This is a genomic window from Persicobacter diffluens (assembly GCF_036244895.1).
In the GTDB taxonomy this organism is placed as follows: Bacteria; Bacteroidota; Bacteroidia; order Cytophagales; family Cyclobacteriaceae; genus Persicobacter; species Persicobacter diffluens.
Map to the genome: position 1 here is coordinate 2,249,187 of NZ_BQKE01000001.1, position 230,686 is coordinate 2,479,872.

Annotated in this window: 144 protein-coding genes (2 of these 144 only partly in view); 57 read left to right on the forward strand and 87 right to left on the reverse strand. The window is 42.9% G+C overall.

What is annotated here, in order from left to right; genetic code table 11:
• Both AAA970_RS09210 and AAA970_RS09215 read left to right on the forward strand, forming a co-directional pair.
• Window positions 1–533, forward strand: the 3' portion of a protein-coding gene (locus tag AAA970_RS09210; protein WP_053405315.1) for a GNAT family N-acetyltransferase. The gene continues 19 nt to the left of window position 1, outside the view; the window shows 533 of its 552 coding nt (coding positions 20–552); its start codon lies off the left edge, out of view; its stop codon occupies window positions 531–533.
• 60 nt (window positions 534–593) lie between these two features.
• Complete coding sequence (locus tag AAA970_RS09215; RefSeq protein ID WP_338236879.1) at window positions 594–1,532, forward strand: hydrogen peroxide-inducible genes activator; 939 nt, start codon at window positions 594–596, stop codon at window positions 1,530–1,532.
• 18 nt (window positions 1,533–1,550) lie between these two features.
• Here the strand turns inward: AAA970_RS09215 and AAA970_RS09220 are convergent, their stop codons facing one another.
• Together AAA970_RS09220 and AAA970_RS09225 are read right to left on the reverse strand one after the other, a co-directional pair.
• Window positions 1,551–2,111, reverse strand: coding sequence for an NUDIX hydrolase (locus tag AAA970_RS09220; RefSeq protein ID WP_053405316.1), 561 nt, complete (start codon window positions 2,109–2,111; stop codon window positions 1,551–1,553).
• A complete protein-coding gene (locus AAA970_RS09225; protein WP_053405317.1) occupies window positions 2,112–2,528 on the reverse strand; it encodes a BT0820 family HAD-type phosphatase in 417 nt (138 codons plus the stop codon). It abuts the gene before it with no gap.
• 240 nt (window positions 2,529–2,768) lie between these two features.
• Here AAA970_RS09225 and AAA970_RS09230 point away from each other — a divergent pair, with 240 nt between their 5' ends.
• On the forward strand, window positions 2,769–3,287 hold the full coding sequence (locus tag AAA970_RS09230; RefSeq protein ID WP_053405318.1) for an HAD family hydrolase: 519 nt from the start codon (window positions 2,769–2,771) through the stop codon (window positions 3,285–3,287).
• Here AAA970_RS09230 and AAA970_RS09235 read toward each other — a convergent pair.
• The 4 genes from AAA970_RS09235 to AAA970_RS09250 all read right to left on the reverse strand — a co-directional run bounded on the left by AAA970_RS09235 (window position 3,268) and on the right by AAA970_RS09250 (window position 7,456).
• Window positions 3,268–5,745 carry a PIG-L family deacetylase gene (locus AAA970_RS09235; protein ID WP_338236881.1) on the reverse strand — a complete coding sequence of 826 codons (2,478 nt, stop codon included), beginning with the start codon at window positions 5,743–5,745 and terminating at the stop codon, window positions 3,268–3,270. The two genes, AAA970_RS09230 and AAA970_RS09235, sit on opposite strands and share 20 nt — an antisense overlap.
• A 131-nt stretch (window positions 5,746–5,876) precedes the next feature.
• The gene (locus AAA970_RS09240) at window positions 5,877–6,254 is read right to left on the reverse strand and encodes a DUF3127 domain-containing protein (RefSeq protein ID WP_338236882.1); all 378 of its coding nucleotides are present in this window, start codon (window positions 6,252–6,254) and stop codon (window positions 5,877–5,879) included.
• A gap of 74 nt (window positions 6,255–6,328) precedes the next feature.
• A complete protein-coding gene (locus tag AAA970_RS09245; RefSeq protein ID WP_338236883.1) occupies window positions 6,329–7,135 on the reverse strand; it encodes an XRE family transcriptional regulator in 807 nt (268 codons plus the stop codon).
• A 12-nt stretch (window positions 7,136–7,147) separates the two neighbouring features.
• Window positions 7,148–7,456 carry a hypothetical protein gene (locus AAA970_RS09250; protein ID WP_053405323.1) on the reverse strand — a complete coding sequence of 103 codons (309 nt, stop codon included), beginning with the start codon at window positions 7,454–7,456 and terminating at the stop codon, window positions 7,148–7,150.
• A 131-nt stretch (window positions 7,457–7,587) separates the two neighbouring features.
• On the opposite strand from AAA970_RS09250, the gene AAA970_RS09255 reads away from it, so the two are divergent.
• Window positions 7,588–8,022, forward strand: a complete 435-nt coding sequence (locus tag AAA970_RS09255) for a peptidylprolyl isomerase (protein WP_053405324.1) — start codon at window positions 7,588–7,590, stop codon at window positions 8,020–8,022.
• Between the two features lie 41 nt (window positions 8,023–8,063).
• Here the strand turns inward: AAA970_RS09255 and AAA970_RS09260 are convergent, their stop codons facing one another.
• Together AAA970_RS09260 and AAA970_RS09265 are read right to left on the reverse strand one after the other, a co-directional pair.
• A complete protein-coding gene (locus tag AAA970_RS09260; RefSeq protein WP_338236884.1) occupies window positions 8,064–8,417 on the reverse strand; it encodes an Hpt domain-containing protein in 354 nt (117 codons plus the stop codon).
• A 25-nt stretch (window positions 8,418–8,442) separates the two neighbouring features.
• On the reverse strand, window positions 8,443–9,792 hold the full coding sequence (locus AAA970_RS09265) for a sigma-54-dependent transcriptional regulator (protein WP_338236885.1): 1,350 nt from the start codon (window positions 9,790–9,792) through the stop codon (window positions 8,443–8,445).
• 276 nt (window positions 9,793–10,068) lie between these two features.
• Between AAA970_RS09265 and lhgO the strand changes: the two genes are divergently transcribed.
• Window positions 10,069–11,265, forward strand: a complete 1,197-nt coding sequence (lhgO, locus tag AAA970_RS09270) for an L-2-hydroxyglutarate oxidase (protein ID WP_338236886.1) — start codon at window positions 10,069–10,071, stop codon at window positions 11,263–11,265.
• A gap of 432 nt (window positions 11,266–11,697) precedes the next feature.
• Here the strand turns inward: lhgO and AAA970_RS09275 are convergent, their stop codons facing one another.
• The 6 genes from AAA970_RS09275 to AAA970_RS09300 form a co-directional block, all read right to left on the reverse strand.
• Window positions 11,698–12,543 (reverse strand): SDR family NAD(P)-dependent oxidoreductase, encoded by an 846-nt coding sequence (locus tag AAA970_RS09275; protein ID WP_338236887.1) that lies wholly within the window; start codon window positions 12,541–12,543, stop codon window positions 11,698–11,700.
• A gap of 136 nt (window positions 12,544–12,679) precedes the next feature.
• Entirely contained in the window at window positions 12,680–14,092 is a 1,413-nt protein-coding gene (locus AAA970_RS09280; RefSeq protein ID WP_338236888.1) for a COG3014 family protein, read from the reverse strand.
• 270 nt (window positions 14,093–14,362) lie between these two features.
• On the reverse strand, window positions 14,363–14,953 hold the full coding sequence (lpoB, locus tag AAA970_RS09285) for a penicillin-binding protein activator LpoB (protein WP_053405330.1): 591 nt from the start codon (window positions 14,951–14,953) through the stop codon (window positions 14,363–14,365).
• A 16-nt stretch (window positions 14,954–14,969) separates the two neighbouring features.
• Entirely contained in the window at window positions 14,970–17,279 is a 2,310-nt protein-coding gene (locus AAA970_RS09290; protein ID WP_338236889.1) for a TonB-dependent receptor plug domain-containing protein, read from the reverse strand.
• 208 nt (window positions 17,280–17,487) lie between these two features.
• Window positions 17,488–18,138, reverse strand: coding sequence for a ribulose-phosphate 3-epimerase (gene rpe / locus AAA970_RS09295; protein ID WP_338236890.1), 651 nt, complete (start codon window positions 18,136–18,138; stop codon window positions 17,488–17,490).
• 60 nt (window positions 18,139–18,198) lie between these two features.
• A complete protein-coding gene (locus AAA970_RS09300) occupies window positions 18,199–18,453 on the reverse strand; it encodes a DUF3592 domain-containing protein (RefSeq protein ID WP_157600936.1) in 255 nt (84 codons plus the stop codon).
• A gap of 191 nt (window positions 18,454–18,644) precedes the next feature.
• On the opposite strand from AAA970_RS09300, the gene AAA970_RS09305 reads away from it, so the two are divergent.
• Complete coding sequence (locus AAA970_RS09305; protein ID WP_338236892.1) at window positions 18,645–18,905, forward strand: acyl-CoA-binding protein; 261 nt, start codon at window positions 18,645–18,647, stop codon at window positions 18,903–18,905.
• 339 nt (window positions 18,906–19,244) lie between these two features.
• Window positions 19,245–19,952: a 16S rRNA (uracil(1498)-N(3))-methyltransferase gene (locus tag AAA970_RS09310; RefSeq protein ID WP_338236893.1), complete on the forward strand. Its 708-nt coding sequence runs from the start codon at window positions 19,245–19,247 to the stop codon at window positions 19,950–19,952.
• A gap of 83 nt (window positions 19,953–20,035) precedes the next feature.
• Here the strand turns inward: AAA970_RS09310 and AAA970_RS09315 are convergent, their stop codons facing one another.
• Window positions 20,036–20,656, reverse strand: a complete 621-nt coding sequence (locus AAA970_RS09315; protein WP_338236894.1) for a histidine phosphatase family protein — start codon at window positions 20,654–20,656, stop codon at window positions 20,036–20,038.
• An 86-nt stretch (window positions 20,657–20,742) separates the two neighbouring features.
• Here AAA970_RS09315 and AAA970_RS09320 point away from each other — a divergent pair, with 86 nt between their 5' ends.
• From AAA970_RS09320 to AAA970_RS09330, 3 genes are read left to right on the forward strand one after another with little or no spacing between them, the layout of a single operon-like run.
• Window positions 20,743–21,162: a hotdog fold thioesterase gene (locus tag AAA970_RS09320; RefSeq protein WP_338236895.1), complete on the forward strand. Its 420-nt coding sequence runs from the start codon at window positions 20,743–20,745 to the stop codon at window positions 21,160–21,162.
• Window positions 21,163–21,192: 30 nt separating this feature from the next.
• The gene (locus tag AAA970_RS09325; RefSeq protein WP_338236896.1) at window positions 21,193–22,398 is read left to right on the forward strand and encodes a chorismate-binding protein; all 1,206 of its coding nucleotides are present in this window, start codon (window positions 21,193–21,195) and stop codon (window positions 22,396–22,398) included.
• A gap of 4 nt (window positions 22,399–22,402) precedes the next feature.
• The gene (locus tag AAA970_RS09330) at window positions 22,403–23,668 is read left to right on the forward strand and encodes a twitch domain-containing radical SAM protein (RefSeq protein WP_338236897.1); all 1,266 of its coding nucleotides are present in this window, start codon (window positions 22,403–22,405) and stop codon (window positions 23,666–23,668) included.
• Here AAA970_RS09330 and AAA970_RS09335 read toward each other — a convergent pair.
• A complete protein-coding gene (locus AAA970_RS09335; RefSeq protein ID WP_338236898.1) occupies window positions 23,615–24,958 on the reverse strand; it encodes a sodium:solute symporter family protein in 1,344 nt (447 codons plus the stop codon). The two genes, AAA970_RS09330 and AAA970_RS09335, sit on opposite strands and share 54 nt — an antisense overlap.
• Before the next feature lie 97 nt (window positions 24,959–25,055).
• Between AAA970_RS09335 and AAA970_RS09340 the strand changes: the two genes are divergently transcribed.
• The 4 genes from AAA970_RS09340 (at window position 25,056) to AAA970_RS09355 (ending at window position 30,884) form a co-directional block, all read left to right on the forward strand.
• The gene (locus AAA970_RS09340) at window positions 25,056–25,751 is read left to right on the forward strand and encodes a hypothetical protein (protein WP_338236899.1); all 696 of its coding nucleotides are present in this window, start codon (window positions 25,056–25,058) and stop codon (window positions 25,749–25,751) included.
• 165 nt (window positions 25,752–25,916) lie between these two features.
• On the forward strand, window positions 25,917–27,635 hold the full coding sequence (locus AAA970_RS09345) for a 1-acyl-sn-glycerol-3-phosphate acyltransferase (RefSeq protein WP_338236900.1): 1,719 nt from the start codon (window positions 25,917–25,919) through the stop codon (window positions 27,633–27,635).
• An 18-nt stretch (window positions 27,636–27,653) separates the two neighbouring features.
• Window positions 27,654–28,703 (forward strand): NAD(P)H-dependent glycerol-3-phosphate dehydrogenase, encoded by a 1,050-nt coding sequence (locus AAA970_RS09350; protein ID WP_060686636.1) that lies wholly within the window; start codon window positions 27,654–27,656, stop codon window positions 28,701–28,703.
• A gap of 186 nt (window positions 28,704–28,889) precedes the next feature.
• The gene (locus tag AAA970_RS09355; protein ID WP_338236901.1) at window positions 28,890–30,884 is read left to right on the forward strand and encodes a hypothetical protein; all 1,995 of its coding nucleotides are present in this window, start codon (window positions 28,890–28,892) and stop codon (window positions 30,882–30,884) included.
• A gap of 223 nt (window positions 30,885–31,107) precedes the next feature.
• Here the strand turns inward: AAA970_RS09355 and AAA970_RS09360 are convergent, their stop codons facing one another.
• From AAA970_RS09360 to AAA970_RS09370, 3 genes are all read right to left on the reverse strand, one after another.
• Window positions 31,108–33,447, reverse strand: a complete 2,340-nt coding sequence (locus tag AAA970_RS09360; RefSeq protein WP_338236902.1) for an OmpA family protein — start codon at window positions 33,445–33,447, stop codon at window positions 31,108–31,110.
• Window positions 33,448–33,477: 30 nt separating this feature from the next.
• The gene (locus tag AAA970_RS09365) at window positions 33,478–34,725 is read right to left on the reverse strand and encodes a M48 family metallopeptidase (protein ID WP_338236903.1); all 1,248 of its coding nucleotides are present in this window, start codon (window positions 34,723–34,725) and stop codon (window positions 33,478–33,480) included.
• A gap of 81 nt (window positions 34,726–34,806) precedes the next feature.
• On the reverse strand, window positions 34,807–35,847 hold the full coding sequence (locus tag AAA970_RS09370) for a PorP/SprF family type IX secretion system membrane protein (protein WP_338236904.1): 1,041 nt from the start codon (window positions 35,845–35,847) through the stop codon (window positions 34,807–34,809).
• A 254-nt stretch (window positions 35,848–36,101) separates the two neighbouring features.
• Here AAA970_RS09370 and AAA970_RS09375 point away from each other — a divergent pair, with 254 nt between their 5' ends.
• Window positions 36,102–41,735, forward strand: coding sequence for a T9SS type B sorting domain-containing protein (locus AAA970_RS09375; RefSeq protein ID WP_338236905.1), 5,634 nt, complete (start codon window positions 36,102–36,104; stop codon window positions 41,733–41,735).
• A 107-nt stretch (window positions 41,736–41,842) separates the two neighbouring features.
• Window positions 41,843–42,610, forward strand: coding sequence for a peroxide stress protein YaaA (yaaA, locus tag AAA970_RS09380; RefSeq protein WP_053405350.1), 768 nt, complete (start codon window positions 41,843–41,845; stop codon window positions 42,608–42,610).
• A gap of 37 nt (window positions 42,611–42,647) precedes the next feature.
• On the opposite strand, the gene AAA970_RS09385 is transcribed toward yaaA, so the two are convergent.
• The 3 genes from AAA970_RS09385 to AAA970_RS09395 all read right to left on the reverse strand — a co-directional run bounded on the left by AAA970_RS09385 (window position 42,648) and on the right by AAA970_RS09395 (window position 44,910).
• Window positions 42,648–42,995: a carboxypeptidase-like regulatory domain-containing protein gene (locus AAA970_RS09385; RefSeq protein WP_053405351.1), complete on the reverse strand. Its 348-nt coding sequence runs from the start codon at window positions 42,993–42,995 to the stop codon at window positions 42,648–42,650.
• Window positions 42,996–43,089: 94 nt separating this feature from the next.
• Window positions 43,090–44,172 (reverse strand): lysylphosphatidylglycerol synthase transmembrane domain-containing protein, encoded by a 1,083-nt coding sequence (locus AAA970_RS09390; protein ID WP_338236906.1) that lies wholly within the window; start codon window positions 44,170–44,172, stop codon window positions 43,090–43,092.
• 6 nt (window positions 44,173–44,178) lie between these two features.
• Window positions 44,179–44,910 (reverse strand): segregation and condensation protein A, encoded by a 732-nt coding sequence (locus AAA970_RS09395; RefSeq protein WP_338236907.1) that lies wholly within the window; start codon window positions 44,908–44,910, stop codon window positions 44,179–44,181.
• 312 nt (window positions 44,911–45,222) lie between these two features.
• Here AAA970_RS09395 and dxs point away from each other — a divergent pair, with 312 nt between their 5' ends.
• Genes dxs through AAA970_RS09410 form a run of 3 tightly spaced genes read left to right on the forward strand, consistent with a single transcriptional unit; the run spans window position 45,223 to window position 50,159 of the window.
• Window positions 45,223–47,154: a 1-deoxy-D-xylulose-5-phosphate synthase gene (gene dxs / locus AAA970_RS09400; RefSeq protein WP_338237714.1), complete on the forward strand. Its 1,932-nt coding sequence runs from the start codon at window positions 45,223–45,225 to the stop codon at window positions 47,152–47,154.
• Window positions 47,155–47,172: 18 nt separating this feature from the next.
• The gene (locus AAA970_RS09405) at window positions 47,173–47,949 is read left to right on the forward strand and encodes an alpha/beta fold hydrolase (protein WP_338236908.1); all 777 of its coding nucleotides are present in this window, start codon (window positions 47,173–47,175) and stop codon (window positions 47,947–47,949) included.
• A gap of 20 nt (window positions 47,950–47,969) precedes the next feature.
• Entirely contained in the window at window positions 47,970–50,159 is a 2,190-nt protein-coding gene (locus AAA970_RS09410; protein ID WP_338236909.1) for a S9 family peptidase, read from the forward strand.
• Window positions 50,160–50,221: 62 nt separating this feature from the next.
• Here AAA970_RS09410 and AAA970_RS09415 read toward each other — a convergent pair whose 3' ends face one another.
• Window positions 50,222–50,422: a hypothetical protein gene (locus AAA970_RS09415; protein WP_060686645.1), complete on the reverse strand. Its 201-nt coding sequence runs from the start codon at window positions 50,420–50,422 to the stop codon at window positions 50,222–50,224.
• Between the two features lie 153 nt (window positions 50,423–50,575).
• Here AAA970_RS09415 and AAA970_RS09420 point away from each other — a divergent pair, with 153 nt between their 5' ends.
• The 3 genes from AAA970_RS09420 to AAA970_RS09430 all read left to right on the forward strand — a co-directional run bounded on the left by AAA970_RS09420 (window position 50,576) and on the right by AAA970_RS09430 (window position 53,585).
• Complete coding sequence (locus AAA970_RS09420) at window positions 50,576–51,973, forward strand: exonuclease domain-containing protein (protein ID WP_338236910.1); 1,398 nt, start codon at window positions 50,576–50,578, stop codon at window positions 51,971–51,973.
• A gap of 902 nt (window positions 51,974–52,875) precedes the next feature.
• Window positions 52,876–53,052 carry a hypothetical protein gene (locus tag AAA970_RS09425; protein ID WP_338236911.1) on the forward strand — a complete coding sequence of 59 codons (177 nt, stop codon included), beginning with the start codon at window positions 52,876–52,878 and terminating at the stop codon, window positions 53,050–53,052.
• A gap of 356 nt (window positions 53,053–53,408) precedes the next feature.
• Window positions 53,409–53,585 (forward strand): hypothetical protein, encoded by a 177-nt coding sequence (locus tag AAA970_RS09430; protein WP_338236911.1) that lies wholly within the window; start codon window positions 53,409–53,411, stop codon window positions 53,583–53,585.
• Window positions 53,586–53,820: 235 nt separating this feature from the next.
• Here AAA970_RS09430 and AAA970_RS09435 read toward each other — a convergent pair whose 3' ends face one another.
• The 5 genes from AAA970_RS09435 to AAA970_RS09455 all read right to left on the reverse strand — a co-directional run bounded on the left by AAA970_RS09435 (window position 53,821) and on the right by AAA970_RS09455 (window position 85,324).
• Window positions 53,821–66,432, reverse strand: a complete 12,612-nt coding sequence (locus tag AAA970_RS09435) for a PKD domain-containing protein (protein ID WP_338236912.1) — start codon at window positions 66,430–66,432, stop codon at window positions 53,821–53,823.
• Window positions 66,433–67,076: 644 nt separating this feature from the next.
• Window positions 67,077–79,793 (reverse strand): PKD domain-containing protein, encoded by a 12,717-nt coding sequence (locus AAA970_RS09440; protein ID WP_338236914.1) that lies wholly within the window; start codon window positions 79,791–79,793, stop codon window positions 67,077–67,079.
• Window positions 79,794–80,526: 733 nt separating this feature from the next.
• Window positions 80,527–81,972, reverse strand: a complete 1,446-nt coding sequence (locus tag AAA970_RS09445) for an alanine/glycine:cation symporter family protein (RefSeq protein ID WP_338236915.1) — start codon at window positions 81,970–81,972, stop codon at window positions 80,527–80,529.
• 324 nt (window positions 81,973–82,296) lie between these two features.
• Complete coding sequence (locus tag AAA970_RS09450; protein ID WP_338236916.1) at window positions 82,297–82,902, reverse strand: SGNH/GDSL hydrolase family protein; 606 nt, start codon at window positions 82,900–82,902, stop codon at window positions 82,297–82,299.
• 2,245 nt (window positions 82,903–85,147) lie between these two features.
• A complete protein-coding gene (locus AAA970_RS09455; protein ID WP_157600942.1) occupies window positions 85,148–85,324 on the reverse strand; it encodes a hypothetical protein in 177 nt (58 codons plus the stop codon).
• Window positions 85,325–85,726: 402 nt separating this feature from the next.
• On the opposite strand from AAA970_RS09455, the gene AAA970_RS09460 reads away from it, so the two are divergent.
• Window positions 85,727–86,527 carry a DUF1295 domain-containing protein gene (locus AAA970_RS09460; RefSeq protein WP_338236917.1) on the forward strand — a complete coding sequence of 267 codons (801 nt, stop codon included), beginning with the start codon at window positions 85,727–85,729 and terminating at the stop codon, window positions 86,525–86,527.
• A 1,033-nt stretch (window positions 86,528–87,560) separates the two neighbouring features.
• Here AAA970_RS09460 and AAA970_RS09465 read toward each other — a convergent pair.
• Complete coding sequence (locus AAA970_RS09465) at window positions 87,561–88,535, reverse strand: hypothetical protein (RefSeq protein ID WP_338236918.1); 975 nt, start codon at window positions 88,533–88,535, stop codon at window positions 87,561–87,563.
• A gap of 333 nt (window positions 88,536–88,868) precedes the next feature.
• On the opposite strand from AAA970_RS09465, the gene AAA970_RS09470 reads away from it, so the two are divergent.
• The 5 genes from AAA970_RS09470 (at window position 88,869) to AAA970_RS09490 (ending at window position 93,661) form a co-directional block, all read left to right on the forward strand.
• Window positions 88,869–89,711 (forward strand): hypothetical protein, encoded by an 843-nt coding sequence (locus tag AAA970_RS09470; RefSeq protein WP_338236919.1) that lies wholly within the window; start codon window positions 88,869–88,871, stop codon window positions 89,709–89,711.
• 623 nt (window positions 89,712–90,334) lie between these two features.
• Window positions 90,335–91,150 carry a sensor histidine kinase gene (locus AAA970_RS09475; RefSeq protein WP_338236921.1) on the forward strand — a complete coding sequence of 272 codons (816 nt, stop codon included), beginning with the start codon at window positions 90,335–90,337 and terminating at the stop codon, window positions 91,148–91,150.
• Between the two features lie 2 nt (window positions 91,151–91,152).
• Window positions 91,153–91,962 (forward strand): hypothetical protein, encoded by an 810-nt coding sequence (locus AAA970_RS09480; RefSeq protein ID WP_338236922.1) that lies wholly within the window; start codon window positions 91,153–91,155, stop codon window positions 91,960–91,962.
• A gap of 6 nt (window positions 91,963–91,968) precedes the next feature.
• A complete protein-coding gene (locus tag AAA970_RS09485) occupies window positions 91,969–92,772 on the forward strand; it encodes a hypothetical protein (RefSeq protein WP_338236923.1) in 804 nt (267 codons plus the stop codon).
• A gap of 199 nt (window positions 92,773–92,971) precedes the next feature.
• Window positions 92,972–93,661, forward strand: coding sequence for a response regulator (locus AAA970_RS09490; RefSeq protein ID WP_338236924.1), 690 nt, complete (start codon window positions 92,972–92,974; stop codon window positions 93,659–93,661).
• A 4-nt stretch (window positions 93,662–93,665) separates the two neighbouring features.
• Here the strand turns inward: AAA970_RS09490 and AAA970_RS09495 are convergent, their stop codons facing one another.
• Window positions 93,666–94,733 (reverse strand): transglutaminase domain-containing protein, encoded by a 1,068-nt coding sequence (locus AAA970_RS09495; protein WP_338236925.1) that lies wholly within the window; start codon window positions 94,731–94,733, stop codon window positions 93,666–93,668.
• A 145-nt stretch (window positions 94,734–94,878) separates the two neighbouring features.
• Between AAA970_RS09495 and AAA970_RS09500 the strand changes: the two genes are divergently transcribed.
• Entirely contained in the window at window positions 94,879–96,342 is a 1,464-nt protein-coding gene (locus AAA970_RS09500; RefSeq protein WP_338236926.1) for a M28 family peptidase, read from the forward strand.
• Between the two features lie 1,460 nt (window positions 96,343–97,802).
• The gene (locus AAA970_RS09505; RefSeq protein ID WP_338236927.1) at window positions 97,803–98,405 is read left to right on the forward strand and encodes a hypothetical protein; all 603 of its coding nucleotides are present in this window, start codon (window positions 97,803–97,805) and stop codon (window positions 98,403–98,405) included.
• Window positions 98,406–98,783: 378 nt separating this feature from the next.
• Here AAA970_RS09505 and AAA970_RS09510 read toward each other — a convergent pair whose 3' ends face one another.
• The 10 genes from AAA970_RS09510 to AAA970_RS09555 all read right to left on the reverse strand — a co-directional run bounded on the left by AAA970_RS09510 (window position 98,784) and on the right by AAA970_RS09555 (window position 112,962).
• Window positions 98,784–100,136: a TolC family protein gene (locus AAA970_RS09510; RefSeq protein ID WP_338236928.1), complete on the reverse strand. Its 1,353-nt coding sequence runs from the start codon at window positions 100,134–100,136 to the stop codon at window positions 98,784–98,786.
• Window positions 100,133–103,240 (reverse strand): efflux RND transporter permease subunit, encoded by a 3,108-nt coding sequence (locus AAA970_RS09515; RefSeq protein ID WP_338236929.1) that lies wholly within the window; start codon window positions 103,238–103,240, stop codon window positions 100,133–100,135. Before AAA970_RS09515 ends, AAA970_RS09510 begins: the two co-directional genes overlap by 4 nt.
• A gap of 12 nt (window positions 103,241–103,252) precedes the next feature.
• Complete coding sequence (locus AAA970_RS09520; RefSeq protein WP_338236930.1) at window positions 103,253–104,329, reverse strand: efflux RND transporter periplasmic adaptor subunit; 1,077 nt, start codon at window positions 104,327–104,329, stop codon at window positions 103,253–103,255.
• Between the two features lie 475 nt (window positions 104,330–104,804).
• Entirely contained in the window at window positions 104,805–105,086 is a 282-nt protein-coding gene (locus AAA970_RS09525; RefSeq protein WP_338236931.1) for a hypothetical protein, read from the reverse strand.
• A gap of 28 nt (window positions 105,087–105,114) precedes the next feature.
• Window positions 105,115–105,726: a hypothetical protein gene (locus AAA970_RS09530; RefSeq protein ID WP_338236932.1), complete on the reverse strand. Its 612-nt coding sequence runs from the start codon at window positions 105,724–105,726 to the stop codon at window positions 105,115–105,117.
• A gap of 124 nt (window positions 105,727–105,850) precedes the next feature.
• Window positions 105,851–106,363 carry a hypothetical protein gene (locus AAA970_RS09535; RefSeq protein WP_338236933.1) on the reverse strand — a complete coding sequence of 171 codons (513 nt, stop codon included), beginning with the start codon at window positions 106,361–106,363 and terminating at the stop codon, window positions 105,851–105,853.
• Between the two features lie 146 nt (window positions 106,364–106,509).
• Entirely contained in the window at window positions 106,510–107,034 is a 525-nt protein-coding gene (locus AAA970_RS09540; RefSeq protein ID WP_338236934.1) for a GNAT family N-acetyltransferase, read from the reverse strand.
• Window positions 107,035–108,345: 1,311 nt separating this feature from the next.
• Entirely contained in the window at window positions 108,346–108,585 is a 240-nt protein-coding gene (locus tag AAA970_RS09545; protein WP_338236935.1) for a hypothetical protein, read from the reverse strand.
• Window positions 108,586–110,027: 1,442 nt separating this feature from the next.
• A complete protein-coding gene (locus AAA970_RS09550) occupies window positions 110,028–110,939 on the reverse strand; it encodes an AraC family transcriptional regulator (protein WP_338236936.1) in 912 nt (303 codons plus the stop codon).
• 670 nt (window positions 110,940–111,609) lie between these two features.
• Complete coding sequence (locus AAA970_RS09555) at window positions 111,610–112,962, reverse strand: MATE family efflux transporter (protein WP_338236937.1); 1,353 nt, start codon at window positions 112,960–112,962, stop codon at window positions 111,610–111,612.
• Window positions 112,963–113,252: 290 nt separating this feature from the next.
• Here AAA970_RS09555 and AAA970_RS09560 point away from each other — a divergent pair, with 290 nt between their 5' ends.
• Window positions 113,253–113,765: a hypothetical protein gene (locus AAA970_RS09560; protein WP_338236938.1), complete on the forward strand. Its 513-nt coding sequence runs from the start codon at window positions 113,253–113,255 to the stop codon at window positions 113,763–113,765.
• A 326-nt stretch (window positions 113,766–114,091) separates the two neighbouring features.
• Here AAA970_RS09560 and AAA970_RS09565 read toward each other — a convergent pair whose 3' ends face one another.
• The 6 genes from AAA970_RS09565 to ltrA all read right to left on the reverse strand — a co-directional run bounded on the left by AAA970_RS09565 (window position 114,092) and on the right by ltrA (window position 121,625).
• Window positions 114,092–114,967: a GIN domain-containing protein gene (locus AAA970_RS09565; RefSeq protein WP_338236939.1), complete on the reverse strand. Its 876-nt coding sequence runs from the start codon at window positions 114,965–114,967 to the stop codon at window positions 114,092–114,094.
• A gap of 648 nt (window positions 114,968–115,615) precedes the next feature.
• Window positions 115,616–117,214, reverse strand: a complete 1,599-nt coding sequence (locus AAA970_RS09570) for a GAF domain-containing protein (RefSeq protein ID WP_338236940.1) — start codon at window positions 117,212–117,214, stop codon at window positions 115,616–115,618.
• Between the two features lie 637 nt (window positions 117,215–117,851).
• The gene (locus tag AAA970_RS09575) at window positions 117,852–118,493 is read right to left on the reverse strand and encodes a hypothetical protein (protein ID WP_338236941.1); all 642 of its coding nucleotides are present in this window, start codon (window positions 118,491–118,493) and stop codon (window positions 117,852–117,854) included.
• 73 nt (window positions 118,494–118,566) lie between these two features.
• The gene (locus tag AAA970_RS09580) at window positions 118,567–119,505 is read right to left on the reverse strand and encodes an ion channel (protein WP_063790948.1); all 939 of its coding nucleotides are present in this window, start codon (window positions 119,503–119,505) and stop codon (window positions 118,567–118,569) included.
• A gap of 71 nt (window positions 119,506–119,576) precedes the next feature.
• Window positions 119,577–120,107 (reverse strand): hypothetical protein, encoded by a 531-nt coding sequence (locus AAA970_RS09585; RefSeq protein WP_338236942.1) that lies wholly within the window; start codon window positions 120,105–120,107, stop codon window positions 119,577–119,579.
• Window positions 120,108–120,359: 252 nt separating this feature from the next.
• The gene (gene ltrA / locus AAA970_RS09590; RefSeq protein WP_338236943.1) at window positions 120,360–121,625 is read right to left on the reverse strand and encodes a group II intron reverse transcriptase/maturase; all 1,266 of its coding nucleotides are present in this window, start codon (window positions 121,623–121,625) and stop codon (window positions 120,360–120,362) included.
• Between the two features lie 1,028 nt (window positions 121,626–122,653).
• Here ltrA and AAA970_RS09595 point away from each other — a divergent pair.
• Both AAA970_RS09595 and AAA970_RS09600 read left to right on the forward strand, forming a co-directional pair.
• The gene (locus AAA970_RS09595; RefSeq protein ID WP_338236944.1) at window positions 122,654–123,601 is read left to right on the forward strand and encodes an SH3 domain-containing protein; all 948 of its coding nucleotides are present in this window, start codon (window positions 122,654–122,656) and stop codon (window positions 123,599–123,601) included.
• A gap of 550 nt (window positions 123,602–124,151) precedes the next feature.
• Complete coding sequence (locus tag AAA970_RS09600; protein WP_338236945.1) at window positions 124,152–124,772, forward strand: hypothetical protein; 621 nt, start codon at window positions 124,152–124,154, stop codon at window positions 124,770–124,772.
• 438 nt (window positions 124,773–125,210) lie between these two features.
• Here AAA970_RS09600 and AAA970_RS09605 read toward each other — a convergent pair whose 3' ends face one another.
• Window positions 125,211–125,768: a pyridoxamine 5'-phosphate oxidase family protein gene (locus tag AAA970_RS09605; RefSeq protein WP_338236947.1), complete on the reverse strand. Its 558-nt coding sequence runs from the start codon at window positions 125,766–125,768 to the stop codon at window positions 125,211–125,213.
• 591 nt (window positions 125,769–126,359) lie between these two features.
• Window positions 126,360–127,292: a helix-turn-helix transcriptional regulator gene (locus AAA970_RS09610; protein WP_338236948.1), complete on the reverse strand. Its 933-nt coding sequence runs from the start codon at window positions 127,290–127,292 to the stop codon at window positions 126,360–126,362.
• A 212-nt stretch (window positions 127,293–127,504) separates the two neighbouring features.
• Between AAA970_RS09610 and AAA970_RS09615 the strand changes: the two genes are divergently transcribed.
• The 5 genes from AAA970_RS09615 to AAA970_RS09635 all read left to right on the forward strand — a co-directional run bounded on the left by AAA970_RS09615 (window position 127,505) and on the right by AAA970_RS09635 (window position 135,717).
• Window positions 127,505–129,883 carry a TonB-dependent receptor gene (locus AAA970_RS09615; RefSeq protein ID WP_338236949.1) on the forward strand — a complete coding sequence of 793 codons (2,379 nt, stop codon included), beginning with the start codon at window positions 127,505–127,507 and terminating at the stop codon, window positions 129,881–129,883.
• Between the two features lie 4 nt (window positions 129,884–129,887).
• Window positions 129,888–131,123, forward strand: a complete 1,236-nt coding sequence (locus AAA970_RS09620; RefSeq protein ID WP_338236950.1) for a DUF4374 domain-containing protein — start codon at window positions 129,888–129,890, stop codon at window positions 131,121–131,123.
• A 142-nt stretch (window positions 131,124–131,265) separates the two neighbouring features.
• Window positions 131,266–132,411: a PepSY-associated TM helix domain-containing protein gene (locus AAA970_RS09625; RefSeq protein ID WP_338236951.1), complete on the forward strand. Its 1,146-nt coding sequence runs from the start codon at window positions 131,266–131,268 to the stop codon at window positions 132,409–132,411.
• Between the two features lie 332 nt (window positions 132,412–132,743).
• A complete protein-coding gene (locus AAA970_RS09630; protein WP_338236953.1) occupies window positions 132,744–133,922 on the forward strand; it encodes a S41 family peptidase in 1,179 nt (392 codons plus the stop codon).
• A gap of 499 nt (window positions 133,923–134,421) precedes the next feature.
• On the forward strand, window positions 134,422–135,717 hold the full coding sequence (locus AAA970_RS09635; RefSeq protein WP_053403863.1) for an IS1380 family transposase: 1,296 nt from the start codon (window positions 134,422–134,424) through the stop codon (window positions 135,715–135,717).
• Between the two features lie 968 nt (window positions 135,718–136,685).
• Here AAA970_RS09635 and AAA970_RS09640 read toward each other — a convergent pair.
• Window positions 136,686–137,501 carry a 2,3,4,5-tetrahydropyridine-2,6-dicarboxylate N-succinyltransferase gene (locus tag AAA970_RS09640; RefSeq protein WP_338237715.1) on the reverse strand — a complete coding sequence of 272 codons (816 nt, stop codon included), beginning with the start codon at window positions 137,499–137,501 and terminating at the stop codon, window positions 136,686–136,688.
• A gap of 467 nt (window positions 137,502–137,968) precedes the next feature.
• On the opposite strand from AAA970_RS09640, the gene AAA970_RS09645 reads away from it, so the two are divergent.
• The 6 genes from AAA970_RS09645 (at window position 137,969) to AAA970_RS09670 (ending at window position 145,309) form a co-directional block, all read left to right on the forward strand.
• A complete protein-coding gene (locus tag AAA970_RS09645) occupies window positions 137,969–139,462 on the forward strand; it encodes a Na+/H+ antiporter NhaC family protein (protein WP_338236954.1) in 1,494 nt (497 codons plus the stop codon).
• A gap of 559 nt (window positions 139,463–140,021) precedes the next feature.
• Window positions 140,022–141,950, forward strand: coding sequence for a RecQ family ATP-dependent DNA helicase (locus tag AAA970_RS09650; protein WP_338236955.1), 1,929 nt, complete (start codon window positions 140,022–140,024; stop codon window positions 141,948–141,950).
• A 46-nt stretch (window positions 141,951–141,996) separates the two neighbouring features.
• Entirely contained in the window at window positions 141,997–142,839 is an 843-nt protein-coding gene (gene lgt, locus AAA970_RS09655) for a prolipoprotein diacylglyceryl transferase (RefSeq protein ID WP_338236957.1), read from the forward strand.
• A 730-nt stretch (window positions 142,840–143,569) separates the two neighbouring features.
• On the forward strand, window positions 143,570–143,791 hold the full coding sequence (locus AAA970_RS09660) for a hypothetical protein (protein WP_053405412.1): 222 nt from the start codon (window positions 143,570–143,572) through the stop codon (window positions 143,789–143,791).
• Window positions 143,792–143,812: 21 nt separating this feature from the next.
• The gene (locus tag AAA970_RS09665) at window positions 143,813–144,004 is read left to right on the forward strand and encodes a cold-shock protein (RefSeq protein WP_053405413.1); all 192 of its coding nucleotides are present in this window, start codon (window positions 143,813–143,815) and stop codon (window positions 144,002–144,004) included.
• A gap of 426 nt (window positions 144,005–144,430) precedes the next feature.
• Window positions 144,431–145,309, forward strand: coding sequence for an alpha/beta hydrolase (locus AAA970_RS09670; protein ID WP_338236958.1), 879 nt, complete (start codon window positions 144,431–144,433; stop codon window positions 145,307–145,309).
• 327 nt (window positions 145,310–145,636) lie between these two features.
• Here the strand turns inward: AAA970_RS09670 and AAA970_RS09675 are convergent, their stop codons facing one another.
• The 3 genes from AAA970_RS09675 to AAA970_RS09685 all read right to left on the reverse strand — a co-directional run bounded on the left by AAA970_RS09675 (window position 145,637) and on the right by AAA970_RS09685 (window position 150,149).
• Window positions 145,637–146,887: a DUF3999 family protein gene (locus AAA970_RS09675; protein ID WP_338236959.1), complete on the reverse strand. Its 1,251-nt coding sequence runs from the start codon at window positions 146,885–146,887 to the stop codon at window positions 145,637–145,639.
• A complete protein-coding gene (locus AAA970_RS09680; RefSeq protein ID WP_338236960.1) occupies window positions 146,880–149,228 on the reverse strand; it encodes a DUF2339 domain-containing protein in 2,349 nt (782 codons plus the stop codon). Before AAA970_RS09680 ends, AAA970_RS09675 begins: the two co-directional genes overlap by 8 nt.
• Before the next feature lie 489 nt (window positions 149,229–149,717).
• Window positions 149,718–150,149, reverse strand: a complete 432-nt coding sequence (locus AAA970_RS09685; protein WP_338236961.1) for a hypothetical protein — start codon at window positions 150,147–150,149, stop codon at window positions 149,718–149,720.
• Window positions 150,150–150,400: 251 nt separating this feature from the next.
• Here AAA970_RS09685 and AAA970_RS09690 point away from each other — a divergent pair, with 251 nt between their 5' ends.
• Window positions 150,401–150,727, forward strand: coding sequence for a MazG nucleotide pyrophosphohydrolase domain-containing protein (locus tag AAA970_RS09690; RefSeq protein ID WP_060686711.1), 327 nt, complete (start codon window positions 150,401–150,403; stop codon window positions 150,725–150,727).
• 84 nt (window positions 150,728–150,811) lie between these two features.
• Here AAA970_RS09690 and AAA970_RS09695 read toward each other — a convergent pair whose 3' ends face one another.
• The 5 genes from AAA970_RS09695 to lepA all read right to left on the reverse strand — a co-directional run bounded on the left by AAA970_RS09695 (window position 150,812) and on the right by lepA (window position 157,674).
• Window positions 150,812–151,270, reverse strand: coding sequence for a GNAT family N-acetyltransferase (locus tag AAA970_RS09695; protein ID WP_338236963.1), 459 nt, complete (start codon window positions 151,268–151,270; stop codon window positions 150,812–150,814).
• 578 nt (window positions 151,271–151,848) lie between these two features.
• The gene (locus tag AAA970_RS09700) at window positions 151,849–153,444 is read right to left on the reverse strand and encodes a DUF4139 domain-containing protein (protein ID WP_338236964.1); all 1,596 of its coding nucleotides are present in this window, start codon (window positions 153,442–153,444) and stop codon (window positions 151,849–151,851) included.
• Between the two features lie 649 nt (window positions 153,445–154,093).
• Window positions 154,094–154,513, reverse strand: coding sequence for a hypothetical protein (locus tag AAA970_RS09705; protein ID WP_338236965.1), 420 nt, complete (start codon window positions 154,511–154,513; stop codon window positions 154,094–154,096).
• Between the two features lie 162 nt (window positions 154,514–154,675).
• Window positions 154,676–155,497 carry a hypothetical protein gene (locus AAA970_RS09710; protein WP_338236966.1) on the reverse strand — a complete coding sequence of 274 codons (822 nt, stop codon included), beginning with the start codon at window positions 155,495–155,497 and terminating at the stop codon, window positions 154,676–154,678.
• A 386-nt stretch (window positions 155,498–155,883) separates the two neighbouring features.
• On the reverse strand, window positions 155,884–157,674 hold the full coding sequence (lepA, locus tag AAA970_RS09715; protein WP_060686714.1) for a translation elongation factor 4: 1,791 nt from the start codon (window positions 157,672–157,674) through the stop codon (window positions 155,884–155,886).
• Window positions 157,675–158,121: 447 nt separating this feature from the next.
• On the opposite strand from lepA, the gene AAA970_RS09720 reads away from it, so the two are divergent.
• From AAA970_RS09720 to AAA970_RS09730, 3 genes are all read left to right on the forward strand, one after another.
• Window positions 158,122–159,114 (forward strand): 2-hydroxyacid dehydrogenase, encoded by a 993-nt coding sequence (locus tag AAA970_RS09720; RefSeq protein WP_338236968.1) that lies wholly within the window; start codon window positions 158,122–158,124, stop codon window positions 159,112–159,114.
• 118 nt (window positions 159,115–159,232) lie between these two features.
• On the forward strand, window positions 159,233–159,574 hold the full coding sequence (locus tag AAA970_RS09725; RefSeq protein ID WP_053405426.1) for a CidA/LrgA family protein: 342 nt from the start codon (window positions 159,233–159,235) through the stop codon (window positions 159,572–159,574).
• Entirely contained in the window at window positions 159,567–160,292 is a 726-nt protein-coding gene (locus tag AAA970_RS09730) for an LrgB family protein (protein ID WP_053405427.1), read from the forward strand. Before AAA970_RS09725 ends, AAA970_RS09730 begins: the two co-directional genes overlap by 8 nt.
• 71 nt (window positions 160,293–160,363) lie before the next feature.
• On the opposite strand, the gene AAA970_RS09735 is transcribed toward AAA970_RS09730, so the two are convergent.
• From AAA970_RS09735 to AAA970_RS09790, 12 genes are all read right to left on the reverse strand, one after another.
• The gene (locus tag AAA970_RS09735; RefSeq protein WP_338236969.1) at window positions 160,364–160,756 is read right to left on the reverse strand and encodes a DUF1987 domain-containing protein; all 393 of its coding nucleotides are present in this window, start codon (window positions 160,754–160,756) and stop codon (window positions 160,364–160,366) included.
• A gap of 7 nt (window positions 160,757–160,763) precedes the next feature.
• Window positions 160,764–161,303 carry a DUF6272 family protein gene (locus AAA970_RS09740; RefSeq protein ID WP_053405428.1) on the reverse strand — a complete coding sequence of 180 codons (540 nt, stop codon included), beginning with the start codon at window positions 161,301–161,303 and terminating at the stop codon, window positions 160,764–160,766.
• A 4-nt stretch (window positions 161,304–161,307) separates the two neighbouring features.
• On the reverse strand, window positions 161,308–163,758 hold the full coding sequence (locus AAA970_RS09745) for a SpoIIE family protein phosphatase (protein ID WP_338236970.1): 2,451 nt from the start codon (window positions 163,756–163,758) through the stop codon (window positions 161,308–161,310).
• An 86-nt stretch (window positions 163,759–163,844) separates the two neighbouring features.
• Window positions 163,845–166,040, reverse strand: a complete 2,196-nt coding sequence (locus AAA970_RS09750; protein ID WP_338236971.1) for a TonB-dependent receptor — start codon at window positions 166,038–166,040, stop codon at window positions 163,845–163,847.
• Between the two features lie 23 nt (window positions 166,041–166,063).
• Window positions 166,064–173,773 carry a fibronectin type III domain-containing protein gene (locus tag AAA970_RS09755; protein WP_338236972.1) on the reverse strand — a complete coding sequence of 2,570 codons (7,710 nt, stop codon included), beginning with the start codon at window positions 173,771–173,773 and terminating at the stop codon, window positions 166,064–166,066.
• 536 nt (window positions 173,774–174,309) lie between these two features.
• On the reverse strand, window positions 174,310–175,191 hold the full coding sequence (cysM, locus tag AAA970_RS09760) for a cysteine synthase CysM (RefSeq protein WP_053405435.1): 882 nt from the start codon (window positions 175,189–175,191) through the stop codon (window positions 174,310–174,312).
• A gap of 266 nt (window positions 175,192–175,457) precedes the next feature.
• Window positions 175,458–176,381: an isoaspartyl peptidase/L-asparaginase family protein gene (locus AAA970_RS09765; RefSeq protein ID WP_338236973.1), complete on the reverse strand. Its 924-nt coding sequence runs from the start codon at window positions 176,379–176,381 to the stop codon at window positions 175,458–175,460.
• Between the two features lie 8 nt (window positions 176,382–176,389).
• On the reverse strand, window positions 176,390–177,226 hold the full coding sequence (locus AAA970_RS09770) for a cyanophycinase (RefSeq protein WP_338236974.1): 837 nt from the start codon (window positions 177,224–177,226) through the stop codon (window positions 176,390–176,392).
• A gap of 55 nt (window positions 177,227–177,281) precedes the next feature.
• Entirely contained in the window at window positions 177,282–178,478 is a 1,197-nt protein-coding gene (locus tag AAA970_RS09775) for a PKD domain-containing protein (RefSeq protein WP_338236975.1), read from the reverse strand.
• Between the two features lie 104 nt (window positions 178,479–178,582).
• Window positions 178,583–179,965: a RagB/SusD family nutrient uptake outer membrane protein gene (locus AAA970_RS09780; RefSeq protein ID WP_338236976.1), complete on the reverse strand. Its 1,383-nt coding sequence runs from the start codon at window positions 179,963–179,965 to the stop codon at window positions 178,583–178,585.
• A 9-nt stretch (window positions 179,966–179,974) separates the two neighbouring features.
• Window positions 179,975–182,965: a SusC/RagA family TonB-linked outer membrane protein gene (locus AAA970_RS09785; RefSeq protein WP_338236977.1), complete on the reverse strand. Its 2,991-nt coding sequence runs from the start codon at window positions 182,963–182,965 to the stop codon at window positions 179,975–179,977.
• Between the two features lie 6 nt (window positions 182,966–182,971).
• On the reverse strand, window positions 182,972–184,873 hold the full coding sequence (locus AAA970_RS09790; protein WP_338236978.1) for a cyanophycinase: 1,902 nt from the start codon (window positions 184,871–184,873) through the stop codon (window positions 182,972–182,974).
• Between the two features lie 393 nt (window positions 184,874–185,266).
• Between AAA970_RS09790 and AAA970_RS09795 the strand changes: the two genes are divergently transcribed.
• On the forward strand, window positions 185,267–186,394 hold the full coding sequence (locus tag AAA970_RS09795; RefSeq protein WP_338236979.1) for a transposase: 1,128 nt from the start codon (window positions 185,267–185,269) through the stop codon (window positions 186,392–186,394).
• Window positions 186,370–187,785, forward strand: coding sequence for a YfcC family protein (locus AAA970_RS09800; protein WP_338236980.1), 1,416 nt, complete (start codon window positions 186,370–186,372; stop codon window positions 187,783–187,785). The genes AAA970_RS09795 and AAA970_RS09800 overlap by 25 nt, the downstream gene beginning before the upstream one ends.
• 512 nt (window positions 187,786–188,297) lie before the next feature.
• Here the strand turns inward: AAA970_RS09800 and AAA970_RS09805 are convergent.
• The 3 genes from AAA970_RS09805 to AAA970_RS09815 all read right to left on the reverse strand — a co-directional run bounded on the left by AAA970_RS09805 (window position 188,298) and on the right by AAA970_RS09815 (window position 193,187).
• On the reverse strand, window positions 188,298–189,968 hold the full coding sequence (locus AAA970_RS09805; RefSeq protein WP_338236981.1) for a hypothetical protein: 1,671 nt from the start codon (window positions 189,966–189,968) through the stop codon (window positions 188,298–188,300).
• 18 nt (window positions 189,969–189,986) lie between these two features.
• Window positions 189,987–191,318, reverse strand: coding sequence for an OmpP1/FadL family transporter (locus AAA970_RS09810; protein WP_338236982.1), 1,332 nt, complete (start codon window positions 191,316–191,318; stop codon window positions 189,987–189,989).
• Between the two features lie 774 nt (window positions 191,319–192,092).
• Window positions 192,093–193,187 (reverse strand): o-succinylbenzoate synthase, encoded by a 1,095-nt coding sequence (locus AAA970_RS09815; RefSeq protein WP_338236983.1) that lies wholly within the window; start codon window positions 193,185–193,187, stop codon window positions 192,093–192,095.
• Window positions 193,188–193,310: 123 nt separating this feature from the next.
• On the opposite strand from AAA970_RS09815, the gene AAA970_RS09820 reads away from it, so the two are divergent.
• Window positions 193,311–193,856, forward strand: a complete 546-nt coding sequence (locus AAA970_RS09820) for an inorganic diphosphatase (RefSeq protein WP_338236984.1) — start codon at window positions 193,311–193,313, stop codon at window positions 193,854–193,856.
• 183 nt (window positions 193,857–194,039) lie between these two features.
• On the opposite strand, the gene AAA970_RS09825 is transcribed toward AAA970_RS09820, so the two are convergent.
• From AAA970_RS09825 to dnaB, 3 genes are all read right to left on the reverse strand, one after another.
• Entirely contained in the window at window positions 194,040–195,272 is a 1,233-nt protein-coding gene (locus AAA970_RS09825; RefSeq protein ID WP_338236985.1) for a BaiN/RdsA family NAD(P)/FAD-dependent oxidoreductase, read from the reverse strand.
• Complete coding sequence (locus tag AAA970_RS09830) at window positions 195,272–196,954, reverse strand: sodium:solute symporter family protein (protein WP_338236986.1); 1,683 nt, start codon at window positions 196,952–196,954, stop codon at window positions 195,272–195,274. The genes AAA970_RS09825 and AAA970_RS09830 overlap by 1 nt, the downstream gene beginning before the upstream one ends.
• A gap of 262 nt (window positions 196,955–197,216) precedes the next feature.
• Window positions 197,217–198,824 carry a replicative DNA helicase gene (gene dnaB / locus AAA970_RS09835; protein ID WP_253275665.1) on the reverse strand — a complete coding sequence of 536 codons (1,608 nt, stop codon included), beginning with the start codon at window positions 198,822–198,824 and terminating at the stop codon, window positions 197,217–197,219.
• Window positions 198,825–199,099: 275 nt separating this feature from the next.
• Between dnaB and AAA970_RS09840 the strand changes: the two genes are divergently transcribed.
• From AAA970_RS09840 to AAA970_RS09855, 4 genes are all read left to right on the forward strand, one after another.
• Entirely contained in the window at window positions 199,100–200,470 is a 1,371-nt protein-coding gene (locus AAA970_RS09840; RefSeq protein ID WP_338236987.1) for a UDP-N-acetylmuramate--L-alanine ligase, read from the forward strand.
• Window positions 200,471–200,508: 38 nt separating this feature from the next.
• Window positions 200,509–201,312 carry a 3'-5' exonuclease gene (locus AAA970_RS09845; RefSeq protein ID WP_053405451.1) on the forward strand — a complete coding sequence of 268 codons (804 nt, stop codon included), beginning with the start codon at window positions 200,509–200,511 and terminating at the stop codon, window positions 201,310–201,312.
• 176 nt (window positions 201,313–201,488) lie between these two features.
• Window positions 201,489–202,190: a class I SAM-dependent methyltransferase gene (locus tag AAA970_RS09850; RefSeq protein ID WP_053405452.1), complete on the forward strand. Its 702-nt coding sequence runs from the start codon at window positions 201,489–201,491 to the stop codon at window positions 202,188–202,190.
• A gap of 7 nt (window positions 202,191–202,197) precedes the next feature.
• Complete coding sequence (locus AAA970_RS09855; protein WP_338236989.1) at window positions 202,198–202,449, forward strand: hypothetical protein; 252 nt, start codon at window positions 202,198–202,200, stop codon at window positions 202,447–202,449.
• 30 nt (window positions 202,450–202,479) lie between these two features.
• Here the strand turns inward: AAA970_RS09855 and AAA970_RS09860 are convergent, their stop codons facing one another.
• The 9 genes from AAA970_RS09860 to AAA970_RS09900 all read right to left on the reverse strand — a co-directional run bounded on the left by AAA970_RS09860 (window position 202,480) and on the right by AAA970_RS09900 (window position 220,553).
• Complete coding sequence (locus AAA970_RS09860) at window positions 202,480–203,004, reverse strand: DUF4924 family protein (protein ID WP_338236990.1); 525 nt, start codon at window positions 203,002–203,004, stop codon at window positions 202,480–202,482.
• A 557-nt stretch (window positions 203,005–203,561) separates the two neighbouring features.
• A complete protein-coding gene (locus AAA970_RS09865; protein WP_338236991.1) occupies window positions 203,562–205,754 on the reverse strand; it encodes a bifunctional alpha,alpha-trehalose-phosphate synthase (UDP-forming)/trehalose-phosphatase in 2,193 nt (730 codons plus the stop codon).
• Window positions 205,755–206,956: 1,202 nt separating this feature from the next.
• On the reverse strand, window positions 206,957–208,762 hold the full coding sequence (locus tag AAA970_RS09870; RefSeq protein ID WP_338236992.1) for a family 43 glycosylhydrolase: 1,806 nt from the start codon (window positions 208,760–208,762) through the stop codon (window positions 206,957–206,959).
• 27 nt (window positions 208,763–208,789) lie between these two features.
• Entirely contained in the window at window positions 208,790–209,668 is an 879-nt protein-coding gene (locus AAA970_RS09875) for a carboxylesterase family protein (protein ID WP_338236993.1), read from the reverse strand.
• A gap of 341 nt (window positions 209,669–210,009) precedes the next feature.
• A complete protein-coding gene (locus tag AAA970_RS09880; protein WP_338236995.1) occupies window positions 210,010–211,608 on the reverse strand; it encodes a glucoamylase family protein in 1,599 nt (532 codons plus the stop codon).
• Between the two features lie 5 nt (window positions 211,609–211,613).
• Window positions 211,614–213,176 (reverse strand): sulfatase family protein, encoded by a 1,563-nt coding sequence (locus AAA970_RS09885; RefSeq protein ID WP_338236996.1) that lies wholly within the window; start codon window positions 213,174–213,176, stop codon window positions 211,614–211,616.
• Window positions 213,177–213,637: 461 nt separating this feature from the next.
• On the reverse strand, window positions 213,638–215,962 hold the full coding sequence (gene bglX / locus AAA970_RS09890) for a beta-glucosidase BglX (protein ID WP_338236997.1): 2,325 nt from the start codon (window positions 215,960–215,962) through the stop codon (window positions 213,638–213,640).
• 66 nt (window positions 215,963–216,028) lie between these two features.
• Entirely contained in the window at window positions 216,029–217,516 is a 1,488-nt protein-coding gene (locus AAA970_RS09895) for a RagB/SusD family nutrient uptake outer membrane protein (protein WP_338236998.1), read from the reverse strand.
• 19 nt (window positions 217,517–217,535) lie between these two features.
• Window positions 217,536–220,553, reverse strand: a complete 3,018-nt coding sequence (locus AAA970_RS09900; RefSeq protein ID WP_338236999.1) for a SusC/RagA family TonB-linked outer membrane protein — start codon at window positions 220,551–220,553, stop codon at window positions 217,536–217,538.
• A gap of 519 nt (window positions 220,554–221,072) precedes the next feature.
• On the opposite strand from AAA970_RS09900, the gene AAA970_RS09905 reads away from it, so the two are divergent.
• Together AAA970_RS09905 and AAA970_RS09910 are read left to right on the forward strand one after the other, a co-directional pair.
• A complete protein-coding gene (locus AAA970_RS09905; RefSeq protein WP_338237000.1) occupies window positions 221,073–223,862 on the forward strand; it encodes a triple tyrosine motif-containing protein in 2,790 nt (929 codons plus the stop codon).
• A gap of 537 nt (window positions 223,863–224,399) precedes the next feature.
• Entirely contained in the window at window positions 224,400–225,197 is a 798-nt protein-coding gene (locus tag AAA970_RS09910; protein WP_338237001.1) for an ion transporter, read from the forward strand.
• A gap of 563 nt (window positions 225,198–225,760) precedes the next feature.
• Here AAA970_RS09910 and AAA970_RS09915 read toward each other — a convergent pair.
• From AAA970_RS09915 to AAA970_RS09925, 3 genes are all read right to left on the reverse strand, one after another.
• Window positions 225,761–227,098, reverse strand: a complete 1,338-nt coding sequence (locus AAA970_RS09915; RefSeq protein ID WP_338237002.1) for an NCS2 family permease — start codon at window positions 227,096–227,098, stop codon at window positions 225,761–225,763.
• A gap of 162 nt (window positions 227,099–227,260) precedes the next feature.
• Window positions 227,261–228,028 carry a DUF5020 family protein gene (locus tag AAA970_RS09920; protein ID WP_060686754.1) on the reverse strand — a complete coding sequence of 256 codons (768 nt, stop codon included), beginning with the start codon at window positions 228,026–228,028 and terminating at the stop codon, window positions 227,261–227,263.
• A gap of 136 nt (window positions 228,029–228,164) precedes the next feature.
• On the reverse strand, window positions 228,165–230,686 hold the 3' portion of the coding sequence (locus AAA970_RS09925; protein WP_338237003.1) for a PAS domain S-box protein. Its footprint extends 1,855 nt past the window's final position; only the last 2,522 of its 4,377 coding nucleotides appear in the window; the start codon falls outside the window, past its right edge; its stop codon occupies window positions 228,165–228,167.

Consider the following 230,686-nt stretch of genomic DNA (forward strand, 5'->3'; position numbering starts at 1 on the left):
ACCCTATTGTAAAACTTCAACCCCTGGACCATATCCATATCGGACCACTACTTGAACTTATTGACCAAAACAGGGATTTTTTACAGAAAAACCTGTCCTGGTTGGAGGCCCAAACACGCCGAGAGGATGTAGCCCATTTCATTAGCCATTATCAAAAATTAATGTCCAGCAAAAGAGGGATTATGTTTGGTATTTTTCACAAGAAAATGCTGATCGGTAATATTGGACTTTTTGATATTGATCCGCACAACAAAAATGGTCAAATCTCCATCTGGATTAGTCAGGAGTATCAAAATCAGGGTATTGCTGAGAATGCCATGCAACAAGTGATTAAGTTTGCTTTCATGGACTGGAAATTAAACCGACTTGAAATTCGTTGCAAAGCCGACAATGAACCAACTGCAAAATTAGCATCAAAATTAGGATTTAACCTAGAGGGGAAATTACGCCAAAGCGAATGGTACTATGACCATTTTGAAGACTTGGTGGTTTTTGGACTTTTAGGGCATGAAGTAAGGGCTAAAAGAGCTTAAAACTTTGGATTATTCGCATGAGGCATCTAATTTAGAATCCTTACATTTTTAGAGATTCGTATGATGCTGAATATTTCATTGACACAAATGGAATACATCGTGGCGGTGGATACACATCGCCATTTTGTTACGGCTGCTGAACATTGTTTTGTAACGCAGCCCACCCTTAGTATGCAGATTAAGAAGTTGGAGGATCAATTAGGGGTAACCATTTTTGATCGTACAAAACAACCCATTATCCCAACCGATGCGGGTGCAAAAATCATTAAACAGGCTAGAATTATCCTCAATGAGGTAGAACGAATCAATGATATTCTTCAGGAATACCGTGATACCGTAGCTGGAGAATTAAAGATAGGGATTATTCCTACCCTAGCCCCTTATCTTGTTCCTCGATTTATTGGAAACTTTTATAAAGCATTCCCAAATGTTAAGTTGAACATTAAGGAGATGCTTACCCAGGATATTTTGAAAGCCCTAAGAAATGATTCATTGGATGTGGCCATCTTGGTAACCCCTTTGAATGAGTCAGAAGTAGAGGAAATCCCTTTATTTTATGAAGAGCTTTTCCTATATCTAAATAAAAACCAAGTCAATAAAATTCAAAACCCCATTTCCCCCGAAATTCTTAAAGGAGAAAGAATTTGGCTACTATCTGAAGGGCATTGTTTCCGAAATCAAATGATGAACCTATGCAAAATTGGGAAGAACAATAGTCTTCCGGGTTTTGATTTTGAAAGTGGCTCCCTGGAAACGCTACGAAAAATTGTAGACACCGAAGGGGGAATGACTGTTTTACCTGAGCTGGGTACAGACCAAATTTCTGAAAGCCAGTTGAGACAAATTGGTCACGGAAAACACTACCGGGAAATCAGCCTGGTGTATACGAGGAACTTTGCAAAAAAGAAATTGATCAAAGTGTTAGAAGAAGAATTAAAGAAATCAGTTCCTTCTAGCATGCACTCCGCTGAAAACGGAGAAATTGTGGAATGGAAATAAACAAAAAAGGGAAGTTGCTCAGCAGCTTCCCTTTTTTTGATTCCAATCTTTTAGTACCAAAGAGCCTTGATAAACCCGTTTATCCGGGTATTCTTGTTCAATCCATTTTGTTAATGCAAATTTGGTACTTTCAAAGGCTAATTCACTCCAAGGAATCTCTTCGGGCTGAAACCAGTCAATTTCCAGCGTCTCCTCTCCAGCACCAAAAGCCTCCCCTTCCAACTCACTAAGGTAAATCAAATAAACCTGATTGAATTGAGGCAAATTATAAAGCGTATGAAGGTGTGAAATCTTCACCCGGGCCATGGCCTCTTCCCAAATCTCCCGTATGGCACCTTCTTCTACACTTTCCCCATTCTCCAGAAATCCGGCAGGTAAATTCCACAGCCCGTATCGAGGCTCTATTGCGCGCCTGCAGAGCATCACCCTTCCCGATTTCACCACCAAACTTCCTGCGATGATTCTGGGGTTTTGATAATGAATGGTATTACAGTCCGGACAGCACCATCGGGCCCGGCTATCTCCCTCCGGAATAACCAATTCAATTTTACTACTCCCACAGTGACTGCAATAATTCATTTAGCCGAATATTTTTTTCCAAAAACTCTTTTCTTCCCGATGATTAGTATGGGCAGCAAAATCGATCATTTGAGCCTCTGGCTCATTTTCATTTAAGAGCTGCCAAATTTTACTCCAACCTAAAAAGCCTCCAATATTTCGATCATCAATAAAGACATCTGCATCAATTTTACGACTAATCCCCTCCACTTGTTCGCCAGGATAGCTTTCATTAACCGCATAAAAGCTTATTCCTTTCTCCTCACAAAACGCAACCGCCTCCTGAAGTGGCCGCCCTTTTCTATAAGTCCAAAGAATCAATTGATGCCCCTGTTTTTGTAATTCGTTTAAAGTTTCAAAGGCAAAAATCATAGGTTTTCCAATTTCAGGATACTGATCCTCCACAATAGTTCCATCAAAGTCTACCGCGATCTTCATTTTCTTAATTTAGCTTTTTCTAGTTAACAATGGTAATTGAAATTATTGGAAAGTTCAAACATGCATAGGGAGATTCCCCGGATGAATTCAGTAATATTTATTCGTAATCCTTCCCCAAAATCAACACAAAATGAGCAAGTCCATCGTTATTTGAAATATACCTAAAAATGGCATGTTTTAATGGACTCCACCACACTTGTAATTTTCGATTTAGACAATATTCTTCCCCCGTCAAAATACATGCAACATTTTATCCCCTTTGCTTTCGGACACAAGCCTTCCTGGAGCCAGGATTTATTCTTCTTATGGAAAAAAAAATTGTATGATTTTCGACTCATTTCAGAAAATGCCTATCAGCGATCATTGATCAAGAAGTACTTTAAAGGCATAAATTTGTTTGTACTGGAAGAACAATGCAAACGGTTTTTTCTGAAAAAATCCAATTTGTTATTTCCCGAAAATATTCGAAATAAAATCAAGTTTCATCAACTCTTGGATCATCAAATCATTTTCATTTCCTCCTTGCCCAAAAATCTCCTTTATTTTTGGTGCCGGGAACAGTCAGGGCTTATCCTGGCGAATGAATTGGAAGAAAAAAATGAACTGCTGACGGGAAATCTGAAGTACAATTCTCTGGACGACACCCTTCAAATGCACTGGATAAAACAAAAAATCACTCCAGAATACTATTCCGAAGTGATTGTTTATTCAGACAAAAAAGAAAACTCGAAAGAATGGATTACTTACCGGCGCCCTTAAATTGATTTTTTTCCAAACCAATTATATTCATAAATAGTCGATAAGCTCCCGGAACTCCAGCCGGTAATTCTCGAAAGAAACTTAAAGAGGTATAAACATACACGCCCTTTCCATATGGAGCCACTAGTAGAGATGAATTTAAAGCATCCTCCCCTTCATCATGCATTGATAAAATCGGTTCATATCTCTCATCCCACTCCTGAGGAAAATACAAACCACGCTCCTGTACCCATCCATCAAAATCATCCTGACTGATCTGATTATAATTGGTCAATACAGGGTGCTGGGGGGATAATATTTGTACATCAGCCTGCTCATTTGTCACACGAGATCTTCCCAATTTTAATGGATAGGGTGCAAAATCATCATCTTTCAAGCGGAAGGACGTATTATACTGCGTGATTACCGTACCTCCTTTTGCCACAAAATCCTTTAATAATGGAGACCATTCCGGCATATTCTCTAAAGTATTCAAAGCCCGAACTCCCAGGATGACCACATCATAGCCTGATAATACTTTGGCAGAGGGCTGCTGTGCATCCAATTCCGCCACCGGCATTCCAACCTCTTTCAAAGCCTCGGGAATTACATCCCCAGCCCCCTGAAGATAGGCCACTTTGCGATTTGGAACGGCAAGATTGATTTTCTTCACCACCACCGAAGCATTATGCATCCAAATTTGAATTGGAATATGATCATATGCTATTCTTTGCACATATTGGGTATAAGTTTGCCCATTAGACTCTTCAAAATAAAACTTCAAAGCAGAAAAATCAGCTGAATCCGGCGCCTTCACCCTCACCACAACCTCCTGAGGAATAGGCCCAATCTCTATTTCTCCTTTCGGCATAATTACTTCCCAGCCCGCGGGGGTTTGCACCCCTAAATAGCCTCTAGTCGAGACTTTGGCAGTTAGCTTAATCGATAGCGCTTTCAGCTTTTCCCCATCAAAAATAAGCTGTTCCACTGCCGGCGCAACTTCTACCTTGGGGACATTGTAAACTGGCTTTTGAATCAAACCCTTCACAGGGTCAGATGACTCAAATAACACCGGCACAGGACAAGAAAATGGCGTTCCATTGATTTTCATTTGGGCTGTAGCCTTGAAAGAAGGGTCTGAATCTGCCTTTCCTATATTCAGCACATCATCCACCTCAAAATTACCCAAACCATGAGAGTTTGCCAGCCAATAGGGCTGTGAAAATGGCTTATCAGTTTCCACCTGATAACTCACCTCCTTGGTGAAAAGCTCATTTTGGATTAAATCCTGAGGACCGCCAGCCCATAACTCCTGCCCGCTAAGAAGAATGCTTTCCAAACCAATAGCCAAATTAGAAGGATGGCTTAGTTTGATTTGTAAATTAATTTCCTCTCCGGGAAATACCTCTGAACTTGGAAACAATACTTGTGCGTAAAGCCCACTACAGTCAAAAATGAGGGATTCCACCTCTTTGATCTTTTCATCTCTCCAAAAAGAAGAGGGAAGATTTTCCAAATCTTCCTTTAAGGTCAATAAATCCGGAACAGACTTCCAGGGAGCCATGGGCTGAAATTCCTCTACCAAATTTGCGACCTTTTTGTCCAAACTTTTACCGCCCTCAAATCTTGACCAGCTTAATTCCAGTCCTGCCAGTATTTCATCAGGAGTAGCCTGCCCATCAATGGCTACCAGGTATTCCATCATTTCTCCCGGTGCTCCTTTACTGCCAAAGCCTTGACTTTTGTGCTGACTTCGGCTTAGCGCGGCATTTTCCGCAACAGACTGCCCCTGTAGAGGCAAGTATTTTCCAATATTAAGTTCAAGAACCTCAAGGGCTTCAAAATCCTTAGGGTGATCACGATAAAACCAACTCGAAGTATTCCATAACACGCGCTTTACCTGATGTGCAGCCCCCCATTCCCGAAATTGGCGGGGATCAGCCGAAGCCTCAACTCCTTCTAAAGCTAAAATCGCAGAGGCCGTATGGTGACCGTGGGTAATACCCGGGGTTGTTGGAAACCGGGTGATGATCACATCTGGTCTAAATTCCCGAATCACCTTGACCACATCCCCCAAAATCATTGCTCTATCCCAGAAGCCAAAAGTTTCATCCGGATGCTTTGAATATCCAAAATCATAAGCCCTAGAAAAAAATTGTTGCCCATGATCCACCCCACGAGCGGCAATTAGTTCCTGTGTTCTGATAAGCCCAAGGCCTTCCCAAATCTCCGGACCAATAAGGTTTTGGCCTCCATCTCCCCGAGTAAGGGACAAATAGGCGGTTTCAATATGCTCCACATTATTCAAATAGGAAATCAGACGGGTATTTTCATCATCCGGATGAGCAGCCATATAAAGAACTCGAGCGGCTACAGGGAGCTTTTGCAATTGTAATTGCAATTCTGCAGCACTTTTAGTTTGTGCAAAACCAAAAAGAGAAAGGAAGCACAAGCAAAAAAATGTGATTGCCTTCGGCATGTAAATAGTATTTTGAATGATTGTATAATTCTTCCAAGTTATAAAAATAATTGGCATCCAACTATCGGAAAAAAGACAAAAAAATACCCCGCAAATAATTGCAGGGTATCATTTATGCGATTAAAGCGCATTTAGAAAGGAAGGTCATCTCCAGAATCATCATTAGTGATAAATGGAGGTTCTGCTGGAGGTGGTGGTACCGCACCTGGAGCTTCCGGAACAGCAGTCGCCGCTGCAGGGCTCAATCTCCACGCCTGCAAAGTGTTAAAATAAACGGCCTGTCCCTGTGGGTTTACCCACTTACGACCTCTCAAATTGAATTCAACATTTACATCTTGTCCTACCTGGTACTTATCCAACTCCTCACAAGCGTCCTGAATGAATTCGAACTTAATAAATTGAGGATATTGCGGGTTATCCGCGTACTCAATAACAAACTCACGCTTGCGGAAACGATCTGACACATTCTGGACAGCGTAAATCTCCACCAATTTTCCTTGAATATTCATGTTTTATTAAAATCTTTAATTTCTACCCAGCTTGGTCTACAAACATAATACAAAGATCAGAAGGCCACAACCAATCAATCATTTTTAAGTTTAATGATTTCTTCCTGAAGGTGCATCACCATTCTACTCAGATTCTTCAAATCAAGCTCTTCGGGGTTAGACTGGGTTTTTTGGCTTGGAAATTTCACACTAATAAAAGCTTTGGCCTCCCAAACTTCCAAAACTTCATCAGCGGACACTTCATAAGGAGAGTATTGTTGATTATCTGAAACCAAAAACAAAGAACTTTTATCCTCCAAATAATTAAATACTCTTTTATAAACCACGCCCTCTTTTGTGGTAACCACCACATAGGTTTTTCCATTGGCTATTTGGGTCAAATTATCCAAATATTTTCCCACGATGATGGTTCCTGATTCTAAAGGCAGCATGGAATCCCCATTGATTTCAAAAGCCCGAAAAGTTCCGGAGCCATTTAAGTTCGGCAGGTTAAATTTCGGCAACTCGCCAATATATTCCGGATCCATATATCCATTCAAATAGCCCGCAGAAGCCTTTTGAGGCACTAGCTGAATATTCTCATTCTCCTCTTTATCTACGGTAATGGCTAAAACTCGATTCCCGCGGAAGTGAGCTGATTCCCCGGCCTTCTCAGCGAGAATTTCCGCTCCATGGCCTTCAAAATCCCCCTTCACCAATTGATCTACTGAAATACCAAAATAATTAGTAATTTTGAGTAGATTCTGAATCCTAGGATCTGCTCTCCCTTCCTCATAAGCTCCAATCAAAGAACGTTTTACCTCAAGCGCGTCAGCCAGCTGCCCCTGCGTTAAATGATGAAACTTTCTTAACCACTTAATATTAGCACTAATTAAAGACATAAAATTAAAAATTTAGGCAGACATATAAATCATAAAATCTTCCGCTTTCCGCTTTCCTCCCACACCGTAAAGATGACTATGCTGAAAATAATCATCTTTACAAATAGAAAGCACGCGATGTTCAATCTCCTGAACAATTTCCTCCTGAAGCATAGCGGATTGTGCTTTTTCTTTCAGAAGATAACCATAAAGCAATTCTTTCTCTTCCTGATGAATAAGAAATTTAATTTGAAAATTGCCCGATTTTAGTTTTTTTGCATTCAAAGTCAGCGTCAAGTTAGCCTCAAGGGCTTCTTTGATCTTTTGGCTATTTATGTTCATAGTGCTACTATTTTTAGCTCTTCGATAAAACAAAAATAGAAAACCTAAAATAATTAGCCAAACAAAAGGACTAAAAAATTTAGCCTTTTTGTTTTATTACTAATTCAATTATCAATAAATAAAAATATAAGATGGCTCAAGCAGAAATCCATACCGAGAAAGGCCTAATGAAAGTATCATTTTACGATAATGATGCTCCTAACACTGTTGCGAACTTCGTCAAATTATCAAAAGAAGGTTTTTATGATGGATTAACTTTCCACCGTGTCATTCCTGATTTTGTTATTCAGGGTGGTTGCCCGCAAGGTACCGGTGTTGGCGGACCAGGTTATTCTATCGACTGTGAATTGGATGGGGACAACCAATATCACGACCGTGGAGTACTGTCTATGGCGCATGCCGGACGTAATACGGGTGGCTCGCAATTTTTCATTTGCCACAGTCGCAAAAATACCTCGCATTTAGATCGCAATCACACTTGCTTCGGCAAAGTGACCGAAGGTTTGGAGGTAATTGATGATATTCGTCAGGGAGACAAAATTGAGAAAATCGTGATTATCGATTAATAAAAAAAGGGTGAGCAATCACCCTTTTTTTTACGCTAATTTTATGCATTAATTTCAGCAATAGTTTCTCTCAGCTCTTGATAGGCCATTTCACAGCCATTTTCAAACTCCTCAATTTTACCCAATAACTTCTCCACATTTCGGGCATCCTTGCCGGAATGCTCAATATCCAGAATTAAATCCTTCATAGACTCAATCCCCATAAAGGTAATGGATGGCTTGACCTTATGTGCTACAGCTCCTACTTCAGCCCAGTTCTGATTTTTACAAGCCACTTTCAGCTGATCAATAATCTCAGGAGTTCCCTGTAAAAAAGTTTCGATCATTTCTGTCATGAAGGAGCTGTCTCCGTCGCATACAGATTTAAGATAGGTTAGGTCGGTTAATTTACTCATTGTATCTTTAAGTTAAGCGCAAATTTCATTGATTAGGATCCACTGCATCCATTTCTTTAAGGTATCGATAAATGGTGGACTTCCCGATATCTAGTTTCTCCGCTACCAACATCACATTATTGTCGTATTTCTCTAAAAAATGATTGATGATTTTATAGGTGTAGTCTTTTAATGTTAATTCTTCCGTTATAAAATGCTCTTCTTTCACGACACTATTAAAACTAATCGCCTCCGGGCCAATCTCTTCTCCTTGTGTTAAAACAGCTGCTAACTCAATGACTGACTTCAATTCCCGGATATTACCAGGGAAACGGTATTTCATTAATTTCGCTTTAGCATGCTCCGATAGATACATTGGCTCCAACTTATTTTCGCGGACAAAATGGTCCAAAAAATGTTTGGCAATCATCAAAACATCATTATCTCGTTCACGAAGAGGTGGTAAATGCACTGGAAGACCTAGTAAACGATAATAAAGATCCTCTCTGAAAGTACCATCTTTCACCATTTGTGATAAATTTCGATGTGTTGCAACGATAATGCGAACATCTATTTTGTTTACGGAATTCCCACCAATCCGAACAACCTCCCGCTCCTGAATCACACGTAATAATTTGGCCTGTAAGTTCAAATCCATCTCCCCAATCTCATCCAAAAATATCGATCCCCCATTTGCCTCTTCAAATTTCCCAATCCTTCTGGAAAAAGCTCCCGTAAATGCTCCTTTTTCATGACCAAAAAGCTCACTTTCAATAAGATCCGCAGGGATTGCCGCAATATTTACCGGAACGAATGACTGAGACCGCCTGGAAGAATTAAAATGAATCGCTTTAGCCACCAGCTCTTTGCCGGTTCCGGTCTCTCCAGTGATAGAAACCGTAATATTGGTTTTTACCGCCTTCTCTAATAAAGAAAATACCCGACGAATGGCCGCTGAATTTCCGATAATGGTATTTTCAAAATCATATTTATCCGATATTTCTCTTCTAAGCGAATCTAACTCCTCCCGCATAGAAACTTTCTGCAAAGCATTCCGAACGACTGCCATCAAGCGCTCCTGGGTATCTTCATCTTTTGGAATATAATCATACGCGCCTTGCCTTAGGAGAGAAACAGCCGTTCTTACGTTTTCCTGACCGGAGATAATAATCACTGGAATATCCAAATTATAAGTTTTGACCTTCTGAAAAACCTCATCTCCGTCCATGTCAGGGAGCTTATAGTCAAGCGTTATCAGGTCCGGATTCTCATGCAGCTTCGAAAGCAAACTTTTCGCAGTTTGAAACAAATTAACATCGTAATCCGGATTGAGAGATAAAATATGCTTCAGGAAGGCACTATAGGTCAAATCATCCTCCAGCACAAAAATTTTCATGAGCTTGTTTTCAGGCATAATTATGGGTTTGTATTAATACCTCCTACAGCACTTTTTTGTTTACTTTTGGCACTCACTATTTTCCCAAATTGGGAAATAAATCCTAAAAAAAGACAGGAAAAATCCCCCAAAAAAGTCCAATTTGAATCAAACAATTGAATTCTTTTGCATTCACCTCTCCCTGAGCATAAAAAAACTTTTTCAAGGATTGTTACAGATCATGGTAATGAGGTAATTTTTATTCTATTTTTGCACGAAATTTTTCTGAAATAACCCATGGAGTACGACATTATTATTGTGGGAGGTGGTATTGTAGGATTAGCCACCGCCCTTAAAATAAAGGAGCAACAAGCTGATTTAAAACTTTTAATTCTGGAAAAAGAGCCTTCACTGGCGCATCATCAAACCGGAAACAACTCAGGGGTGATCCATTCGGGCCTTTATTATAAGCCTGGTAGCCTAAAAGCCATCAACTGTCGAGAAGGTTATCAAAAACTGATCGCTTTCTGCGACCAGCACGAGATTCCATATGATCTTTGCGGGAAAATTGTAGTAGCCACCAGCGAGGAACAAGTTCCCTTGATGCATAATTTGCATGAAAGAGGAATAGCCAATGGCCTGGAAGGCATGAAAATTCTCAATGCACAGGAACTAAAGGAGTACGAGCCCAATGTGGCCGGCGTTGCGGGCATTTTTGTTCCCCAAACCGGAATTGTAGACTATAAGCAAGTTTGCTTAAAGTATGCTGATATCATTACAGAAACAGGAGGTCATATCCACCTGAATGAAAAAGTGACCGATATCAAAGAAAAATCAGGGAAGTGCTATGTGGAAACCGACAAACACAGTTATACCAGTAAACTTTTAGTGAACTGTGCTGGTCTGTATTCAGATAAAATTGCAAAGATGACCCAGCCGGAAATTGATTTAAAGATTATTCCATTCCGTGGGGAATACTACAAACTGAGTGCTGAAAAAACCAATATGGTTAAAAACCTTATTTATCCAGTGCCGGATCCTAATTTCCCGTTTTTGGGCGTTCATTTCACCCGTATGATGAAAGGTGGTGTAGAAGCCGGCCCGAATGCGGTTCTGGCTTTTGGCCGGGAGAGTTATAAAAAAATGCAAATCAATCTGGGAGAGCTTTTGGAAACCTTAACTTTTAAGGGTTTTCAGGTAGTGGCTTCCAAATTTTGGAAAACCGGTATGGGGGAAATGTACCGTTCTTTCAGCAAATCAGCCTTTACCAAAGCTCTGCAGGCATTAATGCCGTCTATTCAGGAAAAAGACTTGGTAGCTGGTGGCGCCGGAATCAGAGCACAGGCCTGCAAAAAAGATGGAAGTTTAGTGGATGATTTCCTCATTTATGAGACCAAGCAGGTGGTAAATGTTTGTAATGCGCCTTCTCCTGCTGCTACCGCATCTCTGGCCATTGGAGAAACCATTGCAGCAAAGGTACTTCAGAAGATATAATAACAATAAACCGAATGAGGCACGCTTAACCCGGATTATTCATGCTTTAATCCTCGTTTAGCTGTAAGGCGGAAAAAATGAAGGAATAGTTTCCTATTTCGAGTTTTTTCCAACGAAACAGATGAATGAGGAGAAAGCTAGCTTGCCCAAATCCGGGCTATTATAACTCAAAGAAGATAAGTTTTAAGAAATTGAAAATAAGCCACATACGATTGATTAATAAATATAGCGGTGAATGATTCGGGTTAAATCCTCATTGAGCTGCAGATGGAAAAACTCCCAATTTGGCATTTTTTCTATCGAAGCAGATAAATAAGGGGAAAGCAAGCTTTGCCAATATTGGGCTTTTAAAATTTTAGAGAACCAAATTTGGAAGGCTTGGATACACGCAATAAAAATTGAATTATTGCCTCAGGTCGTGCATCATTATAATTAAAAATCAGAAGGGTTGGCGATTGATTGGTCAACCTTTTTTTTTACCCTGGCCCTCACTATCCGCTCCAGCAATGCCGGGAAAAAGCGCTTAATCCAGACTCCAATACGCTGCTGCCATTTGCCCATCACGATCTCCCGCTTATTTTTATCAATGGCTTTAAGGATATCCTCGGCACACTCTTCAGGAGAGATCCCATGCGCCTGCCCTTTATCTTGTTTTGCCTGCTCATTTCCATTGCTCAGCATGGCATGAAAAGCAAATTCTGTATTGATATAAGCCGGGCATACTAATAAGACTTTTAACCAAGGGAAATTTTCAGCCCTTAAACTATCAAAAAAGCCATGCAAAGCATGTTTGCTAGCGGCATAGGCGGTCCGATTAGGAATTCCAAATTTACCCTGCACGGAACTCAGCACTACAAATCTACCGGCCTGTGCAGCTTCAAAATATGGCAGGATTAATTTGGTAAGGTAAGTATAGCTCATAAAATTAACCTGCATCACCCTTTCAAATACCCAGTACTCCAAATCCACGAAAGATGACCTTTGCCCAATACCCGCTGAAAAAATAACCGATTCAATAGATCCCTCTGCCCACCGAAATACTTCATCAACGATATCGGGAAAAGTATCAGGTTGTTCCAGGTTTAATGGTTTTACCAATAAATCCTTTTCCACATAAACTACCTCGCGAACTGCCGCCTGAAGTTTTTGGGCATCACTGGAGGATACGATAATCCTGTAATCTCTATTTAAGAATTCATATAATAAAGCTTTACCTACTCCTGAGGAAGCCCCTATAATCCAGACGGTTTTGGAAGCCATAAAGTGCCGATTAGTCATGTATTGCAATTTTAGCCTTTTTTAAGCAAAAACTACATGAATATCTCATTTAATAAGCCTATTAATTATTACAAATTTCACAAAAAAACTACATCAAATAAAAAACTACCGGATTTCGGTAGTTTTTTTATTTTTCTTAGTAGTAAGGCATTTTCCAGCGTGGATCAATCTCCAGGGAATAAAAGGTTTGGAAAACTGTTTTGCGTGGACTTCCTTCAAATTTAAAATGATGCTTTTGATTCATTTGAGGCCCTACACTGGATTGAATGTTCAGATCAAATTCATTGACCCCTTCATTCAAAGGTACTCTGCTGTAATAAATGGTATGAGGGATGGTTTGCCAGTTCCGAGTATCTGCCTTTTCAGTCAATGCATTTAAAATCCCCACAGCGAAACCGGCATTTTCATTTTCCTGTCGCACAGCATATTCCGCAGACTTTTTGATCGCCACGCGCAACAAACTTTTACTAAACTCTAAAAGCATCCGCTCCTGTAAGGTTTTAAATGCAATTGCATTCACATCCTCCACCTTATTCAAAGGGTAAGTTTCTCCATTCCCAACTAATTGCGCTCCTTGAAAAGCCGCCGGGCGCTCCACATATTTTGGAAAGGCCACCCGTACAAACTGCAGATTGGAAAGATCATTACCCTCCTTTCCCGGAGAATAAGGGAAAGCAAAATTCATCCCCAGGTCTTGATTCGCAAAAGTAACCATACCGGCATTATTTCCCAGGGTAAAGTTTACACTCCACTCCGCTTTGACCGGACCCAGGCCATTATTCCAGAAAAACACCAATTCCCCCTGCTGCTTTCGGTAATTTTTCGGTAACTGATAATCAATATTAAAGGCCTTCCGGTATTGGTCTGCTTCATCGGGAAAGCCGGACAAAAGCGCCGTTCGGATCAGATCTTCCTTTAATTGATAAGGAGCTTCTAAGTTAAAAAGCTTTTTATAGTCATTTTTAAATATTTCGTAAGCATTTCTGTACGCAATAAAAGCATTGTTATAATCCCGGTCAGCATCATAACAAATGCCCATCAGGGTGTGGACAAAAGCATCTTTACGGTATTTGGCTTCGGATTTATATTTATCCGAAAGGGCATATTGACGAATATCTAATCTCCGGCACTCCACCAAAGCCTTCTCCGTATCGCCCATCATCAAATAATTCAATGCTTTGTAATAGAGCAGTAATAAATGCTCATGATCCTCTCCCGGATAAGTAGTCACCATGGGATTGGAAACCATTGCTAATGCTTCCTGTCCATAATTCTTTTTAAAATCTTCTCCGAACACATAGGCCTTTTCAAAGTAGTCATTACTTAAATCATAATTGCCCATCAGAGAATTTACCACTCCCATATTCACCAAATAAAGGAAGCGGTTTCGGCCCTCCTCTCCTTTTTTATCAGAGGAAAGGGTTTTTTCAGCCTGACTGATTTTACCGGATTCAAACTCAGCATTAAACTTCTGGTTGATCTGATAATAAGTTGCGCAGGAGGTCAGGCCGAGTATAAAAAGAAGAGCAAAAAAACTGGATGATCTCATGATATCAATCGGTAGAATTTGGAAGATTCACTCGTTATAAAGAGGTTTAATTTCAAACCCAAAATTCACTACAAAAATCTGACTATTATGGAATTAAGCCCCAAAATACTTTAAATGAATAGCAAAGCTATTATTGAAAATTCATCGGGAATCGGTTCCAGTGATTTTGAATTTGTAGTCGAATGGTGTGGCTTAAAATCCGCTCCAAAAAGATAAGGAGTAATGAATATACACTACTCCTTATCTAATCGCCATTTATAAACCACTAAATTAGTTCGTGATGTACTTTTTAATTTCCTTATCATTCAACCACACTTTCTCATTGGTTTCCAAATTCACCAATTCCAGGTTGACCTTATAATTCACCACTTTCTTTTTATTATAGGCATCTGTAATGGAAGTCATCACACCAAACATCATATAGTCTGCACCTAACTCCTTACCCCAACCTTTGGCGGTTTCTTTAGATGCAAAATCTGACTGATCAGCACGTTCTTCGCGGATTTTCTCACGGAAAGAAGCATCTTGTACCACACGCACTCTACCAGAGTTGATAAATTCCTTCTCCATATCCTTAATAAACACTTCCGGATCAATATGCTCGGAAGTTTTATTCTTGACGGAACCGATAATGACGACCGGTTTTTTACCCGTTGCACGTAAATGCTCCTCTACCCATGGACGCGTCATGACATCTGAAATCATCTCCTGTGCTACCATTTTGGAATCCGTATCATTCCAACGGCCACTTAAATCAATTTGCTGATCCGGCGATACACGTGTCACCGTGCGTTTCTGACAGCCCCAAGTAATTGTCGCCACTACAGCGAAAAACAAAAATTTTCTAAGGGTAAGTTTCATGCTAAGCGATATTTAATTAAAAATTTACCTTAATTTTCATATTCCAAAACCGTGCCGACAAGGAATTAGGAATGGCATATTGACCGCCACCAGTGGCATTCACCCAGTTATAAGAAATAACATTATCAATACCAAAAGCATTAAGCAACTCTAAACCAAGCCATAAATTCAGCGGGTTTTTATACTTTTCTAAGCCTGAATTTAATTCAAAAACTTTAAAAAAACCCAAATCTACCCGATTATAAGCTTTGCCTGTCAAACTATTTCGACCTTCCAAACTTCCCGGCGGACTAAAAGGAAGCCCACTCCCATAGAAATAACGGACAAACACCCTGGCCGAAGGAATATTAGGCAGATGATCCTGAAAATACAAACCCAGACGAAACCGCTGATCCGTTGGCCGTGGCTGCCAGCCGTATTCGGGAATATACTCTTCGGTTTTCATTACCCCGAGGCTTACCCAGGATTGTGTCCCCGGAATGAATTCCCCACTTAAGAAAAGGTCTGCCCCGGCCGCGTAGGCGTCCGCCACATTCTCCCCATAATATCGGAGGCGTACATTATCTACATCATAGGGCACCATATCTGACATCCTTTTGTACCAAAGCTCCGAAACCAGCTTAAAGGGGCGGTCCCACATTTGGAACATCCGGTCAAAACCTGCCAAAAAATGCCATGATTTTTGCGCTAGTAAATCTTCATTTAATGTTCCATCCTGACGTCGCATTTCCCGATAAAAAGCAGGTTGATCATACTTTCCCACAGCAGCCCGGAGCACCCAATCAGGATTAGACGGGAGCTGATAGGCCGTTTGCAGTCTTGGGTTAAAAAGTACCTCTCCGGATTGCTGATTATAAATGGCACGCAAGCCGGCCGTCAATGACCAGCCACTCAGGGGCTCCCAATCATATTGTCCGTAGCCAGACAGCCAATATTTAAATATTTGATGGTGCTCATCCGCCTGATCAATCACTTCCAGTTCCTCTCCCCCATCTTCTACAATTTTATATTCCTTCAGCCGATCATCAAATGCCTGTCCATTCCATTCCAGGCCAAAAGACAGCCGACGCTTTTCATCAATTTGAACTTCATGATGCGACTGCAAGCTCAATATTTCGGCATCCAAGGCATTTCGGGCATAATGAAACTCCCCACCTATGCCGATAATGGTGGCGCAATCATTGGGACCACCTCCCCCGACGATATCACACAAACGATAATTACTCTGGACATTTATATGCTCTCGCTCAGCTGTCCCAAAGCCGGAAGCAATAAATTCGGATTTCCATTGGGTATTCCACTTTCGAATTAATCTTAGGCCAGCCTGCATGGTTTGGTAGTTCAACTCCTCCTGCCCCTGAAAGGCCACGGTAAAACTTAAAAGCTGACTAAGCGTCCCAAATTCCGTTCTTCGACTGGTGGGGATAACCGAATACTGATTTCTACCATAACCAAACAACAATTCCAGCTCAGTATATCGGTTTTGATCTGCTAGATCTTTGGATAAGCGATAATGACCAAAGGCCTGCACATCAGTGAAACGAGGCTTATATTCTCCCTCCGTTTCCAATGTCCCCAATAGATAATCCGTTCTTTTGTGTCGGGCACCAATCATCCAACCACCTCTTTCATTAACCTTTTGCTCCAGGAACAAACTCCCCCCCAGTAATCCAACTTCGGCACTTCCTCCTGTTCGATCCGGATGGCGATAGTCAATATTTAAAACGGAAGCCATCTTATCGCCATATCTCGACTGCCAGCCTCCTGCAGAAAAAGTAACGCCCGAAACCATATCCCCATTCACGAAGCTCAACCCCTCCTGCTGCCCCTGGGCCGCCAAAAAGGGTCGATAAATGGGCATATTATTGACATAAACCAAATTCTCATCAAAGCTACCACCTCTTACCGAATAACTAGAAGAAAGCTCTGAATTACTACTCACCCCGGGCAGCAAAGCGATAACCTGATTAAATTCTCCGCCTACCGTAGGCATATTCACCGTTTGCTCCGGCTCAATAGTGACTACACCGGCCTGCCGACGAGTATCATCCCAACGATCACCACTGATTTCCACCTCTTCCAATTTCTTTCCGCTAAGAAATAGGCGAATTAATTGATGTCCCTTCCAGTCTGACAGCGGAAGCGCATACTCCTCCGCATTTGTATTAAGGTGAAATATTTTTAGGCGTACAATTTGTAAAGAATCAGGAACCGCAATTTCAAAATTCCCCAGCGAATCCGTCTGGCTCTGGCCCTTAAAATTTTGTCCGATAACTTGCGCAAAAGAGAGGCTATAATCATACTGATCGATAATCCTTCCTTTCAAATCTATGGTTTGTCCCCATACCGAAGCTCCGGACAGGAAAAAGTAAAACGCCAGTAAAAAAAAGCCAGAAAATTGAGTTTTAGAAAATTGAGGCCGAGGTTGAAAGCGCATTGGTAATGGTATAAAATGAAAAAATGACCCCAGCATTTGGCGTCATCAGGAAAGGTAAAAAAAGAGCGATTGATTATCAACCGCTCTGACCTTTGATTTAAAGTTCGTTTAATTGTTGAATGGTAGCTTTCGGATCCTCCGACCCAAAAACGTAACTTCCTGCCACTAATACATCCACGCCAGCTTCCACTAACTTTGGTGCTGAATCTGCATTTACGCCACCGTCTACCTCTATCAACGCTTTACTGTTTTTCTTTTCGATCAATTCTTTTAGGCGTTGTACTTTGTTATAAATCCCTGGAATCAATTTCTGACCTCCAAAACCGGGATTTACAGACATTAACAGCACCAAATCCAAATCTTCAATTACCTCTTCGAGTACTGCTACCGGCGTATGTGGATTCAGGGCCACACCCGCTTTTGCTCCAGTACTGTGAATTAACTGAATATCTCGATGTAGGTGTCTACAAGCCTCGTAATGTACAGTGATCAAATCTGCTCCTGCTTTTCTGAATGCCTCCACATATTTTCCTGGCTCCTCAATCATCAGGTGAACATCCTGAAAGACCTTTGCATGGCGGTTAATCGCCTCACAAACCGGAACCCCGAAAGAAATATTGGGGACAAACATACCGTCCATTACATCTATGTGCACCCATTCGGCTGCACTTTCATTCACTAATTCTACGTCGCGCTGCAAATTGGCAAAATCTGCAGCCAATAAAGATGGGGATACAATCGTACTCATGCCGCAAAGATAGTTAAAAGGTTTAACCAATTCCCAATAATGACGGCAATCCGCTATGGATTAATTTACAAATACAGAAGAAATATTGATTTCCCCCAAGTAAGGCTCCAAGCTGGTCGCATTTTTAAATGATTTGATATCCGTCAATAAGTTGGTCTCCGGATCATACCATACCTCCACAAAAAATTGCCCCACATAATAGAGGTTAATTTTTTGTTTTTCCTCGTCCCGATAAGCGATCAAACGACCAAACTCTTTCGTGTATTGATATTTGACCTTAAATGATAATTGATTGAAATAATATAAGAGCATCATAGTCAGGATATTATAAATACTGTGCCAACTTTTTATCATGTACGTTTCAAGCCCAAAACGCACTTTTTGGCCGAACATTCTCCTGCTTTTTTCCCATTATCATACATCGATTCCTAATTCGGGAAAGAAATGGAAACTAATTTTTCAATATGAATGTAAAAATTTGTAGTTTAAGTAAAAACAAAACCATTATGACCCAAAACTTAACTGAACTATTCGAAAAGGCGGTAGTGGCCTCTAAGACATTAACTGAACGCCCCTCCAATGAAGATCTTTTATCCCTTTATGCGCATTTCAAACAAGCCAAGGAAGGAGATAATGGAGAAGCAAAGCCGGCCATGTTTGACTTTAAGGCCATTGCCAAGCACCAGGCATGGGAAAAATTAAAGGGCATGTCTAAGGAAGATGCCATGCTGAATTACATTGAACTGGTAAAAAAACTAAAGTCATAAGGACACTATTCACTTATACAAGCCCTGATTTAACCCGAATTATTCACCGGCAAATGAAGCGAATCACCTTAAGTGACTTAATTTCAATTCAATAAAATCGTAATTACTGATTTATAAATAGCTCAAATTTGGGCAAGCTTACTATCTCCTCATTCATCTGCTTCCTTGGGGAAAAATTGAAATAGAGAACTTATCCGTCATTTTTCCTACCTTGCAGTAAAGAAGGTTTTAAGCATGAACAATCCGGCTTAAAAAGAATAAAATCGCAGGACAACTGAACTACTGAGTGATTCTCGGTAGTTTTTTTTATTTTTACCCTAGAATAAACCTTTATTTATTTTGGCGCTATTTTACCAACCCGGACTAAGAGACGGTGCTCTATATTTAGAGCCCGATGAGTCCAAACACTGTATCAAAGTACTTCGAAAAAAAGCCGGTGATCCCATCGATATTACGGATGGCCTTGGCACCCTTTATAAAGCAGAAATCACGGAACCCAACCATAAAAAAGTGGGTATTAAGATCCTGAGTCAGGAAAACATTGCATTCCTGAATGGCTTCCATATCCATTTAATTGTGGCTCCCACCAAGAACCTGGACCGCATTGAATGGTTAGTGGAAAAAGCGACTGAAATTGGGGTTCACCGCATTAGCTTTGTTATTTGCAAGCATTCTGAAAGAAGGATCTTAAAGACTGACCGACTGATAAAGAAAGCTATTTCTGCTATGAAACAGTCGAAAAAAGCACTTTTACCACAAATTGATGAAGCGCTTTCTTTTAAAGATTGGATGACGCAAGAAATTGATGAAAATGCACAAAAATTCATTGCGTATGTGGACAGCGCGAACCCTAATCACTTAAAAGATTTAATCCAACCTAAGCAATCTTATCAGATGTTTATTGGGCCGGAGGGTGATTTTGACCCGGAGGAAATCACTATGGCGCAAGCCGGTGGATTCCAAAAAGTTTCCTTAGGACCAAGTGTATTAAGAACAGAAACAGCCGCCTTAGCAGCAACCCTCACTTTGAATTTATACAACCAATAGAGCAGAGGTAATCTATTAAGGCTGTGACGAGCCAAAAAATAGTCAGGTATTTTATGCTATACCTGACTATTCCTGAATAGCGATTATAAATGTTCTAAATGAGAGCGATCGTCAAATCGTACAATCTTAGGGCCTTTATCCGACTCCCAATCAATTTCATATAAGGACAGGTTGGAATGAGAAAACTGATCCATCCCGATTAAGGTATCATTCACCCACCAACCTAAAAGAATCCGCATCGCTCTGCCATGCATGGCCACCAGCACACATTCTTCCTCCTGAGCTAAAATATGATCAATCGCCACTTTTTGGCGATCAACCACTTCCTGTAAGCTCTCGCCCCCCTCATATTTTTGAGACAGGTCCCCATCAGCCCAGGCTTGCAATAAAGCCTGATAGCGGGCCTTATTTTCTGGAGTAGGACTTTTGCCTTCTACCACGCCCCAGGAAATCTCATTCAGCCCGGGCAATTCCTGAGGCACAAAGCCGGCCTCCTCAAAATGCAGCACGGTCTCCTTGGTGCGCTTAAGGGCAGATGTATAAACTTTTTCAAATGGAAAATCTTTATACTTCTCATAAAAAGCACTGGCCTGCGCCCTTCCCAGATCATTTAGTGAGGAATCCACCCCACTGCCCTGCACGATTCCTTTTTTATTCAGATCTGTTTGCCCATGACGAATGATGTATAGTTTCTTCCTTTTCATTTTTTCCCTATTTTTGCGTTTGCATCCATTAAAAAAATGGCACATGGCTTACAAAATGGCCAAAATCCTTAAATAAACCCAAATATATGCTCAACATTCACCAAAATTTGGAAGAATTGAATGCCCGGAACAAGGGAACCCTTATGGAAACATTATCCATACGATACACCGCCATTGGGGAGGATTATCTATGTGCCAGCATGCCGGTGGGGCCATTTAACCACCAACCGGCCGGTTTATTACATGGAGGCGCAGCAGTGGCATTGGCCGAAACCTTAGGCTCTATGGCGGCCACCCTTTGCATTAACACCAAAACTCACCATTGTGTGGGACTGGACATCAATGCCAATCATATCAGATCCGTGAGAGCGGGCATGGTATTTGGGAAAGCCAAAGCCATACACATCGGACGTTCGACACATGTTTGGGAGATCAAAATCCAGGATGAAGAAGAAAGACTTTTAAGTATTCACCGCCTGACTGTGGCAGTGATTGAAAAAAAATGAAGCCGGTGTTAAACGAAGCGTTGATTTAATATGAATACTCCCCTTGCGCAAGCTAAAATCCAAATTGAAAAAGCAATTATCACCTTTGAAAATGTGATCAAAATAGCCCTGAAAAAAGGTTATGGTGTGGCCTGTTACCGCCTGCCGCACCAAGACCGCTTCAAGCTGATGATTGACACCCGTGAAGAAACCCACACTTGTGGCGAGGCCATTGAAAATTTACCTTCGGGATTCATTTTTAATCCTTTCGAAAACAAAAACGCGAAAGCCGCCTATTATCTTCAGGCACATTTAGAAATGGTTTTAGGAGATGATGAAGTTAAGGCCAATCAAGCAGAATATTACCCCCTAAGAGACGAAATAAACCAACAATTATCCACGGACAACCTTCCCTCGGACTGGCAGTATCATCAACTAGTCGGAAATGAACAGTCCACCATGGGAAACCGGGAAGATTTCATCCAATTAGTAGAAAAGGGCATCCAGCAAATTCAGGATGGTAAAATGGAAAAATTTGTCCCCTCCAAATGCAAAAAAATGGCTTTGGAGCACTTCCAACTAATGGACACCCTCTGGAAGCTATCCTGTAAATACCCCAATGCTTTTGTCTCTTTTGTGAGCATGTCAGAAACCGGCAGTTGGCTGGGAGCTACTCCTGAAATATTAATCCATATGGATCGGGAGAAAATTTTCCATACCGTTGCACTTGCCGGCACTCAGGCCTATGAGGAAAATATGGACCTCAAAGATGTGGCCTGGAAACAAAAAGAAATCGAGGAACAGGCATTGGTAAGTCGTTATATCATTGGCATTTTAAAAAAATTACGCATACGGGAATTTATTGAAAATGGCCCTAAGACGGCTCGTGCAGGTAATTTAATTCACCTGAAAACGACTTTCGAAATTGATACCAAGGCCATCAACTTTCCGGACTTAGGAGGCGTAATGATTGATCTGCTCCATCCCACTTCTGCTGTTTGTGGTATGCCTCTGAAAGAAAGTGAGCAATTTTTACTGGTAGAAGAAAAACATGATCGTGCTTTTTTCTCCGGTTATCTGGGGCCCATCAATACCGATGGCGAATCCTACGCTTTTGTAAATTTAAGGTGCATGCAATTATTAAAAAATGAAGCCATTTTTTATGCCGGAGCAGGTGCTACCATTGATTCCAATCCGGAAAAAGAATGGCAGGAAACGGAGATGAAGTGCAATACCTTACTTTCAGTACTGAAATAAAAGCATGACCGCATCATCCCCCATTTCCAAACTTGCCCATGAAAATGCGCCACTGGAAGCCTGGCTGCAAACCCAGGCATTCTGTCCCTTACCCTGGTTGCATTTGCATGTTTTTACTGATGGAAAAGTTACGCCCTGCTGCAGCAACTTCCTTCATTTTGGAAGGGTGAAAGAACAATCCGCCGAAGCGATATTTCAGGGAAAACCTGCCAATAGATTTCGGAAAAAGCTTTTGGCAGACGAGCAGGAGAAAAGGTGCCAGTCCTGCTATAAAATGGAGGCCGCTCAGGGCGATAGTTTAAGAACGGAAGCCATCAAGCGATATTTCGAAGTATTCAGAGAGAAAATCCTTCATACTAATCCCGAAGGAAAAATTAAGCTCAAGCCGGAGTCCTGGGACCTCCGATTTTCCAATCAATGCAATCTGCGCTGCAGAAGCTGTTTCCATGGCAACAGTACCAAATGGTTTGAAGAAGCTAAAAGCCTGAACAGAACCGCCTCTGACAAAAAATTGATCCATGCCTTTGAGGAAAAATCCTGGAAAGACTTCACTCATGGAAGCCTTCAAACGGCGCGTGACTTTTATTTTGCGGGTGGAGAACCTATTTTAATTCCGGAACATTGGGAAATTCTGGACTTCCTCCTTGTGCAGCAAAAAACAGACACCCTATTACGCTACAACACCAACCTTTCCACCCTTACTTTTAAGGGCAAAGATATTATTGAGTATTGGGAAAAATTCCCCCGACTGGAAATAGGCATTAGCATAGATGCCGTTGGAAAAGCCGGAGAATACATCCGGAAAGATTTACGGTGGTCACTATTCGAAAAAAACATCCAGCGATTAATTTTGGAAGTACCGCATGCCAAAATTAAATGGGAGCCCACCATCAGCCTGATGAACATCCATTCCTGGGAGAAAGACCATCGATATTTGATCGAACATTTCAATATTTCTCCGGATGCGATCAAACTGAACATCCTTCACCGACCTGAAATATTTTCCATTCAGGCCCTAACTTCCTGTGAGAAAGAGCAAGTTCATCAAAAAATCGAAAAATTATTAAGTGATCTGCCCTTTAGCAAAACCACTCAAGATGCCTACCGAGCGCTATTGAGCTTCATGCATGCCGAATCTAAAACCGCGCTTATTCCGGCATTTTTTCAAGAACTCGAAAGGATGGACCGCATGCGTCAGGAAAATTGGCAAGAAAGCCTACCGCAACTTCTCCCACTTTTCAAAGCCTACGAAAAGGAAAAGCAGGTTTAAGCCAAAGGCTGCAAAAATGAATAAGGCGCTTAGCTCCGGCTGACTATTCGCTATAAACTTTCCAATACCGGCCACCACACCCCCAAATACCATGGCCAGATGTACAAACAGCGGTTTCCCCCGGTATCCCATCAAGCCTAAAGCCATGGGTAAAATAAAAGCACCTGAATAAATAGATAATCCTAATAACAAAGAACCAATCACCGATTGCATTTTCCAGGCCAGCCCGAAGCTTAATATGGCCAGAACCACCATCCAGATTCTACTTTGCTTCACCGGTAGCGCCACTTTCGGTTTGATCACCTGCCCTAAAATTAAAGCGGCGGATAGCAAAGTAGTATCTGCAGAAGAAATCACTGCAGAAAGAAGAGCCAGAATCATCAGGATACCCAAAAAACCCGGCAGATGGTTTTGAACCACACCGACAAAGGCATGAAAAACATCTACCTCATCCGGATAAATCGTCATGGCTTTCATCCCCAAATAGGGTACCAGAAAAGCCAATGGAAGAATGATCACCACCGAAATCAGCACTGCCCTTTTCGCCGAAAATTCATCTTTAGCGCAAAAGATACGAGAGTAAATATCTGGGCCAACCAAAAAAGTGGAGGCATAAGTTAACAATAATAAAAGTAGATCAACCGGCTGAAAATTTACTTCAAATGGAAAATGGTCCGTCAATTTTGGCAGGGGAACCGCTCCCTCAACACTCATTAAAAAATAACCGGTCAAATACAAGGCCATCAAAATAATGATCGATTGCCAGAAATCCGTCTTGATCACCGACCACTGCCCACCCAAAATGGTGTAAACCGTGATGACCAACGTGCTGCCATACATCGTATGAAGCACAGGCCAGTCCATCCAGGCCGAGAGGATTTTCGCCGCACCCATAATTTGAGCGGCAATAATTCCCATCCAGGCCAAGCCGATCATCATGCCTGCAATACGGCCGGCGGTATCTCCATAAAAATCGGATAACAGTTGCGGCAAGGTAAATTTCCCTAATCGTTTCACTCTTCCGGCCAAGGGGTATAATGCCGCCAGGCCAATTACTCCACAAAGCAACAGCCAGGCCGCGGCCCAGGACTGCTTCTGACTCAACTCCATAGTGCCGATAATGGCCGAGCTACCCAGTACTGTCGCAATCAGACTCCCACTGACCTTCCAGGCACTCCCCTGCTCACCTGCAACATAAAAATCACTTTCATTTTTAATTTTTCGGGAAGAAAACCAGCCAATCACCATTAAAAGGAGTATATATAACCCCAGGACCAAAACCTGCATCATCTAGAAATTAATTGGATTATTTTGAAAGATTGTTCAAACTAACACAAAAGATTTCACATTTTTGTCTCAACACTGAATATCCTGCAATAAAATATAAATGGAAACAAAAAAGCCGGAAGCCGCTTTGGCCGAATGCCCGTTAAATGCTGGTGAGAAAAATGTGAATAAAGCATTACTCTCCAATCGAAGCCTATGGATTTTTCATTCAGAAAAAAGCTTTTCCTTTCCTTTAGGGGAGGTGAATCAGCTCCAGGTGGAATTAAGAAAAAAAATGGGTTGGGTGTTTTTGGGTGGAATCCTTATGCCTTTGGCAATTGTCGCCTTCCTCACCCACACCATAAACTCAGGCATTTCTTTACTTTTTGTGCTCGTCTTTGGCTTTCTCTGTTTTTATTATGGCTGGCGTGGCCAAATGATGCTGACCATTTATGGTAAAAATTACGAAAGACGATTCCCCCTATCCATCCCGCATAAGGAATTAATGACCTTTTGTAGCTGGCTCAATGGAAAGCTCCCTCAACTGAAGAAAAAAATAGTATTTTTCGAATATCCTGTTCAGCTTTGGCCACAGGCATTGGAAAACCAGGCACTTCATTTCCCCAGCCCTCAAACGGCCTCTTTCCAGCCTCCACGCCAGCCTGGCTTGGATCAAATCCTGATTAAATTTCATTATGAGGGTCAGGAGGAAAGTATCCGATTGCAGCTACATCCTGCTGATCGCCAAATTATCGGAACTGTGCAAGGAATAATTCCCCTCCATAAAATTACAACCATCAACTTCTCAGGATCTTAACATTAAAGTCGAAAAATTGCAGGAAATTAAGGACAGCCGCTCCGATAAAATCAAAAAAAATAGTATTTTTGCAGCTTGGAGTATGGAGTATGCCCGTATAAAAAATGGCGGTTCCATACAATTAGGGGAAACCTGAGAGGGAACTCCAATCAGTAATTAATGCACATGAAGGAGAAGGCAAAAAGTCCTGACAACTCTAATTACCAACCCATCGAGGGGGATCTTTCGCGTTGGCCAGTAGTAAAAATGGCCCGCAACCGAAAGGCTTTTGTCAAGGCAGTAGCAGATGAAAGCCTGGAAAGGCTATTGGAAAACAGACGTTCCAGTGCTGCTCTGATTGAAGAATTGGAAACTACGGTTTTTAAGGAACGACTAAGAATTAAACAAAATCCATGGGATGTTGACCCGGAGGATGACCGTAAATTCTGGAACAGTCTGCGCTCAGAACTGGGCGCCCTTTCCCATAAACAATCTTCTGAGGAAGAAAAAATGGGACAATTGCGGGTGATGGTCCATAAAGTGGTCAGTCGCTATGCGGAAGAAATCGCTGGAAACTTCAAACCTTCTCATTACCGCCTGGCTCGTACGGTGGTAACTTTTGGATTAACCCGCCTGCTGAATGCGGCCAAGCTGCATAAGTTCACGGGTATTTTCAAAAATGACTACACCCTGGACGAGAAAATAAAAATCAAAGGGGCAGGAGATAAAATCCGAACATTGGCGAAAAAGGGAACCATCATTTTGGTGCCTACGCATTTTTCCAATCTGGACTCCGTCCTTTTAGGCTATGTCATTCACCGTTTAGGCCTTCCGCCATTTATTTATGGGGCGGGTCTGAATCTTTTCAATATTAAAATCTTCGCTTATTTTATGGATAGCCTTGGCGCCTATAAGGTAGACCGAAGAAAGAAAAACCAGATTTATCTGGAGGCGCTGAAAACGTATTCCTCCAAAGCGATTCGTGAGGGAGCGCATTCCCTGTTTTTCCCGGGCGGTACCCGTTCTCGCTCAGGAAAGATGGAGAAAAAGTTGAAATTGGGCTTATTGAGCACAGCCATTGAAGCACAACGCTACAATTTCACCAGTACTGACGAAAATAAAGACCGCAAGATTTATGTAGTCCCTTTGGTCATCAATTATAACTTCGTTTTAGAAGCTCCTGAGCTGATTGACCAGTACCTGAAGCTAAAAGGACAGGAACGCTATTATGTGGAGAATGATGAATATTCGGACTCCTACAAAATCCTTAAATTTTTAATCAAATTCTTTACCAGAGGCTCCTCTATCGCCGTTTCCCTGGGAGAACCTATGGATGTAGTGGGTAATTTGGTCAATGAAAAAGGCGAAAGCCTGGACAGCCGCAACAAAGTGGTTGATGTTCGCGACTATTTTGTCAAGAATGGCGAAATTAATATCGACCACCAGCGGGAGCACCAGTATACGCGTATGTTGGGGGATAAAATTTCCAAAGCTTATTACGATATCAACTGTGTGCAGGGAAGTAATCTGTCGGCATTTATTGCCTATCAGATGCTGAAGAAAAAGCATAGCCGAATAGATTTCTTTAATTTACTGAGGCTACCGGAGGAGGAACTGATCATTGATTACGAAGCCTTCAAACAGAATTTCGCCAAACTCCTGGAAACGATTAAGGCAATGCAAAAGCAGGGAAAAATTGAAGTTGCTGACCACCTGTTAAGGGAGGACCTGGATTTGGATAAAATGATTGCCTCCGGCATTAGAAATGTTGGAATGTACCATTCCAAGCAGGCCCTGTATATAGCGAAAGACCAACAGAGAATACAATCGGAGGACATGAACCTGCTCTTCTATTACCACAATCGCCTGGATGGATACCATCTGGATGAACATATTACGATTTAACCTTAAGCGCCGAACACTATGAATGTTAACCAACATAAACCCGTAGGGGTAATCGGATCGGGAAGCTTTGGGCTTGCCGTGGCCAATCTGCTGGCAGAGAACAGTGAGGTATTGGTTTATGCACGTAAGGAGCAGGTGGCTCAGGCGATTAATGTGGATCGTTTTTATAATAATCAGCAGATTTCCGCAAGAATTTCCTGTATTACCGACTATGGAGAACTTGCCGATAGATGTGATGTGATTTTTCCGGTAGTACCTTCCATCTCCTTCCGGCAAATGATGAAAGACCTTTCTCCTCATTTGCGTCCCTACCATATGTTGATTCATGGCACCAAAGGACTGGATCTTCCCAGCCATATTTTAGAGGACCTGGAGGCCGTCTATGAAGTAAGCCGGGAAAATGTAAAAACAATGAGCGAGGTGATCTCGGAAGAATCTGTAGTGGTAAGAACCGGATGCCTGGCAGGGCCTAATTTGGCCAGGGAATTAGCTGAAAAGCACCCGGCGGCTACTGTGGTGGCCAGTCATTTCGATGAGGTCATCAAGGAAGGACAACGACTGCTTCGCTCGGAGAGATTTCAGGTTTTTGGCTCCAAAGAGCTGATCGGTATTGAGCTTGCAGGCGTTTTAAAGAATATTTTAGCCATTGCTTCCGGCGCTATTTCGGGCCTGGGCTTTGGTGAAAATGCCCGCGGACTATTAATCAGTCGGGGCTTGGTAGAATTCATCTACCTGGGCAAAATGTTAGGTGGAAATACCGAAGCCTTCCTTGGGGTAGCGGGCATTGGGGACTTAGTGACGACCTGCACCTCAAAGCTTAGCCGTAATTATACGGTAGGATACCGCCTCTCTCAAGGAGAAAAACTAAAAGACATTATTACTTCCATGGAGGAAGTGGCGGAGGGCGTAAAGACGGTAAGGATCATGAAAAAGCTTTGTGAACACTTTGGCGTTCGCGCTCCTATCACCGAAAGTATCTATCAGGTATTATACGAAGAGGAAACAGTGGATCACGCCTTAAGGCGATTAATGAAGATTCCTTTTCACAATGACATTGACTTTTTATAACAATCTAATCGGCATCCTTCCAGATGCCGATTTTTTTATCCCTAAAAAAAACGAATCAAGTAGGCAATCGTTGAACTAAACATTGAATATTGTTATTTTGAGGAATAACAGCTATTTTTTTTGATATTTTAGAGTGCCCAAACTTTTTACGCAAATAAACCTGTTTATTGACTAAGTCCTTTGTGTTTGAATGATACGCGACATATCGTTACCCCTACCATAACAGGCTTTTGGCTAAGTCTAACGCTATTTTTGTGCTTTTTTCTGACGAATACTTCGGTTTCCGCACAGGGCGGCTTGTGCTTTAATTGCCCCCGACATCCCGCTTTCCTCAATCCTGTGGATAGCGTAACCAAAGATTATCATTTTATCCCTAAAGAGGAGGTCTTAAGGCCGGAGGATGTCAACCGTCGGTTTTATTTAAACCTAAAAAATAAAATGAGTACCTCCTGGGTAGGCAAAAGCCTGGTAGATGCTTTTATCACCATCCCTCCTTCTAAGGAAATTGTCGAAGATGAAAACTCCACAGAGCGCTTCAAACAATTTGAGGGAAAGACCATCAACAGCATTAGCATTAAAAAGGTAGGCGTGTTTTTAGAAGATGTGGATGACACCACCAAAACGGCGCAGAATCCCTGGGTTCGAACCTATAATAAAACACATGTCAATACCGTAAACTGGAATATTAAAACCAACCTGATCATCAGAGCTGGCGATGACATCAATGCCAACACCATTGCGGACAATGAAAGGATCTTACGTAGTCTTCCCTATATCAGGGATGCACGCATCTATGTGCAGGAAGATCCGCTAAATCCGCAATTGGTGAATTTAATTGTGGTAACCCAGGACATCATGCCCTTGGAAGTGGGTTTAGCTCCCAAGGGTTTTGATAGAGGCTCACTAATGCTTGGGCACCGAAACCTATTCGGCACCGGTCTGACCTTCCGGAACACCATTTACCTCGATCAAGTCCGGGTAGAGGATGAAATGACCGAGGAAGCCACCCAACAAGCACATTGGGGTTATGGATTTCGATTGGGAATGCGAAATATTCGCCGAAGTTTTATTGATGTACAGCTGGATTATCGACAGACTTACCCTCAGGACATTCTGGGAGTCAATGTGTATCGGGGCTACCTTACCCCTGAACTTAATTGGGCCGGCGGGGCCACCGTACAATATCAAAGGCTATTTGCAAGTGTTTATGATCCTGATAGTGCCGACTATAACGAATTTCGCTTCAAGCACATTACGCAGGATTATTGGGCATCGAGAGCCTTTAAGTTCCCTTGTAATGACTTTTCCAACCGGAAAAGAATCATCTTTTCAGCCCGATATTTTAAAGATCAATTTTTAGAAAGACCAACAGTAGCGCAGGATGAAAATTTCCCTTATCATAATCGGACTATGCTATTGGGAAATATTGGATATTCCAATCGGAATTATTATACGGACAAATTCTTGTATGAATTCGGAAGAAATGAGGATATCCCTTTCGGGATGAGCTTAGAACTTTTGGCAGGACGAGATTTTAGTGAATTTACTACCCGGGACTATCTGGGGTTTAAATATGCGCACGGGCGGCCGTTTCCGAAAATTGGATATTTGAGATGGGAACTTGCCGCAGGTCAATTCTTCGGTCCCGCCAACTATAATGAAGGGGTTTTTCGTACCGGAATGCAATATTTCAGTAAGTTACTGGGCCCGGATCAGTTAAGACTGAGGCAGTTTATAACAGTGAATTACGTAACAGGCTATAACAGGCGGGAAAACGAAAGAATAGTGCTGGACCAAAGGGATGTACGAGGGTTTAGATCGGATAAAGTGGGAGATCAGGAACAATTCCTTATCCGGTTTGAATCCATCAAATTTACTGACTTTCAACCTTTAGGCTTTCGAATGGCTTTCTTCGCTTTTGCGGACATGGCCTTTATTTCGGAGCATAATTTTAGCCCCTTCGGAGGCTCTTTTTATGGTGCCTTTGGCGGAGGAATAAGAATGAGAAATGACCATTTCACCTTCAAAACCCTGCAGATCAGACTGGCTTATTACCCTAAAGCCCCTCAGGGACTTGCCCCCTTCAACATCATGATGGACAACAATATCTCTCAGAACTTCCTGGACTACAAAGTAGAAAAGCCCACTACCGTTCCCTTCAACGAATATTATGAAAGATAAAAAGGCCGGCAAAAATGCCAGCCTTTTTATTTTAGTCTAGATTAATTATTCTTCAATCCTCGTTTAGCAACAAAGGGGGAAATGGGAAGAAATTTTTCCTATTTCTGGCTTCCCCCAACCAAGCATATGAAAGAGGAGAAAATAAACTTAGCCAAATATGAGCCATTCGAATCAATAAAATCCCCTGGCTCAGCCCGCTCAATTTTGCGGTGAATCATTCGGCTTAGTTTTCGTATGTTTTTAAATCCACCAGGCGAATGTCTACCCTTCGGGCCTGCTCCTTGCTCACCTGCTCATCCTGAATCACCCCATATCCTTTGGCTTTGATCCGTCTTCTCACCACCCCTTTGTGGTTAAAGAAATTCAACACCTCAATGGCCCGCTCATTGGATAATTTTTCATTTGTAGCCGCATCTCCATCCTGGCTGGCATGACCGGAAATCTCAATACCTAAATCCTCATACTTCATCAGGTCTTCCAGCAGTGACTGCAATTCCGGTTTGTATTTATCCTCCATCTCTGAAGAACCCACCTGGAAGAAAACCTGATGTTGCTTATTGAGTAAAGAGGCTTCAAAAGTAGACTGTAAAACTTTTGGCTGTGCCTTCTGCGCTTTTTGCTTTTTAGACTCCTCTGTTACCGAAAGCGTAGGCAAGGTAAAAATCTCCTGCCCATCAACCACCTTTCTTTCCAAATGCTCCGTAGTACTCTCATCAAAGAAATATCTTCTCTTGGCTACTTCCATCTTTTCCGTTTCCTGATCAAAGTTTATCAGGTCTACCGGTTTTACTTTAAAAGCTAAATCAAGTAAATAGTCCATCGCCACTTCATCCTCTGAAGCCACAATCAGGTCCATCATCTCATACATGTCCAGGCTATCATTCTGCACCAACTGCGACTCTTTGAATAACTTCTGATCAATCATGGAATTCACTTCCTGCTCCACATCGTAGAACTTATTCTTCACACTCACTTCCTGACCAACCAAAACACCAAACTGCTTAATGCTTTTCAACTGGATCATTTGGTACAACTCATAGAAATAAGTCTGATTCGGGATATTCACATTGATGGTATAAGGCATAAATCCCTCTGACTCGATAATCATATCATAATTCTGTCCCGGAGGCAAAATAATCAGGAAATTACCCGTATTCGGGTTGGGATCATAAACGAAATCTACTGATTCCTGCGTCTTACGGTTGACCATCTTTATGGAGGTCTTAATCGGCTTCCCATCTTCCCCAACAATCTTACCTTTTAGCATCGTCAAAGGAATATTGGCTTCCTGTTCCGGCATATCGAAGTAGTAAATATCCTGAAGTCCCTGCCCTCCTTTTCGGTTGGAGGAAAAATAACCTTTGGATCCATCCGCGATCAAGGTAAAGTAGCTATCATCTGCCGGCGTATTGATAGGATAACCCATATTTTCTGGCTTAGTCCACTCCTTGCCTCTCAGTACCGATCTGAAAATATCATTCCCGCCCATGGTTTCATGTCCATCGGAGGTAAAAAACAAGGTAATATTATCCGGATGAATGAAGGGCGCATCCTCATTTGCCGGCGAGTTAATCTCTGGCCCCAGGTTCTTAGGCTGCCCCCATTTTCCGTTTTGGCCTTTTTCCACCTTCCAAATATCCATACCGCCATATCCTCCCGGACGATCTGATGCGAAATAAATGGTTTTTCCATCCGAAGTAATAGAAAGCGTAGTTTCATGGAACCTGGAAGTATTCACCATATTCATGGCTTTGGGCTTAGTCCAGCCGGATTCAGTTCTTAGCACCTCGTAGATATCGCCAGTATTGGAAGCTCCCCCCATATAAATCAGCATTTGCTCACCATCTGGAGAAATTCCGGCAGTTCCCACATTAAAACGAGCATTGGTCTCAATCTCCACTTTCTCAGGATGTTTCCAATTGCCCATGCCATCCTTAGTAGTCATCATAATTTGCTCCACCATTTCACGTCCTTTTTCATCAGGATGCAAAACCGTATAAGCAATAATGGCCTCGTCTGCCGATACTACTGGATTATACTCTACGTGCTCAGAATTCACCTGGAAGCCAAAATCATGAACGGCTATTTTTCTCGGCTTTCCGATATATTTTTTTGCATTCTTCAGCGCCTTTTTAAAAGCTTGCACTTCTTGCACCGCTTTTGGATCTCGCCGATCCATGACTTGCTCATAAGCGGCCAATGCTTTTTCCGCTTGAGGAATCTGCTCATTGAGGTGGTACAATTTCGCCAAATTCAAATAAGTCCATTTTGGGAATCGACCGGCATCCAAATCCAAGGCTTTCTGCAAAGACTCAGCCCCTTTTACGCGTTGATTTACATCTGCCAGTGAAAAATAACTCATTCCCAGCCCATAAAATGTCTTTGGGTTTTCGGATCCTTTTTCCACTGCCTGCTGATAAATGCCTATCGCCTCTTCATATTGCCTTGTGCGAAACAGCTTTTCCGCCTTTGACTCCAATGAACTAACCGACTGCGCCATCGCTCCTCCGGCCATTATTGCCCAAGCGAAAAGCAGTAAGAAACACTGTTTTGGTTGAAGCATATTGCTATAAAGTTTTGTTGGGTTACTAATTTATTGTTTTACCGTCTCTTCCTGAATTGCTCTGATACGATAAAGCAAGGGCGGATGAGAGTAATGTAAGGCTACAAAATAAGGATGAGGATTTAATCCGCTCAAACTTTTTGTAGATATTTTCTTTAAGGCCTCAATTAATGCAGAACCTGAAGCGGTGGAAGCGGCATAAGCATCCGCCTCATATTCATTCTTTCTGCTCAACAAATTGGCAAAAAATCCAAGAATCAGATTCAAAGGAGAGAAAAGCAGTCCAAAAACTAATAAATTGATGCCAATCGAATATCCACTTCCTCCCATGGCCTCAGTAAATAGCGGATTTGTAACCATCCAACTAAATAAAAACACCATTAAGCCCATTTGCATTGCACCAATGATGAAGCCCTGATAAATATGCCCCTTTTTAAAGTGCCCCACTTCATGGGCAAATACCCCCACAATTTCCTCCTCTTCCAACTCTTCGATTAATGTATCAAAAAGTACTAAGCGCTTAAACTTCCCAAGGCCGGCGAAAAAAGCATTGGCCTTTGTACTGCGTTTTGAGCCATCCATCACGAAAATGTTTTGCAAAGGAAAATCCACAGAGGCAGAATAACGCTCAATGCAAGAACGCAACACTCCGGCTTCCAGCGGAGTAAATTTATTGAAAAGCGGCATGATCACTGTCGGATAAAGAATATTCATTAAGAATAAAAACCCCACCAAAATCAACCAAAAGACATACCAGTAAGAGGTGCCGTAATTTTCCAAAAAAGCGACCAATCCGGCCAATAAACCACCAGATAATAGTCCCCCTAAGGCATAGCCTTTCGCTTTATCCAGCCAAAAGGTTTTGCGCGTCATTTTATTAAAGCCATATTTTTCCTCAATGGTAAAAGTACCATACCAATCAAAAGGCAGCGAGATAACATCTGATATGATCGTGATCGCTGCAAAAAATCCCAGCGTAATGAAAATCGTGGAATCGGTATACTGCGCTATCCAATGTTCTAAACTGCCCAAGGCGCCGGAAAAAATCACCACAAGGGTCAGGGCCAGGGAAACTAATCCGGACCAATTCCCTAATTTTTTTAGTTCATCATGATAATTCAAAGACTTTGATCTTTCCTCCGGGGAGTACAAACCATCTAATTCCGGAGGCACCACCCCTCTTTCATGCCGGTCATTTAACATTGACAGCCATTTGTCTATCAAAAAGTTAAACCCTAAAACGCCTACTACTATCCACTTTATCGTTATGGCATCCATAAAAAATTCCCTACTAAATCTTGATTATTGCTGCAAAATAGGGAATAATCCCCACTAAGAAAAAAATAGTGCAATGCGCCGCTAAAAACTCGGGCAAGGGATTTGGCGAATATGCTTGGCAGGCTTACGGTGATCTCCGAGAAAAATGGTGTAAGTAACGGAAACCTCATGCGCCCCACCGGAACGCCCCCCAAGACCGGAAATCGTAAAATCATAGCTGTAACCGAAATTGAATCCGTTCCATTCAAATCCCACCAATGCCACCATGGAATCACTATTGTTGTGATCACCGGTGGTTTGCACTGGAATACCTCTATACCAAAGCCCCACCACTAAAGGGTCAAACTGACCGTATAGCCCTACATCCAGTTGGTCAAATTGGCCCTGAAGCTTATACTGAAAAGTGGGAATAATGGCGAATTCCCGGGCGGAATAGCCTCTTCCTGCTTTCTTTTGGACCAGGAATTTATAACCGCCATGTACACTAAATTTCATGGGGAGCTGATCTTCCGAACCCTCTATATTGGATAAATTAGGTTGTAATAAATGATAAGCACTCACCCCTATCCAAAGCTCCTTGGAATACAAAACACCTCCAAGACCTAAATCCATAAAACCCTGATTCACCCCTTCTAAGCCGGGATCTATTCCCTGACCTGGCGGAAGGACCTCCCCGGTATCCGGATCTATCTGACTACCGAATATCAGATTTGAATAATTAGCATTTTGAGAAGTGTATGAAATTTGGGCTCCCGGGCGGAAGGTTAACTTTTTAGAAATGGGCAACTGATAAGCATAATTTAAGCCAATCATATTGGAGCTTACCGAGCCCAAACCAATGCGATCTCCCAATGCAATTAAACCAATACCGCTGTTGTAATCATCAATATAATGATCCACATAAGCACTGTAGGTCACAAATGAACCCGGCAATGAAGGCCACTGATTCCGGTAATTCAAACCGAAGCGGGTCATCTGGGTATTCCCGGTAAAACCGGGATTTAAATATAGTGGAGCAGCATAAAACTGACTGAACTGAGGATCCTGAGCACGGGCTTCCTGCACCGCAAAAGTCAGTCCTAAGGTCATCAGAATTAAAAATTGAAGATGCTTACAACGCATAGTCATAGGTTTGATGGGGCTAATTGTATTTACGGTTGAACTACAATGATAACCAAAGTTGAAAGAAGATTCCTTCAAAAAAAACACTTTATCGCTATAATTTAAGGCCAATTGCCCAAAAATAGCATTATTCCGAATAGAAATCACATTTTTTCTATAACACTTGGCCCATTTTTTACACTTTAAGCGGCATTGTTTGTACCTTAGGGCGATAAGTGACGTTACTAAAAAAAACATAATCTCAGACTACACCCATGAAGATCCGCCTTTATTTACTGATTTTAGCCTGTTTTTTTATTTCCCCCTATTCCGTTTTTGGGCAGGGACAAACAGAAAGAAACTGGTTTACTGCCAACCAACAATGGGACTTTTCCAAGGAAGGCCGATTCCCGGAGTCTCCTGTTGCCATCACCAATCTTGACCCTCAGGGCAATACCGCTGTAGCCACTGATGGCTTCACCGGAGACTGGCATTTCTATACCGATGGGCAAAACTTCTACCGCAAAGACGCCGCGGGCAACCTCATTACGGATAACTTGCCTGTGAAAGCCACCCCGACCTATAATCAAAGAGTGGCAGCAGCTCCTGCAGACGGATCCATCGGAGCGGATTATTTATTCTGGGTAAACAATAACGGAGACCTTCATCAATATCGGGTGACGATTGATAATGACGGACTGGCCGGCGCAGCTGTGGCAGAAGGCAATCCGCTTGCCTTTCAAATTGCTCCTGCCATGCGGGTGATCCACCAAATGACACAGGGGAATGTAGTCCTGCGCCTACTGGTTCAGGATGCCACGACCCGAGAATTAGTCCTTCTGGACATCACCAATGGTTTATCCGAAATTATCAGAACCGATGCTTATGGGGCTACTTTCCAAAATTTTGAATGGACCCCGCCTTATATTTCTCTGGAACAGGATCCTTTTGATCCCAATAACCAAATTCAGGTTTTGAACCCGGGAAAAGTAGCCTTAACCCCAAATGGCATCAACAATTTAATGTTTGCCAACTTTTGGTTTGACCCAGCCAACGGTCCGCTTATTGAAAAAAATGATCGGGAAGTTTTCAACCAATCCGCGGCTACCTTTTATGATACTGAATGGGTCAATGACACTACTCTTCTCATTTCTGCCGACAATGCCATTTTAAAATTTGATTATAGAGGCAATACAGCCAATGGCAATTACCCTAACATTTTGGCCAACAAAGGAGCCACCTCAGTAAAGGGAATTCAAATGGCGCCGGATGGTTTTATTTATTTCCTGCAGGCTAATAATAATGTGGGGCGGATCAGACCTACCATTGCCGGGGAAATTGTGGACCGATGGGTGAGCTTAACCTCCGAATTTGGAAATGGAAGTGTAGCCCAATTGAATGCGGATCAATTCCCTGTATTTGCCCCTCCAAGGGTGGAAGATATAAATGTAACCAATGTGCCTACCCAGGAAATTATCTGCGACCAGCAGAATAACCAATTCCACCCAAGCGTCACCCGAAACGGCGTCGAAATAGCGGCAGATGCCTACTTTTGGGATTTGGGAGAAGGACCGGTGGCTTCGGTTATCCCTACCATCAATCCGCAATCCGCACCGGGAGGGAGCATCAACATAGCCGCAGAAGTGGGTGGGGTCACCTATTTTGGATCAGGAACATTTAATGCGGCACAAAACCAATTGGACCCTAACAGTATCATCAAAGATACTCCAACGGATTTATCCTCCCAACAAGGAGGCGGTGGTGGCGGTGGCTTACCCGGTGGTGGCGGAACCGGAGGCGGTGGAGCCGGCAACCAGGTGGGAAATCGTTATGTACAGGATACTTTAATGTGTGCGCCCCCTTTTGTGGGCTGGGCCAATGATGCGACCGTTGCGGCCCGTTTTTGGTATAACCGCAGTCAGGAACCTTCTGACACCATTACTGATCCTGGAAATTATTGGGTAAAAGCCTACGATAATGGCGGTTGTAATGTCAGAGCTTCAGTGCAGGTCAGAATGGTGCTGGAAGAAGATGGTGGCGGCTACCTGCTGGACACCACCCAACAGTCCACTATTGGGCAATGGTACTTCGGCACTCAGCCCGGGCTGGATTTTAACACTGACCTCTATGGCGATAATATTCCCCAGCCCATTGAACCTATCGGCCTGGATGACCTTAATGCCATGGACGATGTGGAGACCGTTTATGATGAAAGAGGTCGTGCTTTCTTCGTGACGAATGGAGATGGCCTTTGGATTGCAGACACCAGTGGGGTTAACTTCACCCGCGTGCAGGGAGTCGCTTTAGGTGGAGATGCCGAGCAGGGGTCTGCCGTTGCGGTAATTCAATTGGTAGAAGATGAAACCAAATACTATGTTTTCAGTACCCGTCAAAAAGCAGGAGGAGCTCCCGGAGAATATGAAGTTCGCTATTCCTTGATCGATGTGGCGGCCCTGGATCTGAATAATGGTATTATCACCATTACTGCTATTGCTCAGGATGTGCTCCTGATGGAAAGTGCCATGGGCCGGTTAATTAGTAATCAGGGTTATCTAGTTGCCCATGAATACGGCAATAATAACTGGAAAGCTTTTCCGGTGACCGCACAGGGATTGGGCAATCCGGTGATCAGTTCCACTGGCAGAGTTTATGATGAAAACGTAATCTTCAATTATGGAGAAATTGGCACTTTCGATGTACCGGATGTAGGCCTGGTATCAAAAGTAGCGGTCGCCATAAAAGACCTTAATAGTGGCTTAAACTATCTGGATGTTTATGATCTCAACCCCAATCCTGACACTTACGATTCTGCTGCTTTAGCTTCCGGCGGCACTCCAGCCTTTATTCCGGATGTGGATGTAGACAAATTATACAATCCCATCCAAATTCCATTAGGAGACGACAACCTGGAACCTTATGGTGTGGAATTCAATGGAAATTTTGTCATGGTTTCATTACAGGGGAATAACAACTCCAAGGTATTTGCAGCGGACTTAAGGTACCAGATATATGAAGACAATGGAGAGGATTTAAAACCGGAAAGCACGCAACTAGGAGAAATAGCTACCACCAGTACCGGAGGTGGGGGGATTTTGGGAGAGATTTCTGCGGCCCCTAACAATTCCATCTATATCGCAAACCAGGGAAGCAACACCCTAAAAGAAATTACCGGCATCGGGAACACCGAAAGTGGTGGACTGAATCTACAAGTCGGAGATTCACAGTTTTCTTTAACTTCCACCAGCCAATTGGGGCTACCTAGCTTTGTCCTTCAGGCAGGACAGGGAAGCGGAGGAGATCCTTCTTTGGAAGCGGAGGATGTTTGCCTGGGAGATAGTGCCGTTTTCAATCTCAATATGGGAGAGTATTACACCTCCGCGGGTAACTTTACCCTTTTATGGGAATTTGGCGACGGCAACACCCAGCGTCAAGACACCACCACAGAGGCTACCCACTTATATGCAGAAGCCGACACCTATATTTATAAAGTAGATTGGAAAAACCATTGTAGCGCAGCCCCTTTCAGCTTCAATCCGGTGTTAACCGATACGATCACCGTAAACCCTGCTATTCCAGACGATCAATGGGGCGTATCTGATGGGGAAAAAGTCTGTCAGGACACTGAACTGACGGCCTTCACCGGAGATGCCACCGGCTACACCATCACCTGGACCAACCGGGGAACCGTGGTGCATGAGGGCAATGTCATTCAGGTGGATACGGAAAATCCGGTTTTCCATAATGAGTTTTTCTTAATCCAGGTAGAAGATCCTAATGGTTGTTTGGCAGAAAGAGAAGTGCTACTGACCACCCCACTGGTGGATGCCGGATTCCCGGATAGCACCTATTGTCAAAACACCGAAGACGTCATTCTGAGTTCAGGCGCTTCCAGCCTGTTATCTTACCAATGGGCGGTGGAGAACGCCCCAACCAATTCGCCGGCCTACAGCCCGGGCACCAATACTTTCCCGGTAGAAACCGGCACTCCTGGGGACTTTGTGTATTATATGCAGGTGCAGGACCCGGATGACGCGACCTGTTTTGTGGAGATTTCCGCAGACATCAAAGTAGTAGGAGTTATTGACGGCCCTACCCTACCATTATCTGCTGCTTGTGGTGCTACCACTACCATTAAATTTGAAAACAACAAGGGCATTGAGTTTGACCGATTAACTTTTAATTGGAATTCGCCGGATGTGGTGGCCACCGGAGACTTTGAGTATGAAGCGGAACCGGGAGCCTACAATGTGAACGTCATTGACAATTTGTATAAGTGCGAGGTGAATTTCAATGTACCCATTGAGGCAACCGATTTTACACCAAATTACACCAGCACCATATTTGACGAATGCAATACGGGCAGTAATTTCGGAATCATTCGCATTTCGAATCCGGATGCAGGTTTACAGTTCACACTGATCAGAGAGGAAGATGGGACTGAAATCACCCCAAATGGACTTGACTTCAACAATATTACCCCCGGTAATTATACCCTACAAATTGAACAAAATGGCGGAGGGTGTGAAACCTCGGAGGCCCTGGTTTTCGAAGAAAACAGCACGGAATTCAGTCTTTCTACCGACAATTTAATGGCCTGTCTGGATGGAACGCCTAACATTACATTAAGCCCTATTGGAGGCGGAACCATTGACCAATTGGACATTGAATATTATACCGCCAGCGGATCCATATTGGAAAGACAAGAAGATGTCAACATCAATAGTATTATCGTCGACAATGAAGAAGCGGCTTCGGCTACATTCTTCGCCACTACCGGCGTTTGTACCTTTGAAAAAACCATTCCTGTTAATGTTGCTTCCGCTCCGGAAGATTTCGAAATTGATCAAAGTGGGGATCGCTGTGATGGGGAAGTCACTGTTTTCGTGGTTGACGCCGATTTGGCCTATGATTACAATTGGGCCATCACCACTGCTGGGGCTAGCACGACCAACAATGGTCCTAATTATCTGGCCACCGAGAGTGGCAACTTTGTGATAACGGTAACAGATAAACAAACCCAATGTCAAAGCACTCTGGCAGACGAAGTAGAAGTGGCCAAACAAATTGGCATTGCCCTCACCGGCGAAACCATCTGCGAAGGTACTGAAGCTCCGATTAATATCGCAAGCCTTACTGTTCCAGACTTTACCGAAGACTTGTTATACCAATGGTACCAGGGAAGCCTGGAAGACAACAATGTACTGCCCGATGCTGGCGCAACCCTTTCCTACGGTGGAGCCGACAGTGTTATATTTGTGGTGGCAACGGCTCAGCTTAGCGGATGTCAGGATACGGCCAGCTTCAACATACAACCACTTCCGGCCACCATCATTAACCCAAATATTTTGGGAGTGAATCCGGCCTATTGCTTTTTCGATGAAGATCAGATTCCAGAAGACTCCGTCATTTACCCCGGGCAGTTTCTTAGCTATGAATGGGTGAATTTGGATCAGGATATTTTCCTTTCAGAGGAGTCCGCTTTGGAACTTTCCGATGATGAAGCACTGATCGGTACCATAAAAGGCACCTTTAATAATGCTTTCAATTGCCCGGCAGAGATGATCTTCAACATTATAAATCAATGTAAGCCCACAGTGGTATTCCCCAATGCCTTTGCCCCCAGAGGAAGCTTCAATGGCAATAGGGCAGAAAGAGGAAACATCTTCTCGGTAGAATATGCCCAGAACCTGGACCCTAACCGATTCATCATTGAAATTTATAACCGTTGGGGAGAGAAGATCTTCCAAACGGAGGATTATGAAACATTCAAAGATGAGGGTTGGGATGGTACGGATAGAGGCGGTCGTGAAATGCCTGCCGGAGCTTATTCCTACGTTGCCCGATTTGGCAGCATTACCGAAAATTCCCCTATTGAAGAGGTACGCGGAAGTGTGCTGCTCATCCGATAATCACTTTCAGTAATCCGGACATTAGGATTTTCAATAAAAATAGAAAGCGAAGGAAGATTAAACTTTTCCTTCGCTTTTTTATTTTTGTCCAAAGAACAGACATTAATATGATCGCAATTATTTCACCTGCAAAATCTCAGGATTTTTCTATAGACATCAGGACCGAAGCTTTTAGTCAACCCACTTTTTTGAACGAATCCAAAAAACTCATTTCTTCTTTAAAGAAATATAAAAAAGAGGATCTAAAATCTTTGATGGAGATTAGTGATAATCTGGCAGAATTGAATTACGACCGTTATCGTAATTTCCACCTGCCTTTCACTTCAGAAAATGCCCGTCAGGCACTTTTGGCTTTTAAAGGAGATGTTTATACCGGAATTGACGCACATAACCTTTCAGATGAAGATTTAATATTTGCGCAGGATCATTTAAGAATTCTTTCAGGGCTTTATGGATATTTGCTCCCACTGGATCTTATCCAACCTTATCGACTGGAGATGAAAATCAAATTACCCACCAAAGGAAATGACAACTTGTATCAGTTCTGGGACGATCGCATCACCAAAGCATTAAATGCTGATTTAGAGCAGGAAGAAAATCCGGTATTGATCAATCTGGCTTCTAATGAGTATTTCAAATCAATTCAGAAAAAAGTGGTAAAGGGCCAAATCATTACCCCGATTTTTAAAGAAAAAAAGGGAGACAGCTATAAAACCATTGCGCTATTTGCCAAAAAAGCCCGCGGACAGATGGTTCGGTTTATGATTACCCACCGCATTCAAAATCCGGAAGATTTGAAAGCCTTTGACCAGGATGGCTATCAATTTAATGAAGCACTTTCCAAAGGAAATGACTGGGTATTTACCCGAGGATAAAAAAAAAGCCTGAGCTCCAACTCAGGCTTTTTTTTACTTACTCAATGATCAAATTGACTTTATTAATGGTTTTAGGCTTAAGCTTTTCGATATAATCAGCTCCCCAATAGTTACTTGCTTCTCCTTTTTCAGCTCGAACCCAATACTTTTTTACATTCAATTTTTTAAAGGCAACCCTCCCCTTCTCATCAGTAGTTTGTGTTTCCTGAACAGGATTTTCATTCTTATCATAATCCTTTTCATTCGCATAAAGCGTCACAGAAGCGCCTTTCACCGGGTTTCCATTTTTGTCCAATACCGTTATCTTAACTTGAGTGCTTACGATTTGAGCAAAAACTGCTACAGACACCATAAAAAGAGCAAAAAATGCCACCAACTTTTTCATCTAAAAATCAAATAAAGGTTAATAATAGTAATTGACCGCAATAAAATGATCAAATTTATTTGTAACAACCTTTATGTCAATAAATATACCAGCTTTATATTTTATCCTTTTCTTCCTTTAAAACTTCCTCCACATTTTTCTTAAAAAACACCCGCTGTATCCAACGAGGAAGAAATACAGCGCCCAAAAATAAGTAAGGGTAATAAGACAACAATCTCCAAAGTAAGCTGATACCGAAGGTATACTCGCCCAAAAGCGATTGAAAAAACTGCTGAAAAAAGAACTCCGCGGTACCGCTACTTCCCGGGGTTGGGGATATGAGCATAACAATCCACATGATCAACTGCTTTCCGAAAGTTAATAGATGCTGGCCCCAGGACAAATCCACGTAAGCCGCCATTACAGAATTCAGCATCAAATAGCGGGCAACCCAAACGAAAATAGTCGCACAAATAATCTTCAACCAATAATCAAGGGGCTTCCCTCTGAGTTCCTGAGAAGCAATAATCATTTCATCACCCTGCTGGTTCGCTTTAATTCGAAAACGCCTTAACCAGCGAAGGGTCGTCATTTTTAACAAAAACCACTTAAAACCACGAGGATGAAAGAGTAAAGCCCAGGACATCACCAGGGTGTATAAAGCTATCAAGCTGTAGGAAAGCCAAAAGAAAAAAGGTAATCCCCGATCAAAAATATTATCCGGAATACCACTGAAAACATCTCCCTGACTTAACCAAAGCACCAATGGGGCAAACAATACAAAGAATAAATTATCGAGAATGGCCGTCAGCATTACAAAAGCCAGCGCCCGGCCAAAGGGAATTCCTTCTTTCATCAAAATAAAGACTGCCACCGCCGTTCCTCCCACCACAGAGGGTGTGACAGCGGAAGAAAATTCCCAAAGAATGATCACATAAAAGGATGATTTCCAGCTCAGTCTTTCCCCGGTGAGTGTTCGGATGCGGTAGATATAGCCCGCGTCACGGGAAATAATCACCAAAAAGGCGATGAGCAATGGAAAAAAACGGGCAGGCTGAAAAAGAATCCCTAAGTTTTCCCAAGAAACCTGATCATCACTCATAAATAACAAAACCGCGATGGCCAGTCCTAAAATGATCGGAATCCAGACATTTCTTGGATTCAGGGTTGAAAAAATCTTTCTGTTGGAAATATCCATATTTGATTAAGCCGATTCAATCCAAAAGTTATTGAAACCCTCTCCCAACACCAGTTTCAATTCCTGCCATTGCGCCAATTCCAGGATGGCCAAAAAAGTAAAAATCAGACCTACCCGATCCCCTACTTCCTCTACCAAAGTCCCAAAGTCCATTTGCGATCTGGATTTTAATTTTTCCAATAGCCAAATCTTCTGATCTGCGATAGTGTATTCATAGGGAACAATTTCATGGACGGGCTGATACGATGCTTTTTCTGCTCTGTTGAGCACCTGTTGGTAAACTTTAAGCAGCTTATACATATCCAGATTGTGCATTTCCATTTCTGTAGAATAGGCCGTTTGCATTTGTAATATTTCCCGTTGCAGATTGCCCCTTTTTTCTTTACCTAATTCCGCCTCCTCTAGTTGTCGAAAATCCTCTAAAACCGATTTATATTTTTTGTACTCCAACAAATGCTGCATCAACTCCTCCCGTGGGTCAATTTCCTGCCCTTCTTCATCCAATTCCGGACGAGGCAAAAGCATTTTGGCCTTAATTCGCATTAGGGTGGCCGCCACCACCATAAACTCAGATGCCAACTCTACATCCAGCTCTTTCATTTCCCGGATATAGGCCAGAAAGTCTGACGTCACCTTCGCAATAGGAATATCATTGACGTCCAACTCATCGCGCTGGATAAAGAAAAGCAGAAGATCAAAAGGACCTTCAAAAAGCGGCAGTTTTATTTCAAATGACAAAATCCAAACAGTTAAGGGCGAAGCATCAATCTATTTAATTGTAGCACTTCAAAATTATTATTTTTATCGGGATCTGCCATCATGAAATTTGAAAACAGTCCATTTCAACAAATATTTATTGATTCTGTTAGATACTTCGTATAAAAATTGGACCGATGATCCGAACGTTTCAAAAGATTCTTCAAGGATTTATAGGTTGAATTTAGTACATTCTAAAAAACATAGCTTATTTTTGCACATTCGAGCCCACAAGTTTTAGTGGCTTGGAATATGGATTGTTCTGCGAGTCAGATCATGAAAAACAAATTGATTATGCTGATAGAGCCCGGTAAATTACTGAAGAATATAAATTGTCCTGAGGACCTTAAAAAACTGAACACAAAAGAATTGCACCAGCTTCGCGATGAGTTGAGACAATTCATCATTGATAATGTATCAGTTTACGGTGGGCATTTTGGTGCGAGTTTGGGAACTGTGGAGTTGACAACGGCTTTGCACTATGTCTTTGACACTCCTAAGGATCAGTTGGTATGGGATGTTGGACATCAAGCATATGGCCACAAGATACTAACCGGGAGAAGAGATCAATTTCACACCAACCGTGTGTATGGCGGTATTTCAGGTTTTCCTAAGCGTAAAGAAAGTGAATTTGACACTTTCGGCGTAGGTCACAGCTCCACTTCCATCTCTGCTGCTTTGGGAATGGCGGTGGCCAATAATGAGTTCAAAGACGATCGCCACCACATTGCCGTAATTGGCGATGGGGCGATGACTGGCGGAATGGCCTTTGAGGCAATGAATCATGCCGGAGATTTGCAAGACACCAATTTGCTGATTATCCTGAATGATAATAATATGTCCATTGACCCAAACGTTGGGGCGCTGAAAGACTATCTCACCGACATTACCACTTCCAAAACTTACAATAAAATTAAGGATGAGGTTTGGGATCTTCTGGGGAAGGTGTCCAAATTTGGTCCTAATGCACAAGAGATTGCCTCCAAGATTGAAAATAGCACCAAAGCTTTTTTCATGCAGCATAGCAATCTTTTTGAATCCTTTAATTTGCGCTATTTTGGCCCGGTGGATGGCCATGATCTGGATCATCTGGTGAGCGTTATGCGCGACCTTAAATCCATTAAAGGCCCCAAATTATTGCATGTGCTCACCACGAAAGGGAAAGGCTATGCACCTGCAGAAAAGGATCAAACCAAGTGGCATGCTCCCGGAACTTTTGATAAGGTTACCGGAGAGATTCAAAAAAAGCCGATCTTAAGTCCACAACCGCCAAAATACCAAGAGGTTTTTGGTCATACCATCGTGGAACTAGCGAAACAAAATGATAAAATCATGGGCGTGACTCCTGCGATGCCTTCAGGCTGTTCGCTCAATATCATGATGAAGGCCATGCCGGAGCGTGCCTTCGATGTCGGCATTGCCGAACAACATGCGGTAACTTTCTCTGCCGGCCTTGCCACCCAGGGAGCCGTTCCGTTTTGTAATATTTACTCCACCTTTATGCAGCGAGCCTATGATCAGGTGATTCATGATGTCTGTATTCAGGACTTGCATGTGATCTTCTGTTTGGACCGCGCCGGATTTGCCGGAGCAGACGGCCCCACCCACCATGGGGCTTATGATTTGGCCTATATGCGTTGCATCCCGAATTTGGTGGTGATGGCTCCTATGAATGAGCAGGAATTGCGCAATATGATGTTTACCGCTCAATTGGAGAAAAATGCGCGTCCATTTTCTATTCGATATCCGAGAGGTAAAGGGGTGATGCCTGAATGGAAAACCCCATTGGAAGAAATTCAAATTGGCCAGGGCCGAAAAGTGAAAGAGGGGGAAGATATCGCTATTCTAACGATTGGAACGGTTGGAAACTATGCACTAACGGCTGCAGAAGCGGTTGCGAAAGACGCCAATGTTGCGGTCTATGATATGCGATTTGTAAAGCCCCTGGATGAGGCCATGTTGCATGAGGTATTCCGCAAATTTGATAAAGTGATCACTGTAGAGGATGGATGCTTAATGGGCGGCTTTGGTTCTGCCGTATTGGAATTCATGGTGGATCATCAGTATACTTCAAAACTTAAAAGATTGGGCATTCCGGACGCCATCGTCGAGCATGGTACCCAATTAGAGCTGCATCAGGAATGCGGATTCGATCCGGAAGGAATAAAAAATACTATTATCGAAATGCTTGCACCCTCCAATAAAACAGTAAACGTGCAGGCCTGAAATCGATTTAATCAATCTATGTCAAAATATTTTTACACCACCCATGGAGAAGGATTTCCCGTAATCTTTCTCCATGGTTTTTGTGAGACCTCCCAAATCTGGGAGCAATGGATAAACCTTCTACCGAAAAGCTTTCAAAGCATTGCGCTGGATTTACCCGGATTTGGAAAAAGTGATCCTATCCATCCAAAATCTCTGGAAGATATCGCTCGGTATATTGCTGATTTTATGGAGGAGCAAGGCATTGAAAAGACCATTATGGTGGGCCACTCGCTTGGTGGCTATATCACGCTGGAGTTTGCCCGATTGTTCCCGGAAAAGCTTAAAGGCTTTGGCCTTTTCCACTCCACGGCTTATGAAGATGCGGAAGAGAAAAAGAAAAACCGCTCCAAAACCATCGAGTTTGTTCGGGAAAAATCAGTTGCTGCTTTCTCTAAGGATTTTGTCAAAAATCTATTCGCCCCGGCCAATGTTCCACTAATGGCAAAGGAGATAAAAATGCTTTCCGAATTGGCCGCTGAAACGCCTAAGGATACTTTTTGTGATTATGCCGCCGCCATGAGAGACCGGGCAGACGCCAAAACAGTATTAGAACAGTTTAACCGACCAATATTTATGATAGCCGGTAAGGAAGACCCTGCCGTTAGCCTTCAGGACAGCCAAATGCAAGCCCGATTAAGTCAATACATCACCTTGCACCAACTGGACAATGTAGGACATATGGGCATGTTTGAAGCTCCAGAGGAAACCGCCCAGATGGTAGCAGGATTTATCTCGGCAGTGAGTAAATTCTAATGGCTTAACAATTACCCTTTATGAAAAAATCCTTATTACTTTTTACCCTATGTTTTTGGGGTGCTTTTGCCTGGGCACAGGCGAAAAAAGACCTCAACATTGATGACATTTTTAAAAATGGCGTATTCAGAGGCCAATCTGTATACGGCATTAATTGGATGAAAGATGGGCAGTACTACAGCAGCATGATCCGGGATATCAACGGTGATTTTGTAGTCAAGATGGACATTCAATCCGGCCTGCCGGTGGACACCCTGGCCTCTTCCAAAGGCCTGACAGACCTGTTGGATAAAAGCATCCGCATTGATGCCTACCACTTTTCTGCCGATGAGCAAAAAATATTGATAGAAACAGAGCATGAAGCCATTTACCGCCGTTCGTGGAAAGCTTTCTACTATGTTTATGACCGTCAGGCAAACACCGTAGTGGCCTTAGCCGAAGGAGACAAGCAATCTTTTGCGACCTTTTCACCTGATGGTAATAAGGTGGCTTTTGTAAGAAACAATAATCTATTTGTGACGGATTTGGCCACCATGGAAGAAACTGCCGTTACTACAGATGGCCAGTATAACGCCTTATTGCATGGAATGGGGGACTGGGTGTATGAGGAAGAATTCTCCATCGCCAAAGCCTTCAAATGGTCACCAGACAGTAAGAAATTAGCTTACCTTTCTTTTGATGAGTCAGAAGTAAAGGAATTTTCCATGGCGATGTATGGCAGTCTTTATCCGGTAGAATATAAATTCAAATACCCTAAGGCAGGGGAAAAGAATTCAGATATTTTCCTGAGCATTTATGATTTAGCTTCCTCAAAGACCACCGCAATAGATAAGGGAAGCGAGGAAGATGTATATATTCCAAGAATGTACTGGTCCAATGACAGTCAGCATCTTTCTTATATCTGGATGAACCGATTGCAAAATGAATTGGAGTTAAGAGCAGCCAATGCTACGGATGGAAAGTTTGAGCTATTGTTGAAAGAAACGAGCAAGACTTATGTTGATCTTGATTTTAATGATCAGATAGAATTCCTGGCAGACGGCAGCTTCATCCGCACCTCAGAAAAGGACGGCTATAAGCACATTTATTTGCATGATGCCTCCGGCAAGGAAATCCGCCAGATCACCAATGGTGCCTGGGAGGTGAGTACTATTGTGGGAGTGGACAAGAAGAAAAAGAAAATCTACTTTTTGTCAAGAGAGCAAAGCAGCCTGGAAGATCAGTTTTATGTAGTGGACTATAAAGGAAAAGGAAAAAAGCAGCTAAGCACTCGCGAAGGTAATCACCGCATCAATTTCTCCGGAGACTTCAAATACTACATTCAATACCAATCTAATGTGGAGCAGCCATTAAGAGTGACGCTTCACAATGCAAAAGGACAGGAATTAAAAGTACTGGAGGAAAATCAAGCGCAGGCAGAAACCTGGGCCAATTACCAAATCGGCACAAAGGAATTTATGACGGTAAAAGCGGCGGATGGTCAAACGGACCTTAACGCTTATATGATTAAGCCTGCCGACTTTGACCCCAATAAAAAATATCCTTTGCTGATGTTTGTTTATGGCGGGCCAGGCTCACAGATGGTAAAAAACTCCTTCCCTTCTTCCAGAGATGCCTGGTACTTTATGTTGGCCAACCAGGGCTATTTAGTAGCCTGTGTGGACAACCGCGGTACCGGTGGCAAAGGACGTGACTTTAAGCACATCACTTATAAGGATTTGGGGAAAATAGAATCCGAAGATCAAATTTATGCGGCAAAATCATTTGCCCAGGAAAGCTATATTGATGAAAGCCGTATTGGCATTTGGGGCTGGAGCTTTGGTGGATATATGTCCTCGCTTTGCTTGATGAAAGGTGCAGATGTTTTCAGCACTGCTATTGCGGTTGCTCCGGTAACGAACTGGCGTTATTATGACACCATTTATACGGAACGTTACCAATCTACACCACAGCTTAACCCCAACGGTTATGACGATAATTCCCCTGTATTCCATGTCGACAAATTAGAAGGAAATTTCTTCCTGATTCATGGAACAGCCGATGATAATGTTCACTTTCAGAATGCAGTAGAATTGGAAAATGCACTTATCAGTGCTAACAAACAATTCCGATCTTTCTACTATCCGAACAGAAACCACGGCATTTACGGAGATAATGCTACCCGACACCTTTACACCATGATGACGAATTACATCCTGGAAAAACTATAAGGGCGGAGTTCATAAAATATTAAGGGGATGCTAGTAATAGTGTCCCTTTTTTTGGCCTGCTATTAATTCATTCTATTGGCCAGATCCTGTAATAAGTTCAAACCGTTTAGCTGCTCATCCAAAACAGGACTTTTCGAAGTTTGATAGCTCATTAAATCATCAGCATACTCAAAATCTTCTGCCAATTTCTTCACCAAAGACTCCAATGCGTCGTTCAACTCACGCATGGAATTCAATAAGTTATCTAAATTATTTTCTTCCATTATTCAATTGTTTATGTTCGCAGATACAGTTACAATAACTCTGCCTAAGCGATGGAAGATTCCAAGAAAATACCAACATCTAGGTTTAAGGATAAAATACATTGTTTAAGTTCAATTAAAAATTTTAAGGACGAATAAGCCGGGAGGAAAACCATGGTTGAGGATAAAAATTTCCCAAAAAAATACGCCATTATTGATATTGAGACGACGGGTGGGAATACCAAGGAAGAAAAAATTACGGAAATCGCCATTTTTATTCACGATGGGGAAAAAGTGATCCAAGAGTTTAGCACCTTGATCAATCCGGAGAAAAACATTCCCTATCACATTACCCGATTGACCGGCATTGATAATGAGATGGTTGCTGATGCTCCTCGTTTTTTTGAGGTGGCGAAAGAAATTGTGGAGATCACGGAGGACTGTATTTTTGTCGCCCATAATGTCGGCTTTGATTATCAATTTGTTCGGCAGGAATTTAAAAGCCTGGGTTTTGAGTATAAGCGTCCCACGCTTTGCACTGTGAAAATGAGTCGTGCCCTATTACCGGGATTCCCCTCTTACAGTCTGGGCAAATTAACGGACCGGCTTGGGATCCACATTTCGGCCCGTCACCGCGCCTTTGGAGATGCGGAGGCAACCGTAAAACTTTTTGAAATCCTGCTAGAAAAGGATACCGGCAAAATCCAGCTTCAGCTCCCACAAACGCATCAATACCAAAACCATTTACATCCAAAATTTCAACATCAAGATGTAGAAGCGCTTCCGGAAGATCCGGGGGTATATTATTTTCTGGATGAGCAAGGGCAATTACTCTATATTGGAAAAAGCATTAATATCCACAAAAGGGTATTAAGTCATCTGTACAATACTAAAACGAAAAAAGCGATACAACTCAAATCACAAATCGTCAATATTGACTTTGTTTCCACAGGAAACGAACTGGCGGCTTTGCTTTTGGAGTCCCATGAGATTAAGAAAAATAAACCACCCTTCAACCGGGCATTGAGAAGAAGTAAATTCCATTATCAGCTATTCGCAGGCTATAATTTGGAAGGCTACATCACTTTCAATATTGCTAAAGATGATCCTCATGGCACACCGATTTACCAATTTTCCAACCGAAATGCCGCACAGGAATTTATGTTTCAGGCAGTGGAAAAATATGACCTTTGCCAAAAGCTTAGTGGTTTATATAAAAGTCAAAAAGAGTGTTTTAATTATACCCTGAAACGCTGTAAGGGAGCCTGCCTGGGGAAAGAAGAAGTGAATGCCTATAATCAGCGAGCACAACTACTCCTGGATCGTTTTCAATATGATGAGCAAAATTTTCTATTGGTGGAAGATGGTCGACAACCGGGCGAATATTGCCTCGTGCTGGTGGAGAATGGGGTTTATCAGGGATTTGGCTATGTGGAGAAGGAATACTACCAAAATGATGTGCATTATTTGAGGGACTTCATTCAGGCTTATGAAAATAATCGGGATACGCACCGGATTCTGCTCTCACACCTTCGGAAAAAGAAGAAAGTCCGGATGTTGAAGTGGAATTAGGTTTTGAGCCACCGTAAGAACTAAGGCTGTGTTATTGATTTTGTAATAACTTATTAATAAGCTTAGGCTTATCCAAAAAAATTCTATATCCCTGAAATTAAATTACGATAAGCACCTTTGGGACCTTCAGCACCTATTTCGGACTAAGATAAATGGATAATCTTCCTTCCCTCCTCTTCAACCCTGGTCTTTGCGCCCTCGCTAAGACCCTAAATTGCGTGAGCGTCCGCTCATAAATCCACTAAATTGGATTTGTAAATCCCTTAACTCCTGAAAGTCATCCCAAAAGCTCATTAGTAGAATTATCCGGCCAATTGCTCATTTCTATCTTCACATAATGCTACACCTTCTTCTTTTCATTTTTTCTTGATAAAAAACGAAACAAAAAAATCAAGGCTGTGATCAATGTTGGCGGGCCAAGGAACCTGCTGCCGGAATCCATCAAGGCTACATTTGGAGAGGACAGGAGAATGGTAAAATCTTGCAAAAATGTCGCTGTGATGCCTTCTGGTCGCCAGCAGAACCCTTGTCGATCCGCCCATTGATCAAGGCCGGAAGGTTGTGGTGGAAGGTGCCGCAGCTAACTACAGCCCCAAAAGCAACCTCAAAACAATTCGTGAAAATTCGAGCCATTCGTGGCTAAAAAAAAATCCATTTAATCGTGAGCGCCAATTCACCAACTACGCGAAATAAGTAAATCCCCTCCTCTTCAACCCTGGTCTTTGCGTCCTCGCTAAGACCCTAAATTGCGTGAGTGTCCGCTCATAAATCCATTAAATTGCATTTGTAAATCCCTTATCTGCTGAAAATCAACCCAAAAGCTCATTAGTAGAATTATCCGGCCAATTGCTCATTTCTATCTTTACATAATGTTACACCTTCCTCTTTTTCATTTTTTCTTGATGAAAAACGAAACAAAAAAAATCAAGGCGGTGATCAATGTTGGCGGGCCAAGGAACCTGCTGCCGGAATCCATCAAGGCGACATTTGGAGAGGACAGGAGAATGGTGAAATCTTGCAAAAATGTCGCTGTGATGCCTTCTGGTCGCCAGCAGAACCCTTGTCGATCCGCCCATTGATCAAGGCCGGAAGGTTGTTGTGGAAGGTACCGCAGCTAACTACAGCCCAAAAAGCTTCCTCAAAATAATTCGTGGCATTCGTGGCATTCGTGGCAAAAAAAAAATCCATTTAATCGTGAGCGCCAATTCACCAACTACGCGAAATAAGTAAATCCCCTCCTCTTCAACCCTGGTCTTTGCGTCCTCGCTAAGACCCTAAATTGCGTGAGTGTCCGCTCATAAATCCATTAAATTGCATTTGTAAATCCCTTATCTGCTGAAAATCAACCCAAAAGCTCATTAGTAGAATTATCCGGCCAATTGCTCATTTCTATCTTTACATAATGTTACACCTTCCTCTTTTTCATTTTTTCTTGATGAAAAACGAAACAAAAAAAATCAAGGCGGTGATCAATGTTGGCGGGCCAAGGAACCTGCTGCCGGAATCCATCAAGGCGACATTTGGAGAGGACAGGAGAATGGTGAAATCTTGCAAAAATGTCGCTGTGATGCCTTCTGGTCGCCAGCAGAACCCTTGTCGATCCGCCCATTGATCAAGGCCGGAAGGTTGTTGTGGAAGGTACCGCAGCTAACTACAGCCCAAAAAGCTTCCTCAAAATAATTCGTGGCATTCGTGGCATTCGTGGCAAAAAATCTCACAACCACCTCAGTAAAGTGCACCCACCGAAGCATATGTTTGAGGGAAAAACAAGCCTACAGGAGTAGGCGATTAGAATCAAAAAAAATCCCGCTCTAATTTAAAGCGGGATTTTTTAGTTTTTATTTCATTTATTTCAGCAGCGTCACATCTCCTACCAAACTCACGCGCTGTCCGTCATCCGTCCTGGCTTGCAGCTTGAATATGTAAACCCCTGCCGGCAGGGCATCTCCGGAATTGAAATAGTAACCATTCCACCCTTCTCCCAATACTTCTGTCTGATAGATTAACTGGCCCCAACGAGTATAAACTTCCAGTCGATAACCCGTTTCAACCACATTAGGGGTGTAAGGTGCAAAGACCGGATAATAACCTCTTGTTCCGTCATTTTCAGAAATATGACCGGAACCCGGGCCATCTTGTCTGGGGACGAAGGAGTTTGGTGTATCGACTTTACCACCATCCCGTACCATCACTGGTCGCTCGATGGTTTTCTGACCTTCACATCCAAATTCATTTTCCACATACATGGTGATGAAATAATCATCCGGCTGGGTGTAAAGATGTGTTGCATCAGGATTAGCGAACTCCGTCATGGTGCCGTCTCCCCAGTCAATGGTATAAATATTTTTGGAACCGGTCACATAGCTCTCCAATTGTACCTCCGCATCCGGCAGGAAGACTCTTTCAGGCTTCACATTAAAATTCACACTAGGAACAGGGTGAATAATAACGTCTTTAATGATACTGAATATACCACCAGACACCGCATTCGTCGCTTCAAGTCTTACCGTATAAGTATTCGGATTTTCATACTCATGCTCCGGATGTACCTCATTGGACTTGGTCCCATCCCCAAAGTCCCAGGTGAAGATGGTAGTTTCATCGGTGTTCTTCGTCAGGTTTTCAAATTTAACCACCTGCGGCGCACAAGCCACTTCAGGAGTAGCCTCAAAGTCCACAATAGGGTTGGTCGCCTCTAATTTCAGGAATTGGGTCGCCTGGGCTTCACATCTTTCATTGGAGACCAATAGGGTCAAGTTGGCAATCGACGGTTTATCTAACACCACCGAACCAATTTGAGCACCCACAAAAATTTCCTGTGCATTTAATATCCAACGGTAGGTCCAATTTTCAGGAACGGACGCATCATTGGTGGTATTAATAATCGCAAATTCATTATCGGGCCAAAGTTGAGTATTGTCCTTGGCGTCCACAATAAAAGAAGGACGAATTTCCGGATAAACCCTTACCTCTACCGCATGGAAATCCTGACAACCGTAAGCATCGGTACCGACCAGTTTCACTTCGTATACAATCTCCTCCAGCGTGATATTAGGCAATTCGAAGAAAGGGTTTTCCAAAGTAGAAGTTGAAATTACTTCACCAGTGGTCTGGTTAGTAACCGACCATTCCCAGGAGGAAGCATCGGTAATATTCACCAGACTAGAGCTATTCTCCGCGCCGATGGTCAAAGGAGCACAACCTCCTTCAGCAGTCAATTCGAAATAAACTTCCGGTGTTGGATTCACCTTGATTTCCTGCTCGGAAACATTGGAACAGTCCGTTGCCGCATTATATACAGTAAGTTTAACGGTATGACGATTCTGCAGGAATGGTGAGGAATTGATAAACTCATGCGTCACCACCTTGCTGTCATGAACTTCCACGGTTCCGTCCCCAAAGTTCCAGGTGTATTCCAATCCTGCAACAAATTCCTCCACTTCAAAAACCGCGGCGAAAGGACTACAAGACTGAGAAGGCCCCACAATGGCAAAATTCGGGTTGATATCATCCACCGATTGTGGCAGTATCTCGCTGTGGCCCGAGCAACCGGAATAACTAATGGCCTCAACGCGCACCTGATCTCCATCTTTCAATCTGGAATAACGGAAACTGTTTCGCTCCAAATTAGCCGCAAAAGGCTCATCATTCACATAGAAAATATAGGTTTGAATATTCAAATCTGCATCTGCGGTAAATACCACTTCCTCTCCCGGACAAAGAATTTTCCCTGGTTTGTTTCGCTCTAAGACCACATTCGGAATTTCGTAAGCCGTAATTCTTAAGGTATCAGAAACCCGGGAACAACCCACACCATCCAGTTGAGTGACCGTCAAATGATAAGCCCCGGTTTCAGCCACCAAGATATCCGCTGAGGTTTCCCCAGCAATGGCCACCTCATCCTTAAACCACTGGTAGCTCACATTTTCATTTACCTCACTGGTCAAGGCTACAGATCCTCCAAAACAGAATTCTTTTGGCCCTTCGGCTTTGATCTCCACATCCGGAGAAATCTGTATTTGCATCTCACTACTATAGGTATCTGTACATCCCAGGTCATTGGTAGCCGTCAGCGTCACCCGGTATAATCCTGCCTCTTTATAAGTATACTCTAATGTTTCTCCATAGCGAGGCAGGGTGAAATCTCCCATTTCCCAACGATAACTGTCAATATTTCCGGTAGACGCAGAAGCATCAAATACCGCCGGAGAACCTTCACATAGCAGATTGTCATGAACAAAGGTAGCGACAGGTCGTGGATTCACCGTTACCAGTCTTTCTGCCGAGATATCCGGGCAACCATATTGATTTCTGGCAAAATAACGTACTTCCCAAACCTGCGGCAGCGTGGTGGTATTATCAAAAACAAACTTAAGGTCTGTTAGCGTAATGGTTTCCCAATCCGAGCTTCCCTGCAGTCTTCTTTGATATTCCCCAAGGCTTTCATCATGCCCTCTGGAATTATTGATAAAGGACACTTCCAAAGGCCCACAGCCAAAATTGTCCAGCAGATCCAGATTTGCCAATACCTGTGGATAAATCTCCACATTGAGCTGTTCGGTCTGGCGACAATAACCGGCATCTACCGTTAGCGCCACCGGATAGTTTCGAATATTTTCAAAAGAAGCGTTCTCATAAAGGTGCGTCACTTCCGGCTCATCGGTCACCAGGGTACTTCCATCTCCAAAGCTCCAGGTGTATTTCAAGTTTGGAATTAAATCTGTATTCCCCAAATTCGTTCTTTTAAAGGTGAATTCGGTGCCAGAACAAGCCGGATCCGGATGCGTGGCCGGTAGTAACACCTCCACCATGAACTCTATCTGTGGCATTACCTCCAAATCAGTAATGACCGTTTCAAAACAACCCAAATCCGTCCCTGCGGTATAAATCACCTCATAAGTCAATGGCAAGCCCGTATTATTTTGGAAAATGGCTTCATTGTTTCCATCCCAGTTCAGGGGAAGTTTAGAAGATGGATCGCCTTTAATCTGATATTCCCAAAGATCCAGATCAGGATTATGGCCGCTGGTCACATTCACTAATTTTACACTTAAAGGTGTACATTCGGAATTCGGCACCAGGTTATAGGCAATGAATGGTTTTGGGTTCACGATAAATTCTACTTCTTCCGCCTCTGACTCGCAACCATTAATGGTTTGCGTCACATAGAGGGTGTAAAGACCGGGATAACTGGTATCTACATCCTCTGCGGCAGGGGTGAAAGTATTCCCGGATCCAACCCAGGAGCCTGAACCCAAAATGCTACTATTGTACCAATTGACCTCCTGCCCCGTAGCGGTTAAGGCTTGTAGCGCGTCATCCTGACAATAATCAAGCACTCCTGTCACCACCGGGGTTTCCGGCGTCGGCTTCACGGTAATGGTAAACCTCATGGGTGTTGTATAACAACCCTGTGTGTTTCCGATCACTTCAATATTCGCCACCTGATCCACATCAGTATCATTCACTGAAGTAAATACCGGTAAATTTCTGTCGCCGGAAGCCGCCAAACCAATGGAAGGATTATCATTGGTCCAGGTATAAGAGGCTGCACCGGAAAATGCCGGAATTACCACCAGCTCATCCGGACAAACTGCCACATCAGGAAGTTGATCCACATTCAAGCTTGGTCGAATGAAAATACCGACTTCCCGTTCTACAGATTGGCACAGAATGTTATTGGCGGCATCAGTAATCAACATCCAAACACGATAGCGTTGTTCCTGAATATTAGCATCCGTATTGGTCAATATAGAACCGGCGGCGCCATTTCCATTAGCATCCACTTCAAACATACCGCTCACCAATGCGCCATTGACGTTGGCATTCGCAATACTTTCAAAACGGAACTGAATTTTCTGACCATTGGAGGTTTGTACATTGGTACTTACCTCAAAACCTCCGTATTCCACATTACAAATTTGCTCCTGCTGGGCTTTCAAATCGAAGGTAAGGTTTGGATCAACCACCACCTCCCTCACAATTTCAGGTCCATCGCACAAGCCGCCATCGGTTACAGCTCGGAAATAATAGGTGACGGTCTGCGGCACAGCAGACATATTGGTGATGGTCTCTGCCAATACGTCCCCCACATTACCATATCGTTCAAAATTCGAATAACCAAAGACCTGATCGCTGGCACACTCTGCACGGTAAGCAATCTGGAAGCCCGACATATTTATCAATGATTGTAATTCCAGGCTGGTCTGCCCTTCCGAACAAATTCTTGGTGAGGCATTATTCACCTGAATGTCCAAAGTGGGATAAACCTGCACCGTTGTTACGATTTCCTCCCCTTCACAATTGTCATAATAAGGGCGCAAGGTGATGGTTAAAGTCTGTATTTCATTAGAGGTATTGGATAAAACATCCAAGATTTGAGCCTCGCCGTTTACCGCTAAAAGATCAATGTTTGGGTTAAATCCGGATAAAGCCGGATCGGAAGCTACTGCCGTTCCTTTGAATCTAATTTCGGCATTAGGCAAAAGGGCGTTGATCAAATTTGGTGAGCTCAATAGGATATCCATCGCCGCTCCATTACAAATTTTCTCCAGCTTATTGCTAATGGACATTACCGGTACCGGCTTCACAATCACTTCTTCCCTAACCGATACCACTTTGTTATTATCACAACCCTGCACCGTTGGGGTGGCTTCATAAACCATTTTCTGAGGTTCGAAAGTTCTATTTTCCAACACACCGGCGATGGTGTAAGATGGTGCTACCACCGATCCATTTTGAACGCCATCTCCTACAATAGTTCCAAAACCACCTTCCGAAATAGAAGTATAAGTATACACCAAATTAAATCCATTGATCAAATTCGTTGCCGAGGTCATCTCCAGATTAATTTGATCCCCACTACAAATACTCTCCGGTAATGTCGACAAACTGATCACCGGTGTTGGATTTACACTTACAGTAGTGGCTTCGGTCACGCCAGGAAGTGCACAACCATTTCTCCATGGAGTAACTTCAAAGCTATAATCCTGAGGAGCTTGCCCCAGGTTTTCCAAAGTTTCGGCTATACTCTCATAATTCAACAGCTTGATCGGGTCTCCGCTGCCATCCAGCTGCGGCACGCCATCAATAGCATAGGTAAAATACAGTTGATTTGCCGGACTAACCGGAGTCCTGACTAGAATAGCCGTTTCTGCTTCGTCACAAATCTCCGTTCTGTTATTTTCCAAAGCTACTACCGGTTGTGGATGAACAATGGCCGTTACGGTTAATGGAAGAGAAACACAGCCCGGATCTCCATTATAAGCGGTATAAACCACCTCAAAGCCCTGATCAGAATAAGTGGTATTGCCTAAAGTCCAATTAATGGCGCCTTGGCCACTATCTGCCGTTGGTAATCCATTAATATTTTCATTACGCACCAACGTCCAGTTAAAGTCCGTCACGACCATGCCGTTTTCGGATTCCGGCGTAATCACCAATTCCGTATCAGAACAAATCGCCAGAGTGGATGGCATATTAGGATCCATAGCAGGGCGAACATTGATATTGAACATTACCTCTGTTCCATTCTGACAATTATTCAGATTTCTCACCAATGGATATACCTTCTCTCCATCCATCACCTGATGGGCAAATTTATTGCTCACCTCGGAAGTATAATATTCATCTACATACCAAAACACTAAAATATCTGAATCCGTGCTGCCTTTGACGTCTGCCTCATAATTGGTCAGATTCACCGTTGAAGTAACACCTCCTGCATTATCCGTACATACCTCATAGGTCTGCGGGAAAGCATCCGGTAAAGGTAATACGGTCAAAATAGCTTCTTCTCCCGGCTCCGGTCTGGCTGTTGTACTACAGAAGCCTGCAGAGGAACCGATGGTAACACTATATCTATATTGATCCTTGCTGCCTACATTCTTCACCAACAGAAATTCCTGATTTACCCCTTCATAATCCGCATCTGCCGGATCAATATCCACCCAGCTGGCGCCGTCGTCAGTACTTACCTGCCACTGATAGGTTGGCTGATAAGTATTCAAAGCATCGGCATAAAACTCGGCTTTTTCACCCAAAGCATCACAAACCGACTGCGAAACCAATGGCACTCTTAGAGCTGGTTTTTTATAAATGGTCAACACAGCATTCTGCGAAATTTGCCAGTTGCCATTATCACACAATCCCTGGATTTTCGCCCGGAAGTTGGCATTATTATTATCCGCCGTGGTAAAAGCCTCATGAACCGTTAGTTGTCGCGTACTTACTCCTGAAAATTCAGTTCCATCGCTCAAAGCTACCCAGGCTCTGGATCCGGAATCCCAACGCTCCCATTGGATAACAGGGCGGTTTTCCGGTAAAGCAGAATCATAGGGCTCAATTTCAATATCAAAAGCTGCCGGATTGTCCTCACAAATTTCCACATTCACCGGATCTTTGCTGATCATCGGTTTTGGAATGATATTCAAGGTAACGGTATTACTTTCCTCCAAACCATTACAGGCCAAAATTTCCAGTTTGAACTGCGCACCATTCAACACCTGATAATTGGCATTCCTCACCACTAAGGTTGGGGCAGAAACATTGGAAAAATAGGTTAAATAATCCCCTCCGATTCCATCATCAAAATCTGTTACCAGGCCGAAAGTTGCTCCAGCATCTGTGGAGATGTACCATGTATAGGTATTGCCCTCAATGATGTCGGAAGCTATTTCGATATCACGCTCACCATCACAAATTTGGGAGGCCTGTACAGAGATGGTTGGCGTTCCAATAGAAGGTGCCACTTCCACTTCCACCTCTTTATCCGTGTAACAACGTTTGCTACTTGGGGAAATTTCATAAGCTCTGATGGAGTATTTGGCAACTTGCGTAGCGGCTTCATTGTGGATCAGGACATCTTTGATATCAAAAGTGGTCACATTGCCAAATGAACCGTCCACTCCACCGGAAATATTCGCTCCATCGAAAGTATACTCATAATCATAAGCTGTGGTAGAACTCACATTTAAATCTACCTCAGCCCCGGAACAAATTCGGTTCTCCGCCAGGAAAGTTTCAAAATCCGGACTTGGGCTCACAGGCACTGTAATTTCAGCCACTGTCGCACAGCCTGTTACCACATTTCCGCCACCATCCAACACCGGATTCCCGTCACTATCTTTGACAATGGTGCTAATTTTCACCTGCACCTTAATATTACCGGAAGAAATAAAAGTCAAATCCTTTTCCTGATCCGTCGCGCCATCGGCTATTTGATAGTCAAAGGAACGCACCCATTCATATTCGTAATCTTCCGGTACAAATGGATCAATTCTGAAAGTAACCGTTTCAAACTCACAAATTTTATTTTCATTAGTAGAAACCGCATGCGCCAAAGGTTCCGGATTCACCACTACCGGCAAACTTGCCCATGGAGACGGACAGTCCAAATTGTTTGGATACTGCTGTACAATCTGTGCCTGAATATCATAAGCCCCTGCCACATTATATTGTACAAAGAAAGACTTCGTCTGAGTAATAACAGAGGAAGTAGTCGAACCATCATCAGGATCTACCCGGTAATCATAATTCCAGGTTCCGGTGTAAGCGTTTTGGTTAAAACCGTAAATCCCCTGTGGTAAAATCCCGGAATCCATACAGAAATCCGATTGGCCGGTCATGGATGGCTCAGCAGGTCTGGCACGGGTTAACAAGCCCTGATGAATATCAGGATTGTTATCCACCAATACGCTAGTACAACCAAACTCATCCTCTACCTGAACATAAAAAGACTTACCGGTGAAATTAGGATATAATGGTTCATCAGGGTAAATATTCGCATAATCCGGATGGGTATTGTCAACCAATTCACCTGTAGCCATTTGCACCGGCAGGCCTCCAACAAATTCAAACCATCTCACCTCATTAGACGCGCGGCCATCAGGCATTAAAATATTGGCTTCCAGGGCGACATCATCCCCAAAACATACTTCCTGATCCCCGGCCGCTTTCACTTCTGGCAAAGCATAAACTTTGGCTTCAATCTCATGCTCGGCTTTACATTCCAAACCGGAGGTCGTGATCAAATCATCCATCACTTCATATCGAATGAGATAATCTTTGGACTGATCAGCAAAATCGACGGTCTGGCTAAAGTTAAAATTAGGGGAATTATTACCCTGATTCACATTATCCAAATACCAGCGGTAGGAATAGTTCCCGGTACCACCAACTTGTTGTCCTTCTAGTAATTCATTGACATTCGAACAAGCCGCCAATTCATCCGGTAAATTGCTGATGACAATTTTGGCATTATGATAAATGGCAACCGTATCTGAGAAATTCTTTTTGACGTCCACATTACAGGCCGCCACTACATTGGTCGGGTACAATAATAATTTGTTAGTTACCCCATCCTCAGTGGAAGTGTTAGGGGTAAAGGTATTTCCACCAATGGTACCCGGGAAATCAGGAATGGCTTCCACCACATCCCAGGCATAGTCTCCCACATTTGCGGAAGGGATATTTTTATCTGTTCGCTCGGCATTAAGGGTGACCTCCACACCATAGCAAAACTTATCATCAATTAAAGGATTGACTTTTGGAGTTGGATAAATGTAAACCGGAATATCCACATAGGCCTCCTGACAAGCCGCAATATTGGAAGGGTTGCGAACAAAAAACCTTAAGGTGATTTGCTGGTCCTCATCGAGTAATACCGGCTTATAAAAGTTGTCAAAATACTTGGAGGAATTTACATCCACTTCAGCGCCGCTATCATCAAATTTAAATTTACCACTGCCACTTAAGATGGTCCATTCCACTTCCGTTTCTCCAGAGAAGGTCAGACCAATATCTGAAGCCATTTGGGCCAAATCCAATTCAAAAGCACCACAGGCTGCATAAGTACTAGGATCTGACACACTCACTAAAGGAATCTCATGTACCTCTTGCTGCCCTACTACTTTAGAGTAATCACAAACTTCTCCATTGGAAGCTGCTGCCGTTACAATGAGTCGCACTTCAAAGGAGCCCGGCGCATTAAATTCATAATCAGCCACAGGGTCTGCCCCTCCATTCTCTCCATCCACCAAAACAGTGGAATTATCCGCTAAATTTTTAATTTCCCATTTAAAATAAGTAGGCGTATAATCCAAAGCCGACCAGTTGGTTTTGTCTTCCAAAGTTACCGTGGTACCCTGGCAAATATCAGCGAAACTCACCTCTAAAATATTCGGCAATTTCATCACATGCACCAATTGGTTTACAATGGATACATTACAACCGGAGCCACCGGCAGTGTTAGTTAGGATCATCTCCACCCGATAGATTCCTGCGCTGGGAAAGTTCACCAAATTAGACCAGCTCGCATTTTGCGTGGCGGTATTTCCTGCCAGCAGGTGCTGCGCCTCTACCACATTTCCACCCTGATCCAAAACCCGGATCTCTACCTGGTCAAAATTGGCCGCAGGATAATTCGAATCTGAATTGATAGTATTTCTCCACTTCAATGCGGTGCCTTCATATACAAATAAGTCCGAAGTGCAGTCCGGGCTGAAAGCAGAACCATCGCCATTTAACAATCCGGCAGGAATGGAAATACCACTCTCATCTTTATCGGTTAAAATACCGGCCGTCGGCGCATTGGAGTCAATGGTTACCCGCACACGATTAGTAGAAATAGTACAGGGATGCCCGTCATTGGTTTCGGTAACCTCCAGCCAAAACTCGAAGGCACCACTCAAGTTCCCATCAGGAATAAAATAAGGTGCGGCAATATTTCCACCATCAGGATTATTTCCTGCCGCATCCGAAAAGAGGTAATTGGTAATAATTCCCTCCCCTTCTCGGTCCGACCTCCACTGGTAAGTCAAAGTTCCACCGGAACCACCGGTAGCGGTAGTCGTCTCCAATTGTAAAGGAACACCCGGACAAATGGTTTTGTCGCTAATATCCACCGTACCAGTAGGATTTTCATATATGGTCACCTCTCTGGTATCCTGAATTTCACAACCCTCACCGGAAACAGAATGGCTGAATCCATTTTCACTCACCGTAAAAGTATAAGTATGCGTGGTGTTTAATGCCGGATAGGTACCATCAGCCGGATTAATGGTCACATTGATATTATTCTGATTTAACCCTGAAGGGCCTGACCAATTATATTTAAAATTATTGGATCCGCCATTGGCCGCACCCAGCAACACAATAGACTCTCCTTCACATAATAATAAATCCAGCCCCGCATCTACATTGATTTCCGGATTAACCGTAATTTTCAGTTCATCAAACCTTTCTATACAACGATCTCCAAAATTATCCTGATCCTTATATCGGATCCGGACATTAAAGGTACGATTGGAGGTTTCCGGATCAAATGAGAAAGACAAATCACCATTGTTGCCATCTGTCCAGCCTTTTCTTCTACTCCCTCCTTCAAAAACAGCATATTGAATTCGCCTTGTATCCCCATTTCCTAAAACCACGTCCCGAATGGTATTCGGCACCACCACTTTATATGCCTCTTCATAGCAAATAAAGGCATGCTGACCCGCATTGGTGGACTGCACTTCTACATAGGGCGTGCCATTAAAGCTTAAATCAGGTCGCACCCAGACCTTGACCACATTAGAAACCAAATCATCTCCACAATTAGCCGAAGTGACCGTCCTTCTGTACTGGGTATCCACTAACAAATTCCCAGGCGTGTAATTCTTGTTTGTTGCGCCTGCAATCAAAGACCAATTGTTGCCGCCGTCTTCTGATTTTTCCCAGATATAGGATAATGCTCCAAAGCCACCTGTAGGCGTAGAACCATTAATGCGGCCCGGGGATTCCCCAAAGCAAATTTCAATTTCCGTGCTATTATTTTGATCGAATAGTAGTGAATTATTCTTCAACTCCGGATAAACAATAATGTCTACTTCATTGGAAATAGATTCACAAAGCCCACCTGTACATTCATTTCCGGGAGTTCCTCCATTATCACAGGTTCCGGAGTATACTTTTCTTCTAAAGGAATAGATAATAGGATTATTGGTGGTATTCGCTAACACCGGAGGATCATAAGTATTACCAGTAGCGCCTCCAATATTGGACCATCCACCCCCATTTACCGATCGTTCCCACTGGTAAGTGTAAGTGCCTGCTCCAGCACCACCTGTTGGATTCGAACCAGTCAGTTCTGCCGGATTACCTCCAAAACAAATCTCCTGATCCGCTGCAATCGTATTGTTTTTGATTTCCGGATAAATCGTCAGGTTGACCTCTGTGGGCAAACTCTCACACTCCTCCGATCCAACTGTGGCGTAAGCTTGGGTCACCCAATAAGTATGAGTGGTAATATTATTTGGAAACACATTCACAGAGGGGCTAAACGGATTGCCCTCATAAATTGGCGTTAATGGCGTAGGCGAAAGTGTAGGATCCTGATCGTACCATCTTACCGTCGCTCCATTTTGAGCCGTTGCCCTTAAGGTAGGGTCACCCCCCGCACAAATCGTGACATCCGGAACAATTGGAGGCTGCGGCGCCTCTACTGTACAAATGGTTCTGGTCCATAAATCTACCGGATCATTTGCATACGGAAAATCATTAGGGTTAAATGAGCCTGCAGGTTGATCTGATCCATCAGGACCATATCGGTTACAGACGTTCCAACTCCGCAAACGCACGGAGAAACACTCATTTTCTCCCGCTAGGGGAGGAAAACGCACCGGCAGGGTTTGGCCACCACCTGCAGTACCACCCGGAATCCATTCTACTGGTCCATAATAAACTTGTCCACCAGCGATATTCTGACCACCAACGGATACCTCTCCACCGGTAACGGAGTTGGTTTCACCATATACGTATTGTACCCATCGGCCCTCATTGTTGGGGTTTCTTCTTTCCTCTGGATCAGTGGTACAGTTCCAAATAGTTTCATCCAATAACCTATGTTCATTGGTATTACCCGCACACATATTATAATCCCCGGGACCTCCTGTTTGGAACAGACCTGTTCCCCCATTCGCTGCATCTCGTTCACTAATACTATTGAGAATATTATTATCCTCCTTATCCCACACCGTAACTTGAGTACCGTAGGTGAATAAATCCGGACAATCAACTCCATTCACCCTTAAATTAATTCGAGGGAGAAAGGTACAATTTTCAAAATCGCTATTTTCGTTGTTTCCATTCGGAGTTCCATTGGCGTAATCATAGGTATGGCTATACCCATCAATACCATAATAATCAATTGGCCCAACAGATTGCACCAAAGATAATCCTGAAAAAACCTGGGCAGGATTTCCATCATCCCAATCAACGACAATTTCGACATTTGCTGCTTGGGAAGCATTCATTTTCCACCCTACAGTAAGAATATGTTGTGCACTACCGGAGCAACCATTTATTGCCAATGGGGTCACCGTAAAGTCATTCGTAAAATCAGCGCATGTCTGCGCACTCGCTTTTTGCCCAAAAATCAAGGCAATGCAATAAAGAAAAAACGTAAACGTCCTTCTCATAATATATAGGTCGATGTTGATAACAATTGAAACTAAGAGGGGAAACTAAACTATAAAACCGAGAATTGATTTATAGAAAAAGTTCAAAAAGAGAACATATCAAAAAACGACAAGAAAATCTCACCTCCATTACAAATGTAAGAAAAGATAAAAAAATCAATAAGTCCACTGTTAGTGGCTGAAAATTTGTAATAAGCACCGTCTAAAATTGCCTAAAACCTAGTATAAAAAGTTGATCACTGGGAAATAAATAACGATTACGCTTAAAAATATCCCTAAATGAAGCAAAACCAAACACACGTAACTTTTTCCTCATTCACAACAAAAAAGCATAAAGAATTACATTTTTTGGATTTAAAAAACACAGACAGTACTTACACTAAGACCGAAAAACAGGAAAAATCATACTCCAAAAGGAAACCTTCTTGATATAATTATAAAAATATCAATAAAATCGCGCCCAATCTCATCACTTATCAAGCGATTTTTTATAGGCATTATAAAGTCAGGAATAATAGAAAGATTAAAAAAATAAAAAACGATATCCATACCGTTTTAAGACAAAAAAAAGTATTGTTATTATGGTAAAAAAATATTTATTGATATAAAAAAAAGGAATCCGAAGACCCCTTTTTTACCACTATTTATTTCAATAAAGTGACATCTCCCACCTGACTCACCCTATTACCATCCACCGTCCTGGCATCCAATTTATAAATATAAACCCCTGCGGGAAGCGGATTCCCATTGTTAAAGTAATAGCCGTTCCAGCCCTCGCCCAATACCCGGGTTTGATAAACCATTTGCCCCCAACGCGTATAGATTTCCAATTGATATCCCTCAGGCACCACATTTGGCGTATAAGGCGCAAAGATGGGGTAATAACCGGATCTACTATCATTTTCAGAAATAACCGAACCGGATGGGCCATCTCCCCGAGGCTGGAAAGCATTGGGAGACTGTATTTTACCTCCATCCCGCACCAAAACCGGTTGTTCAATGGTGGAGGAAGCCGCACAGCCAAATTCATTCTCTACGGTCATGGTGACGAAATAATCATCTGGCTGGGAATAAATATGATCTGCATCCGGACTGGCATTTTCTACGATGGTGCCATCCCCCCAGTCCAAAGTATATTGATTAAAAGCACCAGTGGTAAAATTATTAATCTCTACCTCCGCCTCCGGCAGAAAGACCTTTTCGGGCGTCACCCGGAAATTCACTGTTGGCGTTGGATGAACGATAATGGTATCTTTTTGAAAGAACAAACCATCCGACACCAAATTATTCGCACTCAAACTCACATAATAGGTCCCCGGATTTTCATAAGTGTAAGTAGGACTTGACTCATTGGATTGTCCTCCATCCCCAAAATCCCAAGTAAAAAGGGTAAATTCATCGGTATTTCTAGATAAATTCTCAAAATGGACTTCCAGAGGTACACAACCCACCTTGGGGTTGGGGATGAAATCTACTATTGGATTTGTCCCTTGCAGGGTCAGTAACTGGGTCACTTCTGCAATACAGGGCCCGGACTCCACCACCAGGGTCAGGTTGAATAAGCCTGGCTGTTCAAAAAACAAGGAATGAATATCTGCTCCCAAAAATACCTCTTCTCCATTTACTTTCCATACATATCTCCAGTCACTTGGCTTCTCCCCTTCGTTGGTGGTATTGATTATGGAAAACTCACGATCAGGCCATAATTGTGTATTATCCAAGGCATCCACAATATAATCCGGACGCACTTCAGGATAAACCGTGACATAGCGAGTAGCAGTGCTCTCGCACCCATAGGCATCTTCTACGGTCAGGCTTACCTCGTAAATAATCTTTGAGGTAGACACATTCGGCAATTCAAAATAAGGATTATCTATTGCCGAAGTGAAAATCACCCTTTGATCTAAAGAGTCGCTCACCACCCAGGAATAGGAGCTTCCGTTAATTTTATTGACCAAGGCAGAATTATTAATCACCCCCACTCTCAAAGGCGCGCAGCCCCTATCCGCGGTTAAATCAAAATCCGCCACCGGACTGGGATTCACCCTTATCTCCCCCTCCGCACTCGCCGAGCAGTCCGTTGCCGGATTAAACACCGTCAACGTCACTATATGGCGATTTTGAAGAAAGGGATCGCTATTAATATAGGTATGCGAAACCTGAGCAGTATTGTGCTGTTCGATGACACCATCTCCAAAATCCCAGGTATATTGCAAGCCATTAACGAGCGTATCCAATTCAAAGCTTGCCGTAAAAGCACTACATCCCTCCGCAGAACCTATCACGGTAAAGTCCGGGTTCAGAATATCCGTATCCTGAATCAAATCAGGACTTTGCCCCGAACAACCTTCATACGTGATCGCCTGAACAAAAACCGTATCATACTCCTGAATTCTGTTAAACCTAAATTCATTTCGTTCCAAATTGGCGGAATAGGCTTGTTCGTTAACATGGAAAATAAAATGCTGAATATTTAAATCCGCAGATGCCGTAAAGACCACTTCTTCTCCGGGACATAAAATTTTATCAGGCTTATTCCGAACCAGTTGAACATGAGGCAAATCATAAACCTGAACCCTCAGGGTATCCGACAAACGAGAACAGCCCACACCGGCCGTTTGCGTCACCACCAGCGCGTAAGCGCCAGTCTCAGTCGCGCTATAATTTGGATTGGTCGCCCCTGAAATGACGGCCTGATCTTTTAACCACTGATAAGTAACACTATCATTTACCGTACTGGTAATTTCTACCGCTCCCCCGTCACAAAAATTTACTGGCCCCTGAGATTCCAGCGTCACCTGTGGAGAAATTTGAACCTGAAGATTCGCACTAATGGTATCCGTACAGCCGACGGTATTGGTAGTGGTTAAGAGTACATAATAATAACCAGCAAACGGGTAATTATACGTTAAACTGTCCCCATATTTTGGCAAGCTAAAGTCCCCAAAATCCCATTGATAACTATCAATATCACCCGTGGAAGCAGTGGCATCGAAAATTGCAGGAGCCCCTTCACATATTAAAGCTGGATGGCTGAAACTCGCAACCGGCCTTGGGTTTACCGTCACCAGGCTAATGGCTGAAATTGCCGGGCAACTGAATTGGTTGCGGGCCACATAGCGAACTTCCCAAACGATCTGATCGAAAGTTGTATTATCAAATGTAAACTCATTATTTAACGGGCTAAAAGACTGCCAAGTGGTCGTTCCCAAAATTCTGCGCTCATACTGCCCTAAGGATAAATCATGTCCACGAGAATTATTAATAAAAGTAACCGCTAATGGACCACAACCTACATTATTCAGCAACTCCAAATTTGATAATACCTGTGGGTAAATTTCCACCGGCAAAGTTCTGCTTTCCTGACAAAAACTACTTTCCACCGTTAAGCTGACATTAAAGGTCCTTGGGTTTTGGAAGGAGGCATTTTCAAAAAGGTGAGTAACCTGAAGGGAATCGGTCTCCAGCACTGTTCCATCGCCAAAATTCCAAATATACCTAAGGTCGGGAATAGCATCTGTATTGCCTAAATTTTGTCTCTCAAAAGTATAAGCAGTTCCCGAACAGGAGGAGGATGGATAAGTCAAAGGACGAATCACCCGGAAGGAGAAATCGATTTGTGGATTTACAACGATCTGCTGGCGGTGCATTTCAGTACATCCCAATGCTGTGGTAGCAGTATACATCAACTCATAAGTAACGGCAGTGGCGGCAGTATTTTGAAAAACCGCTTCCTCATTCGCATCCCAGGAGAATACCTGCCTGCTGGAGGGATCATTCAGAATTTGATATTCCCATAAATCCTGAAGAGTATCCTGTCCCTGAGTAACATTCACCAGTTTTACCGATGTTGGGGAACAATCCGAAAGCGGAATCAAATTATAGGCGACCAATGCTTTTGGATTGATGGTATAATTAACGGTGGTCGCTGGGCTCTCACATCCATTGATGGTTTGTGTGCCATAAATGGCATAAGCTCCGGAATATCGACTATCTACATCGGTGGTGTCAGGAGTAAAACTATTACCTGCGCCAATCAGTGAATTGGCACTCAATAAACTACTGTTATACCAGTTAATATTGGAACCTGTTGCTGCGAGTTGCCTTAAAGTATCATCCTGACAATAAACACGATCACCGTTTACTAAGGGTGCGTTTGGCGTTGGCTTTACGGTAATAGAAAAATTCAGGGGTTGTGTATTACAACCCTGACTTAAGCCCTGCACCGTAATATTGGCCACTTCGTTTACACTCAGAACATTCGCAGAGGTGAATACCGGAATATTTCTACTGCCATTTGCGGCAAGGTTAATCGCCGTATTATCATTGGTCCAGGTATAAGTGGCTGCACCGGAAAATGGCGGAATAACCACTAATTCATCCGGACAGACTACCACATCCGCTACGGGGTCTACAAACAGCGTTGGTCGTACAAAAATACTCACCACTTGCTCAGCAGATTGACAAATAATATTATTCGCCCCATCGGTTAAGGTGAGCCAGAGCTGATATTGCTGCTCCTGAATGGTGGTAGTATCATTGACCAGCACAGAAGCCAAACTGGCCAATCCGGAGGAATCCGCGGTTTGAAAAGCCATTGGCAAGGCCCCTGTAATATGGGAATTCACCACCGGACTAAAATGATATTGCAAAATCTGTCCACCAGAAGTACGCACAGGAGTACTTAACTCAATTATAGCGGTATCTCCATTACAAATTTGATCTTGAACAGCCTCCACCGCAAAAGTCAAATCCGCATCTACGGCCACGGATCGGTTAAGCAGTGGACCAGTACAAGCCCCATCATCTGTAACCACCTGAAATTCATAAGTCACAAGCTGTGGTGTGTTGCTATAATTGGTTATGGTTTCCCTGATAGTATCTCCAATATTCGCCACTCTATTGAAATTAGAAAAGCCAAATACGGAAGGATCACTGGCGGTGGCCCTATAATTTATCTGATGATTGGGGACATTCACCAAGGTATTCAACAGCAAGGCCGCCGAACCATCAGAACATATCCTGGGTTCTAAATTATTAACCGTAATATCAAGTGTAGGATACACCTCTACGGTGGTCACCACCTCCGCTCCCAAACAACCATCAAAATAGGGTCTTATGCGATAAGTAACCGTTTGCAGCTGGTTGGAGGTATTCACCAGAACATCTTCGATAACTGCTTGCCCACCTATCGCTGGTAAATTATAGGAAGAGGCAAAACCACTAAGCGAGGGGTCCGAAGCGGTGGCTGTCCCCACAAAACCAATGGAGGCCATTGGCAAATTGCTATTAGTTACATTCGTGGTATTCAAACTAATTTCAGTTGATCCAAAGTTACAAATACGCTCTGCCTCATTGACAATCGTCATGGACGGCACGGGTTTAATTATTAAGGAGTCGCTAATGGTCAGCACCTTGTTATTGTTACAGCCCTGGATGGTTGGTGTTACCGAATAAATTAGTTTTCTGGGCTCATCCGTCACATTGTCAATTTGGCCTGAAATCGTGTAAGCAGTATCTACCACAAAACCATTTTGTACTCCTGGGCCCGAAAGCGTCCCAAAACCTCCATCTGATACGGAATTGTAGGTATAAACCAGATCAAAACCATCTATCAGGCTGGTATTGCTTGTTATGGGAATATTGACCAGCTCTCCACTACAAAGGGTATCCGGGAGGGCACCCATTAAGGCAATCGGCGTAGGGTTTACAGCGACCAAAACGGAATCTGAGGGACCGGGATTGGGACAACCCAAACGCCAGGGCGTAAGGCTGAACTCGAAATCCACAGGTATCTGGCTGGTATTTTCCAATTCATCCATAATGGCCCCGTAATTCGTCAATTGAATGGGATTGTTCAGACTATCTCTTTGGGTAACGCCGTCCACTGCATAAGTGAAATAGGTAAAATTAGCAGGATTAACGCCCGTCCTCACAGAGATGGCCGTTTCGCCCTGATCACAAATTTCCGGTCGGTTATTCTCCACCACTACTGATGGCTGGGGATAAACCGTGGCATTCACCACTAGTGGCTCTGAAAAACAGCCATTATTTTCAGCAGTAAACGATATTTCCAATGATTGGTCCGTAGTGGTTCTATTCTTCAAAAGCCATGTCAAACTATCCGTGCCCTGAGTAACTGTATTTCCAAAACCATCCATCGCCAGGCCTTCGATATTGCCATTTGGCACTAATTGCCAATGATACTGATCAACGATCGCTGATGGACTCACATCCGGCTGAACGACTAAAGCCGTGCTATCACAAACATAATAAGCGGTAGGCATTGCACTTGCCATCTGCGGTCGACTGGTTAAATTAAAAACAACCACTGCCCCACTGGCACAGCCATTTGCATTCACCACCCTAGCATATAGCGTATCAGCATCTTCGGTATAATGGGAGAATTTATTGGAAACCTCCAAACTGAACGAGGCATCCATATACCAACTTACAAAATTACTAGTACCTCCATTGACCAATGAATCATAATGCGTCAATCTTAGGAAAGCCGAATTTCCTAACTCATCGTCCGAGCAAAATGAAATGCTGTGATCGTAAGCATCGGGTAAGGCCAAAACGGTTAATTTCCCTACCTCATCCGCTGCCGGCTCCACAGTGGAGCCACAAGCCAAGGAACTTGAGCCAATTTCTACACTGAATCTTAAACCTCCTTTGCCATTTACATTCTCTACCTGTAATAAATCGGTTCCCTGCCCTCGGAAATCGGCAAAAAACACATTGGTGGTGTCAACCAACTGATAAGTGGCTCCGCTATCAAAACTAACTTTCCAGGCATAAGTAGGCTCAAAAGTATTTAATGCATCAGCATAAAAACTGGCCACTTCCTGAGCAGTGTTACAAACCGAAATGGAATCAAGGGGTACCCTTAGCCCGGGCTTGGGGTAAATAGTCAGCATGGCAGGTTGTGAAGGGATAAAATTCGCATCACAAATGCCTCGAATATTTGCCCTGAACCTGGAACGATCATTCTCCGGCAAGGCAAAGGTATCTTTCACCACCAGGCGATTGGTTTCATAGCCTTCAAAGAACAGGCTGTCTGCCTCCGTGATACGCTCCCAGGTTCCTAATTGCCGGACTTCCCAATAAATTTCAGGCCTTAATGCGGGCTCTAAACTATCATAAGGATCGATCTCCACTACAAAAGCAGCAGTAGTTCTTTCGCATATTCCGGTATCCAGAGGAGATTGAACAATTTCCGGCCTTGGAATGATGAGAAGATCAATCGTATTACTCTGCTCAATGCCGCCACAGCCCAAAACTTCCTGATAAATCCGGGTATTTTTTAAAACCTCATAATCACTATCGATTACAGACAAACTCGAACCTCTGTCCCTTAAATAAGGAACCAGGTCTCCTCTATTTTCTAAGGAATCAAAAGTAGATCCTCCATTAGTAGAGATCATCCAATTGTAGGCATATCCGTTGGTGATACTGCTCGTTATTTCGGCCGTTGAATTAGCACATATACTATCCGGAGCCACCGAAACTACCGGATTACTGATAGAAGGATTAACCAGCATGGTGATGGAATCCAAAGCCTGACAACCACTGTTGTTATTGGTAACCGCTAAGCGGTAATGGGCATTTATAGCGGAAGTTTCAGCATGCAGCAAGGTATCTGTAAAATCATAAATATTAGCGGGCGCCGGTGGCGGAGAGGCTACCGGGACGGTCTGAACAGCTGTAGTGCCTCCTGTGATCAACCCTCCTCCATCGAAAGAATAATCAAAAGTCAGGGGATCAATATCATTATTCTCAAGACTCAGTACCACTGCTGCCCCGGAGCAAATATTATAAGCATCTGCTGTGAAAGTATAATCCGGCGCCTCATTTATAAAAATCGACAGGGTATCGGTGACTCCACAACCCCGTACCATATTGCCAAAGGCATCCGTAATCAGGTTAAATACCTCGACCTCCACATCAACAGCTCCGGCAAAATCCCCATTAAAAACCAAATATTTCTGATGGACAGCCGGCCCGCTTAAGGTATCAAAGTAGGACCTGTTCACCTGCCATTCATACTCAAAAGACCCACCCGGCGAGACCGGGGCGATGGTGAACAATAGCGTATCTCCCTGGCAAATCGTCCCGGGCTCGCGGCTGATAATATGATCCGTAGGTTCCGGATTAACTATCACCTGCATAGTATCCGGTGGAGAAATACAAGACAATCCGGTATAATGGTGAGTAACCTCCAGCTGGACATCCCATACTCCATCATCTTTAAATTCAACTAAATAGGCATTAAAAGGCGCCCCGACCACCGAAGTACTGGTAGTAGTGTCAGCGGGATCAATTGTAAACTGATAAGTGGTATTGGCGATAGAATAAGCATTCCGGTTAAAGGTATAAAAACCACTTGGGTTCAGCCCGCCTCCGGTAAGGCACAACTCATCTTCCCCATTAATAATTGGTTGCTGAGGGGACGCATAGGCGGTTAAGCTTTGTTCAATGGAAGGAATACCGGTTCCAAAAACACTTCTACAACCATGTTCATCCTCAATCTGAACCCGATAGGTAACCTCATTATAACCGGGATAGGTGGGAGATTGCGGATAAATATTATTGTAATCTGGGTCAGTGAAATCAATAGTCCCATTGATTGAATCCTTAGCAGCCAATACAAAACCGTCATACCAATAAGTCATGGCCAGGCTCCTGCTTGGCGGGAGATTTACCACCGCATTTAAAGATGTCGTATCACCAAAACAAAAAGTCTTATCTGCCCCTGCAGTCACTTCCGGCAAAGCGAAAACGGAAGCATTCAGGCTATAAGTTTGGGTACATTCATTTCCGGGAATAGTAATAAAATCATCCCTGATCTCAAGCAAAATAGGAAAGATGGTGGAATCATCCGCAAAAGGCACGCTTTGCGAAAAATTAAATTGTGGTGCATTATTTCCCTGAGGATTTACGCCAACATACCATTCATAATCATAATTGCCACTCCCCCCGCTGACTATTGCAATCAGGGTATCCACCTCATCGGAACATAGGGAAATTTGATCAGGCAAATTCGAAATATCGATTCTGGCATTATGCTCAATTTGAATGGTGTCGGAAAAGTTTTGCATCACCTCCACATTACATGCCGCTACCACATTGGTGGGATAGAGGATTAAATCACTGGTTACGGCGCTATTGGTAGCAGTATTGGGATAAAATACACCTGAAGTAATAGTACCCCGAAAATCAGGACTAGCGCCCAAGGTATCCCAGGCAAAATCATTTACATTCGCGGGTGCAATCCCCACATCGGTTCTTTCTGCCAATAAAGTGACTTCCGCCCCATAACAATATTTGGTATCTATCAGGGCGTTCACCCTTGGACTGGCATGGATGAATAACGGAATATCAATATAGGCCGAATCACAGGCTGCTACGTTCGCGGGATTCCGAACCACAAAGCGCAGGGTGACGCTGGAATTTTCATCTCCGGCAGCGGGCAGGTAGAAATTATTAAATTCCTTTGAACTGTTCACGGAAGCTTCCAGCCCCGTATCATCAAATTTAAAATTACCGGCTCCTGATTCGACAAACCACTCCACCTCCGTTTGCCCGGAGTAAGTCAAGCCTATAACCGAAGCCATAGCGGCAAGATCTACCTCAAATGCACCACATGCCTGAAAGGGATTCGCATCTGTCACATTTACCAAAGGCGCCTCATGGACATTCACTGTATCAATCACTTTTGAATAATCACAGCTCAGTCCATTTTGAGAAAGGGCCGTAACAATTGCCCGAAGTTCAAATTCCCCAAAATCAGGAAAATTATAGGTCGTAAAGGCATCCACTCCCCCATTATCTCCGCTGAGCAGAAGGGTACTATTATCTGACAGGTCTTTTACCTCCCATTGGTAATAGGTGGGTGTAAAATTATTTCCAGCCCAATCAGTAGTTTCATTAATCATCACGGTGGTTCCCTGACAAATATCCGGAATATCAATTTCCTGAATAAAGGGCAGGTTTTGAACACGAATGGTCTGAGGTCTTGTCGCTACATTACATCCTGAACCACCGCTGGTATTGGTGAAAATCATCTCCAACCGATATTCCCCAGAATGAATGAATTGATAATCATTGGAGGTGGAGGAATTATTAGTGGTATTATTCCCGCTAAGCACATGCCGGGCCATCACAATATTCCCCAGGCTATCAAACAGCAATACCTCTACCTGATCAAAGTTGGCAGCAGGAAAGTTCAAATCACCAGCTAAAGTATTTTTCCAATTCACGGTAGCGCCGGCATATAAAAACACATCGGTACTACAATCCGAAGGAGCAAAAGCGGTCCCATCTGCCTGTAAAAGCCCCGGTGGAATATCCGTGGTGGAATGATCAATATTGGTCAATATTCCTCCGGTGGGCGCATTACTATCAATCGACACCTGCACCGTATCAGAATACACCAAACAACCATGGCCGGCATTGGTCTCCGTTACCTCTACCCAAAAATCAAAAGTCCCTGCAAGGCTCCCATCCGGGATAAAAAAGGGCGTTTGTTCATCATGGGCATTATCATTCGAACCGATAGCATCATCAAACAAAAAATCCGTTACGGCTCCATCCACCTCCCGGTCTGACCTCCAATTATAGGTCAATGAACCGGATGCGCCCCCGGCAGAAATGGTATTCGCCAATTCCAATGCAGCGCCCGGGCAAATGGTAATATCACTTACATCCAGTGCCGCGCTTGGGTTTTCATATATGATGACCTGTTTGGTATCGGTTAGGGGGCAGGTTTCCCCGGCAACGGAATGCGTAAAACCGGTATCTTCCACGGTAAGCGTATAAGTATGATCGGTATTTAAGGCCGGATAGGTAGCGTCTCCCTCATTAATGGTTACGGTTTGAGCATTTTGAGAAAGTGAAGAGGGACCGGTCCAGGTATAACTAAAAGCTCCTGAACCACCCGTTGCATTTGGAGCGTCTAACAACAGTTGGTCCCCCTCACAAAGTTGGTCATCAGATCCGGCGGCCACCGTAATCTGATCATTGATATTCAGGCTGATCACATTTGAATTGACATTGCATCGATTGCCATAATCATCCCGGGTAGAATACCTCATTTCCACCCGAAAATTTTGATTAGGATTGTTATAATTAAAGCCTCCCGAACCGGTTAGTTCACTTACATTAATGGTAATTTGCCCATCCTGCCCATTTTGCCAGCCTCTTTTGGTGGAATAATTGCCACCTGAATTACCTCTTACCCGGTATTGGACATTCAATCCATCGATTTGTGCGGAGCCATTTTTTATCACAATGTTGAAATCTTCCTCATAGCAGATATTCGCCGTGGTATGTTCATTATTATCTCCGGCCAGGTCAAAAAAGATCTCCGGAGGAAGCAGTTCTTCTTTGACGATCACCCTAATGGAATTGGAAATGGCAGCCGAATGCCCGGCAATTAAATGTTCATCACAATCACTCCATACAATCCTCCTCACATACAAATCCTGATGCAAGGCTTCCGTAATCTCTACACCACTTAAGCTTGAATTTGCGGTAGCAGGATTTTCCAGTACGGAAAAATCACTTAAATAGGAGAATTCCCAGGCATATTGATAATCCGGATCATCAATCAATTTCCCCCCCAGGGGAGAGGATCCATCCACCTGAACAGGGGTTCGCCCGTTGCACACCCGAATGGTGGCGTTCCCATTTTCATTAAAATCAATCGTGTTATTGGACAAATCCGGATATACGCGTAAGGCAATTTCATTGGAATTACTCTCGCAAAGGGTAGCCACACAAGCATCATTTCCGCTCCCATTTCCAGCATTACAATTTGAAACCAATGATGCAACAACCCGCCGAAATTCATAATAGCCCTCATTCGTTTTATAATTGCCCTCTTCGGTATCATAATTTTGTCCGCTCGCACTTCCCTGAGCATTCTGCCAGGCGCCCCAGCTGCTGCCATCACCCGAAAAACGATACTCCCATTGATATTGATAACCATTACCGGCCCCACCGGAAGCCACATTGCCCGAAATCGTTCCCAGATTGGTATTAAAGCAAAAGTCTGCCGTTGCTAAAGGACTCAGGCTGTTGTCAATTTCAGGATATAAGGTAAGGGTAACCGGGCTGGGGACACTTTCACAAACAACCCCTGCGCCAGCATCGTATTTTTGAGTTGCAAAAAAGGCTACTGTTATTGGGGTGGAAATCCCGGCCCAGTTGATATTAGGATTATAGGTATTCGAACCATCTAGTATAAAATTCATATTTTCATCATACCAGCTAATAATAGCATTGGGATCTGAAGGAGTGGCGGTAATGGTCTGATCGCCCTCGAAACAGACCGTGGGTTGCGTCACCGCAGGAGCTGGTGGCGCCTCAATGGTACATATCGTCCTGGTCCATAAATCAACCGGATCATTCGCCCCACCATGGTTTAAATTATCAGATGCCGCGCCTAAAAATCCCGCAGCAGTGCTTCCATCTGCCCCATAAGCATTACACACGTTCCAGCTTCTAAACCGAATAGAAAAACATTCCCCAACCCCTGCATTGGCCGGAAAAACAACTGCTGCCGATGCAGGAGTGGCAGCGGTAGGATCGGCCACCCACTGGACCGGGCCGTAGTATACCTGGCCGGCTGGAACATTCGCCCCTCCTACGGTAACGGTGCCACCCGAGAAAGAATTCGTTTCGCCATAAATATATTGTACCCATCGGCCCTCTTCATTCGGGCTTAAAGTTTCTTCCGGATTAGTGGTACAATTCCAGATGGAGATATCCTGTAAGCGATGTGCATTAGTGTTTCCCGCGCAAATATTATAATCACCAGCAGCGGGCGTGGTAAATAAACCTGTACTTCCGGCGGCCGGGTCTTCCTCATCCACTGCATTGAGGTTAAAGTTATCTTCGGTATCCCACACCGTCACCTGAGTACCAAGCGTAAACAAATCCGGGCAGTCCACCCCATTGATCCGAAGGTAAATGCGGGGAACGAAAGTACAATTCTCTGTACCCGCATTAATATTATTGCCACTGGGGTAGCCATTGGCATAATCATAAGTATGCGTTTGCCCGGTAATTCCGTAATAATCAATTGAACCTACTGATTCGATCACCGATAAACTTCCAAAAACCTGTGGCGCCTGCCCGTCATCCCAATCTACCAGGATCTCCGCATTGGCGGCTTGGGCAGCATCCATGATCCAGCCCACTTTAAGGATATATTCGGCATCACCGGAGCAGCCATTGATGGCTATCGGCGTTAAAGTAAAGTCATTATTAATATCCGCACACGTTTGGGCCCAAAGCCCCTGCATCGTCAAAAAATAAACAAAAAATAATGTCCATTTTTTACTCACCCTCTTCATAATGGTCAATGTTGGTTAAAATAATTTTGCCTGAGCAAACTGTTTGAGTTTGATCAAAAGACTTGACTATTTGTAACCAACTACAAAGTGCATTGATCAACCGCCCTAATGCTGGCTGTAGTAAGGTTTATAGGGCTTAACCACAATTTTGACGGCTATATGGAAAGCCATCAGTGGAGCAGTCTGTAAGCGGAGAAATTGAAAGAAAAACCATTAGTTCCCTATTCAATGGTCTTCAGATAAACGCAAAAAAAGGGTCAAAAAAAAGAAGTGCTTTAAACCAAATAATAGGCGTTCAAATTAAAAAAGGGAGCTGAAAACAATATAAACCCGATTTAAAAAAGCCTATCCGCCGATTACCCATCCAAATGCTTATCGTTAACTTCAGCTTATATTATTATCAGGGCAATGGTGGATTATCTCTACAAGCGGCTTGACGACCACATTCAACATTCCCCATTGAAAATCAAACGCATTCCAAATAAGCTCCAAAACGGATCAATAAATTATCAATATCTATCCTCTGCCAGTAAAACGTCCTCGACATCCACAACAAATGGAATTTTAACTATCTTTTGTAGCGCATTACACCAAGCATCCGACTACTATCCCACCCTAAAAAAATGCTTGAACATAATATTCGAGTAATAAAAAGAGCGCTTTTATCATTTTTTTTGGACACAAAAAAAGGCCTGATTTCAAAAACCAGACCTTTTACAAATGATATATTGCTTTACAGCACTACCTGTTCTTTGGGCTCTTCCCAACATTCGGCGCCCTCTTTTATACCAATATTACTGGCCCTGAAAACGGGATCCTTCCCTTCCTTTTTCTGTTGGCGATAATCCTTAAGGGCGGCAAAAGCAATCGGCCCCAACTTAATGATGGCATAAATATTTACCAGTGCCATCAAAGCCATGAACAAATCGGCCATATCCCAGACGGTCTGAACCTTTACTAATGCGCCGAAGACTAACATGCCCAATGCCGCAAAACGATAAATCATTTTCAACTTGCTATCGCCACGGTGAATAAAATCAATATTGGCCTCACCATAATAATAGTTACCAATAATGGAGCTGTAAGCAAATAACAGAATCGCCACGGCTATAAAAATTCCACCCCAGCTTCCAACCTGAGACTGAAGTGCAGCCTGCGTTAACTTAATTCCATCTTCAGCACCAGCGGCTTCTACGCCGGAAACCAAAATCAACATCGCCGTAGCCGTACAAATTAAAATGGTATCTGTAAAAACGCCCAAAGTCTGAATCAGACCCTGCTTCACCGGATGACTTACGGAAGCCGTTGCCGCGGCATTAGGAGCAGAACCCATACCGGCTTCATTGGAGAACAAACCTCTTTTGATTCCTTGCATTAAAGCCGCACCCACTGCACCGGCCGCCATCTCTCTCAAGCCAAAAGCGGATTCCAAAATCAATGAGATGACCGCAGGAATCTGGCTGAAATTCACCACCAATACATAAATCACTATGAATAAATAGGCGATGGCCATAATCGGGACAATGACCTCCGCTACAACGGCAATTCTCCTTACACCTCCCATAATTACAGGGGCTGAAATTACAACGAGTATTAAAGCCATCCACTTCGCCTCAATATCAAATGCTCCGTGAAAAGCCGCAGCAATCGTATTGGCCTGCACCGCATTAAAAATAAAACCAAAACAAATGGTAATCAAAATGGAGAACACGATTCCTAAAGAACGATTCCCCAAAGCCTTTTCCATATAATAAGCGGGGCCTCCTCGAAAACCATGAGGTGTTTTTTCTTTGTAAATTTGAGCCAATGTACTTTCCACAAATGCAGAGGCCGATCCGATCAAAGCAATTAACCACATCCAAAACACCGCTCCGGGCCCACCAGCGCCTACTGCCAGCGCTACTCCTGCCAAATTTCCGGTACCTACCCTTGAGGCGGTACTCATGCAAAAAGCCTGAAAAGAAGAGGTTCCTTTAGATTCACTTTTGGAACGGCCATCCGCCAATAGCTTGACCATTTCTTTGAACATTCCAAACTGAACAAAGCCTGAATTGATGGTGAAATAGAGTCCCGCAAGAATCAGGACTGCGATTAACACATAAGACCAAAGGAAATTATTACTACTATTTAGCGCCCACAACAAACCATTCTGAATAGACGACAGTAAAGAATCCTGCATTATAAATTTTTATGGATTAAACAAAGTTCACAAAGAAACGCAAAATAGGGTTTCTTTTCCGGACATTGTGAGAAATGGAAGAGTTATTACCAAAGATTCATCGAAACCTTAGAAATTTTCCAAAATTTACACTAAACCGGAATGATCTTTTAAAATGCAATGACTATACCAATCCCTAAAAATTTCGAAGTTGCCTTCATATTCCTAACAATATATAATTATTACAGTAAAACATATTGCATCCTGAACTACCCCAATTCCAAATTAGTGTTTCACGATTTTTCATGCCCTTCCCTCAGCCAGTGCCTCCGCCAGAAAAGAAGGCTACCCTTTCAGGACATTCCTGATCACCTCAAAAACCTGCATAAATCTAAAAATCTCCTCTGCCCAAATTTGGTAAGCCTTTTGGGAAGGGTGAACCCCATCGCAAAATAACTCCTCCCTTTTCACCTCTACTTGATATCGCTCGCCCCATTCTTCAAAGTCAATTTCATTGGCAGGAAAAAATACATCTTCAAATCCAGACACCACATTTCTCAAACTAGCGGATAAAATTGCCGCATGACGACACATATAGCGTTTTAGCAAGAAAGGAAAGGCTGGAAATTCATGTATAGGAGGTAAGTGCATGAAAATTATCGGTACTCCCGGCCAAAGAAGATGAATCTTTCGAATCAATGCCTCACCATCTCGTTCCCAATCCCTTGGAGCCCTCATCTCGAAAGTATCATTACCTCCCATGGCCACCACAATTAAATCAGGAATTTCCGTGGGGGCCGCTTTCAAATATTTACGATGGAGATCTCTTAAATTAATACCATTTTCCGCCAAAACTTCCCAATGCACCTCCCGCTGATATTTAGCCGATATTAAACCGGAAAGCTGCCCTGCAATAGCATTCTTATGCGAAGACACCCCAATGCCTGCCATGGCACTTTAACCAGACAAAGTAATTTTAAGGGCTTACCGCTACCGATATGCCCTGACTCCCCCTTTGCCGGATTGATTTTAGGCACCTTTGCTTTTACCTTTTTGCCCTGCAAGATTAATAGGGGCGCAAAAGGAAGCATTAATAATAAGTTCAACCGATATTTTAACTGGTTTGCATGCATAGGAGCTCTATTTTCAGGAAAGAGGATCAATGTACCCTGCCAAATGCTTTTTCTAAAGATAAGAGCAACATGTTAAAGTAAGGTGTTTTAAAGATGCTTTTGACTGGTAAATCCGAATTTTTAAATGAAAATGAGATGGCGTTTTTTAGCCACAAATTTCGCAAATTTTCTCGAATGGATTTTAAGCTGGATTGGGTCTTAGCAAAGTCGTTAAGACCAATGGTGTTTTTTTTAGCCACGAATGGCCCGAATTTTCACGAATGCATCTAGACGCCTCCATCCAAAACAAAGCTATTTTTCGCCAATTAAAAAAGCACTTCAGCTCCATCCATCACAACAAACCGGCCTTGATCAATGGGCGGAAAGCCATGGGTTCTGCTGGCGAACAGAAGGCATCACAGCCTTATTTCCATAACATTTTTTTTAGTTCACTGCATTATTCAAATAAGGCCTTGATGGATTCCGTCAGCAGGTTCCATGGCCCGCCAACATTGATCACAGCCTTGATTTTTTTGTTTCGTTTTTTATCAAGAAAAAATGAAAATAAAAAGCGTTAAATTTTGTGGTAAAAGGGAAATGCTTTCAACCCCAAAGCCTTACTAATGAACACCTTGATAATATCCGGCAATAATCCTCCATTAAAACTCAGAAATGACTTCCAAAAGATTAGGGCGGAATGGACAAAGTACTGAGAATTTATAAGCGGACGCTTCGGCAGTATTAAATCTTAGTGAGGAAGCAAAGACCAGTGGTGTGTTTTTTTTGCCACGAATGACCCGAATTAGCTCGAATGATTTTAGGAATGGATTGGGTAATGCAGTCGGTTCTTTTTTTCCACTCCAATAAACCGGCCTTGATCACAGCCTTGATTTTTTTGTTTCGTTTTTTATCATGAAAAAATGAAAATAGAAAGCGTTACATTTTGTGGTAAAAGAAAAATGCCTTCAACGCCAAACCCTACTAATCAAACCCTTGACTGTTTCCGGCAATAATCCTCCATTAAAACTCAGAAATGTCTTCCAAAATATTAGGGTGAAGAGAACAACGTTCAGTGGATTTATGAGCGGACGCTCATGCGGTATTGGGTCTTAGCAAGGACGCTAAGACCAGAGGTGTTTTTTTGCCACGAATGACCCGAATGAACTCGAATGATTTTAGGGATGGATTGGGTCTTGCAGTCGGTTGGTTTTTTTTCCACTCCAATAAATCGGCCTTGCTCAATGGGCGGAAAGCCATGGGTTCTGCTGGCGAACAGAAGGCATCACAGCCTTATTTCCATAACATTTTTTTTAGTTCACTGCATTATTCAAATAAGGCCTTGATGGATTCCGTCAGCAGGTTCCATGGCCCGACAACATTGATCACAGCCTTGATTTTTTTGTTTCGTTTTTTATCAAGAAAAAATGAAAATAGAAAGCGTCGCATTTTGTGGTAAAAGAAAAATGCCTTCAACGCCAAACCCTACTAATCAAACCCTTGACTGTTTCCGGCAATAATCCTCCATTAAAACTCAGAAATAACTTCCATAAGATTAGGGCGGTGAGAACAAAGTAAAGTGGATTTTTGAGCGGACGTTTATACGATTTTGGGTCTTAGCGAGGATGTAAAAACCAGTGGTGATTTTTTTTGCCACGAATGGCACGAATTAGCTCGAATGATTTTAGGAATGGATTGGGTCTTGCAGTCGGTTGGAGGCTTCCCATCACAACAAGCCGGCCTTGCAAATGGACGAAAGGGCATCGAAACTGCTGTAAGATTGACTTTGAGATATTTTGGGAAATTTTATGAGCGAACGCCTATACGGCATTAGATCTTAGCGAGGACGCTAAGACCAGTGACAGCGTCAAAGTCAAGGGTATCAAAAAAATATCAATTTCATAGCATAAAGGAAAAAGTGAATTGGATTTCAAACCCTTACTCTCGACAACTTAAGTCGAAAATCATCACCCCCTCCCCCTCCTCATTTTTATCTCCCCGATTTTTTTACAAAAAATGACAATAAAAAAGCATGTACTTCATATAAAAGGTACATGCTCTTTAAAGGGGGATTTTTTGATCTGATACTAATTTGTGGCCTTCCACCTACCAAATAAATAAACGCCAAGGCCGATATAGGTCATCAGCATTCCAATAAATTCCATCTTAGGACTAATAGGTGCAGAGACCAAAAACACGAAACAAATTACCAGCAGACTTCCAAAAACCACCAAAAATAACGCAATAATGTAAGTGTTATTCATAGGCTCATGATTTAAGTTTGCTATAGTATTGCTTACGTGAAAATGCAGCTAACCATCACCATTACAGGCTTTTTTATTTATGATTCAAAAAAAAAAAATTAAAGGTAAACAAGCATCATCTCCTTTGACCAATCCGGAGGGCAATTATAATTTACCAAGCCCATCCGTTCCTACTCCAAACGAAATGCTTTGAATCCAGGAAAGGCAAAGAAATCCTCACCCTACCCACAAACTCCAATAATGATCGAAATGATCCCATACTCAGAAATTCAACACCTCAAATGCTTTTCTTACATGATTTTGCAAGGGGCTTAAACTCACCAAATAGCCTCATTATATACAATGGTGAAATGCTGGCAGAATGGCACATCGAATTATTCCGGAGAATACCTATATTTCTGTATGATCCTGGAAAAAATACTCCTGCACTTCCACCAAATTACCCTCATTTGGTCGCTAATGGCATTGATTACTTTTGTTTTCTTATGGAAATCTAATATCAGAGCGCCATACGGCCGGCATAGTCAGGCCGGATGGGGCTTTATGATCGACAATAAATTCGCCTGGTTCCTAATGGAATTGCCCGCACTTCTGCTTATTCCCCTTATTCCGTTCTATGGCCCTTCCCTTCATCCTTTTCAAATTGGGCTAATTGCGCTATGGACTCTACATTATGGCTATCGCACTCTAATTTTCCCCTTAAGAATTAAAACCAAGGGGAAAAAAATGCCCATCAGTATCGTTATCTCAGCCCTATTTTTTAATCTAATCAACGGCTTACTCAATGGCCTGTGGATTACTTTTTTGGCCCCGGAAAAAATGCCATTTCAATGGCAATGGATCGGTCTTTTGATTTTTATTGCAGGCTGGGCCATTAATCAATACCATGATCATTTGCTCATCCAAATTCGAAAACACCAAAAGGGCTACAAGATTCCTTATGGAGGCTTATTCCAATATATTTCCTGTCCCAATCTTTTGGGAGAAATTATCGAATGGGGCGGTTTCGCCATACTCGCATGGAATGGGGCTGCTTTTAGCTTCTTTTTTTGGACTTGCGCCAATTTAATCCCCCGGGCCAAAAATCATCATCAGTGGTATTTGGAGCAATTCCCCAATTACCCCAAAAACAGAAATCCTCTTTGGCCACCTTTAGGCCAGATCATCCACCGTCATTTTCCTTTTACAAATAATAAAAGTTGAAGCTCGATTTTACTTTGAGTGTGTTTAAAAGCTAAAATTCCCAGCGAAAATTTGATTATTACAGCAGCGATGCCCGATTGTTTTGAGAGAAGAGCAGCGCTATTGTTGAGAAATGATCCAAAATCGCTTCCAATAATGTGAATTTACAACCGGAGGGTGCGCTTTTAAACATGCGCTTTCTCCCCATCCATTAAACTGAATTCCTGGCACTATACTCTAATCAGGCTTAATGAATTCGAATTATTCATGCTAAGCCGGATTATTGATGCTTAAATCCTCGTTGAGTTGTAAGGCGGAAAAAACGAAGGAATTGTTTCCTATTTCGAGTTTTTTCCAACGAAACAGATGAATGAAGAGAAAACAAGCTTGCCAAATTTGGGCTAATACAAATCAAAGAGAACAAATTTTAACGCCATGAAAATAACCCACTTGCACTTAGCTAAGAAATTTAGCGGGAAATAATTCGGGCTAATATCCTTCAGTAGTACCCACTGGAAAAATGACAGCGTCGTTCCCTATTTCGGTTTTTTCCCAGGAAAGGAGAGAAATGAACAGTAAGTTTACCCGAGGGGTTATGGAAAAACCAACAAAACCACCCGCATCGCACTGAGAATAAAGAAATTGGCAGGACCTCCTGAATCTGATCGGGAATTTATGGTTAAACCTGCCTTGAGTAGCAAGACGGAAATAATGAAGCAGTAGTACTCAATACCCTGACTTTCCCGGGGAAAGGAGGAATGAAAAGCAAGCATAACCACAGTCTGGCGAATAAAAAAACAGGAATCCAACTTCCTAAAATGAGCAAATCCATTGAGGCTGCTCACTAAAGCAAGCGTTGCATCATTCGGATCTACCCCATCATAGACTGGTGTAAAATGTAGCCAATTCCCCTGACCAAAAAGTTGAATAAACAGTCCCCCGACGCTAAATTCAAAAACCCCTGAAAAAAAAAGTGGCCCCTTTCGGGGCCCAAATTACTATAGAAAATTAGAAGATGGAATCCTTCTTTCGAAGGTAATTGATAGTTATAATCTTAGTATAAGCTAGTTATTTTTTCACAAATAGAAAGCAGGGTGGTCGAAATCTCTGACCATACCTCCAATACTTCCGCTTGTTTTTCTGCATCCTTTTTCCAGGCTACCTGCTCCTGAATTTGACTGTCCATTTCTGAAAACTCAATTCCGCAACGGTCTTTCCCCATACAGGAAATAACGGTAGCCTTTTCCTGCAAACAACTGTCCATAGAAATAGAGAAACCAACTATCCAGCCATTGGTAATATTGAATTGCAGTCTGCATTTCACACACAGCTCCTCCCCAAAACGACGAATCTTCTTAAAATGCACATCAGTTAAGAAATATGCTGCTTGATCCCCAGCGACGGGAGTCACGGACAGATGGCCTATTTCATAAATGGCCATGGCTTTTTTGTCCACCCAGGAACTTAACGGTTTCTGCCCCTCTACACGAAGCGTTAAAACATCCCGAAGGTCCCCCATGGGAAACATCCCATAAATTGCCTTTTGAATATCCTCCAAAAGTGGCGCCGATACATAATCCGTGTTGGCTTTAAGGGAACAAACCACAGACTTCACAGGCCCCTGATCTTTTACCTCCAGCTCATAGGTATATCCCTTGGGTAAATTACCACAAGTAATCACCGGAGGCTGATCCTGTCCCATGAGTGATAAATGCAATTTAAAAAGATGCAGACCACCGATCTGAAAAAATATAAAGCCGTCAATACCGCCCCTTCTATCCGGCTCCATCCACAAAACCTCATTCTCCACCTGATGAACAGGCCCCGGAGTACGCTCTAAACAACCTCTATGCATTTGACTAAACAGGTATTGTACCTGCTCATCAGTCTGATTATCTATTTGTACAGCAGCAAAGGGAGTGGGAGGCACAATTGACTTTTCCCGCTCGAATCTGTTGGAGGAGATCAAAAGCGCAATGGTATGTTGGCTTTTATTACGTCCGGATGGCTGTTGGTAAATATAACTCATTACTTAATTCGGTGTTATTGACAAATCATTTCCCCGAAGGGAATTCCCTATCACATCACAAATATCTCCCGAATCCTGCTGTTACAACAGAGTAAAAATACCTAATTTTAAAAAATAACCCCAAATACTGCAATTCGCGCAATTTTGATTAGAAAACGATTAAAGCTATCGATAAATATTCATATTTGTAGGATTTCTTACATCCAATATGTATCTTTCCATTGTATTGGAGGAAACCTTAATTTGTCCAGTCCAACTTTTCCTTTCTATTTTAGCATCACTAACCACTTAGGTTAGTATGTGATTGAAAATTATTTTTGCTATCAATTAAAAATGGAAAAAGAAACAACCTATTTGGGGATGAATCCCGGCCATGTAAAAAAGCTTAAAGCAAGCTGGCTTGACGCTGACAGTAATGCAGTAGACAACGCCCTACACTTCAATAAGCTTGTAAAGTCAACTCAAGCCACCCTCAATGCTTCTTCTATGCAGACAGAAGCTAAGGAAAGCTATGGCTACGAAAAAAGACAATCTTATCAACTGGCCAAAAATCAAAAAGCCGATTTCCTGAAGGCCATCCAGCGCCATGCCATCGTGAAAATTCACCTGGGTATGGAAAAGAATGAGGCTAACGAAAAAGAAAACCGCGCGGTGGTATTGAAGCCGGTTATGGAACTTTGTGATGCCTGTAAAGGAGAAGAAGGAAGTTATTTCAAACTGAATTTCTTTCAGGGAAAAAGACAAAAGATTAGTGGAAAGACGGTTGGGAATTTACCGGTACAAGCCATGGAAATGCTGACCAATAACTGGTTAAAAGTGGCCGACACTACCATTCCGGATCAATTCATGGTGGAGTATCAGGATCAGGAACTAGAGGAAAAAAGGTACGGCAGAGTACAATATTTTACCTATGAAGAAAATGTTGGCCTCGGTATCCGTGCCCAACTAAATCAGCTTACCTCGGAAGACTTTGAAGTATTCATCTACTTCGGTAAAGACCTTAATAAGGAAGCAGCGAACATGGTTTCTTTCACCCCCATTATCCATGTGGAAATCAATAAAGAAGCCGTTGAACCGCAACCAATGATGATGACTGCTTCTGCCGAGCAGATTTCCACTAATGGGGTTTATGATTACTCGAATCCTTGTCCTCCTTGTAGTGCTGGTGTAAACTAAAATAAAATGCTCCTAAAAATTTTATTTAGATCAATCCCTTTTTTCATACTAATTCCATTAATAATTGGGGTTACTAAAAGAAATGTTTTAGATGCTACACAGAAAAGGTTGTTTACTTTAACAACCTTTTACTTTATTTTTGAAACATTTTTCTTAATTACCTCAATTCTCCATGTAAATAACATCAAATATTTCGCTCCAATTATGGCTGTAGAGATATCATTTATTTACAAGATTTTCTCAAATTCGATACAAGACAGGAATCTTAAATCATTGTATAAATACATATGCTTTTTGGGAATTTGCTTCATCATCACCAATGCCATATACATACAAGGAACTGGTACAATCAACTCTTTTTCAACCATTACAAGAGATGTAATAATAATCTTATCCGTTTTACTTAGTTATTATTATCTTCTGCAAGATCTTAAAGAAAAGAATCTTGAAAAGTCCCCGGTATTTTGGATTGGAGCTGCTTTACTTTTATATAATTCTAGCACAATGATAATTTTCGCCCTAGGTAATATTATCAATATGCAAAATCAAGCTATTGCATCAAGCATATGGATCATTAATGTTTTTTTAAACATACTTAAATACCTTATTTTTGGGATATCACTATGGATAACACCGGAAAAACAGAACTTTTCACCATCATACTAATTGTAGTAATTGGTATGTTTTTTATTAGTTCTTCATTAGTCGTGTTTTTCATAATTTATCAAAGAAGACTATATGAGAGCAAAGAAATAATTCAAAGACTAGAAAAAGAACACCAAAAAGAATTACACGAACATAGTGTAGCCGCCCAAGAATCTGAACAGGAAAGAATTGCCAAGGACCTCCATGATGAAGTCGGAGCAATGTTATCAACATCAAGACTATACATTAATCAAATAATTGATTTAGTTAATGACCAAAACACCACACAACTAGCAGTTCAAACAAAAGAAATTCTAAGCAATACTATAACCTCCGTAAGAAGAATTTCACAAAACCTAAAACCTGTTGCCCTTGAGAAATTCGGACTACATGAAGCCATAATATCTTTTCTGAAACCAGTAGACGAAAATGAAATTAAAACAAAACTAGACTTCCAATGTAACGCAAAAATAAGTGAAGATCAGGAAATAAGTGTTTTCAGAATTTTGCAAGAATTAACAAACAATACGGTAAAACATGCTAAGGCCAGTAAAATTGAAATAAAAATCCAAATCAACTCCTCATTTGTCCATCTTGAATTCAAAGACAATGGGATTGGGATGGACTTCAATAGAATAAATGGAAAAAGCAAAGGACTTGGACTTAAATCAATTGAAAGCCGAATATCACTTTTAGAAGGAAATATAATCTTTAAAAACATTTCTCCAAGTGGCTTAATGGCGCAAATTTCCTTTCCACTTGACACGGAAAAGACACTACACAAATCTCATTAATTATGAAAAAAATACTAGCACTATTTGGAATCTCCTTATTTTTCATGGGATGTCAAGATGAAAATTCTTTACACTTTAAAAAACATGAAGGATTTAATCAAGAAACAGCTCAAACCCATGTAAGTCAATGGTATTCAGAAATGGATAATAAAGTATCTGATGCTATTAATTCTATTGATTTCAGTAATACAGTTTTTAAACTTAAATCAGAGGATTTACCAAGTCTATACTCAACAAATGGCAACTTTAAATTTTATCCTGCTCTTGAGTCCACTGATAATGGAAATTTAAACTTCTATTGTTTTATCCAAAGAGGTGATGGAGCCCTCCTTCCACTTTATCCTGAATTACAAGACTCAAGTATCGTAACCCCCTTAAAAATTCGTTCCTCTGAGTTTGAAAACACTGGTTTTTTGACAGAAGCCATGGAAAAAACCCTAAAAGAACGGTTAAACCAAGTAACCAAGACAGAATTAATCAAGCAATTCACCAGTCAAGACACAAACGAAAGGGTTGAGTATTTTGAAATGTTTGAAAAAGACTACCCATCAATCGTTATCGATGGAATTACTTATTTTGGAGCTTTTGAGGAAACTGAAACAATCACCTCCCTCGGAATTCAATTTGGTCTTCATGAAAGTGGAGAAGAAAATTTGCATGGTGAACAGTATACGATTCCAATTACCACCATCCTTCAAATTCAGCGTTCGGCTGATAATTCGGGAAATTACAGAAGTGATAATTCACAAAATACTAACCTTTCGTATGACTACTCCAACCCATGCCCTCCTTGTCAGGCTGGTATTAACTAACCTACCATGAAAAAACTCAACCTACTTACACTCCTCATCATCTTCATCTACTCCTGCACGAGCACAGAGGAAGCTAAACAAGCGGAATCCACCACCTTCAACCAGGAAACCGCCATCATCGACCAAAGCAGATGGACTACCCTTCCAGAGGAAGAGGTAAGCACGGCCTTGGCGAGCATTGATTTTGCCAATACCGCATTCAAACTCGAAACAGAAAACATTGCCGCTCTTTATGCGACGAAAGGAGATTTCCGATTCTTTCCTGCTTTGAGCAGATCCAATGCCGGCACTTTGGAATTTTATTGGTTAGCACAAAAAGGAGAAGGTGCTTTTTTCCCCTTATACGCCAATGAAGCCCCAAAACAATCCATCGGACTTAAGGAGAGAAGCCAGGCTTTTGAAAAAACAGGCTTGCTATCTGTGGCGATGTCCAGTAGCTTGAAAAACACCCTAGCAGCTACCGAAAGATCGGCCATCCTGCAGCAATTCACCAATCCTGCTACCCAAGAAAGAGTCGCTTATTTCTCAATGCCGGAGGCCAACTATCCTACTATTCAGGAGAATGGCTTAACCCATTTAGGATTGTATGAGCTACCGGAAACCATCAGCCAATTCTCACTGATTTTAGGGCAACATCAGGAAAATGAGCTTGACCTGGCCGGTGAGGTTTTCGCGGTAAAAGCAGCTACCATTATTCATCTGGAGAGAAATGATACTTCATTGTCCAATTTAAGAATGGAGAATGCAGAAACTACAGCAGAATATGATGTATCGAACCCTTGCCCCCCTTGCAGTGCCGGAGTTCAATAGAAAATAGAGAATATACTCAAGCCCAGGGAAACTTGGGCTTTTTCAAAATCTAAAAGTCAATAATCAATTGCTTTTTAGTCTACTCATAAAATTTTAATAAAAGAATCCACAAACAGTCCGGAATAAAAATCAATATTTTTGTATATTCACCCTATTCTGACACTTAGTTACCTAAAGCCTAATTTTAACCCACTTTACCATGCTTCGAATCGGATTAGCCGACGACCACACCATGTTCCGAAAAGGACTGTGCTTTTTCATTGAAAACCACGACAATCTTACTTTGGCCTGGGAATCAGAAAATGGAAAAGAGGCCGTAGAGAAGGCCTTGGAAGATCCCGCAGACATCATTCTGATGGACCTCAAAATGCCTATTATGGACGGGCTGGAGGCGAGCAAGATCATTTTGGAAAAAAACGAAAAATCCAAGATCATTGCTTTAACGATGTATGATGAGCCCAAAATGATTGCACATATGTTGGAAATGGGCATTCACGGCTATATCCTTAAAGATCGTAGCCCGGAGGAATTAGGCAAAGCCATTGAGGAAGTTTATCAGCGGGGCTTTTACCACAATGAGCACATCAAAGAGGCTTTAAAAAAGGCCAATAAAGATAAGAGCACGAAGAAAATGGACCAGTTCACGATCTCGAAGCGAGAGCGGGAGATTCTGGGTTTTATCTGTTTGGAATACACTACCGAGGACATCAGTCAAATCCTTAACCTGAGTTCCCGAACCATTGAAAACCACCGCAACAATATGATGCAAAAGTTGGGGGTAAGGAATTCTGCCGGTTTGGTCATGCAGGGATACCGACATGATCTCATTCCGGAAAATATCAAAATGGGTTTGGTAGAGAAAAAATCCGATTTACTGGAGGAAAGCTAATTTACTAAGGCACATTCATTTTCCGCATATCACCCTCCAACCTACTCATGACTTCTTTCAGTACTTGCTGGTTATAGCTTAGCTGCTCCAAAAGAACCGGTTCCGCTGTTTGAATCCCGTTCATTTGCACTGACAACGCCTCCAATTGCTGGTAGGCTGCTAACATCACCTTATGCTGATCTTCCACTGCTACTTTTCCTGAAGACAGTTTCCGATAAAAGGCATTTAACTCCTCAATCTGTTTATTGAGCGTCTCCACCGCTGCATTCATGCTGGCGGCATCCACATTATATTTACGCACCCTGAGCTGCTCTTCCATACGTTTCAGGTGAGTTTTTGTCAACTCATTGACCGGATGAGCGCTACGAATACGCGCTACCTCCTGTTCCTTCCAATCCACTGAAGTCACTTCATATCGCCCCCAAACTTCAGCAACCGGATAAAACAATGTAGGCTTCTGCCCCTCCACCCCTGCTATTACCTGCTGGTGAGAAAAAACGCTATCCGTCAATTGCCAAAAAGGATCAAAGGGAATATGCCTTTCAAAAAATAGCTTCGCAGTCTGCCGGAACCATTCCGCCTGATACTCCGGATGAAATCCTCTTTCATCCACGGTGCCGGAGGCCCAGGTAGGGTCAAATAAAAACCATCCCTCAGCCGTTTTCACTGCATTCCAGGAATGCCCCAGATCCAAACGAAATTTCCCTACATCCAACACATAGCCTGAAACCACATAGGCCGGATACCCCAACTCTTCCATCATCAAATGGAAAGTCTCCGCATAATGCTGACAGACCCCTTTTCGCTTTTTCAAAGCTTCCCAAACCAGATGATAATTACTCTCATACGTTTTGGGCGCCCTTAAAAAGGCCAAATCATAGGTATAGTTTTTAGCCACCCATTCAAAAGCTGCCCGGAGACTATCCTCCCCAAAATCCATCCGGGTCAAAATTTGCTGAATTTCCTTTCTTGCCCGGGCTTCATATGGGGATTTCTCCTGTCCCGAAACCTTTTCTGCCAGCAGACTGAAGAGGATTACCAAAGCAAAAAAACAGTTCCGGTATATTTTCATAATCTTAAGGTTAATGTCTGCCAGCGTTTTTCCCTGCCACTAATATTAAAAATAACAGGGCTAAAACAGAAAATAACCCTATGCTAATTTATTACGCAGAAGAACCACACGGCTTTTATATATTTACAAAAAAATTACCATTTCTATGTTTCAGTCAATAAAGGCATTTGCCTTTCTGTTTTTAATTTTTAGCTGCGCATTTCCTTCCATGGCGCAATTCAATCCCAAAAACATCGATGTTAATCCGGTGAAGCTGGAAGGCCAAATGAATTTCTTTGCTTCCGATGAACTCAGAGGACGAGATGTTGGCACTCCTGAGATTGACATCGCCGCCAAATGGTTGGCGGCCACCATGCAGTCCTATGGTGTTCAAAGTCCGAAAACAGGAACTTCCGGCTATTTCCAGGAAGTACTCCTTTATAAAAAGTCGGCACCTACTGCGAAAGTGAGCACAGAAAAATGGGAGGCCCGCGCCAGTCTGACATTTTCAGCTAATCGTATTTCCGGTCAACAGGAAGCGATCTTTTTAGGCTATGGAAGCGAAAAAGATTTTGAAAATACAGCCATTAAAGGCAAAGTGGTCATTACCCTTGCCGGAAACGGCGAATCGGGCGATTTGCGAAGCAATATGGGCGCCATGCAACAAAAAAAGGCCCTTGCGGAACAAAAAGGAGCAATAGCCCTGGTAGAACTATATTCCGGAGATGCAAAAGACTGGGATAAACTGGATCATCATTATGGTAGTGCCAAACTACAGCTGGAATCCACTGCCGCGGAAGAATTTCCAGTCCTATGGCAACAATTGGATGCAGGAGTAGTGGACATGAACCCTGGAACCATCTTTGAAATTGAAATGGAAGTGATGCTCCCGGAAATGACTTTAGTGAAATCCAAAAATGTTATTGGCATTGTAGAGGGGACGGACGCTAAGCTAAAAAATGAATTCGTCCTGTATACGGCGCATTATGATCATATCGGAGTGGGCTTACCTAATGCCGAAGGAGATTCTATTTATAATGGCGCCCGAGATAATGGCTCCGGAGTTTTAGCCGTACTGAATGCGGCAGAACAAATGACCAAGACCCCAACGAAAAGATCTGCGGCTTTCCTATTTTTAACTGCAGAAGAAAAGGGCATTTTGGGAAGTAAATGGTATGTGGAGCATCCTGTAATTCCTTTGGAGAACAGTGTTTTTGTACTCAACAATGATAGTGGCGGACTAAATGACCCGAGCACCATTACGGTTATTGGATTACACCGAACTTCGGCGGAACGTCATTTTGTAAAAGCAGCAAAAACCTTTAACCTTACTGCCAAAAAGGATCCTACAAATTTTGGTTTATTTGATCGCTCAGATAACGTAAGCTTTGCACAAAAGGGAATTCCCGCTCCCATGTTGAGCCTGGGCTTTACTGGCTTCGATGAAGAAATCACTAAGTACTATCACCAGCAGGCCGATAATCCTGAAAATATGGATTATGAATATTTAAACCAATACGTTAAGGCTTTCATCTATAGTGGGCAGCTGATTGGGAATGATAAAAAACGTCCCTATTGGACCAGCGGCGATAAATATGAAAATGCCGGAAACAAGCTGTATGGGTTTTAATCGGTGACCGTTTATTAGGGCGTTAGTGCAAACACTACTCTAATGATAACATTTCGCTTTTAAACAAGCGTTGGATACTATGAGATCAGACCTGAAGGTTTGATCTCTTTTTCTGATAAAACAAATGTCGGTGTATAAATGGTAAGGTTTCGTTATCAATTTCCTTCCCTCTCCACTGGTATTTGGGTATCTCTACGGGTTTCCACTGGTCTTAGCGCTCTCCACTGGTCTTAGCGTCATCGATAAGACCCATAATCGAATGAGCGTTCGCTCATAAATCCACTAAATCTACCCCTAACCTTCTGCAAATCAAACCCAAAGATCACCGATAGAAATTCGAAATCCGCTGGTCTTAGCGTCCTCGCTAAGACCCATAATCGAATGAGCGTCCACTCATAAATCCACTAAATTTGGCCCGAACACCCCTAACCTTCTGCTAATCAAACCCAAAGCTCATCGATAGAAATTCGAAACCAAAAACACCCTTCTAACATTTCATTTTAAAACCTCCTTTCCTTTTTCATTTTTTCTTGATAAAAAACGAAACAAAAAAATCAAGGCTGTGATCAATTCTGGCGAGCCATCGAACCTGCTACCGGAATTCATCAAGGCATTATTTGTAACATGTCAGGAATAGATTTTAATGTAGTGGAAATAATGCTGTGATGACTTCTTACCGGCAGCAGAGCCTATGGCTTTTCGCCAATTGATCAAGGCCGGCCGTTGAAATGGAGGGGCCCGCAGCCAACCACATCCCCAAAAGCAAACACAAAATAATTGGTGAAAATTGGTGAAATTCGTGGTTAATAAAACTCAACAACAGACCCATCAAAGGAGCGCGCCTTGACATAGCAAACACCATTCGTGAAAATTCGGGTCATTCGCGGGAAAGAATCTCATCCACTGGTCTTAGCGTCCTCGCTAAGACCCATTCCCGAATGAGGGTTCGCTCATAAATCCACGACATTATATCGTTCATCCCTTAGCTCCTCTTCGGAAGCAACATCCACGGCTTTTCGCCAATTAATCAAGGCCGGCTGTTGATATAGAGAGTACCCCAGCCAACCACATCCCCAAAAGCAAACACAAAATAATTCGTGAAAATTGGTGAAATTCGTGGTTAATAATGCTCAACAACAGCCTCAACACAGGAGACCACATGGATATAGAAAACAGCATTCGTGAAAATTCGCGTCATTTGTGGCAAAAAATCTCACCAGAATGAAGAACAAAAAACGATATTTCTTAATAAAAACTACAAAATCTTGACCAAAAATCACACAAATAAATTCACTCAAAAATCAACTATTGTGGCTCATAAACCAATATTTCGGCTCATTTTCAATTATTTAACGCATTAAAAAATTATTAAATGAGTTGAAATTTATCCAAAAAATGACATGATAATTACGAAATATTCTTAGATTTGATTTAATCATATCAACCTACTTATTTAAACTATGAAAAATTTATTTGCCTTTATCTTTGCTGCAATGGCTTTTGTGGCCTGTGAAAACAAAGCAAGTGAGAAAACGACTGAGACCCCTGAAGCGGTTACCGCAACCGCTCCAAGCCAGGAGATCGAAGTTCTGAAGGCCTCTTTGGAAGTCAGCATCATTCCCGATAGCCTGACGATAAACGAAAGCGCTGTCTTAAGAGCGGATTTCAACGGAGACGAACAGGAGGATTTGGCTGCGCTCATTATGGAGGGAGAACAAATCAAAGGGGTTTACATTGTTCATAACGATAGTGCCAAAACCACTTTTTTCTTTGATAAGAACAGCCCGATTCAGGAATTTGAGGATTTAAACTGGGTATCTTCCTTCACCATATTGGAGGCAGGGAATACCCTTCCGGAAGCAATTGCCGATTCTATAGCAGTGGCAAGCACGGAAGTGATCGCTGATTCTCTGGTAGTGACCGAGACAGCCATCAGCACTGATTCAGTAGAGGATAAATCTTTACAGACTGCAGCCATTAAATTATCCGCTTCTGAGGAAGTACAGGGCGGAGGAGTGCTTTTCTGGGATGGTGAAGGCTATCAATGGGAGGCCATCAAATAAGCGATATAAAGCTGTAAGATCGTTTCAGCACAAAATACTTAACAGGTGTATATTTTTTGACCCGTGGGAAAAATCCTGCGGGTACTTTTTTGGCCTAAAAAAAGGAACCACAAACTATTAGCCTGTGCTCCCATAAAATATATTAACCCGAATTATTCACCGCTATATTTATTAACCAATCGCATATGGCTTATTTTCAGTTCTTTAAAGCTTATTTTCTTTGAGTTATAATAGCCCAAATTTAGGCAAGCTTGCTTTCTCCTCATTCATCTGTTTCGTTGGAAAAAACTCGAAATAGGAAACTATTCCTTCATTTTTCCCGCCTTACAGCTAAACGAGGATTAAAGCATGAATAATCCGGCTTAAGGACTATTTTTTCTATTCCTGCACCAAGGCACCAATTTCCCCGGTTAGGCGCTTGAGCTCCATCTGGCTCTGATTTACCAGATAGGCCGCCTCCAAATACCGGATGGCTGCTTCTGCCTGAGAACGCTGGGCTTCCCTTAATTCCACAAAGGAGCTCTTCCCGATTTTATAGCGTTCAAACATATATTCCGTATTCTCACGCGCCACTTCCACATTGCCTTTTTCAACTTCTACCAAAACCACATAGCTACTATAATCCTGAAAATTTCTCAAAATATTGGATTCCAAAAGCTGCTGCTGATCCTGCAGCGCGATGGCTGCACTTTCCTGTTCAATCTTCGCCCGTTGAATTTTTCGCTTCACATCACCGGCTCCATAAATATTCCAGCGCAAAGTTAAGCCGCCATCAAAACCCATGGTTTGGGTATAAGCCATTACTCCGGCCTGAGAAGCATTCCGATTATAGCCATAGGATAAGTTCGCGTCCAGGGTTGGATAGCGCTCTGCCAATACCTTCTTCCGCTCCAAATAAGCAATGGTTTCCTGACTATGAGCAGCCATGAGCTCTGGTGACATATTCAAGCCACTCTCCAGCATCTGATCTACACTCAAATCCTCCAGATAAGTAAACTCAAAGGCCACCGTATAAACGGACTGCAAATCCGGAATCCCCATCAGGCGGTTCAACTCAGTGCGCAAATTATTAATCACCGCAATTTGCCGCACCACCTCAGAACGGTCCGCATTAAAATCCACCTGAGCGGCCAAAAACTCCGGACGGGAAGCCTTACCGATGGTATATTTATTCTCTGAAATTTCCAGTCGCAAAGCCGAAAGCGCCTGCTTTTCTTTGATGACCCCCAGCTTATGCTCTTCTAAAGCCAGGGCTAAAAATATATTGCCTATTTCGGCCAGTTTTGCATTAATGGCGGCCTGCAAATTATAACTCCCCTGTTGTTCAAGCGCCTGAAGCTGGTCATATGCCGCGAACATTTGCAAACCATCGAACAATCGCCACTCTACGCCAACATTGGCATTATAACGATGCGAACGCGCTCCGTAAATGGTATTGGCATCGCGCTCCGAGTCATGGAAAGCCTGTTCGGTATTATTCACCGATCCGTTCAGTCCGCCGTTCAGGTTTACCCTGGGCAAAAATCCGGCATTCCCCAAAGCCACCTCATTGGTTAACAAGCGTTGACCATTACGCGAAAGCTGTAATTCAAAGTTATTCTCCAGGCCAATCAGCAGGGCTTCCTGCAAAGTCAGGCGAATACCGGTGGAGTCCAGTTCCTCCACCTGAGGCTGAGCAAATGTCCGGAAGGACAGAGCTGTTACCGCCAATATTAAAATCAATTTTTTCATGCCTTCACCTCCATTTCTTCTTGTTCCAAAGCTTTTAAGGCTTCAGCAGTTTTATTTCTCTTTTTACTGAAATAGCTATAGAAAGCCGGGATTAAATAAAGCGTCAGAATGGAGGCAAACAACATACCCCCGATTACGGAAATCCCCATAGCCTGACGGCTTTCGGCTCCTGCACCCGTGGCTACTGCAATGGGGATAATTCCCAATACCGTAGACAAAACGGTCATTAATACCGGACGAAAACGGGCAGTTGCCCCTCCGACAATCGCTTCATAAAACGGAATACCTTCCTCTTTACGCTGATTAGCAAACTCCACAATCAGAATGGCATTCTTGGTGACCAGGCCCACCAGCATAATGATTCCGATCTGAGAGAAAATGTTCAGCGTTTGTCCACAATACCAAATGGCAAATAAAGCTCCAACAATGGCCAGTGGCACCGTCAGCAAGATGATCAAAGGATCAATAAAACTTTCGAACTGCGCACTCAACACCAGATAAATCAGGATAATGGCAAACAGCAAGGCAAACTGCAGGTTGCGCATACTTTCCTTAAATTCTTGCGAACTACCGGCCAAACTGGTGGTGAATCGTTCATCCAAAGTCTGACGGGCAATATCTTCCATAATTTCCAGGCCATCACCCATGGTATAGCCTTCAGCCATATTCGCTGAGACAGTGGCGGAAATTGCCCGGTTATAGCGGTATAATTTCGGTGGCATGGAGGTTTCTTTTAGATGCACCACATTGTCCAGCTGAATCAATTCACCGGTTTTCTGACTGCGCACATATAAGGACCGGACGTCCGTCGGGGAACTACGCTTCTCCCGCATAATCTGCCCAATGATTTCATACTGTCGTCCTTTCATCAGGAAATAATCGTAACGCTGCCCACTCAATGCCAACTGCAAAGTAGAAGCAATATCACGAACCGAAACACCCATATTCATGGCTTTTTCCCGGTTGATGGACAGATGAATTTCCGGCTTATTAAATCGAAGGTTAATGTCTGTATAACTAAACTCCTCCCGACCATTCAACTCATCCATAAAGTCCGGCAATTTATCCACCATATCTTCAATACTGGTGGCTTGCAAGACGAAATTGACATCATTCTTACCTCCTCCACCGGAAATTTTGATGGAAGGATCCTGCTGCACGAAGGACTTCGCACCGGACATGGTATAGAGTTTAGTCGCTACTTTTCTTGCCAAATCCCGCTGATCATCCGGACGCTCATCCGAGGGCTTAAGATAAACCCTGGCCCAGCCCTGATTCACCGAACCGGAACCATAGGCCGAAGAGGCCATGGACACGATACCTCTCAGGTTTTCTTCCGGCACTTCTTCCCGAACCGCTTCTTCTACCCGATCAATATAATCATCCATATACTCAAAAGTGGCGCCTTCCATGGCGGTGGAACTCACCCGGAATGTATCCCGATCCTCCAAAGGCGACAGCTCCTGCTGAATCTCCCCATTCAGCCATACCAAACCGACAATACTCAAAATCAATATTGGGAAAGCCTGCCAGCGGTAGCGCATAAAGGCATTCAGCGAACGTGCATACCAATCGTTCAGCTTTAGGAAGAGCGGCTCTGTTTTGGTATAAAACCAACCAGGATTCTGCTTCTTCTTCAACAACTTGGTACAAGCCATTGGCGTGAAAGTCAAGGCGACAAAAGAAGAAATAATCACCGAACCGGCCAGCACCAGGCCGAACTCGCGGAAAAGCTGTCCGATCATTCCATCCAGGAAAATAATCGGCAAAAATACGGATACCAAAGCCACCGTGGTGGAGACTACCGCAAAGAAAATCTCCCCGGAACCTTTCAGGCCGGCCTGCAATGGAGGCATGCCGTTTTCAATTTTGGTATAAATGTTTTCCAGCACGACAATGGTATCATCCACCACCAGCCCAATGGCCAACACCATGGCCAGGAGCGTCAGTACGTTGATGGAGAATCCCAACAAGTACATCATGAAAAAGGTACCGATCAGGGAAATGGGGATAGTGGTCAACGGAATCACCGTGGATCTCCAGTCCCGCAGGAAGGCGAAAATGATCAATGCAACCAGGGCCAGGGCAAAGTAAATACTTTCCTGCACCTCCCCGATAGACCGTCGGATGAATTTGGTTTTATCAAAACCGATATCCAGCTTCAAATCCTCCGGAATAATCTTTTCAATGGTTTCCAGGCGCTTGTAAAACTCATCTACAATCTCAATAGCATTCGCTCCCGGCTGTGGAATTAAAACCAAACCGACCATCGGCACGCCATCTCTTTTCAAAACCGCCACTTCGGACTGCGGACCATATTCTGCTATTCCCACATCTCCGAAACGGATCACCCCTGTTTCATCCTCAAACAAAATCAGATCGTTGAATTCTTCCGGGGTAGATAATCGGCCCTGCGTTTTCACGGCAAATTCGGTGGTCATCCCCTCTACCTTTCCGGATGGCAATTCCACATTGGCGGTCTGCAAGGCGTCATACACATCCAGGGCCGTCAGACCATAAGCGGCCATCTTGTCCGGATCCATCCACAAACGCATTGCATACTGCTTGAAACCCCAGATCTGCACTTCGGCCACATCCGGTATGGTTTGTAAACGTTCCTTCATCACGGATTCGGCATAATAACTCAAATCCAACAGGGAACGCTTTTCACTACTCATGTTCAGAAACACAATCGGATCGGCATCTCCATCGGCCTTTCGAACTACCGGCGGATCACAATCTTTCGGCAGGCGCCGTTGTGCACTGGATACTTTATCCCGCACATCATTGGTGGCAGCTTCCAGGTCCATCCCCAGTTCAAACTCTACCTTGATATTGGATCGCCCTTCCAGAGAGGTTGATGTCAAACTCTTAATTCCGGGAATCCCGTTCAGTTGCTCCTCAATCGGCTCCGTAATTTGTGCCTCAATCACCTGCGCATTCGCTCCCGGATAGGAGGTCTGCACGTTCACAATCGGAGGATCCGTTACCGGATACTCCCGCACCCCCAAAAAGCTGAAACCCAGCACTCCGAAGATGATGATGATGATGGACATCACCGAGGCCAAAACCGGGCGCTTAATACTTGCTGCTGATAAACTCATGGCTTCCCTCTTTTAAGCGTCCACTTCTTTTACCAAAACCCTCATCCCGTCTTTTATCTGGTGAAGTCCGGAGATGATCACCCGGTCAGAAGATTTCAAACCGGAAAGAATTTGTACTTTATTTTCTGTGCGAACCCCAAGTTCCACTTCACGCTCCTCGGCAACGCCCCCGTTCAGTACATAAATTTTATGTACATCCAGCTCGGGCACTACCGCATAGGTGGGCAATAACATCGCCTCCTCAAAGGAGTTCAACACCACCTGAATGTTGGCAAATTGCCCCGCAATCAGGCGATCACTGTTTCGGCTACATCGGGCGCGGATCTTCAAAGAACGCGTGGACTCCTTGATATTGGATTCCTGTGCATATACCACTGCTTCAAATCGTTGGGTCTGCCCAGCGACTGTGAAGTAAATTTTCTTCCCCGGACGCATCTCTAATGCGTATTTTTCCGGAACGGAGAACTCAATTTTAGCCACATCCATATTAAACAGACTGGCCACCACCACATTATTATCAATATATGCCCCTTCACTGACAAAGCGCAAACCTATTTTCCCATTAAAGGGCGCATAGATCTGAGACTTGCGAATCAAGGCTTTGGTATGCTGAATATCAGATTGAATAGCGAAAAGCTCATTCATACTGATTTCATATTCCTCTCTGGAAATCGCCTCTTTGTCCAGCAATTGCTTTTGGCGTTCAGCTGTTTTTTGATTCAGCTCCAGCGTATGTTTTTGCTTACTCAATAATGCTTTCAAATCCTCATTATTGGTCTCCAAAAGTAAAGTCCCCTTTTTCACATACTGCCCTTCCTGAAAATGCAGGGCGGTAATCGTCCCGGAGGATTCACATCGAAGGTCCACACTTTCATTGGCCATCACGGATCCGGCCACTTTAAAAATATCATCTATCGTATTCATTTCCGGAATCATGATCCGGACAGGCAATACCTTTTCTGCTTTCTTTTCGGCAACAGGAGACAAGTCTCCCTCTTCCCAAAACCGGGCTACTCTTGAATAAGAAATCATCACCACTACCACTAAGGCTGCCGCCCCGAGGATGGCCCACTTTAACCGTTTTTTCATTAGTCTAACAAAGGAGGATTTAGCTTTCGATTCGAATTTGACCATTCAGACCCGAAATCGATTTCACTTACAAATATAGCCGGCACCCTCACATAAAGACAAACGAATCCCCCTTTAATGCGCAATGAGAAATAGTTAAATAAATGTTAATTTCGTAAACCTAACGGCTTTCTAATGCATTTCTCATAAGGAGAATCTACGAATAATAAAAATTATACAATCAGAGAGTCAGCGAAATAGTCTCAGACGAATTCGAAAAACAAGGCCAAAATCAAAATCCAGGAAAAACTACTTAATTTGAAATACAAATTTCAACACTTCTGCTCATAATAATTCTGACACAAGACGTTACAGGGAATTAATAATACTAAAACCTCAATGTTTTTAACTCGCAAAACGGTTAAGCTACACTAAATAAAGCAGATTAATTTAATGTCTTAACAACTTCCTCTCATTAGTTTTTAATCCCAGAGATTCAAGTGGGTAAATTTCGATCTTCCCAATAGAAATAATAGTCCCTGCCTTTTATGACCACCCGAAAGCGATGCACGATTTCGTCTCCTTTCCAATCCTGAAAAACGGATTCCATCCAGCTTCCTGCTTCTGGCTCATCAGCCTCCGGACTTCCCTGAAAAAGGGATTTATCAATATTCAAAAAATAACCTTCTTCCTTTTTTTCAATAAGTGCAGGATGAAGCCCGGCAAAACCACAGGTTTCCGTATTATCAAATTGGGTATTGAGTGAGATGTATTTCATAAACTACTTTTTTATTCTAAATCCAGCATCACAAAACCATATCTGGCTCCAAAAGGTCTAAAAAATCAGCTTCATCTCCCTGCTCCTCCTCATCCTCCGAAACTACACATTCCTGCACGGTATAGAGCAAAGCCATAGTATGCAGAAAAAAATAATCCGCCTGCCTTTGATCCAACTTCACCCTTACTGATTCCCAACCATAGGCCAAAGCATGAGCCAAGACTTTAACATTACCCAAGCGGATACCTCTGATATATACATTAATGGCTTTTTTTCGATTCTTCTTTACCGCAGCAAAAAACCGGCGCAATCGATTCACTTCTTTCTTATACAGACCAACAGCAATATGCTCCCTTTCTTTGTCTAATGTCACCAGCCCTTCTGACCACAAAGCGAAAAATAGATAATTGAGCAAGGGAATACACTGCGCCCCAAGCTCAACATTTATTTTGTTCGCAAAAGATTGAAATACTACTTGACGGTTCATAATTGCTGTTACTATGACCGAAAAGTCTTCCCTATTTTTCTTTTTTATCCGCCCGATCAACTCCATTCCCTCCTCTAAATCACGAAAACTGATCATACTCAAGTCCAGCATATTTCTTTTTTTACTTTCCGAAAGTTCGCAATTATTTTTCATCAAAATGAACCTCCCCTAATAAATCCTCAGATTAAATGCTTTTTATCATTTTCCCCCGTCAGTACTGAAGCCAAAAAACTCAGGAGCATTCGCTTCTTAATTCTTTATATCTTTGCCTCAATTCTTATTTCAAAATGTACAAACCGGATTTTTTCGCAGCCTCTATCAATGGCCCTGTTTTACCGACATCTAAAAACCAGATAATATTTGTCCAATCCCAACCTTCCTCATAAACGGCACCATAATCCGGAAGCAGAAAGCTATATCTTTCACCACTGTGTGACCATAAACGGTCAAAATCGCATTTCCTCAGCACATCCTTTATGGATTCCGGTTTTTGGATATGCAGACGGTTGTGTCTTTTGTACCTCCATGAATATAATATTGTCCCGCTATTAACCTCTGTGATAAACTCCCTGAAACGCTTTCTTCTCTTGATGACCTCCTCAAAATGCTCATCGATAAAAATCTTATTATGTATTTCTCCTTCTGACAACCACCGATCAAAAACGCTTACAAACATTTTATTGTAGATGCCCGATTCCCTGAACCCCTGATTTCCTCCTAGCAATTTCGCGAAACCGGGAAGGTGTTTCCGGACCATTTTACATTCCATTCCGGAGATGTTTAATTCCATTTCTACTTTTATTATTTAAGAACTTCTTACCAGCCAAAGACACCTCTTGCAAAACACTCACCGATAAACTGATAATTGTGTAATGCCCGCTTTACCTATTATCCAATGGCATGATCACCCACATCAAAAGCTTATTCCGCTACAATTTATTTCCCACTCACCGGAACACCATAAACGACCAAGGGCATGCCCATCATCTCCAATTCAAACAAAACCTGCATTCCATTTTTCCTTGCCACATGAGCAGAAGCCTTATTTTCAACATGGATCAGCGAAATGAGTCTATCTGTCTCCAAATTTTCCATCCCCCACTGCTTGATAGTCTTGGCAATCTCTGTCCCATATCCATTTCCCCAATATTTTGGTTTGAGGGAATAGGCCACCTCATATTCCATCCGATCCTGATAAGGACGAGGCAAAATACCTCCCATACCGATCAAATCCCCGGTGGCTTTTAATTCTACTGCCAAATGGCCAAATCCGAATTCCTCATATCTGCCCAGCTGCTTCTCCACCCACTCCTGCGCCAAAACCTTAGGGCTTTTGCGGGGATCCAATCCCAGAAAAGGCAAGCGATCATTGTTCATGAAAAATGCTTCCCAGGAAGGAATATCTTCCAAATGGAGTTTCCGAAAAAGTAATCGTTCGCTTTCTTGTTGGAAATAGCTCATAGTCTTTTGATTCAGGTTTTTTCTAAGCACCAATATATGGAAATCAACATAAACCACAACTCCTCTTCTTTCCCAAAAGGCAGAATAAAGAGCGGACGCTCATTCGATTTTGAGTCTTAGCAGGGACGCAAAGACCAGTGGTGAGACCATTATTGGAGCTATTGTCGAGCATTATTAACCACGAATTTCACCAATTTACACGAATTATTGTAAGGTTACTTTTGGGAATTGAGCGGCTGCGGTACTTTCCATTACTACACATCGGCCTTGATCAATTGGCGAAAAGCCATAGGCTCTGCTGCCGATTAGAAGTCATCACAGCATTATTTCCACTACATTAAAATATATTCCTGAAATCGCACAAATAATGCCTTGATGAATTCCGGTAGCAGGTTCAATGACTCGCCAAAATTGATCACAGCCTTGATTTTTTGTTTCGTTTTTTATCAAGAAAAAATGAAAAGAAGAAGGTGTTACTTTATAAAATGATAGCAGGGTGTATTGGACGCATGATTCTGGCAATGAGTTTTAGAAATGACTCTAAGGAAATAAGGGATAAAGGAACATAATGAAGTGGATTTATGAGCGGACGCTCATTCGTTTTTGGGTCTTTGCGATGACGCCAAGACCAGTGGTGAGACCATTATTGGAGCTGTTGTCGAGCATTATTAACCACGAATTTCACCAATTTACACGAATTATTGTAAGGTTGCTTTTGTGGATTGGGTGGCTGCGGTACTTTCCATTACTACACATCGGCCTTGATCAATTGGCGAAAAGCCATAGGCTCTGCTGCCGATAAGAAGTCATCACAGCACTATTTCCACTACTTTAAATCTATTCCTGAAATGACACAAATAATGCCTTGATGAATTCCGGTAGCAGGTTCAATGGCTCGCCAAAATTGATCACAGCCTGGATTTTTTTGTTTCGTTTTTTATCAAGAAAAAATGAAAAGAAGAAGGTGTTGCTTTATAAAATGATAGCAGGGTGAATTGGACGCATGATTCTGGCAATGAGTTTTAGAAATGACTCTAAGGAAATAAGGGATAAAGGAACATAATGAAGTGGATTTATGAGCGGACGCTCATTCGTTTTTGGGTCTTAGCGATGACGCTAAGACCAGTGGTGAGACCATTATTGGAGCTGTTGTCGAGCATTATTAACCGCGAATTACACTAATTTACACGAATTATTTTAAGGTTGCTTTTGTGGATTGGGGGGCTGCGGTACTTTCCATTACTACACATCGGCCTTGATCAATTGGCGAAAAGCCATAGGCTCTGCTGCCGATAAGAAGTCATCACAGCATTATTTCCAATACTTTAAATCTATTCCTGAAATGACACAAATAATGCCTTGATGAATTCCGGTAGCAGGTTTGATGGCTCGCCAAAATTGATCACAGCCTTGATTTTTTGTTTCGTTTTTTATCAAGAAAAAATGAAAAGAAGAAAGTGTTGCATTGCAAAATGATTGCTTGGTGTTTTGGGATGCCTGTTTCTGGCAATGAGTTTTAGAAATGTCAGGAGGTAAGGGATAAAGGAACATATTGCAGTGGATTTATGAACGGACGCTCATTCGTTTTTGGGTCTTAGCGATGACGCTAAGACCAGGGGTGGTGGGCAAAGACGAAAATACCAGTGGTGAGTTTTTGTTTCCTATTGCTCATTTCGTGCTGGAACGGTGGAGAGATTTATTTAACCGCGAATCACACGAATTATTTTAAGGTTGCTTTTGTGGATTGGGGGGCTGCGGTACTTTCCATTACTACACATCGGCCTTGATCAATTGGCGAAAAGCCATAGGCTCTGCTGCCGATAAGAAGTCATCACAGCATTATTTCCAATACTTTAAATCTATTCCTGAAATGACACAAATAATGCCTTGATGAATTCCGGTAGCAGGTTCAATGGCTCGCCAAAATTGATCACAGCCTGGATTTTTTTGTTTCGTTTTTTATCAAGAAAAAATGAAAAGAAAGGTTCAAGGAATGTATTTTTGGAACTACGGATTACACTAATTAGTGTTTGAGGATTAGGAGTGATGATTTTAGCCACGAATGTCCCTAATGTGCTCGAATGTTTTTTTAGAATAGGGGCATTGATGAGCCATAAGTGATGTGTTCGAAATATAGTGAAGAAATTTCCAATTCAACAGGACGGCCTTGATCAATGGGCGCAAGGAGAATGGTTAGGTTGTCGAATTAGAATGCATCACAGCGACATTTCAACTGTTCATTAGCTAGTTTACAGCTCTTCGCAAATGTCGCCTTGATGGATTCCGACAGCCCAGACATTTTCCCGCCAACATTGATCACAGCCTGGATTTTTTTTGTTTCGTTTTTTATCAAGAAAAAATGAAAAGAAGAAAGTGTTGCATTGCAAAATGATTGCTTGGTGTTTTGGGATGCCTGTTTCTGGCAATGAGTTTTAGAAATGACTCTAAGGAAATAAGGGATAAAGGAACATAATGAAGTGAGTTTATGAGCGGACGCTCATTTGATTTTGGGTCTTAGCAAGGACGCTAAGACCAGTGGTGAGTTTTTGTTGCCTATTGCTCATTTCGTGCTGGAAGGGTGGAGAGATTTTTTTAACCGCGAATTACACTAATTTACACGAATTATTGTAAGGTTGCTTTTGTGAATTGGGTGGCTGCGGTACTTTCCATTACAACCTTCGGCCTTGATCAATAGGCGGATAGATGAAGGTTCTGCTGTAGACAAGCATGCATCACTGCGACATTTCTCCAATAATTTACCAGTTTCCCGTCCTCTTCAAATGTCGCCTTGATGGATTCCGACATCAGGTTCTTTGGCCTGCCAACATTGATCACCGCCTTGTTTTTTTGTTTCGTTTTTTATCAAGAAAAAATGAAAAGAAAAAGGTAATGCTTTTTAAAATGATAGCAGGGTGTATTGTGATGCCTGTTTCTGGCAATGGGTTTTAGAAATGACTCTCAGGAAATAAGAGATAAAGCAACATACTTCCCCGCTATTTCTTCACCGGAATATAAAAATCCACTATGGCCTTTTTCTCCGGATGCTCATTGAAATTATTGTGATAAATCTCGAAAGGCTCGGCATCTCCCATCGCATAACCATTTTCATTCATCCACAAAAACAAAGCGGTCCAGGATTTTTCAAATTCCTCCACGAGAATCTCATAGCTTCCCACAATGTATTTCCCTCCGGCCAGGGTGCGAAGGCCGATAGCTCCCTCTGCTGCTAGAGTTGATTCCAACAAGAGACAGGCACTCATTCTTACCTTCTCTGCTGGCGTTACTTTAAAACTATCATAATAGACCGTCGCCATTTTGCTGTTAGGAACAAAAAATCCTTTAGGTGCCGCCCAAGAGATCAATTGCTGAAAAGTAGCCGCCAGATTTTGAGGTCCGGTACAATTAATATAAGCCACCTCGATTGGGGCTATCTCCTTTACTTCAATTTTAGCTTCCATATTTATCCATGCTTTCAGATGATTCAATTTTCGAAGATAAGCATCTGTATCAGGATATTCATGTCCGATCTTGCTATTTGGGAATTGAATTCGTTCCAGCCGGTACGGATGCTCCTGACGAAAAGCGGAGGGGCTTATGCCATAAAACTTTTTAAAAGCTTTGGAATAGGCAGACCCGTCACTAAACCCCAGGACATGGGCGATTTCGGAAACCGATTTTTGCTGATGAAGGAGCAGGCTTACCGATTTTTCAATTCTGCGGCGCTGTACATACTCCCCCGGTGTTTCCCCGGTGATAAATTTAAACAATCGGTGAAAATGGAAAGGGGAAAAATGAGCCACCCCGGCGATCTTTTCCAGGGACAAATCTCCGGACAGGTGCTGATCAATATAGGTGAAAACCTCATTCATTCTCCCTGCATAAGTGGCTTTCAGATTGCTATCCATGGTTATCAAATTAAAATTGTGCTTTCTAAGCCGGATTATTCCTGCTTAAATCCTCATTTAGCTGCAGGGCGATTTCATAAAAAGCTAGATCAGCCATTCAACACCTTATATTTAATCATAAATCGTTTCTTTTTCATTTTTTCTTAATAAAAAACGAAACAAAAAATTCAAGGCTTGTGATCAATGTTGGCGGTACAAAGCACCTGCTGGCGGAATCCATCAAGGCGACATTTGGACAGGGCAGGAGACTGGTGAAATATGGCTAAAATGTCGCTGTGATGCCTGCTTGTCGCCAGCAGAACCTTTGTCCATCCGCCCATTGATCAAGGCCGGAGGGTTAATGTGGAAGATTTTATACTATAAAGTCATGCTGTAAAAGATAGAAAGCTGACTCATAAACAAGCGCTCAAATCAAATAGACTCTCATTGGGAACTAGATCATACCTATAATTTGTCCATTTTTAGTTTTATGAAAACGCCGTGCGGTTAGCTGTAAGGCGGGAAAAATGAAGGAATAGTTACCTATTTTGAGTTTTTTCCTCCGAAACAGATGAATAAGGAGGAAGCAGGCTCCTCCCAATTTGGCCTATTAAAAAATCAGAAAAACCCTTCCCACTCTAACAATAAGCCACTTAGAAAGAATTATTGAATCTGGCGCCGAGAAATCGGGCTAAAAAGACATGGCCCTCAAAGCCCCGGTATCCCGGAAACCTTTATTCCACCGGATCAACATCAATACGCCCCGCAACCATTCGTCCATGGCGAAGGCGAGCCAGCAACCGATTAGTCCCCAACCGAAACCTAATCCGAAAACATAAGAAAAAACAACGGCCACCCCCCACATGGAAGCCATCGCCAGATACATCGGATAGCGGACATCCCCTTTGGCCCGCAGGGCATTACCCATCACCAGATTAAAAGCACGGCCGGGCTCCATCAGGATGGAGAGCAATAAAATTTGCTTGGCCACTACCGTTATTTCTGGATCTTGCGTGAAGATGGCCAGTATAGGATCGGCAAAAATATAAACCACTATGGCCGCCAAAAAGGAAATGCCAATGGCTATTTTCAAACTTTGAATCCCCTGCTGATAAGCACTTTTATAGGCTTTACTTCCCATTTTATAACCCACTAAAATCTGTGTCCCCTGCCCGATCGCAATGGCGGACAAGAAGATAAACATCACAATATTGGTCGCATAAACCTTGGTAGTCAGGGCAGCAGTCCCCATAAAAGTAATGATATAAGTCACCACCATTTGGGTGGCGTCATAGGTCAAATGCTCTCCTGCCGAAGGTAAACCAATTCGCAATAATTCTTTTAAATATTTCGTTGGAGCGGTGATTTTGCTCCAGCGTTTTATCGGTCTTTTGAGCTTATATTGCAGATAAACCAGGCCCACGATCATCCCCAAAATCCGACTAAAGGTGGTTGAAAAAGCCACTCCCATCACGCCGTAAGAAGGCAATCCCCAGGGCCCGAAAACTAAAATATAGTTTCCGATTACATTGATAATGTTCATGCCAAGGGTAATCATCATGGAATCCTTGGTAAAGCCATGAGCGCGCAGTGAAGCACTAACCGTCATGACCAGCGCCTGTACCACCAGGAAGCCACCTACCCATTGCGTATATTGAGCCGCCTGCTCTAGCACAGCTGCTTCCAGGTTCATCCATTGCATGATCTGCCAACCCAAAAGTCCCATCACCAGACTGATGATTAGCCCGAATAATCCATTTGCCCAAAAAGAAACCGTAATGATATCACGTGCTTTTTCCTCCCGCTGAGCACCCAGAGCATTAGCCACCAATATTGCAGTACCCGTCGTCACGAAGCCAAACATGATCACCAGCAGGTTCAACACCTGATTCGACACCCCCACAGCGGCCACTGCATCATCAGCATACTGGCTCAGCATCAGAGTATCGGCATTTCCCATCATGATGAACAATAAAATCTCCAAAAAAAGCGGCCAGGTGATCTTCCACAAACCGGCTTGCTGATTTGAATTTGATTTCCCCATTTTATTCTATTCCTAATATCCGCAAAGATATCATTATCAACCATTGTATAGTGCCTTTGGCTTTGAATTATCTCCCTTTTTCACTGCAAGCGATTGTGTCAATTCGGAACCAAAGGACGAAGGATTGCATAAAATATCGTGCCAAAAGTGGTAACAATTGAGCACGGTTGGCCAAGGAAATTGGAAAGAAGAACCTTTGAATTGAGGTTTTCCGCTTATCGAGAAGCTCCGGCCCATTTCACCAATTCAAAATTATTTTTTTATAATTAAAAATTGATACCTTATATTTTATGGACAAAAAATACATTTACAAAACCAAAAATTTCACTAAACCTTGGACATGGGTAAAAAGATTTTTTTACACCATCCTTATTTGGGCCTGGGTGCTTAATTTAAATTTAGAGTCAGAATACGACACTCCTGTAATCGTGGTGCTTATCGTTGCAACTTTCATTGCTTTTAGCCTACCCGAAGAAGACATTGGCATAACCGGCAGGCATTTCATTCATTTCGAATCCTCTCTATTCCCTTTATTTAGCAAAACCACCTATATAGAAATAAAGCAGATCAACTCCATTAGATGCGCTGGTATTCACTCCGGAACTTGGGCAATCATAGATCTGTTTAATGGATTTGGAAATAATGGGGGAAGAAGCAATCCTCTTGAGATCACCTATAAGCAATCGGAGTCTGTAAGTTATGATCTGAAAATAAACCGCAAAGAGTTGAATCAAATCGTCACACTGGTAAACAAAATCAGAAAACATCAACTGCAGATTAAGGAAGAAGTCAAGCCTATTTAACCCGAATTATTCACCGATAACGTTGAAAAATAAAACTAAGCCTTCATTCCCTGCGTATTTTGGGTAATGGTATGGATTATTAAATAGTTCAAATTGATGTGAGCTCACTTTCTCCCCACTCCTCTGCTTTATTAAAGAAGCGAAATAGGAAAAATCTCTTTATTTATCCTGCCATGCAGCTAAACGAAGTTTTAAACAGGAATAAGCTGGCTTAAGCTGGTACATTTCCTATCTCAACGGAATTTAGGTTACCAACAGCCCACTAAGCAAAAAAAAGCCCCATCCAATCCGGAAGGGGCGAAATACTTTTATGCGCACTGGGCTTTTTACTCTACAGGAATCAGCTGAGCTCCCCCTTCAATTCGATAATCAATGGATGGGTCTCCGAAATAGTAAAGAATAGAACTCCCTTCTCCTTTTCCGCTCAGTTGGTCCATCGCCCAAACAGAAGCCTGAGAAGAACCTTCCAATTTAATATTTACGTTACTGGATGGAGCTTCAATAGCCTCTAATTCTGTACTTCCTTGCGTAATATAATCTACTGAACGCAATTGCCAGTAGGTATTAATATCATCTCCATAAACCCGGAAAAAGTCTTCACCATCGGCAACTTCAAAAAGTACGATTTCTTCCCCGGCAATCAGGTAACGGCCATCCAATAGTAGCGTTTTCTCATCTACAAGCTCTACATTGCTTACATAATAATCTGCTGAGTCCGCAATAGTTTCCAAATGAGAATCCAGAATTAAATAAGATGCTCCCTCCAATCTGGCGGAAACGTTATCTGCAACTGTACCATAAAGCTCCAACTGGCTTTCCGCCTCCGTAACAATCTCCAAATCTTCCGAAAGCAAACCATGATAAACGGCATGCTGGTCTCGCTCCAACACAATACGACCAATTGATGGTGGATAAATTTCAATACTCACATTATCTTCCAAACTTACAGAAGCATCGGCGGTAATATATAGTTCCCCATCCACGACCGTGGCATTCACTTTTGAGGCCAGATTTTCTGGTGCATTAATGCGCAACTCATTAGCGGCTCCTTCAGTTGAAGCCGTAATGGTTAATGCTCCGCCAATCTTCACATTTTCATATTGTGCAACCGTGATCAGGTTATTATCATTGGTAGGATCATCATCCTTTGAACATGAAAAAAGAGAGGCCGCAACCAATAAACTTAAAGCAATTTTTTTCATTTACAGTCCTGTTATTTTTTGACTGCCTAAATAAAAAGAATTTAAAAATACGATCAAAATATTACATCGACAAAACAATTAACATAACACAAAACATCCCCTCACTCCCATTAATCGATGTTTTACAAAGAAAAAAATCAATATTGAAGTCATTACTTACATCATCAAAACCAGCTTCCTATTCCCAAAGTTGGGCGGGGATAAACAAAAAATTTTGATTGGCCGCTATTTAACCGGTGTGATGCACGCTAAACCCTCGTTTAGGGGCAAGACGTATTCCAAATTTTTCACCGCTAAATGCTTTAGAAAAACGCAAACAATTTATTTACAACTCTTTAAAGCATATTTCTTTGGATAATAATAGCCCAAATTTGGGGACACTTGCTTACTCCTCATTCATTTGTTTCGTTGGAAAAACTCTAATTAGGACAAATCCCTTCATTTTCCCGCCTTGCAGCTAAACGAGGATTTAAGTAGGAATAATCCGGGGTAAAAGAGGTGGGAATTTACAGATTTTCCCAACAAAGCACCGGAATATAAAACAAGCTTACGCAAATTTAGGCGATTAACGAATTAACCAACATAAGCTATCAGCCTGAAAAAAACCATTTAAGGTGATCGACACTATTGAATGATGAATAATTCGGGTTAAACTTCTGCCTCCTTGGTCTCCAACAACTCCCCCATATCAAGCTGAACTATTAAATTGGGGTACTTCTTTTTAAGTATTTCAATATATTCTGGTGAAGACTTTAACAAGTCGGTGACTTCTCTTTGGATCCCCAACAGACCATAGGTATTATATTCTGGCAAATGAATAGGACGTTTAACCATTAGCCAGTATTTTTCTTTTTGATTAACGGTTACTTTTTCCAGCTTTCTAAAGGTTTTCTTACTGGCGATGATCCGAAGTTCCTCCTCCCAATATCCTTTTGCAGTTTGATAGTCAAAGAAATGATAGTCATCTTTCCCTTTCAAATAATCACGACTTACGCTATAATCATCAATCACGGTTTTATTAAACAAGTAAAACCTCCCCTGATGATCTTTGATATAAATTTTACCATCTACTTCATCCATCACCTCCTCCATCATTTTATTTTGCAACCTCAGTTGCTCCAGCATTCGCTCCTGCGCCTCTTTTTCCTCTATTTGCAGGCGCTCCATTTCTTCACGGGTGGCCTGCATCTCTTCCATACTTTGGCGCAACTCTTCCTCATTAGCCTCTAGTTCTTGTTTTTGATGAATAGAAGCTTCCAGTAATTTTTGAGTAGTTTGCTGCACTTGACGGCTATCAATCAGGGCCGCGATGTCTTCTCCCAACTGGTTTATAAAATTTAATTCAAAATCCTCAAAGATATGAAAAGAGGCAATCTCCAATATTCCTTTGATTTTATCATTAAAGATCAGCGGAATGATATATAAATTTGCTGGTAAGGCCTCTCCTAAACCGGATGTAATTTTATAATAATCCTGAGGAATTTCTTTTAGGTAAATAGGCAATTTTTCCAGATAGGCCTGTCCCACCAGCCCCTCTCCGGCTTCGATAACCTGATGCATAAACTTTTTTCGATCATAGGCAAAACAAGCTTTCATTTGTAAAATCGGCCTGCCCTCTTGTTCCTCTTCAAGATAAAGTGCCACCTGATTCGCCTGAATATATTTGGCCATATGGGAAACGACCAAATCACTGAAAACCTGAATATCATGCTGATCTGCTCCCCTAAATATATTGGAAAAGCTTGCCAAGCCCTCAGCCACCCAGTTTTTTCGATGATCTTCCTCCACCCTAAGAGCCAACTGCTCTCCCATGGTTTTCAGCGCTTGCCCTAACTTATCCGTGGGATTAATATCTCTGGGGGTAAAAATGCTATGAGCAAGATCATGAGCAAAATTTCGCTTTTCCTCTAAATATTGAGAAATATTGAGAATTTCCTCTAACGCCCTATAAAACTCGGAGGCAAGCCGAGTGGTAATAACATTTTCATGAGATCCCCATAGGTTACTAAAAGCATTTGACAAAATGGTGAAACCTGACTTCAGCTGATAATGCAATAGGGCGCTTATGAAAACCATCAATAATAGCGGCACTAATAATAAAAAAAGGAAAGTGGGTTTTATCTGGTAAAGCAAAGGCCCTGATATTAGCAGAAGCACTGCCAGCATTAAATTTGCTGTTACCAGCACCGATAGGGGTTGACCAGATGAATGATTTTGAAAAGTTTTACGGACTTTTTGATTTTCCATAATCAACATTTAAAAAAATGAGAATCTTATATAATAAAGAGAGGGTTTTGTGCGGAATGCCCTCATATGGAATAAAAAAATGAAAGAAATTTTGCCCTACGAAAAATAGCCCGTGCTACAACGGGCTCAACTAAAAGATCAAAAAAATATTAACCCGATTTATTCACCGCTAGTTCCAGATCCTACCGTAGGCAACTCATTACCATTTAGTTGTTGTTCATCCTATCAAATTTCTGATAACCCAAATTTGGGCAGGCTTGCTTTCTCCTCATTCATCTGTTTCTTTGGAAAAAACTCGAAACAGGAAACTATTCCATCATTTTTTCCGCCTTGCAGCTAAACGAGGATTTATGCTAAAATAATCCGGCTTAAATCATAAAAATTGCCAACATGACAGGAGATGTTTCGAACCAAGCTGAATGTAATGAGAGCGTCGAAAAAAAAATAATAATGTAAATCCGAATGATGCCTGCTTAAATCCTCTCCGTTAAACAAGGATTTAAGCGGGCGTAATTCAGCTTAAAACCAGACTGCCGAATATTTCGGAAAGATAGCTGGATTCTTGCTGACGAATGGCTCCGACACGATCAGAACAGGGGTTGATTTCCTCACATTAAAGATCTTTCGACAACATAGCTTAAAAACCACCGAACTTCAATCCAAGGCTGTACTGAAAATTATTCAGGGCGTTGGAAGAAGTGGAGATGAGCTCAAAATTAGTGGCCATCATATAGGACACGCCCAGATTGATCCGAAAGAAAGATGCCACATTAATTTCTACTGCTGCCCCGGGCCGGAAATACCAAAAGGTGGACTGATCGTAGATTTCGCCGTGATGATAGAAATAATCATCACTCAGGAAATCTGACAGATAACCTGCCCAGCCAGCACCGGCAGAAAGCGGAAAAGTAGCATGCACTACATTGTTAGAAAAAATGACGGGCTCCAGGAGTAAGCCACCATATCCACCAGCCAGGCGGGCATCCTGTTCGCCTCTGAAGAATCCCTCCCGGACATCCACCCGGTACACCTCTGAGGGGATAAAGCCCTGCATGTCGAGACCGATGCCCAAGGCGCGGTTTATCACCCAGGCTCCTCGAAGGCCAGCCATGGGCAAGAATTTGCCATTAAAGGTCGTTCCATGGAACATGACGGCTCCATAGCCACCATTGTGAAAATTATTGCCTGCTAAAGTTTTAGGAGCGTCCTCCTCAAAGGCCTGTGCCAGGCCATTCAGAGAGAACAAAAGCGCCAGGGTAAAAAGTAAAAGCTGTTTCATATCGTTTATATTATCCGGTTTCACTATTAAGATAAGCCAAAACGATTTCACCCCTACTCCCTCTGTAAAAAAATTATAGCGGTTTTCGATCGGCAGTATCTAACTCATCTATAAAGACATCCATCACCCCATCTTCCGCTCTGGAATACATTTTTTCAAACTTTCGGCCATAAAGAAAGTCGGATTCATTATAGGACATGCGCTGCTGCACGGTTTGCCCATAAGCTTCATCAAAGCCTTTGACCAGGATCACCACTTCAAATGGCTTTTTCCAATCTTCTTTAGAAAAATGATAGAAGGGGCTCTCTTCATCTATTTCATGCACAATGGTCCAGTTGTAAGGAAAGAACATGATTTCATTTCGTTCCAGCGGCAATTCCTGAAAATTACTATGATAGGTACCATCGGCCATTTTTTTCTCCATTCGGGAAGCCACCCGGATGTTCACTTCGGTCATGGAATGGCGACGGTTATTGACAAAACGGAACATAAGCGCTTTACTGTCCTTTTTATAGGGCGCGAGAATAATATTTTTTGAAAAACGCAGACTGGCCCGGGGCTGAGAAAAACGGGCAAAAAACAAGGCGGTCGCCATGGCCACGAACAATAAGCCAATGAGGGAATCCATGGTGGCGAAAATATTAGCCCAATGCCCCAGTGGAGTGATGCCTCCATAGCCCACTGTGGAGAAGGTCTGAAAACTGAAATAAAGGTAAAATAGAAATTCGTTGAATGGATCCGTAGCCGTGATTCCTGAAAAGTATTGGGGCCCGATTAAAAAGAAAATGCCGGCAAAGAAAAAGTTGATGCCCAACATCGTCAAGCCCGTCCATAGGAAAAACCTCCTCCAGGAATAAGACAAAAGTTGCTGGTAAAGGCTGATTTCCCTAAAGCCCTGGTAGCGGACATTGAAGGATCCGTCATCGTTAATTACTCTGGTAGCCCGATTGCGAGAATCCAGGGCAAATCCCAGATCTTTTTCTAATGCTTTAGACTTGGCTTCTTCTGTCATAAATAGTTAAGGCAATAAAAAAGGGGAAGCTGCCTCCCCCAATATTTTTCAAGGAGTTTCAAACTCCAAAATTAGTATTTTCTGTTGATAATTTCCGCCATGATCACGGCATCTTTTAATCCACCCTTTGTTCTCAGGCGTTTGCCATATTTACTAGCAGATTTTTTCTTTTTGGGCATCCGGAAGGCGCCTAACCTTTCCTTATCAGCATTTTGTGCAGATTTCATAAGGCTTTCTAAAGACTTTCTTGTTTCGCCCAGAGGTTCATCTGCCGGCTGCTTCACCTCATAAGCAGGCCTCAGGGGTTCAGCCTCTGGTTGGGCTTCTTCCCGAAAAGGAGAGGAATACGTTCTTACCGGTAGCTCTTCCTCTTCTTCCAATATTTGCTCCTGCTCCTGTTTTTTTACCGGTTGTCCGGAAAGCTGCGCCAGAATTTCCTCAAAACTTAAGGGGGGCTCATTGGGATTTTGCGCTTCCGATCCGGATGGTGGATACTCGTCTTCAAATGGAAGCTCTTCCTGCTTTTTCTTCTTTTTGGGCTTGAAGATAGCCCAAAGAATAGCCAGAACGATGTATATTATATATATTAAATTATCTTCCATATCCACTGATTAAGTCTTAAAAGCTAAAGTAAGGGATATTTATTCATTTTACCAATGATTGAGCCCGATTAGCATTCTGATGCCGAATTATTCTCTGCTATATTTAGTATCCTATGATAAAGGATTCACAACCTGCTTATTGTGGTTTGTATCGCTAATCTTTTTATAGCCCCAAGTCGAGTAAGCCAGGGGACTTTCACCCCTGACTTCTCACAGAACCGTACGTGAACCTCTCAATTCATACGGCTCTTGTCATACAGAGCGCCACAAGAAACTATAGCCCAGAGGCCAGTGATAGAATAAGTTAGGATAATCATTCGCTATTCTTTTGAGCAAATTGGCCGCTTTTCGACGGCTGCCCTTTAGACTTTTGAATTTATTCATTGCCCAACTCATCAATCGCTGATGCAGATAATAGAAAACTGGGGATAAACCTTTCAATCGTACTTCCCCATAATAATTCACCCATCCTCGGATGGTATCATTTAGAGATTGTGCGATTTGCTGGATAGTCCCGCCTGTTTTGCGTCGAATGCGTAGTGCTCGGATTTGGTTAATCATTCGAAGTTTAGCTTTTCTGCTCACGGTACAGTCAAATTGCAGAAAATGCCCTCCTCGCTTCAATTTCTTTGACATCGGTCTGAAGCTAAAGCTCAGAAAATCGAACTGAACCTTATTATAATTCAGCCCTCTGCCGTCCTTCTTGCAGTAAACTATCTTTGTTTTCTCTGGATGTAACTTCAATCCACAGGCCTTGAATCGTTCACGAATTTCAGACAGTAGAAATTCTGCTTGCCGCTGTGAATGGCAATGAATGATCATATCATCAGCATATCGTACCAACTTTACCGCTGGGTGGTGGATTTGCATCCATTTATCCATCGTGTAATGTAAATACAAATTTGCCAAAAGAGGACTGATTACCCCTCCTTGAGGAGTACCTTTTCCCTCTTTCAAAATGATACTACCATCATTCAATTGGATGGGTGTTTCCAACCACCGTTTGATGTAAAGCATCACCCATTTTTCCTGAACGTGCTTTTCCAATGCCCTGTATAGCAGCGCGTGATCTACATCTTCAAAGAATGATTGTACATCTAGGTCGATCACCCACGCATTCCTGAGAACATGTTTTCTCACTTCTTGAATTGCTTGATGAGCACTTCGAGCAGGCCGATATCCATACGAACAATCCAAAAACTGCTGCTCCAGTCTTGGCTCCAAGTAATTCTTGACTACTTGTTGCGCAATCCTATCGCTAACTGCCGGGATCCCCAAGGGTCTGGTTTTACCATCTCCTTTGGGAATTTCCACTCGTCTTACATGCTGCGGAAAATAAGCGCCTGAGGCTAACCTATTCCAAAGCTTGTAAAGTAGTTTGGACCTGTCCTGATCAAAGGCCTCCAAACTCACCGCGTCTACACCTGCAGCCCCTTTATTTCGCTTTACTTGCTTGTACGCCTCCCACACCATCATTTTAGTAATGGGAATACTCTTTGTTTCTTCCTTAAAAATCATCCTCTTTTGGAGTTGTAATTAATGATTAAACAGTATGACTGAACCCCTTCGCTCCACTGCCATTACAGCTGCTTCTACACTAATACGAGTTCATCCGCCACCTGATCAAACATTGGTAATCGCCTTATAGAAACTGTCTACTTGTGCTTTCCCTTTAGTATTTTGATCAGGCTTCCTGCGTTCCGAAAATACGCCTGAATAAAGTTCATGCCCCCTTTATGACGACTGCCATGTAGCCTGTAATCAGGTTGCTGCTACACTCATCCCTACAGCCCCAAAAATCCATAGGTTTTGACAGTAACTTAGCTTTTCGCCACTTCATCGGTAGGTTCGCTTACGCTCATCTCCTTTATTCATACCTGACTGCTTTATACAGCCTTTTCTACTAACGCTTCATCCATAGAAATTGCTTTCCATAAATCCTAGCAGTGGTTTGATTTGTGCTCCTGAAAGCTCCAAACCGGATGGTCTGCATCCATCATATTTTCAGTTACGTTGCCAATCAGCAACTCACAGCACACTTAGGGTAAGCTTGCTCCCACCTCATTTTGCTGCCGCTTTGGAAAAACTCCAAACAGGAAAAATCCCTTCCTTTTTCCCTTGTTACAGCTATAGGAGGATTAAAGCATCCATCATTCATATTTAGCGCGTGTTTAAAGCCTAAATTCGAAGCTAAAATTTGAAGAATTGCAGTAGCGATACCCGATTATTTTGGGAGATCAACATCGCTATTGTGGTTAAATTACCCGAAATCGCTTCCAATTATTCGAAATTGCAGCCGGATGGTATGCTTTTAAACACAGGCTTAACTTCATATGAAAAATTCAACTTTTATTTACAATCTAATATATAAGTATACCATTGTAGATATCAATAGCTGTTTCGTTTAATGAACAATACAGATCCAGATATTAAAATTTCGATTTTTGTGTAAAAAACTAATTAAAATTACACACCAACCTAACGCCGACTTAATTCACAATACCTACTCCTCTCCTTACCTTCGCAATTCAATCTATCTTTACAAAATGAAAAGAATTCTATTTATCATGTTAATGTTCATGGGCTTAAATGCTTATGCACAAAAACAAATGTATGTACAGTCCGGGAACGGACTGAATTTAAGAACAGCACCTTCTACCTCCAGCGAGGTGATTACTTCTATTCCTTACAGCGAAAAGGTACATGTGATCTCCAGAACAAATGATGAATGGGTAGAGGTAAAATACAAAGGCAACACAGGCTACATCTCTTCTAAATATATTGACGAGAATAAACCTAAAAAGCAGAATAACAACTCGTCCAAGAGCAACAAGAATAACGCTAAGGGGAATAAATCCAACAACAACTCGAATTCTTCAAGATCCTCAGGCAACAATTCTTCTAATAAAAATGGCTCCTCTGGTGGCTCATCTTCCCGATCAAATTCACCAGGTTACGCTAATGAATATGACTGGGGAATTGGACTTCGATTGGGAGATCCATTTGGTTTATCCGTTAAAAAATACTTAGCGCGTGGCAGAGCTTTTGAAATCAATTTGGGAAGCACTCATAGCTGGGGCTATAGCGACCAAAGCCAATTCTACAAAAGGGATCGTTTTTATCGTCAGGATTATGAGTACAGAGGCTCCGAACCTACCTCTTCTGTATCTCTTCAGGGTCACTATTTATTCTCTACTCAGCTGGGAGATGTACAGGGCTTGCGTCTGTACTATGGATTTGGTGCACAATTCCGTTTCCTAACCCGTGAATATCGTTTCCGCGAGCGCATCTATACTAACGGACGTGACCGCTGGGTAGATGCTCGCGACCGCATCACCCGGGTTGAATTTGGTTTAGATGGCGTAGTGGGATTAGAATATACCCTTCCTACAGCTCCGGTTTCCTTCTTTACCGAATTTGATATGATGATTCAGTTTGTGGCTCCAAGTCGTGTGATTCCACAATTTGGTATTGGCGCGAGATTCAACTTCTAAGCCCAGAATATCCTATTGAAAAAGCGAAGTCCATAATGGGCTTCGCTTTTTTTATGCCCTTATGCTTAAGCCGGATTACAGTGAGTTTAAAAGCCAAAATTCTCAGCGAAAATTTGAAGTATTGCAGAAACGAAACCCGATTATTTAGAAAGAATAGCATCGCTATTGTTGAGAAATTATTCAAAATCGCTATTAATAATTCGAATTTACAGCCGGATGGTGAGCTATTAAACACGCTCTCATCATGCTTAAACTCATGTTCAGCTGCCAGGCTGGAAAAATGAAGGAATTTTTCCTATTTCGCGTTTTTCCCAAAAGAAGCCAATGCATGAAGCAAGCAAGCTTATCCAAATTTGGGCTAAAAAACAAACACCACCATAACCTCCTCAAAAGGAGGATTTTACTTTTTAACCAAAATTCTATCGATGAATAATTCGGCTTAAATCCTCTAAAAATTGTACTCCTGATCTTACCAGTAAATAATATCTTTCAACTCTATAATAGATTGTAAAGTCCCATTATATTGCATTTTTTAATTTAAATAATCAATATGATTACCTCTCCACCTACTAAATCTGACCTCCTCGAGCAAATGAAATCCGGCAAGAGTACGGAAGCCTTAAGGGAAAGTCTTATTCCCGAAATAGGCCTTAGGAGAACTGAAAAAATGATTGATCAGGCCAAAAATGATCTCAGGAAAGCTTATCGGCCGCGGATATATCAATGGATAAAGGAAGGGGCCACCGTCACCACTCTAAGATCACAAATTGAAGAGGAAATTAAAGGAGAGGCGGCAGAATATTTCTATAAAAGAGGCATAGATGATTATCAATCCACTATCCATCAGGAAGCTTTAAAGCAATTTAAGCGGACGGTGGGCTATCATTCCGCGATTAAAGTGTTGGCCAATGAATTTGTATCGGAAAGTATGATAAAAGATTGGGGAAAGGCTTACTATAGTGCAAAACACCGCACCGAAAAAGAAAACAAAAATGGGGCGATCGCCAAGGGAGCAGGCTTGATGCTTTTCGGCATCATCATTACCGTTCTCAGTTATTTCTTTGCTTCGGATATGGGTGGTCGGTATGTGATTACCTATGGGCTAATTATTGCCGGAGCGATTCAATTATTCAAAGCCTTTGCCATGGAAGTATCCGAAATACCAGATTGACCCTCCGAACCAATTAAAATTTCAAAAAATTAAAAGCCGGATTGCCCTCCGGCTTTTAGAGCTTTTCTGAATACGCTTTACGCATCGGTAAATTTAATAAACCCAATCAAACGGGTTTTCTTAATCCAAATTACTCTCCACTAGATTTAACCCGAATTATTCACCGCTAAATTTAGTAATTCACCACAAACGCCTAGCCCTCAGGGCTTTCTAATTAGGTTTATCGAATTATCAATAGCTCAAATTTGGCCAAGTATGCTTTCCTTACATTCGCCTGCTGCTTTGAAAAAGCACAAAACAGGGAACCATCCTTCCAATTTTTCCCAGCTCGCAGCAAAACAAAGTTTTGTGCATGCTTTAATTCGGGTTAAAAGAATTTGAGGCATTTGTGGCTAAAAAACCTCTTCACAAAAGCATGCTCACTTAATCCAACTTACCTTAGGGCACCAGTGGATTCGCCTCCCAGCCATCAATTTCTTTGGTGAATTTCGCCCGATAATGACCTCCATTCTCCAGCAACAACACATCCAGCTCCTCAGGGGTCACCTCAATCGCAGCAAAATTCACTTTTTGCCCGTAAGGCTGATCCCCGATTCCGGCCAACAGATTACTACTCGGAGAGGCTACCGTAGAATAATCCTTTATTTTACCGGTGTCCTGAACCTGCTCCAAGCCATCTTGAAAAGCCTGCTCTTCTTCCGCGATTATTCGTGCCCTGCCTTTCATGCGAATTTGCAATTGCTTCTTCGGGTGATAAAATAGCAAAGAGACTTTTTCCTCCTTTAGCATTTGTTGTACTTTCGGACTTCTGGAATCGGTATAAAAAATCACCCCCAACTCCTCGGAAATGGCGCGTGTTACAACCGTCCTTACCTCTGGCGAGCCATCTTTGGCATTCACGGTCGCCAAAGCGATGTATTTGAAGGGATGATAGGGCGTGGTTTTGGACCTAATAAATTCAGTTTTTGCTAATTCCAACAAAAATTCCGGACTCATGCGTTTTGTGCTTAAAACTTTTTGTACAATAGCATCCTCTTGTGCTAAAAAATCATCCCAATTTAGTCAGAAGGATTCAGTTTCACTCACTGGAATTCAGATTTTAATTCTATACTCATTCTCTACCAAACTATAGTATTTTTGGGAAAACCAACCTTTGAATCCATAAAACTATTAACCATGCATAAGGCATCACTTACTTAACCTGAATGATTCACCGCTAAATTCATTAACTAATCGCAATCGACTTATTTTCGGCTCTTTAAAGTTTGTTTTCTTTGATTTATAATAGCACAAATTTAGGCAAACTTGCTTTCTCCTCATTCATCTGTTTCGTTGGAAAAAACTTGAAATAAGAAACTATTCCTTAATTTTTTTCGCCTTACAGCTAAACGAGGATTTATGCCTGAATAATCCGGGTTAATTTTGAATACTGGCTAATGAATCGGAAAGCTTGGGCTGTGTACATTATTCGTCTTGGAGACTAAACCAATGGCAAATTTCCGCTGCACTCCCCTGTCTGTTCAACTCCATTACTTTTCACCTTAAACGCTGACCATAGTTTCTTTCACAGATCGCCATCCACTTGCCTCAAAGCAATAATTTTTTTCTAAAAACAGACGGACTGCAACCGTAAAACTTTTTAAATGCATAAGAAAAATGAGAGCTATGCTGAAAACCCACTATTTCTGAAATCATGGCCACTGACAACTCTCCTTCTTTAAGTAATTCCCGGGCTTTTTCCATACGATGTCGATTCGAGAATTCAAAAATGGTTTCTTGATTTTTGGCTTTGAAATACTTTTTCAAATAAAATTCATTCAGCCCAACCAATCTGGATAATTGCGCAATAGACCATTGCTGTTGTGGATTGTTCAATATTAATTGTTCTGCCGCAATTACCTCTTTTTCATAAAGGTCTTCTTCAACAGGCTGCTGAAGCAAGAAAATATGGGCCAATAAATCGAAAAATTTTGACCGCAACAGCATTCGATCTGCTGTTTTTGCAACCACTTTTTGCATATAAGGCAATAGCTTTTCTATTCCCACCCTCGCATCATAGGGCTGAATGCGAACAGACGGGGTGTTATGGTTTTTGCCGGTCAATAGCGATTGAATATCCTGCTCCAAGTAACCAATGATATAAATTTTTACTGCCTGCCCTGTTTTCAAAGCGACTTCCAAGTGATAGCTAATCCCTCTTTTAGATGTATTTTCATCTTGCGCTGCCCGCTTGATTTCTTTAGATGGAATATGATCCTCCAGCATGATGAAATAGGCAAAGTCTCCTAGTTTCAAAATCACTTCTAATTTAGAATCCTCCTCCACTTCAATTTCCAAATACTGGACCGTCCAATCAAACTGAGACACCAAACCAAGCGCCACCCTGGGAGAGGAGGAGTACTCGCACCAAGCATTACAATTATCATTTCCATTAGCCTTTAACATGCAAGAATCGGAGGATATCCCCAAGGCTTGTCCATTCATGTAAAGGCGCACATTGATGTTTTCAGAGGTCAACATTGCAGCAAAAATAAGTACAAAAAAGGCTATAAGACTGATAAACAAAGGGCTTAAAAATCAACTTTTGTGCAGTATCCAAAGCACAAAGGCATTATTCCTGATTTCATAAAAACTATTCCGCATTTCATAACTCATCACAAAAATGAATTCACAAATTTGCGCCCACTATTTTTAATTGATCTAAATAAACGAAATTTCTGATCAAGATCACTATGACTCCTATAAAAAATCAATCCTATAAACTCCTTCTTTTGCTACCGTTGGTTATTTGTGAGACTTTTCTACCGCTTAGCACTAAAGCCCAAAACACGCATCAGGCTCGGGTAATAGATGAAAAAGGAATTGGGGTATCCTTCGCCAGCATCCTGATTGAACCAAGTGGAGAGATTTTACTTTCAGATGAAAATGGTTATTTCACTTTTCACAAACCCCCGAAGGGTAGTTTAACATTCACCGTATCACATTTAAGTTTTATCGCCTTTGAAAAGAGCATTAATGTTTCCAGCCTGGAAAACCAGCTACTTCCGATCAAATTGCAGCCCAAAAACATTGAATTAGATCAGGTCATTATTCGGGGAAAGTCCGAGGCCACCCAATTACGTGAGGCAGCATACGCCATAGAAGTCATTGAAGCCGAATCCTTTAAAAAGTCAAGTGTGGATGTTAATCAAATTCTTGGACGGATTTCCGGCGTAAATATTCGGGAAAACGGAGGTTTGGGTTCCAGCTTTAACCTTTCATTAAATGGCCTTTCAGGAAACCGGGTACGAACATTCATTAATGGCGTCCCGATGGACTATTTCGGTAATTCCTTAACCTTAAATAATTTCCCGGCCAATCAAATTGAAGCCATTGAAGTCTATAAGGGGGCCGTTCCCATTCATTTATCATCCGATGCCCTTGGCGGAGCAGTAAATATTAGCCTGAAGCAACAACCCATTACTTTTTTGGATGCCTCCTATTCTGTTGGTAGTTTCAATACTCATAAAGCCGCTGTAAACGGGCAATGGCACCACCCAAAAAGTGGCCTAACCTTCCGATTGAAATCATTTTACAATCAATCAGACAACGACTATAAGGTAAATGTTCATTTGTTGGATTACGAAACCGGTAAACTGGCCGAAGAAAGCACCACTGTGCGCCGATTCCATGATGCCTACCAATCAAATATGGTTTGGGCAGAAGCTGGCTTTCAGAACAAATCTTTTGCGGATGAATTGATGTTCGGCTTCCTGCATTCAGCCAATCACAATGAATTCCAACAATCTCCCTATGCCACCGGAATTTCCGCCTTCCCTACAGGCGAAGCATTTAGCAAAACCCAAAGCAAAATCGGGAACCTATCCTACCGAAAAAAAGGACTACTGACCAAGCGATTAAATGTAGCCGGATATGTCGTTTATGTCAGCGGACAGGATCAAATGGTCGACATAAGCCCTCACCGTTATGACTGGTTTGGCAACTATGAACCCAATGTGCATCCCACCACAGGAGAGATGGGGCGCAAAACCAACTTCCAGCTGAATCGAGAAAACTGGCTGGGCAATTTCAATACTGAATACAGTTTGGGTGAACACCATGGTTTGGCCTTCAATTACTCCCTAAATCAACTCTCCGTACAGGGAGAAGATGAATTCCAGCCACAGAACAACACCCAATTTAGTGAACCTAATGAGGTACGAAAAGACGTGTTGGGATTATCCTATTCGGTTAAAGCCCTTCATGACAAATGGAAAACAAATGTTTTTGGCAAGAAATATCTATATGAGTTAAATGCGGTAGAAGCGTCCTATGATGGCAGCTCTTCCGAAAAAGTCAAAATATTTAAACAAAACAATGGTTTAGGGATCGCCAGTACATACGTTTTTGATGACATCCAATTGAAGGCTTCTTTCGAAAAAGCTTATCGTTTTCCGGAGTATTATGAGTTGTTCGGGGATGGACTGAATGTAATCCCGAACCAAAATCTACAAGCGGAAGAAAGTCAGAATTATAACCTGGGATTCCGGCTGAATAAATTGGGCACCCACCGTATCCGGGCGGAGCTGAACACTTTCATGCGCGATACCAAAAACTATATTCGTTTTGAACCGCGAATGAACCGAAGTCGATATATTAACGACGAGGCGGTTTTGGCCCAAGGCCTTGATCTGACCTTAAACTATGCTTATGATAATACCCTTAATGTGAATTTTTCCGGTACTTATCAGTCTCTCAAAAATAACGATAAAGCCTCCGCGCTTTACCAGGACAGAATCCCGAATGAACCTTACCTCTTCGGAAACCTTTCCCTGATCTATCAGCTGCCGCTGGATGACCGAAATGAACTTTCCTTTGCTACCACTCATCGCTATGTTCATGAATTTTATTTCCAGTGGCCCTCCATTGCCAGCCAGGACAGCAAAGCGGTAATCCCCTCCCAGTTGACGCATAATATTGAATTGACCTATGTCAGGAAAAAAGGGCGATTGAGCTTCTCCTTCCTGATCGCCAACATCATGGACGCGGAAGTTTTTGATAATTTAAATCAGCCCAAACCCGGAAGAGCATACAGCTTAAAAAGCAGAATTTACTTACAGAAAAACCAATAAAATCATGAAAAAACAAACTACTTTTCTCCTATCCGTCCTTTCTTTAACCGCTGCATTATTATGGAGCTGTGAAAGTGATGATACTGCTACACCAGACCTAAAAGAAGCTCAATTTGTCGTGGCTGTTGAGGCGGCTACCGGCACCGATGTATTGCTGACCGTGGATGACCTGACAACCGGGGAAATCTCACCTATGGGTCAGGGCGTAGAACAACCCGCCTGGATGACTTTCTTTAGTGGTGGAGACCAAATTATTGCCACCGGATACACTAGTGACAATATCTCCACTGCCTATAATTTAGATGCTGATGGTAACCTGCTTACCGGTGAAACATTAATTACCGACCAGGGCATTTATGCTGCTACCAGCGCGGAAGAGGAGGTGATGTTGGCCGTAGGTACCACCCGCGCCGGCTATGAAGACCGTACCATTTATGTGATCGACAAAAATAATATGGCCATTTCCAAAAGAGTACTGACCAGAATTGATGAGCGTCAAGAAGAAGGATTGGTCGCCTTCCCCACCGGCATCTACCGCAGAGGAAACCAGGTTTTTCTTTCTTATTACTTAATGGGTTCGGGCGAGGAAGGTGGTATTCCTGCCTTTGCCACACCTAATTCCAACCAGGCCCGGATCGCCGTTTACAGTTATCCTGATTTAGTATTTGAAGGCCTGATCACCGATGACCGCACTTCAGACATTGGCGTTTACACCGCAGTCACGGCCATTCAGGAAACAGAAAACGGGGACCTCTATACCTTCTCCACTTCCAGTAATGCTTCGGGCTTTTTCCCAACCCCTACAAATCCATCTGGCTTCTTGAGAATCAAAGCCGGAGCATCAGATTTTGATGAGGACTACTTCTTCAACTTTGAGCAAGCCAGTGGTGGATTGAAAATCAACAATGCCATTTATGCCGGTAATGGCAAAATGGTAGTGCGTACCATCACCGACGATTCTGGTCTTTGGGCGGCATATGGCCCTAATACCGAAACACCAATTTGTGGATTGGCCATTGCTGACCTAACTACCAAAACCGTCACCGTTGTTAACGATGTTCCATTACATGGAGGAGAATGGGGAATGGCTCACCTGGTACATGAAGGCAAAGTATATATTAATGTATCAGACAGCAGGGGTGGTCATATTTATCAGGTAGACCCAGAAACCGCAACTGCTGAAAAAGGTGCGCATATTGATGGCCATTATGCTAAAGGGATCTTTGTATTAAATAAATGACCCGGGTAAAGGTCTTTCTTTTGAAAACCTAAAGGCCCTCAATGGCTACGCCAAAAAGCGTCAAGATCATAAAAGTACCGCTTCATTATCCTATTCAATTCTGTAACCGGGGAAGGGAAACCTTCCCCAATTTCGCATTTGCATGACTTTCAAGAAATTTTTGGGTCAATTACACCTTATCCTTGGCCTGATGACCGGCTTGGTCGTTTTTATTGTTTCCATTACTGGATGCATTTACGCCTTTGAACATGAGATTCAGGAAATCAGTCAACCCTACCGCTGGGTGAAAGAAAAAGGAACCCAAATGCTTCCTCCCTCCAAAATCAAAGAAATTGCATTGGAAGCTACTGATGGTATGTTGGTCCGTCGAATTTATTATGAACATCCCGAAACCAGCGCCATCGCCCTGCACTATGCCGATGATGCTCCCTACTATTACCTTACTTTCATCGATCAGTATACCGGAGAAGTATTGAAGGTCAAAAATCTGGAAAAGGATTTCTTTACCATTATCCTCTACCTCCACATCAGCCTATTACTCCCCTATGGAAAAGAAATTATCGGAGTATCCACCCTGCTGTTTTTAGTCTTACTGATCAGTGGACTATACCTTTGGTTTCCACGCAACAAAAATAAAAAAGCCGTACGGCAAAAATTCAAAATCAAATGGAAAGCCAGTTGGAGGCGTCAAAATTATGATCTCCACTCCGTATTGGGTTTTTATACCTGCTGGATTCTAATTTTCTCCGCTATTACCGGCCTGGTCTGGTCTTTCGAATGGTTTGAAAAAAGCTATTATTATTTACTCAGTGGTGGAGAACATTTAAAAAAGAGCGAACTACAATCCAAAGTTGAAGAGGGAGCTTCGATCAATACGCCGATGGTGGACCGGGTCTGGCAAAAAGTATTGGCAGACGACCCCGAAATTTTAGGTATCACCATCTATCTTCCCATAAGTCCGGAGGAGGTCATCACCACTTATAGTAGTCCTGATTATGGCACTTACGGTCGGTTGGACTGGCGCTATTTCGATCAGTTTACCATGGAAGAATATCCTGCTTTGGATTTCCGGGGCCGGCACGAAGACGCCACGGTTGCGCAAAAAATAATGAAGCTCAATTACGACATTCACACCGGAGGGATGCTGGGCCTTGCCGGAAAGTTCCTGATGTTCTTCGCGAGTCTCATCAGTGCAAGCCTGCCCGTTACGGGCTTTTTACTATGGAGGGGGCGAAGTAAAAAGAAGCGCCAAAAATCCTCGCATAGGCAAGAGAAGATCTACTCATAAATAAAATAATAGACCATCGACTTCACTTTGGTCTTTCCTATTTCACCTCTCATCGACCCAAACTAACAAAACCAACTATAGCGCAGCCCACATCTGATCGCAACCACCCAACTATTGTAGAACAACCACCCCTCCATTGTATAGTGCTCCATCAAAAATCATTAACTCACCAAGCCCCAAAAGAACACTTGCCGGCGAAGGCCCCTTTCCACAACAATGGGATTCATTATTTTTTTGTTAGAGCCCCAACATTAGGTTACTATAAAATCATTGCTGTAATTGAATATTAATATTTGAATGGAAAAAAATTCAATGAATAAAAATCTTGACCTATGCGAAATATAACGCTACTATTTTTTTTAACGCTACTCCCACTAAAAATTGCCTTTGCCCAACCACTAACGCAGGAGGAAAAACTAGAAGACTTCCAATTTTTATTTAATTCCATTAAAGAAAACTACCCCCTATTCGGGGAACTCGAAAGAACGCATGGAATCAAGTGGCTGGAAAAAGAAGAAGAGTTCCGTAATAACATCATTAACACGACTAATGATAAGGAATTTATTATTGCCGTATTTGATATATTAAAACAATTGGAAAGTCAGCACACGGATCTTTTCCCCACCATAAAAAGAAATGCATTTCTTGAAATCTATAAAACTGCCGGAGAAGAACGTGCTCACTGGCGACGAACGCTTGAACAGGGAAATGACTATTGGAGTGAATTATTAGGCGTAGAAGACAAACCCTTTACCTCCAAGGAAGAACAGCCCTATCACCCTGAATCACTAAATTGCGCTATCCTTGATACCGGAAACGTGGCGGTAATCAAAATAAGGTCTTTTGATACTTTCCAGATAGAGCAAGACATAGAACGGATTGAAAAATTTCTCCCCACCATCGAAGATTATCCACATCTGATCATTAACATTCAAGATAATGGAGGAGGAGACTCTCATTACTGGAAAGATCATCTGGTCCCACTACTCTCTCATGAAGACCAAGAATACAACGCTTTATACGCTATCCGGAAAAGCGATTTCCTGAAAACCTATTTCAGCACGATTGATTTAAAAAAAGAAAGCTTCAAAACCTTACAGCAATTACCGGCCTTGCCTCCGGAATTAAACGCTCAAGATTTTGATTTCTGGTCGGAAAGCATCACCATCAAAGGAAAACGGACGCGCCCCTTTCAGGGAAAAATCTATTTAATGGTCAACAAAGGGGTATTCTCCTCGGCAGAGGGCTTGGCGGTTTTTTGTAAGGCCAGCCATTGGGCGACCGTGGTAGGGGAAGTAACTGCAGGAGATGGGGCCGGCTCGATTGACTCCGTCATTCAAATGCTACCGAACAGCAAGATCATGTTCCGGTATACTGGAGAATTGGCCCTCAATCCGGATGGTAGCTCCAATACGGAAATGAAAACGACCCCTGATATTGTAATGGACGGAAAGGATAGTGAGGATCGCCTACAAAATTTTGTTAAAACCCTTACTGCAACAGTAAATTAACTATAAGTTTCCTTCAAAATGAAGGCCGAAAAATGACCATGGGCACCCCCAACCATCTGAAGGACTAAGCTCCTTCTGGCTAATAATAAGGTAAGCTAATTTCCAAAGCGGAATGGCTTGCCTTTTTATTTTTAGAAGCTAATCCGAATTGAATATGCTTCAAATGAATTGATTCGAATTATACATTGTAAAACCACTTTGGCGGCAAGGCGGGAAAAATGAAGGGATAGTTCCCTATTTCCATTTTTTCCATCGAAGCAGATGAATGAGGAGAAAGCAAGCTAGCCTAAATTTGAGCTATTATAAATAAAATAAATTCTAATGAACTAAAATTAAATTACTTGCGATCAGTTAATAAATATGGCAGTGATTAATTCGGGCTAATCATGATTAATCCGAATTAACCCGAATTATTCATACAAAACACACAAAAAAAGCTATAAATCACTATATTACAATTAGTTAAATCAAAAATATAGCATCGATTTATAGCCCAAATATGAGCAATCAAAATACAGTATTTTATCAAAAGAGTAAAGCCGTTTTCGTTGATTTTCATGGTGATGAAATGACTTCTGATGGAGGAGTTGTTCTATTGGAGAAAATAGAAAAGAAATTCGGTTATATAAATGAAATAAGTAAGGCTTACATTGATAGCCGAAATCAAAGTTTGATTCATCATAAAGCCGTTGATTTGTTCAAACAGAGGATTTTCGGCTTAGTCTTAGGATATCAGGACTGTAATGATGTGAATTATTTAAAAAATGATCCCGTGATTTCCAGTATTTTAAATGGTTCTCTTGCCTCTCAGCCAACACTATCCCGATTTGAGATGAGCGTTGATCGAAAAGTTATCTATTCGCTATGTGAAAGCTTTGTCAGTCATTACATTAACTCACTCAGAGGGAGGAAAAAAATCATTTTAGATTTTGATGGAACAGACGATAAAACACATGGGCACCAGCAATTAGCCTTATTCAATGGCTATTACGGGCACCATATGTATCATCAATTATTTGTCCATGATGGGGAAACAGGACAAATAGTTCTACCAGTATTACGTCCAGGCAATAGTCATTCAAATCGTTGGTTTGTCGCGATCTTAAAAAGGTTAGTTAAAAAAATACGATCACATTATCCCGAGATAGAAATTGTCATTCGCGCAGATGCTGGGTTTAGCTGTGCTCCATTTTATAAATTAGCCAATGAATGTAATTTGAAGTATACTATTGGTATTGCCAGTAATTCAATATTAAAGGCTAAAGCAGAGAAGGTACAAAGCGCTGTGCGTCATATTTTTGAAGATGGCTCCGAAAAACATCAGCACTTTTTTAATTTCCAATATCAGGCTCAAACCTGGGAACAAGAACAAAATTGCATAGCTAAAGTCGAATGGACCGGAAAGGGACTTAACACTCGATTTGTAATCAGTAATATGGATGAGGCAAGTGTACGAGATATATATTTTGGCTTCTATGTTAAACGGGGAGAAAGCAGCGAAAACAGGATAAAAGAAGTGAAAAATATGTGTTTCGCCGATAGGTTGTCCAATCATTTTTTTTGGCCGAACTTTTTCAGATTAATTCTATCGTCGATGGCTTATGAAATTTTTAGGTTAATAAAAAAAGAAATAAGTCAGACAAAGCATGAATGGGCAAAAAAATGGCAAGTGGATACGATTCGCCTGTGCCTATTAAAAATTGGTGGGACGATAAAATCGACGGTTAGACGAGTATATTATAGCTTCTCCAAGGCATTTCCACAACAAAAATTATTTTTAGAACTACTGCAATAGATTTATTCGCAAAAACAATCCAATTTCATGGAAGAGGTCCGTCCAAATCACTCTAATCTGCTATTTCAAGCATCAAATTGGTATTTTGGCCTTAAAATCTCGCTATTGAAAGCCGAATAAATAAATAATACACCTCATCATTTTAAGTGCCACTCCATTTGTTAAAGATATCAGGAAATACACTACCAAAATCTCTTTAGATATAAAGGGTATGAATAATTCGGGTTAAAGCATGCATCATTTGGCTCACGGCTATTTCATAAAACCACAAATGGGCAAATTATAGAAATGATCTAGTCCCCGATGAAGGGCAATTTGATTTGAGCGCTTATTTAATAGTTAGCTTACTATCTTTTACAGTATTGACTTTATAGTATGAAATCTTCCACATCAACCCTCCGGACTTGATCAATGGGCGGATAGACAATGGTTCTGCTGGCGACAAGAAGGCATCACTGCGACATTTTAGCAATATTTCACCAGTCTCCTGCCCTCTCCAAATATCGCCTTGATGGATTCTGTCAGCAGGTTCTTTGTCCCGCCGACATTGATCACAGCATTGATTTTTTGATTCGTTTTTTATCAAGAAAAAATGAAAAAGAAACGCTTGATGATTAAATATAAGGTATTGAATGGTTGATCTAGCTTTTGATGAAAAAGCCCTGTCATTCAGCTTAACCCGAATTATTTATGCTTAAATCCTCGTTTAGCTGTAAGGCGGAAAAAATGAAGGAATAGTTTCCTATTTCGAGTTTTTTCCAACGAAACAGATGAATGAGGAGAAAGCAAGCTTGCCCAAATTTGGGCTATTATAAATCAAAGAAAAAAAATTATAAAAAGCTAAAATTAAGCCTCTTACGTTTAGTTAGTGAATTTAGCGGTGAATAATTCGGGTTAAATAAAAAAACCCATCATAATAAAATGATGGGCTTCAATAACAAAAAGTTATCTCTTTAAATCAGTATCAATTAAACAGATACGTTGTTCTCACGCAATGCAGAGTTCAAAGATGTTTTCTTATCAGTAGACTCCTTACGCTTACCAATAATCAATGCACATGGCACATTGAAAGTACCTGCTTTGAATTCTTTAGGCAAGGTACCTGGAATAACTACTGAACGAGGAGGCACATAACCACGGTATTCTACCGGCTCGTCACCTGTAACATCGATGATTTTTGTAGAACCTGTCAAGGTAACGTTCGCACCCAATACAGCCTCACGACCTACACGTACTCCTTCTACCAAAATACAACGAGATCCGATGAAGGCGTCATCTTCGATAATTACCGGAGCAGCCTGCAATGGCTCCAAAACACCACCGACACCAACACCACCCGAAAGGTGAACGTTTTTACCAACTTGCGCACAAGAACCTACGGTTGCCCAGGTATCTACCATCGTACCGGAATCTACACGCGCACCAATGTTCACGTAAGAAGGCATCATGACCACACCCGGAGACAAATAAGCACCATAACGCGCTACCGCGTGAGGAACTACACGCACACCCAGGTCAGCATAGTTGGTCTTCAATTTCATTTTATCGTGGAATTCCATTGGACCCGCTTCCAAAGTTTCCATTTTACGCAATGGGAAGTAAAGTACTACTGCTTTCTTCACCCACTCGTTAACTTGCCAATCGTCTCCTACAGGCTCAGCAGTACGCAACTCACCTTTATCCAACATTTCGATCACCGTCTCAACAGCTTCAACCGTTTTTGGATCTTCTAAAAGGGAACGATCATCCCAAGCCTTATTTATAATTGACTTTAATTCTTCCATTCTTATTATAAGTGTAATTTTTGTGATTGGACGCCGCAAAATTAGGGAAAAGGAGAACCCTACAAAATCTTGGCTAGGGCTTTTCCTTCAAACAAACAAAAACTGAAATTCAATTCAAAAATATAACAAGCGTTCTCCTAATTATACCAGCAAAACCTCACAAAAATCAAGTTAAGAGAAATTTCAAAGCCATTTTAAGGGTGGTTCAAGCCCAAACCGTCTAAAAACGCCCCGATATTTGTTTCATCAATAACAACAATTGTTTTTTCTATAAGAAGGATATAAAACCCATTAAGCCGCCAAAGCCATACTGGAATAATACAATATACTCTTAAATGCAACCCATCTTTTGTTATATTTATAACTCGAACGATTGAATTTATACTCATTAGAACAATTCCGTTTCCATTCCTGACAAGCCACTACCTTTGCAATTGAATAACACGACATAAACACAAAAAAAATACATGTTAGCGTTGATTAAAATCAGCCCGGTATTCTTGCTTGCAGCAATGATGATCTCCGGGATGGATGTGCTGTTGGCTGCTCCGATTGCTACCCTTTATGCTGCAGTGGTAGCGTATTTCTCAGAAAAATTAAATTTCAATCAGGTGCTCAATGCCGCCGTAGACAATGTGAAAGAGATGCAGATGGTCTTTTTTATATTAATGGCGGCCTATGCGATGGCCGAAGCATTTATGGCCACAGGCGTAGGAGCCTCCATCATAAACCTGGCGCTGGAATTAGGCGTAACCGCTCAAAGCATCGCGATGATCGGACTGGTGGTGACGGCCATTTTATCCATCGCCACGGGCTCCTCCTGGGGAACTTTTGCCGCTTGCGCACCCGTATTCCTTTGGCTGAACCATATATTAGGTGGAAATGTGGCCCTGACCATTGGTGCCATTGCGGGCGGCGCCTGCTTTGGAGATAACATCGGATTGATTTCCGACACCACCATTGTCAGCTCCGGCATCCAAAAAGTAGAGGTGATTGACCGTATTCGCCATCAGGGAGTGTGGTCAGGCCTGGTGCTATTACTCGGAGTCATTGCCTTTGGCATCAGTGGCTACACCATGGACTTACCTACTGAAACAGCAGACGCCACCTCCGCCATTGCGGCCATTCCGGAAAGTGCCTGGACCGCCTTAGAAACGGAAAGAGCCTCTGCCGTGGCATTGCTCAACCAGGTAAAAGAAGGCATGGCCTGGTATATGACGATTCCATTAATATTGGTTTTAATCGCCGCCATAAAAGGATTACCTACTCTGGCCTGCTTGTTTATCGGGATTATCAGTGCGATGGGCTTCGGACTTTATGAAGGCACCGTTGAATCTACTGCCGCTTTTGGCCAATTGGTTTATGATGGCTTCTCCGGTGCGGGATCCTGGGTGATCGTGATGATGATGTGGGTGGCAGCCTTTGGGGGCATCATGAAAAAGATCAACGCCTTTGAACCCTTGTCTTTATTGGTGGTCAGAATTTCAACTAAAGTAAGACATTTGATGACCGCCAATGGCGTATTATCTATCCTGGGTAATGCGGCTTTGGCAGATGAGATGGCCCAGATCGTGACGGTAGGACCGATGATTAAGAACCTAGTGGATGACAATGTGGAAGGTAGTGAAGAAGATTTATACAAATTGCGATTACGCAATGCGACCTTCTCCGATGCCCTGGGGGTATTCGGCTCGCAACTTATCCCCTGGCATGTTTATATTGGATTCTATGTCGGAATTGCCACGGCAGTTTATCCAAAGGAATTTTACCAATTTGATCCGATCAGCATTATTCAATACAATTATATGGCGATGATAGCGGTGGCTACCATCCTGATTGCTACTTTTACGGGCTGGGACCGCTTTATTCCGCTGTTCCAATTGCCGGCAGAGCCTAGTGTTCAATTAAAGAAAAATAAAGCCATAGAAGAAAAGGCCCCTTTGGTGGAAGAGGTGATATAACGAGAATTAATCATTGCTAAATTTCGGATTGCTCATTAATAGCGCTGCTATGCGCTCAAAATAATCGGGTATCGCTTCTGCAATAATCAAATTTTCGCTGCGAATTTCGGCCTTTAAATACGTTTTAAACGAAGATTTAAGCCGGATTATTCATGCATCAATGCTCGTTAGGCTGCCAGGCGGAAAAAACGAAGGAATAGTCTCCTATTTCGAGTTTTTTCCAAGGAAGCAGATGAATGAGGAGAAAGCAAGCCTACCCAATTTTGGGCTATCAGAAATTTGGCAGACTAAATTATAACGGATTAACATACGGCTTCTTATGGTATACTCTGATTCTAGCGGTGAATAATTCAGGCTAAAGTATGAATCATCCGGCTTAAGCGACACCACAAAAAAATGTAAATAAAAGCAGTCTTTGGGCTGCTTTTTTTATTTTCAATTTTATCAACATTGGCAGGATTTCTTGCCTGAACTATTTATTCCCATTTTTTTCTATTTACTTACCTGTTGGAATTGGAATCCGCATTGACAAGCGAAAAAAAACTGAAATTATTCGTCTATGGCCACACTTGAGCAGTCTCTTGAAAAACACTTTGGTTACTCCGACTTTCGTCCCGGACAGAAAAAAGTTATTGAAACCCTTATGCGGGGAGAATCGGCTGGCGCCATATTTCCTACCGGATCCGGTAAGTCCATGTGTTATCAATTACCGGCGATTTTATTACCCCATTTAACGGTGGTGGTATCTCCCCTACTGGCTTTGATCGAAGACCAACTGAAGTTTCTTCATGCTAAAGGTATTGCCGCCACTCGAATTGATTCCACCCTGGATCCTAAAGAGGCTAAACAAATTGCAGCAGACTTAAAAGCGGACCGATACAAGGTCCTGTTTATAGCGGTGGAGCGCTTCAAGAATGAAAGATTCCGAAATTTCCTGAGTCAGCTGAAGCTTTCCATGCTGGTGATTGATGAGGCCCACTGTATTTCGGAATGGGGACATAACTTTCGTCCGGATTATATCAAATTACCACAGTATAAAGAAACCTTCCAATTCCCACAGGTACTTTTGCTCACCGCTACGGCCCCTCCAAAGGTTTTTGAAGATATGGGCGAGAAGTTTGACATTCCGCTGGATAACTTCTCGGTTACCGGCTTTCACCGCCCAAACCTCATTCTTAATGTCCGGCCTTATAATGATGCAGATCGACAGGAAGCCATTATTGACTATTTGAGACAACATGTGGAAGAATCTGCCATTGTTTATGTCACCCTGCAAAAGAACACCGAAGACCTTGCCCGTATTCTGAGAGAAAATGGCATCAATGCCACCGCTTACCATGGCGGAATGCCTTCAGACCAACGGAAGGAAATTCAGCAGCAATTCATGAGTGGGGATAAGGATGTGATTGTGGCTACCATCGCCTTCGGAATGGGTATTGACAAAGCCGACATCCGCCATGTCATTCATTATCATCTGCCCAAATCTATAGAAAATTATTCTCAGGAGATTGGCCGTGCCGGCCGTGACGGGCAGGAATCCCAGTGTATCATGATGGCGGATGAAAGTAATTTTGCCCTATTGGAAAACTTCATCTATGGAGATACCCCGGACAAAGAAGCCGTAGCACGTGTTTTACGATCTATTGACCGGGCAGAGAATAATTTATGGGAGCCCAAGATTTATGATCTTTCCTATAATGCCAACTTCCGCCCAACGCCGTTGCGCACCATGCTGGTGTATTTGGAAAACGAAGGGATCATCACCCCTTCTCATTCCTATTTCTCCGAATACAAAATAAAATTTGTAACACTCAAGGAAAATGTGCTGCGCAAATGCGCGCCGGAGCAGAAACCCCTGATCGAAGCCATTTTCAAAAGTAGCAAAATGGCCCGCATGTGGATGACCATAGACTTTGAGGCCATTGAAAAACATTACCCTCAGGGAGATCGCAAAAGTGTTATTGCCGTGCTCGAAAGCCTGCAACAGCAAAGCCTGATCAAAATGGAGGCGAGTAAAATGAAAGAGGCTTTTGAGGTGAACTGGCCGGAACGCTATTCTATAGAGGAAATGACCGACCAATTGTATCAGGTATTTTTGCATAAAGAGATTGCGGAAGTAGATCGCCTGCATGAAATGGTAAACTTCTTTAAGTCGGAAGGCTGTCTGAGTAAAAAATTATCCCTTTACTTTGGTGAAAATACCGATTGGGAAAGCTGCGGTAAATGCAGCTATTGCCGTGATCAAAAGCCCGCCGTATTCCCTGAGAGCGCCTTTTCCGATAATTTTGAGGAACTCGACAAAGCAAATATTCTCACCAAAGCGGAAAAACTGGCCGGCAAACTGGATGCCCGCCTGATGACCAAATTCCTTTTGGGCGTGAGCATGCCGAAATTTTCCCGCCTGCGCAATAAAAAAACAGCCGGCTATGGTCTTTTAGAAACTTATCCTTTTGATAAAGTACTCAAGTGGATTGAAGAAGAAGAATAAAAACCTCAACCTATATTAATGGGCAGGACGCCCTCCTTACAATTTAATGATGACCGCTTTTTATATTCATTGGAACCCCAGCCTGGAGCTTTTCTCTGTGGCAGGTGTTCCCCTTCGTTATTATGGCTTTCTTTTTATGATCGGCGTTTTGCTGAGCATCTATGTTCTCTATCTTATATTCAAAAAAGAAGGCATACCGGCAGGGCATCTGGAGAAACTTTTTTATGGCGGCATGTTCGGTGGCTTACTGGGCGCCCGATTGGGCCATTGCCTGATCTATGAACCTGACTATTTCCTTTCACGGCCCTTAGAGATGCTTTTCCCCATCGCCATCTCCCCTGGCGGAGACATTACCTTTATCGGCTATCAGGGCCTGGCCAGTCACGGAGGAACCCTGAGCTTATTATTAGTGTTCCTTATATTTAGTCGTTGGGCAAAAATTCCTTTTTTAAAAACCCTGGACATGGTGGCGGTCGTTGGGCCACTGGGCGCTGGCTTTATTCGATTGGGGAACCTGATGAACTCCGAAATTATTGGCAAAATCACCACTGCCCCCTGGGCCTTTATCTTTGAACAGGTGGACCAACATCCCAGACATCCTGCGCAGCTTTATGAGGCCATTACCTATTTGGGTATCTTTTGCTTAAATTTTTTCTTATATAAAAAACGTAATGCCATCACGCAGCCCGGGCTACTTTTTGGAACTTCCACTGCTTTGGTGTTCACTGCTCGTTTTGTTCTGGAATTTGTCAAGGAAAACCAAACTTCTGCCGAACAGGAAATGCTCTTCAATATGGGCCAGTGGCTCAGCATTCCATTTATTTTAATTGGGCTAGGGTTTATCCTTCGGGCGACCATCAAACAAAAAAATACTAACCTGGCCTTATAAATTGTTAACCCGAATTATTCACCGCTAAATTAAGTAAACCAGCTTAGTCACTTATTTTCAATTCAATAGCGCTATGCTTACTGATTTGTTAATAGCCCAAATTGAGGCAAACTTACTTGCTCCTCATATATATGCTTCCTTAGATAAAAATGAAATAAGAAAAATTCCTTCATCTTTCCCGCCTAACAGCTAAACGAGGATTTAAGCTGAATAATCCGGCTAAAGCGGTTCGGATATTCAAATTCGCCCATCAAATGAGCAAAAAAGTAACCATCAGACCATTTTTCTGCTAAATAAAGTCAATTTCAATGATTTACCTCAAAGCAGGCGCACAAGGCGCTGAGCAGGCTTATTGGATTAAAAAAGGCTGAATTTCGGTTACCAAAACGGTCAAATAACACCTCCTTAGCCTGCATTCAAAGTGGAATATCCACAATACCATTAGGAATCGGCAAAAGTTCCTCTTACCTTTGTGTCAAGTTATACTCATTGTACAGTCTGCTATTCATCAGTAAGTTTGTCATTTGTGCCGCCGGAATTTCACGAATTTTACTCTCCGGCTCCGATAAGCAAAACCCTCATGCATCTGCCACTGTTTGTATTTAATCATAAAGGCAAGCGTTCCCTCCTATCAGGTTTTAATTCTTTTCTTTAACAATATACTTCCTCCCGGAAGCCTTGATTATGACGACACCCTCCCAAGGAGGCATTATTAACATGAAAAGAGCGTATGGCAAGGTCACAGAATAGTTTTATCAAAAAACAGAAAGCGGAAAAGAAGCGGAAAAAAAAGGCTGAAAAATTCGAGAAACGCCTGGATCGTAAATCTCAGGATAGCAGCGGAAAGCTGGAAGATATGATGGCCTATGTAGACGAATTTGGTAATATTACTACTGTCCCTCCAGAAGAACGAGAAAATAAAGCTGAGAAAAAGAAAGATCAGCAACAATAATATATTTTAATAATTAATACAATGAGTACAGGTACCGTAAAATTCTTTAACGACGAAAAAGGTTTTGGTTTCATCAAAGATGATGCAACTAATCAAGATATTTTTGTTCACAAAACAGGTCTACAGGACGATATCCGCGAAAATGACAAAGTGGAATATGACGTAGAGCGTGGACCAAAAGGATTGAATGCCGTGAACGTACGTCGCGTATAATCACAGGATCAAATCCTTTTTTCTTAAAGTCGTTTCGAAAGATTCGGCTTTTTTTATGCCCTGAAATTTCATCCACTCAATGAGAAATCGTCATTTGCGACTCATCCTCGTGTCTATGGATTCCTAAGCCGAATCATTCACCGCAAGCATTAGTAGATTGCCCTAAAGAATTTCATATCTGGTCGCAAACTGATTTTACTGCTGTCCTAATTGCCCAAATTGGGGTTGGCTTGCTTCCTTCTCCCTCGAAAAAACGCCAAATATGGCACTACCCCTCAACTCCCCTCCTGTGGCTGGAAGAGGATTTGCGCATGCATCATTTAGTTTATATGCCCCCATTTGAAAAACGACTTATGCGGAGGAATAAATTTTGATATTAAAATATACCGACATATTTTGCCACGCTAACCTTAACCTTAACACCTTATGATGAAAATATTGAAAGTTTTGGGAGCCCTCCTTTTACTATTTCTGTTCACCACTATTGGCTTTGGCCTATACCTATACCATAGTAATCCCAGGATAAAGGCCATTGTAGATAATGATGAATCCGTATTGTATTATTTTCCTACCAAAGAGCTGGCCGATCTATCCGATTTTGACTATCAGGAAGTGGAGCTCATTGAGGAGGACTCCCTCTCGCTATATCATTACTTTTTCAAACAAAAGACAGACAGTCTGATTGGGAATATATTCTTTGTTCATGGGGCAGGCGGAAATGCCAGCAGATATGCGTCCAAAATAGAACCCCTGCTTCAGGCGGGATTCAATGTCTACATTTCGGACTGGCGAGGCTATGGAAAATCCATGGGCAAACCCAACTACAAAAATGTATTGAGTGATAGCCAGCATGCCTTCGAAGATTTTCTTCTCAAGACTAAGGCGGATAGTGTAAAAACGATTATGATGGGACTTTCCCTTGGCGGGCAGGTCGCTATTAAGCTGGCCCTTGACAATCAGGAGCGGGTGGATGCGCTGGTGACAGATGGCAGTATCCCTTCGGCCCAACAACTGGCCATTGATTATGCCCCAGTAGATTTCCTTAAAAAACAGGCCGTCGCACATCCGGAAAACTTTAATCAGGAATATGTGGCCATTCGTGATATTGCTAAAATCCAAAATCTCCCAAAACTTATTATCCATAGTAAGAAGGACCGGGAGGTAAAAGCGGAGCATGGAAAAACTTTGTTTGCCAATGCCCGGGCTCCAAAAACTTTTTGGGAAACCGATACGGAGCATATCCAAACCCTGGTTGCACTACCGGAAGAAACAGTCAATAAAATTAAAGCATTGATCGCTGATTGATATGATCCGACGGCTTATTGGCCACCCAAAAAAACCGCTTCTTTCCTGCCGGCCCAGGGAGGAAACGGTTTTTATTAACGTTTTCGGGCAAGTTCATCTAAATCACTCACTGCTAGATTAAGTAGCTCGTTCATAGCCCTTTATTTCTGCATTTGGAGATTAATTATGCTGGTTTTCTAATCGCCCAAATTTGGGCAGACTTGTCTTTGCCTCATTCACCTGCTACCTTGAAAAAAAGGAAAAACTCCGTCATTTTACCGTATTGCCGTTAATCGGGATAAAAGCATGAATAATACGGATTGAGGGGAACCTTAAAAGATTTATGGATTAGTTAAAAGAATTTCCATCTGCCTCGGTCGCTTGTTTTTCCTTCAGCATCGAAAGGGTAAAACCTCCCAAAAGCAAAATAATCAAAACCATAACGCCCCAAAGCCAGTAGTCAGACAGCCCATTTGATTTTTCATCAGGGGGTTGGGAAGTCAACTTTTCTTCCTCCCCTAAATTCAGCGCGATGACTTCTTTAGGAATATTAGCGGAAAAGCGATGAATATCGTATCGTGGAAATAAGGCCTTTTTATTTCCATAATAAAGGAAATAATCTGCCTCTTCAATAAATCGAGCCAGAAGAATATAAGCTGGTCCTTCTAAGGAAACTTGACCAACTGAAAGTGGGGCATTGTCCTCATTTTCGATATGAATTTTAACTTTTTTCGCCCGCACCGATTCAAAATCGAATTCATTTTTCCGAACAGAAGTCAGTACCCCATTATAAACAGGCCTAAAATTCCATCGCCATCCTTTAGCGGTCTTAAAACTATCGCTGGCACACATTACCACAAACTTTCGGTAATAATCATATTCAGAATGGACAGGAATTTCCAGCTTACTTACAGGCAATTCCCCTGCTAAATTCAATCGGATAACCGTCTTTTTCCCCTCCGTTTCTACCTCTTGCGTTAAAAAAGAGTATTTTCTATAAGTTCCCGGGTCAAATTTCGCTTGCCATAATCTGGCTTTTTGAAATAATGGATCTGTAGCACTCTTAATGGCTACTCGATAGTAAGTAAATTCAGATTCCGGAAAATTTAACCGGGAAAATTTAAAATCAGCAGCATCATTATGAAGAGATAAAATCCTATAATCAGCAAGTATTTCAAACCATTCTTGCTGATCGTAGCTACCAGCCAATTGTACTTTCCAATCAAAATTTTCCTGACCAAAATCAAGTTCAATCCTATTAAGACTTCTCCCTTCATTTAACTTAAAGGTATAAAAATAAACACCCTCCTTTTTAACCTGATTGATCAGCTTAAAGTCCACCATCAACTTACGACTTTGCCCCTCCAGCTTCTTTAAAATATAGGGTACCTCCAGCGTGTCTGCCGATGTCCTGCCCAGAATACGAAGATCTGAAAGGTCCCCATTGAGCTGGGAAAACATCTCATTGGGGATGGAAATCTTATGCCAAACATCCTTTACCTCTGATAATGGCCGTCGATAAGCATACTCATTATCTGCCTGAGCCTCCGTTATTATTGGGCTACCTATTAATAAAAGTAACCATAAAAACTTATTCATTACCTATCAGATTTTTATACTTATTATAGAGGAAAGATATCACCAAAAGCAATAGTCCGAGTGCCACCAGAGTGATGGTTTTGGAAATAGTGCTTAAATGGGCGATATCATAAAAGAATAATTTCAATAAAGTGCCTCCGAAAAGCACCATGGCGGCCCATCTCAAGTGTTGCTTCTTTTTCCAAATGCCCAATGCAATCAGCATTAATGAATAAGACCCCCAAAGTATGCTCAGCCCTAATTTCATGGCAGAGTCATCATTTTCAATCCACAATAATAACTCACTACTCAATACCCAAATAAGGGTAATATACAATAACAGGTCATAAGGAATACGAAGCATTTCTGCCCAATCACTTTGCTGTTTTTGTAAATAAAGCATATACATTCCGAAGGCCAATATCAGATAACTTAAATAACGGATGCCCAAATAATAGAAGTTCACCGCATAGTTACTATCAACATCAGGGAATCTCCAGGCCTCCGCCAATGCTGTCAACTCCTCCGTACCCGCCAAAATAAACAGACTCACAAAAAGAAATTGAAATATCAGGTTAACCTTTTCCAAGGACTTATTTTTCAATTTCCACAGATTCAAACCAATAAGCACCGAGGGAAAGGAAATGGAATAGTTGATCAGCCAGACCAGCCTGAACTTCAATAGATAAGCATCAAATACCGCCACCAAATCTCCCGTTTCCCGATCCGGTATCTTCAGCATGGAGTTAGAGTATTTTTGCACCCAATAATTGTTGACCTCCAGAAAGAAGGTGCCATACAAAACGAATAGAAAAATTGCAGGAATCGCTATCAGCCACCACTTGTTCCAAAATTCAGAAAGCTCGACGGGTTGCCTGCTCGTCTGATAAACATAGGTCATCCAACCAAAGGCCAGTGTAAATAACAGACTATTTAAAAATGCGGTATTGAATAAAAAAGGCACTGATTTCACCTGATCAAAAAGAGATAATGACGGGTAGTCATTCCCCCAATCATGCAGCAAACTAATTACGGCCAAAATAATCAAGGGAAAGGCTAATTTCGCATAAATCTCCACCGATTTAGTCCTCCCAATCCAAAATAGCAAAGCCGCTTCCCCTGACCATAAAAGGGTTACCCAATGCCCGTCCAGCTGAACAGGTATTGCAATAGTGATAAAAACCAACACCAAACCAGCTATGAGGTAAAATAGGTTACTGTCTGATAATTTTCGTTTATAAACACCATAACCTACACAAAAATGTAGCAGGGCATTGAGGAGGGTAAACAAACCAAGGAAATCATCCCCAATCGCATGTCCGGCTAAAATGTAATACCCAAAACTATAATAAAGGAAAGCATTCCCCAGAATTAAATATAAGTCAGCTCTGCCAAATTTTTCTTTTTGCAATAGCTTGTAGGAAATGCTGGTCAAATAAAACAGGGAAAAGAAAATCGTTAAAAAGACTAAAGCGGTGACAAAATACTCATTTGCGCTATAGCCAGAAAACATCCAAAAAGAATAGATTAGCCAGCTAAAGGAAAAGGCCGAATAATATAATGCTTTCCAATATTTTTTTACAGCCAGCACTAAAATCCCCATATTGATTAAACTAATATAGCCCAGGAAGACATTCGCATTTCCGGCTTTGTTACCCAATAAAAAAGGAACCGCATAAGCACCCACCATTCCCAATAGTGCGATAATTTGCTGATTAAAAACTAAGGCCGCAAAGACTGTAAATCCGGTAAAAACCACCATCAGGAAAAAAGTGAAGCCGAGTGGCATTAAGTCATAGAAACTGTGAGCGATATAAGAAATGAAATAAAAAATAGCCATTCCCCCACTTAGCAAGACGGCACTGTAGTTTTCGTATTTCGCTTTTAATTTAAACGAAAAACCCAACAAGCCAATCCCCATTAAATACCCCATAATAATTCGGGCCAATGGGCTAATCAAATCATGATCAATGGCATATTTCGCCCCAATCCCCACTCCCAGAACCAAAATAAAAATCCCGATCTTATTGATCAGATTTTCGCCGATGAACTTCTCCCAATTAAAGGAAAAGGCTTCGCCGGTCTTTTTAGCCAGCTTTGGGGAGGATGGCGCTTCGGCTTGTTTTGGAGAGAAAGCGGGCCCTGACTTGGGTTGTTCCTTAATCTCCAGCACCGCTTCATTCGCAGGAGAAACTTTTTCCTCAGATGCAGTAGCACCTGAGGAAGCCTCCATCTTTTGTGCCTGCTGCTCCAATAATTCCCGCTTGATAGCCATCAGCTCTCTTTGCTGTGCCTGGTACTGAGCCTGCAAACGATCCAGCCGCATTAATAAAGATTGATATTGATCCTGACCTTCTGCCATAAGTAGGTTGCCTTTTGAAAAAATACTGTAGCATACGAATTTTATTGCTACAACAAAGCTTTCAATTTATGGAAGGCATATGGAGAAAACAAACTATAGAAATGATATTCAGTATGATATTAAATTAAAAGTAGCTATAAAAACACAAAAATATCATCAGCAATCTCGCTTTGGGATTAGCATTAAGCCTGAATTTTGCATGCTAGAATCCCTGTTTTGCAGCTAGGCGGGGAAGAGGAAGGAGTAGTTTCCTATTTCGAGTTTTTCCCAACGAAACAGAGGAATGAGGAGAAAGCAAGCTTGCCCAAATTTGGGCTATTATAACTCAAAGAAAACAAGTTTCAAAGAACTGAAAATAAACCTCTTCCGATTGGTTTATAAATATAGTGGTGAATATTTCGGGTTAAGTAGCACAAAAGATAGCCTTTCAAAATAAAGCGCTAAATCAGCAAGCCGGAATTTGTCATGCACTTCTGCTGCTAACTTTTGCTATTCATCCGCCTCAAGTTCAATCCTGTTTACAGGCCATTCCTTTAATAGTTTTTCGACCTGATCTCTTTCTTTTTCCGGAATATTAACATTTCTTCTACGACGCCATCTTAGTTGGATAGAAAGTTGTAAAGGCCCGCCGAACCAGTATTTTTTCAATTGGATCGTCCTTATTTCCCTCCGGTGAATTCGATGTTTAGAGGAGGTCAAACTCCAGGCAGTGACCAATAATAAATGAATCAGAAACACCCCAAAATAGAAGTTTAAACTGGCAGCTTCAGGCTCATAGAAAATCCTGCCAATGAGAACAGACAGCCAAAGCACCGATACCGTCAGAAAAACCCTCCGTTGAGTAGCTTTACCATCTGAAATACAAATCAGGTCTTTCTCAAAAATAACGTCCCCCTTTTGCAATGGAATTTCTCGCGCCATCTTATCTGTATTATAAATTCAAATATTTATAAATATAATTATTTCAAACAAGGAAATAAGTGATCTTCCGGAATCCTGATCACCAGCAAACAAGAATATCCTGCAGCGGTCATTCATTGAAGGCTAATGCCCCGCCCGACCTCCTCTTTAGAAGCAGTGGGATTTTATTGAAAGAAATTCCGCTTAAAGAAAGGGGATTGAAAGAGAATCCTTAATTTCCCGCCTAATTTCAATTTTCATAACATTTCATAATGCCAAAACTCAAATCAAAGCCTACCCTCAAGGACTTCCAACAATACATCACAGAGATGGAAATCGAAAGAGGATTTGATCAGCAATCTGCACGGGACAAATGCCTGTTAATGGGAGAAGAAGTCGGGGAACTTTTTAAAGCGGTTCGCAAGGCGGAAGGATTGGCCATTGACCAACATTCCAAATTTGAAAATTTATCCGGGGAGCTGGCCGACATCTTCATTTATCTCTGCGCCATAGCCAACCGCTATGAAGTAAATCTGGAAGAGGCATTCCGACAGAAGGAAATCATCAACGAAAAAAGAGTTTGGAAGCAGGCAGAATAAGAGATTTCTGCCCTGTATAGATTCAGTTTCCAGCCTTTCATCAAAATATGGTTGGATTTTGAATCATGCGGCTTAAAAATTGTGTTAAATTTCCGCCAATTGCTTTTCAAAACAAAGGCTGTCTTCCACCATGGCATATGGCCCATAATTGGGAATCCTTTGATATTGTTGCTTCTGATACAAACCAATCGCTTCCGGTTGCTGAATGCCAGTTTCCAGTACGCAACTTTGCATACCGAGCTCTTTGGCCCATTGCTCCAACTCCTTCAATATGGCGGAAGCCACTCCCTTTTCCCGGCACGCTTCCAGCGTAAACATGCGCTTGATTTCCATTTTCCCGGGACTAAAAGATTTCATGGCCCCACAACCCACCGGCTTACCCTCCAAAAACGCAACTACCACGCAAGGAATGGCATCCACCTTATTGAATTGCGCATAGAAAGCATTATCCTCTCCATTACGAATGGCGAGATCCTGATCTAAATTTTGTACCAGCTGAAGAAAATCTGGGTGAGAGGAGTTGGTTCTAAGTAGGCTAAGCATGATGTTATTGATTTTTGCACCCTAAAAATAAAGATCTTGCCTAAAAAATGAGGCTAAAAAGGAGCATTATTTTACTGATGGGCGAGGGTGGGCTTTCACTGCACCCCCGGCCAGGGATGAAGGCAGCGGCGAAGCCGGTTGTTGGAGCTCCTTTTGGGGGAAGCAATCCGTTGATGAATCTCAATCTTCCCCCAAAAGAGCGACTGCCGACAGCCCGGTCAGGCGTTAGCCTGGGGCCGCCAAAAAATAAAAAACACCCTGTTTTTCATGATTACCATTGAAGAAAAGCTTGAGCCGGAATATTCACCATTAGCCTTAAAAATTCGCTTTAAGGAGCTAGACTTCAGCTTATTTTGGTCGATTTAGAGGTGACTGAATGACCCAAATTCGGGTGAACTTGCGTTCTCTTCCTTCGTCTGCCTGATTGAGAAAAATGGCAATAGGAAAACGCCGTCCTTTTTCCGAATGGCAGCCAAGCGAGAATATAAATATGAATATCCAGCTGATGGGCCGTTGCCCTTCGCCTCATAAGTGAGCCGCGTCAGCCCGATTGAGGGCAGCCTCAGGAGAAAAGTCTCCTACAGCCCATCCACTGAAAAACCCTTGGGATATTCCACTTCGAAGCCCAATTGAATGGTTTTTTGGGCTCCGGGAGCAAGCTCAAATTCCCATGACAATTTCCCCGAAAACGCATCCTGCACCGCTCCGCTTAATTCGGTGGGCTTCACCACAATTTTACCATTCTGACTCACGGGCAGTTGATCTTCGACGGCTACTTTTGCGGTGTTTTGACCATTATTCCGAACCTCAATTTGATAAAGCCGACTCTCCCGAACTTTGCCTCCCAATACCCTTTTGCTTTTGTTTTGCTTCAGTTCTTTACGGCTACATTGAATTTGCGGACTAACCCCAAGGGAGATGACGAGCGTATCCGAAACAGCAGGATCAATATAGCCCTGCCCCACATAACGGCCACTAAAATAATTCTGCGAGGGACCTTTTAACAAGGGATGATCTCCCCAATCAGAGAGGGTGGCGATTAGAAAAGCACTGGTATTTTCCTTTGGCACGACCTTGAATTGATAATCCGCTTGAAGTTCGTATTGCGCCAGCTCTACATAGCCATTCATTTTTTCAGATAGAATGGTGGTAGGTTTCTCAATGGAAAAATCGGTCTGAATCACGTTCGAAGTGGTTTTGGTGTATTGATGCATGGCCGGAGTTTCTTCAACCGCTACCTCAAAAATCTCATCCACCGCTTCTTCTTCAAAGGCCAAGTCAATGTCCAATTCCATCCTTTGGGTAGCAGCCCCACGCACCATGATTTTTGGAGGCTGGTTTTCCCTCAGATACCAGGGATTTAATGTGGCCAGCTGCTGATTACTATTGGCATTCCCGGTTACTAATGTCAGAGGCACCTGTTTCCAATCGGCTCCGGTACTCTGAAAAATCTCTGCCTTGTGCACCAGTTGAACGGGACTTTGGATATCTTTTATCCGCAGGTCATACTGTGTTTCCCATTCTGCCGCATAAACCCGGTAATTGAGGTCGAAAGTAGCTTTGACCGGCTGAAAAGCTTCCAGGTTGACGATCACCGCCCCTCTTGTAATATTATAACTTCCTTTGTTATTTCTTCTCAAAAAATCCTGAAAAACTGCTTTTGCCCTGCTTTGCGCATGCCGGGTCTTATTTATTGCCCGAAACAAGTCTGCATCCTTTTGGGCGTAATATTGTAATAGCTGCTTGATTTCCTCCGTAGAACGATGCTCATTTCCGGCCTGCTGACTATTTTGCCTTAGGATCTCTTGTTGCTTCTTCAGGGATTCCAGCTCAAACTCAAGCTCCTTCATCTGATCCTTAAGCAGGAATAAAGAATCCGTATAATTTTGTTGTTGCAGTCGGATTTTGTCGGTCTTATAATCGGAGTCAAAACGGACCCCTTTGATCAACACCTGCCCACTGGAAGCCAACTGAATGCTCGCTTCCTCCACTCCCTGACTGATGCCGGTAAAAATGATTTCATGCTCGCCCTTGCTTAAACTTTTGACGGCCTTTCGATGAATGGTAGCACCGGATTCAAACAAGTCTACTTTGGAGATTTCGGAGGAGATTTCCTGTGCAAGGAGGGGTGTCGAGAATAATAGGAATAATAAGAGGTTGCATAGATACTTCATCGCTTTGGAGTTTAGGAATGAAACATACCGACCTGCCTACTCCCGTCATCAGCCCTCACCAAATGGTCAGTATACTTGAAAAAATCACAAAAATTATTCCAAAACAAAAAATACGCTTGAGGTTGGGGGATAGGTGAGCTTTTTGCGACAACATTACAAAACTCTATTGCTCTACCCATTTACTATCTCCGCACAAAAAATTGGTCGAAATGAAATAGGCAAAAACATATGCCACCATCACCAGAGGACAATACAGATAGATCAAATTCCGATCATGAAAACTAAATAACCCTACATCATCATTCAGAATTGAGGGCAAAACTAGATTTAAGCCACCATAAACTATTGAAAGATATAATAATGAAGGCCACAATAGCTTAAGCCTAAATATCCAGTGATTGAAAATAAAAACAAACAAAGGAAAACCAACCATCATTATCAGCAGGTCAAAAATCAACGAGTCGAAATAACCTTCTACGATAATTGGGAAATACTGTGGCCAAATCCTTACAACAATTAAACTAATAAGCATTAAGAACAAAATCACCGAATGACTTACCACTATCTTTATCCTAAGGCTTTTTACTTTCATAATTAAATAAACTTCATTCGACACCCTATTAAAGTTTATAAAATTTAATCCTTATTATTATATCACCCCATACATTTCTAATAAAACCTTAAATAATAAACCACATACAATAGAAGAAAAAGCAATGACTAAAACTAATATAAATAATTTTAAATTATTCCTTTTACGATCTCTCACACTTTCATTTTTAAGTAGGTTTTTACCCACAGATTTAAACATATCACTCCTGATATATCTGAAATAGTTCTTCACCGGAAAAAGTATTATAACTGGCAAGATCCAATATTCTAATAGATCTTCGCTAAAAAGTGAAATAAATTTCTCTCCAAATAATATTTTAAGAAAAAAGAAAAAATCATACACTATAAAAACTTGTAATAATGATAGAATTAAAATACCTGAATACTCTGGTTCTTTATCTTTATTATTTATATAAAACTGACAAATTCTAAAATAACAATAATCAAACACATTCATAGATTTTCATTTTATTGAAAAAAACGATTAGTATAATTTGGATTCAAAGATTAACCTTGGATAGATTGACCTATTACCTTTCCACCACTCATGGCAGCAAGTTGCCAAGACCAGTAAGAATTAAAGACCGATCATATTCATTTTTTATAGCATTTCGCTTTGTTAATAATCCCCTCCACCGAAGTCCCCACCACCAAAATCTCCTCCTCCAATATCCCCTCCAAAGTCACTACTACCAAAATCAAAAGTTGAGTCAAATAAATCAAATGAAGAATCAAAATAGTCCATTGTTTCTAAGAATGAATAAAACATAAGCTCAACCATACCTTCATGATCCCCAAAAGCCCCCTCAGAGAAACTCACATCTGTCTTTCCAAGATCATTGAATATTGGCCTCAGTTGATCAATCAGTTGATCATTAAAACAATCAAGCAGGATAACGTTGGACCCAAGCGTGCTTAGAATTTCCTTTGCCCGTTCTGTATTATTCTGGGCAAACTTTGGTAAGGATTCGTCTGCTTCATTTAAAATACGCTTAAATTTTCTTCTCAGCTTAGCACCCTTATTGCTTACGAAGAAAAGATTCAGATACTTCAAACCGAGAGATGTTGTAAAGTAACCTTGTTCTTTAAGCTGTGGGTATACTTTTCTTGACTTGAAACCAAAACCCTCTCCGGAGTCGGTATATACTTTTTTGGCCAGAATTTTTACTTGGTATTCATAGTCATCCTCTAAAAAAGGCGCTACAAAAGGGTGTTGATGATAAGAATGAATATAATTTGTAAATAGTTCTCCACGTGAGACAAAGGTATAAAAGCGTTCTCTTGTTTGTCGTGGATGGGGTAATCGCCAATCTTTATATACTTTGAGAATTCCACGATAGACCAGATCTAAAAAGCTATATTTAATCAACTCTGTACCAGTTGTCAGAAATGGCCTTGTTAGCATTAATGTTTGTGCGGGTGTAAAGTCTCTCAGTTCCATTGTTGTTTGTGAAGATAACATTCCTACATCACTCAGTAAACAATAGCCAACAGAACAGAGGATGAGGCTGATATCCACCAAGCAATAAACATATTGTCATTAAGCCTAGCAATCAAACTGGACTGCTAAAGGCAACTAACAAAATACAAAACAAACACACAATAATCCTAACTCAACCACTCAATCTATCACTGTTGGCACAGCCTATTGCGACACCCTAATTCTACCCACCCTCTTCAAAAAAGTTATTCATGATAAATGAAGCTAATGCTCGAAAGATTTGAGGGTATAGACGGAGTCTAAGGACGGAAAAACCCATTCAAAAAAAACACCGACCTCACAGCCGGTGTTTTGCATTACCTTAAAACGACCAAAGGCCGCCAAACTTAATCATCCAATTTCAATACGGCCATAAAGGCTTCCTGTGGAATTTCCACATTACCTACCTGACGCATACGTTTCTTACCTTTCTTCTGCTTCTCCAAAAGTTTACGCTTACGGGAAATATCACCACCGTAACATTTCGCGATTACGTTTTTACGCAGTGCTTTTACGGTCTCACGAGCGATAATCTTGGTACCAATTGCGGCCTGAATGGCCACCTCGAATTGCTGACGCGGTAATAACTCACGTAACTTTTCACATAGTCGCTTACCCCACTCATAGGCTTTGTCACGGTGAACGACAGCAGAAAGCGCATCCACTCCTTCGCCATTCAACATGATGTCCAGCTTCACCAATTTAGACTTACGGAATCCGATCAATTCGTAATCCAGTGAAGCATAACCCTTGGAGATGGTTTTCAACTTATCGAAGAAATCAAATACGATCTCGGCCAATGGAATTTCAAAGATCAATTCCACCCGATCCGTCGTCAGATAAGTTTGCGACAATAAGGTACCACGCTTATCCATACACAAACCGATCACCGGACCGATAAACTCGGACTTGGTAATGATCTGTGCCTTGATAAATGGCTCCTCCATAGTGTCAATAAAGTTCGGCTCCGGCATTTCAGAAGGCGCATTGATCGCCACCGTCTGACCATCAGTAGTGGTGCAACGGAACTGTACGGAAGGAACAGTGGTAATCACCGTCATGTCGAATTCACGCTCCAAACGTTCCTGTACGATCTCCAGGTGCAACATGCCCAGGAATCCACAACGGAATCCAAAACCCAGTGCAGCAGAAGTCTCCGGTTCCCAAACTAAGGAAGCATCATTCAGCTGCAATTTCTCCATAGAGGATCGTAGTTCTTCAAACTCCGTAGTATCCACCGGGTATATACCGGCAAAGACCATCGGTTTTACATCCTCAAAACCTTTTACGATTTCTGTGGTCGGGTTTTCCACATGCGTGATCGTATCCCCCACTTTTACCTCACGGGCGTCTTTAATACCAGAGATCAGGTAACCTACATCTCCCACCCCAATTTCTTTCTGAGGATCCTGCTCCAGGCGCAAAATTCCGATTTCATCAGCATTATACTGGCGTCCGGTAGCACAGAATTTTACTTTATCTCCCTTGCGGATCATACCGTCATACACCCGGAAGATTACCTCCACCCCACGGAATGGGTTAAACTGCGAATCAAAGATCATCGCACGTAAAGGTTTCTTCGGATCTCCGCTTGGGGCAGGAATACGATCCACAATCGCTTCCAAAATCTCCGGAACCCCTTGTCCGGTTTTTCCTGATGCCGTCAGGATCTCATCATAGTCTACTCCGCAAAGCTCCACGACCTCATCTGAGACCGCCTCTGGATCCGCTGATGGCAAATCAATCTTATTCAGGATTGGAATGATTTTCAAATCATGCTCCATCGCTAAATAAAGGTTGGAGATGGTCTGCGCCTCAACTCCCTGAGAAGCGTCGACAATCAACAATGCACCTTCACAAGCCGCGATGGAACGGGAAACCTCGTAAGAGAAATCCACGTGGCCGGGAGTATCAATCAAATTCAGGGTGTATTTCTGTCCGTCTTTCTCATAGTCCATCTGGATAGCATGAGACTTAATCGTGATCCCGCGCTCGCGCTCAAGATCCATATCATCCAGCACCTGACTCTGCATTTCCCGATCGCCCACTGTGGAAGTTTCCTGCAGCAGTCGGTCCGCTAAAGTACTCTTACCGTGGTCGATATGCGCAATGATGCAAAAATTTCTAATATGATCCATTGAAGATTATTTGTTTCAATTATGGTGATATCCCCGGGAATTATTCACACCCCTAGGCATAAGTACGCAAATATACGAAAATTAAAGCGATTGGAAGCAAGCCAGAAAAAAATTGATGGGATTAGAAAACGATTGAAAAGGGAAAATTACGGTTTTTTTTAAAGGAGATTTTGGTGAATTACCATATGACGGGAACAAAAAGCCCTGCATAAAGCGTTTTCCTCAAAAAAGCAGTATGGAAATAGGGAATATCACAAAACATGATCGTGGTCAGTTTAACAAACCACCCTCATTAGCTTCCACTATTCAATAAATGATCTAAATTTGTATTGAAAAAAAGAAAAATAGGTTCGAGAGTCCATTCAAGGCGCTTAGCACCTAACTATAACATCAAGGATTAGCCTTTTTTCAAGAAGTTGATCCCTCACCAATTCAAAACATAAATACATGAAAATTGCATTCTATTCTTACAAATCTTACGATAAAGAATGGTTTAATCGCTGTAACGAAGACTTTGGCTACGAATTCAAATATTTCCGTGTTCAGCTAGACGAGGAAACAGTGGATTACTCCAAAGGGTGTGATGCTGTTTGTGTTTTTGTAAATGACAAACTTAACCGGGAAATCATTGAAAAACTGGCAGCCAACGGCATCAAATTGATCGCCCTTCGATGTGCCGGTTTCAACAATGTAGATTTGGAAGCTGCTCAGGAATTTGGCATTGACGTTCGTCGTGTTCCCGCTTACTCTCCGGAGGCGGTTGCTGAGCACGCTGTTGCTTTGATTCTAACTTTGAACCGTAAGATCCACCGTGCCTATAATCGTGTTCGTGACGGCAACTTCTCTTTGTCTCGCTTAACAGGCTTTAACTTGCATGGAAAGACCGTGGGCGTGGTAGGTACCGGTAAAATCGGGATGATCTTCGCCAATATCATGAAAGGATTTGGCTGTGAAATTCTGATGTATGACAAATTCCCGAACAAAAAATTCGAGAAGGATGGGATGCGTTATGTAGACCTGACGGAGCTTTTGCAAAAGTCGGACATCGTCTCACTGCATACCCCACTGCTACCGGAAACTTCCCACATGATGAACCAGTATACTTTTGGTTTAATGAAGGAAGGCGCCATGTTGATTAACACTTCTCGTGGTGGACTGATCAACACGCAGGCCGCTATTGACGCCCTGAAGACTGGTCAGCTGGGATATTTAGCGATTGATGTATATGAGATGGAAGAAGGCTTGTTCTTCCACAATCACTCGGAGAAAATCATTACGGATGATACCATTTCCCGATTGTTGGCCTTCCCTAACGTATTGATCACTTCGCACCAGGCTTTCTTTACGGTAGAGGCCCTGAACCAAATCTCTCTGGTTACCTTGACGAACATTAAAGAACATCAGGAAGGTGTGATCAGCCCCAATCAGGTGAAAATCTAAGCCTGGTGTCGGGCTTACGGTCAAACAGACCATGAAAGTAAAAAATGATCTGGAGGCACTTCAGATCATTTTTTGTTTCGTCCTCCTTCCACTTGTCTTCTCAAAAATTTGAAGCAGAATGATTAAAAGTCTTACCTATATCTTCGGATGCCTGTTATTGGGTGAAATCATCCAGACCTTCGGGCATCTTTCCATACCCGGCAGTATTATTGGTATGCTCTTGCTGACTGCAGCACTGCATTTTAAGATTTTATTGCTGGATGATGTAAAGCGATTCGCCACTATTTTGAATAAAAATATGGCCTTCCTATTCGTTCCTCCCGGGGTGGCACTGATTCAGTACATCTCCACCATTCAATCGCAACTTCTGGCCATTGTAGGATCCTGTGTCCTGAGTACCATCATCGTACTCATTGTTGTGGCTTTCACCATGCAAAAATTAGACAAAACCAATGGATGAGTTATACGCCGTATTAAATACTAAAATCTTCAGCATCACCTTTACCTGTTTGGTGTATCTGCTTTCCCAAAAACTGTATGCCAGGAGCAGGAATTTCTTTTTATTCCATCCGGTATTATTAAGCATCGCCGTATTGATCGCCTATCTGAAAATCTCCGGGGTTTCCTATGAAACCTATAAAGAAGGCGGCGATTATATCAGCTTTTTCCTGGGGCCAGCCGTAGTGGCACTGGGGGTCCCTTTATACTTGCAAATTGAAGAAATCCGTGCTCAGAAAGGACCAATTCTCATCTCCCTGATTATCGGATGTATCATCGGGATATTATCCGGTGTTTTCTTCGCTTTCCTTTTTGGAGGTACCAAGGAAGTGATTTTCTCTATCGCTCCTAAGTCGGTGACCACCCCAATCGCAATGGGAATTTCAGGAAGTATTGGAGGCATTCCATCCCTTACCGCTATTATTGTGGTACTTGTAGGGATTTTCGGTGGGATTGTCGGAGTTCCGATTTTAAAAGCCTTAAAAATCACCAACCCTAAAGCCATGGGCCTGGGCATGGGTGCTTGTGCGCATGGTGTTGGCACTGCAGCAGTATCAGAAGAGGGGCAGGTCCATGCAGCCTATGGAGGACTGGCGCTTGGATTATGTGGTGTGATCACGGCCATATTAACACCGCTTTTTATGAATGTGGTTTGGCCATTAATGGAAATGTGGAAATAGCAAAAAAATGCCCAATGGGTGAGATACCAATCTTACCCATTGGGAAAACTATATCCATGCGAGTTTTCAGATTATAGCTCGTATTCTACCAGGTTCATTTCCAGCTCACTCTCCTCAATAAAATCCTCTGCTTCCATCAGCATCTCCTCATCATCCGGGTCAGGATAGAACCAGTTGACCGTAATATTGTAATTTGAATCTTCCAGTGCTTTTAGATTAATAAATAAATCCAGTAACGCACGGGAAGAGGCCGTATTAAAATACGTCAGTTTAATATCTAAATTGAATTCCTCTCCACCCTCTTCAAAGAATACGGAAACCCACTTAAAAATATCTTCATAGAACTGATAGGGCTCTTCCAAATAGGATTCCCCTTCGATAGTACCCCTACGCTCCTCAGCACTTAATTTAATATTCGGGATAAAGAACTTTTCCCGACTGCCTTCAACAATAAAATCTTGCATGGTTATTTTATTTTTCAAGTTTCACAAAAATAGATAATAAGGATCTTCTGTCGTCAATATCCTCGACGTCAAAGGTGATCGGACCTTGCGCTTTTATGGCAACTTGTATGATCCCAATATTGCCAGAATTTGGGCGATTTTCATCTGCATGTAATAAATATGCCCTTTTCATCTTGCGCAAGCCCTCCTTGCCCAATTGATTGATCAACTCCCCCTTTTGCTCTACCTTGGAAAGATCTGCCTTGTTTACTTCATTGCAGGCCCAAATCTCCAAATGAGTCTCGGTTTCCTCCAATTTAAACAATCCTACTCCTGCCTCGGATTCCCGGTCACGAACAGCTGAATAATTTGAAATGTTTTGTACTAATTCCATATAGATGGAAAAAGCCCGCTTCCATAGGCTGGAATTATCCCCGAACTTCACCCTGAGATAGTTGCCTACCAAGCCAATGTTCCCCGAATTAAAGGGGCCGTAAACCTCTAATTTGGCAGGATATGACTGCCAAAATATGGTTCTTCGCTTTTGTTTGATTTGGTCGTAACGCATGGTATTATAGTTTTAATGCCAAAACAGTGATATCATCTCGCTGATCGGCATCCTTTTGATGCAGTGTGAGTGCTTCCGAAAGTCGCTCTTGCTGAGTGGCTAAGGGGAGCTCCTGTATCTCTTCTAATAATGCTTTGAATCTTCTTCTATTAAATTTCCTACGCTCCGGATTGGCCTGATCGATATAACCATCAGTAGGCAGGTAAACAATATCACCTTTATCCAGAACCACTTCTTTTTGTCCAAATTCCACTACTTTATGTGCGTAAATCCCACCGATGGATTTGCGTTCTCCCAGTACTTCATGAATTTCTCCCTGATGACGGAAATACACCACCTGCTTGGCCGCAACAAATGTAAGTTTTATCTTATTTTCACCTATTTCCTCGAATGAACAGACCGTCAGATCCATCCCATCTTTATTCCGACTCTCCTGTTGGTTGAAACGTTCCACTATATTGACATGTAAGCTTTCCACCATTTCATTAGGCTGCAGAGCATGCTCCTTTTCAATGATTTCATTCAGTCCGTTCATGCCGACCATGGACAAAAAAGCGCCGGGAACACCATGGCCTGTACAATCCACCACCGCCACCAATTTGCGGTGGTCCTGGTTTTTAGCCCAATAAAAATCTCCGGAAACGATGTCTCGGGGTTTATACATCAGGAACATTTCCTCAAACATTTCACCGATCAGCTTTTCATTGGGTAAAAAGGCCTGCTGCATGGTTTGCGCATACTGAATGGATTGCGTCACTTGCAGATTTTTCTCTTCCAGATCTTCCTTCGCCGCCGTAATTTCCTGATTGGCTTTCTCAATTTTCTGCTGCTGCACCTGCAAAATCTTGTTGTCCTTCCGCTTTCGGTTCACCGAAAAGATCAAGCCCATAATGCCCATCAGGAAAAAGAATATCACCACAATAAACAGGTTGCGTTGACTTTGTGTAGCGTCCAGCTCGGCCTGCTTTGCGCGTTCCTGTGACTCCAACAAGCGAATTTGCTCCTGTCGCTTTTCTTTTTCGATCTGCTGATTTCGCAATTCAATCTCCTGCAATTCCTTTTCCCGGGTCACCTTGTCCAGTTCACTGGCCTGCTTGATGGCTTCCAGCTCTCGTTCCACTATATTCCGTGCCTGCTGGGCACGCAAGCGTTCCAGCTCCTGGTTCTTTAATTCCACATCGCGGATTTCGGCCTCTTGCCGCAGAATACTTAATTCTTTCTCCTTCATGGCCAGCATGGTATTCCGTCGTCTGTCATCCTCCATCCTGCGATATCGCTGCGCGATTTTCTTCTTAATCTGATCCTCGTTTCGGGTCAAGACGTCCAAATCAAAAGCCGTCTCCTTATTATAGCGCTGGATCGCTTCGATTTCTTCATACTTTGATTTGGCTTCTTTGGAAGAATTGTATTTGCCATCGCGCTGATGAATCATTTCCAAAATGCGATAGCTCGTTCTTTGCAGATCCTTGAAATCCTCCCTTATTCCAATCTGTAAGGCCGCAGAAGCTTCCCGTAAGGCATCTACCGAATATCCGGAAACATAATAATTGGCGGCCAAATGATTCAAAGCATTGGCCTGCTCATATTCATTGTTTGTCCGCTCCGTTATTCGAAAAGCCTCTGTATAGTGCTCTCTGGCTTTATTGTAGGACTTCAAATTGGAATAGGCCACCCCCACATTAAGGTGGAAGCGGATTTCTTCTACCGGCGTTAATTCTTCCTGTCTGGCATTTAATAAGTCGGTCACTTCCGCAAAATAAGAGGCAGATTGCCGCATATTCCCCAACCGCTTTTCGATCACTCCAAGGTTATTTAAAATGGTGGCTTGCAGCTCTACTTCCCCTTTGGCTGCATAATCTTTTAAAAGCGATAAATAAGCTTTTAGGGCCTGATCATTGCGTTCCAGCTCAAAATCAATATTGGCAATTCTTAATCGGGTGGCCAATATTTTATCCTCTAGCTGCTTCCCCTGATAATAGACCAACAATTGACGATAAACCTCCTGAGATTTTCTGGGATCCTCCCTGCGGCACAACAATGCCAAATATTCTTTTGAAAAAGCTAAGCGTTCCTGATTTCCTACTTCTTCATATTTTTTCACTGCCATTTCCAGGTCAGCAATGGCCAGCGGAACCACTCCCCTACGGTCATAATATTTCGCCTTTAATAAATAAACATGCGCCTCCTTCTCCGGGTCAGCGATAACTTCCGCTGCCCGCAGTGCCGCCATATAATTTTCTAATACCAAATCCAGATGGTTTTCCCGGGAATGAATATCTGCGATAAACAAATAAATCTCATATTCCTGGGTTTCCAGGAACTCTTTTTGCGCAAGCTCCAGGGCCTGCTCTCCTAAAGCGTAAGCCAGAATAAAATCCTCATTATTGGCATATATTCTCCCCTCGGCCAGCATGACCTCTATATTGCGAGCGGTCATCAACTGAGTGGAATCCATCTCGGCTTTCTGCGCAACAGCATGGCCCCTCCACAGCAGTCCAAGGGTTAGTAAAAAAATCCTATATGTAATTATTAATCTCAAAATTATAACTTCAAATTAAGCCCGATCATAAATTGCGCCCTTGTGGGGTCTCCCATGGGGTAAAAAGCATCCTGAGTAGGTAGTAAATTTCTAACATTCACAAATACAGAGGAAAATTTATAGAATTGGTAAGTCAAGCCGAGTTGCCATTGATAATTAAAAGGGATTTCAAAGACATTGGCACCTGCCATCGCAGCGTCCTCGCTGGCGATCAAGGTATACTGATAAGCGGTATTATAAGTAAAAGTTGTATTTACCAAAACTCGATTATATAAAAACCTAAAGTAAGAGTTGAATCCCCCGACATAAGTTGGCATACTCAGTACCTTTTCCCCAGAAGCCACTCCTTTTTGGTAAGCACTCCATACATTTACATGAAAGCGGTTATTGGGCATAAACTCCAAGGATGCGGTAAGGGCATTAGTGGTCTCTGTCCCGGAAACATTTTCATATTTGATAATATAATCTGTACCCGCGGGGGAAGAGGTCACACTTAAGTCCGTTTGATCCGAAACCTTTGTCATGGCGCCATGCCATCGATTATCGGAAGCGGAAAAGCCATAGGCCAATGAGAGATAAAACATCTCATGGAAAGCATTGCGATAGCCGATTTTTACATTTCTCAACATTTGCGGTGCTAGCTCCTGATTCATTCCATAATGAACCAGATTCACATCTCCCGTACCATGGGCATCAGGATCATAGACCGGATTTAAAAAAATGGAATGGAAATCTGTCAGGCCGTAAGGTGCCAATCGGTAACTGTTGGAAAGATTGGCCCATACATTACTATTTTTATCAATGTCAAATTTTGTCTGCAGTTCAATTGCGGGCAAAAAATGGGCACGTCCATTTTGGGAATAATCCAGCCGCATTCCATAATTGAAAGACCAGCGATTCAGCTTAAAATTATTCTTGGCATACAGCCCGTACATTTGCCTTAAGTAATAAGGATAAATGGTCTGACTTTTATATTCCTGCAAAAGGGCATTATGGGGTAAGGTCAAATATTTTGAAAATTCTGCTTCTGTAGAAGATTTTATCCCTTCCCGCTGGAGGTGTAAACCTATGATTCCTTCCCCTCTAAAAAATTTCGTCAGGTATTCTAACCGTCCATTTAAATAATCAACATCCTGCTGACCACCAATCATTCCACCGGTCTGGCTATCTCCTGATTGATAGGAAAGCTGGTATCGAAACTTATCCCAAAGGCCATTCAAATTTAAATAATGGGTTTTGGAGTCCGTATAACTTAAGGCTAAGTTGGAGGGAGACTGGTATAAATCCTGAAACTGTGATCTCACATAGGAATAATCCAGGGCAATTTCGCGATTTTCAGAAATTACCATATTGGTACCCAAATCAAAAACATGTCGATTTTTCGCAATGAAAGGATAAGGGTTGGTATAATAGGCATTAGGCTCATAGAATAACAATTCCTGATTTGACCGGAAGCCCCCCTGAGATTTCACATAACTCTCCTCCACGACACGCTCTATATAGGTATGGTTATATCCACTTTTAAAATATAGGCGATCGTTGATTCCCCATTCTGCATTCAGCCGGGTATCTACCGTATTAGGCGCCCCTGCCTGCACAGATCCATTAAAGTGAAGCTTATTGGTTCCCGGCTTTTTGGTGATAATTTGAATAATCCCCTTCATAGCGCCGTCACCATAGGTAACTGCGGAGGCATTCAGCACCACCTCAATGCGCTGGACCTGATTCAGATTAACCGGGATTTCCTCCCATCGTGGCCGGTTATATACCCGATCCATCATCGGCATTCCATCTCTTAACAAAAGATATCCCTGACCACCAATATCCCCCAAACTTTGAGCAGCATTTTGTCCTTGCTGCCCCACCATCATTACATCGTAAGTACCATTTAATTTGGGACGAACAATCAGTCCCGGAATCATTTTCAAACCTTCTTCCAGGGTCAGCATTCCGTGATCTACCAGCTTAGCTGCAGACACCACATAGGCTTCCACAGGCACATCACTGGTCTCCTCCATTTTTCCGGTAGCAGAACTAATCAATGCCCTGGCGGAAACATCCACAGGCATGGTGAGGATATCACGTTCCACCTCGAAACGCAAAATATCATTCACCGCCTGCTGTGACCAAGCCGATTGGTGCGTCAGCCATAAGCAAGCCAACAAAGTGATAAAATATGGTTGATTATATAATTTCATTAATGGTTTAGTCTTTAAAAAACTCAGGTCGTCAAGGTGGTATAATTCAGCTCAGGCGATAAAAGACTTTCCTGGGCAATCACCACCGAAACCCTAAATTTATAGCTTGTACCCCCATTCAAAGGTGAAAAAGTATAATTATTCGCGGAAACCTCTACCGATTCCAAAAGTACGCCACTGTCACTATACCTTCTTAAGATATATTTGACGGCTCCGGGAACTGCATCCCAGGAAAGCGTAAGCTCCCTTAGTCCTCCATTATCGATATCTGTCACTACACTTAAATTGGTGGGTGCTGCCAACTGGCTGGTTGGTAAGCTTTCCACATTTGAAAAAACGGAGAGCACCCCTCCTCCCCGGCTGGAGAGGACGCGAACAAAGTAGGTCGTGTAATCCTCCAGTCCGCTTATGGTGAAGCTGGTTCCGGAAGTTACTGTGCTTCCCTTTCCTGTGGCAAAAGCGTTATCTTTCGCCCACTCCACATAATATTCGGTCGCCTCGGTGATGGCACTCCAGGATACATCCAGGCTATTGGTAGTGGCATTGTTCAGGGCTATGGTTGGCGCTGCCAAAGTCAAGGTCGAGAAGGAATTGTTGGCAGATACGCTTTCTTCTGCATTATAGCGCGCCACCACCCTTAACCAATAGCTCGTACCCGCATTAAGGCCTGAAATGTTGGCCGTTAAAACATCTCCAAGGGGCAGGCTGGCATAGGAGGAAAAGGAAGCATCCACATCCGTCCATTGTAACTCATAGGCATTGGCCTCCGTGGCGGCGGTCCAGGAAACGGTCGCCTGGTCGAAATCTATTCCTGTAATGGTCGGCGTCCCCGGCGTCCCCAAAGTCTTGGTCGTTATTTCTACCGTGGTGGAAAAGTCCGAAACAATCCCGGCAGCCTTCGCTCTAATTTTTGCAAAATACTTTGTGGACTGTTCCAGCCCCGATACTAATTGCGTCGTTTGTCCGGCACTTAAGTCAAATTTTAAGGTACTGGTAAAAGCGCTACTTTCAGATATCCATAATTCATAACCTTCATCGGCCTCGGTCATATTGAACCAGCTAGCGGTAAATTGGTCCACGGTTTCCGCTCCCAGACTTAGTCCATTTGGGGCAGCCAATTGCTGGGTAGTTCCCGAAACTGCCGGAGGGTAGACCGATGACTGACCATTGATCACGGAAGCCACCGAAAAGTAATAAGTCTTATTCTGATCCAGATTATCGATCGTCCATTCGGTCGCGGTGCCGGGCAGATTCAAAACCAATCCATCCGAAAGGTCCGCCATTTGCCCATATTTTAACAAAAAGCCGGTTTCCTTTCCATTATTTCCGGCATCTTTGGTCCAGTTGACTTTTAAGGAAGCATAGGTACTTTGGAATGCACTGGCCAATGTGGGGGCCAAAACGGTAGCGGTATTAACACTCACTGCCGGACTTTGAGCCGCAGACTGGTATCCGTTGTGAATTCCCTTCACCGTATAATGGTAAGTAGAAGACTGCTCCAGGCCGGACAAAACATAGGAAGTAACATTTCCTACATTCAGCTCCTGCGCACTTTCTCCATCTTTATTGTAGACCAAGACATAACCTTCCGTTGGGCTATAATCAACCGCTTGCCAGTTGGCTGTAAAGCCATCTGTTTCCACATCTGAAGCGGCAGCTAATTTGGGCATCGCAAGCGCTAGGGTGCTTGCAGACAAGACATTCGAATAAGCGGTAGAATAATCATTCACCCAGGCCTTCATTCTTACATAGTATTGAGTATCGGGCATTAAACCCGTCATCACTTCTGTAGCAGTCGCCCCATCCGTGATGATGATTTGTCCTGCAGCAGCAAAGGAATTATCCGTGGCATATTCCAGCGTATAGGAGGTTGCCTTGTCCACTACATTCCAATCCGCAGTTATCGTGTGGTGGGTAAAATCTTTTAAGTTGGTCAATACCGGAGTGGCCAAATCATCCGTCCCTCCACTAATTGCAGAGGAATAATCTGAGCGAACATTATTATAAGCACTTCTGATTTTGAAATGGTAAGTAGTGCCAGGCAACAGGTCATTAAAAGTATAACTATTACCATTAAGGTCAGCAATTACCTTTTGATCGGTAAAACCAGTATTGGTCGCATAGGCGATCTCGTAATTTTGCGCATCCGTTGCCGCAGTCCAGCTCAGGTTAATATTGTTAAAATCAACACTGCTTACCGCAAAATTAGTCGGTGGTAGCAGATCCAACGTTTGCGTAGAACTAACCGCACTTTCCACTTTATAGGTACCGGCATAAAGCCCTACTACCTTAAGACCATAAACGGTATTTTTTTCTAAATCGGTAAAGGTCCAACTGGTCAAATTGCCGGCATTGATCACCTCCGACTTACCTCCGGAAATATGAAGCTCATAGGAATCAAAATCCGTCCCGGACCAGTCTACTGTAAAAGCATCCTGACTAATGGAATGAACAGCGGTAATAACCGGAGCCGCCAGGGGATTGGTATTAAAGGTAACGACATTGGAGTAATCACTAAAATGATCTGTAATCCAGGCCCGCATTCTCAAATGATAGGTAGTGGCGGGCATTAAGCCGCTTAATATCGCCATAGTGGCGGCCCCATCATTTACCTCAAGCTGATGAGTTACTGCAAAGCTCGCATCCTCTGCATACTCAATGGTATAACGGCTGGCGTTGTCCACCAAATCCCAATTTACCTGGGCACTATTAAAACTGATATTGCTGGCGGCCTTCAGCACCGGCTTTTCCAATTCCAAAGTAGTCCCTAAAATTGCCGGACTGGAATAGGCTGATTGCTGGGTATTGTAAACGCTACGGATTCTAAAATAATAGCTGGTACCTGGCAATAAATTATTCATTTCATAGGTAGTTCCACTCAGCACTTCTGTTTTGGGAGACGCAGTAAAATTCGCATCCGTATCATATTGAATTTCATAGGACTGCGCATCAGTAGCGGCTGACCAACTAAGCTGAATGGTATTAAAACTCACGGCATCCACCTGGAAGTTGGCTGGCGCTAAAAGATCCAGCGTGCGCACAGGCTCGGCCAGGGAGGACACCTTATAATCTCCCCCATAAACGCCGGTCACCATTACTTCATAATCCGTATTTTTGGTCAGATTTGTCACTTCATAAGTGAAAACATTTCCTACGCGCTCCGTCTTATTCACTCCTCCGGAAATACTCACTTCAAATTCTTCAAAATTACTGGCGACCCAGCTTACCGTAAAGGCATCTTGGCGAATATTCGAAATCGTTAAACCGGCAGGAGCAGGAATGGCCGCAGTTTTGGTCACCATCGGATCAGAATAGGCACTGAAATGATCCGTAATCCAGGCTCGCATTCTCACATAATAATCCGAATCTGGTTTCAAATCCGTCAAAGCTATGGACAGCTGATTACCATCAGTTACCTCCACCTCATTCACGATAGAAAAGTCTGACTGCAAACTATACTGAATGGTGTATTTAGTGGCATTCTCCACTTGCTTCCAATGCGTGGTAAAGCCATTATAAAAAATATCAGTCGAAGCCAATAACTCTGGCTTTTCCAATGCCAAAGTAGCGGCATCCGCCGTGGTATAGGTATCAGATTTTTCGGTATCGAATAAGCTGTATAGTCTAAAGTACCAGTGCGTGCCTGCTTTTAAGCCTGTCAGTCTGAAGCTGGTGGAAGAAATCGTGCTGGTGGTAGCGTCTGAAAAAGAAGGATTGTCTGCCCAGACTAATTCATAGGCATTGGCGGTGCTTACCGCATCCCACTGCAAGTCCATGCTATTAAATGAAATATTACTAATGGTCAGGTTCGTTGGAGCAGTTAATTCCAGCGTGGTCACTTGTTCAGCATCTGACCATTCGGAAGAATGTGCATTATACCAACCTCTGACCCGGTAATAGTAGCTTTTATTTTTGTCCAAACCGGAAAAAGCATAATCCGTGGACATGCCCACTTTCATGGTCGGTTCTCCCCCAACAGTGGAACTTTCCCCCAACCAAATTTCATATTCGGTTTCATACCCCATACCGGAAGCTGCCCAATTCGCTCTGAATCCTGAGGCGGTAATATTATCTCCGGCGGCAATCACGGGCAATGCCAGTGCTGAGGTATTCAATTGTTCGATGCCGGAAAACTGGGAATAATAACCTCCCACCTTGGCTCTAAAGCGAACAAAATAGGGTTGATTAGGATCTAAATCCGTAATGGTATGCGCCAGACTTGAAGCGCTCAGTGTAACGCTTTTAGGGCTGGAGAAATTATTATCAGTGGCCCATTGCAATTCATATTCATTGGCCAAATTCACTGCTTCCCAGGAGGCATCGATCGCATTATATTGAGCATTTTCTAATTTTAAACCGGTAGGTTCCACCAAAATCAAAGTCGACAATTTGATTTCCGCACTGACCTCTGAAGTTTCGGCATTATGATTGGCCCGAATTCGGAAAAAACGGTCCGTTCCGGGACTCAAATCACTAATGAGATAACGGGTTTGTCCCGAAGGGATGGACACCGGAGTAGCCGAAGCATTATTAGCCGTGCCGGAAATGTAGAGGGTGTAGGAGGTCACGGGCGTCACCGCATCCCACTCTACCTCCATGGAGTAAAAATCCACGGCTTTTTCTCTTAAGTTTTCAGGGGTGGGCAAATCAATCGTCGCCTGTTCTTTGACAACAGAATAGGCGGAACGATTTCCTTCAAAAATTCCCCGAACCCTAAAATAATAAGTAGTATTCTTTTTAAGGCTGTTGAAGGTATAGTTATTCCCGGATACATTCAGGACATTGACATCCGTGTTAAAATTTTCATCGGTGGAATATTCCAACTCATAAGCATTGGAATAAGGCACCATGGACCAGGAGAGGATGATTTCATCCGGTTTGGTAGAATTGCTGCCTGTGATTAGCGGAATTTCCAACGTCTTGGTGAATCCTTCCCGCACCTCCGAAATTGGAGAGCTGTGCCCCTGATAATGCGCCTGAATCCAAAAATAATAAGCGGACTCCGGAGTTAAAGCGGTGATGGTTTGGTTATTCCCATAAACAGGAATGGCTACCGCAGCCGAAAGGTCATTTGTCTGCGACCAATAAAGGGTATAATTTTCCGCCTCAAATTCACCGGCCGAAACGGTGGGCCAGTTTAAGGAGATTAAGGTGTAATCATTCCCCACCACAGCAGGAGGCATAGGTTGCCCGAAAAATAAGGTCTGGGCGGCAAAAGCGGTGGGTACGTCTGAGTACTCATTTCCAAATCTGGAGTACAACCTAAAATAACGGTGGGTGCCCGGTTGTAAGCTTTGCAAAAGATAAGCATTGGCACTTAATTCCAACACCACGGGTTCATCAGAGTAGTCGGATTCCTCATAGATGGCCAATCGATAGGCCGTTGCATCTGCTACTAATCCCCAATTCAATTGCATCGAATTGAAAGTCAAATCAACCGTAACTGTTGATGGATCCGGAGAATGTAAACCTAAGGTCTGAGCCTGCTTAGTTGAAGACCAGGCAGAGGCATACTCCTTAAAGAGGCCCTTCACCCGATAATAATAGGTCGTACTTTTACTTAAATTATCCAGCAATACATCCGTGGCGCCACTAACCAGGACATTGACACTGTCTGACCAATCCGCCTGCGTTGCATATTGCACGATATAGTCACCACTGGACCCCTGCCCCTGATAATCCACCACGGACCAAGTCGCCCTGAAAGCATCAATGGCTTCTTCGGAAGAGCTCAGATCAGCAGGAACCGCTAAATCTACAGTCAAAAACTCCGCCGAAAGAGCAGTATAGTCAGAATAATACATCTGTCCCGCCTCATCATATACTGCCCGAACCGTGTACTTATAGGCGGTACTATTGGGGACTAAATCATTGGGAGTTGTGAAAAATGCCTCCGTAGAACCACCTGTCCGAAACTCTCCCTGATCAAACCTGCTGCTTTCTTCGAATAACACCTCAAAGCTTACCGGAGCCACATGATCAAATTGGTGATTCCATTTTAATCGCGCGGTATCATAGCCCACCTCATAAAGTAAGGAAGTGGGTGCATTCAGGGTCTCGGTAGAAAAAGGATTATCCAACACCTGGCTGGCTTGGGACTCTACCCCTTCAAAAACACTTACGATCTTGATTTGATATTCCTGCCCCGGCTCTAACCCTTCCAGAAGGGTCGTATTTTGGCTGGCCAATACCTCTTTTGTTTTGGCTTCCGTTTCCGCTTCTCCCTCTTTATAATAAAAGATTCTGTACTTATCAACTTCTGACTGCGCATCCCAAACTAATTTCAACTTGGTCAGAAAAACCTCACTTACCCTAAAGCCGTTAGGCGTCGGCACACTTTCGGTGATAGCCCCGGCTGGATCAGAAAAATCACTTTCATAACCAAGATTAGGTTTATTATTCCGGGCTTTTACCCGAAAGGTAAATTCGGTATCTGCTGGTAAAGCGGTAAAGGTATAGGTTGTTTCTGCTATGTTCGTTGCCTGTTTAAAAATAGATCCGTCTTCAGATCTCAATTCCGCATCATAATGGGTGGCCGCCTCCACCGCATCCCAACTGATGGTGATGGTATTTTTGGTATGGCTATGCTGAAGATTAATAGGCGCCGGAAAAACCAGTGTTTGGGCCGCTACTACCTCAGAAAAATCAGAAATGGTATAATCATTTTCGACATAAACCCTGAAATAATAAACACGTGCTTCAGAAGCCTTAGAGGCCTGCAAACCATCTACCAGTACCTGCACCTTTGGTTGAGTCTCTTGCTGCGCATTTATTTTTATTTCTTTAAAATATTCCCCATCGTCCTGAGAAAAATCACCATTAGAGGAAATCTGCAGGAAATAAAAATAACCGGTATTGACCAAATCCCGATCCCATTGAATTTGCACAAAATCAAGCCCTTCCTCTAAGACCTGTAAAGCATTCGGTGGATAAATCTCATTAGTTTTGATCGCCTGATTGGCTGCCACCTGAAAATAATCCACAGATCGTACAGAATCCGAAGGAATCAATTGTTCATTTTTATACAAGCCATAAACCCTTACCCAATACTCGGTATCCGGATTCAAATCATTGATGGACTGCATTTGATTCTCTCCCAGCGGAATATCCTGATTTCTGGAAACGATGGGAGAACGATCTTTACGATAATCGTCCTGATAACCTGCTTCAGGGGCATGTTCGAAAAGCTGAATAGCATAATGCGTAGCTCCTTTGGTCACTGGCCACGAAAACTTAATAGAATTGGTATTCTCCGCATTTAAGGGAGTAATTCGGGATATTGCCCCATCCTCATGAACTTCATCTGAAATGCCGGCCAATCTTAAAGGCGCTATCTTGACATTGGCAATGTCCGACATCTGAGATTGACCAAGTGCAGCATTAGTAGACTGCAAAACTTCTACCGCCACTTTGAAATCTCTCCCGGGAACCAGACTTTGAAAATCATCAATTTGAACTGAAGTTATCCCTGCATCATTGATTGAAACCACTTCAGGGTCTGCCAACTCCCCCTGGTCATTATCATCAATTTCATAATAAACCTTATAGGCACCCGCTCCTAAAATGGGATCCCAATTTACATGAAGAAAATAGGAACTATCAGATACTGCAGTGAATACCGGTTTTGGAAACAGAAATTCCGGCGTTTCCAAAACGCAACCAACAAGCACAGCCATCAAAATGGCAAATACAGATAGGTAATGACTTATCCTTCGGCCCTTAAATGCAGTCATGGATAAAGGTTGATATTGGGTTGATGTAAGGTTGAAATAGGTTTTAAAAATTAAAACCAATTCGAATAAAAAGAATAATTCAGATATTTTAAAATCAATCGCTTAAAAAATATAGAAATAATCTTAATCTTACTTGGATCAGGTACAAAATAGTGCAATTTGAGAATTTCTCAAGAATCCACAAGCCCCCTCTGAAACCCTGAAATAAAACCGCACAATGCACTAATCTTCAGTTTTTTAAATCTCCCCTTCAAATCCACACGCTTTATTTGGCTTCAAAATTTAAAAAAAACAAAACAATTTTTAATGAGAAAGTACAAGAGTGACTTATTTCTGTAAAATTAAAATAACATTAAATCCAGCACCTGTCTCGCTGGGAACTACATTTAATATGAGGTAAAAAATTCCCCAAAGCATTTAAAAAACTAATGCACTCCATTCTGTAAAAAAACAAAAAAAGGCACCCCAATTGGGATACCTATTGTTCTTATTATTGTAGAGTTATATTAATTGAAATCTTTAAGCGGCATATTCTCCTAAGCGAAAAGAGTGGAAGACAAATAGCGATCACCTCTATCGCATATTATACATACCACTACCCCTTCCTCCAGAGTTTCCGCTAAACGAACCGCTGCAGCTACGGCTCCCCCACTGCTCATCCCACCAAATACGCCTTCTTCCTTGGCTAATCGGCGCGCCATAATGGTGGCATCCTCCTGCGATACTTCGATCGTCTGATCCACTCTCTCTGGTTCGAATATTTTGGGTAGATATTCTTTCGGCCAACGACGAATACCCGGAATTTTGGAACCTTCTGTTGGTTGCACCCCCACAATCTGCACCGCTTCAGACTGCTCTTTGAGGTAGCGGGAAGTCCCCATGATCGTGCCCGTTGTGCCCATAGCGGAGACAAAATGCGTCACTGTACCTTCTGTATCGCGCCAGATCTCGGGGCCCGTGGTTTTATAATGCATGCCGTAATTATCCGGATTATCGAATTGATTGAGCATGAAATAGCCTCCCTCTTTTACTTTCTCCAGGGCATAATCACGCGCACCCAGCATACCCGCTGAAGCGGACACGAGCGTCACCACTGCCCCATAGGCTTCCATGGTTTTGACACGCTCCGCCGTGGCCGTCTCTGGCATGACCAGCTCAATTTCCACGTCCATCAATCGGGCGATCATGGCCAGGGCAATACCTGTATTCCCGGAGGTCGCCTCAATTAATTTCATTCCCGGCTTCAAATCCCCACGATCTATAGCTCCTTTAATCATTCCATAAGCCGCCCGGTCTTTTACAGAGCCACCCGGATTATGTCCTTCTAATTTGCCATATATCTTAACGGTAGGCTTTGGACTCAAATGCGCCAATTCTACCAGTGGTGTATTTCCTATCAGTGACAGTAGGTCTTTCATATTATGATTCTTTCACAGATCCGTTTGATTGATTATCAAATTTATGACAATATTCGAAATAAATACAAATTCGATCACCAACCAATGATTAAAGCCAATAATCTACCGGTGAAATCAAAATGATGACGAAGGAGCGCAAAAAAAATGGAGAACCGGTGGATAAATGCTTTTACCCTCCGATCCTCCCGATCATCTGTTTGCTTAAATGTACTTTCAATTTCTTTTTCACCCGAAGCAGGATGACAAGACTGCATCAATATTCACTCCTATTCAAAAATGGCGGTTTGGATCTCCCCTCCAGACTTCACCCATGCACGGTACATGCCGGCGCTGTTGAAAACCAATGCAATATTGCCTTCTCCATCTAAACCGATGATGCCGCCTTCACCACCACGCTCAACCAATTTTTTCATGACCACCTCCTGCGCCGATTTCTCCAAAGACTTGGCACCATAGTCCATACGCGCCGCAATGTCAAAAGCCACCACATTTCTCAAAAAATATTCCCCGTATCCTGTACAGGAGATGGCGCAAGTATCATTATCTGCATAGGTACCCGCACCGATCACTGCACTATCCCCAAGACGGCTATATTGCTTATTGACCAAACCACCGGTAGAAGTTGCGGCCGCCAGGTTACCGTCCATATCTAAAGCCACCGCCCCAACGGTACCAAATTTCCTTTCTCCATCATGATCCACCAACATCTCGCCTGTTTCGCGGGCGGCTTCCCATTGTTTTTGCCGACCAGCCGTCAGAAAATATTCATCTTCCACTATTTCCAGGCCTTTCTCCGTGGCAAAGTCTTTGGCGCCCTCCCCATGCAGCATGACAAATCGCCCATCCTTGAGCACTTCTTCCGCCAGGGCTACCGGATTTTTCACATTCCGGACTCCGGCCACCGCCCCGGCTTCACCGGTTTCTCCACACATGATGGACGCTTCCAGCTCAAAACTCCCCTCATGATCCAATACGGCGCCTTTGCCTGCGTTGAACAATGGGCAGTTTTCGAGGGAAATTACTGCCATCTTCACCGCTTCTACGGCAGTTCCGCCATTTTTCAATATGGCTTCTCCTGCTAATACAGCAGCGCGTAGTCCTTCATCAATGGCCTGTTGTTTTTCAGGCGTGATTTCTTCCGGCAACAAAGTACCGGCTCCTCCATGTATCGCTAATGCAAATTGCTTCATACTCTTCCTCAGTTATGCACTTCTCTTAAATCAATTTCTTCTCCGGGCAGATATATCTTTAAACCCAGATTCTGGTGGCCCAGCTTTTTTTCATGCCTACTTTTTTTCCCGGATAAGGCCCTGATCCAAACGACCTGACTCTCGCCCACCACCAGTCCTTTTTCGCCTTTCACATATAGGGCTGTAGACTCGTCAATCCCCACGCAAATTTTGGAGGGGTATTCGATCGCCGTTGCAATCAAACGGTTATAACGTGACCGCTTAATGAAATGCTGATCTACAACGACATGCTGCAACAGGCCTAAACCTGGTTTATAAATCACATTCTCCTCCTCTATATGGCGATTGGTGTCTCGGTAATCCGGATAATGTCGTTCATCTCCGGAGATCATCTGCTCACTCATCAAGGCGGCTCCGGCACTCGTACCGGCAATCATTGCCCCATTTTGATAGGCGGTCTGAATGACCTGCTTCATGGGTGATCCCTGAAAGGTGGCCATGAAGCGGTTTTGATCTCCGCCAGTCATATAAATCAGGGAAGCATTTTTCAAACTATCCGCCCACTCCTCCTGATAAGCTCCTTGTAAAACACCTACATTACGAAATCCAAGCGCATCAAACTGCTTCAAAACATAATAAGCCGAAGAGTCTGGCTCACCACTGGACTGTGGCAAAATGAGGCCGTAGCCTTTTTCCAGCTTGGCCTTATCCGTCATCTCCTTCATCAGGGACAATGGACGCTTACCTCCACCGATAATGAACAGGCTCCCTTTGGGATGCTGGGCATCACAGGTAGTACTCAACACCAGCACCATCAGGCTAAGCAGTATTAAAAAATTTCTCATAGTGTAAAAAAGCCTGCCGGACAAAGCCGACAGGCTAGTCAGTATTTATCCGTTTTTAGTATAAACCTAGTCCCAAAGCATAAGGACGCAAAATACCATTCGGTGCATCAGCAGCCTCTAATAGCATCATCGGCTCTGATCCATCCAAATTAGCACACCATATTACACCATCGGAACCATCGTCTTCAGTACCACGATCCGTCCAGTAAACTTTTTCAGTAATAGGATCTGCCACAATTCCCCAAGGAAAGTTTACAGTATAAGGAGCTAAGGCCTGAGCCGTTTCTGTAGCGATATCGTAGATCACCCCACGATCTTCGATATAGTCGAAATAATATAATTTACCATTCAAGTAAGAAATCGCTCCGGCATCCACATCCGCAACCACCAATTCCAAACCAGTACCGTCAAGGTGAACGCGGTATACGCCACCACCAAAATCCAAACCATCATTACAGAAATAAATCCAATCGTTTTCGGCATCATAGCTTAAGCCTAAAGGCAATGATTCACCACCCAAAACTTCCACCAACTGCGAAGGATTACTTCCATCCAAATTACTAGAGTAAATACCTCCGATTGCTCCCCAGAAAATTTTTGATCCGATCACGGTAATTCCCGCAGGATAATCGACGAATGGGGCATCAGCCTCATCAGCAATATTGAACAACACCTCTTTATCACCGTTCACCAAAGCATCATATTTAAAAATGATACCATCTTCATGCCCCACCACAAATAATGTCTCATTTTCCAAATCCGCTGAAATACCGTAAGGCTTAAAGTGATCTGCTCCGAAAGACTGTACTACTGGTGTTTCTGCCTCCTCATCCAATACCACCATATGAATCATACCCGTTGCTCTGTCAGTATAGTAAAGCGTTGGCAGACGACCACCTAGTGGATCTTTAATGATGATCTGCTCCGTTTTGGTATCCTCACGACCATCTTCAGCAATCGCTGTAAGACTTACCGTATACGTACCAAAATCCTCGTACAAGAAGGTAGGATTTTCCTCAGAGGAAGTCCCGTCTTCCACACCGAAATCCCATTGGTAAGTAGTAGCCGCCAAAGACTCATTTGTAAAAGTCACTGTTGCTGGCGCGAAGCCCTCATTGTCTACCGTATAGGAAAAATTTGCTACGACAGAAGCCAATGGCGGTGCGGGCTCATCGCCTCCACAAGATGCCAAGATCATCCCGATCAAGGCAAAGAAGCCAATATTTTTCAACTGGCGAAAAAGGTTAATCATTTTCATGTTTTTTGATTAAAGGTTAAGGTTATAAGTTTTTGGATTTCCCAGAAGGTAGCGCTCTTAGCCACCTCTGGGAAAATCAGGGTAATTCAATGGGGTAATTAGTAACCAGGATTTTGATCTGCTTCAGAGATCAGTTCATTGGTTTGAATTTCAGCTAGGGGGATCGGGAAATAACGCTCGTTCGGTAACATGCCGGAGATCAAATCAAAGCTTTCCGTGCGACAAATATCCACCCAACGGTGTCCCTCAAAGCACAGCTCTTTTCTTTTCAATTCCAGTATGGTCTTCACCGGACGACTGCCCAAATTGCGCACCTCCATGCCTGAGCGCTCTTCTACTGTATTCAATAAGGCTAGGATTTGGCTTTCTGCCGACATCCCCTCCAGCGCCCATAAGGCTTCTGCCATGATGTAATACATTTCAGAAAGACGGAATACGACCACAGGATCAGCCCCGCCGGAAACATCCGAATATTTGGCCACCCCTGAGGTGACTTGCTGACCATCCAAAGTGGGGATATCTCTGAAGATGAAATCCTTGCGGGCATCACCAGAGGAATAGGCATTGAACAAGGATTTGGTGTAAGCCACTTCTCCTCTTCCCCCTACACTTGTTGGAGATAAATAATAACCCATACGGTTACGATCCTGAATGCTATAGTTCAATGCGAATAGAATCTCGTCGTTTTCCGGGCTTTCAAAAACGGTGCTGTACGCTCCCATCAAATCAAAGGCAGCGGAAGATTCCAAAGTGGCCGCTTTATCAAAAGCACGTTGGTATAGAGCCCCTGCGGATTGCCCATTTTGCGCTAAAAAAGTGGCATAATACAAAGAAGTTCGCGCATCCAGCGCTATGATGCCGGACAAGTTCATGAACGATCGTCCCTCTACCGTGGCACTAAATTCTGCCACCATTTCCAGATCAGCCAGGATATTTTCATATACTTCGGCTTCCGGAGTACGGGCAATGTCCAGTCCCTCCAAGCCCTGTACGGGCTGATCACGATAAGGAATGGCACCGAAAAGTTGCACCAAATTCAAATGCGCCAAAGCACGCAATCCATAGGCTTGTAATAAAAATTGTTCTCTTTGTTCTTCCGTCAAATTACCCAGGCTGTTGGCTTTTGCAATCACCACATTCGCCTGGTTAATCGCCGTATAACTTTGGGCCCAAATCCCTTCGGTTACCGCATTATCCGCCAAAATATTGCGGTTACTGATTTGCTGATAATCCAGAGAAGTACCGGTTCTTTCCGCATCACCGGAGGCCAAGGCTCCGACAATGTATAAATCCCGACCATACAAACTGTTGGACTGAAAGGCGTCATACACCCCTAACATTGCAGATTGTAAACCTGCGGCATCCGTAATGGCCTGATCGGCCGTTACCGCATCCACGGGCTGTACATCCAGCAATCCATCACAGGCCGAAAGACCGGCACCAAAGAATAGAAAAAGATAGATTATTTTAAAGGATTTCATAGCGATTCATTAAAGGGTTAAATTGACACCAGCCACAAATACTCTTGGATTAGGATAGGTAAAAAAGTCCGTTCCTAATCGCACATCGTCATCTCCGGCATAATTCACCTCCGGATCCAAACCGGAATAATTCGTCAATGTCCATAGGTTCTGTCCACTGACATAGAAGCGACATTTTCTCAAATGAAGCTTTTCCAATACCGGCTGTGGCAAGCTGTAACCCACTGTCAGGTTTTTCAATCGCAAGAAGCTCCCATCTTCCACAAATCTGCTCGATGTCCGGTTGTTATTGTTCGGATCGTTCGCCGTCGCCCGTGGGATATCGGTAATATCTCCCGGTTGTTGCCATCGATCCAGAATGGTCGTCATCTGATTATCGGCTCCCTTCATGGATTCCAGATAAACGCGGGTACCATTGTAAATATCATTGCCATAAGAAAATTGGAAAAATAACTGCACATCAAATCCCTTCCAGCGCAATTGGTTATTCCAACCCCCGAAAAGCTCCGGATGAGGATTTCCAATGACCGTACGATCCTCAGTGGTGATTTCTCCGTCCTGATTCAAATCGGCAAAGACCATATCACCGGTGGAAGCATCCACACCTAGGGCCTCAAAGCCATAAAAAACACTGATCGGACTGCCTTCCTGAATGCGGTTGGATCCGCGACCAATATTATCGATCGGCTGACCGTTGTACAGTTTTAAAACCTCATTTTTATTGGAGGCCAGGTTCAGACTGGTATTCCAATACACCGATTTGGATTGCGCTAGCACATCGTAAGACAACTGCAACTCCCAACCCTTATTCTGCATCGACCCAACATTGGACATCACAGAAGAATAACCACTGGACAAGGGCAATGGACGGGAAAGCAACATGTCCTCCGTTGTCTTGATATAATAATCGAAACTGCCACTCAAGCGGTCATTCCACCAGCCCATATCCAAACCGACATTGGTTTGAATTACGGTCTCCCATTGCAAACTTTCATTCGGTAATTGAGAAGGGCGAATACCCGGCTGTCCGTAATAGTCCGATCCTGAAGAGAACAAGGCTTGATAGCGGAAGTCGCCAATGGCGTCATTTCCGGTCAGGCCATAGCCCACTCTTAATTTTAAGTTGGAAAGGTTTTTACGCCCTTGAAGAAAGGACTCTTCAATCGCGCGCCATGCAAAAGAGGCTGCAGGAAATAAACCATATCGGTTATCATTTCCGAATTTCGAGGAACCATCGCGACGTACACTGGCAGTAAACAGATATCGATCCGCGTAACCATAATTCACTTTGGAGAAATAAGAGTTGATTCCTCTGTCCAAACCATAGCTGTCCGCAGCTACAATCTCCGAGGCCGAAGTGATGTATTCAAATTCCGGACGGGAAAAGTTCTGTCCTCTCAGGAAGTTGGTTCGTCTTTGATATTGTTCCGCACTCCAGCCCAACAATACATCCAATCGGTGCACATCCGCCCACTGTTTGTTGTATCTCAGCGTGGCATTAACGGTCGCATTCAAGCTTTGGCTATTGGCATTAAAACCTAATCCATTATAGGTCGCTCCCTGACGAGTGGTCACCGGATCATAGCTATGCTCACGAAGCTGATAATAATCGAAACCTCCTTTAAGCTGGAAATTCAAATTAGAAATAATCTCATAATCCAGATAAACATTCCCCAAACCTCTGTAACTGTAGGCCTTATTCACGGCATTCTCCGCAATAGCAACCGGATTGGCGTAAGGACCATCTTCATTGAAGCTACCATCCTCATTGCGCACCGGATAAATGGCCGGCAATGATAAGGCATTGGGCAAGGGAGCGTTCAACGATTGGTCTCCTTCAATACGATCGGTATCCGAATAGGTGAATTGTAAACTACTTCCCACTTTTAATTTTTCGGAAAGCATATGATCAAGATTCAGGCGTAAGGACATTCTTTCATAAGCACTCCCCTTCACAATACCATCCTGCCTGAAATAACTTCCCGAAAGGAAATAACTCGTTCTTTCATTCCCGCCCTGAGCAGATAGATCATAATTGGCTTGTGGCGCTAGCTGAAAAATCTCCGATTGCCAATCCGTATCGTGTTCGTAATTCGCAATGTATTCCGGCGAGTATTTCTCAAAACCCAACTGATCATTTTTATATTCAAACCACTGTTCCTTATTCAATAAGTCCAATTGCTTCCAGGCTTGCTGAATCCCGTAATAAGCATTGAAATTGATCACATCCTTACCATTCTTTCCTCTCTTGGTGGTGATCAAAACCACCCCATTTGCTGCCCGAGCACCATAGATCGCGGCTCCCGCCCCATCCTTCAGCATGGTGATGCTTTCAATATCGGAAGGGTTAAGATCAGATAGTGCGCTGATCGTTTGACCACTAAAACTCACCTGACTACCATTTTCAGACGTTACCGGAATTCCATCAATCACATACAAAGGTTGGTTGCCTGCATTCACAGAACCTACCCCACGCACACGCACAGACAAAGCACTACCGGGCGTACCCGAGTTTTGCGTCACCTGCACCCCGGCCGCCTGGCCGGAAAGCGCCGCATCCAAAGACCCCACAGCAAGGTCCTCCAGCTTATCACTTTTTACCACCTGCGTAGAGGTTGTCAGCATCCGCTTACTTTCAGCGGAATAACCCATCACCACGACTTCATCCAACTCCTGAGAATCCGACACGAGCTGAACATCCACGCGACTTTGAGTTCCGACCACCACTTCCTGGGTTTTCATCCCCAAAAAAGTAAAAATCAATTTTGCCTTTGGATACTCGTCCAGCTCCAACTGGTAAGCACCCGCAACATCGGTAATCGTCCCATAAGAGGTCCCTTTTACTTTAATGGCCACCCCGGGCAGGGCATCCCCGTTGCCGGCATCGGTCACTTTGCCCTGAATGGTTTGCCCCAGGGCCGGCATTGTTAAACATGGGAGGATAAGCAAGGCCCAAAGCAGGAAATGCGCCCTCCCGGAAATAAGTAGTAAATTGGTCATGTCAGGTTAAGGATTTTTGCTGATATAAATTTTTCCCTCTAGGTATTGTCCGTTTACTTGTCCATTGACAATATATAGTCCGGCAGGAACCACAGGCTGGCGAAAGAAATGATCGGAAGAATACCAGGCTTTCACCAGCCGGCCATCCTCATCATACAATTGCCAATATTTTTCTCCTGCACCCAGCGGGTCAGTGATTTTTGGAATACTATTTAATGGTGTTGGCGCTTCAGGCAATTCAGGTCGCGCCGGGTCATCATTTTCCGATAGGCTGCCCAAGGGATAAAGCTCCCCATAGCGCATGCTCGCCTTCATTTTTGCAAAGGAAATAATCTGACGATTACTATTGGCATCCGGTAGATAGCCTCCGTCCATGGCTTCTACGACCCATAAAGATTGTGCTCCTTCAGGTACCTCTAATACTAGTTGATCATCCACTATTGTGGTCTTTATAAAAGCCCGGGCATCGAGTGAGATGACACGAGACAAGGAGTGGGTCCATAAGCCATATTGATAGGCCGCCATTTCATTCTCGGCAAAATCCCCTTCCTCCAGAAAGGCATCCATCAACATCACGCCGGGTAATAAGCCTAGTCCCTGTTCAAATTTCAGATTTCCTCTATAAGCATGGTCATCGCGACTGCGGAGGTTATTACAAAAAACATCCCCAACAAATTTGATACTCGCCCCACCAGCCAGGATCGCCACTGAAGAAGTTTTTAACAGCGCCTGTAAATACGGGCCATAATTATCATCCTCCAACAATGCGGCTACCGCGGCATAATCATCGGTGGCTAAAACAATTTTGGTAATTTCAGGCAGCCACTTTCGAGTACCTTCCGGCCATTCATGATCAAGGACATGAACCTCTTCTTCTAAACTACCTTCTGAAAAGAAATTATTTTTAGCAAAAACTAACGTTTTACCTTCAATATTATTTAAAAATACTATAGATTTTTGGTTAACATTGGCATCATCCAAATTTCCAACCAAGGCCATCTCTCTATTGATAAAAGACTGATCAACTGACACATAAACTTTTTCGAATTGCGTCACAACCTCCTTAGTTTTTAAATCAAACTTTTGATTTTGCACTAACGAAACTATTTCAAAACTTTCTGCTTTTAGGGGACTATTTGCTTCTGCCGATAATGCCCCAGCAATGCCTGCAAAGGTCACGGCTCCGGTACCACTAACCGTCCCCACCCCTGTGGCATCTACCATCAGGGCGGTACGATCATCAACACCTACTCCCCACATTTCCACTCCCTTGCGCAACTGCATATACCCTAGCATGGACAGCATCCGAGGTAATCGTCCACGCTCGGCAAAATGTGTATCAGTAATAAATCCCGGTAGACAGGGCAATAGCTCCTTTTGAAAACGAAAATAACGCGCATCCAGGTTTTCCATGCCATCTACAGGTAGCAAACTTCCATTTTCAGCAGTAAAATCCCATTCGCCAAGAATGGCCATACCTGCAGAGGTCCCCCCAATAGCTGCCCCCTGTTCAAAGCGAATACGAAGCCAATCGGCAAAGCGGGAAGCCTGATAATATCGATAATACTTCCATTGATCCCCTCCTTTAAAAAAGAAGGCATCAAAGGAGGATAGCTGCTCAATAAGGGAGGCCTCATTGGCATTTGAGGCATCAATTTGAAAATGCCTGGCTTCCGCAGCGCCTAATGACACAAAATACTGCGACAGCCAGGAATCCTCTTCCGGGGCATAGCTAATAATCGCCACCTTCTTATTTTCTGCCTGCTGCACGAACCATTGATAAGGCGCATCGCTCCAGCCACCATGCTGTTCACTTCCTCCACCGACTAATAGCAGTGAGCCCTGTGCCAAAACATTAAATCCTGAAAATAAAAAGATTAGCCCCCACCAAAATGGAAGGAGTTTCATAAGTAGTAATAAAGGTTATAATAAATAAGACAAACTATTCCTGAATCCGGGCGGATTCAATTAAGAGGCGACTAATTGTCGAAAATAGGTTGCAAGCCCTGAAGAGAAAGCGACTTACAAAGAGGAATAGTGAATACTTTCATATTTATTTATAATTTCAACTTAACCGAATATAATGAAATTCTCACAAATGAGTCAAGTTTAAGATAAATTTTTAAGCAGTTTTTTGAAATTTTTAGGGCAAATACAAAAAGCTGCGTATTTTTATTACTAAAATTGAAAAATCCAAACGTCTATTTAATGAATAAATCCATACAGCTAGACATTTTTGCCTAAAAACGTAAAAAGCGAATCAACAATAGTAACTTTGGGTTCCAACGCCAACAAAGATCTATGTTCAATTCGCTTCACAGCAAACTTACGCAAGAATTTCCAAAATGGGGTAAAGCTTGCTGGAAAAATGTACTCGCTTTAAGTTTAGGTATCATCCGAAAAGGAACCGTATGTCTTAATAAAGTGAAAGATTGCATAGGTAGCATTTTAGAAAATCAGAGTACTTCCGCCTCTGGTCATTACAAACGCTTAACCCGCATATTTACGGAATATTCTGACACCCATTTATGGAGTGATCTATTGCAATTATCCGCCATGCATATGCACAAAGGTGGGGATTTTTTGATGGTCGATGGCACCAGCTGGACGCAAGGGGATCGTACTTTCCATTTCATGACCTTGGCAATTTTGTATAATGGAGTTGCTGTGCCGATCTATTTCATGAACCTGGAAAAAAAGGGCATTAGTAATCAGGATGAAAGGATTCAGTTACTTTCAGAAGCATCGAAGTTATTCAATCTACAAGGCAAAATTCTCTTGGCTGATCGCGAATACGCAGGACAGAAATTCATCAAATACCTTGAGGATAATGGCTTTAAATATGTGCTTCGGGTAAAAGAATCCAACTTTAAGACTCAATGGAATGAAAAATCCATGACAAAAGCGCAAATGATTTCAAAAGTCATAAATAGTAAGGTGAAGGGCAAAACGATGTCCGCTAAGATGAAGTTTGAAGCCGGAGACAATTGCCGGATGGTCATCAAGAAAAGTGAAGATCCGGAAAAGGAACCTGTGATTTTCCTTCTGACAAATCTATCTAAAAACGCATATAAAGTAGCTGAGGACTATCGGAAGCGATGGCAAATTGAGACATGTTTCAGACATTTGAAGACCAATGGTTTTGACCTTGAAAAAATGAATGTTCAGGGAGCAGATAGATGCCGGTTAATGATGGCTATTGTCGTTTTTGCATATTCGGTATCCATAGCTCATGGGTTGAAAAAGTACAAAAGTGTTAGTCTGAAAACTTATGCCAATGGTAAAAGGTACAGATCCATTTCCGTTTTTCGAAAAGGAGTCGAATGCATCGCAGAAGCTGATTACAGAATAGAAAATTGGGGCGAGTATATCCTGATTCACTTCTTAAGCCATGATCGGAAAATTTGCCCCAAATCAATAAATGTCTAGCTGTATGGAATAAATCCTCCAATAATTTTAAAGTACCCGATACTTTAGTCATCGTATTTTTTATTCTCCTGTTTTTCATAGGATTTACTCATATAATACCGGCAGGGGAATACCTTCGTACCGAAGTCAATGAGCGTACGGTATTAGTGGCCAACTCCTATCAGGAAGTAACCGCCAATCCACAGCCGCTGGTCAGCGTATTTACCGCTCCATTAAAAGGCTTTAGTGCTGCCGCAGAAATTATTGCCTTTATTTTATTCGTCGGGGGAGCCTTCGGGATTATTAACGCCACGGGAGCCATTTCCGCCGGACTGGCACAAGTGGTGAGCATTTGCCACAAAAAGCCTATTTTTCAATGGATTCTACTACCGGTAATCATCATTCTTTTTTCCCTGGCCGGAGCCACTTTTGGGATGAGCGAGGAAGTGCTGGTCTTTATCTTGATTACGCTGCCACTGGCCAAAGCTTTAAAGCTAGATCCTATACTGGGCGTCGCCATTCCCTTTGTGGGTGCCGGTGCAGGCTTTGCCGGAGCTATCCTCAACCCTTTCACCATCGGCATTGCGCAAAGTATAGCAGAAATTCCACTTTTCTCAGGATGGGAATACCGCACTTTGGTATGGCTGGTTTTCACCGGCATTACCGTGACTTATCTAATGCTATATGCCTGGCGCATTACCAAAGATCCGGATAAAAAACTTTTAGCCTTTGAAATAGAGGAGCAGGAAAATAAAACAATGGAAACCCTCACCCTCTCCAGAATGATCGTACTTTCTATTTTCGGTATGGGTATTGGCCTTTTAATTTGGGGCGTTTCCATCAAGGGCTGGTATATGGTGGAAATCGGAGGGCTGTTTTTGGGAATGGGCATCATTTCCGGGGTGATCGGACGATTATCCGCTGCAGACATCAACAAAGCCTTTGTTGGGGGAGCCAAAGAAATGATGACGGCTGCATTAGTCGTGGCCATGTGTAAAGGTATTTTGGTCATTGCTACGGATGGAAAAATCATCGACACCATATTGTATGCACTTTCTGATAGTGTGCAGGGCTTGCCGCGTTCGGTTTCGGTAATGGCCATGCTGGCCTTTCAAAGCAGCCTGAACTTCCTGCTTCCTTCCGGCTCCGGACAGGCCGCATTAACGATGCCCATTCTTTCCCCACTAAGTGACTTACTGGACATCTCGCGACAAACCACCGTTTTGGCATTTCAATTCGGAGATGGGCTGACCAACCTGATCATCCCTACCAGCGGGGTTACTATGGGTGTTTTATCTATTGCAAAGGTACCTTATCAAATATGGCTTAAATGGATGCTTCCGCTGATGCTGGTGTTATTCTTTGCCGCAGGCGCCTTACTTTTGATCCCGCTTTACTTTCAGGTTTGGTAAAGCCACAAAAAAACCGCTAATCACTTAGCGGTTTTTTTATTATTCCTTTAAATGCGATGAAGCCAAATGATGGCCGCTTAGATTTAATAAATCAATTCCAGCAACTTGCCCTCAACTCATTTGAGGCCTATTTCCGATGATTCAATCGCCTCCATATGGGCAAGCTTACTTACTCCTCCTTTCTCTGCCTGCTTGGAAATAAATCGAAACAGAAAACTATTCCTTCATTTTCTCCAGCTTGCAACTCAAGGAGGGTTAAAGCCTGAATCACCCGGCTTAACCCCCTTAACCCGAATTATTCACCGCTAAATTAATCAGATAAGCGCAAGTGGCTTATTTTTAGTTTATTATGATTTATTTTCTTTAGTTTATAATAGCCCAAATTTGGGCAAGCTTGCTTTCTCCTCATTCATCTGTTTCGTTGGAAAAAACTCGAAATAGGAAACTATTCCTTCATTTTTTCCGCCTTACAGCTAAACGAGGATTTAAGCCTGAATAATCCGGGTTAAGGATTATGGAAATTCAACTCCTCGGTATTGATTCACCAAAACCGGTGAAATGGAGGCGGCAAAATTATTATTAATCGCGCCTATAATTCCATTAGCAGCAACCGCATATCCTCTGGGTGTCAAATGAATACCATCGGTTGAAAAGGCTCCCCCGGTAATATAACCCCCTGTAATCGTCACCCCGTCCACATAATAGCCACGAATCACCTGATCCAATAATGGCTGAATATCATAATAAGCCAAATTGGGGTTGGCATCTGCAATGGACTTGATGGCAGCATTGAATGCTGTGGTAGCCGTTTTTACACTTTCAATTTCATTGGGATAATTGTCACTTCCGCCATTATCCAACACATATTGGGTGGGGATGGGCGCCAATAATGCACGCGTTCCGACCTCAGCTTCCGCTGCCGGCACCAAAACATTTAAATCTACCTGTCCTCCGGTAGCCAAGGAAACCTGACCGGCAATACGATCCAGTGTGGCGGCATCTGCACCCGCATTTCGTGCCCCCACATACTGTAAGGTCAGACCTGCCAGGGTGGCATCATCGCCGGTAATCAATCCTAAAACAATAATGAGTGGCGTAGGCACCGATCCCCCGGCCTCTACTGTAGCAATATCGGTTAACAGGGTCGTTACATTAGTCGAGTTCAAATACCCCATTCCATTTACCAAAATTTCATTTTGCACTTCCACAAAAGTCAACAAGGCCAAATCCTCTTCTGGTAAGAAAGCTCGAACGTCATTGGAAGTACCAGGCCCTAACTGAATCATAGGTAAATTGATTCCTTCCACGAAATTAGCCCCATTAAAGCCGCCTAATAAGTATAATAAATTCGCCTGATCCGCCGTTGCCTGATCAAAGGTTACCAAAGGTGCCACCGCTGGAGATTCCAGTAATGGCAATAGCGTCGCGTTCACCGTAGTAAAGTAGGCACCATCCAGGACATCAGGCACAGAAATCAACAATCCCTTCTGATCACCTGCGGTCATCACAGCAGTTAAAGCTGCATATGCACCGGAAAAAATTGACGTAGGCGTAATTTGATCCATCCAACCGGTCGAGGGGTCCGATGGACTTCCAACGCCCTCTACTCCACCGGAAGCCGCAAAGCCTAAAATATCATTATTACCCATCCACATGGTGAAAAAGGTATGATCGGAGGACGTCAGGACATCCTGATAAGATACTGGTGCGGATTCTCCAGGAAACATTCTGGCAAAGAAAGGATTAAAATCAGCATAATTAGGCACTGCCGCATCTACCACACGAATACCCGGAACGCCCATATTGCCAAAATTCGGGCCATTTGATAAATTTTGCAGGAAAGAGGGATCTGCTTCTTCCGCCTCTAAAACCGGCAAACCACTGGCGTCCAAACCCGCAAACCTCAAATAGCCGGAACCATTTCCCTGAACCTCCGGCTGAGAGAATGCTCCTCCTCCCACTTCACGCAATTGGTTGGCGATCATTAAGGGGTAGGACTGTTTTTGCACCTCTTCATACAAACCACCATCGGCATATCCGGCCGTCAGAGAATTTCCTACCGCGACATATTTGGAAAAATCAGCTGTTCCAGCCGAAGGCGAAGGCACATCCTGAATCTCCCGACAGCCCAATAATAAGGCTGCTCCGGCCAATAATTTAATATAGTTATTCATTAATTTCATGAGTCAAAATATTAGGCATTAAAACAAATAGGTCACCGTAACACCACCGATCAAAGCGGTAGACTTATATGTTCCCGGCATAACTTCCTGTACCGGACCATTCACATCCGTCACATTACCATCGGCATCGAAGCCGGCAATGGTACCCGCATTGGCCGCATCAGCAAAGGACTGTCTTCTCTCCTGCCCATTTACCCAAAGAAAAGAGGCATCCACCCTTAAATGCTCAGTGGGCATCCATCCAAAGCCAAAGGTTAGATTGGTTCGATCCGCTCCGGGCGTTTCCGGTGTCATATAACCATCCTGAACAGGCGTTTGGTCATAGTAAATCCCCGCTCTTAATGCCCAGGCGGGAGTCAGTAAATACTCCGCCCCTAATTTAAATTGTAGCGCATCTTTATAATCACGAGGGGAAGAGGTTCTGAGCTCGCCGTTGATAGGATCTACAAAATCAAAAGTCAGAGACTGGTAAGCCGACCAACCCACAATATTACCCTCAAAGCCGATGGTCACTTTTTCATCCGGTGTTACCGTTACCCCCACTGAGGCCACTGAAGGCAAAGGTAAGGTGGCATCAAACTGAGTACCTCCCTCCGGGAATAGGCCCGTGACATAAATGGATGCCGGAATATTTTTAAAAGTCACATCGCCTCCTTTCACTGCTGCATCTACCTTCGAGCGATAGCTAAAAGCCAGATTCACCATTTCTGAAGCCTGGAAGTAAAGCCCCACATTATAACCGAAGGCAATATCAGCGGAACCATCCAGCTCAATACCCGCATCAGGACCCACCTGAGGAATGCCTCTTTGAAGGTTTACGGAACCCGTGGAAATCACCAATCCGGCCCCTACAGAAAATCTGTCTGAAATACGGTAAGACACCGTGGGCTGAAAAAAGATGGCCTGCAAATCAATGGATTGCAATAGCGAATTCCCTTTCCAGGCAGGATCCCACTCCACAGAAGAACCATAAGGCGTATAAACCCCCAGGCCAAAGGCCCAATTACTATATTCCCCCTCACTGTTTTTGGGCTGAAACGCCCCATAAACATGAAATGGCGTACCCAGAGGGGAATCCGTAGTAGTGGTATAACTGCTTCCGGGAGTTTCTGAATCCCAATAATTGATCTTTGAATTAATGATATTCACCCCAAGGGCAACACCACTTTGGCGCGCCATAGCTAAGGCGCCGGGATTCCAAAAAACGCTGGAGGGATCAGGTTGCAAGCCCACCCCAAGGTTACCCATCGCCGTGTTGCGGTTACCCTGCAAAAGCACCTGGTAACCCGCGGCCATAGTTTCCATGCCTATCATTACAAGCATGCCGAGTAGTAATACTCCTTTTTTCATAAGTAGGAAAAAGTTTGTTTTAGGTTAAATCAAACGAAGGCATTGTCGATCAGGAAATTTTCACCCCCCATCATGCTCAACAGGAAATCAGAAAAACAATTATTAACTCCACTATTCATACACCAAAAAGGAAACTAATAGCTTAATAAAAGTTTAACCCTGAAGATACCATCGATCCGGGAAGTATGTTTCCCATCGCCAATACATTACGCTTATTATAATTTATGCATAATTTTTTTGGGAAAAAATTCAATATTGAAAAAAATATCCTCCTTTTGTGAAAATAGTTTCCGACCCCGAAGATAAAATCCTTACAAAGCGAAAGCGGCTAAAATGGAAACCCAATAACCTAAATTGGTTTTCGAATTTTAAAAAAGACATAAAAAAAACTCCTGGGTTGGAGGAGTTTTTTTTTATAACTGACCGCTTTTATTGGATCATGCCCTTAGCCCGGCTTTTGCCTTAATAAGCCGGATTATCCCTGCTGAACCCAAATTATGCATGCTTAAATACTCGTTTAGCTGCAAGGCTAAAAAATGACGGAATTTTTCCTAATTCAAGTTTTTCCAAGAAAACGGATGAAAGAGGAGAAAGAAAGCCTGCCCTGATTTTGACAATTATTAATCAAATAAAATACTGTTATTGCTTCGAGAATAAAACCTTTGCGCGGACTGAGGAATTTGTCGGCGCTATATTCTGTTTAAAAACACCCCTAGCCCAAAGTGGATACGGGAGTTTTGTTGACAGACCACATTTACCGGTGCATAATTGGACTTATTCCAGTCCAATTTCCCAAGGCAACTCATTTTTATAATGGATACTTCCCTCCCTGATGGTCAAAGGAGAACCAAAATTATTGTGATATAACTGCCCGGTCCCTAAACCCTGCGGCATTTTCACCTGTAGAAAAGAAGTCAATTGAGTTATCGCATTCAGCCCGATATTCGATTCCAGCGCTGAAGTCATCCACCAACCCTGGCTATACTTATTTGCCAAAGAAATCCAATCCAGTGAATCCTGAATCCCCCCGACCAAAGTGGGCTTTAAGATGATAAATTGCGGCAAAATAGTCTTCATTAACAATTCCCGTTCCGAAGCCGCCATCACTCCTATCAGCTCCTCATCTAAGGCAATGGGCGTAATTTCCTGCGCACAAAGTCTGGCCATGGCCTCCCATTGCCCTGCTTTTACCGGCTGTTCAATGGAATGAATCTCCAGCCGTTTTAAATCCCGTAATACCTCAGCCGCTTCATCCTCCGCAAAAGCCCCATTGGCATCTACCCGCAACACCAGCTGATTGGCGGTAAACTGCTTACGCAATCGGTGCAGTAAGTTCATCTCCCGATCATAATCAATCGCCCCGATTTTCATCTTGATGCAGGCAAAACCGGCTTTCAGTTTTTCTTCCATCTGCCCGGCCATGAAATCCTCTTCTCCCATCCACACCAGGCCGTTAATCGGAATCGATTCGGCTCCGTTAAAAAATGGCGTATCAAATATTTTCCGTATCCCGCCCTGAAATAAATCCCGAAAGGCAGTCTCCATGGCAAAACGAAAAGCGGGCAAATGATCCGGCACCTGCTCTTTGGCCCATTGACTGATGGCATCCAAACGGTCAGGCACTTCCTGAAGGCTTTCCCAGCGCTCCAATTTCTTTTCGATTTCTTCCTGAAAAGTCGGCACATCATCTATGCTTAGCCCTTTCAACGGCCCTGCTTCACCCCAGGCCACCTTTCCTCCCGACTCTAGTTTGATCAGCCAGGTATCTTTGGTTTTTAGGACCCCACGGGAAGTTCCCGCATCAAATTTAAAAGCCAATTGATAAGGATACACCTTAAAGTTGACCGGATGTGAAAGCGCTGTTGACATTTCGAAATAATATTGTTTTTGGGAAAACTAGAATAATTTGTATTTTTATTATACGACGCAGCATTTGCCGTTCAAAAATAGTCAATAATCTCCGCTCCTCAAGGAACACAATCTACTAAAATTATGAACCCCCACCGCAAAGAAGAACACATCAGAGTATTAGTAGAAACCAACAAGGGGAGCAAAAACCGTTATGTTTGGGAGGAGGAAAGCAAAAGCATTCGTTTTATACGCACCCTTTTCCATAACCTTCGTTACCCGGCTGAATATGGCCTGGTGTTGAATACGCTAGACGAAGACCACAAGGCCCTGGATGCCCTGGTGCTGATTGATGAGCCTACCTTTCCCGGCTGCATAATTCACGCCCGCCCCATCGGATTGTTCAAAATGCTGGAAGAGGAAGGGCCGGATCACAAACTCATTTGCATTCCCGTGGAAGATCCTCGCTGGAATAAAATATTCAACCTGCATCAGGTAGACGCCGGTTTAATGAAAGAGATTGAACTATTCCTGACAGCTTATGCCCGCTTTGAGGATCATAAGATGGATCTGGAAGGCTGGGAAGATCAAAATTCCGCCATCGACATTGTTCGTGAAGCACAAGCCCGGTATTGGGAATTGCATTCCGAAACTGTTAACCCGGATTATTCCTGCTTAAACCCTCGATAAGCCGAAAGGCGGGAAAAATGAAAGAATTTTTCCTGTTTCGAGTTATTGCCAACGAAGCAACTGTATGAGAAGAAAGCAAGCTTGCCCCAATTTGGGTTATTAACAAATCAGCAACCCAATCTTATTGAATGGGAAATAAGTCCTTTAATCTGACTCACTTTATTTACTGGCGAATAATTCTGGTTAATTTTTTAGCTGCTCCACCATATGCCGGGCAGCCACATACCCCCCACTCCAGGCATTTTGGAAATTATAACCACCGGTAATCCCGTCCACATCCAATACTTCTCCGGCTAAATATAAACCGGCCAGTTTTCGGGACTGCATACTTTTAAAATCCACTTCACTGCATTTTACGCCTCCGGCCGTAACAAATTCCTCTTTGAAGGTGGTTTTTCCCGCCACTTCAAATGGCATCGATACCATCGCATTAATCAGCTTATTGGCGCTTTTCTTTGGCAAATCCGCCCAGCGCATCTCTTCCGGAATCCCGGCCAGTTCCATCAGGGTACTCCACAGGCGCTGTGTCAATGGGCGTAGCGGACAATTCACTATCTTTTTCTTCGCCTGACTATTCCGGTTTTCACTCACCCAGTTCCGGACTGCATCTTCATTCCATTCCTGATCCCATTTCACCAATACCTGAAATTGATAATCCTTTTCCGCTAAATGCCGGGCCGCAAAAGCGGAAAGTTTTAATACCGCAGGTCCGCTTAAACCCCAATGGGTAATTAATAAAGGACCTGTATAACTAAATTTAGTGCCGGCAATTTTCACCTCTGCGGAAGGCACGGAAGTACCGGCCAAAGTCAGCAATGGACTATCCGGAATATTGAAAGTAAATAAAGAAGGCAAGGGCTTTTCAAGCTCGAGTCCCAAGGCGGACAACCAATCATATGCAGCAGATTTCGGATGACCACCTATGGCCACCATTACCAAATCCGCCTCCCATAGCTTTCCTCCACTAGTGGTCACGGTCCATCCTTCGGGCTTTTGTGATAAATCTACGACCTGTTCTCCATGCATGACCTTCACCCCCAAACGCTGTGCCTCTTCCCGAAGACAATCAATAATCGTTTGAGAGCTATCTGAAGTAGGAAAAACACGCCCGTCATCCTCGGCTTTCAGGGGAATCCCTCTTTCCTCAAACCATTGGCGCAACTCCACAGGTCCGAAGGCTTTAAATAAATTCCGGAGCGGCTTTTCACCACGAGGATATTGCTTCACTAACTGCCCGACCTGATCCAATGAAGTGGTGACATTACATCGACCTCCACCGGAAACCTTTACCTTGGAAAGGGTTTTATTCGATTTTTCCAAAATCACCACCTCCACATCATTAGGTAATTGCTGCAAATTCGCTGCGGCAAAAAAGCCCGCGGCACCTCCTCCGATGATCACTATCCTACGCCCCATTAAGCTGTAACCTCTTGTTTATTTTTGAAAAACTGCTGAAAAATCATGCTTAGACATATGACCAAAGCACAACCAATCAAATTGAACCACAAATATCCGACATTCGTGAATTTATACAAAATTACCACACACACTTCTGCGATCAGCGCTGCCACAAACACCGCATCTCCCTGAACTTTTTTCAGGTAAAAGGCGGTCAGGAAAATCCCCAAAATAGTGCCGTAGAATAAAGATCCGATAATATTGACCGCCTGAATCAGGTTTTCAAACATAGACGCATAAGAGGCAAAAATCAGCGCAATAACACCCCACATAAAAGTAAACCAGCGCGAAGCTTTCAGATAATGTTCATCGTCTCCGTCCTTTTTAATGTTTCTTTTATAAATATCCACCAGAGTGGTGGAACCCAAAGCATTTAATTCAGAAGCAGTAGAAGACATGGCCGCCGAAAATATGGCCGCCAACAGCAAGCCAATGATCCCATGCGGCAAATAGCGCATCACAAAAGTAATGAAGACGTAATCGGTATCTCTGGTTTCCGCTTCCGGCACACTGGCCTTAATCACCTCCACCGCCTGCGCCCGCAGCTCCTGCTCCTTTTCATTCAGCTCATTAATGGTGGTCATCAACTCCGGGGAATGGTCCTGATTCGCCCATGATGCGATCACCTGTTTTTTGGTTTCAAAAACTGCTTCATGCTCTTTTTCAAGGGCCTGAAAATCTTCCCTGCCTTCCGTTTGATATACCAGATTTACGACGGAAGTATTGAAAAACAGCGGCGACCTTTCGAACTGAAAGAACACAAACACCAGTACCCCAATAAAAAGTATAATCAACTGCATGGGGATTTTCAAAATGCCATTCAGCAACAACCCCAAACGACTCTCCGTCATTGACTTACCAGAAAGATAACGCTGTACCTGCGATTGGTCGGTTCCGAAATATGATAAGAAAAGAAAAAAACCTCCCAATATTCCGGACCAGATATTATAACGATCACTTAGATCAAATTTCCAGGAAATAAGCTCCATCTTATCCAGACCCGAAGCCAGGGCGACCCCATCAGAAAGCGTGAAGTCTTTGGGAAACAGATATACAATTAAAACACCGGCTAATATCATTCCCCCCATCATGATGGTCATCTGATGTTGCTGGGTCTGGCTTACTGCTTTCGTTCCACCGGACACAGTATAAAAGATGACCAGTACCCCGATAATCAGATTCGTTTGAAACAAGGGCCAGCCCAATAAGGTGGACAAAATAATAGAGGGCGCATAAATGGTAATCCCTGCCGCCAATCCCCTCTGAAAAAGGAAAAGAAAGGCCGCCAGGGAACGGGTTTTCAAATCAAACCGACCTTCCAGATACTCATAAGCGGTAAAAACATTCAGCTTATAAAAGATGGGAATGGCCGTAACACAGAGCACCACCATGGCCAAAGGCATGCCAATATAAAACTGCATAAAGCGCATGCCATCGGCATAAGCCTGCCCCGGAGTAGACAAAAAGGTAATGGCTGAAGCCTGCGTCGCCATAATAGAGATCCCGATCGTCCACCACTTCAGTTCTTTATTCCCTAACAGAAATCCCTTGATATCCTTCGCATTCCGCGTTTTAATAATTCCATAGCCGACAATGGAAAGCAGCGTTCCGATTAAGACAATCCAGTCTAACCAATTCATGAAAATACCTGTGTTAAGATGGTGAATATGATGACATAAAAACAAAAAATACCAATAGTCCACAGATACAAATTGGTCCAGGTTCCTGCTATTGGAGGTTTCTCCTCTCCGGCTTTATCCCAAAAATCCATAATTTATGAGCCTCGATTGATGATTAAATTTCAAATTAATACAAGGATTCGTAGGCACAAAAAAAAACGTCTCCAATTGTCAATTAGAAACGTTTTTCATTTATCGAATAAAATTATAAATCTTAATTTTCTTAGAAAGGCGCCGGCCCGTCACTTTCCGGAGGCACTCCCATATTTGTTGGCGGCTCTCCTAAGCCCTCATTGGCTTTAGACTGGATAATCATCCCATTACTTTCAGGATCGAAAGAAGCAGAGCCATCAGGAATGCGGGAGAAGTTCTGGAATCCGCCTAAATCCAAATCTTCAAACTTGGTGTACTTACCGATGAATCGCAAGGGAACGGTGTCTAGCGCACCATTACGGTGCTTGGCAATAATCACCTCACCAGTACCCGCTGTCGGGTTACCGGCCTCATCCTGTGTAATTCCATAATACTCTGGACGGTAAAGGAACATTACCATATCGGCATCCTGCTCAATCGCACCAGATTCACGCAAATCGGAAAGCTGTGGACGCTTATCACCACCACGGGTTTCCACCGCACGAGACAACTGCGAAAGCGCAATTACCGGCACATTCAACTCCTTGGCCAAACCTTTCAAAGCTCGGGAGATGGAGGAGATTTCCTGTTCACGGTTACCACCTGCCACGGACTTGGAATCTCCGGACATCAGCTGCAAATAGTCAATGATGATGATTTGAATATCATGCTGCGCCTTCAGTCGACGACACTTCGCTCTCAATTCCAGTATGGACAGTGCCGGGGTGTCATCAATAAAAATGGGCGCATTCGTCAACCGGTTGGTTCTTTCCACCAATTGCTCCCACTCAAAGTCCTGCAACATCCCTTTCTTCAACTTCTCGGACTCCAGTTCCGCCTCCGCTGAAATCAAACGATTCACCAGCTGTACGTTGGACATCTCCAAAGAGAAAATCGCCGCAGGTTTGTCAAAATCTACCGCAGCATTACGAAGCACTGTCAATACGAATGCCGTCTTACCCATCGCAGGACGAGCCGCAATAATCACCAAATCGGAAGGCTGCCATCCGGCCGTCACGCGGTCCAGCTGGGTCAGCCCGGAAGGAACTCCGGTCAAACCATCCTTCATGGTCTTTTTGGCTTCCAGCTCCGCAATGGCCTGCCCCATTACCGAACGCATATCCGATACGGACTTACGAATATTGGAGTTGGTCACCTCAAAAAGCGAGCGCTCCGTATCATCCAACAGCTCAAATACGTCACGGGTATCATCATAAGCCTCCGTCTGGATTTTAGAGGCCACCTGAATCAGTTCTCTTTTAATAGCCTGCTCAGAAATAATGCGGGCATGAAACTCCACATTAGCAGCATTGGAAGTTTTGGAGGTCAGCTTGGAAAGGTACAAAGGCCCTCCGGCTTTTTCCAGATCACCATTCTTACGCAAACGGTTGGTCACCGTCATCAAATCCACCGGCTCAGCGTCATTGAACAAATCACGAATGGCCTTATAGACTAATTTGTGCCCTTCTTTATAAAAACTTTCCGGACGCAGGATATCAATCACATTGGTCAGCGCATCTTTCTCCAACATTAACGCACCCAAAACCACCTCCTCCAATTCATTGGCCTGCGGAGGGATTTTCCCCGTAGCCAAGGTAGTCGGCAGTTTTGTTTTTGTTGGCAGTTTGGCTACCCCCTCTTTTCCTGTAACTGGCAAGCGAAAAGCTCCTGCACCCAATTCTTTTTCCTCAGACATCATATATTCGTGAAATGGCGAATGCCGTCAAAATTTAAGTCGAATCACACTAAAATCCTATTATGGGAAATTTTAGCAGTGAAACAAGTTCGCAAATATACGCTAACCAAACAAGGAAGCAAGACTTCTAAACCCTCTTTTCTTCCCAAAGTTCAATCTCCTTCCCATTCTCCCTTTCCATCTTAAAAAATCATAATCGCATGGCATCGAATAAGGCCGGCAAACTTTGGGCGCCTTTAATAAATTTCTATTTTTGTTTTCTATTCTAAATGAAATCCATGACGAATCATAATTCCCTAAAGATACATTTAATTGCGGTTGGCGGCGCCATTATGCACAATTTAGCCATCGCTTTAAAACGTGCCGGACATCAGGTCACCGGATCTGACGATGAAATATTCGACCCTGCCAAATCAGCTTTGGAAACCGAAGGCCTGCTGCCGGAGCACAATGGCTGGAATCCGGAAAACATTCATGCTGAGCTGGATGCCATCATTTTGGGAATGCACGCCCGCGAGGACAACCCGGAACTTGCCAAAGCACAGGAACTGGGGCTGAAGATTTACTCCTTTCCGGAATTTATCTTTGAACAATCCAAAAATAAGCAGCGAGTGGTCATCGCTGGCAGCCATGGCAAAACGAGTATTACCGCCATGGTGATGCACGTATTGAACTTTCAGCAAAAGGAATTTGATTACCTTGTCGGATCTAAGGTTAAAGGCTTTGACCTTTCCGTGCAGCTTTCGGACGCTCCGGTCATCATCATTGAAGGAGACGAATATTTGAACTCCACCCTGGATCGTGTCCCGAAGTTCCTGAAATACCATCATCACATCGCTTTGATTTCCGGTATTGCTTGGGATCATTTTAACGTATTCCCTACTTATGAAGGCTATGTGCAATTGTTCCATGACCTGGCTGACCAAAGCCCCAAGGCTGGCTCCCTGATTTACAATGAAAAGGATCCGGAAGTGAAGAAAATCGGGAAGACCAAAAGAACGGATGTCAACAGCATTCCTTATAAGACACACCCTTATACGGTGGAAAACGGACAAACTTTCCTGAAAACCGATAATGGCAAAGTGGCGGTCAATATCATTGGCGAACACAATATGGAAAACCTGGCGGGTGCCAAAGCCATCTGTAAGCAATTGGGCATTACCGATGCACAGTTTTACGAAGCCATGGCTACTTTCGAAAGCGCCAACAAACGCCTGACGCCTTTGAAAACCACCCCGGAGGCCATGGTCTATCAGGACTTTGCCCATTCGCCCAGTAAAGTCATGGCCACTACCAAAGCGGTTGCCGAGCAATTCAAAGACCGAAACACTCAGGTGCTTTTGGAATTACACACCTTTAGTTCTCTAAATAAAGATTTCCTTCCCCAATATGCCGGAGCATTGGATAGTGCGAAACAGCCTATCATCCTGGTGAATGAACAGGTACTTCAGCACAAAGGCTTACCTGCAATTTCGGAGGAAGAAATAAAGGCTGCCTTTAAAAAGGATGATATTCAATATGTGCGCAATGCCGAAGAACTTAAAGCCGCTTTCAGTGGTTTGGCCAAGGAAGGCAACTTACTGATCATGACTTCCGGAAATTTGGCAGGAGTACCAATTATGGAACTTGCCGACGACTGGACCAAATAAACAACACCGCGCAATCTGCGCTCAACGATAACGCAATCATGAATTTAAAATTAAACAAGCCACTGGTATTTTTCGATTTAGAAACTACCGGTGTCAATATAACAGCTGACCGTATCGTGGAATATGCCTTTGTAAAGCAAAATCCTGATGGCAGCACGGAAAAATTAGTTTCCAGAATTAATCCGGAAATTCCGATTCCGGTTGAAACTTCCCTGATCCACGGCATTTACAGCAAGGATGTAAAGGACGCCCCTACCTTTAAAGAAGTATCCAAAGATTTGGCGCGCTTTCTGGAAGGTTGTGATTTGGGGGGATTCAATATTGTGCGCTTTGATGTGCCACTATTAATGGAAGAATTTAACCGCGTGGGGATTGATTTCGACATCACCAAAAGGAACCTGATTGATGCGCAGAAAATTTTCCATATGATGGAAAAGCGTAATCTTTCTGCCGCTTTCAAATTTTATTGTGGCAAAACACTGGAAGATGCCCACTCTGCTGAGGCGGATACAATTGCCACTCTGGAGGTCTTTAAGGCGCAGGTAGAAAAGTACGAGGGAGAAGAGGCCTTTGACATGAAAGGAAACTTGTTGGGTACTATTCAAAATGACATGAAAGTGATTGACCGCATCAGCTCCAGTAATCAGGTGGACCTAGCCGGAAGAATGGTGTACTCGGAGGAGGGCGTTCCATTGATTAATTTTGGAAAGCACAAAGGCAAGCCGGTAGAAGAAGTTCTGAAACGTGAGCCCGCCTATTATGACTGGGTAATGCGTGGTGACTTCCCGCAGGATACCAAAAGAAGACTGACGCAAATCAAGCTGAATATGCTGAAAAGATAAGCGTTTGATTTTCGCAGTCGAAATTAACAAAACGGCATTATAAGAAATAAAAAGGACGATTTCATGCATTTGAGATCGTTTTTTTTTCGCCCGAAATTTTCTGATTTTTTTCCTTCAATTTTGTTTCAAAGGACGAAAAAAGCTGTTTTATTAAAGCCATAATTAACGATTTCGATATGATTAAAGATGTACTCGGCATAGGCTTGAAGGAATACTGGGCAGGCAACCGAGATGCTAACTTTTTTATCCATAACCAATTTGGTGAGGCGGATGAAATGCCCATCACTTACTTCTTTGAAGGAGAAGACGAAATGTCTGATCTGGAATATGTAGCATTGGAAACTTGCAAAGGACGCGTACTGGACGTTGGAGCCGGGGCAGGTCGTTTTGCGGTGGAATTACAAAACCGTGACTGTGAAGTGGTCGCATTGGATACCTCTCCGGGGGCGGTGGATGTGATGAAAAAGCGTGGCGTCAAAAATGCCCAGGTGGCCAACATCTTCGAATATGAAGATGAAAAGTTTGACACCATTCTTCTGATGATGAATGGCATTGGATTAGCCCAAACCCTGGAACAAGTTTCCACCCTGTTAGAAAAGTTAAAAACTTTGCTGGATGACAGCGGAGAAATCCTTTTTGACAGCTCGGATGTGACTTACCTTTATGATGATCAGCCCAAACCTAAAGATCATTACTATGGGGAAATTGACTTCCGCTACCAATTCCAGAGCCTGAAGGGCGAATGGTTTAAATGGGTGTATGTGGACTTTGCCACCATGCAGGAAATTGCGGACAAGGCAGGTTTTTATTGTGATTTATTAATGACTGACGAACAGGATCAATATCTGGCAAGTTTGACCCTTAAACCAGACGCTTAAAAATGCTATGATCCCACTGAAGGCTTCCCGAAAGACCCTGTTTTTTTGCATGGGTAAAAACTGCAAAAAGAAAAATAAGGGGTTGCTCAAATGGGCCAAAAAGCACAATGCCTTTAAGGACTATCAGTGCATCAAAATGAGTTGTAGCAATAACTGCGGCAACAAGCCTGTTATGTTTGATGCCAAAGAGCACCTTTGGGTGGGAAAGGTCACCAAAGAGAATATTAAAATGACCCTCAAAAAAAATAAGGATGAATAACTCATCCTTATTTTTTTGTCTTTAGCTCGCCTATAAAGCCAGGGCCTTGAAATTATAAGAAAGATAGGCCAGCAAGTCGCCAAAGGCTTCCACATGTTTTTTATCCTCCTCCGCTACCGGCTTGCCCGTCATCTTGCAAAGTAAATAGCCATACAAACCATTAATGCAAACCTGCATGGGATTCGATACTTTGCCTTCGGACTTCTGCAGGTAAAACTGAATGGAAGGCCTTACGGCATTGAAAAGCTTTTGATACTCTGCATCCTCCACTAAAAGCTTCATATGTAAGTCAAATACTTTATCCACTTCCGCCTGAGTAGAAGCCAAATGCCCGGACTGCTCCACGCCTTCAGCTTTCATCTGCCGGATCAAAGCTGAAAACCATTTTCGCTGCGCCTCCTTTTCTTCCTCCTCTACCGGAAAATGTTTCACCACATATTCCTCCATCTGCTCCATATCAAAATTAAAAGCCCGCACCAGGTCCTCCATTTGATACAGAAACAGGATATATTCAGAGATATTTTCAGATCTCCTTTTTGCTGCAATTTCCTTCATAGTCAAATTTTTCGAAAAATAAGGGATTTTCCCAAAAGCCAAAAAAATATCGGGCTTAGCCCGGATGATTCCTGCTGAAATCCTCCTTTAGCCATAAGGCAGGAAACAGGAAGGAATTGTTTCCTATTTTGCGTTTTTCATAACCAAGCAGAGGAATAAGGAGAAATCATGTTGGCCCAAATTTGAGGTATTAATAAATCAGCACATTTACCCTTATTAAACTGCAAATAAATCACTTAACCCGGATTATTCAGGCTTTAATCCTCGTTTAGCTGCTAGGCGGGAAAAATGAAGGAATAGTTTCTTATTTCGAGTTTTTTCCAACGAAGCAGATGAATGAGGAGAAAGCATACCCAAATTTGAGCAATTGATAATTTGACAAAATTAACAATAACGACCTGATCACTAAATTTTTATATCGACCCGCTAAATCTAGCGGTGAATAATTCGGGTTAAGTCGATCCCATAAATCTGGAAGCAAATAATTTGGCTTAGGTCACGAACCAAAAAAAAAGCCCCTTTCGGGGCTTGCAGATTTTGAATAGTTAAACAAAATTTTATTCGGCAGGAATACTACTTAATACAAACTTGTCCAGCAGCTTTCTCACTTCCTGATAATTTTCCACAAAATAACTCGCCTCAGTGGCTGCACGTCCCACTTTAATGGTTTCCCCCTGATCTCCTACCGCCTCAAAAGTATCCTCATCGGTCCAGTCATCGCCAATGGCCATCAGGAAATCATGCTCAAACTTGCGCATGAAGCGTCGGGCCGCTTTTCCTTTGTTCACCTCATTGGACTTCACTTCAATCACCATATCTCCTTCCAAGACCTGAAGACTCATTCCGTGAGTGATATAACGTAAGTGATTCACCAATTCTCGCGCTCTCAACTCGCCAAAACCCTGCTCGGCCTTGCGGTAGTGCCATGCCAGCGAATAATCTTTCTCCTCCACGAAGGAACCCGGCGTTCTGTTCACAAAAGTATCCATCACCAGGCCTACCTGCTCTTTCCAGGCGCCACTCAGGGCACTTGGCATCTTCCATTCTTGCCCCTGATAACGGTACCATACACCATGTTCGGCAATTAAATCCACCGGCAGATGCCCCAACCATTTATTCAGGGTCTCGCGATCACGTCCACTAATGATGACCACATGTCCTTTGGAGGTTCCCAAATGAGAAAGTAAATTCAATAAATGTTCGTCAGGGTTCGCCTTTTGCGGATCGTGATGAAAACCTGAAAGTGTCCCATCGTAATCCAAAAATAACAATGGCTTCTCAGAGGACTGGTATTGAGCCACCAATTCGCCCTGCAGATTGGCGACCAAATGCCTTGCGCCAGAAGCTTTCTGTTCGGATTTTATCGCTTCCAGTTGCTCCAAAAACAGGCTTACCCAATGGTGAATATTATATCGCTTGATGGTTTGTTTCATCACGGCCATGTGAATCTTCTGCTCCTCCACTTCCATTTCCAAAGCTTCAAAGATGGCATCAGCCAGGCTGTGGATATCATTTGGATTGATCAAGATAGAATCCGACAGCTCTTTGGAGGCACCTGCCATTTCTGAAAGGATGAGTACCCCTTTATTATCCAATTTAGAAGCCACATATTCCTTGGCGACCAAATTCATTCCATCCCGCATAGGCGTAACCAAGGCCACATCTGCCATCCGGTAAAAAGCAGACAAATCGTGGATATTAAAGGATCTGTAAAAATAATGAATCGGCTTCCAGTTCACCGTACCAATCTTTGCATTAATCCTCCCTACTGCCAGGTCAATCTCTTCTTTTAACTCTTTATAGCGGGGCACGGTATCTCTTGAAGGCACCACAATCATAAACAAGGAAACCTCGCCGATATATTGGGGATACAGCTCAAAAAATTGTTCAAAAGCTTTCAGCCTGTTCGGAATTCCCTTCGAATAATCCAGTCGGTCGATGGAAATGATCATCTTCGTTTTGCCAATACTGGTTCGAAATTCCACTTCCTTGCTTAAGGTGTCCGGATGACTCGCCATGCCTTCATATTTATCGAAGTCTATCCCCATCGGGAAAGCGTCCACGGTCACGGTGCGGTTGCCCATCACCACCTGTGCCTGATTCACTTTCATCCCAGCCAGACGAGATACAGAGCTTAAGAAGTGACGCATATCGTCATAAGTATGAAAACCTACCAGGTCAGCCCCTAAAAGGCCCATCAATAATTCTCTGCGCCATGGAATAGCCCGGAATGTTTCGAAAGAAGGAAAAGGAATATGCTGAAAGAAGCCAATGCTGATTTCTGAAAGCTGTTCGCGAATCATCTGCGGTACCAATAACAGCTGATAATCATGTACCCAGATGGTATCATCGGGTTTCGCTACACTTAAAATAATATCACAAAACTTCTGATTAACGCGCTGATAAGCCTTCCAGTGATCCTCATCAAAATTAGCATAGGAAGAAAAATAGTGAAATATCGGCCAAAGGGTCTCATTACTAAAACCCTCGTAAAACTCATGCACCTCTTCCTCGGTCAGGAAAACAGGTAACATATTGCCGGATTTCAATTTATCACAAACTATTTCTTCTTCCTCCTGATTATCCACCGCTAAGCCCGGCCAGCCTATCCATAAATTATCGCCTTGTTTATAAACAGATCCGAGACCAGTAGCTAATCCCCCCTCACTGGTGGCAAATTGCAGCTCATTGGCCTCATCTCTTAATACTTTAATGGGTAATCTGTTGGAAACGATGATCGTTCTACTCATGATATCATGGGTTGTGGTGAAAGGAGCAGTCAGCTAAAGGTTTTTTAATGGTAGATAACAGTGCGCGGACCGGCTCCCATTTGTTGACGGTTTGGCCAACGTTATTTCGAAAAATAATCAATTTGTGGCTTTAATTCAATGGATAAATGGATCACTCCAATTTATTTCAATTTTAATAAAATAGTGAGGATTAAAATTTTTGAAAAAATGGATTAATTTTTACTCCGCAATTTAAGGTTTTTACGATATCACCCATTGAATGCTACCGTAAAGCCAAATTTGCCCAGACCTATTCTCTTTTTAATTATTGAGATTATTTTTATCAATAGTAAGGTAAAATCACACTATTATCTATCATTTTTTTTAGTTTACAGCTGAATTATCCCTCCTTGAATCGAACTATCCGGGCTAAAATCCTCAGATCACTTAAGGCATGAAAAATGAAGGACTATTCCACCATTTCGAGTTTTCTCCATTAACCCGAAATATTCATTCTTAAATCCTCGTTTAGCTGTAAGGCGGAAAAAATGAAGGAATAGTTTCCTATTTCGAGTTTTTTCCAACGAAACAGATGAATGAGGAGAAAGCAAGCTTGCCCAAATTTGGGCTATTATAAATACAAGAAAACATATTATAATAAACTGAAATAAAGTCATTTATGCTTAGTTGATTAATTTAGCGGTGAATAATTCGGGTTAAAGCAGAGGAAGGAAGAGCAAGTAAGCTTACCCATGCTGAGGTTATTAAGCATCATGGAAAAATGGGCGCAATAAATAATGTGCGATTGATGATGACCTCAACAATCCAAGGGTGCATAATTCGGCTTTCACATTTTGGCTTTTATACACGCTTATAAAAGAAAACCCATCCGATTTAAAAGCGGATGGGCTAAACTGCAACCAATAAGCCGAATGCTGCATCCGTAAATCTTTGGAAAGCAGCAAGGCGGGAAAGTGAAGGAATAGTTCCTTATTCCGAATTTTTTCTAAGAAAGCAGAGGAATAAGGAGCAAGCCTGCCCCAATTTGGGCTACTAACAACCACAGAAAAATAGCTGTAATTAAAAGTATGCGCTTGTTTAAAAGCAGATTGGGCCGATCCCATAAATTCAGCAGTGAATAAATCGAGTTAAAGCCGGCGCTGCATCATTTGGATAAAACGAAAAAGCGCGTGTTCAAAACACGCGCTAAAGCGGATCATTTATTATTTCACTAAAACGGGCTTCGTTTTTTCAGAAATACCATGCTCATTAAAAGATTCAATAGAGAAATAATAATCGGTTCCATTATCCAAAGATGGAATCTTAAGGGAGTTTTCATTATAAACCATCCAGGATTGGTATAGCTTATCCGGTGCAATACCCCAGCGAATGTTATAGCCTTGCGCTCCTTTAACGGCATCCCAACTCATCTCTACTTCTCTTGGGTCTTTGCTTCTGTCCAATTGGAAATTACGTACCTTAGCCGGTAATTTTCCGCTACCTTTTCCAAATACCCGAAATTCGGACATCGCGAAATTTGGCGTAGGCACCGCAATATTGTTATACCTTACATAGCGTGCCTTAACAGGGGATTTCAGTTGCACATATTCATTGGGCACATCTTTCCAATTATTAGATTTATCTACAATGGTTTTCCATTCCTTACCATCCAATGAAGTCTCCACGGTGTAACGGTGATGCATATTTTCCGGTCTACCAAAAAGCATGGACTCATGATCATGGAAATTAATTTGTAGGGCATAAATATCCCCGGCCTGCTCAAGGTCTAGCTCCACAAATTGCGCCGCATCATTCGCTTCCGCTACCCAATATGATTTAGAGTTCTCATCCGTCAGCGTTGAAACATACAATGCTCCATTTTCCTGGCGAGTTTGTAAAGTATCAATGATATAGTCACCATCAGTTGCGGTGGATTTATTGATCTCAATCAAAGAAGAGGCTACTTTGGCAGGCTTATTATAGGACAGCAACATCCAGCCGGTAAATTCCCCTGCCTTGGGGTGATCCGCCCCATAGCGTGGATAATCTCCATACTCCGTATTGGAATACATGAGCCCGTCCTGATCGAAATAGGTAGGGAACATGCACAGGCGGCGTTCCCAGTGGGAATTAGAAGCTAAAGCCATAGAAGCAAAATGCCAATATTGATCATGTTTGTCCTTCATGGTGGTACCATGCCCAGAACCATTGATAAAGCCTCCAGGCTTCATACACATCGGGTTATTCGGAGCGTATTCCCAAGGGCCAAGCGGACTGTCTGCCATATAATAACCGTCCGCATAAACGTTAAATTGCGTTCCCGGAGCAGCATATTGCAGGTAGTATTTACCGTTGTGCTTGGTCATGGCCGGGCCTTCAATATAGCCTTCTTTCAGGGTCGGGTGGAAATTATTCTCCCCGAAGCGTTCCCAACCATGGTTTTCCTCATCCAGATTATACAACTCATGGATTTCTTCTCCAGGCACAAAGCGCTTTTGCTTATCTAATTCGCGCGCACGAATGGGGTAAATATTAGAAGATCCCCAATAGATATAAGCGGATTCATCATCGTCAATGAAAAATTCCGGATCCTGCAGGTTATTCAGGATGGTAACACCGGCATCCCACTTTCCTTTTTTTGGGTCATCAGTGGATAGTAAAACCATGTTTCCGGAAGGGTTACCGGTCACATACAATAAGGAATCTTTATAATTGAAGGCCGTGGGCGCATTTGAGCCCTGAAAATACCAGTTCTCAGGCTTAATGAAGTCCCAACTTACCAAATCCTTGGAATGCCAGTAGCCCATAGATCGGGTAACGAACAAATAATATTCTCCGCGGAATTCTACCGCCGCAGGATCTGCCCCGGAACGGTAAGAGATGTCGCGAACGGAATTGTAAATCATATAGGTGTAATCCACATTCAGAGGATTACAATACGTTTGATCCTGAGCTTGTACCTCCGTGAGACTGCTCATGCCTAGCAGTACAGAGACCGCAAGGCTCATTCTTTTTAACCAATTTTTCAAAATATATGCAATTATATATGATATAAACTATTTTTTATATTCAAATAACCAGTCCATAAGCCCGGGCTCCTGAAACATGGTATCATTCCAAGGGCCATGTCCAAGCCCCGGATAGGTATCCAATTTCACGCTTATTCCGGCAGCCTTTAGCGCCTCATACATTCTTAATGAGTAACTGTAGTCCACCACATTGTCCGCATCTCCATGCATCAATCTAAAGGCCATATGAGGAAGCTTTTCTGCGATATCCGCCGGATTACCTCCACCAGACATAAAATAACCTGCTGCAAAAGTGTCCGGCATTCGATAGGCCAGCTCAAAGGCTGTCATCGCTCCCATAGATATACCCCCCACATAGCAACGACTTTGATCTATGTAGCCGCTTCTTTTGGTGAAATCGGCCACAAAATCCATCAGCAATTGTAAGTCTTTGTTGGCGGCTTTTTGATATTGCCAGTACCACTGCGTTTTGGCATTGCCATATTGTTCCTCTGCTGTTCCGGGCATCACCTTGGAGTCCCAGCGCGTGCCCAGGGGACACTGCGGAAATACCACTATGGCAGGATGCGCTTTCCGGAAAGCGGAATCAAGAAAAAATGCACCACCATTGTTGAGTTGGCTGGCATTATTATTTCCACGCTCCCCCATTCCATGAATCATCAATACCAGGGGATAGGATTTCTGAGGATTAAAATTATCAGGAAACAAGATGCGGTATTGCAGGCTATCTTTTCCCTGAACAAATACTTTTCGCTGATAATGATCCAGCGGTTTGGTCACCACAGCAGGATAACTTTTATAGTCGGTTGAAGGCTGAATAATTTGCGCCTGTACCGAATGGGGCTTTCCAATGGTGAGCCAATAGAATAATGAAAACACGAAATAAAAAGGTAAAATTGATTTCATAGTGTTACCGTTTGGGTGAGTAAAAAGGCAGGCTGTCTTTACCTCCAGAGGCAGTGCGCCGCATTAACAGGCTCGACAACAATAAGTTTTAGGTGGCATTGCGAATTGTTTAATAGTCCAAAATTGGAGGAACTTGTATTCTACTCATTCGGCTACTTCTTAGGCAAAAACTCAAATTTGAAAACGCTTTCATTTTTCCGCCTCTCAGTAAAATAAGAAATGAAGCATGCCTAATTCCGGTTAAAAAACAAGAGAAGGAGGCAACCGATGGAAAACGGATTGCTTCCTTACAGCAAAGCTATACCCCTGAAAATTTACAACTAATCATTCATCTGATCAATTTATTTCACCTCAATCGGCTGTCCAAATCGGGTAAAACCTAGCTTGTTTAAGCCCTTTAGAATATCCTCATTTTGCATAAAGTGCTTCCATAATAAACCGCTACGGTGGTTTTCAATCATGACCACCTGTGGTCCCTGGTCAATGGCAATATAATTTTTTCGCACCCAATCCTCTTCCCGCTTTTTATAGGTAGGATTCACTGCATCATAGAAACCATAAATTCCGAAAGCATCTTTTCCTTCCTCGCGATACAGATATTTCAAAACCTCCATGGACTCTTCCGGCGTGTATGGCATGGACGATATGGCCGCCGTTGGGGCAATAGTGCCTTTATCAAACTGAAAGCCCGGGGCGGAAGCTCCATAGCCGGCAGGAACAAGGTCTGAGGCCGTCAGTCCCCATAATTTTTCCCCGTAGCCTTCCCAGCCATAAGGGTTGTCAAGACAGTAGGCCCGGTTGATCAGGGTATGGCGACGATTTTGCTCCCAATAATTCGCAAAACGATCCGCCAGTCCACGAGGATCCAGTCCAAGGTAAGAATAATGCGCAAAGAATAACGGCCCGCCCATCTGAATGGTATTTCCCAGCGGCAGGGTCATGCCATAATAATTTTTATAAGTCCCGAATTCCGGATTATCCCATGCTCCCCAGCCTTCCCAATAGGCTTCCGGGGCAATGGAATGCGTAGGAGAACTTTCTGCTAAAATATAGGTAATCAGGCACTCATTATAACCTTTAATTTTATGGTTCATTTTGAACTCATGCTCTTTGGACCAATGCCAGATCAACCCATTGGTGCCATTGGTATAAAAATCCCATTCCATCCCTTCCCAAAGGTCGGTGATGCGTGCTCGCAAAGCTTCCTCTTTAGGAGTAGCACCACCGAAATAGCTACGAGCGGTTAATAGCGCCTGCGCCATAAAGGCGGATTCTACTATATCCCCACCATTGTCATACTCGGAAAAAGCTTTCAGTTCTCCACTATCATAATACCAATGGGACCACATGCCATGAAAACGCTCGATCTCCGATAAAAATTGGGTAGCTTTCAAAAAGCGATCTACCGCCTGCTCCCGGCTTATCCAACCTCTTTCTGCCCCAACGATCACCGCCATCAAACCAAAACCACCGCCACCAAGGGTAATTGCTGCCTTGGGGTCATGGGAGCGTTCCAGCGCCAGCCCAGAGTTCGGGGCGGCAAAGTCCCAGAAATAGTCGAAGGTATATCGCTGTACCATTTCCATGAGCTCCTCATCGGAAAAATCTTTAATCTGCGCTTCGACGATCGCAGAGGCTTGCTGGGGTTTCCCTTTTTTGAGGGGCACTACTTTGTATTCCAGGCTTAAGTTTCGCCCCAGGTCGGTGACGAAATCCAGATAGCGCGCCTCGGAAGTGGTGGCACGCAAGTCGAAGGATTCGGATCCTTTGGGTCGCGCATATATTTGGTAACTTACCTCCGCCTCTGATTGGTCCCATCGAAGGTCCACATGGCTGTCATAACCCTGTACCTGAAGGTTAATTTTGTCTTTGGCGATAGCATTCAGTGCCAAAAAAAAGGCACAGATGCAGATCAATCCTGATTGTTTCAATAAATCCATCCTAACTATTTCAAATATTTTGGGGGAACTTGATATTGCTTTCTTAAAGAATCCAACTGCAGATGGAGTTGTTTCTGAATCTCCTGATATCCTGAGGCTCCGTAGACATTTTTCATTTCCGAAGGGTCCTCCTGCAAATCAAATAATTCAAAATTACCATCTCTATAAAAGTCAATGAGCTTATAGCGATCGGTTTTCACGCCATCATGAGCGCGTACACTGTGGAAACCGGGAAATTCATAAAAGTGATAATACAGGGCATTTCGCCATGGAATTTCCTCTCCTTTCATCAAAGGCAGAAAGGATTCTCCCTGCATATCGGCTGGAATTTCCATATCGAGCATCTCCAGAAAGGTAGGCGCAAAATCAATATTCTGCGTCAGTTTGGTTACTTTAGCTTTGGGTTGATCAAGGAAAGGGTCGCGGATCAGCAATGGCATCCGGAAAGATTCCTCATACATCCACCGTTTATCAAACCAGCCATGTTCTCCGAGGAAAAAGCCCTGATCTGAAGTGTAGACGATAATGGTATTGTCCAACAGGTCATGTTCCTGAAGGTAGTCATAGATTTCCCCCACGCTGTTGTCCACCGATTTCACGGTGGCGAGGTAATCTTGCAGATAGCGCTGTAGCTTCCACTCCGCTTTTTCTTTCTCTGTGCGAGCTGTGGTGTAATAATCGTTATTTCTATCGCGGTAAGCCTCGAGGAATTCCATTCTTTCCTTAGGCGTCATGCGGCCAAAGAATACCTGAGGCCAGCGGTCATAAAGGAGAGAATCGGAATTTACGCCCGTCACCATTTTCAGATCATGTCCTTCATAGGCGTCCCGGTAGATATTCATTTCCTGCGTGGCTGCGGCTTTTCGTCCCTGATAATCATCAAAGAAATTATCCGGCACCGGGAATTTCGTATTCTCAAAAAGCTTATAATACTGAGGTTCCGGCACCCAATTACGATGTGGGGCTTTGTGGTGCATCATCAGAAAAAAGGGTTTTTGAGGATCACGCTTCTGCAGCCACTCCTTAGTAAAGCGGGTGATTAAATTCGTGACATACCCTTTCTCCTGCTGAATAGTGTCTTTGGTAATGAAGTCAGGGTTGAAATATTCCCCCTGATCATTTAATATCTTATAATAGTCAAAACCCACCGGATCAGAGACTAAATGCCATTTCCCGATAACGGCGGTTTGGTACCCCTGCTGCTGTAGCAAATTGGGGATCGTTTGCTGATGGCCATCGAATTTAGTGCCATCGTTTTTCATCAGACCATTGATGTGGGAATGCTTACCCGTGAGGATATTGGCGCGACTAGGGCCACACAGCGAGTTAGCGCAATAATTTTGTTCGAAAAGGGTACCTTCTTCCGCCAGGCGATCAATATTTGGTGTGGGGGCTAATTTCCCGATGGGATGTTGGTAGGCACTGATGGCCTGAACGGCATGATCATCAGACATGATGAACAGAATATTGGGGCGTTGGGACTTTTTGGAGGGCCGGGAAGTCGGCGACTGGCAAGCCATCTGGGCCAGGATCAGTAGTGTACTAAGGAGAAAAGGTCGTAAACTCATTTTTCGATAGGATAAATTTTTGACTGAATATTCCGATAGATCCCAAGGCAATCATTTCCCCAAAATCCTCAAGATGCAAAACAACTTTTCCGGCTCCACAGTTAGCCCGAATTATACATCTTCACGATTAACCAACTCGCAAAAGGGCTCTTTACTAATGCATTACAGCTATTTTTTCGGTTAAATAATGGGCCAAATCCAGGGGAGCTTACCTTTTCGCATTTTTTTGCCCTCCCGGTAAAATCCTGAAGAATAAGGAGAAAGCAAGCCTGCCCAAATTTGGGCTATTAAATAAATCAAAGTAAATAAATTGTAATGGACTGAAATTAAGTTACTTGTGATCAGTTAATAAATATGGCGGTGAATAATTCGGCTTAGGCAGCAGACAAAAGGGTTCTTTTTCTTGTAGAAACTTGTAGGAAAAAGGTTGCCTGAAGCCTTAGGCCTCAGGCAACGATTATTTATTGAAAGCTGAAAGTAGCATATTGGCTTTGGTCATCAGAACTTTTGGAAATCCAAAGTTCAAATTCTCCTGCCTCCACTATTTTCTCTTTATCTAATCCAATGAAAGCGATCATTTCCTCATCAATGGTGAATTTCACCTGACGACGCTCCCCTTTTTTCAGGGCAATTTTTTCAAAAGCTTTCAATTCTTTTACCGGACGGGTAACGGAAGCCACCTTATCATGAATGTAAAGCTGGACAATTTCCTCTCCATCCATATCACCGGTGTTGGTAATATCAATGCTGGCTTCTATGCTTCCACCTTTGGAGAAAGCAGACTCACTCAATTGCAAATTGCTATACTCAAAATTGGTATAAGACAATCCATGGCCAAAGGCATATAATGGCGTATTGGCTACATCAATATAATTGGAACGATAATCCGCCGGAGCCTGATCATTGAAAGGACGACCGGTATTCTTTTGATTATAGAAAATTGGCACCTGCCCTACATTGCGAGGGAAAGTCATCACCAATTTTGCGGAAGGATTATAATCTCCGGAGATAATATCCGCCACAGCGTTTCCGGCCATCAGACCAGGATACCAGGCTTCCACAATCGCATCAACATTTTCGGCTTCCCAGGATAAATCCAATGGACGACCATTGAATAACACCAAAACAATCGGCTTTCCGGTTTTCTTCAACGCTTTCAATAAGGCACGCTGGTTACCAGGCAAAGTGATATCTGAGCGACTTGCCGCCTCTCCTGACCAGTGGTAGTTTTCCCCCATGGCTACCAATACCACATCACTTTTCTCTGCGGCTTCCACAGCAGCGGCAAAACCTTCTTCACTTGGCTCAGCTACGGCTACTTTTTGCGTCACCGGATCAATTAACGGAAGATCTGTCCCTTTGGCATAAGTGAATTTCACCTTTGATTTCTTGTATTTCGCATCCAAGCCTTCTTTTACCGTAACGGATTTACTACGATCACCCTTGATGGCCCACTCGCCGTTTAAGCTTTCACGCTCATTGATAAAAGGACCGATCAAAGCTACTTTTTTCGCTTCCTCTTTTTTCAAAGGCAAAACATTGTGGTCATTTTTCAACAACACCATGGACTCTTGCGCTGCCTCCAATGCCAAATCCACGAATTTATCATTCATCAACACCTCTTGCTCGCGCATGGCATCACAATAACGGTAAGGATCGTCGAACAAGCCTAGCAAAAATTTCATCTCCAAAATACGCGCTACGGCTACATCAATTTGGCCTTCAGAAATTTTACCTTCTTCCACCAAAGCTTTTAAGTGCGCCACAAAAGCCTCACTGATCATGTCCATATCAATACCTGCTTCCAAAGCCAACTGTGCACCATGCTTCAGGTCCTGAGCATAGCCGTGCGCAATCAACTCCAAAATGGCCGTATAATCCGTTACCACCAAGCCATTGAAATTCCAGGAATCACGCAAGATGTTTTTATATAAATACTTATTGGCCGTGGCCGGAACACCGTTCAGGTCATTGAAGGAAGTCATGAAAGAACCTACGCCTTCCTCAATAGCAGCCTGGAATGGAGGGAAATATGTTTCGTGCAATTGCTGTTCTGAGATATCGGTCGAGTTATAATCGCGACCGGCCTGAGCAGCTCCGTATCCGACAAAGTGTTTCGCCGTGGCAATCAGGGTATTATTCTGGCTCAGGTCACTCGGGTTTTCAATCCCCTGAAAACCTTTTACTCTGGCGCGCGCAACTTCTGTGCCCAGGAAAACATCCTCTCCGGCACCTTCCATTACCCGTCCCCAACGAGGGTCAAAAGACATATCAATCATCGGGGCGAAGTTCCAGGCCACACCAGAAGCTGTCGCCTCCTCGGCAGCAGCACGTGCTGTGCGCTCCATAAGATCCAGGTTCCAGGAACAAGCTTCCGCCAATGGAATAGGAAATGTGGTTTCCAATCCATGAATAACATCCGCAGCGAAAAGCATTGGAATCTTCAATCGGGAATACTTCATATTTTGCTCTTGCAACATGCGTACGTTCTCTGCTCCAAAAGCATTAAAAGTACTACCGATCATCCCTTTTTTCAGGTAAAGCCCGGACTGATTATCCGCTACTTCTCCGGTAGGAGCAAAGTTGGCAGAATACTGATTCATCTGCCCAATCTTTTCATCCAGAGTCATCATGGACAAAAGGGAATCCACTTTGAACTCTACCTGCTCATCCCCACTATAGCTTTTCCAACCGGGAATTTTATCAGTATCAGCAGCCTGAACAAAAGAGGCGCTCACCACTGCACCGATCAGAATAGCTGATTTTTTCCAATTTATAAATTTCATTAGACTCATCTTTTCGTTCCTATTTTTTTCAAATAATATTTTGGGGGACGTGCCCCCAAAAAACGATTAAATAGCAGGTTGTAATAAATTAGGGTTCAAGTCCTCCTGGCGCAAAGGCACAGGCAGATACTCGGACTCTCCTGCTACATAACCCGGCAAGACGCTAGCCGCCTGTCCGGTGCGTACCAAATCATTAAAACGATCTCCCCATTCTACTGACAGCTCAGCACGACGCTCTTCCAAAATTTGATCCACCGTAGGGCTGGCAATGGGCGCCAAACCAACACGCTCCCGCACTAAATTCAATGGCGTGGCCGCATCTCCTCCCAGTCGGGCTTTCACCTCTGCATTCATTAACAACACATCCGCATAGCGTAAAACGCGCACATTGTTATTCGTACCATAATCCGGACGTCCCTCGGTCATCTGATCTTTCGGCGTATAAGCCTTGCCATTATAGTGGGCTTTACCTTCCATATAATCCGGATCAAATTCCGCTATCTCATCCCCGGAAGGAGTAGTTGTCCCGGATTCTAAGACTGCCAGATTCCAGCGTTCCTCATCTCTCTCTCCATTATTGTGCTGGTTCAGGAAATCAAGGTATTCAGGTTGTAAAAGCATGAATCCCCAACCGGTAATAGGCACCGGGTTATTTCTGGGTCCCTGATGCTGAAACCATGCATCAGCATAAATCTGCGGACCATCACCGGCATCAAAATCCGAGAATTGGAACTCATAGATGGATTCCGAAGAAAGCTTACCGTGAATTTTAAATAAGTCGTAATAATCTTCCTGAGCCACTAAAGCATAAGTGCCACTATTGATGATTTCATCCGTCAGGCTTTTTACCAACTCGAAATCTCCCTCAATCAGTGCCAGTTTTGCTTTCAGTGTCATGGCCGTATATTTATTTACCGCACCCTGTAGTTCATTTTGTTCCGGCAAAACATCAATAGCATAGTCAAGCAACTCATGAAGGTGTGCGCGCACATTTTCAACCCTGGATTTATACAAATAGGCGTTGGTTACATTTTCCGGATCCACCAATGGAATTTCTCCCCATAACTGATGAAGGTAGAAATACGCCAAGGCACGATGAAACACGATCTCCCCACGATAAGATGCTGCACGTGCCACATCCGCCTCATCCGTTAAATTTTCCAAAAAGCGGTCCAATAGCTCTTCGTTGAAGTAAGTCGTGTTCACCACTTTGAAAAAAGCTTCCCAGGCAGCGTTCATCGCCCAGAAATTTTTAGCCGCTGCATAATTGAAGTTTTCAATATTGCTGTAATCCATCTGCTCTGCGGCAGAGCCTCCCCCCTTGGTTACTTCATCCCCGCGGACATTCAAAATAGGCCAAATTTCCCACTGCGTCATTCTGGTACGCGCTTCGGCATATACACCGGAAACCGGACCGTACATTTGACTAGGATCAGTGAAATCGATATCATCTGAAGGCACCACCCCTTCCGGATTGATATCCAACCAGTTGCTACAGGAACTTAAGGATACTACAGCCAAAAGCACTGCGATGAATTTATATCTGATATTCATTTTCGTTACTATTTAAGCGTTAGAAAGTAAGAGATGCCCCTAAGGAGAATACTGCTGGTATGGGGTAAGTTTGCTCATCAACCCCACCCGGTACTTCCGGTGTGAATCCGTTGGTATTGAACCAGGTGTACGGACGGTCTACATTCAAATACACTGAAGCGCCGGTCATCTTTAAATTCTCCATCACCGAGGATGGCAAATTATACGTCAGGCGAATATTCTGCAGGCGGAAGAAAGAGGCATCTTCCAGATAGAAGCTGTTCAATCGGCCGTTATTCCAGGTATTAAACATTCCCTCAGCAGAAGGATAGGCGTTGGTGCTTCCTTCTCCTGTCCAAAGATTGTTCGCTAAATTAGCATCAATGTTATTACCGGCATGTTTGTTAATATCCGCACGTTTTCTGTTCAGTATCGTGCCTCCGTGTGAGCCCATGAAGTTGGCTGACAGGCTGATATTTTTATAGGCTACATTGAAGTTAAAGCCATAGTAAAAGTCCGGATTTGGATCTCCCAAAATGGTACGATCACTTTCATCAATCACGCCATCTCCATTACGGTCTACATAGCGGAAGTCGCCAGGCTTTAGGTTGTTGGCCTGTGCAATCGGGCAGTCGTCAATCTCTTGTTGGTTCTGGTAAACACCCGCTACTTCCCAGCCATAGAAGCTGTATGCGGCCTCACCAGGCATCAACATTTGAGGGAACTCTTCTGTGCCGGCCTGAATATAAGGCGCCCCACCTAAACTCGTCACCATATTGTTAATCTTGGTAAAATTACCTCCAAGGCTGTAGGAGAAATCTCCAATCTGATCCGACCAATTCAGGGCCAATTCCAGACCGGTATTTTTCATATCTCCGGCATTTTGCAAAGTAGGTTCAAGACCATTGGACAATGGCGGCATTATGATCATGTCTAATGTCTGACGATTGAAATAATCGGCCTCAAAGTTCAAACGGTAATCAAATAATTTGGACTCGAAACCAATATTGAATTCACGGGTACGCTCCCAACTAAGGTGAGAGTAAGTCCCTTGCTGAATCATCCCGGGCATGATCAGGCTTCCGCCAAAAAGACCGGACTGTCCCAATCCTCCATTCAAAATAGCAGCAAAACCTGTATTGGCAGCCCCTTGCGCATTCCCCAAATCACCATAAGACGCTCTTAGTTTAAAATGATCCAGGGTGCTTTGGTTCCAGCTCTTGAAAAATTCTTCTTCAGACACTACCCAACCCAATCCCAGGGAAGGGAAAGTACCCCATTTTTCCTGGTATTTGGAACTGGCATCACGACGAATCATACCGGTCACCAAATAGCGATCATCATAGTTGTAAGATACTCGGGTAAACAAACCTAGCATTCTGTATCGGTCCCCACCATCAAAACCCGTTAAGGTAGATTCATCTCCGGTATGGATATAATTGGGATCCTGTACCCCCTGAGCAGTAAGGCTTAAAAAGCGGGTGTTTTCTTCAATAGTGGAAGAACCTACCATTACTTTCAAATTATGATTCCCGAATGCTTCTTCATAGGTAGCGAAATTATCCCAAACCATATTATAGGTCCAGTATTGGTTCTTCGTTAGGGAATTAATAGGCTGCACGGTATTTCCTATTTGGTAATCCGGCGTAAAATTACTTCCTCTGGAATTGATATAATCCATGCTCAAGCTGGAACGGAAAGTCAATTTATCCGTTTTGAAAGGACGGAATTCTGCGTAAAGGTTTGGTAATACTCTGAAATTTTGTGTTCTGTTATTGCTATGATAGTAGGCCACTCCCAATGGGTTGGTATAATAAGTATCAAATCCCAAATTGTGTGGATTGGCAAACTTCTTTGGATAAGCTTCCGAATCCGGTAAACTATAATCATAGGCCGGATACATCGGGCTACCAATATAGGCCTGGAAGAAGGCACGATCATCATCTGTCATACGATCCTCGGTGGTCATGGTCATGTTCAAACCAAAATTGAAGGCCTCTGATACGGTATGCGAAAAGTTGGTCTTCAATGAAAAACGCTCATAGTTCCCCTGACCTTCATTCATAATACCGCCCTGGCTAAAATACCCTAGACTCACATTATAGGTGGACTTTTCCGTTCCTCCCATGATGGAGATATTGTGGTTTTGAATCGGTGCTGATTTGATCAGCTCGTCATACCAGTCCGTGGAGATGGCAGGATTTCCATCCACACTTCCATATCTTTCCATGGCCGCATCTATGGGCTTAATCAAATCAGAATTATTGGAAGATCTGATAAAATCAGCATACTGCGCCGAGTTGGCCATCTCTAAACGTTGGGTCACTTTTTGCACTCCATAGTAACCGTCATAAGACACCCGCATCTTTTCATTCTTCGCACCGGTTTTGGTGGTAATGATCACTACCCCACCAGCAGCACGCATACCGTAGATCGCAGAAGCAGAAGCATCTTTTAGAATACTCATCGTTTCAATATCATTCGGGTTCAACCAGGCGATATCGAACAACTGCATACCGTCCACCACATAAAGTACATCACTTTGATTTAAGGAACCGATGCCTCGAATCTGCATTTGAGGAGACTCTCCCGGAGCACCGCTGGAAACAATATTTACCCCGGCTACTTTACCCTGAATAGCCTCAGTCGCTGAAGAAACCGACATGGAATTCAAGTCCTTATTGTCCACATTCGCAATTGGGGCCGTCAAATCCTTTGATTTGGAGGTACCGTAACCGATCACTACCACTTCCTCCAAATTCTCCACATCTTGCTGTAAGTCTACCTCAAAAAATGTTTGATTGCCGACCACAAACTCCTGTGGCTTCATTCCTATAAAAGAAAATACCAGGGTATTTTCCGCGGAGACCCCCGAAAGCGTAAAGGCGCCATCGAAGTCGGTCGAAACCCCATGCGTGGTCCCTTTGATAATCACACTCACGCCGGGAAGACCTTCTCCATCGTCTCCCTTGACGACACCTGATACCTCAAAAGCATCTTGCGCAAAAGCGGAGAAACTTCCAAGCATCATAAAAAACAAGAATAGTTTTTTGGTCATGATAAATTAAATGTAAATCGTTAAAATAATTTTCGAAGTCAGCGATAACTTAAGCGGGTAGCCTTTTTGATTTCCATGAAGTATGCTCAATCGAGCCGTCACAAAAAGACCTGGCATTGAAAAAAAAGGAGATGTAAATATTCCGATTAGTTCCCTGCCTCAAACAAAGATGTGCTAAAGCAGGCGGTAAATACGCAAATCGGCACATCATCAAAGGCACATCATTCGTTTTAAAAAGGATTACATTTGCTGATTTACAAGGAGTTACACTATTAAAAAAATCATACCTAAAACCCCTTATTTTTTTGGGTGATGTAATCTTAAGTCATCAACAAAAAAGCCTCAATTTTGAATTATTTTAGTTTGAGGTCGAATTTATTTCCATTAGTGAAAAATTCTCAAATGACTTTGGGTGATTTTAGTAATTTCTTAATTAATAAAGCTGAAGCTTAACTTTTCCTTCATTAGCGTGAAATACTGATGAATATTACACAAATTTGCATGCTTAAAACATGTACTATGCGGGGATTTTTTATTTCACTCTTTTTCATCTCTTCACTAGCTTACGCTCAGGAAGTTGCCGGTAAATCCACAGGTACCATTTCCCCTGATCTCATCGTTTTTGAAAAGCAGGATTATCATGCTGAAAACCAAAACTGGGATATTCATCAGTCGGAAGAAGGTAATCTGTATGTTGCCAACACCCTGGGATTATTAAAATATGACGGCGAAGAATGGGCACTGATGAAGCTACCGCATATTGCCCGGAGTGTCTATTGTTCAGGAGACACGATATTTGTCGGGGGGAATAAAACCCTGGGCTATTTTCTTGAACATGATCTTGCCTCAGGATTTCATTCATTAGCTAATATAAATGCCGATATCTGGAAGATTTATCCCTTTGAAGGCAAAACCATTTTCCAGTCTTTCGATCGTTTTTATTTTATTGATGAGGCCGGGCATATTGGTTATGAAAAGATTAATGCGGGAAACACTACCTACTCCTACCCGCACAATGGAAAAATCTATTATCATGTTGCTCCAAAGGGTATTTATACCACCAATCTGGCCCGCGACATTGTTCGCCTGCCGCTTGATCAACCCGCACAATTAAAGCCTTATCAGATCATCTACATCACCCCTTTAGAGGATGGCAGTCTGCTTTTAGGAAGTCTGAAAAATGGCTTATTCTTATTAAAGAATGGCCAACTTGGCCCACTTAACAGCGCGATGAATGACCTATTGAAAAATTATCAGCTCAATAAAGTGGTGCGCCTCGATCAAGAACAATGGGCTTTTGGAACCATGAATGGAGGGCTGATCATTGGCGACCTGGAAGGACATATCACCCAACATGTTCACACGGATAATGGCTTACCGAATAACCGGATCCATGCCCTGCATTTGAAAGATCAATTACTATGGATAGGCACGGATAATGGTATTGCCCTCATTGACATGGCCTCCCCTATTGCTTTTCTTTCCACTCCTAATGACCAACTCGGGAGTGTATACGATGCGCACATTTTTCAGTCAAAATGCTATATCGCGACCAACCAGGGTTTATTTGTCAGTCAAAAACAAGGGCAGCCCTATGCACAAAAGATTAGCAAAATTTCTGCCTCTGAGGGGCAGATTTGGGACATCTCGGAGCTGAAAAACCAAATTTTTGTAGGGCATAATGAAGGCACTTATCAACTTCAGGGCGAAAGGCTACAATTAATATCACCGGTAGCAGGCGGCTATCATATGATCCAAAGCAAACGACATCCTGATTTGGTATATCAGTCTTCTTATTATGGGCTATCGATTTATCAGTGGGAAAACAGCCAATTAAAATACCAAAAAACGCTCAATGAAATTTCGACGCAGACGCAAGACCTGATGGAACTCCCGAACGGGGATTTATTGGCTACTGACATTAATGACAAATGCTATCAAATAAAATTGCAGGAGGATGGCATGGGAATCGCGACCATTCAGTCTTTGAACGCGGCGCATATATTTGAACCCACCAATCGCATTCGCCTCTTTCCCTTTGAAGGCAAGGCGCTTATAGCCACCGATCACCAGACCATGATTTTTGAAGAGGAAAAATGGGTGCCGGCAGCACCTGCATTGCAGGGCATAAATTATCTTTCTCCGGCTATCGACTCCTATTATTTAGCGCGCAAGGGACAGGAATTGATGCTCTACGATGCCGCCAGCAAAAAGGAAGTCTTTCTCCCTCCGCATATTGCGCAAATGGGAAATAAGATGATTTACGGCTACGAACAAATCAAAGTATTTCCTAAGCGGATCTTTGCTATCGCGCAATCTGAGGGTCTCCTGTTCTTTGATCTTAATAAATTTGAAGCGCGTCCCAAGCCAAAAGGAAAAACCCACATCACCAAAATATCCTTTAATAACGACCGAAGTGGGAAACCCCTCAACGGCTTTGAGGCCAATAAAATTCCATACAAATTTAATTCTGTCACCTTCCATTACAGTGACTTAAACTTTCAGGGAAATTCTCACTATACTTATTATTTGTCGGGTTATCATGACCAATGGCAATCCGCCACCTCCAATCACAAGCTGAGCTTCCATAATCTCCCTACGGGGAAATATGTACTTCACTTGAAGTCTGATGCCCATCCGGAGGAAGTGAAGTACCAATTCTCAATCCAGCCTCCTTTTTATTTTTCTGCCACTGCCTTTGGCCTATACTTTTTGCTCATAATCGGGATCTTTTACCTGTTATTCCTTTGGTTCAATACTTTGTATAAAAAACAAAAGCTAAAAAATCTTCGAAAAGAGCGATTTAAACTAAACGAGATCCGGGTATATAATCACGAAAAATTGATGGAAGTGGAAGCCCGACAATTAAGGACTGAAATAGAAGATAAGACCAATGAGCTTTCCAAATTACTGATCCAAAATAATAAGAAAAAGGTAATCATTGAGGAGATTAAGGAGGAGCTTATTCACATCCGGGAGCAGAAACGATATGTACAGAAGCAGGATATAGAAAGTCTGAATAAAATCATCGAGCGCAATTTTGATGAAAAAAAAGACTGGCAAATTTTCGAATCCGCCTTCACCGAGACCCATGCGCATTTCTTCAATAAATTACAGAAAAAACACCAGGGACTCACCAATGAGGATCTCAGATTGTGTGCTTATCTGAAGGTGAACCTTACCTCTAAAGAAATTGCTCCTATTTTCAATATCACCGTTCGCAGCGTGGACCTAAAAAGGTACCGATTGAAAAAGAAAATGGCTTTACCAAAAGAAGTAAACCTTAAGGATTACATTCAGCAATTTTAAAAAAACGGAACGCATTAATTACCGCCAAAAGGCCACCTGGGAAACCGCATTCAGTTTAAAAACCCATTCTTTCTGCAGAATACCCTACATTCCTATTCTGTCCACTTCGAACCCAAAAGTTTCCGTATTGCTTAGGCCGGCTTATTCCTTCTTTATTCTCCTATAGCTGCATGGCGGAAAAAAGGAAGGAATAATTTCCTGTTGCGAGTTTTTCCCAACAAAACAGAGGTGTGAGGAGAAAGCAAACTCGCCCATATTTGGGTTATGATACATCAAAGAAAATAAACCACAACAGACTGAAAGAAAGCTCCTTATGATTGGCTAATGAGTTTAGTGGGATATAATTCGGATTAAAACCACTACCCTTCACTCCGCCTGCTGATCATTATTTCGTTACAGCACTCCATCATATTACCATCAGGCCATATTTAATACTTTTTTTATGTATATCTCAATAAATTCTAAAACACATAGTCGCATTTCATCCTGCCCAATGGATTAGAATTTATTAATTTTGTTGCGGCAAAAGAGAGCATTATGAATATTCAAAAGCGACTGTTTTTTTCTGAAGAGGCCATTATGCTGGTCATCCTTCTGAATGCAATTACCATTTTTTTACAAGGCTTCCACCTGGAGTCCAACTTGCTCCATCGCCTTAGTGACCTGGACAACATCCTCACGCTCTATTTTATTGCCGAAGCGGTGTATAAAGTAAAACTGTTGGGCAGCCGCCAGTATTTCCGTGATGGCTGGAATCGTTTCGACTTCCTCCTGATCCTGCTGGCCACCCCGTCCCTACTGTTTTGGTTCAGCCCCAACACCAATGCCGGCCTGGACTTCCTGCTCATCTTCCGGACAGCCAGAGCCCTGAAGTTTATCCGCTTTTTCCGGTTCATTCCCGGCATTCAGGTGCTGACCTCCGGTATCAAGCGGGCCTTAAAAGCCTCCGTGCTGGTGATCATGGCCTTCTTTATTTACAATTTTATTGTGGCAGTACTTTCTTGCTATATGTTTGCCGAACTTTCGCCCGAACACTTCGGCAACCCACTCAGCTCTCTCTACTCTGTCTTTAAGGTCTTCACCATTGAAGGCTGGTATGAAATTCCGGAAAGCATGATGGAAGCGGCAACCCCCTGGCAGGAGGTCGGCATCAAATCCTTCTTCGTCATCATTCTACTCACCGGTGGTATCTTTGGCCTTTCCCTGGTCAACTCCATTTTCGTGGACGCCATGGTGATGGACAACAATGACGAATTAGAAAAGAAAGTTGATGCCCTGAACCTAAAAGTAGACCAGCTTTTAGAGCAATTAAAAAAAGAAGAGGAGCTGGTTTAAGCCGAATATTAAACCTGGGTTCCTCCTCCTTTTGCAGGATAATTCATGCATAAGTACGCTTTTTGCTTCTTGGCGGGAAAAATGAAGGAATCGCTTTCCATTTCGAGCTTTTTCCAACGAAACAAAGGAAGGAGGAGAAAGAAACTTATTAGAACTGGGGCTGTTGCCAAATCGTAACCGCCCTATCCCGAAGGGATAAAATTAATTAGCGATGAGTGGAAACCCATTGCAAAATCAACCACACCAATCAAAAGCCTGAAAGGGTTTAATTCAGAGCAAAACACCAGATCAGCGTCCTATTTATTTCCCTTGCTCAACCCTTTCCGAGTAAAGGCTGGAAGCCAGATACCTATCGATGGGTGATCACCCATCCCTGTTATCTGTCACCCCCTTTGGGCTGGTTAGCGTGACGAAGGATTGTTCACCCAAAAGAGCTTCATCAACCGGGAACGTCTCCGCCTCTATCCCTTGGTAAGCCCTCCGGAATTACGAGGTATAGCCACAAAAAAAGCGCAAACCCGACAGTCTGCGCTTCCCATATTTTGAATATAAGCATATTCTTTTTATGCTCCTCCACCGGTCATGGTGAAGTAAAGGTTAATCAAGGATAATATGGTGATGAACCACATCGTTGGCGACAATTTCAATGCTCTGCCATTAGCAATGGCGATAACGGTATAAGCGATAAAACCAAAGCTCAAACCTGTAGAGATCGAATAAGTCAAAGGCATCAGGATGATGGTCAAAAAAGCAGGAATGGCTTCATTGAAATCTTTGAAATCAATCTGATTGATGTTTTTAAACATAAACACCCCTACGATCACCAAAGCTGGTGCTGTCGCAAAAGCAGGCACCACACCAATTAATGGCCCGAAGAACATCGCGATAAAGAACAAACCAGCCGTTACTACAGAGGCCAAACCGGTACGGGCACCAGAAGAAATACCTGCCGCAGACTCTACATAAGTTGTAGTGGTCGAAGTACCTAATAAGGAACCGATCACGGTTGCCAATGCATCCGCTTCCAGTACTTTTCCAATCACAGGAATGTTACCATCTTTCTCGACCATCTTGGCTTCGTAAGAACACGCCACAATCGTGCCGATGGAATCAAATAAATCCACGAACATAAAGGAGAAGATCGCCCCGATCATAGACAATTTCAAAGCCCCTAAAACATCTAATTTTAATGCAATCGGAGCGATAGATTTCGGCATGGCGATAATCGCATCCGGCACCTGAACATCACCGGTCAACATGCCCCCCAATGTACAGAATACTATTCCGATCAGAATAGATCCTTTCACACGACGCACTTCCAGGATTCCGATCAACACCAAACCGGCCAAACCCCAGGCTGTAGCCGAATTAAAAGTTCCCAAGCCTACTAAAGTAGCTGGATTATCCACAATCAATCCTACTACTTTGCCTGCCTCAGGCACAAATGGCCCCATATTCTGGAAACCAATAAAACAGATGAACAAACCGATACCGGCGCCCACTGCCAATCTTAATGAAACCGGAATGCTGGAAACAATTTTCTCGCGCACTCCGATCACCGTCAGGATCAGAAAAACAATACCGGAAATAAATACCACCCCAAGGGCTTCTTCCCAGCTGGCTCCCTGTCCTTTAACTAAAGTAAAAGTGAAGAAAGCGTTAAGCCCCATACCCGGAGCCATTGCAAACGGTACCTTTGCCCAAAAAGCAGCCAATAAAGTACCGATGATGGACGCCAAACACGTTACCGTGATCAAGGCGCCCTGATCCATTCCTGTAATCCCCAACAAATTAGGGTTTACAAAAATGATGTAGGCCATGGTAAGAAAAGTTGTGATCCCACCAAAGACTTCCTGCCGCATGTTTGTACCACGTGCCTGCAGATTGAAAAACTTCTCCATGATTATTTAATGTCGTTAATGCCCGGAAATCAACCGAACGTTAGGAATAAAGCCTATTATTTTTGCCAAAGCGGAAGGTGAATCAGGAAAATATCCTCCCATTCCCTAATGGGAATTTTAGTAATAATAATAGGCTATTTAAAGGTTGATTGATGCAATAAATTAAAAAGTGTATTTGACCGCTACAGTAGGATTGACCATCCACTTGTTCATGCCATTGAAAGCAGGATTGTATTCTGCAAAGTTCATGGACACCTCCACTTCACCTCCTACGGCAAAATTATCGGTTACATTGTACCAGATCTGTGGCTCTGCCAAGAAAACGGCCTGCTTCCCGATATCCTCACCATCTCCAACAAAGTTACGATCTTCTGACCAAAGATCTAAGAAACCATTGAACATCACTTTTCCTTTGAACAATGGCCAGAACCAAACGGCGGTAAACTGTCCATCGGCCTTGGTATAAGCGCGTGGGTGGTACTTGTACATCACAGTAGCATGAAGGAACAAATCGCCAATCACAAATGGGTGCCCAACCCCCAATAGCGCTGCACGCTTGATCGGAAATTGCCCTGAACCATCAGCAAAGGTAGCAAAACCATCGTCATACTCGACATGCAAGTTCAACTTGTTCTCATTCAAATAAAACTTGTGCGAAATTTCCCAATAAAACAAACCAGCACCACCATCTTTGGTGTTACGGTAATCCACATCGGCAAACATAAAGGATTCACCCTTTTCAGTGGCTTTAAAATACTCAAAAGTAGAAGTGAAAACCGGTGCACCATAGTTTTGTGCCTGATCACTATTCAATGGGCGACTGCGATTAAAATCGTAGTGCAGCTGAACGTTCTGTGCTTTTACTTCCTGAACAAAGAAGATCGCCATAAGAGCGAAAAGAACCATAAATGGGGTAAAACGTTTCTTCATTTTAAGTTTACTTTTACTAAAAACGCAGCAAAAGTAAACTGTAAAATTGCCAAAAACTATCGCCTAGATCAGGAAAGTGAGAATAAAATTAAAAATTCATAACAAGACATGATATATGTCAATTGCTCTCTAACGCTTACTTCATTTTATTTAATATTATCCCAAAATTCTTCACACCCTGTTCCATCCTGTCCAATTCAAAACTAGCCAGGTCTTCTAATAACTGATCTCCGGTAGCCTGAAAAATATCCAGTTTATACTCTTTGGCCACTGCCTGAAGCAAACCTCCTAAAGTCTCCACATCATCAGACATCAGGTCTTCATCCACTCGCTGCCAAAGCGGTTTCACCTCCTGACGGATCACTTTAAAAAACTCCTGCTTTTGTTCCTCAGATAAATGGGACAATGAAAAAAGGGCTCCATTTTGAGAGGATGCTGAAGTCTCTTCCTCTATTAATTCCTCTAACTGATGAGGAAGGTATTGCGCCATTTCCTGCATTAGCACATCCGCACTAATCGGTTTACGCAACAAGCCGTCACAGCCAGCCTCAAAAACTTTATTCTGGTCTTCCTGCATCACGGAGGCCGTCAGCGCCACCACCGGAATGTGCCCCACATCAGGATCGCCCTTTATTATGCGAGTCGCTTCATAGCCATCCATCTTAGGCATTCGGATGTCCATCAATACCAGATCAGGATGGTGTTGGCGGGTCATCTCTACGGCCTCTAATCCATTTCGGGCCTCCAACAATTTAATGGCGGTATTCTTCAGGCTCTCCAAAATGAGTACCCGGTTAATATCAATATCATCAACCACCAATACCTTAGAGGTTTCGAAAATAATACCACGCCCCAGCTCTTCCGGGATTCGATGATTCATTTTTAGTTCATCACCTATCTTCACATCCGGAAGAAAGATGGTAAAGGTGGAGCCCTCTCCTTCCTTTGAGCTCAGGCGCATTTCTCCCCCCATCATATTGACCAATCGGCGGGAAATAGAAAGCCCAAGGCCGGTTCCCCCGTATTTCCTGGTACTCTGCCCCTGCTGCTGTCGGAAAGCCTTAAAGACCAAATCCTGCTGATCTTCGGGAATACCTATACCTGTATCCTGAACTGCTATTTCCATTCCCACGGTTCCTTCGGATTTCCCTGCCACCCGGCTCACCAATAATTTCACGAAACCCTGATCGGTAAATTTCACGGCATTTCCAATCAGGTTGAAAATCACCTGCCGCAAACGTACCTCATCCATCATCAGACTTGGAGGTAAATCTCCATCCACATCAATCAAAAAGTCCAATTGCTTTTGAGCAATACGCACCTCAAATATTTGCTGGATCTCTTTAAAAAAGCCAAAAGGATTAACGGACTCATACTCGATTTCCATACGGCCGGCTTCAATCTTCGAAAGGTCCAGAATATCATTGATCAGTGTCATCAGGCTTTTGGAGCCCGCTTTGATCGATTGCAGATAGCCCTTATGGCGACTATCGGTAATCTGCCCCTCCAATAGTTCCGTAAAGCCGATAACAGCATTCATCGGGGTACGAATTTCATGAGACATATTGGCCAGGAACTCTGACTTGGCTTTATTGGCCTGTTCGGCAGCATCCTTGGCCGCCTTCAGATCGTACTCCTTTTGCTTCAGTTCCGTAATGTCCGTCACTGTACCAATTACCTTTATGGCTTTGCCCTCACTATCCCGCTCATAATCCACTGCCCGCATCAGGATTGGTTTGTAGGTATCCCAGGCAGTACGCATGCGCATCTCTACATCCAAACGGGAGCGTTGCCCAAACATAAATTGCTTGACTCTGGATTTAAAAAATTCCACATCATCCGGATGTACCAAATCTACCACCTCCCGCTGAAAGTTCTTAAACTCCCCGGGGTGATAACCCAGCATATTAAACACGTTCTCGGAATAGAAAAATTGCTCTTCATTATAATTGAGCTCAAAAACCCCGTTGTCCACTGAATCCAGAATCCGTTCCATCCGCTCCTGCGTTAATCGGATATCGGTGACATCACGGGCGGAAAGGGTAAGTCCCTCATATTGTCCATCTTCAGAAAATACGGGCAGCAACCGAACACTGAAAAATAGCCGGGAGCCATCATGGAGCACGAACCAATCTTGTATTTCGGTCTTTTCATAATCTCCCTGACGAAATTGTGTAAGAATCCGCATATGCTTATCCTCCAGGGATGGGATAACATCTCGGATATATCGCCCTTCAATCTCAAAGTATTCTTTGCCTACGGCCGAGCGGAAAGCCTTATTGGTTCGGACGACACAGCCGTTTTCATCCAATAGCGCCATGATCTCATGGGCCGTGGAGATAATCTTCCGGTACTGTCTCAGCCTGATATCCACTAACTTCTTGGCGGTCACATCCTGAAAGGTTCCCAATAGCACCTTTCTTCCATTTTTGAGGATACCCCGCTCATTCCCTAAAATAAACCTTTCTTCTCCATTTTTGGTGAGAATCTTAAAGGTACGCTCCTCAAAGTCGTATTGCTCCCACTCTTCCTCTGAGTATTTCGTTGCCAAATCTTCGCCCTGCGCCTGAGCAAACATATGATCATTTTCAACAAAGAATTTGGCTAAGGAAGCGGCCTGATGATCAAATTCCTCCGGAAGAAAATCAAATACCTCAT

Coding starts and splice junctions, on each gene's coding strand:
- AAA970_RS09215 (WP_338236879.1), top strand. CDS start 594: ATGATGCTGAATATTTCATTGACACAAATGGAATACATCGTGGCGGTG.
- AAA970_RS09220 (WP_053405316.1), bottom strand. CDS start 2,111: ATGAATTATTGCAGTCACTGTGGGAGTAGTAAAATTGAATTGGTTATT.
- AAA970_RS09225 (WP_053405317.1), bottom strand. CDS start 2,528: ATGAAGATCGCGGTAGACTTTGATGGAACTATTGTGGAGGATCAGTAT.
- AAA970_RS09230 (WP_053405318.1), top strand. CDS start 2,769: ATGCAACATTTTATCCCCTTTGCTTTCGGACACAAGCCTTCCTGGAGC.
- AAA970_RS09235 (WP_338236881.1), bottom strand. CDS start 5,745: ATGCCGAAGGCAATCACATTTTTTTGCTTGTGCTTCCTTTCTCTTTTT.
- AAA970_RS09240 (WP_338236882.1), bottom strand. CDS start 6,254: ATGAATATTCAAGGAAAATTGGTGGAGATTTACGCTGTCCAGAATGTG.
- AAA970_RS09245 (WP_338236883.1), bottom strand. CDS start 7,135: ATGTCTTTAATTAGTGCTAATATTAAGTGGTTAAGAAAGTTTCATCAT.
- AAA970_RS09250 (WP_053405323.1), bottom strand. CDS start 7,456: ATGAACATAAATAGCCAAAAGATCAAAGAAGCCCTTGAGGCTAACTTG.
- AAA970_RS09255 (WP_053405324.1), top strand. CDS start 7,588: ATGGCTCAAGCAGAAATCCATACCGAGAAAGGCCTAATGAAAGTATCA.
- AAA970_RS09260 (WP_338236884.1), bottom strand. CDS start 8,417: ATGAGTAAATTAACCGACCTAACCTATCTTAAATCTGTATGCGACGGA.
- AAA970_RS09265 (WP_338236885.1), bottom strand. CDS start 9,792: ATGAAAATTTTTGTGCTGGAGGATGATTTGACCTATAGTGCCTTCCTG.
- lhgO (WP_338236886.1), top strand. CDS start 10,069: ATGGAGTACGACATTATTATTGTGGGAGGTGGTATTGTAGGATTAGCC.
- AAA970_RS09275 (WP_338236887.1), bottom strand. CDS start 12,543: ATGACTAATCGGCACTTTATGGCTTCCAAAACCGTCTGGATTATAGGG.
- AAA970_RS09280 (WP_338236888.1), bottom strand. CDS start 14,092: ATGAGATCATCCAGTTTTTTTGCTCTTCTTTTTATACTCGGCCTGACC.
- lpoB (WP_053405330.1), bottom strand. CDS start 14,953: ATGAAACTTACCCTTAGAAAATTTTTGTTTTTCGCTGTAGTGGCGACA.
- rpe (WP_338236890.1), bottom strand. CDS start 18,138: ATGAGTACGATTGTATCCCCATCTTTATTGGCTGCAGATTTTGCCAAT.
- AAA970_RS09300 (WP_157600936.1), bottom strand. CDS start 18,453: ATGATGCTCTTATATTATTTCAATCAATTATCATTTAAGGTCAAATAT.
- AAA970_RS09305 (WP_338236892.1), top strand. CDS start 18,645: ATGACCCAAAACTTAACTGAACTATTCGAAAAGGCGGTAGTGGCCTCT.
- AAA970_RS09315 (WP_338236894.1), bottom strand. CDS start 20,656: ATGAAAAGGAAGAAACTATACATCATTCGTCATGGGCAAACAGATCTG.
- AAA970_RS09320 (WP_338236895.1), top strand. CDS start 20,743: ATGCTCAACATTCACCAAAATTTGGAAGAATTGAATGCCCGGAACAAG.
- AAA970_RS09325 (WP_338236896.1), top strand. CDS start 21,193: ATGAATACTCCCCTTGCGCAAGCTAAAATCCAAATTGAAAAAGCAATT.
- AAA970_RS09330 (WP_338236897.1), top strand. CDS start 22,403: ATGACCGCATCATCCCCCATTTCCAAACTTGCCCATGAAAATGCGCCA.
- AAA970_RS09335 (WP_338236898.1), bottom strand. CDS start 24,958: ATGATGCAGGTTTTGGTCCTGGGGTTATATATACTCCTTTTAATGGTG.
- AAA970_RS09340 (WP_338236899.1), top strand. CDS start 25,056: ATGGAAACAAAAAAGCCGGAAGCCGCTTTGGCCGAATGCCCGTTAAAT.
- AAA970_RS09345 (WP_338236900.1), top strand. CDS start 25,917: ATGAAGGAGAAGGCAAAAAGTCCTGACAACTCTAATTACCAACCCATC.
- AAA970_RS09350 (WP_060686636.1), top strand. CDS start 27,654: ATGAATGTTAACCAACATAAACCCGTAGGGGTAATCGGATCGGGAAGC.
- AAA970_RS09360 (WP_338236902.1), bottom strand. CDS start 33,447: ATGCTTCAACCAAAACAGTGTTTCTTACTGCTTTTCGCTTGGGCAATA.
- AAA970_RS09365 (WP_338236903.1), bottom strand. CDS start 34,725: ATGGATGCCATAACGATAAAGTGGATAGTAGTAGGCGTTTTAGGGTTT.
- AAA970_RS09370 (WP_338236904.1), bottom strand. CDS start 35,847: ATGCGTTGTAAGCATCTTCAATTTTTAATTCTGATGACCTTAGGACTG.
- AAA970_RS09375 (WP_338236905.1), top strand. CDS start 36,102: ATGAAGATCCGCCTTTATTTACTGATTTTAGCCTGTTTTTTTATTTCC.
- yaaA (WP_053405350.1), top strand. CDS start 41,843: ATGATCGCAATTATTTCACCTGCAAAATCTCAGGATTTTTCTATAGAC.
- AAA970_RS09385 (WP_053405351.1), bottom strand. CDS start 42,995: ATGAAAAAGTTGGTGGCATTTTTTGCTCTTTTTATGGTGTCTGTAGCA.
- AAA970_RS09390 (WP_338236906.1), bottom strand. CDS start 44,172: ATGGATATTTCCAACAGAAAGATTTTTTCAACCCTGAATCCAAGAAAT.
- dxs (WP_338237714.1), top strand. CDS start 45,223: ATGCTGATAGAGCCCGGTAAATTACTGAAGAATATAAATTGTCCTGAG.
- AAA970_RS09405 (WP_338236908.1), top strand. CDS start 47,173: ATGTCAAAATATTTTTACACCACCCATGGAGAAGGATTTCCCGTAATC.
- AAA970_RS09410 (WP_338236909.1), top strand. CDS start 47,970: ATGAAAAAATCCTTATTACTTTTTACCCTATGTTTTTGGGGTGCTTTT.
- AAA970_RS09415 (WP_060686645.1), bottom strand. CDS start 50,422: ATGGAAGAAAATAATTTAGATAACTTATTGAATTCCATGCGTGAGTTG.
- AAA970_RS09420 (WP_338236910.1), top strand. CDS start 50,576: ATGGTTGAGGATAAAAATTTCCCAAAAAAATACGCCATTATTGATATT.
- AAA970_RS09425 (WP_338236911.1), top strand. CDS start 52,876: ATGAAAAACGAAACAAAAAAAATCAAGGCGGTGATCAATGTTGGCGGG.
- AAA970_RS09430 (WP_338236911.1), top strand. CDS start 53,409: ATGAAAAACGAAACAAAAAAAATCAAGGCGGTGATCAATGTTGGCGGG.
- AAA970_RS09435 (WP_338236912.1), bottom strand. CDS start 66,432: ATGAGAAGGACGTTTACGTTTTTTCTTTATTGCATTGCCTTGATTTTT.
- AAA970_RS09440 (WP_338236914.1), bottom strand. CDS start 79,793: ATGAAGAGGGTGAGTAAAAAATGGACATTATTTTTTGTTTATTTTTTG.
- AAA970_RS09445 (WP_338236915.1), bottom strand. CDS start 81,972: ATGCAGGATTCTTTACTGTCGTCTATTCAGAATGGTTTGTTGTGGGCG.
- AAA970_RS09450 (WP_338236916.1), bottom strand. CDS start 82,902: ATGGCAGGCATTGGGGTGTCTTCGCATAAGAATGCTATTGCAGGGCAG.
- AAA970_RS09455 (WP_157600942.1), bottom strand. CDS start 85,324: ATGAATAACACTTACATTATTGCGTTATTTTTGGTGGTTTTTGGAAGT.
- AAA970_RS09460 (WP_338236917.1), top strand. CDS start 85,727: ATGATCCTGGAAAAAATACTCCTGCACTTCCACCAAATTACCCTCATT.
- AAA970_RS09465 (WP_338236918.1), bottom strand. CDS start 88,535: ATGAGTTATATTTACCAACAGCCATCCGGACGTAATAAAAGCCAACAT.
- AAA970_RS09470 (WP_338236919.1), top strand. CDS start 88,869: ATGGAAAAAGAAACAACCTATTTGGGGATGAATCCCGGCCATGTAAAA.
- AAA970_RS09475 (WP_338236921.1), top strand. CDS start 90,335: ATGGATAACACCGGAAAAACAGAACTTTTCACCATCATACTAATTGTA.
- AAA970_RS09480 (WP_338236922.1), top strand. CDS start 91,153: ATGAAAAAAATACTAGCACTATTTGGAATCTCCTTATTTTTCATGGGA.
- AAA970_RS09485 (WP_338236923.1), top strand. CDS start 91,969: ATGAAAAAACTCAACCTACTTACACTCCTCATCATCTTCATCTACTCC.
- AAA970_RS09490 (WP_338236924.1), top strand. CDS start 92,972: ATGCTTCGAATCGGATTAGCCGACGACCACACCATGTTCCGAAAAGGA.
- AAA970_RS09495 (WP_338236925.1), bottom strand. CDS start 94,733: ATGAAAATATACCGGAACTGTTTTTTTGCTTTGGTAATCCTCTTCAGT.
- AAA970_RS09500 (WP_338236926.1), top strand. CDS start 94,879: ATGTTTCAGTCAATAAAGGCATTTGCCTTTCTGTTTTTAATTTTTAGC.
- AAA970_RS09505 (WP_338236927.1), top strand. CDS start 97,803: ATGAAAAATTTATTTGCCTTTATCTTTGCTGCAATGGCTTTTGTGGCC.
- AAA970_RS09510 (WP_338236928.1), bottom strand. CDS start 100,136: ATGAAAAAATTGATTTTAATATTGGCGGTAACAGCTCTGTCCTTCCGG.
- AAA970_RS09515 (WP_338236929.1), bottom strand. CDS start 103,240: ATGAGTTTATCAGCAGCAAGTATTAAGCGCCCGGTTTTGGCCTCGGTG.
- AAA970_RS09520 (WP_338236930.1), bottom strand. CDS start 104,329: ATGAAAAAACGGTTAAAGTGGGCCATCCTCGGGGCGGCAGCCTTAGTG.
- AAA970_RS09525 (WP_338236931.1), bottom strand. CDS start 105,086: ATGAAATACATCTCACTCAATACCCAATTTGATAATACGGAAACCTGT.
- AAA970_RS09530 (WP_338236932.1), bottom strand. CDS start 105,726: ATGAAAAATAATTGCGAACTTTCGGAAAGTAAAAAAAGAAATATGCTG.
- AAA970_RS09535 (WP_338236933.1), bottom strand. CDS start 106,363: ATGGAATTAAACATCTCCGGAATGGAATGTAAAATGGTCCGGAAACAC.
- AAA970_RS09540 (WP_338236934.1), bottom strand. CDS start 107,034: ATGAGCTATTTCCAACAAGAAAGCGAACGATTACTTTTTCGGAAACTC.
- AAA970_RS09545 (WP_338236935.1), bottom strand. CDS start 108,585: ATGTTCCTTTATCCCTTACCTCCTGACATTTCTAAAACTCATTGCCAG.
- AAA970_RS09550 (WP_338236936.1), bottom strand. CDS start 110,939: ATGGATAGCAATCTGAAAGCCACTTATGCAGGGAGAATGAATGAGGTT.
- AAA970_RS09555 (WP_338236937.1), bottom strand. CDS start 112,962: ATGGGGAAATCAAATTCAAATCAGCAAGCCGGTTTGTGGAAGATCACC.
- AAA970_RS09560 (WP_338236938.1), top strand. CDS start 113,253: ATGGACAAAAAATACATTTACAAAACCAAAAATTTCACTAAACCTTGG.
- AAA970_RS09565 (WP_338236939.1), bottom strand. CDS start 114,967: ATGAAAAAAATTGCTTTAAGTTTATTGGTTGCGGCCTCTCTTTTTTCA.
- AAA970_RS09570 (WP_338236940.1), bottom strand. CDS start 117,214: ATGGAAAATCAAAAAGTCCGTAAAACTTTTCAAAATCATTCATCTGGT.
- AAA970_RS09575 (WP_338236941.1), bottom strand. CDS start 118,493: ATGAAACAGCTTTTACTTTTTACCCTGGCGCTTTTGTTCTCTCTGAAT.
- AAA970_RS09580 (WP_063790948.1), bottom strand. CDS start 119,505: ATGACAGAAGAAGCCAAGTCTAAAGCATTAGAAAAAGATCTGGGATTT.
- AAA970_RS09585 (WP_338236942.1), bottom strand. CDS start 120,107: ATGGAAGATAATTTAATATATATAATATACATCGTTCTGGCTATTCTT.
- ltrA (WP_338236943.1), bottom strand. CDS start 121,625: ATGATTTTTAAGGAAGAAACAAAGAGTATTCCCATTACTAAAATGATG.
- AAA970_RS09595 (WP_338236944.1), top strand. CDS start 122,654: ATGAAAAGAATTCTATTTATCATGTTAATGTTCATGGGCTTAAATGCT.
- AAA970_RS09600 (WP_338236945.1), top strand. CDS start 124,152: ATGATTACCTCTCCACCTACTAAATCTGACCTCCTCGAGCAAATGAAA.
- AAA970_RS09605 (WP_338236947.1), bottom strand. CDS start 125,768: ATGAGTCCGGAATTTTTGTTGGAATTAGCAAAAACTGAATTTATTAGG.
- AAA970_RS09610 (WP_338236948.1), bottom strand. CDS start 127,292: ATGTTGACCTCTGAAAACATCAATGTGCGCCTTTACATGAATGGACAA.
- AAA970_RS09615 (WP_338236949.1), top strand. CDS start 127,505: ATGACTCCTATAAAAAATCAATCCTATAAACTCCTTCTTTTGCTACCG.
- AAA970_RS09620 (WP_338236950.1), top strand. CDS start 129,888: ATGAAAAAACAAACTACTTTTCTCCTATCCGTCCTTTCTTTAACCGCT.
- AAA970_RS09625 (WP_338236951.1), top strand. CDS start 131,266: ATGACTTTCAAGAAATTTTTGGGTCAATTACACCTTATCCTTGGCCTG.
- AAA970_RS09630 (WP_338236953.1), top strand. CDS start 132,744: ATGCGAAATATAACGCTACTATTTTTTTTAACGCTACTCCCACTAAAA.
- AAA970_RS09635 (WP_053403863.1), top strand. CDS start 134,422: ATGAGCAATCAAAATACAGTATTTTATCAAAAGAGTAAAGCCGTTTTC.
- AAA970_RS09640 (WP_338237715.1), bottom strand. CDS start 137,501: ATGGAAGAATTAAAGTCAATTATAAATAAGGCTTGGGATGATCGTTCC.
- AAA970_RS09645 (WP_338236954.1), top strand. CDS start 137,969: ATGTTAGCGTTGATTAAAATCAGCCCGGTATTCTTGCTTGCAGCAATG.
- AAA970_RS09650 (WP_338236955.1), top strand. CDS start 140,022: ATGGCCACACTTGAGCAGTCTCTTGAAAAACACTTTGGTTACTCCGAC.
- lgt (WP_338236957.1), top strand. CDS start 141,997: ATGATGACCGCTTTTTATATTCATTGGAACCCCAGCCTGGAGCTTTTC.
- AAA970_RS09660 (WP_053405412.1), top strand. CDS start 143,570: ATGGCAAGGTCACAGAATAGTTTTATCAAAAAACAGAAAGCGGAAAAG.
- AAA970_RS09665 (WP_053405413.1), top strand. CDS start 143,813: ATGAGTACAGGTACCGTAAAATTCTTTAACGACGAAAAAGGTTTTGGT.
- AAA970_RS09670 (WP_338236958.1), top strand. CDS start 144,431: ATGATGAAAATATTGAAAGTTTTGGGAGCCCTCCTTTTACTATTTCTG.
- AAA970_RS09675 (WP_338236959.1), bottom strand. CDS start 146,887: ATGAATAAGTTTTTATGGTTACTTTTATTAATAGGTAGCCCAATAATA.
- AAA970_RS09680 (WP_338236960.1), bottom strand. CDS start 149,228: ATGGCAGAAGGTCAGGATCAATATCAATCTTTATTAATGCGGCTGGAT.
- AAA970_RS09685 (WP_338236961.1), bottom strand. CDS start 150,149: ATGGCGCGAGAAATTCCATTGCAAAAGGGGGACGTTATTTTTGAGAAA.
- AAA970_RS09690 (WP_060686711.1), top strand. CDS start 150,401: ATGCCAAAACTCAAATCAAAGCCTACCCTCAAGGACTTCCAACAATAC.
- AAA970_RS09695 (WP_338236963.1), bottom strand. CDS start 151,270: ATGCTTAGCCTACTTAGAACCAACTCCTCTCACCCAGATTTTCTTCAG.
- AAA970_RS09700 (WP_338236964.1), bottom strand. CDS start 153,444: ATGAAGTATCTATGCAACCTCTTATTATTCCTATTATTCTCGACACCC.
- AAA970_RS09705 (WP_338236965.1), bottom strand. CDS start 154,513: ATGAATGTGTTTGATTATTGTTATTTTAGAATTTGTCAGTTTTATATA.
- AAA970_RS09710 (WP_338236966.1), bottom strand. CDS start 155,497: ATGGAACTGAGAGACTTTACACCCGCACAAACATTAATGCTAACAAGG.
- lepA (WP_060686714.1), bottom strand. CDS start 157,674: ATGGATCATATTAGAAATTTTTGCATCATTGCGCATATCGACCACGGT.
- AAA970_RS09720 (WP_338236968.1), top strand. CDS start 158,122: ATGAAAATTGCATTCTATTCTTACAAATCTTACGATAAAGAATGGTTT.
- AAA970_RS09725 (WP_053405426.1), top strand. CDS start 159,233: ATGATTAAAAGTCTTACCTATATCTTCGGATGCCTGTTATTGGGTGAA.
- AAA970_RS09730 (WP_053405427.1), top strand. CDS start 159,567: ATGGATGAGTTATACGCCGTATTAAATACTAAAATCTTCAGCATCACC.
- AAA970_RS09735 (WP_338236969.1), bottom strand. CDS start 160,756: ATGCAAGATTTTATTGTTGAAGGCAGTCGGGAAAAGTTCTTTATCCCG.
- AAA970_RS09740 (WP_053405428.1), bottom strand. CDS start 161,303: ATGCGTTACGACCAAATCAAACAAAAGCGAAGAACCATATTTTGGCAG.
- AAA970_RS09745 (WP_338236970.1), bottom strand. CDS start 163,758: ATGGATTCCACTCAGTTGATGACCGCTCGCAATATAGAGGTCATGCTG.
- AAA970_RS09750 (WP_338236971.1), bottom strand. CDS start 166,040: ATGAAATTATATAATCAACCATATTTTATCACTTTGTTGGCTTGCTTA.
- AAA970_RS09755 (WP_338236972.1), bottom strand. CDS start 173,773: ATGACTGCATTTAAGGGCCGAAGGATAAGTCATTACCTATCTGTATTT.
- cysM (WP_053405435.1), bottom strand. CDS start 175,191: ATGAAAGACCTACTGTCACTGATAGGAAATACACCACTGGTAGAATTG.
- AAA970_RS09765 (WP_338236973.1), bottom strand. CDS start 176,381: ATGAAGCAATTTGCATTAGCGATACATGGAGGAGCCGGTACTTTGTTG.
- AAA970_RS09770 (WP_338236974.1), bottom strand. CDS start 177,226: ATGAGAAATTTTTTAATACTGCTTAGCCTGATGGTGCTGGTGTTGAGT.
- AAA970_RS09775 (WP_338236975.1), bottom strand. CDS start 178,478: ATGATTAACCTTTTTCGCCAGTTGAAAAATATTGGCTTCTTTGCCTTG.
- AAA970_RS09780 (WP_338236976.1), bottom strand. CDS start 179,965: ATGAAATCCTTTAAAATAATCTATCTTTTTCTATTCTTTGGTGCCGGT.
- AAA970_RS09785 (WP_338236977.1), bottom strand. CDS start 182,965: ATGACCAATTTACTACTTATTTCCGGGAGGGCGCATTTCCTGCTTTGG.
- AAA970_RS09790 (WP_338236978.1), bottom strand. CDS start 184,873: ATGAAACTCCTTCCATTTTGGTGGGGGCTAATCTTTTTATTTTCAGGA.
- AAA970_RS09795 (WP_338236979.1), top strand. CDS start 185,267: ATGTTCAATTCGCTTCACAGCAAACTTACGCAAGAATTTCCAAAATGG.
- AAA970_RS09805 (WP_338236981.1), bottom strand. CDS start 189,968: ATGAAATTAATGAATAACTATATTAAATTATTGGCCGGAGCAGCCTTA.
- AAA970_RS09810 (WP_338236982.1), bottom strand. CDS start 191,318: ATGAAAAAAGGAGTATTACTACTCGGCATGCTTGTAATGATAGGCATG.
- AAA970_RS09815 (WP_338236983.1), bottom strand. CDS start 193,187: ATGTCAACAGCGCTTTCACATCCGGTCAACTTTAAGGTGTATCCTTAT.
- AAA970_RS09820 (WP_338236984.1), top strand. CDS start 193,311: ATGAACCCCCACCGCAAAGAAGAACACATCAGAGTATTAGTAGAAACC.
- AAA970_RS09825 (WP_338236985.1), bottom strand. CDS start 195,272: ATGGGGCGTAGGATAGTGATCATCGGAGGAGGTGCCGCGGGCTTTTTT.
- AAA970_RS09830 (WP_338236986.1), bottom strand. CDS start 196,954: ATGAATTGGTTAGACTGGATTGTCTTAATCGGAACGCTGCTTTCCATT.
- dnaB (WP_253275665.1), bottom strand. CDS start 198,824: ATGATGTCTGAGGAAAAAGAATTGGGTGCAGGAGCTTTTCGCTTGCCA.
- AAA970_RS09840 (WP_338236987.1), top strand. CDS start 199,100: ATGACGAATCATAATTCCCTAAAGATACATTTAATTGCGGTTGGCGGC.
- AAA970_RS09845 (WP_053405451.1), top strand. CDS start 200,509: ATGAATTTAAAATTAAACAAGCCACTGGTATTTTTCGATTTAGAAACT.
- AAA970_RS09850 (WP_053405452.1), top strand. CDS start 201,489: ATGATTAAAGATGTACTCGGCATAGGCTTGAAGGAATACTGGGCAGGC.
- AAA970_RS09855 (WP_338236989.1), top strand. CDS start 202,198: ATGATCCCACTGAAGGCTTCCCGAAAGACCCTGTTTTTTTGCATGGGT.
- AAA970_RS09860 (WP_338236990.1), bottom strand. CDS start 203,004: ATGAAGGAAATTGCAGCAAAAAGGAGATCTGAAAATATCTCTGAATAT.
- AAA970_RS09865 (WP_338236991.1), bottom strand. CDS start 205,754: ATGAGTAGAACGATCATCGTTTCCAACAGATTACCCATTAAAGTATTA.
- AAA970_RS09875 (WP_338236993.1), bottom strand. CDS start 209,668: ATGAAATCAATTTTACCTTTTTATTTCGTGTTTTCATTATTCTATTGG.
- AAA970_RS09880 (WP_338236995.1), bottom strand. CDS start 211,608: ATGGATTTATTGAAACAATCAGGATTGATCTGCATCTGTGCCTTTTTT.
- AAA970_RS09885 (WP_338236996.1), bottom strand. CDS start 213,176: ATGAGTTTACGACCTTTTCTCCTTAGTACACTACTGATCCTGGCCCAG.
- bglX (WP_338236997.1), bottom strand. CDS start 215,962: ATGAAATTTATAAATTGGAAAAAATCAGCTATTCTGATCGGTGCAGTG.
- AAA970_RS09895 (WP_338236998.1), bottom strand. CDS start 217,516: ATGAATATCAGATATAAATTCATCGCAGTGCTTTTGGCTGTAGTATCC.
- AAA970_RS09900 (WP_338236999.1), bottom strand. CDS start 220,553: ATGACCAAAAAACTATTCTTGTTTTTTATGATGCTTGGAAGTTTCTCC.
- AAA970_RS09905 (WP_338237000.1), top strand. CDS start 221,073: ATGCGGGGATTTTTTATTTCACTCTTTTTCATCTCTTCACTAGCTTAC.
- AAA970_RS09910 (WP_338237001.1), top strand. CDS start 224,400: ATGAATATTCAAAAGCGACTGTTTTTTTCTGAAGAGGCCATTATGCTG.
- AAA970_RS09915 (WP_338237002.1), bottom strand. CDS start 227,098: ATGGAGAAGTTTTTCAATCTGCAGGCACGTGGTACAAACATGCGGCAG.
- AAA970_RS09920 (WP_060686754.1), bottom strand. CDS start 228,028: ATGAAGAAACGTTTTACCCCATTTATGGTTCTTTTCGCTCTTATGGCG.